Origin of the sequence: Maridesulfovibrio sp., assembly GCF_963666665.1 — a bacterium.
In the GTDB taxonomy this organism is placed as follows: Bacteria; Desulfobacterota; Desulfovibrionia; order Desulfovibrionales; family Desulfovibrionaceae; genus Maridesulfovibrio.
This window is the reverse complement of record NZ_OY762999.1, coordinates 3320001-3550686: the sequence shown is the minus strand read 5'-3', so window position 1 is coordinate 3550686 and position 230686 is coordinate 3320001. Positions and strand designations below refer to the sequence as shown.

The following is a 230686-nucleotide window of genomic DNA, read 5'->3' as shown; positions in this document are numbered from 1 at the left end:
TGGAAAAAATGCAGCGCATTGCAGCATGGCGCGAGGTAGCCAGACGCATAGCACACGAGATCAAGAACCCGCTCACGCCTATCAAACTTTCGGCCCAGCGTTTGCAGCGTAAATTCGGACCTGAGATCGAAGATAATGTTTTCCGGGAATCCACAGACCTGATCATTTCCCAAGTTGAACATCTGCAACAGATGGTTCAGGAGTTTTCCGCCTACGCCAAACTGCCGGAAGTACGACTCAAACCGGACAACATCGGACCTCTGCTTGAAGAGGTCGTCAGCCTTTACCGCAACAGCCACAGCAATATTGAATGGTCCCTGAGCTTTGACGGCGAACTGCCGCAGTTGGAACTGGACCGCGAGGCCATGCGCCGAACCCTGATCAACCTGCTGACAAATGCTGCTGAAGCCTTGGATAACTGCGAATCACCCACAGTCTCAATCACTGTCATGCATGACTCCACCCTTGGCTGGCTGCGAATCGAAGTTCAGGATAACGGCCCAGGACTTTCTGCTGATGAAAGATCCAGAATGTTCGAACCATACTTTTCCAGCAAAAAGAGCGGTACCGGACTGGGGCTGACCATTGTCAAATCAATTGTCACTGACCATCGCGGATTTATCAGGGTCAAACCGGCTACCCCACATGGGACCATATTCGTGCTGGAGCTGCCTACCTGATATATTTTCCCTTATGCTTGCCTGTTAGTTATAATATCGTTTAATATAATACCATATTTCAAAAATTCACTTGCTATGGTGAACAGTAACAAGCGGGATTCATATGATTTCATACACTGAAAAGAATGCCAAAGATAAACTCCCATCCCGAATAATGGTCGTTGAAGACGAAGCTATCGTCTCTCTGGACATACAGGGAAGACTCAAAAACCTTGGCTACGATGTTGCAGGGATAGCCACTTCCGGCGAACAGGCCATGAAGCTTATTGAGGAAACGTCCCCGGACCTGATTCTCATGGACATTATGCTTGAAGGAGACATGGACGGCATAGATACAGCCGCAAAAATAAACAAATACCACAGTATTCCAATTATTTACCTAACAGCATATGCGGACAACGACACTCTTAAACGCGCCAAGATAACAGAACCGTTCGGATACATAATCAAACCCTTTGAGGATCGGGAACTCAACCTGACCATTGAAATGGCTCTCTACAAACACCACGCGGAAAGCACTCTCAATGATAATCGCCGCTGGCTGAAAACAACATTCGACAGTATTGACGATGCGGTCATCACCACCGACCATAATGGACTGATCAAATCCATGAATAAAGCCGCATGCTCGCTTATGGATTGTAATATCGACGACATGTTCGGCCGAAAATTTCAGGAAGCTGTTGATATTTTTGAAAATGGGACAAAGGAGTCTATCAAATTATCCTCCAATAATGACTCCGTTCTCGGAGATGCCGTCTTCAAAGGCCCGCAGGGAACTATCCCGGTTTCGGTCAATATCTCGGGAATTTCAGAACAGAATGATGTTATAGGCAAAGTTGTGGTGCTGCGCGATATTTCTGAACTGAAAAAAAGCGAGGACGCCTTAAAGAGAAGCCTCAGCCAGCTACGCCGCACTTTTGATGAGACCGTTGCATCCCTGACGGCCATGTCTGAAAAACGCGACCCTTACACCTCAGGACACCAGCAACGGGTAGCAGAACTGGCTTGCCGCATAGCGGTAAAAATGCGCCTCTCAGCTGAAGAAATCAACTGCATCAGGATTGCAGGGATTCTACACGATGTAGGGAAAATATCTATCCCGGCAGAGATCCTTTCCAAGCCGACCAGACTGACTGAACTTGAAATGAATCTGATGAAAACCCATAGTGAAGCAGGCTATGAAATCCTGAAAGGAATATCATTCCCATGGCCCGTGGCCGATATAGTCATCCAGCACCATGAACGCATTGACGGAACCGGCTACCCCAATGGTCTCAGTGGAGACAATATCCTGCGTGAAGCCAGAATTATCGCTGTGGCCGACGTAGTTGAAGCCATGAGCTCCCACCGACCCTACCGTGCCGCTCTGGGTCTGCCCAGGGCCATGGCGGAAATTGCACGAGGACGCGGAACAGCGTATGACCCGAAAGCAGTGGATGCCTGCACCCAATTGATAGAAGAAGATAATTTTTCCTTTGAAACACGTACGGAACTATAGATGAGCAAAAACATACTGATTGTTGATGACGAAGACGGCATCAGATACTCTCTGCGCGGAATACTTGAAGATGAAGGTTTTGACGTAAGTGAGGCAGAATCCGGCGAAAAAGCCCTTGAACATCTCAGCGAAGAGCAGCCGGACCTTGTATTTCTGGACATCTGGCTTCCGGGCATGGACGGGCTTGAGATTCTCGACCGCATCAAAAAGGAATGGGACTGGCTGCCCGTAGTCATGATCTCCGGTCACGGTAATATTGAAACCGCAGTTTCCGCTATCAAAAAGGGCGCATTCGACTTCATCGAAAAACCGCTTTCACTTGAAAAGGTGGTCATTACTGCTGAAAAAGCCGTGGAATTCTCACGTCTGCAATCGGAAAACAAAGCACTGCGCACCCGCATTGCCGCAGAACAGCCGGCCAGATTAACCGGACAGTCTGAATCTATCGACTCCATGCGCGAGGTCATCGGACAGGTGGCCCCCACAGACGCTTGGGTACTTATCACCGGGGAAAACGGCACCGGTAAAGAAATTGTAGCCCGTTCCATTCATTCCCAAAGCCAGAGAGCGGATAAACCGCTTGTAGCGGTAAACTGCGCGGCCATTCCGGAAGAATTGATTGAATCGGAACTCTTCGGCCATGAAAAGGGAGCATTCACAGGGGCGGAAAAAGCTCAGGAAGGTAAATTTGAACTGGCTGATAACGGCACCCTATTTCTGGATGAAATCGGAGATATGAGCCTGAAGACACAGGCTAAAATCCTGCGAATTCTTCAGGAACAACGTTTTGAACGCGTCGGTGGCAGAAAAACCATCCACGTGGATGTGCGCGTAATTGCCGCGACCAACAAGGATCTGTTTGAAGAAATAAAGAACGGTAACTTTCGTGAGGACCTCTACTACAGGTTGAAAGTCTTCCCGTTGGAAGTTCCTCCGTTACGCGACCGAGCAAAAGACATTCCCTTGCTGATCAACGAATTTATCACCATCCTGAACCGACAGCATGGATTCAAACCGCTGACCTTCACTGAATCGGCCCTAAAGGTTCTGACTGAATACTCATGGCCCGGAAACGTCCGTGAATTAAAAAACTTTGTGGAAAGAATGCTGATTATGTTCGGCGGCAAGGAAGTCGGACCGGACAAGCTCCCCCCGGAAATTGCCAACGGTCCGCGCATTGAGAAAGCTGAGACTGATCAGGAGCAGCTCCCATTGCCCCTGCCGGAAGGCGAGGTTGATTTCAAAAAGGCCCGTGCTGATTTTGAAGCCCAGTTCCTTGAAGCCAAGCTCCGCGAATATAAGGGGAACGTTTCAAAACTGGCCGAAGCCGTCGGGCTGGAAAGAAGCTCTCTTTACCGCAAGCTCAAGACTTATGATATTCAGGTGGACTAACCAGCACATAACTTAAGGTCCGAGCCAGCGCACCGCACCGGTATCGGTATCATAAATTGCCCCCATGAGCTGAGCCTTACCGGAACGGACCTTTTCAAGAATAGCCGGACACTGGCTCAAAATCTCACGCATTACCTGTCTGACATTTGTTTCCGCCACCTTATCCGCCAGTTCTACGCCCTTAAGCGAAGGATAAAGTACGCGGGTCATTTGAATGGCCGGTTCCAGCTTTCCCATTAGCTGAACAAGAAGCCCTTTCAATTCGACCTTATCAATAGCGGCTTTTATCAGGGTAGATCGGGTATGGCCCATAACAACCAGCAGCGGGGTCTCAAGAGCCAGCATTGAATATTCCACCGAGGCCAATGAATCTGAACCAGCCACATTGCCGACGAGCCGAACGGTAAAAAGATCACCGAGACCACGATCGAAAATCAACACCGGGTCCACCCGCGAATCAGAGGCTGTAACAACAGTCGCAAACGGGTTCTGGCCCCTTAGAGCCAGAATTTTGCGCTGGTGGGAGGTCTGGTTCGGGTAAACACTGCTTCCTTTAACAAACCGCAGGTTCCCTTCCATGAGCAGTACCAGAGACTGGTCTGCCCCTCTTTGCTGCTGATCTGAGACTGATGCAGAAGTTCCATTTTCAGCCAAGGCAGCGGAACAAGGGTAATTAACAAGAAATACAGAAACGAATAATAAAAGTAATATCCTCAATTGGAGACTCCGCCGTTTGCGATTGGTTGCATTTATTAGATGGACCATACATACCACGGCCATGTTTATGCAAGGGGCGGTTTATGAATTACTTTTGTTTAGACATGTAAAGTTTTTATCCCGCAGACCGATCAGATAGGCAAGACATCAATCGGGAGGGTGTCAGGAACTGCCGAATCAGGTGCAGGTTCCTTAAAACCATGTCCGGTCCTTCACCCGGGTAAAGTCTTCGCAAGAACGCTTTACCTCGCAGAACGGCCCGACATGGTTTTTATTTTTTAAACCTCATCACAAAATAAAGCCCACTCAAACTGAAAAGAGTCGTCCAGATTCTATACATGAGAAAAATGGAAGCCCCGGCAACCACACTTCCACAGGAACCAAGATAAAGCAGAGTCTCAAAGGCTGCCTCATTAACACCCAGTCCGGCAGCAGGAGCAGGGATAACTCCGGCAAGAAAAGAAAGCGGGGCCGCAAAAAAGACTTCATTAAAATCAGGGAGTACTGGAAGATTCTGAATACGGGCAAGGAGATAGATAGCGTAAACAAAGGAAATATGCTGAATTGCGGTCAAGCCGACAATCTTTAAAACCGTGGATATGGAATTTCGATAGAGCAGCAATGCTGAAACCACTTCCCCGATCTTTTCTCCAAATTTCGAACCCTTGAAAAACTTCTGGTAAATATAACCTGTTTTCAAAAATTCAGGAGCGACCAAAGGTGCTGCAAGGGAAATCAGTGCGGCATAGAACAGAACCGGACCGACCTCCCGGCCTAGAAAGCCTGTACCCAAAAAACAGAAAATTCCAGTCAGAACCGGAAATATCAGCCCAACCGCAAAACCTGCCACCCGTCCGCGCACAAGAGCCAGAAAAACCAGCAGCACACTAAACCAAAACAAACAGAGTATACCCAGAGCCGGAACCGCAATAGCCCGCAATTCCGGAGAATGCTCAACAATAGCCCAGTTAAAGGCCATTCCCAGTCCGCCGAACAGGAACAACCCCATAATCCCGATAATGCGGTCCACAATAATGGAGGCTCCGACCCGTGCCCCCTGACCGGTAATGCGGGTGGTATAAAAATATCGGGCGACATCTCCGCTGGCCGAACCCATCACACATTGGGTAAAAAAATACATGATCGCGGAAACCTTAAAACTGTCTTTCAAGGAAATGCCCAGCCCAGCACCCTTCAACAGCTCCACATAGCGGACAGCACCAAGCCCCATCCCGAAAGCGATGATCAGGCAGGCCGCACCCAAGACCGGAATATGATCCGCAGCGACCGCAAGGTACTCCGGGCGGATTCCCCCGGATTTAACCAACCAGAAAAGAAGTCCCCCGGCAAAGAGAGACTTAAGTATGTTGAATATGAAAACTTTGCGCCGGCTTGACGCTGGTTCAGGACAATTCAAAACTACTCCGCGTCTTTTTGCTGCTTACTGCAGTCCAAACGCATTTCCACGAGATCTTCATCATAATTTTCACTGATCTCGAATCCGAACTTACGGGAAAGCCCCTGCATGGCTTTGTTTTCAAAAAGCGTCTGGCCCACGAGCCAATGGGTGCCGCGGTCTCTTGTGTAGCGGATAATCTTATGAAAAAGCATGGACCCCAGACCGGTTCCTTTGAGATCGGAACGAACCACAATTGCAAATTCCGCTTCGGAATTATCCGGTTTGGTGGAAGTACGCACCACACCGAGAGTTTCCGGAACTCCATGTTCTCCCATTGCCGTGGCGATGAAAGCCATCTCACGATCATAGTTGATCTGGGTGAAGCGAGACATATCCTTGTGGTCAAAATCCCTGCGCACCACGCCAAAAAAGCGCATGCGCATATCTTCGTCCGAGACCTGCTCCAAAAACTTATAATGGGCAGGTTCATCTTCAGGACGAATCGGACGCAAAGTAACCTGCCTGCTGTCACGGAGAACTACACATTCTTCCAGCTCACGCGGATAAGGCCGGATAGCCAGTTGCGGGCAATCCTCGCGGCACTCAGCGACCAGAATCTTGGCACCAAGTGCCAGCACCCCTGTCTCATCTCCGTAGAGAGGGTTGATATCCAGATGCACAATCTGGGGAATATCAATAAAAAGCTGCGAAACCTGAATCAAGGTCAGGCAAAGGTCGTCAATATCCGCAGGAGGCTGCGTGGGAGTACCGGAAAGAAGCCGGGAAATACGGGTCCTGCTGATAAGTTCACGGGCAAGACTCATATTCAGTGGCACCATGGCTACAGCCTGATCTCGGACTACTTCACGGGTCATGCCCCCATGACCGAAATGGATGATAGGACCGAATGTTGAATCAGCGGACGCGGAAATAAAAAGTTCATGCGCCCCAAGCCTGCGGCCCATTTTCTGGACCGTGAACCCTTCAATATATGCATCAGGACGCTGGCGATTGACACGGGTGAGCATGGTTGCTGCTGCTTCCCAGACTTTTTCCGTACTTTCAAGGTCAAGGACAACACCACCAACATCATAGGGCTGATTGATCTGGGGGGAACGTATTTTAAGGGCCACCGGGCAACCGATCTCATCTGCCGCAATGACCGCTTCACGTGCGGACACAGCCACCCTTGTTTCCACAACGGGCAAACCATAGGCCGCCAGCACCCGGCGGGCCTCCGGCTCGTTAAGCTCCTGCCGTCCCTCGGTAAGGGCCTTGCGCACAGTTTCCCGGGCAGTGGTTGTGTCCGGGAAAAAGTCCGTCGGCAAAGAATCAGGTGTCTCGGTGAGCAGCTCCTGGTTACGCTGGTATTCAGCCATGTACATGAACGCACGCACAGCCTGATCTGCACTTTCGTATGTGGGAATGCCGTGAACAGAGAAAATTTTACGCGACTTGCGGGACATATCCGAGCCCAGCCACGAGGTCAGCACCATCCGCCGGACCCTCTTCAAACCCTTGGCAAGAATTTCAGCAACTTCGGCACTGGAAATTCCGGCAAAAGGAACATGAACCACCAGCACGGCATCCACTTCCTTATCTTTAATCAACACCTTTAGGGCATCGAGATATTTCTGACCGGGGGTGTCAAACTTGATCGTCACCGGATTGCTACCGCTCCATTCCCCGTCAAATACGGTATTCAGCTTTGCAACAGTATCCTCGGAAAGCTTGGCGAGTTTACCGCCCCGACGAATCAAACCGTCCGCTGCGGTAAGTCCGGCGCTGGTTCCGTTGACGATAATCGCCAGACGGTCTCCGCGCACTGGCTGGCGCAAACTGGCAAGGGTCTGGGCCGCGTCGAACATGCCGTCAATGGTCTGCACCCGCAGCATACCGGCCCGGCGGAAAGCCACATCATAAACTTCGTCGGCCCTGGCGATCATGGCATTGTCCAGACGAGCCAGTTCCTGCGTTACGTGCTGCAAAGCCTGTCCCGGACGGATAGCCAAAACAGGCTTATTACGCGAAGCCGCACGGGCAGCAGACATGAAATCCCGGGCGTCATGAATGGATTCGATATAGAGCAGAATGGAGCGGGTCTGTGCATCGGAACCGAGATAATCGAGAACATCACCAAAAGTAAGGTCAATGCGGCTGCCCAGCGAAACCACATGAGAAAAACCGATATCATTAGTTGCAGCCCAGTCCAGAACAGTGGGGATAAAGCTGTCCGACTGAGAGACAAAAGCTATTTTACCCGCCTTGGCCGGCAATGGAGCAAGGCTGGCATTGAGATTCATGGCCGGAACTATAAATCCAAGACTCTTGGGACCGAGAATTCTCATTTGGGGAGAATTGGCCGCCCTGAGCAACTCGGCCCGCAGCCTGACCCGTTCAGCCTTGGGGATAGCACTGAATCCCGGACCGATCAAAGCACAGGCCTTAACCCCAATATTGCGAAGCCTTTCCAGCAGCGGAGGGCATTCCCCAAGCGGAAGGCAGATAACCGCAAGGTCCGGAACCTTGGGAAGATCAGCCACATCCTTGTATGTCAAAACACCGGAAATAGCCTCGGCATCAGTACTCACCGGCATCACCGGACCGAGAAAACCTCCGCCCATAAGGTTACGCATAAGAATATTACCCGCATTTGCAGGGTCATTAGTTGCACCGATTACGGCTACTGATCCGGGCTGAAAAAGATATTCCAGATTGATAACACTCATGAAAGCCTCTTGTTTGGGGTCCGCTGCTTATCCTTCCACAACCTACTACATACCCGCTGATCAAGCTGCATATCAAGCATAAAGCGTTCAACACAGCCCTAAATATTCCATTTCCGCCGATGGTTATCGGTCTACAACCCTGTTCAACCCGGCTGAAACAGCGTATATGATTACTTGAAGTGTACACAAACCAGCATTAAATTTCATGAGTCGGAGCCCGAAATATGAGTGAGAACAGCATTGAAAACTTGATGAACGAAGAGCGGACCTTTGATCCCCCAAAGGAAATGCTGGAAAATTCAAATATAACGGCACAGCAATACGAAGAAGCCTGCCGCATTGCAGATGATGATCCCGAAAAGTTCTGGGCAGAAAGAGCACGTGAGCTGTTACTTTGGAAACGGGACTTTAAAACCACCCTTGAATCCAATCCTGAAAAAAATGAGTATAAGTGGTTTTCCGGAGGCAGGCTGAACGCCTCTGAAAACTGCCTTGACCGCCATCTGGATAACGGCAAACGCAACAAGGCCGCTTTGATCTGGCAGGGCGAACCGGAAAATGAAGTTCGGGTCTTCACATACCACATGCTACACCGCAAAGTCTGCCGCTTTGCCAATGTACTCAAAAAAATGGGTGTATCCAAGGGTGACCGGGTTGCCATCTACCTGCCCATGGTTCCCGAGCTGGTTATCTCCATGCTGGCCTGCGCCCGCATCGGGGCAGTACATTCAGTAATTTTCGCCGGATTTTCCGCAGTCAGCCTGCAAAGCCGGATCATTGACTGCGACGCAAAGATCCTCATTGCCGCGGATGGAGTACTGCGCGGGGGCAAAACAATCCCCCTGAAACGTAATGTGGATGAAGCACTTTTCGAATGCCCGTCAGTTGAGCAGGTCATTATGGTCAAACGCACCGGGGATGAAATTGATTTCATCGAGGGCCGCGACACATGGTGGCAGGATGAAATGGCAGCACCGGACATTGGAGACTATTGCAAACCTGAATCCATGCGTTCCACAGACCCGATGTTCATTCTGCACACCTCCGGGTCCACCGGAAAACCCAAAGGCATCGTGCACAGCACCGGCGGCTATATGACCATAACCGCCCACACCAGCCAATGGGTCTTTGATCTTAAGGACGATGACGTGCACTGGTGCACTGCCGATATCGGCTGGATCACCGGGCACAGCTACACTGTATACGGACCGCTGGCCCTTGGAGCCACCACCCTGCTCTTCGAAGGAGTCCCGACCTACCCCCGACCGGACCGCTATTGGGAAATCATCAACCGCTACGGGGTAAACATCTTTTATACCACCCCGACAGCAATCCGCTCCCTCATGCGTGAAGGTTCGCAGTGGACCGAAAAGTATGACCTTTCCACCCTGCGCATCCTCGGGTCCGTAGGCGAACCCATCAATCCTGAAGTCTGGATCTGGTTCCACGAACACATCGGCAAGGGCAAACTTCCCCTTCTGGACACATGGTGGCAGACCGAAACCGGCGGCATCCTTATTTCACCGCTGCCCTATGTGGGGAAACTCAAGCCCGGATCAACCGGTCATGCACTCCCGGGAATCAAAACAACCATTGTGCGCAGTGACGGCAGTGAAGCTTCTGCCAATGAAGGAGGGCACCTGCTGATTACAAAACCATGGCCCGGCATGCTCTGCACCATTCACAATGATGATGCCCGCTACCGCAGGACTTACTTTGAGCGCTTTCCCGGAAGTTATGAGACCGGGGACGGGGCGAGGATTGATGAAGACGGATTCCACTGGATCATGGGACGCCTTGATGACGTAATTAACGTATCCGGCCACAGGCTGGGTACCACTGAAATTGAATCCGCACTTATCGCCCATCCTGATGTAACCGAAGCCGCAGTGGTAGGCATTCCACATGAGGTTAAAGGACAATCGGTATACGCATACGTTACCCTGCGCAACGGACTTGATCAGGATGATGAGACGCGCACAGACTTGTGCGATTGGGTTAGCGAAAAGATCAGCCCCATTGCCGTACCTGAAGCCATCCAATTCTCTGAAGGATTGCCCAAGACACGTTCCGGCAAAATCATGCGCCGCATTCTGCGCAGTATTGCGGTGGGTGAAAACGACTTCGGTGATACTTCGACCCTATCTGACGCTTCAGTAATCAACGACCTGATTGAAGGACAGAAAGTTCTTTTCGAGTAAATTATGAGCAATGACCAGCAATTAACTCACTGCCGGCAACTTATCCGCAAGTGCAATATCCTTGTTCTGGCCACATCAGGAGAAGAAGGAATTCACACTTCACTCATGGCTTACGCCAGCTCTGCGGACTGCAGTGAGATATACATGGTCAGCAGCCGAAACAGCCGCAAATGGCAAAACCTTTCCCGAAATCCTCGGGTCAGCCTGCTTATCGATGACCGGGATGGGAAATTATCCGACAGACGCCATGAAATAATGGCCCTCACCGTCAAAGGAACTTTTGTCCCGGTTAACGACGACGCTGAAAGAGAAAGAATAAAGTCTGCAATTGCCGAAACTGTTCCGGCAATTGCAGACGCCTTTTCAGGCCCTGAAAATTCCATTATCCGCATCAAGGCAGACTCCTTTCAGCTCCTGAATGGACCGCAGAACTCCTTTTACATAGACCTCTTCTAAAAAATCAGACCTCCCCGGATCGTAAATAAATTTACCGCATCATATTACTATGCTACATTCATAACAGGAGAATCGGATTCCTAATACTGTGGCCGGGGGAGGATTATGTTCAAATCCATGAAAGCAATCCTGCTTTTATTTGCTGCCGGACTGGTCGTAGCGACGACGGTCGGTGTGACTTACTTTGCCCAGCGCACAGTAACCAAGTCTGTAATGGAATCTGAATTCGCCCATACACAAGCCATCGTGGACGCCGTCTATCAAGAAGTGAACAATCAATATCAGAGTATTGTCTTTTCTGAACAATCTGCAATTTCAGCCCGCAAGGAACAACTACAAAATATTGTGGGTATATCCATTGACCTGATCCGCTTAAATTACAGCCAATTCAAGCAGGGACTCATCACCGAATCTGAAGCCCAAAAACGCAGTATCGAACAGCTAAGAAACATGCGTTATGACGAAGGCACCGGATATATCTGGATTAATGATGATACCGCCCCCATCCCCCGTTTGATAATGCACCCGACCATGCCGGAACTTGAAGGACAAATTTTAGATAGACCACGCTTCAAAGGAATAAGAAGCAGTGATGAGAATCTTTTCGCTGCCTTTCGAAACCTCGGGACACAACAAGGCTCAGGATTTATAGAATATCTCTGGCCGAAACCATTAAGCAAAGGATTAAGCAAAGACCAACTGAAACTTTCCTATATACAGTATTTCAAAGAGTGGGGCTGGATTATCGGTTCCGGAGTATATATTGATGACGTACAAAAGCAGGTTAACAATAGGCTCCAAGCTGTACTTCAGGAGCTACGTGAAAGCTTCAAAAAGACCAAAATTGGCAGACACGGCTACATATTTCTATTTTCAGGTAAACCGGACCTGGTTATCCACCCGGTTTACGAAGCAATCCCCATAGCTGACCTTATAAACCCCGAAACGGGTAAGCCCCTTTTTATGGAACTCAAGGAGGCAGCCCATGTTGACGGTGTAATGGAATATTTATGGGATAAGCCTCCACGTCATAAAGGAGATTTCACCTTCCGCAAAAGGGCTTATATTAAATATTTCCAACCGCTGGACTGGTACATATGTTCTACTGCCTACATGGATGATCTTGAAAAACCGGGCCTTATGCTCCGAAATGAAATCACCATGCTCTCCATCGGTGTGCTGGCTCTCGCCCTTATGTTTGCTGCCATTCTTTCCAGCAAAATAGCCCAACCACTCATGAAACTTACTGCTGCCGCCCGGGCCATCCGTGAAGGAGGCATTGCCGCTTCAGATATTCCGCAGGAAGGACCAAGGGAAATTAAGGAACTGGGCACGGTTATCAGCCAGATGCTGGAATCCATAAAGTCAGGCATTGAGGAAAAAGAACATCTCCTGTCTGCTCTGGAAGACGGCAACAATCAACTTTCAGCCAGCAACCGCCAGCTTGAAATTAAGATCAGAGAACATGCACGGGTGCAACAGGAACTGATCAAGCTGCGCAACCACCAGAAGAATATCATCGATTCCATGCCCTCCATACTCGTGGGCGTAAACAAGAACGGAGCGATTACCCTCTGGAACAAGGGAGCAACCACATCCACTGGAAAGGAATATGAGGAAGTGGCCGGCAAGCTGCTTTCTGATGTATTTCCCCAATTGGACAAAGAAATCACTAAGGCAAAACAGCAGATCATCAACGGTAAAACTGAGCAGAAAGTACGCATCCCACGCGTGGTTGACGATGAAACGCGATATGAAAACATCACTATTTATCCGCTGATCAGTGACGGATATGACGGTGCAGTAATCCGCCTTGACGATGTTACCGACAATGTCCGCATTGAAGAGATGATGATCCAGACTGAAAAAATGATGTCCGTAGGCGGACTGGCAGCCGGAATGGCTCATGAAATCAACAATCCCTTAGGGGGAATACTGCAGGGTACCCAGAACATTGAACGGAGGCTGCGCCCCGGTATGGCCAAAAACGAACAGGTTGCCCGCCAGTTGGATATTTCCCTTGAAACGATCAACAAATACATTGAAGAACGCGGCATATTGAAAATACTGTCCGGCGTAAGGCAATCCGCAACCCGGGCAGCCGGAATTATATCCAATATGCTCAACTTCAGCCGCAAGACCGAGGTGCACCGCACCACATGCAAACTGAATGAACTCGCTGACAGTGCCGTGGCCCTTGCGGAGCAGGATTATGACCTTAAAAAGAAATATGACTTCAGAAAGATAGATGTCGTCAGGAATTATCAGAAGAATCTGCCATTTGTAATTTGTTCAACCACGGAAATAGAGCAGGTCATGCTCAATCTTCTGGGGAATGCTGCCCACGCCATGCAGGAGCACAATTGCGAAGAACCGATGATTGAAATCAAAATATGGCAGGATGGGGATTACGTGGCTGTTTCTATTTCCGATAACGGCCCGGGCATGGAAGAAAATATCCGCAAAAGGGTTTTCGAGCCCTTCTTCACTACCAAACCTAAAGGGGTCGGAACAGGTCTTGGCCTTTCGGTTTCCTATTTTATCATCACTGAAAACCACCACGGCAGCTTCAGTATTGAATCAACTCCGGGCAGCGGATCAAAATTCACATTCAAGCTGCCCATCTCCTCCCCGCGCTGATGCGGGGTTAAAATCAACAACAACGGTTGTTCCTTCACAACCGGACTCCATACTTATTGAGCCGCCGTGGACCTTGGCGATCAGGCTGGCTGAATAAGTCCCCAGCCCTGTCCCGCCGATCTTCCCCGCAGTGGAATATTTTTCGAAAAAAATGTCCCTGACGGCTGCCGGAACTTCCCCGAAATTATGAATAGCCATCTGCGGAAATTCCCCGCTGCAGAGCTTAACCGTTATCGGTTTTCCAGCCGGGCTGGCCTCAATTCCATTCTTAAGCAGATTGGAGAACATGGAGAAAAGCAGTAATTCCTCACCACGCACATAAAAAGAAGCATGATCCCCGGCCTCGCTATCATCAATGAACACCCTAAACTCAGAACCTCGGCTCTCAAGCATATCCTGAAGGTCAATTGCAATGCGCTTTATCAATGGCAGCACATCAACCTTTTCCGGACGCAGGATGTAAGAATCCGTCTCCATGCGGTAAATATCATAAGACCTGTTGACCAACCCCAGCATGCGGTATCCGGCATCCTGAATATTCTTGATCAGCTCGACCTTTTCGGGATCACTTTCATCAGCAATCAACAAGTGCGGAATATTAATCACCGCATTGAGGGGAGTCTTCAAATCATGTCTGGAGATGCGTTCCACATCAACACGCAGCAGTTCTCCCCGATCGTGATTAACAACATCGGTAATAGTCGAGGCCACGGAATTACAGAAATACTCAAGGAAATCCGTACCCATCTCAGGATGAAAACGATCCTCCGATGGATCATGGATGGAAAATAAACCGATCAGCTTTCCGGGGTTGTACTTATCAATCATCCCGAAGGCAAAACAGGAACCGCCAAGCTCCGGACCGACTTCCGGGTCCCCGAAAAAAACATCCGGGCGCATCATCCGCGAAATAGGCCCGAGAAAAACACGGTTGGAACCATTATCCAATGTTGCGTCAATATAGCGCATGCAGCCCTTGAGATAAAAAGTCGGGATTTCCGGGCAGGGCATGCCCTTACACAACTCCCGATCCAGAACCACTGCAATACGCCCCAGACCAAGTTCCTGTGCTACTCCGGTCAGCATATCAGACAGGCCGGAAAGTGACTTAAGACCGTTCACATACTGAAGGGCCCTGCCGAACTTGGCAAAAAGCTGAAAATCTGAATTATGAACGCTGTAGGCTTCCTTAAGCTTCCCTTCAAGCATTTGGATACGTTCATCTTTTTCTAAGATATTCTGACGAACGCCAAGGAATTCATCTTCCTGAGAAAGAAAATTATCACGGGCATAGGCATAGTTTTCATACAAATTCTGGGCAATGAAATCAGCCTGCTCACCGTTGTCTTCTTTGATGAGCCGCTTAAGAAGGTCCAGCTGTTCTCCGAATTTCTTCAATGTAGGCAGATTGTCCATGCAGATTCCTATGCTTGTTTTTATTGTTTTGCCCTTATATCAATTCAATGCACAGAATGCCAGTAGTCCGGCCAATTCGCAAAGCACCACTGACGCGCCGAGGAAATCACCATTGACTCCGTTAACCCGTTTCGCCAACCTGAACAAAAACAGAATCGCGCAGCCGCAAAAAACATACGCCAGCAGTTGCACCACCGGACTGACCGTAACCGCTCCTACAAGGATCGCAGTTAAGCCCCCGACTCCGATAGAAAGTCCATCTGCCCCGCGCATGGACAAGCTGCCTTGTCCCGGCCTTGCCAGCGGCTTGCCGACCATACTCATCAAAGCATTGCCAAGCCTGCCGAGCACGAAAATCCAGATCGCTGCCCCATACGCCCCGGCTTCGTACACATAGAAGAAGCAAACCGCCTGTCCCAGAACTGCCAGCACCGAAGCCAGCACCCCGAACACACCGGAGCAGCTATCCTTGATAATTTTCCAAAACCGCTCCGGATCAGGATAAGGACCGGCCCCGTCGGCAATGTCCGCAAAGCCGTCAAAATGCAATCCACGGGTCAAATAAACGGATGCCGCCACAGTCAACCAGCTCTGAATCCAGAACTTGCCCGCAAACAGCCCCAGCCAGAACGGAAGCACAATAACCGCACCCAGCACCAGCCCGCTAAGGGGCATCCACTTAACAGTACGACCAATATCATCAGCTTCAATCTCCATGACCGGACCAATACGGGTCATGAAACCGAGGGTAATTAAGATGTCACGAAATATGTTCATCCGAGCAGTATCAATAATTTTCTTTATTTTCTCAAGGCGGACCTGAATTGCCTGAAAAAGGTCCGCCATGCCCGACATACTGAGTCAAGGGAGATGGTTTTTTTTGAATCATATGGGTTCAAAGCTCATCACCCAAAACTCTAACACGGGAGAAAAGATATGAAAGATTTCAACAGCTACCGGATGGTGCTCAGACCGCGTAGTGAAATTACAATCGGATTGGTGCTTTATGGTGAAAACGAACCGCCGGAAATGCAGCTCGAAAACCTCTGGAAAATAACTGACCTCAGCACAGGTGAAGAACTTACCGAACCAAAGATTGATTTCTCCGATTTTTCCAAAGGAGACATCATGTACCCCTCCATGATGAAACCGGAGGTCAAGCGCAGATGGGATCAGAAGCAATACGAGCAGGAAGAAGCAAAGGCTTCCTTTGCCAAGCTGAAACGCATGATCCATGCCCGGTTTATGGAACAGAACCCTGATCTGCCTTTGGTGCAAAATTTAAAACAGACTACCTACGGCAACGAAATCCAGAACGAGTTCAAAAAACTTGTCAGTATCCGAAGGTCCATGCTTAACCCCGGAAGCCCGCAAACAGGCACAGGGAAATCAATCCATGATGAGTTGGAACGAGACAATGTGGATATTAATGAAATCGCCAATGAAGTCCTCCAATTCCTGACCCCGGAACCAGAAAATATCTATGCGCTGATGGCAGTGAACAGGGATAAAAACCTGCGGATCGAAGACAAACTGCTGGTATCATCAGAATCCACCCATGTCCTTGAATACGGATATGATGAAGGAGGACGCCTGCAGGCTGTGAAGTACTGCGGCGAACCTGTGGAAATCTACCATTACAACCAATTGGGGCAGCGGATATTCTCTCAGGTCGCAGGCGGAGAAAAACTGGAATACCAATATAACGAACTGAGGCAACTCGACCGCGCCGGAGACACTGCATATGTTTACGATCATGATGGCAACCTTTCCGAAAAGGAATCACCCGAAGGCGTAACCAAGTACGAATACCTCGAAACAGGCCAACTCTGCGCAGTGCGCCTGCCAAATGGAACCCACATTGAATATCATTTTGATGAGCGCGGCTTCAGGGCAGCCAAGCACATCAACGGCAAGCTCGTCCAGCGCTACCTGTGGAAGGATCTGACCACCCTTGCAGCAATAAAAGATGCAGAGGGCATCAGTAGATTCCATTACAATGAGCACGGACGCTGCATGGGAATGGAACGCAACGGTCAGGCCGCACTCTTTGCAACCGATCAACTAGGCAGCATCTTTAGCATTGCAGATTCATCAGGAAAAAGTGTACAGGAAGTTCTATATGATTCTTTCGGCAGACAGATACTGAACAGTGCTCCCGAAGAGGAGCTACTGCTCGGATTCGCCGGAGGTCTCTATGATTCCGATACCGGGCTGATCCACTTCGGATACCGCGAGTACGATCCGACTATCGGCAGGTTCATTTCTCCTGATCCGCTGGGCTATGCTGGCGGGGATGTGGATGTTTACGGTTATTGTCTGGATGATCCGGTTAACTTTGTTGATCCACTTGGATTGAGATCGCATAACGGCATGCATGGTGCCTTCGGCGGCGGGAATATTGGTGGCAGAGCCAAGTCATCCCTTGGATCTAACAGAAGCAAAAAACAAGGACTCTGACGAAAAATCATCAGACACCAATCCGAGCAAATCAATTGGACACGGGGGCGTCTTTGGTGCTTTCGGCACAGGCAATATCAAGGGAAAAGCCAATTCAAGTCTTGGATTTAATGGAAACACAAGTCTCAAGACCACTGGCAATCCGACAAACTCCAACAGCTACAGTATGAATGAGCTCGGCGGCTATGCTCACTATACCGGCTATGCAGGACCAAGCTTTGCGGAGTACCTTGGAGCAGGTTTTAATCAAAAAAATTCGCGATTGGCGAACCTCAATGATCTGTGGAGCGGAATGCCCACTAAACCGACTGCTCAGCAAACACGTCAAGAGAAAAGACAGAACCTGGCCCGTCGTGGCGTAATCGATTTAAACAACAATACTCCTAGTCCCCTGACAAAGACTGTTAATAGTACACAGCCCGATAAACCAGAAGGAGGCGTGGGAACCAGCATTATAACAGGTAAATCAAGCGTACAGCATGCCCGGGAGATGGAAAGTCTCGCTAAGGTTAAGGATAAACAAGCAAAAGAGGATCGTAAGGCTAGAGAAAAAGCGGAAAGGGTCCAACAAAAAATAGGGATGGCAGCCTTAAAGGCCAGCCAGCAGCAGAGTCCCTTGGCAAATACTGTTAATAATGCACAGCAAGCCAAGACAAGCATGCTTACTACAAAAGAAGAAGTGGCGCTAGCAGAAGAGACCAGTGCTTGGGACGCTATGGGAAGAATGTGGGATGGAATTGGTACGGCTGTATCCAGAGCATTCGATACTCTTCAAGGGGACGAGAAGAATGCTATCAAATTTGGGAGCTATGTGAGTCCTGAGAAGAGGGCAATGTACAATACTATGATGAAAGACGTTAAAAAGGATGCTGTAGAAAATGCAATGGATGGTTTTAAAAAATACGGTCCTGTTGGATTATCTTTTTCCTTACCAGGGGGGGCTTTCACAATGTTAAATGGTTTAGGTGAAGCCATTTATAATAACAACCGAAAGAACGAAAATGAAGCGGCTGAAAAAATAGAGGAAAACATACGCAAGCAGCGTCAGGATCTCAATAGTGATTATTTTGAAAAATTTAAAAAATCTCATAGGAGATAAATGTGACGAGAGGCGACCTAACTCTTATCGTTTTTATTTTAGCTTTATTGCACACTATCTTTTTTAGAATAAAAATTAAATGTTCTAAGTGTGGAAAAATAACTAAGACAACCACCTACACCCAACTTGGTGCAACATGGCTCTTCATAGGTGGGGCACATGTAGCATATGACTTTTGGCAAGGTGAAACCATTAATCCCTATTTTGATTTATGGTTTTTAGCTCCAGCATTTTACTATCTGTTCTCTGAACCTAAAATTTTTTGTCGTCATTGCTTGGTAGGTGTTCCCTTCAACAAAAAAGATCTCATCAAATAATAACCGCCCCCGGACTACGGTTCGGGGGCACCACTATTCATCTCCACATCAAAACTTCAAAGTCAAAACATCCCCCGGCTCAAGGCCTAGCATTTCCGAAGCTGCTCCGCGGTTAAGGGCCAACTCGTAATAGCCTTGGCTTCCGGCTAAAAGCCCGGTGGCCCCTGTTTCAAGCTCTGCGTAGCAGCAGACCCGCTTTACGCAACCGTCATCATTGCCGGAGAGTAACTGATCTTCGGGGATACACATGCGCTCGGGCAGGGTCTGGGTATCGGGAATATTCAACACAATATTACCGAAACGGTCTTTGTGCAGAATGGTTGCATTTACTCCGTCCGCAAGCCAGACGGGTTTGTTGATTCCGGTACGTACAATTTCACGCAGGGGAAGCTTGGGGCCGAGGGATCCCAGTGAGATTCCGTTTGCTATGGATGCAGCCAACGGCGCAAAGATATCACGACCATGAAAGGTTGCAGAGCTGTGAATCTTGGAAGCTGCTTCGCTGAGATCGGTAACAATCATTGTTCCGGAAAAACGGGCTTCAGCCAGTTCAAGGACTCCATTGTCAGGAGCAAGCACAACCTGCCCCCCGAACTCTGCAGCGATGATCCGGCGGGCACTGCCGACGCCGGGGTCGATTACAGTGATGAAGACTGTATCCTTCGGGAAATGTTCCATCGCCCCGGAAAGAAAAAATGCGCCCTGCGATATACAAAACGGCTCCACTCCGTGGCTGACGTCTATTATCCGTGAGTCGGGTGCCAGACCAGCCAGCACTCCTTTCATCTGGCCCACGTAAGGATCATCAAGTCCGAAATCAGTCAAAAGCGCAATTGTTCTGCTCATAGCTACCTCGGCACGGAAAAACCTTTTCCGAGTACGCTGAAAGTTGATTCAATTATGACAAAAGCTGCCGGATCAATTGTAAAAATTGTGGCCTCAAGCCGCTTAAGCCTGAAGGAATCGACCACGGTCAGGATAACTGTCTTATCCTGCCGGGTATAGCCGCCCTTGGCATTAAGCAGTGTTGTCCCGCGTCCAAGCTTAGTCATGATGGCCCCGGAGACGTCTTCCGGAAAGGCTGTGATAATCAGGACCATCTTCCGTTGGTTAAAAAGGCGCTGCACCGCGTCAATTGCCGCTGCTGCAACATAGATCATCGCCAGCGAGTAAAGCACTGCATTGAGGTCCAGCCAGATGGTTCCTACACCCAGCACCACTGCGTTAAACCCCATGGAAAACTGCCCGACCTTGATTCCAAGCTTGTCACGGGCCAGAATCTGCAGGATGCCGATACCGCCCGTTGAGCCCAGTGAACGCAGGGAGATACCGGACCCAAGGCCCAGCACCACCCCTCCCGCAAGTACGGCCAGCCACTTGTCGTCAAACGCAACCGTCCAAGGCACCAGATCAATGAATATACTCATGGTAACCATGCCATAGAGGCTGTAGAGGAAAAAACGCCTGCTTATGAAAAACCAGCCCACAAGAAAAACAGGCACGTTAAGCAGGAAAACCCAAGCCCCGGAAGAGAGGGAAGGGAAAATATAATACCCCAGCAAAGCAAGTCCGGATATGCCGCTGGGCAAAAATGCATTGGGAATAATCACCGCCTTGATAGCCAAAGCGGTAAGGAAAGAACCGAGACTCAACAATCCGATATTCCACGGGATAGTATAACTTAGCCTTTGAAAACGGCTGACAACTGCGTCCAATTCAATTTCTCCTTTGTATGGCGCCATATTTTGCTGTATCAAAGGAAATAGCAATAGCGCTTTCCACTTTCAAGCCCGTTTTGCATCAGGTAATGACTTTCAAAGCCCGGAATGAATACTTGGAAGCTGTAAAGAAAGATGATAAGCGAAGCATGCCTATCACGCATTAAACAGCCGGGATGACGTCCGCTCATCCTGCTGGCTGTAATTCCATAAGGAGATTTCATCCACCATGAAAGCTAAACAACACCTTGAAAAGGTACTCGGTTCCATTCTCGAAGCCAAGGGCTGGGAATGGCCGGAGAAGGCCGTTATCGAGCCTCCCAAAGATAAAAAATTCGGCGACATGTCCGCAAACATCGCCATGATGCTCTCCAAGCAGGCTAAGATGAACCCCCGCGCCATCGCGGAAACCATTCAGTCCGAGCTGGACGGAGACAAATACATCGAGAAAGTTGATATCGCCGGACCGGGCTTCCTAAACTTCACTTTTTCCAATTCCTTCTGGCAGGACCTCGTTCCCGAAGTACTGGCCAAAGGCGCGGACTACGGCCGCAGCGAAATCGGCAAGGGCACCAAAATTCAGGTGGAATACGTTTCCGCCAACCCCACCGGACCGCTGCACATCGGTCACGGTCGCGGTGCCGCCCTCGGAGACTGCCTTGTACGCATCCTCGAATTCACCGGATATGACGTGGAAGCAGAATACTACGTCAACGATGCCGGCCGCCAGATGCTCATCCTCGGCACCTCTATCTGGGTCCGCCTGCAGCAGTCTCAGGGCCGCGACATTGCTGATCCCGAAGATTTCTATAAAGGTGATTACATCAAGGATCTCGCCGCAGAAGTACTGGAACGCAATCCCGGCATCCTCGGCATGAGCGATGACGAAGCCATCGCCATCTGCCGCGAATACGGTAAAGATGAAATTCTTGAAGGCATCAAGAAAGACCTCGCTGCCTTTGATGTACGCCACGATGTATGGTTCTCCGAAAAAAGCCTCGTAAGCGCCAACAAGGTTGAAGAAACCTTTGCCGACCTCAAAGCTCGCGGCATGGCTTACGAACAGGACGGCGCACTCTGGTTCAAATCCACCGAACTGGGTGACGACAAGGACCGCGTTCTGCGCAAGTCCAACGGGGACCTGACCTATTTCGCTTCCGACATCGCCTACCACGATGACAAATACAAACGCGGATTTGATATTGTCGTCGATATCTGGGGAGCAGACCATCACGGTTACGTACCCCGCATGCAGGCCGCAGTGGAAGCCCTCGGCAAGAAAGGACAGCTTGATGTAATCCTCGTACAGCTGGTTAACCTGCTGCGCGGCGGTGAGCAGATTGCCATGTCCACCCGTGCCGGCGAATTTGAAACCCTCGAAGACGTGGTTAACGAAGTAGGCCGCGACGCATCCCGCTTCATGTTCCTCTCCAGAAAGAGCGACAGCCACCTCGACTTCGACCTTGAACTGGTCAAACAGAAGACCATGGACAACCCGGTCTACTACGTACAGTACGCACACGCGCGTATCTGCTCCGTAATGCGCAAAGCTGCTGATCAGGGCATCGCAGTTCCCGCAATTGATGCAGCACCGCTCTCCGCCCTGACCAATGCGGAAGAACTGAACCTCATGAAACTCATGGACCAGTTCGCAGATGTTGCTGAAAACGCAGGTAAGAACATGAGCCCGCACGTAATCAGCTACTACCTGCGCGACCTCGCCAGCGCCCTGCACAGGTTCTACAGCATGCACCACATCCTTTCTGCTGAAGAAGATGTTATCGCGGCAAGACTGGTTCTGCTGCAGGCAGTTGCAAGAACACTTGCCAACGGCCTGAGCCTGCTTGGTGTTTCCGCTCCCGAAAGCATGTAATAATAAACCGGAGTTCCAAATGGCTGCACCCAGAAAAAAGAAGACCGCTCCCGCTCAGGAAAAGACATTCACCTTTACCTTCACCATGCCCGAAGTAATCGGGCTGTGTGCCGGGGCTGTTGCAGCCTTGTGCGCCTTCTTTGTGCTGGGGATTCTCCTGGGTCGGGGTTACCAGCCTGAAAAGGATGTACCCGAAATCGCCATGATGCTGCCCAGCCAGAGCAATGCTTCCGGGGAAGTGAAAGGCGGAGTGCTCAAGCCCGAAGAACTGGAATACATTGACCAGCTCAAGAAAAAGCCTGAACCTGCTGTAACGCCTGAAGTACAAAAAGAAGAGCCGAAGAAGGAAGCAGTCAAAGCCGAAACCAAAGCCTCTCCGGCAAAAGAGGCTGAACCGGCTAAAACAGAACAGCCTGCCCCCAAAGCAGAAGCTCAAGTGACGGCAAAGGCTGCTGAAGTTAAGCAGGCCGAACCGGAACCTCCGGTGGAAATAGATAATCCCGTGGAAGTGGATCAGCCGCAGTACATCTATGTGTATCAGGCTGCATCCTTCGGTGATAATGCACGAGCACAGGGCTTTGCCAACAAGCTCATCTCCAACGGACTCGAATCTTATGTTGAGTCCGGAAAGAGCGGCACCCGTACATGGTACCGTGTTTTTGTCCGCCATACCGGAACGCCGGATTCCACCACTGCAATGAAAAAAGTGCTCGCCAAGTACGGCATCAAGAAACCGCTGCTTAAGAGCAAGAAAGCGATTTAAATAGAGACCCCGGAAGTTTTAACTACCGGGGTTCTTTTTTAGTAACGGCCACACCCCGCGCATCGTAACCGACAAAATCACCACCATCCCGCCAATGATGGCCCATTTCCCGGGAATCTCGCCGTAGCCGACAGCTACCAGAATCGGATTGAAGATCGGCTCGAGGGTCATGATCAGGATTGCTTCCAGTGCACCAAGACGCTTGATAGCCCATGTGTATAGTGCGAGGGATATACCCTGTTGAAAAATGCCCAGATAGATAAGCCCCATCCAGCTTTCAGCTGAGGGGATAGCGCTGAACATGAAAGGCAAGCCACAACACGCGGTTAGCAGATGCCCCATAATCACTGATTCCAGCGGGGAGGAAGATTTCTGGGCTCTCATGCAAAGGGTGAATATAGCGTAGGAAATACCGGTGACTACGGCGATAATGTTACCCCAAAGTCCACTGGGAGAAAGCTTATCAAGGAAGAATAAAACCATCCCGCCAACGGTGACAGCTATGAAAATCCAATCGCTGCGACTGGTTCTCTCTTTGAGGAACCATGGGGCGAGCAACGCCACATAGACCGGAGCAGTGTAGGCCAGCAGAATGGCATTGGCGGAGGTGGTCAGTTTGGTGGCGGCAACGTTGGTGATCAGCAGTCCGGCATACCCTGCCGCCGCTCCCAACTGTACAAGTGAAAATCCGAATTTCAAACGGCCCCGGAACAGCATTGCGAGCGTCAAGGCGGCCAAAGCACTGCGCACCCCGGTAATAGCCATGGGGTTCCAGTCCACCAGCTTGATAGCAAGCCCACCGGAACTCCAGATCAGGGCCGTGGCAGCCATGAGAAGAACAGCCTTGGATTTTTCGTTCAAACCGGACCTCCCTAAGTTTGCACGAAATCTACCCTTTCTCTGTTCGCATTGTCACCAATATAATGCTGCAAAACCAAAAGCGTGATAGCGCATCAATTAGCAGCTTGCATAAGAGGCAGGGAGAAAACAAAGGCTGTGCCTTGTCTATGACCGTCAGGAGGGCATTGCACGAATATTTCTCCGCCGTGATTGGAAACGATGTGCCGTGAAATAGCGAGTCCGAGTCCGGTAGACCCGAACTCATTACGCCTGAATTTTTCCACGGAATAAAACCGCTCAAAGATGCGCGGCTGATCCGCTGCGGGAATACCCGGACCGGAATCAATTACCGCAAGCTGCAAACGATCACCTTCTACACGGTGTTCAACAATAACCGGATTCTCCTCCGGCCCGTATTTGATACCGTTCTCCAGTAAATTCCTGAACAACTGCATGAGCTGACCGGAATCAGCCATTACAGTGAAATCACCTTTTTCAAAACTGCGCTTGAGATCGACCTTTCTTTTTTCGGCCAGACCGGAACAGGCCTCCCATGCTTCACGCAATGCATCTGTGGGATCAATAGGCTTAAGCTCAACCTTTTCGTGCCCGCTTTCGAGCCTTGAGAGGTTAAGCAGGTCATCAACAATCTTGCACATGTGGTTGGCATTCTTCTCAATAGTTGCCAGAAAATTCTTCTGTATCGATTCCGGTGGCGGAGGATCGGAAAGCAGGGTCTCAGCATAACCTTTTACAGACGTAAGCGGTGTGCGCAATTCGTGGGACACGTTGGCTACGAAATCCTGACGCACAGTCTCCAAACGTTTAATTTCACTTATGTCATGAAATACGGCAATCACTCCCGGTCCCTGTCCCGGCTCTGAAGTATGCGGAGAGCGGACGATATTCACATCGTAAACCCGACCATTAGGCAGGACCACCTGTACTGTTGTGGCCTCCGGCCCTTCCGGGCCAACCACTTCCCTGCATGCATCATAAAGATCAGGACTGGGGATAATTTCCAGAGGGGTGCGGTCCAACCCATTCTGAATACCGGGAAAAATTTCTTCTAAGGCCCGGTTCACACTCTGGATACGACAGCTGCCGTCCAGAACCATAACCCCATCCCACATACCGTTAAACACAGCCTGAATTTTGTTCCTCTGTCCGGTAATGGTGCTGACATGCTCATCAATACGTGCAGCCATCCAATTGATAGAATTTGCAAGCGGAATGAACTCCTTGTCCGGAAAGGTCCTGATCCTGCGCTTATAGTTTCCCTGCCCTACGGCCTCGGCAGTCCTGACCATGGACTCCACCGACGAACTGAGCTGCATGGTCACAAAACGGATAACCCCGTAACAAACCAGTGCCACAATGGGCAGTGCCCAGAAAAACACTTTAAGGATCATGCCCATTCTTTCTTCAGGCCCGTGCAGAAATTCCTTAATTACCAGATAACCGGCGGGAGACTCCAAACCTTGGGCGACTTTGACAGCACCCAGCATGAACTCCTTGCCGTCCAGAGGATCTTCCTGCAACTGCAAACCGGGCTGACTGCCTTCCGCATTCCTGATTTGAGCATCATTCAATGAAATGGAATCCCCGACAGCCCATGAGGGCTGTACGGAGTTTTTACCGTCGACGGAAATATAACCGACCTCTGTTCCCAGCATGCCGGACACCGCATCAACCCGGCTCTGCACTCCGGCACCGTCACTCTTTCTATAGATCCGTCTGGCCAGCTCCATTTTTTCGCGCACGCTGTCCTGTGAATCCAGCATCAGGTCCGCCCTCAGCAGATGATAGGCAAATCCCAGCGGCAGACTGACGCAGATAGCAGCAGTCAGACACACTGCGATAAAGAGCTTGCTCTTGATTGAAAATTTCAAGTCGCTGTTCATAATTGATTTTAAAGTCAGAATGTTAATAAATACGCTGACAACTTAACATGAAATCAACGCCTAAAAGTGACAATCAGGTCAGGATTGCTTTAAGGACGCAACAAAGCCCCCCGGAAATTCCGGGAGCAAGTTTATCCATTGATGCGGTTTGATTAAGACAGCCTTAGGAATGCTTGAAACGGTAGCCTACACCACGCACAGTCTCTATGTAATCTGCGTAGGGTCCGAGCTTCTGGCGCAGCCTGCGGATATGGGTATCCACTGTTCTGGAGTAACCCTCAAAATGGGTATCCCAGACAGTATCCAGCAGGTGGTCACGGGTGCGCACCTTGCCTTCGTGCTGCAGGAGTTCGGAAAAGAGCTTGAACTCGGTAGCAGTCAACGCCACAAGATCACCGTCACATTCTACGGTGTGGGCTTCAAAATCCACGGAAAGACCTTCACGGCTCCATTTTCCGGGACGGCGGGTCTCTGGCAGTTCAGTACTGCGGCGCAATACGGCCTTGACCCTGAGAACAAGTTCACGGGGGCTGAACGGTTTGACGATATAATCGTCCACACCGAGTTCAAGCCCTACAACCCGATCCACTTCCTCTCCCTTGGCTGTGAGCATTATCACCGGGATATGCTGGGTACCTGCTTCCTGCTTAAGCCTGCGGCAGACTTCAAGCCCGTCAATACCGGGCAGCATGAGATCCAGCAGGATCAGGTCCGGGTTTTCATTTCTAGCCTGATCAAGGGCTTTGTGACCGTCCATGGCGGTTACAACCTCGTAACCGGAAGAGGTAAGGTTGTACTTCAACAATTCAATAGTATCATTATGGTCTTCAACAACCAGTATTTTCTCAACTGACACGTTTTTCTCCTTTTGGTCGGACCTTACCTGTAACAATGGTACGAATTAAGACGGAGTCGTTACAACTATGTTAATTATCCGAATTCGGTTCGGTTTCTGCCTTGGTTGTGCCTTCTTTTTCATCCGTAGCTTTGAAGAAATCATCTTCAACAGTCTGGAAACCGTCAACCGCACCGGTCAAACTCTGAACGGTATAATTCAAACTAGCCACGGTTCGCTTGAAATCCTCAAGATATTCAGTGGTTCCGGCAGCAGAGTCACTTAAATCCGACATGGCATCACTGATCTGCTTCGCACTGTCAGCCTGATCGCCCATGGAGCGGGAGACATCTACGAAACGGGGTTTAAGTACCCGGACCTGCTCCACAATCTGACCAAGATCGGTACTCATCTGCTCCACTTCATCAACACTGGAGCGGACTTCATGATTAAAAGTCTCCATCTCCATGACTCCGGAGCTGACCGCGGTTTGCATATCCCTGACCATGAGCTCGATATCTTCAGCGGCAATAACCGTCTGATCTGCCAGCCTGCGCATTTCACGGGCAACCACGGAAAATCCCTGACCGAACTGTCCTGCTTTTTCCGCTTCAATGGCTGCATTGAGGGAGAGCAGGTTTGTCTGGTCGGCGATTCTGGCGATAGTTGTCACGATATGGTTGATCCTGCTGGCCTTTTCATCAATAGCTGCCAAGCGTGAAGCAACACTGTCAGTTGAATTAACAAGCCTGATCAAGGATTTCTCGCGCCGTTCGATATTGCCCTGCAGGGCCTCGGCCATGTGGGCAGATTCGCTGGCGCTATTGGCAACATCAGCCATCACTTCCACCAATTCCTTGGAAGTCTTACTGATCAGGCGACTGGTTGCAGTTACCTCATTGGTGGAAGCTGCCTGCCTGTTTACCGCCGAATCAATATGCTCAGCTGTAGACCTGATCTTATTTCCGGCCACAGAAACATTATCACCCGAAGACTGAACTTCTCCGATCAGTTCTGACAAACCTGAAATCATAGTCTCAAAAGAAGTAACCAGATTACCGATTTCATTGCCCGAACGAATGATCCTGCCCGCAAAAAATTTACCTTCAGCCATATTCTTCATCTTGCGGATAGAGACACTGGCTCTATTCAAATCCCCGGAGGCAATATCTTTGGCAATGTCGGTTATGCGGGAAACCGGGCTGAAAATAAGGTTCAATCCAAAGAGAAGAAAACCGAGGGTTACAGCAATGAAAATGCAGCCCATAAAGACAACTGTTCCTAGAGCCTGATTGGATGCAGCGGTCATAGCAGCCAAAGGGATGGATGAAATCATGGCACATTCAATACGTCCCGGCTTACGGTAGTAGCCCATATCATTTTTAACCGGATATCTGTTTTTCATGGACTGGGGAGCGTCTTTGGGATCGCCATGACACTCCATGCAGTCAGGCTTGTTGGCCTCCCCTTCAGCCACAATGAAGGACTCAATACCATTGATATTACGGATCTCCTCGATGAACGGCCTTTTACCGGCCCGGGCCATAGCATCAAGCTCCTCAATAATGCTTGCCTCATCAGTCGTAGCCAGATTGTCCGGGTTGCGGGGCTTGGTGGATGCAGTCTTGAAAAGCAACTCGTGCCTGTAAAGATCAGGAATACGCCCGAAGACTCCGTTGGCGGTGAAAGAGGTGGACTGCAACTCTGGCACAAACATGTTTTCAGGCAGAACTTCAGTAGCCTTGGGACGGATCACCGCCCCGGTATGCTTTCGCACTGCCTTCATGGTATGGAGCATGATTTCGGCCTTGGACCGGAACTGGTCCATCAGTGTCTCACGGGCATAATCTGACACCAACCACATTATGGACACGGTCAAAGCTATGCTGAAAACCACACATCCGGCTATGAACTGTTTGCGGATACTCATTATCAGTCCTCTTTAATTCCCGATTAATTACGGAACCCTTTAGGCAAAGACAAACTCCACCATGGAAAAATCATCTTCATAAAGCTCTCCACCCTGCAGTTCACGGGTATAAGCTATCAGCTGGTCGATCGGCTTGCCGAGCTCCCCGGCAGTATCTTTCATGAATCCGGCAAATTCATCGAACTCCCACATCTTTCCGTCGGAAACCTTTTTAAGCTCATAAACGCCATCGCTGTAGAGAAAAAAGCGCGCGCCCGGTTCAACGGTTACAGACTCACTGGTGTAGGTCATATCCGGCATGCCGCCTACAATCATCCCCGGAGTACGCAGCTGCTTTGCCTCACCGCCAGCAATGAGCAATGCCGGAGGATGTCCGCCGCTGGAATAAGTCAGGGTCCGGTCGGATTTGCGGTAAACACCGTACCACATGGTAAAATAAAGATTGTTCTGCTGATCCATCTGGAAAGAATCATTCAAAGCTTCCAGAACCTCGTCCGGCTTGAGAAAATCCGTATCCGGCAGGGTTTGGGAACGAAGCACGTTCATGGCTGAAACAGAGAGTAAGGCGGAGCCGACCCCGTGATCACAGACATCAAGCAGATACATGGCAAAATGGTCATCATCCAGCCAGTGATAGCCGAAGGAATCACCCCCCAATGATGCAGAAGGTATAAATCGCCAGTCTGCTTGAATATCTCCTTCTTTAAGCGGATCAGGAAGCAGCGAGGTAACGTAGTCGGCGGCAACAGCCAGTTCCTTGCGCATCTCATCCCTGCTTTCTCGCAACTGCTCGTAAGCCTCATTCCTCTGCAAAAGGTTGATGTAACCTTTGGAGTGGTAGCGGATACGGGCCAGCAACTCAATGCGGTCCGGCAGCTTGACCAGATAATCATTGGCCCCGAGAGCAAAAGCCTCAGCCTTGGTGGTCGGCTCTTCCTTGGTGGAAAGCACGATGAGGGGGATATCCTTGAGCTTGGAATTTACCCGCATGAACTTGACCATGGTCATACCGTCAATTTCCGGCATGACAAGGTCCTGCAGAATTACTGTCGGCTGCAGCTCCTCAGCAGTGGGGATGGCCTTGGTCGGGTCACTCACAAAGTGGAAATCAATGTCATCCTCGCCAGCGAGCATACGACGAACAGCCTCCCCCACCATGGGCTGGTCATCAATGAGTAGGACATTGATCTTATGTTCGGTGAGCAATTGCTCTTTAACTTCGGTCATCCTTAACTCCTGAAACGTTTTTTAAAATGCCTTACCAGCAAACCGGCCATATCCCCGATGGAACAAATCTCTCTTGCCGCACCCATCTTCACCGCCGCACCGGGCATGCCCCAGACAACGCTGGACTCCTTGTCCTGCGCCACGGTCATCCAACCGGAATTCCTGAGATCACACATGCCCCTTGCCCCATCTGCGCCCATCCCAGTAAGCAGGACCGCCGCTGAATTGGACGGGAATCCGGCACAGCAGAGGCTTTCAAAAAGGATATCCACCGAGGGCACATAAATATTTTCACCGGCCCCACGTGACAATTCCACAATGCCTCCCGGCCCCATGCGCATATGCCGGTCACCGGGTGCAATTACCACCTTTCCGGCCTGCATGAGCATGCCGCTGCGGGCAAGCTCAACCTTCAACCCGGTCTGGCTGTCCAGCCACTGGGCAAGATTTTCAGAAAAATTTCCGTCCACATGCTGAGCAATGGCTATGGCTGCCGGGAAATCTTCAGGCAAAGCCCCGAGCAGGGTCGCCAGAGCAGACGGTCCTCCGGTGGAACTGCCAATTGCCAGCAGCGGCGGTACCATCCTCACTTGCGGTGCAGACTTAGGAGCCGCCTTCTCGTGCTTGTTGCCATGCAACTTGCCGATTACTGAAATCTTGGCGAGAAGTTCGTTTTCGCCTGCTATGGAACCATTTTCCTGACGGGGAGTGGAAACCACATCAAGCGCGCCAGCTCCCATAGCTTCAAAGACCTTAGTGGAATTATCTTCAATGCTGGATGTAACAATCAGAATCGGACAGGGGCATCTCTGCATAATCTCCTTTGTAGCCCCGGAGCCGTCCAGCACCGGCATAACCAGGTCCATGAATACAAGGTCCGGGACATCTGCACAGCACTTTTCCACCGCTTTTTCACCATTATGGGCTATCCATGCAACTTCGTGCCCGGCATCCACAGTCACTTTTTTAAGTACATCAACTGCTGACGCCTGATCATTTACAATACCAATTCTCATTTTCCTGCACCGCCTATGAGGTCTTCAACTGCCGAAAGCAAGGTCTCATCATGAAAACTGCTCTTCGTTAAATAATAATCCGCCCCCGCTTCAAGCCCGCGGAGCTTATCTTCCTTGCGATCCTTGTACGAAACCATCATTACCGGAATGGACTTGAGGTCCGGGTCACTCTTGATCCTGCTGGTCAGTTCCAGACCATTCATACGCGGCATGTCCACATCTGTAACTACGAGATCATAGTTACCTGAAATTACGGCGTTAAGACCATCCTGACCGTCAACCGCCGTATCCACTTCATAGCCGTGGTTAACCAGAAGCTTGCGTTCCACTTCACGCACAGTAAGCGAATCATCCACCACCAGAATCTTCTGTACAGGCCCGCTTTCTGCGGATCCCAGCCCTACCTTGCCCAGCCTGCCGCCGGAAAGGAGATTGTCAATGGAACGCACAAGGTCCTCGGCATCAAGGATAAGCACCGGGGAGCCGTCAGGCATCATAGCCACTGAGTTCACATCCGGAACCTTGCCCAGACGGTGGTCCAGCGGACGGACTACAAGGTCCTGCTCACCGAGGAAATCATCCACCACCAGCCCGTATTTATTCATACGGTCGCTGATAACAACCACCATAAGACCGTCACGCTCAAGTGGAGCCGATTGCACACCCAAAATCTGAGCCGCAGGCACCAAACCCACATTGGCTCCGTCCAGCGAGACATACTGGCGGTCCTCGGCCAGCTTGAGCTGTTCCGGGAAAATCGAAGCAATGCGGCTGATGCGGCTAAGGGGAATAGCATAAGGCTGGCCGGCAATTTTCACCAGCAAAGTGCGGATAACGGAAAGAGTCAGCGGAAGCTGCATGGAAAAAGACATACCCTGTCCGGGCTCTGAATCGGCGCGCACAGTACCGCCGACCTCCTGAACCATGGCATGAACCACGTCCAGACCGACTCCACGCCCGGATATCTCTGTGACTTTTCCGGCAGTGGAAAAACCGGGTAAAAATAAAAATTCCATCAATTCAGCGCGGCTCATTTCCTCAGCCATACGCGCCGGGGCCAGCTTGCGCTCCACCACCTTGGCTCTGATCCGTTCCGGATCCAAACCCTGACCGTCATCACGGACCTCAATAAAAAGCATTCCGGCCCGATGCCCGGCAATTATCTTAACGGTCCCGGCGGAAGGCTTACCGGCAGAAACACGATCATCAGGCATCTCAATACCGTGATCAACCGCATTCCTGATCAGATGATTGAGGGGGGCTTCCAATTTTTCAAGAATATCGCGATCCACGGAAGTTGTTTCACCTTCGATGATAAAATCCACTTCCTTACCCAGCGAACGGGCCAGATCACGGACCAAGCGGGGAAAACCGAGTCCGCCGTCGGAAAAAGGACGCATGCGGCTGGCAATTACCTCATGATAGAGCCTGCCGGAAACATTGTCATTGCGTCTGCGATAAAGATCGAATTCATTGATATGCTTAACCAGCATGACCTGACAGTCATTCACTGCCGCCTTTATATCGCCAACCACATCTTCAGCAATTTCGCCATGCCTCACGCGCTCACAGGACTCTTCAAGAATCTTCATCAAATCCCGGTGTCCGCCTTTAATTCGCAGAAGTGAAGAGGCGAACTCACCCAGTCTGCCTGACTCAACGAGACTTTCCCCGGCGAGGGCCATGAGCCTGTTGAGGTTCCCGGCGGAAACACGGACCACTGAATCCTCAGGAGCACGCATTCCCTGCGCAGGAGCAGGAATCTCTGTGGCCGAAGGAACTTCTTTAGCCGGAACCGGAGCTGCCTGCTTGTACTCACCCTGCTCCGGAAAAGCTTCTATTACTTCCTTCGCATGCTCGGGGATAGGTTCGGCGATTGATGAAGGAATTCCCTGCGGGCAGACTTCGGAGCAGACTTTGAGTGCCGCTTCCTCATCCCCGCGCAAGGCCTTTTCCATCTGATCCATGAGCGGCTTGCGTTCACTCAAAAAGGATTGAATGGCATCTGTCTCAAGCTGCGAAACATCACGATAAATATCCGTAGATGCCAACAGCAGATCAATCTGGCCTGAGTCGAGAACTATCTCCCCCTTCTGGCAGGAGACAAGCAGGTCTTCCATGGCATGGGCAAGAGCCACGGCATCGGTCAAGCCTACAATACGGGCCGCACCTTTCATGGAATGGGCCGCGCGCATGAGTGGCTCCACCTTGTCAGGAGCCTGATCCTTTTCCAGTTCCAATAGTCCTGCATTAAGGGCTTGGGAATGGCTCTCGGCCTCCATGCGGAAAAGATCAAGCATGGAAAGGTCTGCCAGGGGTATCTCCTTCTCGACCGGAGCGGCGGACTGTACGGGAGCGGATTCAACAATTTCTTCTGAATTAATTTGCGGCTCTTCTACCTGCTCTTCTTGTTCTTCGATTTGAACATCAGTTTCTGTTGCAGTCTCTGCAGAAGGATTAGAATCAACAGACTCAAGACGTGCGAGCAGTTCTTTAAACTCTCCTGACCTTTCCTCCAGCCAGCCGTCCATTCCCTCTGCCTCAACTTCAGCAAGAGAATGCAGAAAACGGGTTCCGGCCAGCAATGCATCAACAGCCTGCCCGGAAAGGGTAGCCCCGGAGCCGGAACATCTATCCAGCACGCTTTCCATAGCCTGCGAAAGCTGCACAGCATCAGCCAATCCCACAATCTTACCCGAACCTTTCAAGGCATGGGCAGCATGAATCAGCGGCTGTAATTTTTCCGGAGAGACATCGTCAGCCAGACCGGGGAGGCCTTCTTCCAGCACCCGGGTATGGTTACCCGCCTCCATGCGAAAGAGTTCCAGCATGGAAAGATCCGCCATATCTCGCGTCACTTTATCTTCTCCCTGTCCGGCTGTTGCTCATTGATTTCCGCCCTACTTGATAATGCGGTTAAAAGCCTCGAAAAGAAGCTCATCTTCCAGCAGTGAAATTCGTTTATCATCTATTTCAAACAGACCGCGGGTATAAGCTGCAGGGGCCTTAGCCACGGTAGCCGGGGCATCCATAAGTGCATCAGGAGAATAGTGGTGGACTCCGAACACTTCATCCACTGCAAAAATCCAGCGTCCGAAACCGCGGTCCACGCAGATAAACCTGCTATATACCCGGAACCCTTTTTCTTCTTCAGTCAGATATTCTTCTTCAAGCCCAAGAAGTTCGCGCACTGACACCACCGGAATGATCTGGCCCTGAAGACTGGTCAACCCACGAAACATCCTGCTGTTGCGATGGGGAACAGGACGTACAATGCGCTCTTCCAGAACTGAAACAAAAACATGTGAAGAAAGGGCGAGCCATTCACGGGAAATTCTGAATACCACTGCCCCGGCAGTTTCAATCTGATCCTCTTCCTTGGCAATAGCTACGGCTTCAGTATTCTCGGCCAGATAGCCTTCGGGCGGTTCCCGGTCCAGCAGGGAAAGCCCCGCACGGGTAAAATGTGGACAATGATAGCAATGGCTCCAACGCTCCAGTTCCGGACAGGACCTGTCTCCGGCATAACCTATTGTATTCCAGCAGGATTCAAGCATTATCAGGCCTCATTCCTTTTTTCTACCCGACGGGCCCTGTTACGCATGATCTCGGCCTTACGCAAATCACCCCGGTTTTCCAGCAACAGAGCGAGGTGCACCAGCGATTCCATATGATCCGGCTCAAGATACAGGGCCTTACCGTAAAATTCCTCAGCCATTGAAATATTACCCCCGGCCTCATGCAGCAGACCGCAAAGATGAAACAATTCCGGCTCCGGTCCCGCCTGCTTGAGTAATTCATTACACATGCTCAAAGCCTCTGTCGTGCGGCCACGATCCGCGAGGACTTTAATCTCTTCAATAGAAGAGCTGGCTGGCGGAGCCTCACTTTCAGCCTTTTCCATTACTATTTCAGCAAGATCAGCAGCCTTAACTTCCCCGTGGGCCTTTTTCGGAGACTTAAAGGACGGTGCCGGTATGAATGTTTTTTGCGCCAGCGATGTCCCAGAGCCTGACAAAGTCTTCGGGGAACACTCCTGTTGCGGACAGACCGGCTGTTTAAGCAGTGCAGCAACCATACGCTTACCCTTGCGCAAGGCAAATGCCCCCTGCTTCCTGACCGGGGTGAACCAGTCATTAAATACCGGAAGAATCTCGGCATGGCCCACAAAGAGCAAACCGTCATCCTTCAACTTATCATTCAACAATGCCGCCAAGCATCGTCTTGAATTATCATCAAGATAAATCAGCAAGTTACGACAAAAAACAACATCATATCTTCCACTGGGCAGGCAGCCGCCAAGAATATTACCGGCATGAAAATTTACCGAACTCCTGATCTCCGGGGCGAGCATTCGGCCTTGTTCACATTTACGGAACCACCGTTGGGCATAAATGGGCAGTTCAGTACGAAATGAATTATCTCCATAAATACCCTCTCTTGCCTTGAGTAGGGCCCTCTCACTGATATCGACCCCATCGACCCGAAAACTTTTCAGCCCGGCACCCATGAGAGTCATGGCTATGGAATAGGGTTCCTCACCGGTGGAACAAGGTGCACTGAGCACCCGAAAATCATCACTGCGTCCGGCAACTGTTTCAAAGAGCAGTTCAAAAGGCTTGCTATCCCTGAAAAACCATGTTTCCGGAACCACTATTTCCTCAACCAGTTCGGCCAATTCCTCATCACTGGTACGCAACAGGCTGAGATAGGAAACTTCACTGCTGCCGGTCTCCCGCATACGCACCCTGACAGCCAGCTCTATACCTGAACGGGACAAGGAATCCGGGGCTAAGCCCATGGCCCGGTTGAGTATCTTCAGGAACGGCTCAACATTCATCCCTTACTCCTGAACCAGTCCCTGATCATCTTTCGGGAAAAGCACATGCCGCAATTCCTCGGTCAACAGCTTGCGCGGCTTGAGCAATTGCAGCATACAATCATTAATCCGTGCCACCCTCCCAAGCCATGGAGCATCGGGTATTTCCAGCCCGGAGTCCTCAAAATCAGAATCAGCAATCTTCAAGGTCTCGGTAATATTTTCTGCCAGCAGACCAAGATATTGCTTACCCCGCTCCGCACCGGCATCAAGATCGGCAAGATCAATGATGACAATCCGGGTGGACATACGCGAAATACAAGGCCTATCCATTGCCAGCATGGACAGATCCACCACCGGGGTAACCATACCCCGGTAATTGAAAAGTCCCTTTACGTAATCCGGAGAGCGGGGCAGCTCCTTGCAGACAGTGGGCGGAACCACCTCTGCCACGGAACGAGCTTCCAGCCCGTATACGTATTCACCGATCCTGAATGTGAGCACCAGCATGTCTATTCACTCACCTTGAAGCGCGCAACTTCACTACGCAAGCCCTGCACCGCTTCATTGAGCTGCGATGTCGCCCTGTTGAATTCTGAAAGGGCATCGGAAGTATCGGAAGCTGTTTCAGAAAGCTGGGCCATGGCTTCACTGATCTGACCTGCACCTTCGGCCTGTGCGGTCATACCGTCATTGACCTGTTCAATTCTGGGATTGAGTTCACGGACCCCGGTCATAATGCCTTCCAGTTTCTTACCCAGCTTACCAGCCTTTTCAGCACCGAAACGGACATCCGAAGCAAATTTTTCCATCTCATCCACACCGGAATCGACGGAACTGCGCATGTTGCTGATCATATCCTCAATCTCAAGGGCGGCCACAGAAGTCTGATCTGCTAGACGCCTGATCTCGGCCGCAACAACGGAAAAGCCCTGACCGAATTTTCCGGCCTTTTCCGCTTCAATGGCAGCGTTAAGGGAAAGAAGGTTGGTGCGGTCCGCAACCTTGGTGATGGTATTAACGATACCCTCAATGGCATTGGCCCGGTCATTGATTTCATCCAGCTTGCCGGTAATAGTCATGGTTGCGGAACTCAGGTCGTCCATAATCCTGATCATGGTCTTGAGACCGTCCTGACCTTCAGAGGCAAGATTGTCCATACTTGAAGCGGCCTCATTAACATGATGCATCGCTCCGGCAAGCTCACCGGAATTGGCTGAAATCTCGGCACTGGTGGCACTGATTTGAGTGGTTGCAGCTGCCTGCTGGTTAACGGTCACTTCCAACTGGCGTGCAGAAGCCGCAATCTCCGTGGAGGAAGTGGTTACCTGAATACCAGAACGCTGTACCTGTCCGATAAGGGAAAAAAGAACATCAACCATCCCTTTAACTGCAAGATAAAGCTGCCCGGTCTCATCAAGAAGTTCAGGATTTTCGGCATGCCGTACCGCCTTACGGGCATTGGGGCAGGATTCATCTACGACGGCAATGGTTTCACGCGCCTTATGCAGGTCACCGGAAGCAATAACCTTGACCAGCTCCACCATATGGCTGAGCGGCTCAGCGATCAGTCCGCTGGCATAGAAAGAAACAATGAGGGTTATGACCAGCAGTACCATGCCGGTAATACTCAGCCACTCCACCAGATAATCAAGGACTCCGGTCAAACGGGTGGTTATACCCTGATACTCATCAAGATACACCCCGGCACCGATAACCCATCCCCAAGGCTTGAAATAAGTAAAGACTGAAAGCTTATCCCGACCCTCATCATCCGGTCCGCTTTTCCAGACATAGCTTTTACTGCTGAGCTTACCTTCCCCGGCTTCAATAGCCTGATTCAATATCTCCTGCACGAAGCCTTTATTGCCGCTGACCTCATCTACATGCATCCCGTCGTTCTGGGGAGAATTGGAAACAATATAGCGTCCCCGGCTCTCTCCTTTGGTGCCGATAACCCAGATATATCCGGTCTTGCCGATAGAAGTTTTAAGCATGGAATTGCGTAGGACCTGCAAAATATCATCATCCATGTAGACTGCCATCATACCGGTCACATAGCCATCCTGATCCCGCAAAGGGATATAGATGGTAAAACGTGAGCCATGATCCATCGCTTCATAATTTTGGGCCTTGCGGCCGGAAAGGACATCATCAATGGCCGTAACAACCCGTCCGTCGTCACCCAGTGAATAGAAAATATCGCCAAGCTTCCAGTTAAAATCCCCGGCAGGAGCGGTGGTATCCACCACCAGCATATCCCCTTCGGGATTCAATCTTTGAAAAATTGTGCAATAAGCACCGGAAATACGGGTTGCCTCCACCAGCATGGGCAACGGCTTCCCTTTACGTTTTGAATAGGTAAATTCCGTGCCCCCCAATGTCAGCACCGGGACTGTCAACTCATCTAAATCATTACGATGGTTGTTCACAGGCCAATCCGAAACCCTTTTCAAGACTTGAATACTGCCTTCATCATCCATCAGGGACTGCAAAGCCATGGCCGCTCTTTCTGTTTCAACAGTAAGCAATTGATCTGAAGTACGACATTCCTCAAAAAGGTCGGCAGTCATCTGCGAAACATGGGATTCGATAAGGGACCGAACCTCACCCTTCATACAATCCTGCAACCGATCTTCAAGGATATCGGTAATGATAAACATAGCCACAATGGGAATAATTGCGGCTCCGCAGGCAATGGCGATTATCTTTCTTCTGAGGGAAAAACGCATCGGATACATCCCGGCACAGCCATTCGCTAAGACGGCGGCACCTTTTATTACAAGATTACATGAATTCCATCATATCAGGAGACAGGTGCTGTGACACCTACCCCTCCCTTGTATTTATTTTATATGATTAAATCAATGACCGCAGGCATTTTGCAGGTATTTGCAAAAATATATTTAACTCATGTAAAGTGATTGCCGCAGCCTGCCGATAGCAAAAGTATGAACCGGCAGGTGAATTTCTGCCCGCCGGATGTCCCCACTCACGGAGGAGTGTATGTATTATCACGGATTTGATAACAAAGCTGCGTCTGCTACCAAGTATTGGAGCCACAAAGACGATGAACTTGTTTCGGTATTATTTGCAAAAATCATCAATAAAACAGTGAACACTCAGCCCCCCTGCCCGGAGCAGGACCATCTCGTGGACCAGATGGTCAACAACCTCTTCGACCTCTGCTTCTACATCAATAAGGACGTTCATAACTGCTAATCTTTTTTCAAGCACCGTCTGAGTGCTGAACAAAAAAATCCCCGCCAATATCAACTGGCGGGGATTTTTTTTGATGGAACTTTATCTGCCGTCTGCTAGCTGACCTGAGCTAGACGGGGTGCGTTCTTTGCTTTTTCTTCTTCAGATCTTTTACGCAGGTAGTGAACCATGGTCAGGATAGCGGTGATTGCTTCAAAGCCTTCCTGTTCTACGGAATCTACCAGTTCATCGGAAGGATCAGCCTGCAGGGCACTTTTAAGAGCCTTGGAGTAACGACCGAAACCGTCCATGAGATCGAGAGCCATGTAGTTAGCTTCATCAGGATCTTCAGGATTGATATCCATGGGAACGAGTACGTAACCCATGATGTTTGCAAGCCTGGTCAGGGGGCGAATGCTGCCGGTAGCCTTCATGATGGGGATCAGTTCTTCAACGCCTACTTTAGCACCTTTATCTTCGGGGTTAATTTCACGAAGAAGGGTGGGGTAAGGCTTGTTGATTTCATTTGCAACATCACGTGCAGGTTTGTCGTTTTTGAGTACAACGTCCTGTAAAAGCTTGGTAAGTTCATTATTTGCCATTTTATCTCTCCCTTAGTTCATTATTTTGCAATCATTATTACTTTCAAACTAAGCCAAAATCGTGCCAGTTTATTATGCAATAATATATATACATTTAATGCTTTAATTTCAAGCTATTAACAAAAGTGAGCTAAAACATCTCTTCTGTTTTTTCTCACAAACCAATAAATTTTACTGAAAAACAAGAAAGTCCATTATCCAGCAAATCATTACTGGCGCGAAAAGAAGGCTATACAAGGAATACTCATCCCATGCAAGAACTGATTTCGGCTATATTGGATTTTATTCTTTTCAGGTATGTTTTTCAGAATAGTAAAAAAGGACACCGCAAAAATGCAGTGCCCTCCTCACAAATTTCTAACCTGTAACGCTATTCAATTCCCAGGGATTCGAGATAAACTTCACCTGAAAAAGTGAGCTCTGCTCCGCCCTGCAAAAAGACATTGCCTTCTTCGATGATAACCTTGAGGATTTCACCGCCGGAAGTACGGACACGCACAGCAGCATCAGTCAGACCCTGTTCATAGAGGGTAACCTGCACTGCACTGACTCCGGTTCCGCAAGCATATGTTTCATCTTCTACGCCCCTTTCATAGGTGCGCACAATAAGGCTGTCATTATCGTCGATCTGCACGAAGTTCACGTTGGTCCCGGCAGGAGCAAAAACCTCGTGGTAACGGAATGCCGCTCCGATTTTCTTAACGTCAACTTCTTCAACATCAGCAACCTGAACCACAACATGCGGAACGCCGGTGTTGGCAAAATGGTACTCGTATTCTTCGCCGTCAATCTCAAGAGTCTGTTTCACTACCAGACCTTCAGGCGGGGTAAGCTGAACCTTAACTTCCTCAAGCTCAGGAAAAACCTGCACCTTAATAGGACCGGCATCAGATCCGAAAACGTGCTGCTCTTCGGCAATACCCAGCGCATGGGCCAGCCTTCCGGCGCAACGGGATGCATTGCCGCACATTTCTGCCCTTGAGCCATCAGAATTGTAAAATTGCCAGACAAAATCAAGACCGGAACCTTCAGGTGCATTTTCAATAAAAAAAAGGCCGTCGGCGTAAACACCGAAAGCACGCTGGCAAAGTTTCTCTGCCCAAAGAGACATCTTCTCAACAGGTACACCCAGTTCACGGTTATCGATAATTACGAAATCATTGCCGCAGCCCTGCATCTTATAAAAAGGAACGGATTTTCCAAACATTTTACTCATTGGCAACCTCGTATTTTTGCAAAATTAGAATTCGAATCTTAAAGGCAATTGCCCAGTCAAGAACAGACTATCAGACTTCGGACACACGGGAATGCAGCCGGCGGGCCATATACAGAAACGGTGTATCCATAATCGCTACTATAACCTTAAAAAGATAGGTAGTAAAAAGGATTTCCACCCATACCTCAAAAGGAAAGAGCCCCCACAGGGCCACTAGGCAGAATACGGACGAATCAAGGAACTGACTGAGCAAGGTGGAAGCATTGTTACGCAACCAGAGATGGCGCTCTCCCATTTTGTCCTTCAGCAGGTGAAAGATATAAACATCATTAAGCTGAGAAACAATATAAGCGGCCATGCTGCCGAGCGCAATACGGGGCAGGAATCCGAAAATGGCTTCAAGATGAGGCTGAGCAAAATCATCCGCAGCCGGAGTAAACATGAGGGCCAGCTGCATATAAACAACAGCCATGACCAGCACCACAAATCCCAGATAAACAGCTTTCTTGGCTTCTTTTTTGCCATAAAACTCGCTGAGCATATCAGTGGAAAGAAAAACGCTGGCATAAAGGATATTGCCCAGAGTGGTGGTCATCCCGAACAGTTCAATAGTCTTCAAAACCTGAATATTACAAAGGATCAGGTTGAATACGATTAAACCAAACAAGCCTATCTTACCGAAAAATCTATAAATAATAAGAACAAGACTTAGGTCCATGACCGCAAAGCCAAGCCATAATAATTCATTCATATCAAGCTCCTGTACGGACATTCCATTGAATTCGCATTCAAGAAAAACACCGCAACTTAACAAACACGGGCTCTCACACCCTGTGACAATGCTCCTAGCTTAAATCAGACTGAAAAGCCATTCAGTTTTCAAGTATAATGAAAATATAAATAACACAACAACCAGAGATAGAGGTATAATTCGTAACTTTCTGACTGGGTTACCCAAAAAAGAAGGGGCTCCGACAACCGGAACCCCTTAACTCAGCCTGACAGCTATAGGCTGAAGGAAACCTCAGAAACTACATAATTCTAAGCTTGGGACGCATGGGGGAAACAACCACCCGGTTACGTCCCTGCATCTTCGCATCGTAAAGAGCTTCATCTGCCTTACGGACAATCTCGGTATCTTTTTCAAGACTTCCCGGACGGATGGATGAAACACCGATGCTGGCAGTCACGTTAAAATTCTTATCCTGATAAGTCATGGTGCAGGATTCAACCTTGGCCCTGATCCGCTCAGCAAGCATCTCAGCTTGATCTTCCCTGGTATGGGGCAGCAGGATTACAAATTCCTCTCCACCGTAACGGGCGATAAAATCAGTGGATCGAAAGGTCTTCTCGAATATTCTGGCCACTCTTTCAAGCACCATATCCCCGGCCATATGACCGTATGTGTCGTTCACGGACTTAAAATGGTCCAGATCAACCATGAGCAGTGAAAGTTCGGTATTCAAACGCTGATGACGCTTGAACTCCTCGACCAGTCTTTCATCAAAACTGCGACGGTTGTAGACTCTGGTAAGACCGTCACGGTTTGCGCGGGTCTTGATCTTGTTGAACATGATGGCATTGCTCAAGGCAAGCGAGAGGTGATTGACCGCAGCATTGAGGGAAGCAACCTGATCCTTGGCCAATCTGACATTGCGCTCGCAAAGCATGACCAGACAACCGAACTTCTCGCCACGGGCAATCAGCGGCAGAGCCAGAATCCTCCCGGCTCCGGGGCTGTAGATCATCTGATTGCTGCCGACAGGTACAGTCTCGGACATATTATAGCTTGAGACTTCCATACCGCTGAGGGTAACAACATTTTCGATCATCAACTCAATCCATTCGGACTGGACGTTTTCGGCCTGAACGGGATTGATGAAAATTTCTGCATCAATATGCTTTCCTGTGGGCAGGACATTCCAAAAAGCACCCTGAACCGAATAAACAGGAAGGAGCATCTTGAGGTCTTCAGCGGCCTGCCCAAGGATATCAGCAACTTCAAGTCGCTCAGTGGCATTGGAAAGCACGGTGTTTAAGAACATGAGCTGTTCGGTTTTACGGGAAAGCAGCTCCCGTTCAAGAATAATTTCCTCGGTCATACGGTAAAGGTCACCATACAAGCCGGAAATTTCCTTGGCCCTGAACAGAGCATCCTGCACCTTGGAACTGGTCAGCGGAGAACTGATGACTGCCAGAAAACCGTCTTCAAGCACCTGCTCCAGATCAGCGTTGTTCTTATCGTCCTGAATCAGGATGCGCTGAGTGGATTCAAGGTTACGATAGGCCATGCGCCTATCTTCAGGCAGTTCCTCCCAGACTCTTTGCGGAATCCAGGTGGCGGCAGGCTTTTCATTATTACTCAGTTCCTTTTCACCGGGCAGTGAACGCGCGGAAAAATTTCTCAAAAAGAATCCGGGACCGAGGGAATCCTCGATTTTACCGGCTTCGTTACTGTTAAGACCGAACCCCCAAAGCAGTTCAGGCCTGTGTCCTCTTTTCATTTCTGGTCTCCTTGATTAGCTGTCAGAAACAATATTCCACCCGGTATTTTGCAAAAAAAGGGCCACCAGATATTTAGAAGATAACGACAGACAAATACTCAAGAGACAAGAGGCTCAATGCCTAAAAGTAAATTCTTTTATAACAGGTATTTATCATAAAAACATCAGGAGTTATAAATATTTTGAAGAATATTTTCACAACACGCAATTTCCTGCGGCAGACATGAAAACGGCAAAGAGTGCCGGAAATCCGTCAGTCCCACAGAGCCTTGCACGGCAAATAAATCCTTTGACAAGAGCGGGCCAAATGTGGCTTGAAATAACGTATGAAAACTCAAAGAATATGGGGGAGTCTGGACCCATTCTACGAAAGCGGCCCCATTCTGGGCAGGAAAGTAGCTAACTCAGGTTTCTTGAACGGATTACTCGAAGCGGACCCGTTTGATGAGTATCACTTCTTCCTTTCCGGAGAAGGGGTCAGACAGGGGCTGAGCAATTTTTTCCAAACCAATTATCCGGCTATTATGGACGCAGGGCGGATAAAACTCATGGACCGCCGGGACCTGCCCGCCGAAATAGCGTCCCGCGATTATTTTTGCTTCCACCAGTCTGACTGCATTAACTATCCGCCTCATCTGGCCCGGGTCCGCAACAAATACGCCCGAAATATATTTCCCATAACCGGAACAACCCACTCCTTGAGTTACAGCAACTACGGTTCATTCTTCCTCAATTATTTATGGAAGGGCACCACAGGGCGGGACTGCATCGTAACCACTTCCAGCACTGGAATCGTTGTTGTTGAAAAATATTTCAAACATCTGCGTGAAGGGCTGGGGCTGAGTGAAGAAACCCACCCCACACCGCAAATCAGAAAAATTCCGCTGGGCATCAATCCCGGCCAGCTTGCACCTCCGGACGAGCATTTAAAGACACAAGCCAAAATCAGGCTCGGAATTGATACATCAGACGAACGTATCAATATTCTTGTCTTCGGACGCATCGCCCATCATTCCAAAATGGATATCCTGCCCCTGCTGCGAGCCCTGCAAAGACTTTTCGCATCGGGCATGAACCGGGAAAAAGTGCGGGTACTTCTCGGAGGATGGGTCGACGAAGAAGACGATTTTCCGGCAACTCTGACCCAGCTGGGCCGCAACATGGGGCTGGAACTGTCTATCATAGGTCGGCCTTCTGAAGCCAAAAAAATTGATCTCTACCGGGCCGCAGATATTTTTGTATCCATCTCCGACAATCCACAGGAGACATTCGGCATCACCGTTCTGGAAGCAGGAGCCTCCGGCCTGCCGGTAATTGCGTCCGATTACGACGGATACAAAGATCTGGTGGTTGACGGTGAAACCGGGCTGCTCATTGAAACTATCGGCCCGGAAGCCACACCGGAACTGGACCTCATGGCTCCGCTCTGCTTTGACAACCACTACCATCTGCTAATGGCCCAGCAGACCGCCGTTAATACCCCGAAACTCGCTTCCGGACTGGAAAAACTTATCAACGATCCGCAATTGATATCCAAAATGGGTGCTGCAGGCGCTAACCGGGTCCGTGAGCAATTCAACTGGTCCACAGTAATTGAGCAGCACATCAGCCTCTGGGAAGAATTGAACACTGTTCCGGTGGACAAAGAAGCCTTGCGCGATATACTTCACCCCGTTCAGGTCCGTATGGGTGAAACCTTTTCCCACTACCTTACAGAAACACTGAGCCCGGAAACAAAGCTGGTAACCGGAACAACCGGCATGGCGATCTATCAGGGACGCGAATTCCCGCTTATGTACAAAGGAGTGGACAGATTTCTTAAGGAACAAGTAATCCGAAAGATGGCCTTCTTTGCCCGTAAACCGATAAGCGCAGCAGCTCTCGCAGACAAAATTAAAACCCTTGTTAATGGTATGAGCGAGCGTGAAACCCAGTTCCACATCCTTTGGAGCCTGAAACACGACATTCTGGAAAAAGTATGATGAAACGGACCGTAGTGCACCACACCATCCTCAAAAGAAGCGGTGGTGCTGCAAGGGTGGCCCTGTTGCTGCATCAAGGCCTACTCGATGAAGGTAAACTTTCAGCCCATTCCTTCGAAGCCTCGGAAAAATCAGGAGAGGACCTGATCCTCCCGGAAGCTGCTGCGCAGGCAATACCGGGAGACAGTATCGTCCACCTACACACTTCAAAAGACCCGACGAGGTTCCTGAATGCAATACCTGAGAGTTGCAAAACAGTAATTACTCTTCATGACACCCAGATGATCACCGGTGGCTGTGCTTCACCCATCGACTGTCCGGAATTTGAACACAAATGCCGCACCTGCCCGCGGAATTTTCCAAACTCAGAACGGGTCCGCAAAGAGCGCATTGAAGCCATAATAAACTCCAAGGCAGTGCTTGTTTCACCGTCAGGATGGCTGGGCAGGCTCGCCCGTATGGCAGACCCGGCTTTGAAGCCTAAAATTATCCCCAACGGCATACCTTGGCCGGAAGCTCCCGCAAACAAAACCCAAATACGGCGGGAACTGGGAATCCATCCGGCATCAAAGGTAATGCTTTTTGTAGCCCATGGAGGTGTTCAAGCCGCCTATAAATCCGGTCCGCAATGGAAAAACTACTGGGCAGCAATCAAAGCGGCAGTGCCCGAAGCACTCTGCTTTGCCATCGGGGGGAATGAGAACAGCAGAGACGGTGACTTTATCTCAGTTCCTTATGTGGACAGCCACTCACTTTCCAAATTTCTGGCAGCAGCCGACGTATTGGCCTACCCGACACTTGGCGACAACCATCCGTTGATAATACTTGAGGCCATGGCTCAGGCACTGGCGCCTGTAAGCTATGCAGTTGGCGGTGTTCTGGAGCAGATTTCAGATGGAGAGGATGGAATTCTTATTCCCCCTTATGAAAAACAGACATTTACCGAAAAGGTGATTATGCTGCTTAAAAACAGCAGGCAGGCAAGGGAGATGGGCAATCGTGGATTTCAAAAAGGGAAAAAACGATACTCCCATAAAAGAATGCTTAATGACTACATCAAAATTTATGATAATTTGATGTAATTCCGACTTATCGTGTTATTTTTTTTCTTATTTTTTTCAATTTTCACAAAAACCTAGTTGACTTTTTCTGCTGATTAAACTGGAAATGTTTTATTACCCAGAACATGAAGATGAAAAAAATCTTTCATAAACAAGCATTTCAGGCTAACATTATTATGAGCAAAAGTTGCTCTGTTCTATGACGCTGGCTTGATACATTATTTTTTCAGGGGAGGATGAAAATGTCCCAAACTAATATTCTGCTTGAATCAGGCACCAACGAGCTTGAAATTGTTGAATTTTATATCGACGAGCATGACACTGTACATGACGGTTCAACCCGCCGTAACTATTACGGCATCAACGTTGCCAAGGTCGTTGAGATAATTCGCCTGCCTGAGCTGACCGATATGCCAGATGCAGCAAACGATGCTGTTCTGGGTGCTTTTGATCTCAGGTCGGAAATCATTCCCCTGATCGATCTCAGCCGCAGGGTTGGTAAAAACAGAATTGAAGACGAAGCCCCCAAAGTTATCGTCACCGAATTCAACAAAATTTCCACAGCCTTCCTTGTTTCCGGTGTAACCCGCATTCACCGCATCAGCTGGGAACAGGTTGAAGCACCGAGCAAACAGGTTTCCTCGCTTACCGCTAACTCCATCACCGGTGTGGTCAAGCTTGAAGGACGCATCGTATTCCTTCTTGACCTCGAAAAAATCGTTGCCGATCTTAACCCGGACATGGATATTACCGACATGCCGGAAGCATCACTGATCGACAAGATCGAAAAACGCCAGCTCAAAGCTCTGATTGCCGACGACTCCACCATGATCCGCCGCATGATCGGACAGATGCTCGAAGATGCCGGATTCCGTGTAACCAGAACCCACAACGGTAAAGCTGCATGGGACAAGATCGTGGAATGGAAAGGCAGGGCTGAATCCGAAGGTAAATCGATCAACGATTTTCTGGACATTGTAGTCACCGATATTGAAATGCCGGTAATGGATGGACACAATCTGACCAAGCGCATTAAGGATGACCCGGAACTCCGTAACGTCCCGGTGCTGCTCTGCTCCTCCATCATCACCGACACCCTGTACCACAAAGGTGAATCAGTCGGTGCCGACGACCAGATCTCCAAAGCTGAAATCAACCAGCTGGCTGAAAGAGTATTCAGACTTATTGAAAAGTACGAAAACTCCTAGCCTCACAAATCAGAACAACACAAAACGCCCCGCAAAATTAAACTTTGCGGGGCGTTTTTATTTACCTATAGAACAAAAAACTACTTGATCCAGATAAGTGAGCACTGGCGTCCGGTAACCTTTTCCCGGCGATAGGAAAAGAAACTCTGTTCCATGGAATAAGTACACAGATCAAGGGAATGGATATTCCGCCGCCTAAGTCCGGCCTCAACCAATTGATCAATGGTCATCTTCCAGAGGTTAACAGTGCTGGATTCCTTGTCAAAGTATGACTCAAATCCCGGACCGAAATCAGATTCAAAATTAATGAACTGGGAGACCGCAGGGCTCAAGCTTGGACCGCGCACGGCCAGCAGGTCCTTAGGAGCACAGCTATAACGCTCACAAAGATCCGTCACTCCTTTGACCGGAAAATTAATGGCATTCCCCCGCCAGCCATTATGCAATCCAGCTACAAAATCACCATTCTTATGGGCGACCATAATCGGCTGGCAATCCGCAGTCTTAATCACAAGCGCATGTCCGGGAGCAGACGTAGCAAGACCGTCCCCCTTAAGACTGGGAGTATCTGCCGGAGAACCTTCTTCAGGTTCATAATGCATAACATCTCCATGAACCTGAATGCATTCGTGCCAATGAGAAATACCCAGAGAAGCGGCTAATTCCGTACGGTTGGACCGCACATCGTAAAGATCATCTCCAACATCATAAGAGATATTTCCTCCATCGTAAGGAGACTTGCAGCTGCCCCCTTCTCTGGTACTGAAAACAACCGAAACCTTCTCCAGTCCCGGAAAAACAAAAGGTATAAAATTTATTTTTGCCATATTATTTCCTTATCAGTGCAGACCAGCTGCACGGCTTTATCCCAAGGTTCAACCGGGAAGCCCTCCACCAGTTGGAAATCGTAACAAACTCCCACAGAAAGAAATCCATCTTTCTGCGGCCGGGCCAAAAAGCGGTCATAATAGCCGCCCCCGAAACCGATCCGGAAACCGCTGCGGTCAAATCCCACGCCGGGAACAATTATCAAGTCAGGTGAGACAGCATCAGGGAATTCACAACGAGTGCGACAGGGTTCCTTGATACCGAATGCTCCCGAGGCTAAATCTACTTCGGCTCTGACTACGCCGAAATCCATCTGCCCCGGCTCGTTCTTACGGCAACAGGGCATGAACAGCTTTTTATTACTATCCCATGCATTTTTCAGCAGAGGCCGCACATCGACCTCATTCCTGATAGGCCAGTAAAGCAGAACTTCCTCTGCCCGCTCCCATTGCTCAAGGGACATTACCGCATCCACAATATTGCTGCTCATGGAATCCACATCCGTTCCGCGCATGGCAGAACGTCTTTCCAGCAATTGCCGTCTAATAATTTCTTTATCCAATTCGGCCACCTACTCTTCTGTTTCAATCATGGACTAGGAAAATTAAGCACAATCAGGTTACAAAAATCAATCACCAAGTGCGACAATAACGAAAATATACCAGGATCGCCCGGCACACGGACCGGGGCACCATTGGTTTTTAGGACCATTAATGCTATTCAGAATTTTCCGGAACCAATGCATATAAAATCCTAACTGAGCCATATACAATCGGAGACAGTATGTCTGAATCCAATAAAAAATGGATCGCTTTCGGCGATGTTCACCAGAGTATTAAATTTGTTGATCTGTTACCGGGACTAGAAGATGCTTCCGGTGTAATCATCACCGGAGATCTGACCAACCATTCCCCGGAAGGGGCTATCGAAAAAGTCTGGGACAGCGTCTACCGCAGAAACAAGAACATCCTCGCCCAGCTCGGTAATATGGACAGAAGCAATGTCACCGAGTTCTTGAAGGAAAAGGGTGCCAATCTGCATTGCGAAGTGCGTGAACTTGCAGAAGGCGTAAAGACCATGGGCGTAGGCTGCTCCATAAACACCCCATTCGGAACTCCAAGCGAGATATCTGAAGATGAAATGGCAAAATATCTGGAAGAAACCCATCATGAACTGGGCGCTTACGAACAGCTTCTTCTGGTGGTCCATGATGCCCCGTTCAACACCAGACTGGATGTCATCGGCAATGGGATGCACGTAGGCAGTAAAGCCGTTCGCAGTTTCATTGAAAAGCACCAGCCGGATATCGTTCTCTGCGGGCACATTCACGAATCAAGCGGAGTAGACTCCATCGGCAAGTCCCGCATCTTCAACCCCGGGATGGCTTCCGGCGGCGGGTACGTGCTCGTTTACATTGAAGACGGCAAGCTGGACGCAACACTTAAACAAATTTAAACATGAGTAAAATACAATTTGTATGGGTCGGCAAGCTCAAGGAACCGTTTTTCCGTGATGCCTGCGCCCATTACACAAAAAAACTTGGACGCTTCCATAAACTGGACGAAACCATTCTCAAGGATGCACCGGGCAAACTGCCCCCCATGGACAAAGTACAACACGAAGGCAAGGCCATCATGGCCAAGCTCAAGCCTTCCGACATGCTCATCTGTCTTGATGAGAAAGGCAAGGAAATGACCTCGGTTGAACTTTCCCAACAGCTGCAGCGCTGGACTGAAGACCCGAATCTAATACCAACTTTCCTCATCGGCGGTCCTTTCGGGCTGGCTGACGAAGTCAAAAATGCGGCCCGGGTCAAACTTAGTTTGAGCAAGATGACCCTGCCCCACGAGCTGGCCCGGACAATGCTCCTTGAGCAGCTCTATCGCGCAGCGTCCATACTTCGCGGTTCGCCTTATCATCATGTTTAAAGGCATGGATTGATGCGCTTGCGCTTTTGATAATTTGATTTTGCCTCCGGCGGCTTAAACCCTTTAAAAAGGGTTTAAGAATCCAAAACTTTTTTATTAGGGCTTCGCCGCTTTGACATATAAATTTCCCGTTACTGGAGACTCTTATGCTTAAAATGGATTACCTTGAAAAACTGGAAGAATACATGACTTCCGGTGATATGAAATTTGAATTTGATAACGGAACTGAAGAAAAAAGATTCGAAATCCTCGAATTCCTTGAAAAGCTTATGGATGTCGCGGAAATCGCTGACGAACACGCCACCAAGCTGATCTTCAAGGGCGGGCTGCTGGAAGCTCTTTCCAGAGCAGGTCAGGAAGAAGAAAAATAATTTCTACTGCCGTACAAAACAAAAAGCGGCCTTGATTCAAATGAATCAAGGCCGCTTTAATTTTGAAAGTAGCTTTAACAAGCTATATGCGAAGCTTATTAAAAGTTTTAAGCCGCCGGAGGCATTCTTCGCAGACACCAGAAATAGTGAGTTTTATCTCCGGCGTTGTATTGCATTGAATCTTCCAGCTCATAGCCCGGCCCTTCAAGATCCTGCTCAGATGGAGCAGGGTCATTGGACAGGATCACAATCCTGCCTTGCGCGGCCAGCATAGGCTTAACGAATTCCAAAAGTTCTTTCCAAGGCATGAAGGCCTTGCTGAGAATCAGGTCTGCAGGAAGGGTTTCGGACGGAATTTTTTCCGCACGTCCCTGAAAAACATCTGTGCGAGGCAATTTCATCATCCGCAGGGCAGTGCGCATGAAAATGCAGCGCTTTTCACGTGATTCCACCAGACGGTAATCACCGGCCTGCCAAAGGGCACGCAGGGGAATTCCGGGTAATCCGGCCCCGGATCCGAGATCCAGCGTTACGGGATTGGCGGGCAATTCCAGCGAATCCAGAAAATCAGCAAGATGCAGACTGTCGATGATCAGGGAATGAAAGACCTGCTCCCAGCCCTGTGGACCTACCAGATTCATGGACTTGTTCCATTTGACCAGCAGGGTCAGGTAATAAGCCAACACCCTTGCCTGATCTGTTGCCGCCTTAAACCCTTCATCCTGAGCCGTGTTATCCTTTAGCTTGCGCCCGGCCTTGCTTGCCGCACCAAGAATATCCGCAGCTTTGATATTAATTTCCGCCATTAGCCCTCCTTGCTGTTCCCGGCAGATTGCACACAAAGGCCGTTCTTGGCAACTCTTTGCCTTTTCAGCACAGAACGAATGGAAATCAGGACAGCTATCCCGCAAAGAACCGACAAACTGGAAAGCGAAAATCGCATAACTGTCAGGTACTCAGCAGCATACTCGGGGCTTACCGGAGCCTTGCCCATAATGGTGGAAAGGAAAATGGCAATAATAACCATGCTGAAGACCATACCGATTGTCCTCAGCCCACCCGAAATTGCAGATGCAAAGCCATAGCGGGAAGGAGGCACGCTACTCATAAGAATGATCATATTCGGTGATGAGAACAGGGCAAAACCGATGCCTAGAACCACAAACATGGTATAGAGATAGGGAAGGCTTGTCTGGGCAGTAACCATCGCTCCCATGATAGTCCCGGCTGTACAGGCCAGCATACCAAGCAAAGCCAAGAAACGCGGTGAAAATTTATCCGCCAGCCTGCCGCAAAGAGGTGAAAGTAGGGCCTGCACAATCGGCTGGATAACCAGCACCAATCCTGCGTCATGGGGGCTGAAACCTTTTACGGACTGCATGTAAAGACTAAACAAAAAGACAATCCCGAATGTCCCGGCATAGTTGATAAACTGCACCAGTGCGGCATCGGAAAAATCACGCCTTTCCTTAAACAAGGTTAATTCCACCAGCGGAGATTCTGCTCTATTCTGCATATAGATAAAGAGCGCAACGCCAAGCAAACCTGCTATCAATGCTACCGGCCCAAACCATCCGGCACCGAGACTTGTTCCGCCGAAAACAATAGCTGCAACAGAAAGGGCTACAACAAAGCTTCCGGGATAATCAAACTTCTCATCCGAAGGCCGAAACTTTCCATTCAAATTACGGTGCGCAACATAATATGAAATGCCAAGCGGAATCATGCTGAGATAATAAATCCAGCGCCAGCCCAAATGAGATGTCACAAGACCACCCACATAAGGTCCGGCAGAAAGACCTACATATACAGCAGCTACAGCCAGTCCCATAGCCTTGCCACGCTCTTCTTTCGGCACGGAATTGGTCAGCAGCGCCATATTGGTGGCTATACCCATACCACCGACCATACCCTGAATCATACGCAAACAGATCACTGTTTCAATGTTCCGGGCAAATCCGATCAACAACGTAAATATTGCAAACAGCAAAACTCCAAGCCTGAACATGGGCTGCCTGCCATGCATATCGGCCAACCGTCCAAACGGAAGCAACAATGCAGCGACACTGCCGATATATACAGATTCCACAAGACTGAGATCAAGGCCGCTGGCCCCGAATTCCCGCCCCATAACCGGAAGGGTTATTCCTACAGCCGAAAACATAAACGGCATGGTGAACTGGGTCACCGCCACCGTAAATATGACTGCTTTTTTCTTTGCATCATCCATTATATTCTCCCGAAATATTGCTACAAATAATCCCAGACACGGGGCATACCCAAATGATCCCGGCTTGTATCAATTACTTTACCCATTAATTCCATCAACTTTTCGGCCTCTTCTCCTGAAAGCCCGGAGATCATAATTTTATTCGCTGCCATCAACTCTTTATGCAGGTCTTCTTTTATGGCTTTTGCCTTCTCAGTCGGGTAAACCAGTTTCTGACGTCTATTTTCAGGATTCTCTTCTCTGTAAAGTAATCCCATCTTAATTAAATTGGCGACCGCCCTTGCAGTTGCAGCTTTATCAACACTGAGAATCATTGATAATTCATCCTGAGATCTTCCCGGATAGCGTAAGGACTGCATAATAAAACCGATTTGCCCGTATGTAATTCCGACGGATTTTAGTTTCTCGGCTAGAATAGCCTTATGCAACCGTCCCATCTGCCCGTTCATGTATCCGAATGAAGCATGTTTTTTTATCATTTTTCCCTGCTTTGTTGATTTGTCAACAATTGACTAGTCAACTGTTGACTAGTCAATTATTACTGCCGCAATAAATAGTCAACGTTTTTTTAAAAATGGTTGATATGCAGGAGAACGTATGCTCATATGCTTCTAAACACAGGCCAATTATTAACATTATACCTCAACTGCAAATCAATCGGAACTACTGATGGCCAATGTCTTAATTATTGATGATGACCCATTTATCGGGGAATTGCTGATCGCCATAGCTGAAGCTGTCGGACATGACGGAGAAAAAGCCCTGACCCTGAAGGAAGGCATGGCCCTTGCGCGAGAAGAACGCTTTGATGTCGTATTTCTTGATGTAATTCTTCCTGATGGAAACGGACTTGATGCCCTGCCGGAACTGCAACAGCTGGGCAACATGCCTGAGGTGATCATCATCACCGGGCAAGGTGATTCCAAGGGAGCTGAGCTGGCCATTAATTCCGGCGCTTGGGACTATATAGCCAAGCCGGCAAGTCGGGAAGAATACATGCTGCATATGAAGAGAGTTTTCCAGTATCGCACTGAGAAACAATCTTCCAGCCCCAAACTGGGACACCATAATATTGTCGGCCGCTCAGACTCCATTGTGCGTTGCCTGGGACAGGCTGCCAAAGCTGCGGAAAGCCATGTAGGTGTCTTGCTTCTTGGAGAAACCGGCACAGGCAAGGAACTCTTTGCCCGGGCTGTCCATGACAACAGCATGCGCCGAACCGGACCTTTCATCATTGTCGACTGTGCTTCAATCCCTGAGAACCTTGTTGAATCGATTCTTTTCGGACATGAGCGGGGTGCTTTTACCAGCGCCGACAAAAGTCAGGAAGGATTAATAGCCAAGGCTGACGGCGGCACTCTTTTCCTAGACGAAGTTGGTGAACTCCCTCTCTCCCTGCAAAAATCATTTCTGCGAGTATTGCAGGAACGGACCTATCGTCCTGTTGGCGGCAATGAAGAAAAACAGAGTGATTTCAGACTGGTAGCGGCAACAAACCGGGACCTTGATGCTTTGGTCCAGAGCGGGCGGTTCAGAGAGGATCTGCTCTATAGATTACAGGCTTTCACAATTGAGCTTCCGCCATTAAGGCAACGTGGAGATGATATAAATAAGCTTTCCCGCTACTATTTGAACAAGCTGGCAGTTGAATTCAACGCACCTCCCATTGCCATCTCTAACGAATTCCTTGATGCCTTGAAATCATATCCATGGCCGGGAAATGTTCGTGAACTCTTTAATGTGCTGGAACAGGTTTTCACTTCAAATCCCGGAGCCGGGGAATTTCTGCCCATCCATCTGCCTGTCCGCTTACGCGTGTCAGCGGCTCAAGCTTCAGTGCAGCCAAAGCATGAAGCGAAAAACAGCTTAACCCTTATCAAAGGCAATAAATCCCGTAAACCTCAGGACCGGAACACTGACATCCCCATGCCAGCGGTCAATATCCCGGATGCTAACAAGCTACAGTCTTTCAAGGAATATCGGGACGAGGTAATTATCAATGCTGAAAAAATTTACCTTGAGCAACTGATACTTATTAGCAAGGCCAACATGGCCGAAGCAGCCAAGATATCCGGCATTTCAGTTTCCAGACTTTATGCCTTGCTTAAAAAGCACAACATCAAAAAGCAATACGCTGTTGAATAGAACAAAAAATCCCCTGCGACCCAAGGCCGCAGGGGATTCATTTCTTACCAATTTGCGTAAATTTTTATTCCATTGAGCTGATATTGAAAGCAACAGAATAAAAATGGTGGGTGAAGTCAACGTATTCAACCGGAACATTTTTAGGAACATCAATTCTCGCCTGTGCGAAGTTTACAATTCCTTTAATGCCTCCATCAACAAGGTAGTTCGCAGCACGCTGCGCCCTTTCCGGCGGTGTGGTGATAATACCGATCTCCAAGCCAAGCTCTTCCACTCGCGCCTTAAACTGGCGGGTGCAGACAACCTCAAGGCCGGAAACAACTTCCCCGATTTTGTATGGATCGCAGTCAAATGCAGCACGAATAGAGAATCCGCGAAGGGCGAATTCCTTATGGCGCAACAGTGCTCGTCCAAGGTTACCGACTCCGACAAGAGCGCAACCCCAGACTCGGTCTACACCGAGAGACTGCTTGATTGAAGAAATGAGTTCATGCACATAGTATCCGACCCCACGCACACCGAACTCACCGAAGTATGCAAGATCCTTACGAATCTGGGAAGGATTGACCGAACAGGCCCGGGCAAGCTTTTCAGAGGAAATGACCTCTACTCCGTCCCTTTTGAGTCCTGTTAATACCTGTATGTAAACAGCGAGCCTTTTAATGGTCGCTTTGGGGATATTCTGGGTTTTCACTTTAGTTTCCTATTTTCCATGACAAATGCACTTGCACGAAAAGTCTCGGCTGGTAGTATTAGGTTTTGAGGTCCGGAAGACCACTACCTTCCCTCGCAAGTTCGATAATTTCCCTACTGGAGAGTAGATACGAACGCAACCTTTTCCGCCACCTTCCATTAGATTTATATACACTAAAACCCTTGGTTTCGGCTACCCTTTGCGTGCATATTATTAATTTATGCAAGGGATTATAGCCTAGATGCCTGTAAAACCCCGATACTGGCATCAAAATATGTGAAAAAATTAACAATATTTGCGGAAAAAAAAGGAGGTCCGAAGACCTCCTTTAAATATTTCCAAATCCTTAAAACTAACCGATGAGGGGGTTAGCGAAGAGAAGGATCAGGTTAACAACGAGAGCGTAAATGGCGAGGGATTCAACGAATGCCAGACCAAGAATCAGAGTAACAGTGATTTTACCACCAGCTTCGGGGTTACGTGCAGTACCTTCACAAGCAGCTTTCAGACCGAGGCCCTGACCGATACCACAACCAGCAGCAGCAATAGCCATACCGATAGCGGTAGCAGTAGCGGTTGCGGAAGCAACTTCAGGAGCTACGCCGGAAGCGAATGCTGCACCAGCAGCGAGAACCAGAGCCATGGTGTTCAGAACGATAAGCAGAGCTTTACGCATTGTAAAATCCTCCAAAATATAAGTTTATTTAACAGGTCGTTAGACCATTTCCCCAAAATTAAGTTTGCCTGAATCCTAGTGAGCTTCTTCCAGAGAACCTTTCAGATAAATCATGGTAAGCATGAAGAAAATGAAAGCCTGGATAACCTTTGCCAGCATGAACAGGAAGTACATGGGCAGGGTGGAAACTACAGGAGCAAGCAGGAACAGAAGTACGAGAACGATTTCCTCACCGCGGATGTTACCGAACAGACGCAGAGTAAGCGAAAGCGGACGCGAGATGTGGGAAACCACTTCGATGATGAACATCAAGGGAGCAAGAGCCGGAATGGGGCCCATGAAATGCTTGATGTAGTGGGCACCATGAAGTTTGATGCCGATGTAGTTGTAGTAAAGAAAAGTACATACAGCCATTGCTGCGTTAGTATTGACGTTCGCAGTGGGAGCGTCAAATCCGGGAATAAGTCCCATGAGGTTCAGTGTGAGGATGTATACAAAAAGAGTACACATGAAAGGAAATACTTTGCGTCCGCCCTCACCGACGTTACTGACGACAAAATCTTCCAATCCCCCGATGATGATCTCAGCAAGGTTTTGCACCCCGCCGGGAACCAGACTGAGCCTTCTGGATACAATAAAACCCAGTACAAAAAGAACACTCATTCCGAACCATGTGTACCACACGTGGTTGGGGATGTGAGTTCCCAGAGCGTTGTTAAGCTCTGTCATGATCAATAATGGATGTGGTAAACCTCCAGCCATGATCCTTATGCCTCCTTCACTTTTTGCCGAAACCCGGCTACGCCCCAAAATATCGCATTCACAACTACCGTACTAAGACCGGCCAGAAGAGCGTAAATGGAACACTGCCCCCAGACTATCAGACCGTAGATAGCCAGCCCGGATAAAATGAGCCGACCGTAGAAGCGAATCAACAAGGACACAACCGCGCCCTTGCGCATGTAAGCCAGATGCTGACCGAACTTAGCCAGCGACCAGAAGTTGAACGTAATCAGAACCGCTCCGGCTGCCAGTCCCAGTGCCCAGTGGGCAAACCCGATGGAGACAACTGCAGCAATAAGGCATGTTCCGGCAGTAAGGTACAATTGATTTCGCACCAGACTGCGTACGTCCGGATGAGTGAAGCCCCGCCTGTGGAGGAATGATTCAATCTTCTGATTTATTTTCATTGGTTCCAGGACCTTTCCCCTGATCCTTTTTCTGAATACGCTGAACTTCGTCGAAAACGTTCTTGAAGCCGGCAGCGATTCCGAAACACAAGAAAACAATTAGAAGCCAAGGCTTCGTTCCCAACCATTTATCGAGATACCACCCGATACCCAACCCGACAAAGGTGGAGGCAACCAGATGAGTTCCGATCGTAGCGGCATTGCCGAGCAGATCGAAGGTCTCTTTATTCCCTTTCAAAAAGAACATGTTGCTTCCGGTCCTTTATTTTATCCGGGATGGAATTTGCTGCACAAAGAGGACTTTGCGCAAACCTTCACAAGTGAGTTTCGTCTAGCATAATCTTCAAATAAGAGTCAACGGATTCTTCATCCATTAGCTCTATTTTACTGAAAAATTATTCCAAAGATCAGCAGTGGAACCCACCTCGCAACAAAAAACACCTGAATTTCATATCCCTGAAAAGATCAACGCGCAACATCAAAATCAAATTTGAATGCCCATTCAGCACTTTTTTGATCTTTATTTTTTATCACTACTCTAAAATAACTAACTTTTTATATTTGTAAAAAATTTCACAATCAGCCCGTTTGTCAAATTATACCCTTAACCGTTCTGAGTGACTTTTTTTTCATATGCACGTAAGTATTAAGAATAAAACCGGACACTGTTTAATAGAGGAAAATTTGAAAGATATGACTAGTTATGAATTGACTCTGGACAAACTCACATCCAGACAGGAACCGTCTGAAATCAAGTACAGCTCCAGTATAGAAATACCTGAATCAAAATATGATTACGACCAGTTCCAGCCCCGGGCCCTGCAAGCATTCCGCATGGCCCTTGCCATCAAGGGGACCTGCCATAACCTGTATCTTTCCGGGGATCCCAACCTCGGCAGAAGTTACTTTGCCCGTGAATACTTTCAGCTGCGCGCTGCCAAGCAGGAAACTCCCCCGGATCAGTTGTATCTGCACAACTTCTCCCAGCAGGACCATCCCATTTCGGTCAGTCTTCCGGCCGGACAGGGTAAAGAGTTCAAGAATGCCATGTCCGATACCGTTTCCCAGATCAAGGAACAGCTGCCTGCATGGTTTGAGCGGGAACCGCATGTAAAAGCCCTTGAACAGATTTCACGCAGCTTTCAGGATGAACGCGAAGATCTTTTCACTAATATGGAAGAGCTATCAAAAGAACGCGGTTTCAGTCTTGAAATAGATGACCACGGCGGGCTGACCCTGATCCCGCTGGTGGAAGGCCGTATTTTAAATGACGACGAATTCGAGCGCCTTGACCCGGATGTCCGCAAAAGCCTGCGCAATGCAGCCGATGATTTGCTGGCTGAAATGACTACCATCCTGCGCCGGATCAGCAAAACCGAAGAAGGATTCCGCAAGGACGAGCGCAAGCTGCATCAGGATTCGGCAACGGAATTACTCAAGGACCTGCTGGCCCCGCTGCATGAGGACTTTGATGAATTTGAAAAGATCAAAGGCTACTTGGATGAACTTGAAGAAGAACTGCTTGATAATATCGACCTGTTCATGCCCAAAGAGCCGCAGCCGTCCGCCCTCATTCCGGGACTGCAACTGCCGGAAGCTTCTCCTATAGAAGATCTTTTTGCACGTTTTGAGGTCAACCTGCTGGTGGACAACAGCAAGACCAAAGGCGCTCCGGTGGTCATGGCAGATCACCCGACCCTGTTCAACCTTCTCGGTTCCATTGAAAGGGAATCGGAAATGGGCGCCCTGTATACCGACTTCACCCTTATCCGGGCCGGGGCCATCCACAAGGCCAACCACGGCTACCTCATAGTCTATGCCGATGATATCCTGACCACTCCATCTTCATGGGAAGGATTACTGCGGGCATTGCGTACCGGACAGGCCAAAATCGAAGATCCGGGCGACGGAGAGCAGGTCCGGACCAAGACTATTGAGCCGGAACCAATTCCGCTCGACCTGACCGTCATTTTGATCGGTTCTGAAGAAACTTACGAAATTTTGCTTTATAATGATGAACGGTTCGGAAAATACTTTAAGCTCAAGGCCCACATGCAGCTCAGTGCTGCGCGCAACGCGGATAACGTGGAACGGTTTGTTCGGGTTCTGGGCAAAATAATTAATGATTCCGAGTTACAGCCATTTGACCGTGAGTCACTTGCACGGATCGTGGACTACTCCAGCCGTCTGGCTGAAGATCAGAAAAAACTTTCCCTGCGCATCCCGCTAATCAAGGAAATGATGGTTGAAGCATCCGCCCTCGCAAAACTTGACGGCAAAGAGATTGTTGACCTTCCGTCGCTGGAGGAAGCGATTTCAATGAAGGACTTCCGGTCCAACCTTTATGAAGATGAATACATGAATGAATATGACCGTGAGGTCATCAAGGTGGAGACATCCGGTCAGGGAGTCGGACGGGCCAACGGACTTTCAGTTACCCTTTTCGGTAACTACGAATTCGGCCTGCCGCACCAGATTTCCTGTACCATCGGTGTAGGGCATGGAGGAATTCTCGACCTCGAACGCGAAGCGCGCATGGGCGGCCCCATCCATACCAAGGGTATGATGATCATTAAGAGCTACCTTGTGGGTCTGTTCGCACAGGACAAACCCATTGTGCTTACCGGATCACTTTGCTTCGAACAAAGCTATGCCGGAATTGAAGGTGACTCTGCATCCGGTGCCGAACTTGCGGCATTGCTGTCCGGAATTTCCGGAGTACCCATCAAATTTGATTACGCCTTCACCGGTGCTGTCAGCCAGTCCGGAACCATTATGGCTGTAGGCGGAGTAAGCCGCAAAATTGAAGGATTTTTCGAAGTCTGCCGCCGCAGGGGACTGAATGGAAAACAGGGTGTTATCATTCCGGCGGATAATGTGCTAAACCTCATGCTCAGAAGTGAAGTTGTGCAGGCTGTCGAGAACGGAGAATTCCACATTTACCCGGTCAAGACCATCGAAGACGCCATCTTCATCCTTACCGGCATGGAAGCCGGAACACGTGGCGAAGACGGAAAATTTCCAGAAGGAACCCTTTACCGCAAAGCGGACGAAAGACTGGCAGAGCTGGCAAAACTGGCCAGCCTTGCTGAATGTAAAAAATAAATCCGACAGGAAAATCATATGTCCAACTCATGGATAAAGTCCAAGATGCCCGAATTTGTGCGGGACACATTCAGAGACTTCTGCCTTGCTGGCAGTGCGCTGGAAGAGCAATTCGAAACATTTGACCGTGAAGGCAGTGTCAGTTTTGAAGTTCTTGACGATCTTATCGGAACCAAGATGAACAAAGGTCTGCTCTGGCGCTTGAAAGATACAGCCCACCTTCTTTTTCGCAATGAGGAAGGCGACCCCCTTGCCGGACGTTTTCTTGACTGGGGCATGGGCTATATTTTCCACGAAGCCTTCAAACTTCGTGAAGATGCCTATCAGAACCTGAACTACGCGCCGCTCTTCTCAAACCTGCGCGGAAAAGACACCGCCCTGCCCGAATCAGTGATCGGACAGGATTTCGTTCAGGTAGTTGAGCAGACCGAAGAAAGTATGGAACGAGAAATCAGCCGCATAAGATTCATTATTGCCCGCTGCCGCAAACTTTTTCCAATTTATCTGAGAAGTCACAAAGATAATGCACTTCTGGGCAGGCTGCTCTTTTCCCAGAACCATCTTGTGCATGAAGTTTTTCGTGAAGAATATGAAATACTTACTGATACAATATATGGAGATGAGCCTGAAATGCTTTATGTTCTTGCCTCACGCAGCCTGCGCTTGGGAGGGTGGATGGAGAAGGCCGTAGAAGCTACAGGGCTTGCATTTAAATTAAACCCAAGCAACCATAGGGTGTTGCAAGAAAAAGAAATTGTTGATAATTGGACGAAAACAGTTAAAGTATGACTAAGCAAGCGAACAATTCTAAATATCGCAGGAGGCCTTGAAAAATGAAAAAACTGATCTTGCTCGCAATCGCATTCAGCCTGATGTTTACATTGGGATGTGCCAAAAAGCAGGTCCAGCAGGAAGATGTCGTGGTTGTTGAGGAAACTGAAGTTGTAGTTGTTGAGGAAGAACCCGCTGCAGAAGTTGTTCCTCCGACTCCTATGGAAATCTACGAAAGTGAGTACAAAACTCTGCCCACTTCCCACGTAGTAACCAAAGGCGAATGCCTCTGGTGGATCGCTGAATACAAACAGATTTACAACGATCCTTTCATGTGGCCGCTTATCTACAAAGCTAACAGGGATCAGATCAAGAACCCTGACCTGATTTACCCCGGTCAGTCTCTTGAAGTTCCCCGCTCAGGCTACTCCCTTGACGAAGTCAAGGAAGCACGCAAACAGGCCGGTGCTTCTTGGAAAGCCCTTGAGCCCGCTGAGAACGCAATGGTTCCCGGCGAAATGAAGGCAGCTCTCGGTTACCTGTAGAAATACAAGTATACGAATGTCCAAGCCCGGTTTCCTGAAAAGGAAACCGGGCTTTCTTTTTTCCTTTCCCTTGAACCCAGCCGTGATAAAAGGTTATAGTAAATTAATGAAATTTACTAACTGGCTACGTACGGGATTCGGCAAGCTGGTAATTGCCACAGCTTTACTCCTGCTCTTAAGCACATTCGGGTTCTACTGGATAGAACTGAGCGACGGGGAGGACGCCCGCATATCCCATGCCTTCTGGTGGGCTATCGTAACCCTGACCACAGTTGGTTACGGTGATATGGTTCCAATCACTATCCCGGGAAGAATACTCGGCGGACTTGTCATGATCTCCGGCATCGGGCTGGTGACCTCGCTCACCGGTAACATGGCTTCCATGCTGGTGGAGCAGAAAGCCAAAAAACGCAAGGGGCTGTTATCAGTGAAAGCCAGCGACCATGTAATCATACTCGGATGGAATGACTATGCCTTTGGGCTGATTGATTCCCTTAATGAACAGACATCTCCCAAAAAACTGCAACTGGTAATTGTCAGTGACCTTGAAAGCCAGATAAGGGATGAAATTGCCTTTAAACTGGATATGGGAGAGCGGCTTAATTTCGTACACGGCAACATAAGTCAGACCAGCGTAATATCCAGAGCCAATCCTAGCGAGGCCCGCAATGTGTACGTGCTCTGCCAGAATGGAATGGACAGCAAGGAATCCGACCAGCAGGCAATATACGCGGTTCTGGCCCTGCGTACTCTGGCACCAAAGGTCCCGGTTTACGCTGAGATTGCCCGCCAAGAAAACAAAGAGCATCTGCTTCGCGCCGGAGCCAATGAAATCCTTGTCCGCGGTGAAATCTCCGGTCGAATGATGGGCATGATGGGAGCAAGCCCTTCAATGTGGTCTTTTTTCCGCAACCTGCTTGGCATCGGAGAATCAGGGATGCTTCAGTTCCGTCCCTGCAATGCTGAGGAACGGCAGATGAGCTGGGGGGAACTCAGTGTTAGAGTCCGAAACACCAGCGGATGTCTTCCCGTCGCGGCCTGCAAGATGGGTAAAAATCTGACCTTGCAGGATGTACTCGATGAAGGATCAGCACTGGACCAGTTCATCATGGAATTGTTCAAAACCTCAGGGCAGGACACTTCGCTGGGCATGCAGGGACCAAAAGTCCGCATGAATCCTCCGGACAATGAACTGATGGAAGAATATGACGCTTTGCTGGTCATAAGTGCTCCGGGAGGTCCGGAACATGGCTGATTACTGGATGTCCATCCCACTTTTCCAAAATCTCGAGGAGAAAGAACTCCAACAGGTTAAGTCTATTTTTGCCAACATTGCGGTGTGCTCCGGCACGGAAATCATCTCCGAGGGAGAGGTAGGAGATGAAATGTTCATCCTTGTGGATGGAAAAGTCCGTATTACCAAGGCCATGCTCATGAAAGGAATGTCCCTACCGCTAAGCGAGATTAAAAATACCTGTAAGGTGCTGGCCAACCTTGATGACAGCAGCTATCCTATGTTCGGGGAGATAGCTCTCATCGACCGTGACCAGCGCTCGGCGACAGTCACCGTGGTGGAAGATTCCGAATTTCTGGTCACTGACCGCTTGAAATTTTTCGACTTTGTGGAAAATCACCCGCAAACAGGGTCCAAAATGCTTATGACTATCGGCAAGCGACTCACTGCAACTGTACGTCGCAACAATAATGAACTGGTAAAATTGACCACTGCGCTTGCACTGGCTCTATCACGAAGCGGGCGCTAAGCATTCCTAAATCAAATAATACTTCAATCCATAATATAATTCATTAAACTGGACTTTACCCCATTCAACAACTATGGATGAATTACCGATTAATTCATCAGGACATCGGTAAATAAAGATTTTTCCATACGACGGAGGCTCTAATGTCCAGATATGTACTTCTGCTTGCAGTCCTGCTGCTGCTCATTCCTGCAGGCTGTGCAAAAAAGAAAATTTATTCCACTCCCGCAATCACTCATCACAAGGTGAAGAAGCAGGATTCCCCAAATGTGGTCAAGCCGGTCCTGAAAACAGACCCGTATACCGTACATGGCCGTACCTACATTCCCCATCTCAGCTCAAAAGGCTACAAGGCACAGGGACTGGCCTCATGGTATGGTGACGACTTTCACGGCAAGACAACAGCCAACGGCGAAACATACAACATGTACGCCATGACCGCTGCCCACCGGACACTGCCCATGGGCACCATGCTTGAAGTTACCGACCGCTCCAGCGGCCGCAAGGTAATCGTCCGGGTCAACGACCGCGGTCCTTTTGCCGATCCTGACTTACGCATCATCGACCTTTCATACTCCGCAGCATCCAAGCTGGGAATTGTGAACAAAGGAATCACCCCTGTTGAGCTGCGGGCAATTGATGATGTCAACGTGGAGCCTGTAGAGGCAACTGAAATCGTAGCTGAAACAGCAGCCCCGACAGAAGCGGCTGTGGTGGAAGAAACTGTGCAGGCCGCACCTGAAGTTGAAGAGATTATCATCACTGAAGAAGCAACCGCTCAGGCCCATTACTACATTCAGGTGGGTGCATTCACCGACCATGACCGGGCTCAGAATGTCCTGCAGGCCCTGCGCGACGGCGGCTACAAAGAATCACGCATGGTTGAGGTGGACGTAAACGGTCAAAAATTCATGCGTGTTCAGGCCGGATACTTCTACAACATCCCGGCAGCTGAAGACGCCATGGCTTCGCTAGGTAATGAGTACGGCAACGTGATTCTTGTTACTGAATAGTTCCAAGTACTCTAGAAACAAAAAAACGCCCTGTCATTTCGACAGAGCGTTTTTTTGTGCACATCAAATCTGAAAAGAACCCGCTACCTGATAAATTGCACAAAAGTACAAAACAGGAGCCGGGTAAAGCCCGGCTCCTTTGTTTCATTACAAAATATCAAAGCGGGAAAAATCCAGACAGCAACGCAGGCTGTTCTATCCGTTCAGTTCAGACCTGAACTTACGAGAGAGCCTGAAAACAACAACCTTGCGTGCGGGCAGGGTAATTGCTTCATTGGTCTGGGGGTTGCGTCCCTTACGAGCATTTTTGTCGTAAGCTTCAAATTTACCGAAACCACTGATCAACATGGCGTGATCTTTTTTCACGGCCTGCTTCATGATGTCGAGGATGGATTCAACCAGTTCCTTGATTTCAGCTCTGTTCCGGTCAGTCTTTTCATAGATGTAGTCAACAACGCTGGCTTTAGTAAGGGTGTTTCCGGTAGCCATTCCTTTCCTCCGTTGTCCCCGGCCCTGCGGTCAGGGGCGGCGGTTTTAATGTTAACCGTGCCGACAAAAGAGCCGAACACGGCGATTCAGGTAAAAAGGCGTTATCGTCTGAGAATAAATTACTATTAATTTATCCCATTATCATCTTTTCTATCTTTTGGGCAAGCGCTGAAGCTTCATCCATACTTTCATATTCACTCTGGTCCCAGTGGACGAAACCGTCTTCCTTAAATCTGGGGATAAGATGAAAATGAGCATGGAAAACCAGCTGGCCTGCCGCTTCATTATTATTCATAATCAGGTTCAAACCGTCAGCTCCGGTAGCCTTGACGATGGCATCCCCGGCAAGCTGGGCGGCTGTGATTATATCCTGCCCCAACTCTGCGGGAAGATCCCAAATATTTTCACAGTGCTGTTTGGGGATAACAAGGGCATGCCCTTTATTGACCGGCCCGATATCCAGAAAGCTAAGCACCTTGTCAGTTTCATAAATCTTGAAGCAGGGAATTTCCCCGGCCACGATTTTACAGAATATACAATCCTGATTACTCATAATGAATACTGCTGCTGTTCCCACAGTTGCATGTTAAAACAAATAGTCTTAAACCGATCCTGAAAACTTCAAGAGACAGTTATATTTAAATAAATAACCGACCACGTTTTTTTAATCAAGCTAATTTATTAAACAAAGGCATGATTTGTCTTATTTTTTTGGTTATACACCATTAAGCTATGAGCACTACACTTTTTAAACATCCGGAACCGCCCCACAAAAAAACACGTATCTGGCCGGTTTTCATGCCTTTTATGGGTTGCCCCACAAAATGTATTTATTGCTCCCAAAATAGACAGACAGGAACAGGGGCTAAGACATTAAGCGAAATATATCAAGATATTGAATGTGGAATTCCAGCATTTTTCTCTGACGGCAAGCACAACCCGCTTGAACTGGCCTTTTTCGGCGGAACTTTTACTGCCCTACCCTTTGAATGGCAGCAACGTTTCATTTCTCTTGCCGAAAAATTCAAACAACAGGGTTTTCTGACCAAAATACGCTGCTCCACCAGACCGGACTGTATTGAGCCCGACCGGATTTTAAAACTGCATGAATCGGGACTGGACATGATTGAACTGGGCATCCAGAGCTTTTCAGCAGAAGTCCTGCGCCGCTCTGCCCGTAACTATTCTCCTGAAACCGCTATCAATGCTTGCCGCACCATCCAGAAAAACGGCCTCTCGCTGGGAATTCAGCTTCTACCCGGGCTGCCCGGAACAAAACGCGGCGATTTTCAGCGCGACATCAGCCAAACTATTGCGCTTAAGCCTGATGCAGTACGCATCTATCCCTGCCTGACCGTAAAAGGGACCGGACTGGAAAAACTTTACCGGGCAAGTAAATACACCCCGTGGTCCCTGAGCCGTACTGAAGAGGAACTGGCTCCAGCCCTGTTGCGTCTCTGGCAACACAAAATTCATGTTATCCGCATCGGTGTCGCCCATGAAGCAGGCTTTGAAGACAATATTGTAGCCGGCCCTGTCCATCCGGCTCTGGGTCAGAAAATCCGCTCCAAGGCACTTTACCTGTTTCTGCGTTCTCAACTGGCCATGCATGGATCAGAACCTGCTCGACTAATCGTCCCCCAACAATACTCAGGCGAACTCTGGGGGCATAAAGGCAGCCTTAAACACCTTTATGCCAAGCTCGGCATTACTCCTGCCAACACAAAGTTCTTATCTGATAACATATTCAAGATTATCCTTAAATAACTCCAGTTCTCATTGCTTTCGATAATTATTACTGATAAATAAAAACGTTGATTCGGGAAAAACCTTTTCCGAACCTGTAAAATAAGTCATATTAATGAAAGAACTATACTATAGTTGATAAGAAGATTCGTGCCCGCAGAATTAAAGCGGGATCAATAAGGAGGCTGACCATGAGTACACTGAGCGCAGAAGAAAAATACCGCAATTTCATTCCCGAAGAGAGCCGCAAATATCTTGAAAAACTTTTTGTCGAATTCAACCGTACTGTAACTCTTGAAGTATACACTGCCGAAGGAGAACACCGTGAATATAATGAATTTACCCTGAACATCTGTCGCGCTTTCAATGTGTTCAGTGATAAGATTGAGTTACGCGAATATGCGGTAGACAGTGAAATGGGTAAAAACCGCAATATTATTGCCACCCCCACCATACTGATCTCACCGGATGAATACGATATCCGTTTTCTGGGTGCACCTGCCGGAGAAGAAGGCCGGGCCTTGGTAGAAGCTTTGAACCTTGCTTCCAAAGGTGCAGACGGAATTTCTGACTCGACAAAAGAGATACTCGAACCTCTGGAAAAAGACCGCCTGATAAAAATCTTTGCCAGTCCGACCTGCCCATATTGTCCCGGACAGGCCATCAACGCCTTCAAGGCAGCCGTTGCCAGACCGGACAAAATATCAGCTTGGAATATTTCCACTCTTGATAATGAAAACATGGCTCACGAATACAAGGTCGGCTCTGTTCCCCATACCGATATCAATGACACAGTCACCTTTACCGGACTGGAACCGGAAGAAAAATTTATGCTTCAGCTGCTCTTCCTGAAACCACTCGAAGAAGTAGTTGAAGAGCAAAGAGCAGCAAAGGCTGAAGCAACCGAAGAAACTGTTTACGAAGATGTCGATCTGGTCATCGTCGGCGGGGGACCGGCAGGAATGAGCGCCGGGATTTACGCTAAGCGCAGCGGACTGAGCTGTATCATCCTTGAAAAGCAAGGTGTGGGCGGACAGGTTGCTTTAACTCCCAAGGTTGAGAACTATCCCGGATTCACCAACATTCAAGGCTTTGAATTGGTGGAAATTCTAGGTTCCCATGCCCGCCAATACACCGACATCCATCAATTTGCCGAAGTTAAGGATGCTAAATACGGCCCTCGCATCGAAATTGTCACCGATGAAAAGCACTACCAGGCTAAAGGTGTCCTGCTTGCGACCGGGGTAAATGTGCGCATGCTCGGCGTTCCGGGTGAGAATAAATTTTACGGTCACGGAGTCAGCTACTGTGCCACCTGCGATGGAAACTTCTACAAGGGCGGCAAGGCTGTCATCGTCGGCGGCGGCAACACCGCGCTCACCGATGCACTGCACCTTAAGCATCTAGGCATCGAAACCACCATCGTCCATCGTGGAGACAAATTCCGGGCCGAAAAAGTGCTGCAGGATTCCGTAAACCGCGAGGGCATCAAGATCATCTGGAACAGTCAGGTTACCGAGATTATCGGTGAGGATCAGGTTGAATCAGCCCGTATTATTAACAAAGACGGCGCAGAGACTATTCTCGATACCGACGTAGTATTTGTAGCCATCGGACATACCGCCAACACCGAACTTGCTGAAAAACTGGGATGTGAATTGCGCCCGGATGGTTTCATTAAGGTTGATCCCACCCAGCGCACCAGCGTGGAACGAGTCTACGCTGCCGGAGACGTGACCGGAGGAGTGCGCCAGATCATCACCGCCACCGGTCAGGGAGCTGCAGCGGCGCTGACCGCCTTTGACGATTTCACCAGACTCTTTGATGACAGCAAGGAGAATACTAAGAATATTTGGTAGAAGCCTCCGGCGGCCCCTCGGGGACCAAAGAACCTTTTTCAAAAAGGTTCTCTGGACTCTCCCAAAACTTTTATTAGGCTTCGCCTCATATAAAAAACAAGCGTCCTGTTCTTTAAAGAGCAGGACGCTTTGCTATTAAATTAGTTTGGAAACAAATCCTGCTCTGTCGCAAAAAAATTATTCACCGTCTGTCCAAGACCAATAGGGTCCTGATACATGAGCCAGTGGTTTGCATTCCTGTAGCGTACCAGCCAGCTTCCTTTTACCCGTTCCGCTATTTCAAGGGACAGCTTCTCAGGCAGAATATCATCATCCAGACCGGAAATGACCAGCGTGGATTTATCTAGCCTGTTAAGCCGTGAACAACAGCCATCCCAATCTATCATGGCATCGGCCTGATCTTGTATGATTGCCGGGTCAGGAGGACTTGCCGGACGCGGTAGCGTAGCATAGGCATCTGGATATTTTTCAACCCAACCGGACGGAAAGAAATGGCTCAGCAATTCCTTCATATCCATCTTCATCAATTTTTGGATAATATCCGCAACAGGCTTAGCTTCGCAGGAAGCCCCTAGCAGAACCAGCTTGCCGACTTTGTCCGGGTAATTAAGCGTCATTTCCTGAGCGATCAGCCCGCCCATGGACCAGCCGAACACATCTGCCTTAGGATATCCGAGTTCTCGTAACAATCCGGCACTGTCTACAGCCATACGGGAAATTGTAATTTCCTCAGTTCCATTACTTGAGCTGCCCATACCCCGGTTATCAAAGATGATCACCGTATGTTCCCTGCTTAGTTCTCGGACCAGTTGCGCATCCCAGATGTCCATAGTCCCGGCAAATCCCATGATCATAAGCAGGGGCGGGCCTTCACCAAAGGTTCGGTAAGCAAGCTGCACATCATCAACCTGCTGCATGGATTTTGGTAAGGGAGTGAGATAGTGCACGGAAGCGGACAGGTTCTTCTGTGCACATCCGGCCAATAATACAAACAGGAAGAGGGGGACGATCAAACGACGCATATGGTCTCCGTTTCTAAGATTTCATATCAGATTACTCTTCATCGTTCTTTTTGGAAAGCAGATCGGCTTCAACATCCTCTGCTGCCTCAAGTTCATCAACTCCATCTTCATCCGTAATCCGGTTAACAGGTTCAGGCTCGACAGGCATATCAAACGCCTTAGTTTCAGGCTGTTCTTTCTTTACTTCGGCTTTCCCGAAATGATCAGCAAGAACCTCATTGCGCACCTTGGTTACACTAAAAGATTCGCCCTTACTGACCAGTACAGCCACGCGTTGCAGAAAATCACGGATAGCCGCAGCCTGATCACGCAGATCACCACAAACGGTCTCACACCTCTCACCAATATCACGCAGACAGTTGACCATAAGCCGAGATTCAGGATTATCCTTGAGCATAAAAAGTGTAGCCAGCATGGATGCATCAGCCTCACCCAGCCCGTCAGGAATAGCAGCATAAATGTGGTGTTCTTCGCTTAAATCATCGTTGATCAAAGCCTGCAAAACTTTGATTAAGGATTCATCCCTTCCCTTTTCCCCTTTGCGGCTGAAAACCCTCAACCACATGGAACGCATTTCAGCATCAAGATCGGAATCAAGTATATCTTCTGTGCTGAGCACTCCTTCCACAAATCTTTTAAACAATATCCGGCAGGCCAAGTTGACCCGTTCTTTATTCCCATCCTGCAGAGCCCTTTCACGCAATTGACGGTCTGCCTTAATCATTTCCCTAAGCTCACGGCGCATTTCTGCATCCTTCAGGTCTTCCAGCTCAGCCTCAAGCTGGTCGTCTTCCATATCACGCAAGGAGTAGAATTCCTGCTTCATATGCTGATTACGGGCAAGCGGCTCAAGCATTTCATGGAGACGTCCATAATGTCCTTCACCCAATTGATCCTTCCAGCTTTCACACATGATTAATGCGGTTACAGAATCTTTGATCCCGATTGTTTCCAAGGCCCCGGCATACATAGCCTGTTTGGCTGTGAGCAAACGCAGTTGCAAAAGTTCAGGATTACTACCCCTATACAGGCGCAAGATAGCCCCTTCCAGCAGACGCTCCCCGTGCATGAGCGAAACTGCATCCGGGCTGAGATTAACTGCCTTGAGCACGGAATCAATGGTTGCTGCAGCGGTGATTTCCTTCCAATTCTGGTATTCCTGACTCTGGTGCCGGGCTACTGCATCCACTGCGGTTTTGCACCGAGATTCCAAAATATCCATAAACCGGGTCCGGCATTCATCATCAGGAAGCGTGTCACGCAACCTGCCCCCCTCTTCTGTAAAATAATCGTTAACCTCAAATACCGCAGACTGGGCATCTCCAGCCTGTAATTCCATTAAGCCTGATTCAGGATTTGACAAAATATCCTGCAAACCGTTTTCAAAACGGTTGTAGGCATCCAAGACCCTCAAGTCGCGTTCTTCCTCTTCCCGGTCCCGTGCGCGCTGCAACAATTCCGGCTCAATATTTTCCAGCGCTTTCAACTTTTCCAGTTCAGGACTTATGTCTTCTTTCGCTTCAGCAGCGAACAAACCGTCAGCAGCCAGTCCCTTTATAAAATTACCACCTTTTGAATTTAAGACCTTCATTGCCATTTTCTCCTGTTACATATTGATTTAAATCAAAAAACCAAAGACACAGAAGCGCAAAATAGCAAAGAGGGCGGACCGGAGTCAGGTAACTCAGGTCCGCCCTCTTTTGGCAATCTTAAGAATCTCATCAATTCAGCAGATACATCCACTACCTGCTGAATATAGGGAGGTTTTAAACCCTTTCAGGATAAGGGTAAAAAAACCGGCAGCGGGACAAACATCCCGAACCGCTGCCGGTTTATTGAACTGTAATTAAAGTCGTATCCTTAGATACCGCATTTTGCCATGTAGTCGATCAGGTCGGCCAGACGGCAGGAGTAACCCCATTCGTTATCGTACCATGCGTAAACCTTGGCAAGGTTACCGCCCTGTACAACGGTGAAGTCCGCTTCGACGATACCGGAGTGGGGATCGGCGAGGAAGTCGGAGGAAACAAGGGGAGCTTCGGAGTAGCCCATGATACCCTTGAGTTCGCCTTCGGAAGCTGCTTTCAGGGTAGCCTTGAGTTCTTCGGTGGTGGTGTCTTTTTTGAGCACTGCAACGAAGTCAACAAGGGATACGGTGGGTGTGGGAACACGCACGGAATAACCTTCGAAACGGCCTGCCATTTCGGGGATTACCAGAGCAACAGCTTTAGCCGCACCGGTGGAGGTGGGGATCATGTTGCAAGCAGCAGCGCGGGCACGACGCAGGTCCTTATGGGGCTGGTCGAGGATACGCTGGTCGTTGGTGTATGCGTGAACAGTGGTCATCACACCTTTCTCAATACCGAACTTCTCGTGCATGGTCTTAACGATAGGCGCGAGGCAGTTGGTGGTACAAGAAGCGTTGGAGATAATGGTGTGCTTTGCAGGATCGTAATCCTTGTGGTTAACACCCATTACAACGGTGATGTCCTCTTCCTTTGCAGGAGCGGAGATAACAACCTTTTTGGCGCCGCCTTCAAGGTGCTGCGCTGCAGTAGGACCGGTTCTGAAAATACCGGTACACTCGATTACAACATCAACACCGCACTCACCCCAGGGAATCTGGCGGGGATCACGCTCTGCGAAGTTCTTGATGGTGTAGTCGGAACCGACGAACATGGTGGTGCCTTCTACTTTTACTTCTGCAGGGAACTTACCGTAGTTGGTATCTCTGGCAAAGAGAGCTGCGTTTGTTTCGATATCGAAAAGGTCGTTGATGGCTACAACATCGATAGTGTCGCGATGTCTGTGCCAAATAGTTTTCAGAACCTGACGGCCGATACGGCCGAAACCGTTAATACCTACTTTTACTTTGCTCATTTTAAATTCCTTATATTAACACGTCTTACAAATCGTCGACGCGGTAGATGTAATCGTTTGCCAGTTCGCTTGCACGCTTAAGGGCGCTGTACATGCGGGCATTTTCAAGAGCGAGACCGGAAAGGTCGGCAACGCACTTGAGGAAGTCCAGTTCTTCTTCAGAAAATTCACGGAGTTCAGCTGAGTATACGCGCAGAACGCCGATCACTTTTTCACCACGTGCGGTGAGGGGAAGAACTACGAGAGAGCAGAGACCTTCTTTTGCTGCTTCTTCAGGATACTGGAAGCGGTCATCTTTTCTTACATCAGCGATGGTTACGATTTTACCATCAAGAACTTCCTGGTCCAAACGGCTCTTGGAAACCTCAACAGGACCTTTCTTTTCGTAACGTTCGCTCAGACCGTAGGATGCATCTGCCAGCAGAGTTTCACCCTTGCGATCAAGAAGTCTGATAAAACAACCTTTCAGTTCCATTTCAGTTGCCACTTTTTCGGCAATGCTGTTCAGAACTTTTTCCGGCTCCAGACTGGAGTTAACAGCTCTGGTGATTTCGAAAATTGCTTTGTAGAGTCTGGTTACACCCATTTCTCATACCTGCCTTGTTTATGTTTAACCGAAAGGGCCGCTTAAAGGGCGGACCTGCGTATCAAGTTCTTGGTTAATTGCTTTCTAACAGATTTGAAATCATTTTGCATGCAAAAAATGACCACTTTCTAACATTTTTATGTTTTGTGTCGCTAAATGTTTTTCGTTTATGAAAATTTTGTTCGCTTTTGTTAAGCATAACAAAGCACATATTATTTATTTTATAAATAAACTTAAAGTAACTGAAAGCATTGCAGATAAACGGTTTTACATCAAGATCACAAAAATAATATATTTAATAAAAAATGATCCGGGCGGGAAGAATTCAGGATTGAAGAAGGTTCGATTTAGAAATATCAGCACGCACCCGGAAAAGAGGCTGGCTCAATAATATCAGAATATACCCTGACAGCAACCTATTAAGTTACAAACAAGGCACAATAAAAAGAAAAGCTCGAAAATAGAGGAGGCTTAAGAAGTGGCTTTGCGTAAAGCACTCAGGAAGCGGGAACGCAGGGTATCACCCACCAATACCTTTTTAACCGGGGAAAGTTTAAGGAATCCACCCAGAAGCGAGCGCATAAAGTCTTCGCTACGGCTGTTTGGATTATCAAAGATAAGATTCTGTAGAGTGCCGCGTTCAAGGGATTGCAAGATGACCCGTTCAAAACTGTCTTCTGGATGGATGACCCGTTGTTCGCGCTTATCCATCTGTAAAGCACCAGTGGGGCATTTAAGCGCGCAAACACCGCAGCCGAGACAGATGTCCTTATTGATTTCAGCAAAACGACGCGGCTTTTCCGCTCCGGAAACATCTTCCTTATGTATGGAGATGGCATCAATGGGACAGGCCCGTGCGCATTTACCGCAACCGTTGCAATCAGTAAGCTCAATCCCGGCAATAAAGGTAGATGAAACAATAATTCCCGGATAACCTGAATACTTTATCCCGTTCATCAAGTTGCAGCAGCATCCGCAGCAGTGGCAGAAGAACCCGGCGTTCTCACGGACATTATCAGTGGTCAGGGTAAAACCCATTTCCCTTGAACGGGCCATAATATCATCCATTTCAGCGCGGGAAATCTCACGGGCAAAATTATTGCGGATCAGAAAATCAGCAGCATCGCCCATGGAGGTGCAGGTTTCAAGGTCGATACCGCACTTCTGCTCACCAAGGTGCATCTTTTCATGGCGGCAGGAACAAAGACTGACCGCAAAACGGTCCTGCTGCTCTACCATCACGGAAGCTTTTTCATAATCGAGCACTTCCACATGATCCACATTGCGGATAGTCCCTTCATGAGGAAGGGCGCGCATGATGGAAATCTGCTCATCATTACCGAAATTGGCCTCGAAAAATGACTTGTCACCGAACATGTAATTGTTGAACAGCTCGGCCCATTTTGCGGAATCAAGTTCACCCTTGGTGCGCATCATGGTGAATTCAAAAAAACCGATCACAAAGGGACTGATCATATATAGATAACGATCCTGCTCCCAGAGATCGCAAACCAGACCTTTATGACACATGGATTCAAGCATGGGACGCAACGAACGCTCGTCCATGCCGGTCAGCTTTGAAATCCGTTCAAGAGAAGAAGGGCGGTAAGGCATGCGTACAATAAGCTCCGCTTCCGCAGGAGAATAAAGAGCCTTAAGCATTTCACGTATGGAATCGGACCACGGCATACGCACGGTGGTTCCGTCCACTTTGTCACCCAGCTGACGATAGATATCTTTTCCGATGATGTGTCCCATGAAATGGGACTACATTTGCTAAGAAAAATTGGCAAGAAATGAGTTAGCTAACATCATACCCAATTTTTTTTATGGATTTGATCACTTCTTCGTGGGGAATCCGTTCCCCATCCAAACCTTCTTGAATAGCCTCTTTGAAAGAATCCCTGCCATCCAGAATACCCTTTAATATCCCAAGCCCCTTCCTTAACTGTTCAATATCCTTGGGCCCGCTCAGTGAAAGCCTGATATTGGCCGGAACCGGATCGCCGCCAACAGCGAATTTCTCAGCTCCAAAGACATTCAATCCCGCTTCGCGGGTGCGTTGCTCGACCATATACCCTCTCCATGGTTCGGGAAGGGAGAGCCAGAGGAAGAATCCCGAAGGGTTTACGCCCAATCCCATACCTCCCAGCAGGTCCTTAACTGCTTCAAAACGGCGACGCGCTGCCTGACGTTTGAGCTTGACGGTGATATCTGCTGTCCCGTCCTGAATCCACTGGCAAAGAAGTTCCGCATTTAGAGGCGGGGTCATCCACACTGTATTGAGAATAGCTTGGGCCAACTGCTTGAAACGCTCGCCCTGAGCGACCATAAATGCAACCCGTAAACCAACGGCAATGGATTTGGAAACCCCGGCAATGAAGACGCTCCGCTCCGGGGCAAATGATGATACCGGAGGCAGATCGCTTTCCACGGTCAGAGCATAAGCATCATCTTCAATTATAGTCAGGTCATGGTTGCAGGCGATCATGGCTATCTGCTCCCGCCGCTCAAGGGGCATGCAGGCTGAAGTTGGATTTTGAACACCGGGCATGAGCGAAACACCATTGATATGTTCCCGCCGACAAATCCTGTCCAGCTGTTCAGGAATCATGCCCTGATCATCCATCGGCACAGGAACCAGCCTGATACCAAGCATATTGGCAAGGGTTTTCATGCCCGGATAAATGAGAGCATCGGTAGCAATACGATCTCCGGCCCGAAACAGGCTGCTCAGGCAACAATTCAGTGCATGCTGGGCACCGGAACACACAAGCACATTTCCGGCTGTTGTTTCCAGATGATACCGTTTTGCCCACTCTGCCCCTACCTCACGATGTTCCGGCAATCCCTGCGGATCTGTATAGCGTAAAAAGGCATTCAGATTGCGGCGGCGGGTCAGCCGCTTCATGCCCTCTTGAATGTCAGGGTCCAGGTCATAGAAGGTATTGACCATGCCCAGCTCAATCATACCCGGCGCGTGCGGCTCGAAGCTTACCATTGATGATGACGTGATCGCGTCAGAAGCAATGAAGGTTCCCCGCCCAACGGTACCGCATACAAGGCCCCTTTTTTCAGCCTCGGCATAACCGCGGGTCACCGTGCTCACGTTCATCTTCAGATCATCAGCAAGATCACGATGAGTAGGAAGCTTATCTCCGGGACTTAGTTTTCCGGAATAAACATCCCGTTCAATGGCATCAGCCAAACGCTTGAATTTTGGACGCGTACTTTCTTCCAGTTCAGGTATCCATTTTGTCATGCAGACAATGTTTCATTTGACTGCATACAATGTCAAGCATATGGATACAATTAAGCAGCAACAAGCACACAATCATCCCGCTGCTTGTCAACCACGTTCAGTGGTCCCCTTATCGGGCGTTGTCCGGACAACGCCCAATCAACACACAATACCGAACCAAGCATACAAAGGGGCGAAGCCTATAAAAAGGTTTCCCCTCTCAAGCTGCCGGAGGCAAAAAATGCAAGAAAATTTCTGGGCTTTCCTCATATTTGTCATTGTCATGACCGGAACACCGGGACCTGGCAACATCGCATCCATGGCCCTTGGGCAGGCCGTAGGCTTTAGACGTTCAATCCCATTCCTTTCGGGCGTGATAATTGGCGGTACAACCATGGACATTCTGGCAGCAATCGGTCTGGCGGAACTGTTTCTGGCTTACCCGCAGGTGTCCGCTGTTCTTAAGGTTGGAGGCCTGATCTATATCCTCTATCTTGCATGGAAGGTCCTGAACATGCATGCCGGTTCGTCAGGTAAACCCAAGGCATTCAAATTCGTGGAAGGACTGGCCTTACACCCGCTTAACCCGAAACATTATGCTATGACCGTCTCAGCCTTTGCCCAATTCGCCGACCCAAGTGCAGACAGATTTACGGAAATACTTATATTCGTGGGAACCTTCACCTGCGGAGCCGCTTTCTTTCACTCCATGTGGTGCTTTGCAGGTGAATCTTTCATGAAAATGCTGCGCTCTCCCATGGTGCGTCATACTGTGAATATTTCCATGGTCGTACTCATGGTCGGAGCCACGGCCTATGCTCTTTATCAATAACAACTAAGACAAAAGCCGTATTTACGGACGGTTCTTCCCTGTGGTAATTACATCCAACACTCGAATTTACTGTAACCAACTTCATTAACGAGGATTAAATATTATGAGCAAGAAAATCGGATGGATCGGAACAGGTGTCATGGGCGGCTCCATGTGCATGCACCTTATCAAAGCAGGCAATAAGGCATTTGTATACAACCGCACCAAATCCAAGGCGGACCAGTTGGTAGCCAAAGGTGCAACATGGTGCGATTCCCCAGCCGAAGTTGCCCAAAAAGCCGACATCATCTTTACCATCGTAGGCTACCCTACTGACGTGGAGCAGACCATCCTTGGTGAGAACGGCGTGCTCGCCAATACCGATGCCGGAAAGATCCTCGTTGATATGACCACTTCCGAACCTGTACTGGCTGAGCGCATTGCCAAAGAAGCTGCAGCTAAAGGTGTAGGTGCACTTGATGCCCCGGTTTCCGGCGGAGACCTCGGTGCACGCAACGCCACCCTCGCGATCATGGTCGGTGGGGAAAAGAAAATTTTTGATGAAGTGATGCCGCTATTTGATGTCATGGGCAGCAACATCCAGCTTATGGGCAAAGCCGGTGCCGGACAGCACACTAAGATGTGTAACCAGATCCTCATTGCCGGAACCATGATCGGCACCGTGGAATCCCTGCTCTATGCCTACAAAGCGGGCATGAATCTCAATGAAGTAATCGATGTAATCGGCTCCGGTGCTGCCGGATCATGGTCCATCAACAACCTTGGCCGCCGCATTGCTGATGATGATTTCAACCCCGGTTTCTTCATCAAGCACTTTGTAAAAGACATGGGCATCGCCCTTGACGAGGCCAAGCGTATGAATCTTTCCCTGCCCGGACTGGCGCTGGTTAACCAATTCTACATCTCAGCCATGGCGCTGGGTTATGAAGAACTCGGCACTCAGGCTTTGTATAAGGTGCTGGAAAAGATGAATGGAAAGTAGCATTTAATTAATAAATAATTGTTGACTTCGTTTTGCGATCTGCGTAGAAACGATTTCTCCGGCGCCGAGGTAGCTCAGTCGGTAGAGCAGGGGACTGAAAATCCCCGTGTCGGCAGTTCAATTCTGTCCCTCGGCACCACCTGCCTAGAATAGCCGTTACAACTAAGTTGTAACGGCTTTTTCATTTTATTCAGGGTAATTCAAATTTTCTTCCCCGATACCATCCAGCACTTCTGCGTAATACTTTGCAGCCTCCTGCTTTGCTAAAGGCAAATCCATGAGGGTATAATTTCCGCATTCTACAGCTGAAGCACCGGGAACTTCGCCTTCAAAATCAGCAGCAAACTTGAACAGCTCCTGAATCAAGCCCACAACATCTTTCGAATCATATTTACCGTTAAGCAGCAGATAGAATCCGGTCAGGCAACCCATGGGGCCGAAGTAGAGAATCTTATCACCATACTCAGCATGGTTACGCAAAAAAGTAGCGCCGATATGCTCAAGGGTATGTGCTGCCGCAGGATCAAGGGCAGCTTCGTTGTTGGGTTCCTTTACGCGCAGATCAAAGGTGGTTACATTCTCAACACCGATCTGATCACGGCGGGAAACATAAATTCCGCGCTTAAGGCGAGTATGGTCAATCTTGAAACTTTCTATTTTATTCATGCTATCTCCAATTAAATATTATCCAGCATAGACAAAACCATGCGCACTGAATTGGCGGCGGCTTTTTCCATGCTCTGTTCATAGACCGCACTACTTCCGTCTTCATGAACTTTATCTGAAATGGAACGGATCAGGATGAAAGGCACGTTAAACAAAAAACCTGTCTGTGCGATGGCCGCCCCTTCCATTTCCACGGCCATTACATCGGGAAACTTCTGCTCAATCTGTGCGATCTGCTGCGGAGTGTGGATAAAAGAATCTCCGGACAAGACTGGCCCCTGATGGACGCTGATGGAATCCTCATTGATCCAAGCTTTTTTCGCCAGACCGAGCAAAAGCTTGTCGGCTTGATACGCTGCTGGCATCTGCGGAATCTGGCCCATTTCATAATCAAAAGCTGTGGCATCGGCATCGTAGTGACGCACTTCAGAAGAAACCACGATGTCACCAATGTTGATGTTGCCGGGAAACGCCCCGGCCACCCCGGTATTGATCAGATAGTCGGGCTTGAATTTATCAAGCAGCAGCGTTGTGCCCACTGCGGCATTGACCTTGCCTATCCCGCACAGAAACAAAGCCACTTCCACTCCGCTAATCCTTCCGGTGTGGTAGGTGAACTGTCCGAATTTTTCAGTATTCGGCTCATCCAATTTATTGACCAGCAATGCAAGCTCTTCTTCCATTGCAGCGATAATTCCTATTTTCAAAGCAATTTTCCTCTTATCTGTTCCGGCTACATGGAGTGCCGTGTTCTTGCTTGAAATGTATACGCTGGGCATGTAATTAGTAAAATTAATAGTTCTACTTTTTTTGATTAATAAAACTTACTAATAGGTAAATAAACAATGCTTCCCGACCTGAACAGGCTGAAAGTTTTCTTCCATATTTTCAATGAACAAAGCAGCACCGCAGCGGCCAAAAAGCTTCATATCACCCAGTCCGGGGTCAGCCAGCATCTGAAAAAGCTGGAAGAAGAACTGCAGACCGAACTATTCACCCGGGTCAACCGCAGACTCGTTCCCACCACAGCAGGCAAGCGACTCTATGGGATTGTGCAAGGCTTCATGGAAGATCTTGAACAGGGAGTACGACACATAAACGATGGCTTAAAAATGCCATCCGGGCCGCTGCGCATCGGCGCGCCCAGTGAATTCGGAAAGATCTACCTGCCGCCTATTTTCGGTTCATTCAGGCGTAAATATCCGGCAGTGACGATGCAATTGGAACTGGATGAGCCAAGAGTGCTCTTTGAAAAAGTCGCATCAGGAGAACTGGATTTCGCATATATCGACATCCTGCCCTTTTTTATGGACACACCGGGCGGGACATCGGCCTACTCCATCACACCGGTCGTAAAGGAAGAATTTGTGCTGGCCTGTTCCGAAGAATATTACCGGGCAAAGGTAAACGGAACAGATTACGATCGTCTTAAGGAACTGGATTTCATCGGGTATAAAAAGGACATCGCTCTTTTCCGCAGCTGGTTCAAGCTGCATTATGAGCGCGAACCGCAAAACCTGAACCTTGTCTTCATTGCCGACAGCTCCGAAGCAATTGTCTCTGCCATCAAAGCCGGACTGGGAGCCGGCATTACCGTCAGCCATTTAATGAACAGGGAAATAAGTACGGGAAAGATTATCGCCATCAGGCCGAACGCTGAAAAACTGCAAAACACTATTGCCTGCGTCCAACTCAAAAACAAACGGGTCAGCATAACCGAAGCTGCATTTCAAGAACATTTTCGGCTGGAACTGAGTAAGAATTATGCGAAATTGGAACTGAGTGGAATTTGATTAGCTTTAGCCCAAGACTGGAGTTGGACACAAAAACGAAAAAGCCCTCATGATTTCTCATGAGGGCTATTCTATGCACTTAGTGGTGCCGAGGGACAGAATTGAACTGCCGACACGGGGATTTTCAGTCCCCTGCTCTACCGACTGAGCTACCTCGGCGCCGCTGAGGAGAGATTACTAACCAAACAGGACACGCTTGGCAAGCACTTTTTTAAATTTTCCTGAATTTATTTCAAATTCAGCTTCTCAAGGGCCTCATCTGTAACCAGTTCACAAATCCTACGCCCATACTCATTTTTGAGTTTTTCCATATATTCCGGATCTGTTTTACCTTTCCAGGTTGTGATCTCACTGTAGCGCTTTGGAATACTGATCTCATCAGGGTTATATCCGGTGGCAAAACGCACTTTCCAACGCATAGCCCGTATTCTTTCCCCGATAAGTTCCATATTTTCAGCTATTTCTTCATATCCCACAGATTTCAAACACTCGGCAAGAACCTCATCCTTGTAGACCCCGCGCCCGAAAAGGCAGGAAACCATGGAAGTTAGAAAAGCCCGCCCTGTCTCATCACTGATCAGGAAATCGCAGACTTCATGAGCGTCCTTGCGGTCGTTCTTCTGGTCCCATGAATATCCGCCGGAATCAAGATGGGAATGACGGAAGCCCAGACCTTCAGCCACGTAAAAGGCCTCACCGGTAGCATATCCGGCCATCTCCTGACCAAGCACGCAAGCGAAGTCTTCACCGCCATACTTTGCGGCCGCAACCAGTGAACCTTTGCCCAGTGCGGCATAAAAATCGTTTTTAGCATTGCTGAGATATTGTACGGCCTTTTTGTAGCCTTCAGCATCACCGAAAGCGAGGGGGACGATTGTCTCGGCCTCACTGACCAATCCCTTTTCAAAAGCTTCAGTAGCCCAAGCAAGGGCCACACCGCCGGACATTACATCCAGCCCGCCTTTTTCCACTTCGTCCATTATTCCCAGCACCTGAAAGGCGTCAGTCACCCCAAGCATGGACCCGGTGGCGAAGATGGGTTCATAATCGTAGGCCACCTGACGGTATAGATACTGATTATCTTCCATGAATTTTTCACGCACAAACCCGATATGGATGCAACCCACCGGACATCCGGCGCAGGCCGCATTACGCAGCAGGGTGTCGTCGGCAAACTTCTTTCCGGTAATTCCGATTATATCTTCATCCTTGGTGGCCTGCAGGTTACGCCAAGGCAGAGATTCCAATTCATTAAGCGCATCAAGATTCGCCGCAGTACCGAGGTTGTGATATTTGCTCATCATGTCGGTGGCAGTCATCTTCTCGTAGACCTGCTTATAAATTTCAGAATACTCCTTATTGTCCGGCAGCGCGAAAGAACCGTCCCCCTGAATCACGATTCCCTTGAGATTCTTGGCCCCCATGACCGCACCGGAACCAAGCCGTCCGAAATGACGGTAGGTGTCGGCATTGATGCAGGACATTGCAGAAAGCTGCTCCCCGGCAGGACCGATGCGCAGGATGGACCTGTGGCCGGAACCGGGAAACATGGAGCGCAAAATCTTTCCGGTTGTAAAGACATCTTTCCCGGCCAGAAACTGGACGTCCTTCACTTCCAAATGTTTCATCCCAAGGGAAAGGCAGGATAAACGCGAAGCACGTCCGGTGATGACCAGCGCATCGTAGTCAGCAAAACGGATTGCCAGAGCGGAACGCCCCCCGGCATGACTTTCGGCAAACTGGTCGTGATAGGGAGATTTAAAGGAACAGACAGTCTTGCTCATAAGCGGAAATAATCCGGTCAAAGGACCGATGGAAAATATAAGCGGCTGATCCGGATCATCCCAAGGACGATCCACGTGTCCATATTTATCAAACAGCAAAGCTCCGAGCCCGCTGCCCCCTGCAAATTCGTTTCGCCCGTCAACTTTTACAACATTGCCTTTGCCGCTTCCCAGATCAACCACGAGGACCCTGAAGTAATCACGTATCATTATTAGTCCCTCCTCTGATCTGATTCGACTAGCTCAAGACATTCATGCGGACAAAATTCAACACACCTGCCGCAATGAATACACACGTACGGACGATCCTTGAGATCCAGATAAATGGCATCCACCGGACAGGCTTCCGCACATTTTCCACAACGGATACAGATATCTTTTTTATGGATTACCCCGCCTCCTTTCTTGCGCCCCCTCATGGCACCGGTAGGACAAGCCTCGGCACATGGTGCCGGAGAACAAGCCAGACAGACCTTGGCTACGAACCCGGTGGAAAGGCCACCGGATGAAGCAATCCTGATTCCGGCCGTATTCCATGATAGAAGCTGGTGGACCAGCCGCGCACACGCAAAAGAACAGGAATGGCAGCCAATGCAACGTTCCATACGTGATGCTGTCAAAATTTTCATATTTACCCCTTAAATTTGTTATTTCTGCAGAGTATAAACATTTTTTATTGTAATTATGACACTGAGTTTGATTTTAACACAACGTCAAACATCTACAAACAAAATTCATTTTTTAGAAATCATATCCAAAACCCAGTGACTTGAATTGACAGTCGCAATTTGCAATTTATATTTTAGATATGACACATAGAACAAATCGATAAAAAAATATCCTCTCACTCAAATTAACGGAGGGGGAACTATGAGACTTAACGACTCACAAATCCGGCAGATGGCCATGGACCTTTACCCGGAAATAGAAAGATTTAATATCGGCATGTCCACCCAGTTCAACGAAGAACAGGATGCATGGATCATTACCCTTGAAGACGGTTCAAACTCCCTGTCCACCCACATGGACTCCTCATATGTGAGCAGCTGTTTCAACGAACACAATTGCGTTTATTTCACCAACCAGATGATGAATGTAATCGACAATTACTGTTCGGAAAGCGGAACCTGCTCAATTTAGACCCCAAAAAAAGGACCAGCCCTTTCGGACTGGTCCTTTCCCTTTCTTCGTTATGAAGCCTTTCCACTATTTAACAGCTTCGGCCTGCTCCAGATTACCGATGCCTTTTCCTTCGTATTCCTTGCCCTTAAGGTTGGCCACCAACAGCTTGGTCAGCACACCCTTGGGACCGAGTTCGAGGAAGTTGCGCGCCCCGGCAGCGTACTGATTGGATACAATTTCAATCCAGCGCACGGATGAAGTCATCTGGGAACACATAATCTTCTTAATTTCTTCGGGATTTGATTCAGTGCCGGCGGTTACGTTGAAATAAACCGGAAATGCAGGAGCCTTCCAGTCCAGCTTGCCAAGGTAGGCAGCAAATTCATCTGCAGCTTCCTGAATAAGAGGGCTGTGGAAAGCACCGCTGACCGGCAGGGGGATAGAGCGGCCTTTCTTTTCCTTGATCAAGGTTCCGGCAGCTTCAATGGCAGCTTTTTCACCGCTGATTACATACTGAGCAGGAGAGTTGTAGTTTGCTACACGCAATTCCTTTCCGGTTTCGGATGCACCAAATTCAACGGCTTCTTCAACAGCAGCCTGATCCAGCTTGAGCACTGCGGCCATACCGTGATTTTCATTCCCGACCTGAGACATAAGCTTACCACGCAGGCTGACAGCCTTGATGGTATCTTCAATAGAAAGAATGCCGGAAGCACCAAGGGATGCGAACTCACCAAGACTGTGTCCAGCAGTTGCCGCAGGCTTGAGGCTTTCCTTGAGATAAGCCCAGATGGACAGGTTTACCACGGTCAGACCGGGCTGCAATGCATCGGTCTTAGCCATATCAGCGGCATCGCCTTCCCAGTAGATTTCACGCAGGGGCAGACCGGATTCAGCCTCAGCGAATTTCCACATATCCATGGCTGTTGACCATTTTTCAGCAAGATCACGCCCCATTCCTGGTTCCTGGGAACCCTGACCGGGGAAAAGTATAGATAAATCGGACATTTGATTTTCTCCTTAAAATACTGCCGGGCAAGTGCCGGCCATTTTTATATGATGAAACATTGTTTATATTCTAGTTACTGCACACTTTCACGCTGAAAGCGTGCCTATAGAAAGCAGATTTAAGGGCGTTGTTCAAGCTCAATCATTATAAATTCATCAGCGTATCTAATAAGTGAGTTTTTTACCTGTACACCATTCTTTTTTTTGGTAACTAAGAGGAAAGCTATAAATATAATGTGGGGACCTTGAATGTATATTGAATTGGAGCCGACAGGAAGCGTGCAAGCCCTTGCAACTATACTTAAAAATACAGCTGCACGGGACGAAGTAAATGGAATAATTGTTTTTGCCTGCGATAAAAACGGATTTCAACCTGAAAATGCAGACCATATTTTTAAAGAATGTACTGTTCCGCTTATGGGAGGCATCTTCCCCGGCATAATTCACGAAAAAGAAACTATGGAAAGCGGAACTCTTGTAATCGGCCTCTCTCAAAAGCCGGAAATATCCATCATCAAGAAAATGAGCGATCCTGATACTGATTTCATGCCCCCTTTGAGCAAAATTTTTGAAAATGATGACATTCCGGAAACCATCTTTGTTATCACCGATGGTTTCGCCAGTCGTATTTCAGCATTTATCAATGCCATGTTCACCCACATAGGGATTGAACGTAATATCGTAGGGGGCGGAACCGGATCGATAAGCCTGAAAAGACAGCCGGCCATCATCAGCAATGAGGGATTGCTGGAAGACGCAGCCATGGTAGGTTTACTGGATACCCGAAGCACAGTGAATATCAGCCACGGCTGGCATCCCATAAAAGGTCCTTTCAAAGTAACTGAAGCGGACCGAAATATAATCAGAACCATTAACTGGATGCCTGCATTCAATATCTACAGGGAAGTCATTCGTGAACATTCCGGGCAATATATAACCCCTGAAAACTTTTCACAGATTGCCATGTCCTATCCATTCGGAATTTCAAGCATGTGCAGTGATCCCATCGTCCGTGACCCGGTAATGGTTGATGAGGCAGGAGCGCTGACCTGCGTAGGTGAAATAATGGAAGGATCATTTGTAGACATCCTCCACGGCAACCCGCAATCCCTGATCAAAGCTTCGGGACAAATCTCCACCTGCAAGCCCGGATTCAGCATCGGTAACAACTCAATAGGACTTGTTGTAGACTGTATTTCAAGGGCCTTATTCCTTAAAGACAAGTTTAAGCAGGAACTGAATGCCCTGCACCTTCCGGATATTCCATTACTGGGATTCCTCTCTTTCGGGGAAATTGCCACTCAGGAAAAACAATCACTGGAATTTCATAACAAGACCACTGTATTGGCTGTACTGGAGGAATTGTGAGCATCAGAATCCAAGAGCAAATTCTTTATGAAATAGCCATGTCAATTGGTAAAAGTATGGATCTTGAAAAGATGCTTTCAACAGCACTTTCAACTTACCTGCACCGCTTATGCTGCATGAGCGCGAGGGTTTTCCTGCAAAACAAGGAAACTCTTTCCTTTGCTAAAGCATTTTCTATTCCCTTCAAGGAAAAACAACAGTCTGCATTTGATGATTTTCTCTTGAAAATTTCGAGCTGTGAGGCAGAAGATCAGATCAATAATCTAAGGGAAAGCCTGCCCTTGCACACATCATTTGAAGGTGATCACTACTATCTAATGGATCTACCTGAAGCAGGTTTCCTGATGATCGGAAAAGGGCTCTATCCACTACCCCATTCCATGCTGAGATCATTACACAAAATTAATATTAGGCTATCTGAATCAATCATTTCCTGCCAGACACATCGAAACAATGAAATCCTGAATATAAAACTGCAAAACCAGATCAGGGAAAGGGAAAAAGCGGAACTTGCCATCTTGGAGGAAAGACGAAAATACAGGGTAATATTTGACAATTCACCGCTGGGCATAATCTACTTCGACCATGAGGGCATTATCAGGGACTGCAACCCGAAATTCATGGACCTGATGGGATCTACAAAAGATAAATTAATAGGCTTCAATACTGCAGAGAAAGGTACACCGGAAATGCGGGAAGTTATGGAGAAAGCATTAAACGGAGAATCTGCCTTGTATGAAGGCAACTACATCTCTGTAACAGGGAAGAAAAAGATGTATATCAGGGCAGTCTTTAATCCTGTGGCACCGGGCAGTAATGCAACTGAAGTTATTGCCACAGTGGAGAAGCTTGGCGAATTCCGGGAAGAATAAATCAGCAGGATAGAACTTCCTCCACCTTAAATTCAAGCTCTTCCTTATCAATTGGTTTAACGCAGTATTCATTGGCTCCGTGCTTAAGTGATTCACGAGCAGTCTCAAGGGTCGGATATCCGGTCAGCATAATCACTTTCAATGCGGGCATAATTTTTTTCATCTCTTCCAGCACCTCAACACCAGTCATCTTCTTGAGTTTAATATCAAGGATAGCCAGCTCAACATCACTGCCGGAAAGAAAAGAAAGAGCCTCCTCTTCCTCGGAAAAAACACTTACTTTGTGCCCCTTGCGTTCAAGAATTCGCTTGAGAAGTATTCCCGCGTCTACAACGTCATCAAGAACAAGAATATGTGCCATAACCAGACTCCTTAAGTTTAGCTGATCAACCATAATATCAAGATGATCATTAGTCGAGCACTCTGTTTTATGTCTTCTTTTGCTCTGATGCAGAGCTGAGCATATTTCCTTGTATTCATCAGCAGAATCATTTTTCTTGTTCTTTTCTTTAATGCACCTGTATTTTTCGAAATACAAAAATATTTGTAATAAAATTTCATTTCGCACAATTTTACATTTAAGATATCCATAATAACACCGCGACTACACACATATCACCATCCATTAAAAAATCCTGACACTTAATTTGATGGACAATAATCGAAATGTATTCTATGCGGTATGCTCAATTATGCGTTTAGCGCATTTTACATATAGTTTTTGCTGAATCAGCAAAATGGTTGCTGTTTCAGCTGGTTTTTTCTTAAGGAGTTCAAACAACATGCAAAAAAGAGAAACATGGGGTTCCCGTTCCGGCTTTATTCTTGCCGCCGTGGGCTCTGCAATCGGGTTGGGTAACATCTGGCGTTTTCCCTACATGGTTTATGAAAACGGTGGTGGTGCATTCCTCATCCCCTATTTCGTAGCAATGCTTGCTGCGGGTATCCCATTCATGATCCTTGAATTCGGTCTCGGCCAGAAGTTCAAGGGTTCCGCGCCAAAAATTTTCTCATCCATTTCCAAAAAATGGGAATGGCTCGGCTGGTGGCAGGTAGTGGTTTCATTCGTCATTGCCTCTTATTACGTTGTAGTTATCGCATGGGCGATGAACTACGTGGGCCTTTCCTTCACCCAAGGATGGGGAGACGCTCCCAAGGATTTCTTCTTCGGAAGCTTCCTCGGTCTGACCGATTCCCCCATGAACATGGGTAATGTACAGGGGTCCATCTTCCTGGCAACCGCCGCAGCTTGGGCATTCACCTTTATTGCCCTTTTTACCGGAGTTAAAGCCGGTATTGAAAGGGTCAACAAAATATTCATGCCCCTTCTCTTCCTGCTTGTGTTTATCTTCATCGGAAGAGGTCTGATGCTCCCCGGAGCAATGGACGGTATCAACTGGCTCTTCAAGCCTGATTTCTCCGCCATTATGGACGGTAAAGTCTGGGCTGACGCATTCGGCCAGATTTTCTTCAGCCTCTCCATCGGGTTCGGTATCATGCTTTCTTACTCCAGCTACCTGCCCAAGGAATCCGACATCAACAACAACGCCTGTATGACTGTTTTCATCAACTGCGGATTCAGCATAATCTCCGGTATCATGATCTTCAGTGTACTCGGCTACATGGCCCTGCAGCAGGGTGTTCCCATCAGCGAAGTTGCCGGTGCAGGTGTTGGCCTTGCCTTCATCACACTGCCCACCGCAATCAACCTGATGCCCGCACCTGTATTCTTCGGTGTGCTCTTCTTCATGGCACTCGTTGTTGCCGGTCTCTCTTCCATGATCTCCATCACCGAAGTTATCACTTCTTCCATCATCGATAAATTCGGTGTTTCCCGTAAGAAAGCCGTAGCAGTGTGCTGCACCCTCGGCTTTCTGGTAAGCATCGTTTTCACTACCGGCGGCGGTCTGCTGCTGCTTGATATCGTTGACCACTTCGTCAACAACTTCGGTATTCTCATCGGCGGATTCATTGAAATCATATTTGTCGCATGGTTTTGCAATCTCGATGAAATGCGCACTCACGTTAACAAGACCTCCGAAATCATCGTTGGTTCCCTGTGGATGAACAGCCTGCGCTTCGTTGTTCCGGCAATGCTCGGTTTCATGATCGTGACCAACTTCATCGGTGATATCTCCAAGAACTACGGTGGATACTCCAACACAGCCATTATCGCATTCGGCTGGGCAATACTTGGCCTCTGCCTTGTAATCGGCTTTGCACTGTCCTCTCAGGACCGCGCATTCGCAAATGTATCTTCCACCAACAGCAGCTTCCTCAAAAGGAGATAAGCCATGACTACCAGCGCAATCATCATGATGCTCTTCGGCCTCGGCATTACCTGGGGTGGAGCAATCGCCTGCTTCCGCATTGCTTTTAAAAACAAATAGCAATCCGGACAGAACATAAAACCAAAGAAAGGGTGCACTTTATAAAAAAGTGCACCCTTTCTTCTTTAAGGAAAGGATAGGCGGTGCCGAACGGTTAGCGAGGGAGGAGAACGGCACCGCCAAGGGGTTGGACTGCAAAATAACCAAAAGTATTTCAGACCAAATCAGGGGTGTGATTATCTGTAGAATACTACAGTGAGAGTTAAAATCAAGCACTAATTAAAATTAACTTTGCCTCTGAAATATATTTCTGCAAATCTCATCAAACAAATCATACAGCTTCATAATCAGACAAAAATATGATCCGTTTTTGCCCAGCGCTGTGCTATATAAAATGCATTCATGAAATTAATACTCAACGGAGATGATAAACATGGACGTATTTGAAGCAATCCACTCCCGCAGAAGCATCAGAAAATATGAAGAAAAAACTGTATCCGAGGAAGATATTAAAGATATCCTCGGCGCAGCCATGATGGCGCCCAGTGCCGGTAATGCTCAGCCCTGGCAATTTATAGTTGTAGATGACCGTGAAAAGCTTAATGCCGCTCCAGACATTAACGAGTACGCCGCCATGGCCAAGAAGGCCCCTTTAGGCATCCTTGTCTGCGGAGATCTCAGTCTTGAAAAATATGCAGGATACTGGGTGCAGGATTGTTCGGCAGCCATCCAAAACCTGCTTTTGGCTACCCACGCCAAAGGACTTGGCGCTGTATGGACAGGAATCCATCCCATTGAAGAAAGAGTCCAAGGCTTCAAAAAATTATTCAATCTGCCCGAGCAGGTAATTCCGCTTGGATTTATAGTGATCGGCCATCCCAAACAGGAATCAAAGAGAAAAGACCGCTACAAGGAAGAAAGGGTTCACCGCAACAGCTGGTAGAAACCGATCTGCATATTTTAAAACCCCGGTACGGATGTGCCGGGGTTTATTCTTTAGCATTGTTTTGATCTAGCTTAATTCAGCTTGCAACCAACCCAACACTGTACTCCACATTTCTTCAGCAAGTGCTGCATCAAACCCAGCATCTTCAGGGTTGGCAAAACCGTGTTGTGCATTATCCAACCGAATCAAATCATAATCAATTTCAGCAGACTTCATCTCTTGCTCAAACATCAATAAATGCTCTTCAGGAACCACCGGATCATTATTTACATGGACAGCCAGCAGCGGACATTTAATATCTCCGGCTGATGCCGGATGGCTGGTATCAAGGTAACCGTACACTGAAACCGCGCCCCTCAATTTTGCTCCGGTACGGGCCAGTTCCAATGCCGCACCTCCGCCAAAAGAAAAACCAAGCGCATATATTCTGGCAGGATCAACTTCCGGCTGATCCTGCAAAACAGAAAAACAGGCCTCAGCACGTTCGCGCATTAGCTGCCGATCATTACGATAGATGCGGTGGGTACTGCGTGCTTCATCTATATTGGCAGGACGGTTGCCGATTCCATAAAAATCTGCGGCAAGCACTGCGTAACCGGCTGCAGCAAGACGCTTTGCATGGCTGACAGTTACTTGATTCAGTCCGGTATACTCATGCAAAAGCAAAACAGCCGGGAAAGGACCTTCGCTATCAGGCAACAAAAGGATATTTTCAAATTCAGTATTACAATGAACGAGATTGATTTTGCATAACTGCGACATTCGTAATTAATCCTTATCACCTAGCGTTTCTTTGAGCCTGATCATGGAACCGCAAAGCCCTCCCGTCTCCTCACAATCATAAGAAGCGACATCTTCCTTAGGCTCAACATGAATGGTCACATGGCAATTATTCAAATCCGACTTGATACAGTCTTCGATTTCCGTACATAAATCATGGGAATCAGTGAGAGTTGATTCTCCGGGGAGAAGCAGATGGAAATCAACAAAACGGTGTGATCCGGCCTTACGTGTCCGCAAACCATGGTAAAGAACATTCTCTCCGCTGCAATTGCGAATAGCAGAATCAATGATCATCAGCTCTTCGTGGGGCAACGCATTATCCATTAACCCGGAATAAGACTTCTTGATCAGTGAAAATCCCGTAAAAACAATATTTCCGGCCATAATCATAGCAATCACCGGATCAATAAATGACCACGAAGGCGGAGTGAAAAGCATTACCCCCAATCCGGCAACCAATCCCACCGAAGTCCATACATCGGTCAGCAAGTGTTTAGCGTCTGCCTCGAGAGTAATGGAATCGTGAACCTCGGCACCCTTAAGCATAATCTTGGCAGTGACATAGTTCACTACAGAAGAAAGCAATGCGATACCAAGACCTATACCTAGATTCTGCGGAACAGCCGGGCTCAAAAACCTTTCCACCGATGCATAAACAATCCCCACCGCAGCAACCAAGATAAGCATTCCTTCTGCACCGCTTGAAAAATACTCTGCTTTTCCATGTCCATAGGCATGCCGCTCATCAGCAGGCTTCAATGCCATGGTCAATGTAGCCAAAGCAAAAAGCGCAGCCGAAAGGTTGACCAGCGTTTCCAATGCATCTGAAAGCAAACCTACGGAATCAGTAACGTACCAAGCCCATGTCTTAAGGAACATGGTGATAATTGAAGCTGCAATTGAATAGTAAATGTACTTTTGTGGAGATTCAGCCATGTTTTTATCCTGTTTTCAATTAAGATCTTAAAAAAGTTACATAGTGGTCATCAGTACAACAAACAATCACCATTTTTTCGTTTCTAGCAAAATTTTAGCAAAATATTTTGCGATTAGAAATATGGTGGACATATATTGACGTATTTTTTTATTACAAAACACATTATTGACTGAATATTCATTCAGTACTTTATTCTAAATCGGACACTATACAATAGTAACCTAATGTTGTGCAACTATCTATGCTTTTGTTTTGCTTATTGTTTTTTTACTCAATACGAAAAAAAACAGGGTGTAAATTAACTATTGATTTATCTGACACAAAAATGTTGACAAGAATCTCAACATCTACCTATGACCAAAACCGTCTAGCATAATTTTTTTCAAAAACACGGGGGATAAAAATGACTCAATCAACTAACATCTTTAAACGCATTGCATCCGGCAGTCTGGTCGTACAGATCATGATCGGTATTGCAGCAGGTATCGCACTGGCAACCTTTGCTCCTGAAGCAGCTAAATCCGTAAGCCTTCTGGGCAGCCTCTTTGTTAAGGGCCTGAAAGCAGTTGCACCTATTCTGGTTTTCGTAATTGTTGCAGCATCCATCGCCAACCAGAAAAAAGGCGCGCATACCAACATGCGTTCCATTATTTCCCTGTACCTGATCGGAACATTCATGTCCGCTCTGGTTGCTGTAACCATGAGCTTCCTGATGCCTACCACCCTTACCCTTGTTGCAACTGAAACCAGTGCAACTCCTCCCGGTGGTATCGCTGAAGTTCTGAACACCCTGCTGTTCAAGATCGTGGATAACCCGGTCAACGCTCTCTACACCGGTAACTTCATCGGCATTCTCGCTTGGGCTCTTGCTCTCGGTTTCTTTTTCCAGCATGCCAGTGATGCTACCAAGCAGGTTCTGAATGACATTTCCGATGGCGTATCCGGAATCGTTAAACTGGTTATCCGCTTTGCTCCCCTCGGTATTTTCGGTCTCGTATCAGATACTATCGCCACTACCGGTTTCTCCGCACTGGCAGGATACAGCCACCTGATCATGGTTCTGCTCATTTCCATGGGTACCATAGCTCTGATTATCAACCCTGCCATCGTATGGTTTAAAACCAGAAGCAACCCTTACCCCCTCGTTTTCACCTGCCTGCGTGAAAGTGGTATCACCGCATTCTTTACCCGCAGCTCCGCAGCAAACATTCCGGTTAACATGGAACTGTGTAAGAAACTCGACCTGCACGAAGACACTTACTCCGTATCCATCCCCCTCGGTGCTACCGTAAACATGGGCGGTGCAGCTATCACTATCACCGTTATGACTCTTGCTGCAGTACATACCCTCGGTATTCAGGTTGATATAGCAACTGCTCTGCTGCTCAGCATCATCGCTTCCGTATCCGCATGCGGTGCTTCCGGTGTTGCCGGCGGCTCCCTGCTGCTGATCCCCCTCGCATGTTCTCTCTTCGGTGTTCCCAACGAAATCTCCATGCAGGTTGTTGCTGCAGGTTTCATCGTTGGTGTAATTCAGGACTCTGCTGAGACCGCACTGAACAGCTCCACCGACGTTATCTTCACCGCTGCTGCAGACATTGCAGCTAAAAATACTGAAACTGCCGGTGAAACTGTAAAAGCATAGCTTACGCTTTACAGACCAAGCTTATCCAAGGGCTGCACGTGAAAACGTGCGGCCCTTTTTTCTTGACGAATCTTAATTACGATATGACTCTATTTCCCTGATGCATGATCAAGACAGAATCCAAGAATATATCAACTCCCTGCTCGCTTCACCGACCATGGGCGATCAAGTTGTCCACCACCGGACCATGGAAGGGACAGATCCCTCCTATGGCGAACCCCGCCGCCCTTTTTCACCCTCGGTAAATTCCGTGCTCGGCTTCAGGAATATTGAGCATCTGTATTCCCATCAGGCTGAAGCTACAGACTACGCCCGGGCCGGACGCAATGTGGTGGTCGCCACACCGACAGCCAGCGGAAAGACCCTGACCTATAATCTGCCCGTACTGGAGCAGTGTTTGCGTGATCCTGATTCCCACGCCCTCTATCTTTTTCCGCTCAAAGCCCTTGCACAGGACCAGCTCAAGACCTTTAATGAAATGGCTGCCCTGCTCCCGGAACACGCACGACCCGAAGCTGCCATCTATGACGGGGATACTTCCCCCTATAGACGCAAGAAAATACGCGATACCCCGCCCGCAGTAATCCTGACCAACCCGGAAATGCTGCATCTCTCCATGTTGCCGTACCATGAAAAATGGGCGCCCTTCCTTGCCGGACTGACCCACATTGTGGTCGATGAAGTTCATACCTACAGGGGGGTTATGGGATCGCACATGGCTATGGTGTTCCGTCGCCTGCTGCGCATCTGCAAATATTACGGTGCCAATCCTTCATTCATCTTTTCCTCGGCTACCGTGGGCAATCCTGCACAGCTATGTCATGACCTGACCGGACTGGATGTTAACCCTATTACCAAATCAGGCGCGGCCTCCGGTAAACGCAACTACATTTTTTTCAACCCCGTAGTTTCGCCTTACAGCGCGGCAATTCAGCTGCTTAAGGCCGGGCTGGCACGCGGCCTGCGGACAATTGTCTACACCCAGTCGCGCAAAATGACCGAGCTTATCGCCATGTGGGTCAATGAGAAGGCAGGAGAGTACAAGGACCGCATCAGCGCCTACAGAGCCGGTTTCCTGCCTGAGGAACGGCGTGAAATTGAGCAGAAGATGTCTTCCGGTGAATTGCTGGCGGTCATCTCAACCAGTGCCCTTGAGCTGGGCATAGACATCGGCGGACTTGATCTCTGCATTCTCGTGGGATACCCCGGCTCAGTAATGGCAACCCTCCAGCGTGGAGGCCGTGTAGGTCGCAGCCAGCGCGAATCAGCAGTAATACTCATCGGTCAGGAAGATGCCCTTGATCAATATTTCATGCGCAATCCGGAAGACTTCTTTTCCCGTCCAGCCGAAAACGCAGTGCTTAATCCTTACAATCCGGTAATCATGCAACGGCATTTGGTCTGCGCTGCAGCGGAACTCACCCTGCGCGATAACGATTACCTGCTCCATGACGAAGAAATAAAAAAACGGGTAACTGAACTGGAAAAAGAAGGAATCCTGCTGCGCAATAAACGCGGTGATGAGATATATTCAATCCGCAAACGCCCGCACCGCGATGTCTCCCTGCGCGGAGCAGGGTCAACCATGCATATTGAAGACTCTGCCAATGGAGCCACTATCGGCACCATTGATGAAGTCCGGGCTTATTCCGAAGCGCACGAGGGTGCGGTCTATATCCATCGCGGCTCCACCTATTGCATCAAGGAGCTGGATCTCGGAGCCAAGAAGATCAAGGCAGCGAAGGAACGAGTCGGCTATTACACCCGGGCGCGGAAAAACAAATCAACGGAAATCCTTGAGGTCTATTCCCAGAAAAAAGTCTTCGGTATTGTCATGCGCTTCGGAAGGCTGCGGGTAACTGAACAGGTTACCGGATATGAAAAACGGGCTGTAAAAGGCGGTAAGCTGCTTGGAATAGTACCTCTGGACATGCCTCCGGTAGTATTTGAGACCCAAGGTTTATGGATGGAGATTTCACCAGAGATCAAACGCAGGGCCGAAGAGGATTTCATCCATTTCATGGGTGGTATCCACGCAGTGGAACATGCTGCAATCGGCATCACTCCCTTGCTGGTACTTACAGACCGTAATGATCTTGGCGGTATTTCCACACCCATGCACGAGCAGGTCGACGGTCCGGCAGTCTTTATCTACGACGGCATTCCCGGCGGCGCAGGGCTGACCATGCAGGCTTTTGAACAGGCCGAAGAACTGCTTGAACGCACCTTACAGGTCATCGTAGACTGTGAATGCGAACTGGGCTGCCCCACATGCGTACATTCCCCCAAATGCGGTTCCGGCAACAGGCCCATCGACAAGGCTGCGGCCATTTATGTGCTGGAAAACATGGTTAACGGACAACCACCGGAAAAAATAGAGGATTTATCTATGGTACTGGTTCCCTTCGGTGAAGAAGTGAAAAAAGAAAAAAGCTCCAAAGAACCCAAAAGCTTTGGCGTGCTTGACGTGGAAACCCGCCGCTCGGCACAGGATGTAGGCGGCTGGAACAAGGCCGAACGCATGGGCATTTCCATTGCCGTGCTTTACGATTCCACTGAGGATAAATATTTCGAATATGAAGAAGATCAAATCCCGGAAATGATGGAACGCGTCCAGAAACTGGACCTGATCATCGGCTTCAACATTGAACGCTTCGACTACAAGGTCCTTTCCGGCATCCATCCCTTCAACTACAAAGGATTGCCCACACTGGACCTGCTGCTCAAAGTCTACGAACGACTGGGCTACCGCCTGAAACTGGACAACATCGCTCAAGCAACCCTTGATGCCGCCAAAAGTGCGGACGGCTTACAGGCCCTTGAATGGTGGAAAGAAGGACGTCTGGACCTTATCACTGAATACTGCAAGCAGGATGTGGCTGTAACCCGTGATGTTTACCTGTTTGGCAAAAAGAACGGATACGTGCTATTTACTAATAAAGAGAAAAAGAAAGTACGATTACCAGTTGATTGGTAATCAGGGGGTTATTTGTAAGCCCTCAGGGGAAAATGGAGATGAGTATGCTCAGAAAGTTGCTATTTTGTTTGATGGCCCTGTTTTTAATGCTGCTGACTGCATGCTCACAGCAGGAAGCAACTTTCTACGAACTCAGCTTCGAGCAGGATAAGATCGTCCTTATCGACACCAATAAGCCATTCAGCGGAATATACACTGAATATTACGACGCAGGACAGCAATTCCCCAAGAGCCGGATTGTAATTAAGAATGGAGTAATGGAAGGCAGATTCTACCACTACTACCCGGATGGAAAGTTGCGTGAAAAGGGTACCCACAGTGACGGCAAGATATACGGTTACCATTCCCTATACTGGCCCAACGGTAAGATTAAGCAAAAGTTCTTCGTAGGCCGTGACAAGGCCGGATACAACTACGAATATTATGATAGCGGCAAGATAAGGGAAATGAGCCATTACAACGCGAAGGCCCAGCTGGACGGAAAGTCCTTCACATTTCATCGCAACGGCAATGTTAAAGATGAAATGAACTATAAGAACGGCAAGCGCGAAGGCTTATTCATCACCAAGGACAAGGCCGGATTTCTTGTCAATGTCTTTGAGTACCGTGACGATGTCTTGCAGGAACATGCCCGTGATCATGACCTATCCGATCATTCCAAGTATTCAGCTAAGACGACTATGTATTACAATTTTCTGTAAAAAAAAGGGGTGGTGAACTTTGTTCACCACCCCTTTTAAATCTCTTACTTTCCGGAAATCTTATACTTCTTCAGCTTATACTGCAAAAGGCTCTTCGAGATACCGAGCATATCAGCGGCATCAACCTTAACGAAGTTGCTGGCAACCAGCGCCCTGCGCACCAGTGTAGCTTCGATCTTATCCAATGTATCGGCAAGATTGAGCTTTGAGGGCAACAAGTCAACGGCGCTCTTGAACTGAGCTTCCTCATCCTTGATCTCAGCGGGAAGATCTTCGGTCTCAATAACTGAACCGGATGAAAGCACAACACAACGTTCCACAACGTTCTGCAACTGACGTACATTTCCGGGCCATTCGTAGGCGGTCATGTAATCCATAGCTGCCGGAGCGAAACCGTCAAATTCCTTGTTGTTGTCAGCAGAATAGGTAGCAAGGAAATGATCTACCAGAAAAGGGATGTCCTCGCGACGCTCACGCAGAGGCGGCATTTCAATGCTGACAACATTGAGACGGTAGTAGAGATCTTCACGGAATTCGCCCTTTTCCACCGCTTCCTTAAGATTTTTATTAGTGGCGGCTACAATGCGAATATTAACCTTGATAGGTTCCCCTCCGCCCACGCGCTCAATGGTCTTTTCCTGCAATACACGCAGCAGCTTAACCTGCATGTCGTGGGAAATTTCACCAATTTCGTCAAGAAAGAGTGTACCTTGATCAGCAGCTTCAAAACGACCCCGCTTACGGGCTACGGCCCCGGTAAAAGAACCTTTTTCATGTCCGAAAAGTTCGCTCTCAAGAACACCGGTGTTAAAAGCCATGCAGTTCACTGAAACAAAGGGCTTGTCGCAACGCGGTGAAGCCTGATGAATAGCCTGCGCCACCAGTTCCTTACCGGTCCCGGATTCCCCGGTGATCAGTACAGTGGAGCTGCCCGGAGCGGCCTTGCTGATCATATCAAAAACCTGCAGCATGGGCTTGGAGCGGCCGATAATGTTACTGGGCGAATAGCGGTCCTTGATCTGCTCGCGAAGCTGCCTGTTTTCCTGCTGCGCCTTGGCAAACTGGGCTGCTTTTGTAACGGAAAGAAGCAGTTCCTCGTTGGCAAAAGGCTTGGTAATGTAGTCAAAGGCACCGATTTTCATGGCCTCAACAGCTGATTCAATGGAACCGAATGCGGTCATGATAATTACCGGAATGTACGGAAAATTCTTTTTCACATGCTCCAGCACATCCTGCCCGGTCAGCTTTGGCATTTTCATATCGGTGATGACCAGATCAACTTCCGATTCATCAAGATAGGCCAGACCTGTTTCCGGGTCGGAAAGGGCGGTAATGGTGTACCCCTCATCTGAAAGCAAAGCTTCCAGAATGAGCAGATAGTTCTGTTCGTCGTCCAGTATGAGAATATTTGCAGGCATTTTCTAGCAGTCTTTCTTTTGAGGTAAAAATATTTCCAAGCGAGCCCCGCCCTCGGGATTATTCCCGATACGCAGCTTTCCGTTATGGCTTTCCACAATATTGGTCACAATTGCAAGCCCTAAGCCTGTTCCATTATCCTTAGTTGTAAAAAACGGGTCCTTAACCTTCTCAATAATCTCAGGCGAAAATCCAGAACCGGAATCACTTACAACCACGCTTACGCCACCCTCTGCATCTTCAATGGAAACAGCTATATACCCATCATTTTCCACCGCCTGCATGGCATTGCCGACAAGATTATAAAAAGCGCGATAAAGCAGGTCTTCATCACCGCAAACCTGATGCCCGGAAATATATTCCCTCTTAAGCTCAATGTTGCTTTGGCGGCATTTTGATTCCAGAAACATATAAATCTTATCCAGCAAATCTGCGGGATCAAGTGCGGTCATGGCAATCTTGCGCGGCCTTGCATAATCAAGAAAATCACTCACAGTGCGGCTCAACCGTTTGGTTTCCTCATGGATAGCACCCAGAATCTTAACGTTGACCGGATCACTTTCCTTCATTCTCTTAAGCAAAAGCTCAGAACTGGAGCGGATAATTCCCAACGGATTTCGAATTTCATGGGCCACCCCGGAAACCATACGTCCGATACTGGCCAGCTTTTCGCTCTGGTTAAGCTCTTTCTCAAAATCGCGCCTTTCCCTCATGCGCTGTTCATTAATAATATCAGCACGGCGGATAATAGCCATGATAGTGGCGAAAAGAATCAATGCCGAAAAACTGGAAGTAAACAGGATCAAACGCTCAAAATTAATAACCGACTGATAATCCTCGGTAATATCCTGAGTTATCTCCATAACGCCCATGATGACATTCTCATCAATGTTCAAACTCTTTTCAGAACGCAGCGGGTAAACAATCTTAAGCTGCATTGTTCCGGGTCGCATATGAAAATCAAAAAGAAGTGCCAGCGTGGATTTCTTACTGATGAACTCATATCTAGGCTTGCCACTGGCAAGAACATCCTTAAGAAATTCACCGCCAAGATCATCCTTACCGATTATTCCAGTATCAGTTGAATATGAAACAACAAGTTCCGGATCATAGATACGCACCTCGTTAACTTTAAAACTGTGCACAGTGGAGCGCACCACCTGATCAAGGCGTTCCATCTGTTCCTTGTTTTTCAGCCCGATACGCCCGTAACCGATAATAGTAGGCAGGATAAAACGACGGTAAATCTGGTGGTTCAAGTTCTCAGCCTGCAACAGGGCAAATTGCTTCTGCTTTTCCAGAAGAGTTTCGTCCGCATGTTTTGCCAGAAATACAGAAAGCCCAAGACTGCTGGCAATGATTACAATCAGCAAAGTCCAGGAAAGAAGCTTAACAAGCTGGAATGATTTAACTTGCAAATCTTGATGTTGTGAATCCAAGAGAATGCCTCCGCGGCCCTTCGGGGCCCAGAAAACCCTTTTGTAAAATGGTTCTCTGGACTCTCCTAAAACTTTTAATAGATATAATTGAGTAATAGCTTGCTTATTCGTGCCTCAAAGAAGGCAGGTAGTAAAGGGAAAGGGGCAACTTAGGATCATTCCTAAATTGCCCCAATTAAATCAACTAAGGATTCAAAAGGTGATTTTCAAAAAGCGCGGCAGCGCATCAATCACCTAAAATTCCTGTTCTTCACGCTTAGTATTCAGGAAAGAATTGAGACTTTCCTTTTCCTTTTCCAGACCGTCAGCGCCGAGACGTGCTTTGGCGAGCAGTTTACCCATTTCCACAGCAGGCTGGTCAATGGGATTAATCTCGATCAACCAACCGGTAAAAATGGTCGCAGCCATGAGCAAACCCATGAGACGACCGGCAGCTTCCTCTGAATCGGCTTCCATCTGCATTTCAACCAACGGGACCTTATTCGCGGCCAGTGCCATCTTGGTTCCGAGACCTTCAGCATGAATCAATTCACCGAAGCTCTTACCTTTAAGATAAGCGAAATTGTCCGGAATATCGTCCGAAAAGGACGCCCCTTCAGGTAAAGAAGGGCAGGTCAGGAACAGGCAACCTTTGTTACGCGGCCCATCCAGAAACATCTGGTTCACGGAATGCTGGTCTGTGGCTCCTACAGCCGGAAGCGGCTGACTGCCCTTCCCTTCCTTGCCGAGGCTTTCAGCCCAGAGCTGGGCAAACCATTGTCCGAAGCAGGCCCATTGCGGGATGTAGGAAAAGAAAATCAGTTCATTATACCCTTCGCCCATCAGACCGGAAGCCCAGCAGGCCATTTTAAATGCCGGATGGCGACTCAGCAGGTCACCGTTAAGGTCCGACGATGCCAAGGGCGAGAGAACAGCGGAAGCACCTTCAACCAGCGAACGATAATCAATGCCCATGAACATTGCCGGAAGCAGCCCGACAGCAGATAGCACGGAATACCTGCCACCAAGATAGTCGGGGACTTCGAGGGTGCGTACGGAAAATTCATCAGCCTGCTCACGCAGGAACCCCTTTTCCTTATCGGTTACGAAAAGAAGGTTGCGGTTCCAGTTATCACCAAGGTCCTGCTTAAGTTTATCGCGGACAAGGAAATACTGGCTGATTGTTTCGATTGTGCCTCCGGATTTGGAGACAACCGCCACAAGTGTTTTCTCAAGGGGAAGTTTCTGAAGATATGCGTCAAGGGTCTTGGCGCAGACATTGTCAGCAATCCAAAGCCACGGACCTTCATGGCCGGGCTGGTCCTGCTGCGGGAAGAAAGCTTTCTGCAAGGCTCGTGCGCCGAGAGCGGAGCCCCCGATACCCAGCAGAAGCATATGGTCGAAACTTTTTACGTAATCTTCAAGGCCGTCCAGATCATGCAGCAAAGAAGCCATGAACGGCATGGAGCAGAAAGGCAGCTTGCCTTCAGCCACTTCTCCGCTGAATCTTGCAGCAATGGAAGCTGCTGAATCGCAATGTGATTCAGAATCAAGACGTTCGTACCAGCTGTCGGTCCAATCAAGAATATTAGCAGCCATATTCGATCTCCCTTGGTATGGGTTGCAGCCTCTTCCGGTATCATCAACCGGAAGAGGCTGATTTTTTCATCAATCAAATATGACTATATTTACTTTTTTTTTATTTTCCCATCAACACTTTGCCGATTTTTTCCAGTGAATTTTTGAGCACTTCATCATCCACCGCATAAGAGAAGCGGATACAGCGGTCATCACCGAAAGCAGAACCGGGCACGAGAGCTACTCCGGCTTCTTCCAGAAGCTTGGTACACATGGAAGCGGAATCCGGGGTTTCTTCAGTGTAGAAGGTTTCCAGAACCGGGAAGAGGTAGAAAGCTCCGTCCGGTTTGGTGCAGATAACACCGGGCCATGATGTTATGATATCGTAAGCAAGATCACGGCGACGCTGGAACTTGACGCACATCTCATCAATAAGATCCCAAGGACCTTCAAAAGCAGCCAGTGCAGCTTTCTGGGCCATGGTGTTGACGTTGGAAGTGGACTGACCCTGAATCTTAATCATGGCTTTAACCAGATCGGCATGGGCAAGGGTGGTTCCCACACGCCAGCCGGTCATAGCGAAACTCTTGGAAAGAGCACCGACGATGGCTACATCTTCAGGGTTCTTTTCCCAGAAATTGGAAAGAGTGGAATACTCGGCCGGTTTATATACCAGACGATCATAGACTTCATCGGAAACAATGAAGATTCCTTTGGACTTGGCCCAGTTGGCAATTTCATCAAGCTGTGCCTGAGGATAATGTCCACCGGTGGGGTTGGAGGGAGTATTCAGGATAAGCAGTTTGGTCTTATCAGTACATGCTGCTTCAAGATCCTTGATCTCAGCCAGAAAACCGGACTCGGCGGTTGTAGGCACGATAACCGGCTTACCGTCAGCAAGCTCAACCATAGCAGGGTAACTTACCCAGTAGGGAGCAGGAATAAGCACTTCATCGCCCGGATCAATCAAGGCCATGAACAGGTTATACAGAGAGTGCTTACCACCATTACTGATAATGGTATTTTCAGCTTCAGCTTTTGCACCGTAAAATTTACCGTAGTAATTTGCTACAGCTGTACGCAGTTCCGGGAGTCCGGGTACTGCGGTATAACGGTGAAATCCATCATCAACAGCTTTCTTCATAGCTTCGCAGACATGCGCCGGAGTAGGAAAATCAGGCTCGCCAACCGCGAGGCTTACTATTTCCTTACCCTGTGCGCGCAGTTCCTGTGCCTTGGCGTTTACAGCCAGAGTTGCTGACGGTTTAGCCCTCATAAGTCTTTCAGAAATTTTCATATCTCTTTCCTGCTGCTTGAGTTATATGTTTATCCACGGGCCATTGACGAGATTTAAGCATGCACCGTAACTGAGGATTTTAACCAGTTACGACACTATTTAAAGAAGCACCCGAAAGGTGCATAATTGTCAGGATTGTCATTAAGGTCCATGCTCTATTCGGGAACTTAATTGAAAACATCAAAAACGTAAATCTTTCTATGGGGCATATCCCACTTTATAACCATTTTTTTGACCGTTTATCGAATGAAAGGTCCCACAAACCGCTTAATATAATGTTTTTTGCAAAACTGTCGCACCCCTGCTACAACCGCATTCGAGGAGTTTAAGAATATGATTTACAGATTTATTATTTTGACAGTCCTGCTGCTGAGCCTTGCTGCCTGCGCCCCTGTAATGATGACCGGTAAGGTCACATCCGAAAAAGGTACCGATCTCGGACCTGTGGAAATGACCGCCAACAAAAGACCGGAACTTGAAGCATACACCATTAAAGCCCAATTGCCCGATGAAACAGTTTTCAGCGGCGATATCAGCTACCATGAAAGATCCGTCACTATGTACAGCCATGACGGGGTCAGCATGAAGTGCAACTTTGAATTGCAAGACCAGCTCAAAGAATTCGAAGGCGGCGGAAAAGGCTCCTGCACCACTTCCGACGGCCAGAAACTGACTGTAAAATTCTAGCTTTTTCTACGGTGAATTAAATGATCCGGCTTAACCGGCTTTCATACAACTTCGGCTCTAACTGGGCCTTGAAGGACGTCTCCCTGCATATTCAAAAAGGGGAATTCATCTTTCTGACCGGACATTCCGGGGCAGGCAAGACCACTCTTATGCGTCTGCTTTACGGAGCCCTGCCGCTCACCCGTGGACAGGCCTCTGTTGCCGGATATGATCTGCATAATATCAAACGCGGCCAGATTCCCATGTTGCGGCGTGAGCTTGGTGTTGTCTTTCAGGATTTCAAAATCCTGCCGAACCGCTCAGTATACGAAAATGTTTCCCTAGCCCTCACAGTTCGCAGCATGCCCAAATCTGTTGTGGATAAAAGGGTACGGGCCATTATCCGAGCCCTCGGTCTTGAAAAGAAAAGCTACTCCAAATGCAGCAGCCTTTCCGGCGGTGAACAGCAGCGGGTAGCCATCGCCAGAGCAATGGTGGTCAATCCCAAACTCATCATTGCCGACGAACCTACCGGAAACCTCGACTTTGAGCTTTCTCTGCATTTGATGGATGTTTTCAAGCAATTTCATACTCATGGCACTACAGTGGTCATGGCAACCCACAGCCGGGAAATCCTGCGCTGTGTCCCTGACGCAAGAATAATCCACCTTGAAGGCGGCCAGCTCTGCGAACCACCGGAGTATCTTACCTCGGAGCTCTGCCCATGCTAGCACTTTTCTTCAGGCTCATCGGCCGTGGCATACGCGATCTTGGACTACACCCGTGGGCTAATATTTTTACCCTCGTGGCTGTTACCATGGTCTCCATCATGGCCGGACTCTTCATGCTCACCCTGCATAACGTCAATCAGGAGCTGCTCAAGAGTAAAGGTCAGGTTGAAATCCAGATTTTCTGGGCTTCAAATACTCCGGCGGAAGATTACGAAAAGCAATGGTCCGATCTCCGTAATATTGAAGGCTTAATAGACATCCGTACCTTCACACCGGAAAACGCTTTAAAGCAGCTTTCCGAAGCGCTCAGCGACAGTGACGATTTCTCATGGCTCGACAAATCAAGGAATCCCCTGCCGCCCACTGCCCTGCTCTCTTTTTCCGTAGAACCGGGCGTTGAAAACGAACGTTGGGCCGCTGATTTACTGCATGACCTTAAAGCACTTCCCTTTGTGGACAAGGTGCATTACAATCCCCTGCAGATTGACCTTGCAAGGGGCTGGATCAGCCTGACCCAATCCATAGTCTGGCCCATCATCGCTTTCCTCGGTCTGATAGTCGCACTGGTTGTCGGAAACACCATGCGCCTTTCACTCATGACCCGCAAAGATGAAATAGAGATCCTATATCTAGTAGGCGCCAAGCAATGGTTTATCCGCCTTCCGCTCCTAACCGGAGGGGCACTGCTCGGACTAGTCGGAAGTTCTACAGCCTTAGGTATCCTTTACGCTGCCCAGCAATTTTTCACAGATATCCTGAACTTTCCGCCACTATTCATGAAATTGACCTTCCTGCCCCATGAACAATGCCTTATACTGGCAGGAACCGTCACCCTGATCGGAATGCTGAGCAGCTTTGTGGCTGTTAAGAATTAATTTAGCCTCCGGCGGCCCTTCGGGGACCAGAGAAACTTTTTGGAAAAGTTTCTCTGGACTCTTCAAAAACTTTCGTTAGGGCTTCGCCTACTTCAACACAACTAATTGTTTTGCAACAAACAATTACGATATTCCCAATTATTTCAACTAAAAACTAATAAAAAGTTTTGGGATTCTTAAACCCTTTCCCAAAAGTGTTTAAGGCCCCCGGCAGGGTCCTTGAAGAGCCGCCGGAGGAATACCAACCAGGAGAAAACCATGAGAAGTAAAAAAATGACTGGAGGGCTGGAGAAAGCCCCGCACCGTTCCCTGCTTTATGCACTGGGCTTGTCCAAGGACGAAGTTAACCGTCCGCTGATCGGTATCTGCAACGCTGCCAACGAGATCATTCCCGGTCACGTGCATCTGCACACTATCACCCGTGCGGTAAAAGACGGCGTACGTCTAGCCGGCGGTGTGCCCATGGAATTTCCTGCCATCGGTGTTTGTGACGGTCTGGCCATGAACCACGCGGGCATGCGTTATTCCCTGCCCAGCCGCGAGATCATTGCCGATTCCATTGAAATTATGGCTACCGCGCATCCTTTTGACGCACTGGTACTCATTCCCAACTGCGATAAAATCGTACCCGGCATGCTCATGGCTGCCCTTCGCCTGAATATCCCGACCATCGTCATCAGCGGCGGTCCCATGCTCGCAGGACGCAAAGACGGCAAAAAAGTAGATCTGATCACCGTATTCGAAGGTGTAGGTCAGGTTAAGACCGGCAACATGACCGAAGAGGAACTTACCGTACTCGAACAAAGTGCCTGCCCGACCTGCGGTTCCTGCTCCGGTATGTTCACCGCCAACTCCATGAACTGCCTTTCCGAAACCATCGGTCTGGCCCTGCCAGGCAACGGCACCATTCCGGCAGTCATGGCTGAACGCACCCGCCTTGCTAAAGCCGCCGGTGCACAAATCATGACCCTGCTCGAAAAGGACATCAAACCGCGCGACATCGTTACTGAGAAAAGCCTCAAGAACGCGGTAACCATGGATATGGCTCTGGGATGCTCCACCAACACAGTGCTGCATCTGCCCGCCATCTTCAACGAAGCAGGCCTCAAGCTGGACCTGACCGTATTTGATGAAATCAGCCGCAACACCCCCAACCTCTGTAAACTTTCCCCTGCCGGTCCCGACCACATCGAAGACCTTAACGCAGCAGGCGGCATTCAGGGTGTAATGGCGGAACTTGCCAAGACCGGACGCATCGAGCTTGATCCGATGACCGTCACCGGTAAAACTGTTGGTGAAAACCTCAAGGAACTGAACGCAGGAGTCAAAGACCACAAGATTGTACGCCCGGTTGATGATCCCTACTCCAACGAAGGCGGTATCGCGGTTCTGTTCGGTAACATTGCTGAAGACGGCTGCGTAGTTAAGCAGTCCGCAGTGGCACCTGAAATGATGAAACGCACCTGCAACGCCAAAGTTTTCAATTCCGAAGAAGAAGCTGTTGAAGCGATTCTCGGCAACCAGATCGTCAAAGGTGACGCCGTGGTAATCCTTTATGAAGGACCTAAGGGTGGACCAGGTATGCGTGAAATGCTGACCCCCACCTCCGCAATCGCAGGTATGGGACTCGGCGCAGACGTAGCCCTGATCACTGACGGACGTTTTTCCGGCGGTACCCGCGGTGCGGCCATCGGCCATGTTTCCCCGGAAGCTGCTTCCGGCGGTGCTATCGGACTGGTTCAGACCGGCGATGTAATTGAAATCGACATCCCCGGCCGTTCTATCAATGTGAAGCTCGATGAAACTGAAATGAAAAAACGCCGCGCTGAATTCAAGCCCATTGAAAAGGAAATGCCCTCCGCATTCCTCAAACGCTACAGCCAAAACGTAACCTCAGCATCAACCGGTGCTATTTATAAAAAATAATTATTTTAAATAATTAAATAGAAAGGCCACAATATCAACTTAGATATTGTGGCCTTTTTTGTTGCAGATAAATCGCCAAATGCTTCTATTTGAAAATTGATTCCAAATCTAAGGTCTTGAAATATTCAATAGTGCTGACCAACCCTTTTTCCAGCTGGATGGTCGGTTCCCAGCCGAGCTCTTTGGCAAGAGATATATCAGGCTTACGTTGTTTCGGATCATCACCGGGCAGTGGTTCGTAAATCAATTCAGATTTTGAACCAGTCAATCCAATCACTTTTTCTGCCAACTCGCGAATGGTAAATTCAACCGGATTACCGAGGTTCACCGGGCCGGTTACTTCATCCGGGGTATCCATCAGGGTTAAAAACCCTTCAATCATATCATCAACATAACAGAATGAGCGGGTCTGGGAACCATCGCCATAAATGGTGATGGGGTTACCGAGAAGAGCCTGAGTAATAAAATTTGAAACCACGCGCCCATCATTGGGATGCATTTTAGGTCCGTAAGTATTGAATATGCGGGCAACTTTTATGTTAACTTTGTGCTGACGGTAATAATCAAAGAAAAGAGTTTCGGCACAACGTTTTCCTTCATCATAGCAGGAACGGGGACCGATAGGATTAACGCTGCCCACATAACTCTCAGGTTGCGGATGCACTTCGGGATCGCCGTAGACTTCAGATGTGGAGGCCTGAAAAATTTTAGCTCTGGTGCGCTTGGCAAGACCGAGCATATTGATTGCCCCGTGCACGGAGGTCTTGGTGGTCTGCACCGGATCATGCTGGTAATGAATCGGCGAAGCCGGACAGGCCAGATTGTAGATTTCGTCAATCTCAAGATAGAGCGGAAAAGTTACATCATGCCGGATTATTTCAAAATTAGGATTACTCAAAAGATGAGTAACATTGGATTTGGTCCCGGTAAAAAAATTGTCCACACAGATTACATCACAACCGTCAGCAAGAAGACGTTCACAAAGATGTGTTCCCAGAAATCCTGCTCCGCCGGTCACCAGTACCCTTTTCAGTAAGTGCATTTATAAACTCCTGAATATTCGATTTAACCGCATTCACTATCTCATTCTCTTCGCTATATAAATCAACTGGGTGCTGAAAGCTACCCGATCATTTATCTACAAATTTATGCTTTAATCCTGCTCTTTTAAAATAGACAATATTAAAAGCAAATTATACCTTAACCCCGCAAAAAGAGTCAGGGAAATGATTTACATATTTTCGTAAATACAGGGGGAAGTATTATGTCTAAAGTGTATTTCTGGAATTTGCGTACCACACGCAAATCTCCGCATGCTTTGAAGATGAAAAAACTGCTCAAGCAGTCCGGTATGAATGCCATTATTGATCCGGGCAATCTTGTTGCTCTAAAAGTACATTTCGGGGAAAGCGGAAACACCGGGTACCTAAATGCCCTTAACCTGAGGCCTATCGTAGACTTCCTGAAAAAGGCCGGAGCCAAGCCTTATTTCACTGATACCAGTACCCTTTATGTTGGAGAGCGCGGAGAATCTGTTTCCCACGGCTTGCTGGCAGCACGCCACGGTTACGATCCAAATGTTATCGGTGCCCCGGTTCTGTTTGCAGACGGCTTGCGCGGTGAATATCAAACAACCATCCCCTATGCCGGGAAATATATTTCTGAAGCCCATGTTGGCGGCATGTTCATGGAGACGGACATGATGGTTACCCTTAACCACGTCAAAGGACACGGCTTGGCAGGCTATGGCGGAGCCATTAAAAATATCGGCATGGGATGCGCTTCCAAGAAAGGTAAAATGCACATCCATGTTTCCACTGCACCGCACCTTCATCCTGAAAAATGTACCGGATGCGGAGTCTGTATGACTGAATGTGCTGCTAATGCACTCGATCTTGATGATGATGGCAGAATCATAATGAGTGGAAAATGCACCGGATGCGGACGCTGTTTTCTGTCCTGCCGTTTCGGAGCAATTTCTATCGACTGGAAAAGCGATGTGGAAGTTTTCACCAAACGGCTGATTGAATACAACAAAGCTATTCTTGATAACCTCAAGCGCCCGGCCATGCATATCAACTTTCTTATGAACATTACTCCGGACTGTGATTGTCATGGCTACAGCGATGCACCCATCTGTCCCGATCTCGGGGTAATGATATCATCAGACCCTGTTGCCGTAGATCAGGCTTCTCTTGATATGATCAATGCAGCACCTCCGCTCTACCCCAGCAGGTTACCTGACGGACTGGGTCAGGGCGATGACAAATTCAAAGCCCTGACGCCGGATACACCTGACTCTTTCGGACTCAAATATGCCGAAGAAATAGGTTTGGGTTCACGAAACTACAAGCTGGTCACTATTTAGCTTAAATAATACGTTCATAATAAAAGGGCGCAGTATCTTAATTGATACTGCGCCCTTTTGTTTTGAACAATTTTTGACTCAAATTGTTTATAACTTATCTTTATTTTTCAGATACTTGAAATAATTATGCACAAAATGAAATTCAATAATCAGCTTTCATTTATTTGAGAACTCTAACTGATATCACCCTGCCAGTTTCAGTAAAAAACATGACTCCGATTCTTTTTATGATTTTGACTGCCTATTGAATGGGGACAAATTCATGTTTTGAACAATTTAAAACTACAAATTGTTTACAACTAATCCTTCTTTTTCAAGAATTTGTATTAGTTCTGCACAATTTGCCGCTACGAAATCAGGTTCCGCTTGCTGAAGTTCTTCCACGGACATACGCCCTGTTGACACTCCGGCGGTCATGGCCCCTGCTCGCTTGCCGGTTTCAATATCCATAGGATGATCACCGACCATTAATGCGTTCTCCACTGGCACCCCAATCACCTCAAGGGCCTTGAACAGATGCTCCGGGTGTGGTTTTACGTTTTGAACATCTTCACGAGAGAGGAAACATCCTGAAAGTTTATTAATTTCCGGGACCAATTCCCGAACCGCCGAAGCAGTATTGCGGGTAATTATTCCGGTCTTGATGCCTGAATTACGGAGACCGTTCAGAATGTCGCAGGTAAAGGGGAACAGCTTTCCATTGCGGGCTGCTTCCACTTCCATACTGATGATCAAAAAACGACAACGGGTGTGAAATTCCTTGCCAAGATCAGGATCTTCTTCAGCAAGGCAATCAGCTATAAAATCAACCCATTCAAGAGCAGGAAAATCCTTCTCCGGCAGAGGATCTAGAAATGCACTGCCTAAGGCCTTGAGACGCTTCTTCATCTCATCAAAATCAATGGTCAATTCGGCCAGTGTTCCGTCGAAATCAAATATTATTGCTTCTATTTTTTTCATATTTCGGTAAGTTTTGTACGGTCTTGCTTGCCCAAGTGCTCGCTAGGCGATATAAAATCACAACTTAATCAAGCAGATAATTCCGGTTGTGAACATATTTTCAGGAGTCAAAGTGTCCGGTAAATTCGATGTCATAATTGCAGGGGCAGGTCCCACAGGCTCTACAGCCGCAACCATCCTTGCTGGTAAAGGTTTTAAAGTAGCACTGATAGATAAGGCCGAATTCCCCAGAAAAAAACTCTGCGGCGGGCTTCTTACCTACAAATCTACTGAAATATTAAATAAAATTTTCGACTGTGATATAGATTGCCTCAGAGAACAAGGTATCATCAACTTTGAATCGCCCGAATATTCCATCAATTACCGCGACTACAACATCCGTGATGCTGAATCATCCATACCCTTCCGCTTTGTGGACCGGGTGGATTTTGATTACTTCCTTCTGCAAAAAGCCGCAAATGCCGGAGCGCAGATATTTACCGGCGATGAAATTAAAGAATGCAATTATCAGGATGCAGAAATAAAAACCGCATCAAACCGTATTTTCAAAGGAAAATACCTGCTCGGTGCAGACGGAGTTCATTCCACCATCCGCCGTTCAGTTCCTTACAATAAGAAAAAATGGCGTGATGACATGGCGGCAACCATTGAAATTATTTTCGATGAAAAGGATTTCCCGCGCAAAGTGACCAAGCCGGAACTCTATATCGGACATCTTAGGGCTGGATATATCTGGGTTTTCCCGGCTAAAGGAAAAGTAGTAACCGGCATTGGGGCACTGACTAGATGCACCACTGACTTTAAGAAAACCTACATGAATTTCCTGCGTTCTCAAGGCATTGTGGATCCGGAATTCTTACACATGCAGGGCTACCCGCTCCCTTACGGAAACTTCATGAAAAATCCCTGCTTCGGGCGCACACTCCTTGCAGGAGATGCAGCCGGACTGGTAGAGCCGCTCTTTGGTGAAGGTATCTTCTATGCTCTGCAGACCGGACGCTATGCAGCGGAATCCATTGCCCGCGGAATCACTGAAAACAAAGCACCGGACCAGTTTTATCTTGAACGTCTTGAAAAATACGTATTCCCCGAACTGCGCTACTCCAACCGCTTACGCTGGACATTGTTCTACTCCCAGCCGCTTTTGAAGCATATGTCATTCAAAATGATGTTCAAGTCCATGCCCAGAATACTGGCCGACATGGTTCACGGTGTGCGGTCGTATAAATTTTTATTGAAAAAAGAATGGGATTGATAATAAATTAAACTATTAGTAAATTCATATGATTCGTATATAATCTGGAGATAATTATGGCAAAAATCGAAGGGATCAGAATTCAAAATTTCGGCACCTTGAAAGATATAACCTTAGGAAAACTTTGGAACACACAAAAAGTTCCTCCTTTAACACCCTTAACTACAGTTATCGGTAAAAATGGAGCTGGCAAAAGTACACTTTTTGATGCTTTTGGATTTTTAGCTGACTGCCTAAAACACGGTGTTGAGGAGGCTTGTGATCTCAAAAAACGTGGTGGATTTAAACGCTTAAGGTCGCAAGGTGAAAAGGGACCTATTTCATTCGAAATTTATTACAAACAAGATGGAAATGCCAGACCAATTACTTATGAACTTTCGATAAATATTGATTCCTCAGATAGACCATACGTAGAAAAAGAACGACTTAGACAACGGAGAAAAGGGGCTAGTACAGGCTGGCCTTTTTCATTTCTTATTTTAAAAAACGGGAAAGGTGTAGCTTGGAAGGGAGAAGATAGACTCCTTAAAATTGATGAAAGTAAAGAAGAATTCGACCTATATGAATTCATGAACGATATATCTTCTTCAATTAACCACGAAGAAAGTGCCGACACAGAACTAGTTGAACTATCTGATAAGAGAAGATTAGGTATTACATCCCTTGGAGCTTTAAAACAGCACCCAAGAATTTCTGCTTTCCGAGAATTTATAGAAGGATGGTATCTAAGTTACTTCAACCCAAACGACGCAAGAAGCCTTCCTCTGGCTGGGCCACAAAAACACTTAAACAGTACAGGTGATAACTTAGGAAATGTGGTCCAATTTATGAGACGCGATCACCCAAAAAAATTTGATAAAATTCTTGATCGTATTTCAAAAAAAATACCTGGAATTGACAAAATTACAACGAACGAAAGTCCTGATGGACGTCTTCTGTTACAGTTTAATGATCGTGGTTTTAATGATCCTTTTTACTCACAACAAATGTCAGACGGAACGTTAAAAACTTTTGCATATTTATTATTATTAGAAGACCCATCCCCACCACCATTTATATGTATCGAAGAACCTGAAAACGGTCTATACCACAAACTTTTAGAAATACTTGCACTTGAATTCAGAACGCATGCAACAGGTAGAAAAGGTGGATCACAAATATTTATAACCACTCATCAACCATACTTTGTAGATGCCTTGACCCCCGAAGAAGTATGGATCGTAGAAAAAGGTGAAGATGGTTTTTCAACTATAAGTAGAGCAAGTGATAATAATTTAGTTGCAAACATGGTTGCAGAAGGACTTCCGCTTGGAGGACTATGGTATAGTGATTATTTTGACAAAAGGATGCCTGATGCACTTTGATATTCTAGTTGAAGACCAGTCTGGAAAAATAGCTCTAGATATACTACTACCTAAAATAATAAAAAGTCCCCACTCTTATACTATCATTTCATATAAGGGAATTGGAAAAATACCCACAAATCTTAAGGCTTCAAGCGACCCATCGAAACGTATTCTATTAACGCAATTGCCAGCACTACTTCGAGGATATGGAAAAACTTATGCTTCTTATCCCAAAAATTACCCGGCAGCTGTAATAATAGTCTGTGACCTTGATGATAAAAGCAAAAAAGATTTTCTTAAACAATTAACAGATATTCTTGAAAGCTGTTCACCAAAACCAACTACACGATTTTGCTTCGCCATAGAAGAGGGAGAAGCATGGTTTCTTGGTGATATTTCTGCTGTAAATACAGCTTACCCAGATGCAAAAGAAAACATTTTAAACTCATATAAAAATGACTCAATATGCGGTACATGGGAAACATTAGCCGATGCAATTTACCACGGAGGTTCTCAAAAATTAAAATCATTAAAATTCTACGAAATTGGTGCTGAAAAATGTGCTTGGGCAAAAAATATAACTCCCCATATGGATGTAAACAATAATCAATCGCCAAGCTTTAATTTTTTCAAGAACAGCCTTATCAATTTGATTGAATCTTAAGATTTAATCTGCGACAGCAACATACCGCAAAGCATCAATCCGCACCCTATCAACCCTTGTGTAGTCAATAATTCTCCAAGCAGCAGCCATCCGGCAAGTGCCGCAAATACTGACTCAAGGCTGAGGATAATTGCTGCATGAGCAGGCTTTGCTTCCTGTTGCGCAACAACCTGCAAAGTATAGGCTACCCCGACAGACATCAGTCCACCGTAAAGAATGGGCACAATTCCGGCCCAGATTCCGGCAAAGGTCATGGTCTCAAAAGCGAAGGCACCTATAAAACTGAATACTGAGCAGGCTACGAACTGACCGGCGGCAAACTTTACAGGATCTACCTTGCTGGCCAGCAGTGAAATAACCACTACATGTCCTGCAAAAAAGACCGCGCAGATAAGAACCAGCAAATCGCCCATTTCAATATGAAAACTATCGTTAACTGAAAGCAGATACATACCGATAACAGCCAGCACTGCACCTATCCAAGTAGGCAAGCCCGTTTTCTGCTTAAAAAACAGCCCCATTATGGGAACAAAAACAACGTATAAACCAGTAATAAATCCTGCATTTCCGGCTGTTGTATAAACAAGTCCCCACTGCTGGAAAGTAGCCCCCATAAAAAGAGCCCCACCGGCAATTAAACTGCCCTTGATGAAACTTCCCTTATCTACTTCCTGATAAATACCGTCCTTCTTCTTTTCGCGGTCCATACGCTGAATTAACGGAAGCAGCGCTGCGGCGCCAAGAGCAAAACGAACCGCATTGAAAGTAAGCGGCCCCATGTAATCCATCCCCACCCGCTGGGCCACAAATGCAGCACCCCAGATAACGGCGGTGATCAGCAGTAAAATATCAGCTTTAAAACTTTTAGTGTTCATAAGTTCCTTTTCAAAAAAATCCGGCAGAAAAAACTTCCTGCCGGATTAGTAAGACACCGTTATTTTTATATTTATTTATTCAGACTCAATTTCTTCTACTGGTTCAGACAGCAGGAATTCTCCTTTCTGGATCCAGTCTTTAAGCTTATCTGCGATCTCAAGGGAGATGGAATGACTGGTCAACGGAACGGTGGGGATATCCTTGCCGTTCAGGTTGATTGAACCGGACTTGAGTTCTTTCATGGTTACGTGGGCAAGGATGTTGGCTACACCGTTGGGGTAATCGTAACCGTAGTCCTTTACGGGCATCTGGATATCTTCATCGGAGACGCCGGTATACCAGGCCATTTCCTCGTTGAGGATGGGAATGGGAATACCTACACCGATGGAGGCAGTACAGCCGTAACCGGGAAAACTCAGCCCGCGGAAATAACGTGAATCCATTTTGGTTACATTGCTGGATTTGAGCATAAGTGTGCCGGACGGAGTCAGCGGGATACCGCGCTCGTTACGCTGCGGACTCTTTACATGCTGGGTTCCGGCTCCGATAACATAACCTTTAGCGCCGGCAAGGAAAATACGTGTGCCCATACCGATAGTCTTCAGGTAGGGATCATTGAAAAGCGGGGAAAGTTGCCCTGCAGTGGCAAAGTTAACATTGCGCTGGTTGGGCTTAAGCGGTCCCATGTAAGTATAGACGGTCCTGCTGGTCATGTTAACCGCGGCATTGTAGTTCTGGTAACAGTTGCGCGGGTTAAGGATGGTTACATCCTTTAGATCCTTGAGGGATACGTCTTTTTCAATCTCACGGCGGGGGTAGCAGTCGGTACCGTAAGCCTTGGCTTTGAGACGAACTGTTTTACCGGCGATGAGATCTTCGATTACATGCCCTCCTCCGTAAGCAAAGCGTCCGGGATGAACCTTGTTCAAGGGATCATCCTCAGAAGGCTCTGTGACGCCTATATAGGAGTCTACAGCGGCCAATCCGGCATAACAGGGAACATTGTTCAGCCATACCTCGGAAGTCTTCATAAGAGGCGGAACCTGTCCGATGTTGAAAAACATGCCGGAAGAGCACATGGGAGAGAAAGTCCCGGTGGTAACTACATCTATCTCTTTGGCTGCTTCAACCTTGCCTTTAGAACGGACGATTTCGACCATTTCTTCAGCATTGACGACTACAGCCTTACCTTTCTTGATTCGTTCGTTGATTTCACTGATTGTCTTATTGACTTCAAAGGTGGTGGCCATTGGAAAGACTCCGTTTGGAATTTGGTTACAGGCTGGCCTGACAAAAGTTTTCCACAATACATTCAAAAATGATTTTTCCGGGCAGGGACGCCCTGTGCATTTGAGAGTAGAATCAGACCAGCAAAGATTGTGGCTTAAATAGCCTCTGATTGCAATTTTATTTTTTTCGGGAGGTAGATATTATTTCGATTGATAAAAACGTTTTAAGAGCGAATATGCCTTGGCTTAAGCTATATAATAATGTATAAGAACGTGTGGTTGCGGGGGTTTAGAAAATTCGATTTTTTTATGTTTTTTTTTATCATTATTTCAACAATTTAGAACACCCCTAAAAAATATACTATTCACGTGAAAGAAGCACTGCGAAACCATCTTTTAAATTCATGCTCTGATTCCGAGCTGGCACGCTGGTTTGACCCCATAAATATCGACATCTCCGAAAAAGATGGGGAAGTTGTTGTCACATTCCCACACTCTTTTTTCGGGCAATGGTTCAAATCAAGCATGCAGGACCGTTTCGAGGAACAGCTGGGCCAATTTCTGGGCAGCGGATTCTCTATATCTTACTCAAATAACGGTTCAAATCACACATCGGTTCAAGAGCAGCCTGTCAGCGTAAAGAAAATAGACTTCCCATTCGGGCATAACTTCACCTTTGAAAACTTCCTGATCGGCAAGAAGAACTACTTCCCTCTTGCCTCAGCCAAGGAGGTTGCCCGTGTTGAGAATGTCTCGTTCAATCCCTTTGTTATCTGCGGCAAAAGCGGTTCAGGGAAATCACATCTCTTAAAAGCCATTGCCAATGAAGTCTGCAAAAAAGTGGATCGGGAAAAAGTATTCCTCGGCAACGTTGATGACGTGCAGAATATTTACTCTGTACGCTTCGGCGGTGACGTCATGCGTGCGAGGAATTATTTCTTTGATTTCGAATACTTTTTCCTCGACGACCTAAGGCAGATCAAAAAATACGAACATCTGCAGCAGGAACTCATCTCCATTTTCAATAACTTTTATGAACATGGAAAACAGATGGTCTTCAGCTGTACGGATAAACTGGCTTCCTACTATTTTTTGAACAAGAACCTTAAATCAAGGCTCGAATGGGGGCTTATTGTCACCCTGAAAAGACCGGACCTTGAAATCAGGGCCAAGTATGTTCAGAAGCAGTGCAAATTAAAGAAACTGCCTCTGAGCAAGGATCAGATCCTTACTCTTTCCCAAAGATTTCAGGACTTCAGATACCTTCAGGGTATCATCATCAAACTTTCAGCATTCCGTGAACTTGTGCGCAAGAACATGGATGACCGGGATTTTGAACACATTCTCAGCAACACGGAAGAAAAGGCTGACGAGACCCTCACCCCTGAATACGTGATTGAGTCCGTGGCCTCTCATTTCAACCTCAAACCATCCGACCTTACAGGGAGCAAAAGGCACAAGATGACTGCCTACGCCAGACAGGTAGCTATGTACCTTTGCAGAGAACTTTTAGGTATTTCATACCCGGCCCTGGGACGGACATTTGGAGGAAAAGATCACTCGACTGTTCTTTATTCGGTAAAAAAAATACAAGAATTACAAAGAGATGATAGAGTTTTGAAAAGACTGTTGATAGACTTGAAGAATAAGTGTCTTTTGCGTGTCTCAAACTGAACAAGTTCAAAAAGAGTGTAGGTTTGTTACTCAAATGCAACATAAATTGTGCATAAAAAAACAAATTATTTAGAATAGTTAACTCAAAAAGAAACATAAGAACCGACCTAATAAAAAAAACAAGGAGAATATATATGTATTTAAAGGTGAATAGGGATGAAGTGATCGAAGGATTGCAGAAGTCTGCCAGCATCATTCCCGCCAAAACAGGAGCTGCATATCTGCGCACCATCTGGCTGAAAAGTGATGATGGAAACCTGCGCATCATGTCCACAGATTCCAATCTGGAATTCTGCGGAACATATCCAGCCGAGATTATGGAAGAGGGACTTGCGGGAGTACAGGGACGTGCTTTCTATGATCTGGTCCGTAAACTGCCTTCCGGTGAACTGACCATCAAGAATGATGCTGACGGTTCTTCCATTCTGGTTGAGCAGGGTTCCAGAAAATACAAGCTTCCTGTGAATGATCCCACCTGGTTTCAGAAATTCTCCTCTTTCCCTGCAGAAGGCGCCGTATTCTGGTCCGGTGATTTCCTCCTTGAGCTCATTGAAAGAATCGCCTTCTGCATCAGTGATGAGGACAGTATGGAAGCCATTGCTTGCATGAACATTGTACCTGCTGCTGATGAGAATGGTAAGTATGTGGAAGTCTGCGGCCTGAACGGACATCAGTTCGCACGCCTTAAATTCATCAATGATGATATCCATTCAATTCTTCCTGAAGAGGGAATCCTCATTCAGAAGAAATATCTGGTTGAACTGAAAAAATGGCTCACCGAAGATGAGATTGAACTCAGCCTCAGTGAAAAGCGTCTTTTCTTTAAGACCGCAGACGGCAAGGAAACTTTCAGCCTGCCGCTGAGCTACTACCAGTATCCGAACTACAAGAATTTTCTGTCCAAGCTCAATGATGACGATGTTTCGAGCATGAAAGTGGAAAAATCCGAACTGTCCATGGCTCTGGACCGTATCTCCATTTTCAACACCGATTCCAACCGTTGTGCTTCCTTCCTGTTCAACCCCGGCGAGTTGGTGCTCTTCTCACAGGGGCAGGAAGTCGGTACTGCAACCGAATCCATGGAAATTGAATTTTCCGGCGAAATGGAACGCATTGCTTTCCCCACCAAGAACCTCATTGAGATTCTTGGGCACTTCCAGTCCGACAAAATCAACTTCACCCTGACCGGAGCCGAAGCGCCCTGTGGCGTTACCGGTGGTGATGACAACGAATATCTCGTTATTGTCATGCCCATGAAGGTTCAGGAAGAGACTTACTACAGCGAGGAAGACGTTTAATGGCCCCTAACGAGAATTATAGCGCGGAATCGATTACCGTCCTTGAGGGACTTGCCGCGGTTAGAAAAAGACCTGCCATGTACATCGGTTCCACCGATATCAGAGGTTTGCACCACCTTGTTTACGAGGTGGTCGACAACTCCATCGATGAAGCCATGGGCGGCTACTGCGACAAGTTCAAGGTAACCCTGCATATGGATAACAGTGTAACCGTATCCGATAACGGCCGCGGTATTCCTGTTGATATCCATCCCAAAAAGAAAAAGCCTGCTCTTGAAATCGTTATGACCGTGCTTCATGCCGGTGGTAAGTTTGATAACGATGCCTACAAAGTGTCCGGCGGATTGCACGGTGTTGGTGTTTCATGCGTAAACGCCCTCTCTGAGCATCTTGAGGCTACAGTTCGACGCGGGGGTAAGATGTACCGTCAAAGTTACGAGAGAGGGGTTCCTACGGGTCCTCTGGAGTGCATCGGTGATGCCGTGACTACCGGTACAACCATCCGCTTCCGTCCTGACGAAGAGATTTTTGAAACCAACCAGTTTGATTTCAGCACCCTTAAAAAGCGTTTTCGCGAACTGGCCTACCTGAATAAAGGTCTGAATATCGAATTTGTTGATGAAAGGTCGAACGAAAGTGCCAGCTTCAGGGCTGACGGCGGTATTGTCTCTTTTGTCGAAGATTTGAATAAAGGTCAGACCCCTGTAAGTGAGATCATTTATGCCGAATCAGAAACCGACAATGTAATCACTGAACTGGCGGTGCAGTACAACACCTCCTTCAAGGAAAACACCCATACCTTTGCCAACAACATCCGTACTGTAGAGGGCGGAACACACCTGGCTGGTTTCAAGGGTGCCCTGACCCGTGCGATCAACACTTACATCCAGAACTCTGATCTGCCGAAAAAGCTTAAAATCAAGCTTTCCGGTGACGATGTTCGTGAAGGTCTTACCGCGGTCATCAGCGTTAAGCTTCCTGATCCGCAGTTCGAAGGGCAGACCAAGACCAAGCTCGGTAACTCCGAAATGGTCGGTATTGTCTCCGGTATGGTTTACGACAAGCTTTCTTCCTATTTTCAGGAGAATCCCAAGGACGCCAAAGCTATTGTTGAAAAGGTTGTTGATGCGGCACGTGCCAGGGATGCAGCGCGCAAGGCCCGTGACCTTGTCCGCCGCAAGGGTGCTCTTTCCGACCATTCCCTGCCGGGTAAGCTGGCCGACTGCCAGTCAAAGGATCCCAGCGAAAGTGAACTCTTTATCGTTGAGGGTGACTCCGCGGGCGGTTCTGCGAAACAGGGCCGTAACCCCAAGCATCAGGCTATCCTGCCCCTGCGCGGTAAGATTCTGAACGTAGAGAAGACCCGCTTTGATAAGATGCTCGGTAACAAGGAAATCCGGGCCCTGATCACTGCCATGGGTATCGGTATCGGTCAGGAAGAGGGTGAGAAAGATTTCGACAAGTTGCGTTACCATAAAGTCGTTATCATGACTGACGCGGATGTTGACGGATCCCACATTAGAACCCTGCTGTTGACTTTCTTCTTCCGTCAGTATGAAGAGCTTATTCAGCGCGGCCATCTCTATATTGCCCAGCCGCCGCTGTACCGTATTGCCAAGGGTAAATACGAAAAATTCATCAAGGATGATTCCGAACTCTACTCCCTGCTTATTGATAGGGTTGCTAAGGATATCACTATCAAAACCGAATGCGGTCAGGAATACCATCAGGAATCGCTGATCGAACTGCTTGAAGACATCCGTTTCATCAAAAGCAAAATCAGTGAAGCAGCCAACATGGGTATTTCTGATGCCCTGTTTGCTAAACTGGTCAGCCTTGATGAAAAGATGACTCCGGAAATGTTTGCGGACAATGATCCGCAGTCTTTTATCTCCAAGATGGAAGAAGCCGGCTACAAGGTCTTCATTGAGCGTGAGGATACTGAAACAGAAGGCGAAGCACGCGTTTATGTTGTTTTTGAAAACGAGAACGGGCATCGCACCAGATTGGCAGTTGAATTTTTCAACTCCAAGCTGTTCCGCAACACCTATGATCGCAACCGTAAAATCGTTGATGAGTGTGACGGTACCGACTTCAAGATTGCCCGCGGTGAAAGTGAAACCGAACTAAGTGGTATTTTCAACCTGCTCGACGGTGTTATGGAAGAAGCCTACAAAGGCATTAACCTTCAGCGCTATAAGGGTCTTGGTGAAATGAACCCCGAGCAGCTCTGGGAAACCACCATGGATCCCGAAAAGAGAACCATGCTGCAGGTAACCATTGAAGACGCAACCGCTGCCAACGACATCTTTGAAGATCTCATGGGTGACAACGTTGAGCCGCGCCGCGAATTTATTGAAAAGAACGCTCTCGCAGTTCAAGAGCTTGATATTTAATTCGGAGAAACAATGTCTCAAATCACAATTGAAGAAGAGCTTAAGAAATCGTACCTTGAGTACTCCTTGAGCGTAATCATCGGCCGTGCGATCCCTGATGTAAGGGACGGGCTGAAGCCTGTACACAGGCGTATCCTTTACGCCATGCACGAGCTTGGTAACACTTACAACAGGTCCTATAAAAAATCGGCCCGTGTTGTCGGTGACGTAATCGGTAAATATCACCCCCACGGTGACTCTGCTGTTTACGATGCCTTGGTACGTATGGCGCAGGAATTTTCCATGCGCGATCCGCTTGTTGACGGTCAGGGTAACTTCGGTTCCATTGACGGCGACGCCGCAGCGGCTATGCGTTACACCGAAGCAAGGATGTCCAAGCTCAGTTCCGAGTTCCTGGCCGACCTTGAAAAAAAGACTGTCGATTTCCGCGACAACTACGATAACTCCCTGCAGGAACCTTCTGTCCTGCCTACCAAGGTTCCCAACCTGCTGCTGAACGGTACTTCCGGTATTGCAGTTGGTATGGCGACCAATATTCCGCCTCACAACCTCGGCGAGCTGATCAACGGTACCATGCATCTGCTCGATAATCCCGAGTGTGAAATCGAAGACTTAATGGACTATATCAAAGGTCCCGACTTCCCTACCGGAGCACTTTGTTTCGGCGGAAAAGGCCTTCGTGAGGCTTACCTGACCGGTCGCGGTTCCATCAAAATCCGCGGTGTTGTGAACATTGAGGAGAAAAGTAACGGCCGCCAGTCCATCGTCATCAGCGAGATTCCTTACGCCCTGAACAAATCCAGCATGGTTGAGAAGATCGCCCAGCTGGTTGGTGAAGGTAAGATTGAAGGTGTTTCCGACCTGCGTGATGAATCCGACCGTAAAGGTATCCGCGTTGTGGTTGACCTGAAGAAGGGCGCAATCGCGGATATCATCATCAACTCATTGTACAAGTTCACCCAGTTGGAGCAGAGCTTCGGTATCAACATGATGGCTGTTAATGCCAACCGTCCGCAGCTCATGAACCTGAAGCAGATTCTGGTTGCATTTCTGGAACACCGCCGCGAAGTCATCATCCGCCGTACACGCTTTGATCTGGATAAATGCGAAAAACGCGCCCACATTCTCGAAGGTCTGCGTATCGCACTGGATAACATCGATGAAGTTGTTAAAATCATCCGGGCTTCCAAGAACGGTGATGATGCACGCATCGCTTTGATGGATCGCTTCGATCTTTCCAAGGTGCAGGCTCAGGCAATTCTCGACATGCGCTTGCAGAGACTGACCAACCTTGAACACGAAAAGCTGCTTGAAGAATACGCAGAGATTCTCAAGAAGATCGAATACTTCAAGTCCATCCTCGCTAATGATGAAGTTCTGAAAGGCGTTATCCGCGACGAGCTGGTTGAGATCAAGGACAACTACGCCACCGAGCGTAAGACCGTACTTATGGATCACAACCCCGATGATATCGACATCGAAGACCTTATCCCCGATGATGATGCGGTTATCACTCTTTCCAGACGCGGCTACATCAAGCGTACGCCGCTTTCCAACTACCAGAAGCAGAAACGCGGCGGTAAAGGTATTGCCGGTGTTCAGACCAAGGACGGGGACTTCATCCACACCTTCCTGACCACCTCCAACCACCAGTACCTGCTGCTCTTCACTTCCAAGGGTAAGATGTTCAAGATCAAGGTTCATCAGGTTCCCGAAGCAAGCCGCATCGCCCGTGGCGCGCACATCGCCAACCTGCTGCCTCTTGAAAAGGACGAGACCATTGCCACTGCAATGACAATGCGTGAGTTCGAAGAGGAGTGCTTCTTCCTGTTCGTAACCAAGAGCGGTATGATTAAACGTTCTTCTATTGCTCTGTACCGCAATTGCCGTCAGTCCGGTATTCGTGCTGTAGCCCTGAAAGACGGTGATGAATTGATTACCGTTAAGGAAGTAAGCCCCAACTCCGAGGCTGTTCTGGTTACCAAAAACGGTACTTCCATCCGCTTCAGCTGTCATGATGCAAGGGCTATGGGCCGTGTAGCCAGCGGTGTTAAAGGTATTGCACTGCGTCCCGGTGATGAGGTTGTTTCCGGTGTTGTGACCGGCGATGAAGAGCGCGTACAGCTGCTGACCATCTCCGAAGGTGGTTACGGTAAACGTACCGACATTGACCAACATCGCATCCAGACCCGCGGCGGTAAGGGGATTATCAGCATGAGGGTGACCACCAAGACCGGGAAGGTACTTGGTTCAATCATGGTTTCCCCGGAAGACGAAGTTGTCCTGCTTACCTCCGGTAACAAGATCATCCGTATGGGTGTTAAAGACGTTTCCCTTGTCGGCCGTGCCACTCAGGGAGTTCGTCTTGTACGCATGGATGACGGTGACCAAGTTGTCGGTTTTGACCTTGTTCAGGATGCAAATGAAGAAGCAACTTTCGAGCCTGAAGGTGAAGAATCCGAATAATGAAGAGATTCTTGATTATAATAATCGTATCCCTGCTGCTTATGGCGCAGGGATGCGATAAACCTACTGATAAAAGATCAGAAGTTATCGATAAGGCTAGGTCCAGCTTTATCAGCGGCTTCTACAGTGATTCCGAAAAGGGATTTGAAAGATACCTTCAGGATAATCCGCAGGGGGAACATCGTTTTGAAGCCTGGAATTATCTGGTAAAGATTGCAGCTGAAGTTCGCCATGACAGCGAACGGGGGGCTGCAATTCTTGAGGCCATGTATCTTGAATTCGGTCATAAGCCGGATCTTGCTTCCAAATTGAAGCTTCAGCTGGCTGAAATGTATATCCGTACCGGGCAGTACAAGGCAGCAGTTGAGGCTTTAGAGAAGAGCCTTGAATATTCTGAACAGACACAAGAGCAGCTTGATTCAAAGCGGACTATGCTTGCTGAAACTTTTCGCAAGTTAAGAAACTATGATCTGGCTATTTATACTTACAACGACATAGCTAAAAGTACCGATAACCTGCGTACCAAGGCTCGATCTATTTTTGAAATGGCTCATACACTGACTCTTATCCAAGCCTGGGAAAGGGCAGAGTCCGAACTTGAAAAGCTGCTCAAAATGGATGGTATTTCTGAGGATATTCATGCCGAAGCAGTATTCATGCTCGCTGATATTTACGAAGACAGGCATGAATACAGGCAGGCAGCAGAGCTGCTGGAACAAATAGTCGATACTTATCCCAACCCTTATGCAGTGCGGTATAAGCTTGATTATTTGCAGAAGAAATTTTGATGAACGGACGTTTTGAACTTGTAAGATCTGCTTACAAGTTCAAAATCTTTCCAAAGAGTTGTCTAATCGTTTAAATTATAATCCCTTAGCAATAAACCAGCCGAAACCTAATCAATCTTTTACTACTCTTCAAAGTCATAAACAGTGTAACTGCTCATCAATTCCAGCATGATGTAGGTACTTGTATTTTCCCTGATGCAGGTGGCAGCATCAATGATCATTTTCAGCTTGATTCCAAATTCATTAAGTATTGATTTTTTACGTTCCTTAATAATTTTATTAGCGTATTCAGGATCCATTTTTGCTGAACTTATCGATAATCCTTTTGTGAAATAGTATATGTTTGATGTGCGTATGAGTTTTTCGATCCCATGTATACCAAACTCATCATGAATCAGCTTGAGCTTAAAAAGACTCATTGCGATATCTTCAGCCGGGAGCTCATCTTTGATTGCAGGGATGAGCAGAAGAGGACCGTTCTTAAGTAGTTTATCCTGCATTGAATTATCTTCAGGAAAATTATCAGCCAGTCTTGCAGCGAAATCACGGTCATTCTTTTTATCCAGCAGTTCCAGCAGGAATTCTTCAATCAGGTTAAGGAGCAATTCGTATTCACGAAAAGTTGATTTGCGCAGCTTATTGGCCTTTTCTGTGAATTCATTTTTACGAAGATCATCGATGGCATAGGCAAAAATTTTGGCGCTGAAATTATCTTCCAGTCTATTCATTACGATATTTTCAGCTTCTGCTTTTTGGCCGAAAAGATACTTGATATTTTTGGCAGCTAGATTCCACCATGAAATTAAGTCATGAATATCATTATGATAAAAATTAAATCGCGGAAGATTATCCGAGAAGGTGGCTAATTCTCCGGAAGTGTCAAATATGGATTCATCAAGACTTATTGTGGGGACTTGAATTTTGCCGTCTTCCTTGAGTTCCTGAACTCGGTCCATGAGATCTTCGCAAGTTTTTTCAAAACGAGAGAAGGGGATATCCAGTTCTCCGTTTTCAAAATTATTAATTATCTTATTGATCCTTGCAGATCGGACCATATTAAAGTTTTCCAATACCTTTCGACGAGTATCTTCCGAAAGGAGGATTATAATTTTGGCCGCAGTGGCGTTGTTGATTTCGCGGTTGAAAATTTCCTGCAAACAGAAATTAGGAAGCAGACCGAGAGAATCTAATTTGTACTGTTCATTAAGTGATGAAATTTCAGCCATGATGTATTTGCCCTGATGAAGACGCGAAGCGTATTGAAAATTTTTGAAGTGTCGCTGGAAGCACTAAATAAGTAAGCCCGGTTCATACTTGAACCGGGCTTACTTTTAATATTTAAAGTACAGGTAAATAGGTTGAGAGTTCATACTCAGTCACCTGAGTGCGGTAGTGATCCCATTCCTTAATCTTGTTCATGTAGAGGTTGCTGTGGATATGCTCACCAAGGCATTCCTTGATAACTTCACTGTTCTTCATGGCTACAGCTGCTTCATAGAGGTTACCGGGAAGGGCGGTGATACCGTGCTCAGCCAGAGTCGGAGCATCCATGGCGAAGACGTTTTCTTCGATAGGTGCCGGTAATTCGTAGGCCTCGTCAATTCCCTTAAGTCCGGCCTGCAGCATTACTGCAAAGCAGAGGTAGGGGTTGGCAGCCGGGTCAGGACAGCGCAATTCCATTCTTGTTGCGTTTTCCTTGCCCGGTTTATACATGGGGACCCTGACCAGAGTAGAGCGGTTCTTACGGGCCCATGAAACGTAAACAGGAGCCTCATAACCGGGAACCAGACGTTTATAAGAGTTTACCCACTGGTTGGTAACGCAGGTCATTTCCGGTGCATGCTTGAGGATACCGGCAATGTAGCTCTTGCCTTCCGGGCTAAGATGATACTCATCGTTGGCGTCGAAAAAGACGTTGCGGCCGTTTTTAAAAAGGGACTGGTGCACGTGCATGCCGGAACCGTTCTCACCGAAGATTGGTTTGGGCATGAAAGTGGCGTAAATACCATGTTTACGGGCCACTTCTTTGACGATAACCCGGTAAGTCATGGCAGTATCAGCCATACGCATGCCTTCTGCATAGCGCAGGTCGATTTCGTGCTGGCTTGGAGCAACCTCGTGGTGGCTGTATTCTACATCATAACCCATCTGCTCAAGGGAGAAGATAATGTCGCGGCGTACATCGTTGCCGAGATCAAGCGGCGGAGCGTCAAAGTAGCCGCCACGGTCGATGATTTTGGTTCCTTTTTCGTCCTGAAAGAGGAAAAATTCTAGTTCGGGACCTACGTAGTATGTGTATCCGCGTTCTGCTGCCTTATCGAGGGTCCTTTTAAGTACCCAGCGGCTGTCACCCTCGTAAGGGGTGCCGTCAGGATTCTGAATGTCGCAGAACATGCGGGCAACGGGGCGTTCAGTTGGACGCCATGAGCAAAGCTGAAAGGTGGTGGGATCTGGGATAGCGATCATGTCTGATTCTTCAATACGGGTAAAACCGAGAATTGAAGATCCGTCAAAGCCCATACCTTCCTCAAAGGAAGCTTCAAGTTCCTTCGGAGTTATCTGAAAACTTTTGAGCGTTCCGAGAATGTCTACAAACCAGAACTGTACGAAGCTGATATTGTAGTCACGTACAGCCTTCAGAACGTCGTCGGCGTTTTTACAATTAAAGATTGGCGCAGCCATAGTAGTTTCCTCCTTGAAAAAGAAGTTTTAGAAACACCCCGATAAGCCGTGTATGTAATTTACACTGATATTTAAGGGTAGTTTGTTGATATTGTTAAGTATAATTGCGCAGAATTATTTGATATCAAGCTGATAATAGCTGATTATGGTTTCTTTTTGCAAACGGTATCCGCACAATTTTCCAGAAATCAGATTGAATCAATCAAGTCCCGCACTTCCTTGAAGAAAGCAAGTATGTCAGCATGGTTGCGGGATTCAGAATTAATATCCAGCCTGTTGAAGAAAGATACAATGTTTCCCTTGGGGGTTTTGGTCATACTGAAATGGAGCTCGTAGAGAGGCCCTTCAGGTGATTTAACCGCCAGTACCCAATCCCTGCCTTCTTTATGCCAGACTTTGGAAGCTCCTTCGACTTTACGGCTACTGACCAGATAAACCAGTTCCTGCAAAGTGAAAGGATGACCCGGTTTGCCGGGGAGGCCGAGGAATTCACCGCTGTCGGAGTGGATGACCACCGGGAGGCCAAGAAATTCAACATCCGGTTCAATTACTGAGGTGTCAGTATCAAATGAATAAGATTCATCCTGACCGTTATCTTTTTTGATGGTCACAACTTTTTTCGCTGTGATTCTTTCCGGCTGTTGCAGCCCTCCGGAACTGGCCAGAATATCCTTAATTTCCTGCAGCAGTTCATTTGTTCCTGCCGGAGACTCCGACTGGGTCTGCACAAGTTCTTTCAATAATTTTTCCATGCGGGCAAGACGCTGCTCAGCCTTGGCCTGTGCAGTAACAAGTGCAGCAAGTCCGTTCATCATCTGAGCGGTTGTTTTTGCCAGCTTTTCAAATTCAGCGCTGTTGATTTGTGATTCTTCTTTTGTTTCCGATAACTGTTGATTTTCTTTAACAGACTCAAATTCTGTTAAAAGTTTATCTCTAATCTGCTTTACCGATAGATTTTTATTAAAGAGGTCACGGATACGCAGACTGAGTTTGTCTGCTCCTTTTCTGAAGCGTAGCGGCTTGCCGTGCCCGACAATGAAAAAGAATTCAGGAAATTTTTTACGATAACTTTTGATAGTGGTGACTGAAACTCCGGTTATGGAGGAAAGTTCCCGGTGGGTGAATGTCTCGGCAGTCATTTTAAGTTGTCCTGTATAATTTTTACTGATCTGCAAGTTCTCAGATCAAAGTTTATTTGCTGAATCGTCAGAAAATAATTTCAATATATCTGGTTGATAATAACCAGATTTAGTTATCGATAACTTTAATCGTCGGTGAGGTCAACAAGGTAAAAAAATAGAACGGCTGCAGTCATGGTAAAAGCAGCCGTTCTAAGCAACAAAGGTCATGAGATAACCTGATTCAGGAATCGTAGGTGGAGTGTTTATTCCTGACAGGTCTCAGGATAGGCATCCTTGCAATTTAATGACAATATTATTATTTAAATCATATGTACGATGTTTTCTAGATAACTTTTTACTTCTTATTTATGAGTAATATTTATTGTTTTAAGTTATCGATAGGTTTTTATGAAGATTGTCAGTTTTGAAACCTTGTAAGCAAAGAAATGATGAAAAGTACCACCAGTGCGGCCATGAGAATGGTATTGATATTGATGCCGCCTTTGACTTTTTGCTTTTTGCGGTACCCGAAGATCAGGATCAGGATTGCTATGAAGATAAGAAGTTTGAACATGAGAAGACTATTTAAATCGTCTTTCTGAAAAATGCAAAGTCAGGGTGGTGTAATTTTCCACCACCCTGACTTTGCATTAAATAACTTTATTCAGCGGGTACTCGATGATACCTTCCGCACCCATATCGATGAGTTCGGGGATGAGTTCGCGAACAACAACTTCTTCGACCATGATTTCAACTGATACCCAATCGGGATCTGAAAGGTCGGATACAGTAGGGGAGTTAAGGCTCGGCATGACCTTCATGGCTTGCTCAAGTGAAGCCTTTGGCATGTTCATTTTCAGGCCGACCATTTTTTCAGCCCGCAGCGCGCCCTGGAGCAGCAGGTTGATGTTTTCGATCTTCTTGCGTTTCCAGGGATCATTCCATGCGTCTTTGTTGACGATAAAGACTGTGTTGGTGGACATGACTTCGTCAATTACACGCAGTCCGTGAGCCTTGATGGTAGTGCCTGTTTCAGTAACTTCCACAATGGCGTCGCAGAGACCTTCAACAACTTTTGCTTCAGTGGCACCCCAGGAGTAGAAAACATCTACATCGATGTTTTTGGATTCAAAATATTCCTTGGTGGCTCCGAGAAGTTCGGTGGCAATTTTTTTACCGGCAAGATCTTCGGGGGTTTTGTAAGGGGAGTCTCCGGCTACAGCCAGAATCCAACGGGCAGGGCGGTTGCTTACTTTTGAATAAACGAGGCTTGAAATTTCAAGAACGTCGGATTTGTTTTCAAGAACCCAGTCCCTTCCGGCAAGTCCGCAATCCAGAATTCCATCTTCAATGTAACGGGAAATTTCCTGCACACGGCACATGGATATATTCAGCTCTTCATCGTTTACGTCAGGGAAATAGTTTCTGTGGTGCAGGTTTATTTTCCAGCCGGACTTGGCAAAGAGTTTGATTGTTGAATCCTGCAGGGAACCTTTGGGCAGTCCGATTTTAAGTTGATTGGACATTATTTGTATACCTCCTTGGGGTCAAAAACCATGGGCGAACATTCTATTACTTCGCCATCCTTAAGTTCACGATAAAAACAGCTTCTGTATCCTTTATGACAGGCTGCGCCGCCGATCTGATCAACGAGCAAAATGAGTGTGTCCTCATCACAATCAATCTTGATGGATTTGATTTTTTGCACATGACCGGATGTTCCGCCTTTATGCCAGAGGGTGTTACGGCTTCTGCTCCAGTAATGGGCATCACCTGTTTCAAGCGTCTTATTCCATGCTTCTTCATTCATGTAAGCCATCATCAGGACTTCGCCTGTTTCAGCATCCTGTGCGATGGCCGGCACCAGACCGTTCATTTTTTCAAAGTCGGGCTTGATCATAAAATCCTCTGTTTAGCGGGGCCTTGCAGCCTCATGTAATTAGATGAAAAGGGATATTAATCCCGCCTATTGCCTTTTATTAAATTTTCCCTGTGAGCAAAAAAAAGCGCCGTCTGAGATCAGGCGGCGCTTTTAAGTGTGTGTAAGGAAATATTTGCGTTATTTCTCGCTTTTTCCCTGGCACTCCTTGCAGACGCCGAAAAGATACATCTCATGATGGGTAAGTTCAAAGCCATATTTTCTGGCGAGTTCTTCCTGTAGATGTTCGATTTCGTTATCCACTGCTTCGATTGTCTTACCGCAACGTTCGCACACAAGATGGTCATGATGCTCATGACCGTATTTATGCTCATAGCGGATCACTCCATCGTTGAAATCGACGGATTTGGCAATGCCGGAATCAGCAAGCAGTTTAAGGGTACGGTAAACAGTGGCCTGTCCGATTGAGGAGTCTTCTGTACGGACAAGGTTGTACAGTTCTTCTGAAGATATATGACCTTCCTCAGCAAGGAACACTTGCAGAATTGTCCTGCGCTGGGGGGTCATTTTAAGTCTCTGACGGGTCAGATATTCTGTAAATATATCCTGTGCTGATTTCATTAAACTGTATCCAAAAAATTTATGATTACCTTGAGAATACAGTTCACTTACATTGAATTGAAGAGCGATGTCAATTGATCATTGCCCATATTTATTCCTAGGAGTATGAATATCGCAAAAAAGTGACGAAATGATGTCTTGATTCAAAATTATTACAATTTTCAGGATATTTTCGTTTCACCCTTTGCGGGGATTGATAATATTCAACCTAGGAGTTTTGCAAAATGGAACTGGAAAAATTTATTTCTGAATGGACCGAAGATCCTGCCGGTGTGAAAGATGTTTTTGTTGAATTCAAGCAGATTCTGGAATCTCTCGATAACACTGAGATTGAATTTCATGCCCGTCCCGGAGTTACCTATTCCATGCGCGGAGTAAAGAAATGTCAGGATAAATGGCCTCTTTTCGCAATGGTGGATGTTATTGATGATGATCCCGCAAACCGCTGGCTTTCCGTTTGTTTTTTCGGTGATTGTATCAATGATCCCGATGAACTTGGTGATTTTGTCCCGGGTGGACTTCTTGGACAGGATGGTCATTGCTTTGATGCAGATGATGCTGAGCCGAAGGAATATATTGCTGCCAGAATCAGGGAAGCCCATTCAAATCAGTAAAACTTCTGATGATATAATTTAAAGCGGGTTTCAGTGTAACTGAAGCCCGCTTTTTCCATTTATAATCTTCTTTTAAGTAATTTCCATACTCATACATTCTTGTTATGGTATTGCTGGTTTTATTAACGATGCTTGTCTGAATAATATACAGGGAGTTCTCATGAGCAAAGCACAAGTTGTGAGCAGAGATAGTGAGGCAAGAATTGATAAAATGCTTCAGCCTTTTTATGAGTTCGTAAAGATTGAATCCTCTGGAGGATTGGTTCTGATTATGGCAACAATTGTTGCTTTGATCTGGGCGAACTCTCCTTGGGGGCATTTGTATGAAGCATTCAAAAATATGCCTCTTACTGTAGGGGCTGGAAAGTTTGTTCTATCCAAGCCGGCTATCCTCTGGATCAATGACGGCTTGATGGCTGTGTTCTTTTTTCTGGTAGGCCTTGAGATCAAACGCGAAATTCTGGTAGGTGAACTCAATTCCTTCAGGCAGGCTTCATTACCTATCTTTGCAGCTGTTGGCGGGATGATTGTTCCTGCACTGGTGTATGCATTTTTCAATATGGGAACTCCTTCTGCGGATGGCTGGGGAATTCCCATGGCTACGGATATCGCCTTTTCCTTGGGTGTTCTTTCCATGTTAGGGGACCGTGTTCCGTTGAGCCTTAAGGTCTTCCTTACCGCAGTAGCTATTGTCGATGATATCGGCGCAATACTTGTAATCGCAATTTTTTATTCTTCGGGCATATCACTTTGGATTATCGGTCTTGGTATGCTTTTTTTCATGTGTATGATTGTGCTGAACCGTATAGGAGTGCGTCATCCTCTTCCTTATCTGTTCTTCGGCTGCCTCATGTGGCTGGCTTTTCTCAAAAGCGGAGTACATGCAACTGTGGCCGGAGTTTTGGCTGCTATGACTATTCCTGCTTCTACAAGGATTTGCTGCACAGATTTTCTGGTGTCCATGCGCAACCACCTTATGGAATATGAAATTGGGGGTGACAAAAATAAAGTAACCCTTTCCAACAAGCAGATGCTTTCCGCTCTTGGAGATATGAACAGGGATGTACTTATGGCCAGCCCTCCGCTCAAGAGGATTGAACATAACCTTCACTATTGGGTCGCTTTCGGTATTATGCCGATCTTTGCCCTTGCCAATGCAGGCATTAAATTAACCGGTGAAGGAGGCGGTCTTGATGTCTTTCACCCGGTAAGCTTCGGTATATTCTTCGGCTTGATTGTAGGTAAGGTCATAGGAATATGCTTTGCCAGTTGGATAGCTGTTAAGAGCGGGATTGCCGAAATGCCGAAGACTCTTGTTCCCGGACATTTTGTCGGAGCGTCGTTGCTTGCAGGGATAGGTTTTACCATGTCCATTTTTATTACCACTCTTGCTTGGGATGCTTCGTCACCGTATATTGTTGATGCCAAGTTCAGTATTCTTGCGGCATCGGTGGTTGCCGGGACTCTGGGATATATTGTCTTGAGAAATTGTCCCGTTATTCTTGGTTGTAAAAAATAGGCTGATTGTTTTTACTTATGCGTGAAACAAAGATTGTTTTTTTTAAGTATGTAGCGGTGGTACTCGGCTTATTTCTGGCACTGGATATGTTTATTCATTACCAGCTTTATCAGCGGTACAGGAATGACCAGACATTGTCTGTCTACCATCAGACCGCTGCGGTACGTGCTCAGCTTGAAAAGGAGTTAAACAGCAATCTTTTATTGGTTCAGGGGTTGGCCGATTATGTTTCTTACCATCCTGAATTTCGCACAAGTGAACTGGAGAGTTATTGTCAGGGTATTTTTTTCCGATCAAGTTTGATCAAGAATATCGGCGTAGCTCCAGATTATATTGTTGAGTATGTTTATCCGCTTGATGGTAATGAAGCCGTGCTTGGTTTGGATTACAGGTTTGTACCGGAGCAGTGGGATAAGGTTAAAGAGGTTCACGATACAGGTAAAATGGTAGTCGTCGGCCCGTTGGATTTGGTTCAGGGTGGGCGAGGGTTGATAGGGCGTGCTCCAGTATTTGTCCGTTCCAATGAGTATTTCTGGGGAATTGTTTCAGCTGTTATAGATTTTGATGAGCTTTTAGCTAATGCCGGAATATCAGATATCCCGAATCTTTCTTTAGCTATTCGCAGTGTTAATGCTGATGGTGTGGACGGTGATGTTATTTACGGCGATCCAAAATTGTTCGATCCGGATAACAACCCTGTTACCATGCAGGTTATCCTTTCATCTGGTTCATGGATGATTGCTGCAGTACCAGATAAAGGGTGGGGCGTAATACCTCCTGGTTCAATTATCCTGCATGCAATTTTATTTCTGCTTGCCTTCAGTGTTTGTTTTACCATCTACAAGATTATTACCAAAAACGCTGAGGTTGAAAGGGTAAAAACAAATCTCAGTGAAGCTCAGTCTATTGCTCATCTTGGTAACTGGTCTGCGGATTTATTGACTGGAAAAATATGGTGGTCAAATGAGACATACCGGATTTTCGGTTTGGTTAAGGGGGAGTATGTTCCGTCAAAAAGTGGATTCTTCAACGGATTGGTTCATGAAAAAGATAGGAAGAAAGTCAGTGATATATATGCTGAATCCATGAGTAGCGGTGAACCATATTCTTTGGATCATAGAATAGTGCGACCTGACGGAGAAGTTAGGCATGTTTCATCGCGGGTCAGGTTTAGTTATGATGATAATGGTAACCCAGTGCGTGTATATGGAACAGTTCACGACATTACTGATCGTAAATTAATTGAAGGTGAACTTAGAGAGAGTAAAAACCGTTTTGACCATGTTACTGACAAATTAAGTAGTAAATTTGTTTTCTTTTCACATACCATTAATGGTGAATTTATTCGTTTGAGTGAGGGATTTATCCATCTTGGGTATGGTTCTCCTGAAGTCGGGCTTGGGCGAAGTTGGGCAGAACTTTTTGATTTTACGCCGGAGTCTATTGTAATAGCAGAAGAAAAGAACGCTCGGGTAATTTCCGGTGAGGTTGAATCAACTGAATATGAAGTTGAATTCACTACTCCTGATGGACAGTATAAGTGTGTTTCCGTCTACTCTTATCTTGCTTATGATTTTAAGCTTGAAACGAATGTTGTCGAAGGAGTTGTTCTTGATATTACCGACAGGAAGGCTTGGGAAGAAAGGTTGAAAATTCTGACCCGGGCGATTGAAAATGCTCCTGTTTCAGTAGTTATCACCGATATCAGAGGGTTGATTACTTATGTTAATCCATATTTTTGCAAGCAGACGGGATATTCAAAGAAAGAAGTTATAGGTGGAAATCCGAATATTTTAAGATCCGGCGAGCATGATGAGTCATTTTATCGGGAGATGTGGGAAACTCTAGTCCTTGGCCGGACATGGCGTGGAGAGATTGTTAACAAAAAGAAAGATGGCTCATTGTACTGGGAACTGGCTTCCATTTCACCTGTCTATAATGAAAAAGGTGAAGTTGTAAGTTACGTTGCGGTAAAAGATAATATTAATGATCAGAAGGATTTTGAGCGTCTCAAGGCCGATGTTGATTTGATCATGCGTCATGATTTGAAAACACCGCTGAACGGTATCATCGGTCTACCCGGATTGTTGCGAATGGATGATAACCTGACTGAGCAACAGCATGAATTGCTGAAGACTATTGAGAATTCCGGTAAGAAGATGCTCCATATGATTGATATGTCGTTGGACATGTTTAAAATGGAAACCGGAAAGTATGAATATTATCCCTTGAAGATTGATATCATCAGTGTAGCAAGGCAGGTTGTTGATAATTGCCGCTCGAATATTTCAGCGCAAAAAGTTGAAGTTGAATTAGTTGCTTCCGGAAAAGCTGATCTTGATGAAGCTGTTTTTGTCTGGGGTGAAGAGAGACTTATTTATTCATTACTTTCCGGTTTGTTAACTAACGCTATTGAGGCCTCGCCTTCCGGAGAAAAAATAGTTATTGAATTTAATCAGCACGGGAATACCCTTATTTCCATTAAGAATACCGGAGTTGTTCCCGAGCAGATCAGGGATAGATTTTTCCATAAATATGTGACCCAAGGCAAAGCTAACGGAACCGGGCTTGGGACATATTCGGCAAAACTTATGGCTGATGCCATGCATTATGATATTAAAATGCAAACCAATGATGAGCGAAACGAAACAGTGATAAGTTTCGATATCCCACAAGAAAGACCTGAATAATCGGGATGGTTTTCATGGAGTGCAGAAGAAAAATATTGGTAGTTGATGACGAGCCTCATAATATTATGTTGCTGGAAGGTATATTGACCAAGCTGGGACATGATGTTGTGGGAGCTGAGAATGCTGTGGTTGCTCTTGAAAAATTGGACCGCACCTATGATCTTGTGCTCAGTGACGTAATGATGCCGGTTATGAACGGCTTTGAATTTGTTGAAAAGATCAGGGATAATACTGAAACTCAGAATATACCGGTAATTATGGTCACAACTCTCTCGCAGAAAGGTGACCGTCTTAAGGCTGTTGAGGTAGGTGCCAACGATTTTATAACCAAGCCTATTGATATTGTTGAGCTTAGGGTCCGTACCGAGTCCATGTTGCGACAGAAAGCCCAGCAGGATGAAATCAAGTCTTTCGAGTCAGATCTGAATGAATTGGTGGAAAGCCGTACTCTTGAATTGCGGGAAGCTTTGTCCAAGCTTGATAAAGCACATGTTGAGACCATTCACCATCTTTGTGCTGCAGCTGAGTACAAGGATGAGGAAACTGCTAATCATTTGGTGAGGATGGCCGAATACAGCCGGATTCTTGCCGAGCAAAAAGGGCTGGATAAGGAAACTGTGCAATTGATTCATACCAGTAGCCCCATGCATGATATCGGCAAGATTGGTATACCTGACAATATCCTGCTTAAGGCCGGGAAGTTAACTGCTGAAGAATGGGAAGTGATGAAGAGTCATGCTGTTATCGGCGGTAATATCCTTTCTATGGGTAGTTCAGATTATATCAGCATGGGGGCGGTTATTGCCCTGAGCCACCATGAAAAATGGGATGGTTCCGGTTACCCTTCAGGATTCTCAGGGGAAGAGATTCCTCTGCCGGGGAGAATTTGCGCTATTGCGGACGTCTTTGATGCTTTGACCAGTAAACGTCCATATAAGGAGCCTTTTTCACTTGAGAAGTCGCTTGAAATTATGAAAGAGGGACGTGGTACTCATTTTGATCCTGAGCTGATTGATTTATTTTTTGAAAATATTGATGAGATACTCAATATTAAGGAAAGTTGTGCTGATTAGTTTTTAAAAGTTAAATTAGTAAGGACAATTTCACATGCCGGTCATTTGCATTTGCTAAAAAATGCATGGCCGGCTTTTTATTTTGTGTATAGCGAAGATGTCAGATTTTTTATGTAATATTTTGTGAACAGTGTTTACAAAGTTAACGCTGTTTGCTAGACGCAGTTTATGTCGAAAATAAGTAGAAGAGAAGAAGAGCACAAAAGGATGAAACAGAAAATCCTTGATGCAGCAAGGGAACTGTTCGTTAAGGATGGTTTTGATAATGTTTCCATGCGCAAGATTGCGGCTAAAATTGATTACAGTCCGGCTGCTCTTTATCGATATTTCAAGAACAAGGAAGAACTTCTTTTATCCCTCAAACAGGAAGGGATGGAGAAGTTCGGGCGGATGCAAATTCATTTGCCGGAAATCGAAGATCCTTTTCAGCGGTTGCGGGAGGGTGGGAGAATCTACCTTGATTTTGCCTGTGCTGAACCGGAATATTATGAGTTGCTTTTCAATAGAAGAGCGCCTTCTTTTGCTGATCATGAAAAATGGATTGGAAAACCGCACCGTAATTTTATGAATTTCAAGGAAACAGTCCGCCAATGCATTGAAACCGGTGTTCTTGGGGATGTCTCGGTTGATATAGCTGTGGCTTCATTATGGGCATCTGTCCATGGTCTGGCCTGTCTTGTTTCAACCGGAAGGCTGCAGAATAGCATGCCCGAAATTGATATGGGCACTGTTTTCGATCAGGTCCTCGATTTTATTACTATTCCGCAAAAAGAGCGGGCCAGACAGGGGTTGAAAAATGAGAATTAAAACAAAGTTGATTGGTAAGGCAGCTGTTTATCTGCTGTTCATGCAGATTGCTTTGATAAGTCATATGTTACCGGACGCATATGCTTCAAGTGCCGAAACTTTTAAAGCAGGACAGGCTTCAAGAATAGTCACCTTGATCGGCTTTACCAGACCGAGAGTGGCAATGACGCTGGTCAGCGAAGAGTCAGCTGTATGCATCAAGGTTTACTCTGATGTAGGAGACACCATCGGTGAGAGCGGGCGTTTTGCAGAACTGGACCCCACTTTCATTAAGCTGGAGATTGCCCAGTTGCAGGCTGATCTTAATCGTTTGAATTCTGATCTGACCTACTATGACAAAGAAGCCAAACGCTACATAAAGCTGGTTAAGAAAAATACCGCCGCCCAGTCTGAACTGGATCTGCATATCCGCAATTTCGAATCAGCGGAAGCCTTGTTGCGCTCTACCCAGCTTAAGCTGAATGTGAATCGCGAGCACCTGCGCCGTTACACCCTGCGTGGACCTGCAGGGTGGCGGGTTATCAAGCGTTACATCGAGCCTGGAGAATGGGTCAACAAAGGTGAGAAAGTCGCCGAACTCGGTAATTTTAAAACTTTGCTTGTTCCATATGCCTTAACCATCCCCGAACTCAAAAAAATCCGTAAATCAGATAATATCACCCTCAAATTGTCCGACCTCAATATTGAAGTTCCTGCCAAACTTGAACGCATTTCACCCGATTTTGATCCTGAAACCCGTAAGGTTGAAGTCGATTTTGAGATCAGCAAGGGCAGCTTTGAATTCCGTGGCGGTTTAAGGACCGAGCTGGACATTAAAATGCCTGATCCCGGTGGTGCGGTAGTAGTTCCCAAGTCCGCACTGCTCAAAGCGTATGATGATACTTTCATCGTTCGTCCTGATGGCGTGAGGGTAAAAGTGCTCGTGCTCGGCGATACTGAAGACGGAAAAGCTCGCGTATCTTCAAGGGCAGTAAAAGCAGGCGAAGAGTTTTTAACTAAACCATAAAATATCCCTTCGGGGACCCTGCCGGGGGCCTTAACCCCTTCCCCAGCCGCCGGAGGCATTACATATTATGAAAAATTTAATGCGTTTTACTCTTAAGCAGACTGTTTTCATCAATATTATTTTCATCCTGTTGATGATTGTTGGAGTCTTTAGCATGGCAGACCTGCCTGTTGAGCGTTATCCAAACGTTCATATGGGCAAGGTCGTCATCTCCGGTTTTCTGCCCGGTGCCTCTCCGTCTGATGTGGAAGCACTAGTGACCAAGAAGATTGAGGATGCGCTGGATGACCTTGAGAACGTGGAATATATCCGCTCCCGTTCATTTCGGGAACGTTCCAGCATAATGGTCAAATTTCATGATGATACTGACTACGCCAGAGGATACGATGAACTGCGCTTCCGGGTACTTTCCATCCAGAACGACCTGCCGCGTGAAATGGACCCGCCCACGTTTACGGAAATAAATGTCAGTGAATGGCTTCCGGTAATCAGGGTCTGTCTTGTTGGGGATCGCTCCAACCGAGCCTTGTCCATGATGGCTGACGAAATGAAAGTTAAGCTGCGCAAGATTCCGGGCGTGAATGAAGTAGAGGTTGAAGGGGAATATACCCGCGAATTTCATGTAAATCTTGATCCTCATAAACTGGTTCGTTTTAAGCTTACCTTTGATGATGTTGCCCGGTCTTTGGCCGATGCCAATATTTCCATTCCTGCCGGGGATTTTTCCGCTGCCGGTGGTGAGTATGTAATCGTTGTGGATGAGCGTTTCCGTACCCGCGAGGAAATTGCTGACACCATCGTGCGTATGGACGGTGACGGATCGTTCGTTACAGTGGGGGATGTGCTTAGTGATGCACGGGTTTCCTACCGTGATCCGCAGGTGATCACTTCGATTAACGGCCGTAGCGCAGTTACGCTCAAGGTGGTGAAATCCTTGGATGGTAATGCTGTGACTATTGCTGAGGAAGTTGAGAAAATCGCTGATTCATTCAAGGGTTCTCTGGAAAATGAAGGAGTGGAGCTTGTCCTGACCAGTGACCAGCGGCTGCACATTGAGGATGCCATCAATACTCTGGGCATGAACCTGTTGGTGGGGATTGTACTTGTCTTTGTGGTTATCTATCTGGTCATGGGTTTCAGGAATGCCATGTTGACAACTGTCGGCGTTCCTTTCGCCTTTCTGGTGACCATGATCATAATGAAACTGACCGGAAACTCACTGAACCAGATTACGCTTTTTTCCTTTGTTCTTGTCAGCGGAATCATCGTTGATGATGCAATTGTAGTGGTGGAGAATATCTTCCGGCATGTGCAGGAGGGTAAATCTCTTAAAGATGCGGTAGTAGACGGTACTTCCGAGGTTTTCCTGCCTGTTATTTCAGCCACAGCCACCACGGTAGCCGCTTTTCTGCCCATGTTGATCATGAGCGGATCTACCGGTGAATTTTTTGCGCAGGTACCAAAGGCGGTAACTTTTGCGCTTGTCGCTTCCTTGCTTGAGTGTCTGTTGATCCTGCCCCCGCACTTCCTTGATTGGCCCGGTGCCAAGGGGCTGATAAAGAACCGGGAAAAACATACCCGTGAACCGGCTTTTATGCGTCCTTTACGCAGATGGACTGATAAACTTCTTTCGGTTGTGGCCCGGTTCAGGTTTATTTCCTTGGCTGTTGTTTTCGGGGCTTTTGTCTCGGCTTTGTTCATTCTTGGCGTTTCTGTGTCAGGGAAACTTCCGCTGATTAAAATTAAATTTTTTCCGGATGATTACTCGCTTTACTATATTGAGTTGGAAGGTCCGGTGGCTACGCCCATTGAGGTCACTTCCGACAAGCTGAAACGTATTTCGGTATTTGTGCAAAAGATGGGTCCGGGTATGGCCAAGTCGGCAACTGCCTTTGCCGGGTTTTATCTGAATGAGGACTATGAAATGGTCCACGGATCCAACTTAGGTAATATTGTGGTGGAGCTTCCGGCCAAGGATAAGCAGGCATTTGTTGATGCTCCGGAAAATGACCCCGGTGCGCATTTGGAATTTATGCGTAAGGAGCTTGAAAAGTACGCCGAAGCGGGGTGGACATTCCGGATCCGTCCTGAAAAAGACGGGCCGCCCGCAGGCAAGGATATCAATATCAGGATTCTAGGAGCTGACCATGCATCAGTGAAGGGACTGACTGCGGTGATCATGAAATTTATCAAGGATAACGATAAGCTTGGTCCGCATCTGGTCAACCTCGGAACTGATGATGGAACGCCCAACCGTATTTTCCGCTTTAAACCCATAAATGAACGGGTGGCTGAATATGGACTGACCCCGAAACAGGTTGCCAGCCTTTCCGGTTCAGTGCTTGATGGGCGTTTTGTAGGTGAATTCAGGCTTTCAGATGAGGATGTTGACCTGCGTTTGAAGATTGACCCTCGATACCTGACGACTCCTGAAGATGCCCTTTCCGTGCCGGTGCTGGAGCATAATGAAAGTCCGGTGCGCATCGGTGATATCTGTGATGTGTCCATTTATATGGAACCGGGGCAGTTCAACCGTTTCATGAGCCAGCGCGCTGTGACCATCACCGCCAATATCAAGTCGGGATCACGGCTTTCATCCCCTGCGGCAGTTAATATGGTCAGCAAGTTCTATGACTCTGTGCGTACCGAGTATCCCGGAGCTACAGTGAACTTCTCAGGCGAATATGAGTCCACACGCAAGTCTTACACTTCGCTGGTTTACGCCTTCCTGACCGCCATCCTGATCATTTACCTGATTCTGGCTACTCAGTTTCAGTCTTACGCTCAACCTGTGATTATCCTGTCAGCTGTGGTCTTTTCACTCACTGGTGTAATTTTGGGAACTTTTTTTTCCCAGACCATTTTTACGGTGAACAGTTTTATCGCCACTGTGGGGGTAACCGGGGTTGTGGTCAACGACTCGCTGGTTTTGCTGGATTTTATGAACAAGCTCTATAAATCGGGCATGGACCGTAAGGTTGCCATGCGCGAGGGTGTACGCATCCGTTTGCGGCCTATCCTCTTAACAACGCTGACTACCACTCTGGGCCTGCTGCCCATGGCGGTTGGATTTCCATCCTACTCCCTTGTCTGGGGGGCCATGGCTTCAACGTTTGTTACCGGCCTTTGTACTGCAACCTTCCTGACCTTATTCATCATTCCCATTGAATGGGATTTGCTGATGGGATTTATGGAATGGCGCGAGAAGCGGAAAATGCAGCGTGCAAAGTAAGATTGATTAATCTGCCCCGGACTGAACTCAGTTCGGGGCTTTTTCTGTTTAATGATAATTTTTAAAAGTTGCTCGGAACTGCCTTGAATGCAAAGTTGAAGTGTTATTATGAATTACCCACATCGTAGCGGATTAAATAGTGTAATTTTGATATTTGAAGCATAAAAATTAATTTTTTTGCTAAAAACCACAAAAAAAATTCTGGACAGAACCACATTATCCGCGCAAGTAAATCTGTTTGTGTCTTGTGATCAGTAATAGTTTGCTGTTTTTATATGTATCTCCAGCAGGGATTGTGTGCAGCTGTTACTTATCGGCGTTTTATTGTGCGGAAGGTTGCCTTCCTGAAGTATGTTTTTCCAGATTGTAAGCTGCATTTTGGATCATGGGAAGGGCGTTTGGAAGAAGTATAAAGGGGTGATTGTTTAATATGGATAATTTACAGAAGAAATACGGTTTCTGGACTGCAACCGCTATGGTTGTGGGCATTGTAATCGGCTCAGGGGTTTTCTTTAAGGCCGATGATGTACTCAAGGCTGCGGGCGGTGACCTGCCTACTGCACTCATTGCATGGCTGATCGGTGGCTCCATCATGGTTGTTACCGCATATGTATTTTCAAAGATTGCGACCCGCATTGAGAAGGTCAACGGTCTGGTTGACTATTTTGAAGAAGCATACGGCGAAAAGGCCGGGTATATGGTCGGCTGGTTCATGACCTTTATTTATTACCCGACTCTGGTTGCGGTTCTTGCTTGGGTTTCCGCTAACTACAGCGTGGGCCTTATGGGCATGAAAGATATGCTCTGGCCTCTTTCTTTTGTCTATCTGACCGGATTTTTCCTGCTCAACTACTATTCTCCGGTTCTGGCTGGTAAGTGGCAGGTTTCCTCTACTGTAATCAAGCTCATTCCGCTTGGCCTTGTTGCTGTTGTCGGCGGTTTTGCCGGTCTTTCCAGCGGACAGACCATGCAGAACTTCATGCAGACTGCCAGTGAAATTTCCGGAAGCGGCGGCGGACTTGCCGTGGCTACCCTTTCCACTGCCTTTGCTTATGAGGGCTGGATCATCGCCACCGTAATTAATGCTGAGCTTAAAGACGCCAAAACTACCCTGCCCCGTGCACTGGTAGTCGGTACCATCGCGGTTATGACTATCTATATGCTCTATTATCTGGGTATTTCCGGCGTACTGACCAACGATCAGGTTCTTGCTGAAGGCGACGCCGCACCTGTACGCGTTATTGAAATGATCTTCGGCAACGTTGGCGGTACCCTGCTGACCGTGTTTGTTATCATTTCCTGCCTCGGTACCCTCAACGGACTGATTATGGGTTCCGCACGCGGCATGTTCTCCATTGCCTCCCGCGACCTCGGTCCCAAGGCATCTCTTTTCAAGCAGGTTAACCCCGTGACCAACAGCACCAGCTGGTCTGCAATCATTGGTTATTTCCTGTCCTGCTTCTGGCTGGTTGTATGGTACGGTAACTTCCACGGCTGGTGGGGCCAGTTCATGGATGTTTCCGAACTTCCCATCGCGTTCCTGTACGTGATCTACATCTCCATCTACATCTGGGTGATGAAGACCTTTACCGATCTCGATCCGATAAGCCGTTACCTCTGCCCGCTGCTGGCAGGATGCGGTTCAGTCTACATCATCTGGGGCGCCATCCAGAAGGATATGTTCATTCACTTCCTGATCCTTTTCCTGCTTATACAGGCAGCAGGGGCCATGTTAATGAACAGCTCCAAAAAATAATGACAAAAGCCCGCACTACGCGGGCTTTTTTATTGATGTCTCCGACGGCTGTGGAGGGTAATATTTTAATAAGCTTCGCTCTTTCAAATAAAGACTTGAATAAAATTTGAAATTAGACGTAAGTTTTTAAAATAACGGAGGCATAGATATGGCTACACTTGACGAAAAGATTGCTGAGCTTAATAAGAGGTATGCTGCCGCTTTGGGTGGACGGGTTGCTGAGCTGGAAGGCTATTTAAAAGGATATGAAAGCAGCGGCTCTTTCAGTGATCTGGAAAAGCTGTACAAGAATGCCCATGCTGTAGCAGGTTCGGCTCGAACATTCGGACTGCCGGAAGTTACGGTCAAGGCCAAGGAATTTGAATTGGCTGCTCGTGATGGTGTTGATACAGAAATTTTACATAAAAAATTATCGGCGTTGAAAGATTGCATTTCTTCCTGATTATTTAAGGGTTTAAAAATAATATTTAACTGCTGTGCATATGGATTCCGAATGGTGAAATCCCTGTTTCGGTGTTTTTTTATGGTTGCATAGTGTTCTCTTGGTGGTTATAGGCTGCAAACTATGAGCAAAGATTTGATTGTTGTTGAGTCCCCGGCAAAGGTGAAGACTATCAGTAAGTTTCTTGGCAAGAACTATCAGGTTGCTGCGTCCGTTGGTCACGTGCGCGACCTGCCCAAGAACAAGCTTGGCGTCGAAGAAAATGGTGATTTCACCCCCCAGTATCAGGTCATTCCCGGAAAAGAGGATGTGGTCAATAAGCTTAAGAAGGCAGCGGCTAAGGCCGATCATGTCTTCCTCGCACCTGACCCCGACCGCGAAGGGGAGGCTATCGGCTGGCACGTGGCTGCCATTATCAAGGAAGTGAACGAGAACGTCAGCCGTATCCAGTTCAACGAAATTACTGCAAGGGCAGTTAAAGAAGCCCTTGAACATCCGCAGCCGCTCAATGAACAGCTTTTTGATTCCCAGCAGGCCCGTCGTATTCTGGACCGTCTGGTGGGTTATAAAATTTCTCCCATCCTTTGGAAAAAGGTGAAAAGGGGCATTTCCGCAGGGCGTGTACAGTCTGTTGCGCTCAAGCTCGTAGTGGAGCGTGAAAAAGCCCGTCGTGCTTTCATCCCTGAAGAATATTGGCTCTTCAAGGCTCATTTGGAAGGCAAGAACCCGCCTCCTTTTATAGCCGACCTCTGGAAAGTGGACGGTAAAAAGGCTGAAATCGGTTCTGCTGATGAAGCCGAATCCCTGCAGGTCAGCATAAAAGGTGCTCCTTTCAAGATTATTGATCTTACCGAAAAGGAACGTAAGCGCAGCCCGTTGCCGCCTTATATCACCTCTACTTTGCAGCAGGATGCCAACCGCAGGCTCGGTTATTCCGCAAAGCGGACCATGACTCTTGCGCAGCGCCTCTACGAAGGTGTCGAGCTCGGCGAAAAGGGAACCACCGCACTGATTACCTATATGCGTACTGACTCCGTGCGTATTGCGGATGAAGCGCGTGATACCGCCAAGAAGGTTATTCTAGAAAAGTTCGGGGATGATTTCTATCCGGCCAAACCGTGGGTCTACAAATCCAAGGGCGGTGCTCAGGATGCTCACGAAGCAATCCGTCCGGTTGATGCAACCATTCTGCCCGAAGACGTAAAACCTTATCTGCCTGCGGATCAGTTTAAGGTCTACAAGCTTATCTGGAGCCGTTTCATTGCTTCTCAGATGGCTGCTGCTCGTTTCTGGGATACTGTAGTTACTATTGAGGCCAAGAACACCATCTGGCGTTCCAAAGGTGAAAGACTGCTTTTCCCCGGCTTCATGCGCGTTACCGGTAAGACCGGAGATGAAAAGCTTATTGAGCTGCCCAAGCTTGAAAAAGGTGAAGTGCTTAAAGTCGATAAGATCGAGAGCGAACAGAAGTTCACCCAGCCTCCGGCCCGTTATTCTGAAGCTTCTCTTGTGCGTGAACTGGAAGAGAAGGGAATCGGTCGTCCGTCTACCTACGCTTCAATTATTTCCACCATTCAGGATCGCGGTTACGTGAATCTGGAGGAAAAGAAATTTGTTCCCACTGAACTCGGTTTCGTAGTCAGTGATCAGCTTTCAGAGCATTTTAAGGAGCTCATGGATGTAGGTTTCACTGCTGCTATGGAAAAGCAGCTTGATGATGTTGCCGACGGCAAGATCGAGTGGACCTCTCTTATGAAAGATTTCGTGGACGGGTTTTATCCCACCCTTGAAATCGCCGCCAAGGAAATGAAACGTGGTGGTGAGGATACCGGGATTACCTGTGATAAATGCGATTCTCCCATGGTTATTAAGTTCGGACGGACCGGAGAATTCCTCGGTTGTTCCAACTATCCGGAATGCAAAAATATCGTCAACTTCACCCGCGATGAGAAAGGCAAGATCGTCGTTCTTGAAGAAGAGCCGCCGGAAGAAACCGGTGTTACTTGTGAAAAGTGCGGCAGTGCAATGGCGATCAAGCGTTCCAATCGCGGTGAATTCCTTGGTTGCACCGGTTATCCTGATTGCCGCAACATCAAGAATTTTGAGCGTGACGATGAGGGTAAGGTCAAGGTTGTGGAAACTCCCACGGCCCAGATTATCGGTAAATGTCCTGATTGTGATGATGGCGATCTGATAATCAAGCATGCCCGCACCGGCAGCCGCTTCATTGCCTGCTCCAATTACCCGGACTGCAAGCACGCCAAACCTTTCTCCACCGGGGTTAAATGTCCACGTGAAGGATGTAAGGGCGAGCTTGTGGAAAAAAGCTCCCGTCGCGGAAAACTTTTTTATTCCTGCGACCAGTATCCTGATTGCGATTATGCGGTCTGGTATCCGCCCATCGACGGTCCATGTCCCAAATGCGGACATCCTGTGCTGGTCAAAAAGACCACCCGTGCGAAGGGTGAACATATCGCCTGCCCCGAAAAAGGTTGCGGCTATGTTCAGGGTGAAGAAGAAGGTTAGATTTGATAAGTATTTGGTTTCACGTGAAACTAGAATTTTTGTAGAAAAAATCTAGTTAAGTGTTAGATCAACAAAGACCTTTCCAGATAGAATTTGGAAAGGTCTTTTAGCGTTTAGTCAGCCCGTTTCAGGAACGCTGTTTTTTGAAATTGGCTTAGTATCCATTTTTCGTGTATTTTGCTCTCGGCGGTTGCTTGGATTCGTTTATTTGTATGTTTCTCCAAACACCGTAGCGACAGCTTATTAAAAGGTTTTGGGATTCTTAAACCCTTTTGCAAAAGGGTTTAAGCCGCCGGAGGCCTAAAAGGCACATTTTAACGAGGTAAAGAAAATGTCTGAATATAAATTTGGCTGGGTTGCTTTGATCGGCCCGCCCAACGCTGGTAAGTCCACTCTTATGAACCACTATCTGGGCCAGAAGGTGGCAATTGTATCACCTAAACCCCAGACCACACGTAACCGTATCAGCGGTATTCTGAGCGATGAAAATTCACAGGTTGTCTTTCTGGACACCCCCGGCATCCACCGCATGCGCGGCAAGATGAACCGTTTTCTGCTCGATTCAGCCTGGGAAGCTCTGGGCAACGCGGATGCCATTGTGGTTCTTTTCGATGCGGCTCTTTACGCTGCTAAACCGCACCTGATGGAACAGGAACTGGCTCCGGTTGTTAAACCCGTGAACCAGTCTCGCAAAAAGCTGTTTGTGGCAGTTAACAAGGTTGATAAGGTCAAGGATAAAGCCCTGTTACTTCCGGTAATGGAAAAGGCGCAGGAACTTTGGCCTGACGCTGAGTTCATTCCTGTTTCTGCTTTGAAGGGCGATGGGGCGGATGTGTTGCTGGAAAAGGTCATTGAAACCCTGCCTGAAGGTCCGCCCATGTTCCCGGAAGATCAGGTTTCCACTGTACCCATGCGTTTCATGGCCGCTGAGACCGTTCGTGAAAAGCTTTTCATGAGCCTACAGCAGGAACTTCCTTACTCCACTGCGGTTGAGATTGAATTCTGGACCGAGGAACCTGATCGTAATCTAGTTAATATCGGAGCCATCATCTACACCACCAAAAAGAATCATAAAGGCATGATCATTGGTAAGGGTGGACAGAATCTGAAGAAAATCGGTACTCAGGCCAGACGCGAACTGGAAGATATGCTTGAGATGAAAGTTATGCTTGAACTCTGGGTTAAGGTGCGTGAAGGCTGGACTGAAGACGTCGGTTTCCTGCGCTCCCTTGGACTCGGTGAGTAGTCGATTCTGTGAAATCTTGTCCTTTTGTTTTCTTTTTATTAAAGAAATTTATATAATCAACCGAATTTTACTGTATGCCGTTGCATAAAATGGCAGTGTGACGATGAGTAACAGGGAAAAAGAACTTATTGAAAATATTTCAGAGGTTAAGGAAGAAGTCGCTCAGGCCTGCCTCAGGGCCGGGCGAAAACCTGAAGATGTGACCGTTATGGCGGTCTCCAAGCTTCACGCCGCCTCTGATATTGAGTTTTTGTACAAAGCTGGACACCGCTGTTTCGGGGAATCCTATGTGCAGGAAGCCCTTTCCAAGCAGGAAGAGCTGTCCGGTCTGGATATAGACTGGCATTTTATTGGCGGTCTGCAATCCAAGAAGGCCAAGCAGGTAGCCGGGAAGTTCAGTGCCATACACAGTGTGGACAGCTCCAAGCTTGCTGGACTGCTGAACAAAAAAGCTGAGGATTTGGATGTTGTTCAGAATATCCTCATTCAGGTGAATACCGCTTGTGAGGATCAGAAGTGCGGAGTGACTGAAGAGACACTCCCTGCTTTGGTTGAAGAGATCCAAGGCTATAAAAACCTTAAGCTGACCGGACTTATGGCCCTGCCGCCATTTTTCGGAGATTCGGAAGGGGCAAGGCCTTATTTTGCAAGGCTGCGTATGCTTTCCGAAGGTATGGAAAAGCTTTTCGGAATCAAGCTGCCGGAACTTTCCATGGGTATGACCGGGGATTTCCGGGTCGCTATTGAGGAAGGTTCCACCATGATCAGGGTAGGGACCAAGATTTTCGGCACCAGACCGGGATACTAAACTTTAAAACACCCACAGGCGGACTGAATGGATCTGGGTACAGTTATAGGAATAGTTCTCTCTTTCGGGCTTGTTCTTTCGGCTATTCTGGTCGGAAGTTCGCTGGCTATTTTTATTTCCGTGCCCTCCGTGCTGATTGTTATCGGCGGGACCATCGGAGCTTCGCTTGTTAACTATCCCATGGGCCATGTGCTTGGAGTAGTAGGGGTAATCAAAAAGACCTTTTTTTCCAGTCTTGAATCCCCGGGTGAGATTATCGATAAGTTTATGGATTTCGCTAACCGCGCCCGCCGCGAAGGTATCCTTTCCCTTGAACCTGCCTTGAAATCCATTGAAGACGATTTTCTGCGCAAAGGGCTGCAGCTTACAGTTGACGGCCTTGAGCCGCAGGTTATTCAGGAAATTCTGGAGACTGAAATCCAGTACCTTGAGAACCGGCATGAAACCGGAGCTGAAATTCTCAAAGTTTTCGCTGACTTTGCTCCGGCCATGGGTATGATCGGTACGGTTATCGGTCTGGTACAGATGCTTCAGACCATGAGTGACCCAAGTACCATTGGTCCTGCAATGGCTGTTGCGCTGCTGACTACACTTTACGGCGCGATTCTGGCCAACCTTGTTTTCACGCCTATGTCGGGTAAGCTCAAGACCCGCAGCAAGGAGGAAATCCTTCTCCGGGAAATGGTTATGGAAGGCATTATCTCAATTTCCAAAGGTGAAAACCCCAAAATTATCGAGGAGAAGCTGAATAGCTTCCTGCCTCCAAAAATACGTAAGATTACGGATTAACCGGCGTAACGGACTGATACGGTTACCGGGGGATAAATGGGTAGGAAGAAGAAGCCGCCTGATCCGGAGGGCCAGCCTTTATGGCTGATTACCTTCAGTGACCTCATGACCCTGATGCTCACCTTTTTTGTACTACTGGTGAGTATGTCAGTTGTTGATGAACGCCGTAAGCTTGTGGTTCTTGGTTCAATTATCGGTACTTTCGGTTTTGGAACCAAGGGTTATGATGTTCTTTCCGACACTCAGTCCCGCAAGACTGTTCAGATCGGTCCTATGGAGTTGCAGGAGGGCCTTGAGCCTATCAAGCCTTTGCTCTGGGAATTTGCGGAAGAAGATTTGCGTTTTGAATCAAATCGGTTTGTGCATATTCTTTCCATCGGGGCCGATGTCCTCTTCACTCCGGACAGTACCAATATTTCACTTGAAGGTACACGCATCCTCGATACTGTTCTTCCTGTTTTGAAAAATGTTAAGCATCCTATCCTCGTTGCCGGGCATACTTCTATCCTGCGCGATGAATTGGGTGAGGATTACCGGGTGGAAGACCGGGATCTGACTCCTGATATTTCTTGGAAGCTTTCGTTGAACAGGTCACTTGCTGTTTATAATTACCTGATCCGCAATGGCATGAATCCGGAGATGATTAAGATGGAGGCTTTCGGTAAATTCAGGCCCCGCCATCCCAACTCAACTCCTGAAGGGCGCAAGATGAACCGCAGGGTAGATCTTGTTCTTGATACTCGTAGCTCGGCTGTTTCCAAGGAAATTAAGGAGTATCAGCCTCCGCGTAAGGAAGAGGATAAATTCAAGTTTGATGATTTTGTCTTCCCCATCGGTGATGCCGAAAAACCGCCTAAAGGCCAGTGAGAGTGATTCATGGGTCGTGATAAAGTAAAAAAGCCACCGGATCCGGGCGGGGGATGGCTGGTAACCTTCTCAGATTTGGTTACCCTGCTTTTGACTTTTTTTGTGCTCTTGCTAAGTATGGCTTCAATGGACCAGAGTTTTATCACTCGGGTTACCATTATGCCTGCGGAACTCGGTTTCCTGGATAAGAGAGGTTCAGGGCGGGTGACAGCCAAGGTGAAGCTGGTCAGTGAATTTCTTGAGCGACCTTGGGAAGTTCTGGAAAAACAGAATCGTATCAAGGATTTGCTTTTTCCGGATGATGTTTTGCCGCCGGACATGGATCGGGCCACTCTTGATGAGAACCTGAAGGTTCTTGCAAGACCTGAAGGTGTGGCGTTGGTGCTGACGGATAAGCTCATGTTTCCCCTTGGGAAGTCTGAACTTGACGAGAGGGCAAAAATACTGCTTTACCAATTGGTTCCGGTACTTGATTATCTTGGTTCTGCTGATGTTAATATTGCCGGATATACTGATGATGTGGGTGGCATGAGGCCGTCTAACTTTCGGTTATCTGGGGAGCGGGCCATGGCCGTGCTTACATATTTTGTGGAGCAGGGTATAATGAATGACAGGTTGACAGTTTCCGCTTGCGGGCCGACTTTTCCGTTGTACAGCAACACGACGCCGGAAGGACGAGCCCAGAACAGGCGGGTTGAAATATTGATAAAGACGACTCCCCCAATGGGGGGCTATTAGCTCAGTAAAAATACATAAGAGGGTGCATCATGGCAGATGAAGGTCAGGAACCGAAAAAGAAAGGCGGAATGCTGAAGTGGATAATTCTTATCCTGCTTCTTGCTATACTTGGTGGCGGTGGTTTTTTCGCCTACAAGAAATTTTTTGCCGCCCAGCCTGAAGATGCTGTGGAAGAACCTAAGGATAATCAGGCTGCCGAGGGCGAAGATCCGGGAACACTTCCCGGTGACGGTTTTACCGTAACCCTGCCTACTTTTGTTGTTAACCTTGCTGACCCTCTCGGGCGTAGATATCTTAAGCTCGGGATTGATGTTGAGGTTGTAAGCGAAGAGGCCGTGGCGGAGCTTTCCAAAAAAGAACCTATGGTCAAGGATACGCTTATCCTGCTGCTTTCCAGCAAGACCTATCAGGACCTTTCGACAATGGAGAGCAAGATTCTGCTGAAAAAGGAAATTGTGGACCGGCTGAACCAGATTCTGGGCGGCTCTAAGGTTTTACAGGTATATTTTACGGATATGGTTATCCAGTAGCACGGTTTTTGCTTAACCCCTTGATGATGTGTCGATTTTATGTCGTCAGGACTGTTTTTACGGGATAGCCAATGAATAATCCGGAGGTAGGCTGCAATGATGTCAGATGATCTTGATCAGGATAAACTAGCGCAGGAGTGGGCGGACGCACTCACTGACGATTCCGCAGGTGGTGACCCTCTGGGCGGTGATCCCGGTGACGGTAATGATGAGGCTTTAGCCGATGAGTGGGCTGCCGCGCTGGCTGAACAGGATGATACCGGAGTCACTGATGATGAGGCCCTTGCCAATGAATGGGCTGCTGCTCTTGGCGAGCAGGGTGATGAAGGTGGCGGCGATTTGGATCTCGGCGGCGGTGGCGGCGGAGATGATGCCCTTGCTGATGAATGGGCTGCTGCTCTTGCTGAAGACACCGGCGATGACATCCGCAAGGAAAAGGAACAGGAATTTCTGCGTACCCAGACCCGGGATGCTGATTTCAAAGACCTGACCAATGAAGCTAAGAATCCGCGTCATGACGGTTCAAGGCGTGACCTTGATTTTATCCTCGATATTCCGCTGGATGTTTCCGCTGAACTTGGCCGGGCCAAGATGCTCATCAACGAGCTTCTGCAATTGGGAACCGGTTCTGTAGTTGAATTGACCAAGCTGGCCGGGGAACCTCTTGAAATTTATGTTAACGGTAAATTGGTAGCCCGTGGCGAAGCTGTTGTTATTAACGAGAAATTCGGTATCAGGCTGACTGATATCATCAGCCCCATTGAACGGGTGAAGCACCTTGCCTAACGCAACGGCCACCGCATTTATTGCACCTGAGTCCGGGCTTGGGTCTGTGCTCAAGATGTCGGCAGCGCTTTTTTTTATTCTGGCAATGCTGCTGCTGGCGTATTATTTCTTGCGCCGCTTGAATATCGGGGGATCTTTTCCCGGTGCCAGAAAAGGTGTGCTGGAAATTGTGGACCGGCTTCCGCTGAGTCCGCGCCAGAATATTACTGTGGTCAGGTATCGCGACCGGGAAATCGTGGTCGGTGTTACTCAGGATAATATTACTCTGCTCCAAGCAAGGGATGAAGGGCATGCAAAGATTGATTCCGACTTTGCCGGATATCTTGAAAAAGAACGTTCCGGCTCTTCTGACTCTTAGCGCAATTTTTCTGCTGCTGATTCCGGCAGCAGCTTTTGCACAGGAGACAGTACCTACACTTACGCTCAATCTTGCTGCCGGACAGGAAGAACCGGAGCAGGTAGCCAAGCTGTTGGAAATCCTGTTCCTGCTCACTGTTCTGGGCATGGCTCCGTCTATTCTGCTGACCATGACTTCCTTTACTCGGATCATCATTGTCTTTCATTTTTTGCGCCAGGCCATGGGAACGCAGCAGATGCCTCCCAACCAGATTCTGGCCTCACTTGCCATCTTCATGACCGTGGTCATCATGATGCCTACCGGAAAGGCTATCAATGATTCAGCTCTTCAGCCTTACCTCAACGAGGAAATCGGTTTTAACGAGGCTATTGACCGCGCTCAGGTTCCTATCCGCACATTTCTGTTTAAGCATACCAGAGAGAAAGACCTCTCCATTTTTTATTCCATTACCGGGGAAAAACGGCCGGAAACCAAAGAGGACGTCAATACTATGCTCCTCATTGCGGCCTACACCATCAGTGAGTTGAAGACCGGGTTTACCATCGGCTTTCTGATTTATGTGCCGTTCCTGATCCTCGATATGGTTATCGCCAGTATCCTGCTGGCTATGGGTATGATGATGCTGCCCCCGGCAATGGTTTCGTTGCCGTTTAAAATTTTACTGTTTATCATGGTTGACGGCTGGTCGCTTTTGACAGGATCCATCGTTAACACGTTCCAGTGACCCGGGCAGTAGTGCGTCTTTTTTACGCGGAGGCATAAAAAAATGACCCCTGAATTTGTTATCGGATTTGCTAAGCAATCAATTGAACTGGCACTGACGCTGGCTCTGCCCATGCTTATGGTCGGGCTTGTTGTGGGTATTTTTGTATCCGTAATTCAGGCGGCTACCCAGATTCAGGAAATGACCCTGACCTTTGTTCCGAAGATTGTTTCCATGTTTTTGGCACTGCTTTTCGCCTTTCCGTGGATTATGGATAAAATGATTGATTTTACACGCAATATTTTTCTAAATCTGCCCAATTATATCAAATAGAGATTTTCAATATTATTTCTAAAGAATCGCGCCCTGAAGAAATGCTTTTCTTCAGGGCGCTTACTTTATGTCTTTCCGGGCAGAAAATAATGACTGATTTAGCCTAAACGTCTGGCAAATTCACTGATCAGCATGGCTCCTGCCTGTGCGACGTTCAGTGAATCGAAGTCCCGGCGGAAGGGGATGTGGATAAGTTTCTGGCAACGTTTTTCCACATTGAAGCGGATTCCTTTTTCCTCATTGCCGAGGACAAGGATAGCCGGGGTGTGGATTTCAGCTGTGTAGGCGGATGAAGAGTCATCGGCCAATCCTGCTCCGTAAACATTGATCCCCATTTCGATGGCTTTGTCGAGAGCTTGGGAAATGTTGTTTACCCGTGCCACCGGAAGTTTGTTCAATGCCCCCGCACTCGCTTTAATTGCTGCCGGTCCGAGGAATGCACCGCCGTGCTTGGCAGTTGCAATTCCGGCTCCGCCCAGTGCGTAGAGTGATCGGGCCAATACTCCCACGTTGCCGGGGTCTTGAACTTGATCAAGGACTACAAGCAGGGGCAGCGGGGCATCAGCAAGATTCTCCAGTATATCGTCGTAGTCGGCAAAGGGCAGCGCTGCTACACGGGCAATTATTCCCTGATGGTTACCGGAAAATATACGTCCCAGTTCTGCTTTGTCGGCAATTTTGTATTTGATGCCGTGTTTTTTACAACGCTGGATAGTGCGCTCGAAATTTTTGTCCTGACGCCCTTTTTGCAGGTAAAGCAGGTCAATCCTCTCTGGAGAGTCTAAAAGCAGCTCCTGGACCGGTTTACGGCCCGCTATGATGGTATTGTCGTCTTCTCTGGTCGTTTTTTTCATGCAAGATCTACCTTTTTATTTGAAATCTAAAAATCTGCTCGGGGTGCGGATTTTTTGAATCTGATTCTTTTTAAATATGATCTGAAATCTTCTTACTTTCAGATTTCATAATTGGCTAATTAAAATACTTTGTTACGGTGAATACGATTTTCATTATTTTAACACCGGACCCGTTCAGTGTACTGCCAAAATTGGCTGAAACCCTTGCGCCCGAACGGTTTGGGCAATCTATACCTTTCGTTTTACTATTGCAAACCCTCGCAGTTTAGTATAGCTCTACATATGTTTGAACAACTCAATTTTTTGCACTGAAAAGCTTGTATTTTTAAACTCTTGAGCTTTTTTTTAAGTGCCTAACCGGTTAAAATTTATAGTATTTCTAGATAAATTATGGATAAAATCAATACGTTTGACGTCCACAGTGACAAGGAGTCGAAAATGCTGAAATCGTTTCGGTTAATCGCACTTCTGGCTTTATTTGCTTTTTTTGCCGGGTGTTCTGCCAAGAACGCTCAGGTTGATGAGGCTGCAATTGATGCCCAGACAGCGGCTGCGCTGAAAAGTGAAGCCTCAGTTGAAACTGAAGTTGCCGATTCCGGGATTGAGCCTCTTGATCCTGAACTTGAAGCTGCACCGCAGGAAGCTGAAACGCTGACCCCTGAGGAAGAAAAAGTTCTTCAGTCCAACAACGGTATCTACTTCAACCTTGATGAGCACGACACCAAGGAAGTGCAGCAGTACTTCGGTTTCTTTACACATAAAGCGCGCAAGACTTTTGATCGCTGGCTGCAACGTTCCGAGCCTTTCCTGCCCTATGTGCGTCAGGTGCTTTCCGAGAATGACATGCCTCAGGATCTGGCCATGCTGCCCTTTGCTGAGAGCGGATACAATGCATGGGCTTACTCCCGTGCCGGTGCTGCAGGTATGTGGCAGTTCATGCCTTTTACAGGTCGCAAATTCGGATTGCGCGTGGACTGGTGGGTTGATGAACGCCGTGATCCATACAAATCCACTCAGGCAGCTGTAAAGTATCTAAATGTTCTGCATGATATGTTCGGTGACTGGTATCTGGCTCTTGCAGCTTACAATGCAGGTGAAGGTAAGATCGGCCGGGCCTTGAAAAAGACCGGTTCCAAAGATTTCTTCGACCTGACCAAGAACAACCACAAGCTCAGCAGAAGAGCGAGACTGCGCACTGAAACCAAGAACTACGTTCCTAAATTTATCGCTATCTCCAAGATTTTCAAAAACCTTGATGAACTCGGTTTTACCAATATCAATTGGGAAAACGGTATTCAGTTTGAGACTGTAAAGGTTCCCGGTGGAACCGACCTGCTGGCCCTTGCCAAAGCCTGCGGCATGAAATGGAGCGAGTTCCATAAACTCAACCCCCATTTCCGCAGACAGGTCAGCCCGCCCAATGCAGTTATCAATGCTTATCTGCCTGAAAGGGTCATGGCTGATGCTGCCGATTATCTTGAATCCCCAAATTCACGTCCTTTTGCAGGCTATAAACGCTACAAAATTCGTAAAGGTGATTCCTGGTATCGCATTGCCCGCCGTTACGGTGTTCCCGTGGCTGTGCTTAAGTCAGTGAATAACCACAAGTCCAACCTGATCAAGCCCGGCAGTTACATTATGATTCCGGGTAAAGGTTCATCTGCAGCAGTTTACGCAACCAATACCAGCAAAACCCGTCGTACAGCTCAGAGCAGGGCCAACTATCGCGTTCGTCAGGGTGACACTCTGTGGGATATCGCCAGTCGCTACAGTGTGAGTGTAACTACTCTCAAGCGTGCCAACGGTCTCTATTCTTCCAAGCTCAAGATCGGACAGAAGCTTTACATTCCCGATAACAACGCCAGCAGCTCAGCACGTTCTGTTGCCAAGGCTGAGAATGTGAAACAGCAGTTGGTTAAATATCAGGTACGTCGCGGTGATAACCTCTGGAAAATCGCCCGCCGTTTCGGAGTGAAAGTCTCTTCACTCATGGAATGGAACAGCCTGAATTCAAAATCAATTCTTCGTCCCGGTGACAAAATCAAGGTTTATGTCCAATAAATCTACTTGTCTTAAAGACAAAATAAAGGCGGTTTCCCAAGGGTTGCCGCCTTTTTCTTTTGTCCCTTTCTTGTTAAGTAGCCTTTCCACGCATTAATCATATTCAGATCTCATTTGAGAAAAATAATATAAAATAAGGTATTGCCCCGATGGCTATTCTGAGTACCAACCCCATGACCGGAAAGGTCGAAAAAAGTTTTGATGAATATAGCTCCGCTGAAACTTCTTCCATTTTAAATTCCGTTGCGGATGCTTATTCAACTTGGAAATTGAGTTCCCTTGATCTGCGTGCGGATTGCCTGCGTAATTTGGCTGCGCTTCTTCGTGAACGCGCAGACCATTTTGCAGCACTTATGGCTGCTGAAATGGGTAAGCCGCTCAAGTCGGGCAGGGCAGAAGTGCTTAAGTCCGCAACTGTCTGCGATTTTTATGCTGATAACGGTGCTTCTATGCTCGCAAGCGAGCCGAAGACTGTGGACGGTATGAAGTGTTATGTAGACTATGCCCCAATGGGAACAGTGCTGGCTGTTATGCCGTGGAACTATCCCGTCTGGCAGGTTCTGCGTATTGCCGTACCTACACTTATGGCCGGGAATACCATGGTTTTGAAGCATGCTTCAAATGTTCCCCAGTGCGCATTGGCACTTGATGAACTTTTCCGTGAATCCATTTTCCCTGAAAACGTGTTTCGGACCCTGCTTATCGGGGCCGGACAGGTTGAAAACGTTCTTAAACATAATTCAATAGTCGGTGTTTGTCTGACGGGCAGCGAGGGTGCAGGGCGCAAAGTTGCTGCTGCAGCCGGGGCACAGCTTAAGAAGAGTGTTATGGAACTGGGCGGAAGTGATGCCTTTGTAGTTCTTGCTGATGCTGATCTTGGTAAAGCTTCAGCCATCGGTGCCGAGTCCCGTTGTTCCAATGCCGGACAGGCCTGCATTGCCGCCAAGCGTTTCATTGTCCACAATGATGTGTACGATGATTTCGTCGGTAAGCTGAAAGACCATATGGAATCAGTGCCTATGGGCGATCCTCTGGATGAGAGTACTGTCATGGGGCCCATGGCTTCACACCAGTTCCGCAATGATCTGCAAGTGCAGGTCGATGCATGCCTCAAAGCTGGAGGCAAGCTTGTAACCGGAGGCAAAATTCCTGAAGGCGAAGGTGCTTTTTATCCTTCGACAATCATCACTGATGTTCCTTTTGACAGTACTGCTGGACGTGATGAAATCTTCGGACCTGTAGCTCTTGTTTTCCGTGCTGAGAGCGAAGAGCAGGCCATGGAAATGGCCAATGACAGTGCATTCGGACTCGGCGGTTCCGTATGGACCCGCGATGAGGAAAAAGGGCTTAAGCTCGCACGTCAGATCGAGGCTGGTTTGGTCTATCTTAATGGTCGGGTAAGCAGTCGTCCTCCGCTTCCTTTCGGAGGGGTTAAGAATTCAGGTTACGGTCGCGAGCTTTCTACTTACGGGATTCGTGAGTTTGTGAATGTTAAGTCTGTTTGTATTGGGTAGCTATACGACATCTTTCCGAGGGCCAGTGCCTTTCTCTATATCCGTAGGACTTAAGCAGGAAGTTCTTGCCTAACGGCTATAGATAAGAAACCCCTGAAAAGGTTTCTTTGGACTCTTTCAAACTTTTTTATCAAGGATTCGCCTCTTCGTATGGAGAGGCGAAGTTTTTTATAAATTTTCAAGCAGTAGACTACGCGCTTTCTTCTCATCCAGCTTAATTCCGGTCCATAATCTGAACTGTTCCAGACCCTGATGAACGAACATCTCAATTCCGTGGATTACTGTGCATCCTTTGGCTTTAGCTTCCCTGATAAATATAGTTTCCATGGGATTGTAGACAAGGTCGAAGACGATGGTGTTCGTGTCCTGATTATCCATGATCATAGGGTTGATCTCTTCAAATTTTCCGGACATGCCAAGTGAGGTTGAATTCACGATAAGATCGAAGTGTTGATCTCCGCGAGCGTCCCAATCAAGATCTGATATTTTGAATTCAGCAGCGAGATCCTCCGCTTTGGACTTAGTTCGGTTTGTGATGAAAATTTCCTTGATGCCCAATGACTGAAGTCCCGTGATCGCAGCACGAGCGGCACCGCCAGCTCCGATCAATAGAGCTTTTCTTACCTGATCAGAATAAGGACGCAGCGGTTCAGATACTCCTGCGGCATCAGTATTGTCTCCCACTATTTTATCACCGTCCCAATACAGGGTATTCACTGCTCCGACAGACTTTGCACGTTTGGTTAGCTGATCAATGTAGTCCATTACGGAAAGCTTGTGCGGAATGGTTACGCTGGCACCTGAAATAGGCAGATTTCTGAAAGTCTGCATGAAACTTTCAACTTTCTCAGGTTCAGTGGGCCAAGCCATGTAAACTGCCGAAATTTTGTGCTCTGCAAAGCCCCAATTATGCAAAAGAGGACTCATTGTATGACCGAGAGGGTGTCCAATTATTCCAAAAAGCTTTTCAGGTTTGAATACTTCCATATTTAGCTCCTGAAGACGTTTGTGGTCTTTCGTAATGTCAGGATCGTTTTTTTTAAATAACATGCTAATATTAAATGATAAAATTAAGGAAAATTTTTAAAGGCAGGAGTTTGTATTTGGGCAATATAAATACAAGGTGTATTTATCATCACCAAGCACGTTTTGTTAACCTACACGGCGAAGCCTTATTAAAAAGTTTTTAAGCCGCCGGAGGCAAAATCTGTTTTATCAAATAGCGCGAAGCGCATCAAAAAGAAATGCCCCCAACGAGAATTCGCAGGGGGCATTTAAAGTTCGTACTTAGATAGCTTCAGCGCCTGCTTTGAGGGCTTCAGCGTTTTTGGGGATGAGATGGTGGTAGTGAGCTGAGATCACGTTTTCGAGGGAGTCAATGACTGCCTGTATATCCATGATTCCGGTTGCCTTGATGAAGGCACCGAGTGCTACCATGTTTGCCAAGCGGGTATTGCCGAGTTTGTCAGCGATATCGTTGCAGGGCACCATGTAGGATTTAATGCGCTCGTTATCTACCAGCTCTGCGTCAATCAGAGAGGAGTTGACGATCTGGATACCGTCATCCATGAGCATGGGCTGGAATTTATCCAGAGAAGGACGGTTCATGATGATCAGGCTGTGCGGAGTACGGATGATGGGGGAACCGATTTCGTCGTCAGAAAGTACGACTGTGCAGTTCGCGGTACCGCCGCGCATTTCAGGGCCGTATACCGGAATGTAGGTTACATTCAGTCCGGCATTCATACCTGAGTATGCCAGCAGGTTACCGATGAGCATAACGCCCTGTCCGCCGAATCCGGCAATGATGCTGTCGAGGTATTTGCTCATCTTAGTCCTCCGCAGTTACGTCTTTAAATACACCCAGCGGGAAGTAGGGGATCATTTCATTTTCGATCCTTTCATTCGCCTGAATGGGAGTCATTCTCCAGTTGGTGGGGCAGGTGGAAAGCAGCTCGATAAAACCGAAGCCGAGTCCCTGCTGCTGCACTTCAAAAGCCTTTTTCATGGCTTTTTTGGCCTTGCGAATGTTCTTCACATTGTTCAGGGCCACTCGCGCGGCGTATGCAGTTCCACCGAGGGAGGCGATAATTTCCGCCATCTTGATGGGCATACCTTCTTTGGCCGGGTTACGTCCGGCAGGGGAGGTAGTGGTCTTCTGGCCTTCCATGGTGGTGGGGGCCATCTGTCCGCCGGTCATGCCGTAAACAGTGTTGTTCACGAAGATGATGGAGACTTTTTCACCACGGTTAGCGCAGTGCATAATTTCAGCCATACCGATGGATGCGAGGTCGCCGTCACCCTGATAGGAGAGGACGAACTTGTCACCGCGGGCGCGTTTTACGCCTGTAGCAACTGCCGGTGCGCGGCCGTGCGGAGCTTCCACGCTGTCCACGTTAAGGTAGTTGTAGAGGAATACGGAACAGCCGATGGAGGTGACCAGAAGGGTGTTCTCGGTCAGGCCCATTTCGCTGAGCAGTTCACCCGCAAGCCTGTGGGCAATACCGTGCTGGCAGCCGGGACAGTAGTGGGTGGGAACGTCAACAATAGCGTCAGCCTTGTCAAAGGCGAGAATTTCTTGTTCGCTCATATCTATTTCCCTCCAAGGCTTTTGAGGATGGGCTCCTCGAAGTCGTCGGGGGTAGGCAGGTTTCCGGGCATGAAGCCGAAGAAATCACTGTCGGTAACGGTGCGGATGGAAAGGCGTACGTCTTCAACCATCTGACCGAGGTTATGTTCAATAGTCAGGAATTTCTTACCCTGCTTGGCAAGCTTGTTCAGCTCTTCGGAAGGGAAGGGGTAGAGGGTGATGGGACGGAACAGGCCGACTTTATGACCCTGTGCGCGCAGCTTGCGTACTGTGCTCTTTACGATACGTCCGATGGAACCGTAGGCAACTACGATGAGTTCGGCATCTTCAGTTTCGAAGAGTTCCTGCTTGGTGTATTTTGCCATGTCGTCATACTTGGCCTGCAGTGCCATGTTGTGACCTGCAAGGGAACCCTCGGTGAGGAACAGGGACTTGATGATACGGTGATCACGGCCCTTGGCGCCTTCAATGCGCCATTCGGTTCCTTCTTCAGCGTTCCTTTCTTCGGGAGTCCAAGTTACGACGGGCTCTTTCATCTGACCTACGATGGCGTCACCGAGGATCATGACCGGGTTGCGGTATTTGAAAGCGAGGTCGAAAGCTTCGATAACCAGATCGTAGCACTCTTGGCAGGTACCGGGAGCGAGAACGAGAGTACGGTAGTCACCGTGTCCTCCGCCTTTGGTTGCCTGAAAATAGTCACCCTGACTGGGACCGATATCACCGAGTCCCGGTCCGCCACGGTTCATGTTGACGATGACCGCTGGAAGCTGGCTACCTGCGAGGTAGGAGATGGCTTCCTGTTTGAGGGATACACCCGGACTGGATGAAGATGTCATGCAACGTTGACCGGCAGCAGATGCACCGATGAGCATGTTTGCAGCGGCAACTTCACTTTCTGCCTGAACGAATTCTCCGCCGACTTTCGGCAGTTCAGCGGACATGTATTCCGGAATATCGTTCTGGGGGGTGATAGGGTAACCGAAATAGCATTTGAGTCCGGCTGCAATCGCGCCGCGGGAGATAGCCTCGTTGCCTTTGATGAAAAGCTTTTCGCCATTCTTAGCCATACTATTCTCCTTTGGCCTTTTGGGTTCTGTATACCCGGATAGCGATATCCGGACAGATCAGCGCACAGGAAGTACATCCGGTACACTTTTCCATATCCTCAGCCGCGACTTCAGCAACTTTGTAACCGTGCTGGTTGAATCGGTCGGATTGCCTTATGATTTCCTTCGGACAGACGGTGGTACAGAGCAGACAGCCCTTGCACCGTTCATCCAAAAATTCTACTCGTGACATCCTAAACTCCTGTTACCGTGGACAGAAAAGCCCGTTATATCAACGGGCTGGGACCAATAGAGTCTTATTTGCTTGTAGGCAGCACATCGTGAAAATGTGACTGTTGAGAAACAAGGTATAATTATTTGCGTTCAGGTGCAAATTTTTCCGTAAAAACTACGGCAAACCGTTATTCGTACCTTATTTTATATACATTGAATCGCCGTAGGAGAAGAATCTGAACCCGTTTTTTACAGCATCTGCATAGGCTTTCAGAATATTTTCCCTACCTGCAAGAGCGGAAATCATAATGACTAGGGATGATTCTGGCAAATGGAAATTGGTAATCATGCGGTCTACAACCTTGAATTCAAAGCCGGGGTAGATGAAAATATTGGTCTCTCCCTTGAATTCACAAATTTCCCCGGTCTGCTGGAAAGCACCTTCGAGCGTGCGGGCAGAGGTGGTGCCTACAGCGATTACCGGACGTCCTTCTTCTTTGGCTTTGATCACAGCTGCAGCGGTTTCTTCCGGTATTTCAATGTACTCATGGTGCATTTCATGATCACGGATATCTTCTGCCCGTACCGGACTGAAGGTTCCGTATCCTACATATAAGGTAACCTCGGCTCGCTCGATATTTTTGGCCTTGAGCTTTTCATTGATCTCTTCCGAGAAATGCAGTCCTGCAGTGGGCGCGGCTACTGATCCGGCTTTTTCATCGCATGCGTACAGGGTCTGGTAGCGGTCATTGTCGGTTTCATCTGCTGCACGGCGGATGTACGGGGGCAGGGGAATCTTGCCGCATTCTTCGAAAATCTTTTTCAGATTTCCGGTCCATTCAAGTTCAACTTCGGAAAGGCCGAATTTGCCCTTGCCTAGAACTTTGAGTTTCAAGCCGCCTTCAAATAAAATTTTATCGCCGGGTTTGGGGCCCTTTGATGCCCTGAGTAAGCCTCGGGCTTGTGCTTTAAATCCACCCGGTATTTCTTCGGCTTCGATGAGCGGCAGGGGGGTCAGCAGCAGAAATTCTACCCGTCCTCCGGTAGGTTTATTACCGAAGATACGCGCTGGGACAACTTTTGAGTTGTTGGCCACCAGCAGGGCGCCTTCGGGAAGCAGGTCTACAATGTCGGTAAAGTTTTTGATTTCGGTTTTACCGCTCTTTTGATCAAGGACCATGAGTTTGGAGCCGTGGCGCATTACTGCGGGACATTGTGCTATCTGTGCTTCCGGTAATTCAAAGTCGTAGCTTTTAAGGAAAAAGTCTTTTGTATTTATGTTCATTTTTTCAGTTTTCATTATTGATGATAATCTGGTAAGAATCTTTACAACAAACACCTTCAAGGTTTATGAATGCTGTGTTTGTTCTTTGATTGCCCAGTCAAACAACATTGTTTGATTGTCACGTTGATCACCAAATCCGGATTAATTTATGAAATGGTTGTCAGTAGCTGAAATATCCAAGATTACGATGATCCCCGCTCCTACAGCAAGACGCTATGCTTCGCTGTTCAAGGATTTTCTTTCCAGTAAAAAAATGGGCCGGGTGACCAAGTACCCGGAATCCGCTGTGGAAATCTTCAAGCGCATCGTCACATTATATAATGATGGGATGGTCACCACTGAAATTGAAGAGCAGCTCCGCTCTGAATTTCCACGTACTATTGAGATCAGCCCTTCTGAGCGTGGCTTGCCTGCGCAACCGGCCATGAATATTCAGGCTGAACTGAGCGGTGCCTTTGCCGAGATGATGGACAAGATGAGCAGGTCACTTGAAGTGATTGCCGACCAGAAGTCAATCATAGAAGAGCAGCGTGAAGATATTTATAAGCTCAAAAAAGCTTTTGTTCTTCTTGCCCGCAGCCAGAAAAAAATCAAGGCCTTGCCGCAGCTCGATATTAAATCCATTACCGAAGAATATGATGAACGGACTAATGCTTTGGAGCAGAAGGACGTAGAGCTTGAGTCTGCCACAAATGAATTAGCTCAGGAAAACACAGCCTTGAAGCATAAGCTTGAAGTTATGGAAGCCGAGCTAATCCGTTTGCGCAAGGATCGCCGGGAAATGGAAAATTATTTTATGGATAAGATCAAGCGCTTGAACGGTTGATTTTCCTGACTGCGGAATTGATTTTTTGTTCTCATGGCTGTAGAAAAAGTCTAGAAGATGCAGTGGTGATTTTTAATCAATGCTGCATTGTTTCGGTTTATAAATTATTGTCCAGCACAGCTGGTCTGAATTTCAATATGCGTCGGCATCAAAATCGGAGGATTAAATATGCGTACTTTAATTAAAATGCTTCTCGTGTCCATGATCTTTGTGGGACTGACCGGTTGTCTGGCCGGTACCAACAAAACTTCTGATGAACCCGTAGTTGCCACCGCCGGTGCAACTGAAAGTTTCGAAGAATTCGTACCTTACACTGAATTTGATGATATCGCAGTGCCCAACGAACTGAGCAGGGTACCTGATCAGTCCTATGTTGCAGAAGATCAGGCTTTTAAGTATGGAAAAATCGTTCTTAAGGGACGTGTTGAAAATCAGTCTCTTATTGATTTCTTTGTAAACCAGATGGCAAAGGACAATTGGACCAAAGAAAGATCCATTACCTCCACTGTTTCCACTCTTTCTTTCACCAAGCCTTACAAGAGCTGCACAGTGAGAATTTTTGACGGATCTTACAATACAGAAGTCGAAATCTACGCCGTTGAAATGAAGTCTGACTCCATGCCTTCTTCCGGCGGTATGCAGGAACAGAATATACAATAATGAATGAACATCTCAATTTTGACTGCTTTTTAGGAAAACGCATCCACCTCGGCGTCAGCGGTTCCATCGCAGCTTATAAGTCTCTGGACTTACTGCGAATGTTTCGTAAGGCCGGGATCGAAGTAAGTGTAACGCTCACTTCCGGTGCGCAGGAATTTATCAGGGGCCTCAGTTATGAGGCCCTTGGTGCTTTTAAGGTCTGGGAAAAGATGTTCCCGACCATGGATGACACCTTCGGCCACCTCGAACCCGGACAGGCCGCCGATGCCATGCTTGTTGCTCCGGCAACAGCTTCGGTTTTGGCTCGTATGGCCCACGGTTTAGCCGATGACATGCTTTCCTGTCAGGCTCTGGCTTTTAGCGGACCTAAGCTGGTGGCCCCTGCTATGAATCCGGCTATGTGGGACGCTCCGGCGACTCAGGATAATTGCCGTGTTCTCGCCGAAAGAGGGGTTGAATTCATCGGACCTGATTGCGGGGATGTTGCTTGCGGTGATTACGGAAGTGGTCGTCTTGCACCCCTCGAATCAATTTATGTTCATGGCTTACGCGCTGTTGCTCCTGATGATATGAGCGGTAAGCACGTGCTGATAACTCTTGGCCCTACCCGTGAAAAATGGGATGCTGTCCGTTTCTGGTCCAATCCTTCTTCCGGTCTGATGGGTGCCTGCATTGCTATGGCTGCATGGCTTCGCGGTGCCAAGGTTACTGTGGTTTCCGGTCCGGTGAACTGGTGGTTTCCTGAAGATATTAACGTGATCAAGGTTAATTCTGCTCAGCAGATGTTTGATGCTGCCACCGAAATCTGGCCCAGTTGCACCACAGGGTGCTTCACCGCTGCAGTTGCCGATTTCAAACCTATTCCTCACGGTGAGGGTAAGTTCAAGAAAGAGGGCAGCAGTGCATTGAAGGTTGATTTCGACACTAATCCGGACATCTTGAAGACTATCGGCAGCATGAAAAAGGATGATCAGCAATTGATAGGTTTTGCAGCCGAGACTTCCAATATTGAGGAAGCAGCAAAGGGCAAGCTTGAGCGCAAGAATCTGGACCTGATTGTTGCCAACCCCATCAACAAGCCCGGAGCCGGATTTGAGTCATCCACCAATTCAGTCTATGTTCTTGATAGGGCAGGGCGTTCCGAAGAATGGCCCGATCTCCCCAAAACCGAAGTAGCGTGGCGTATATGGGATCACCTTCTGCTGAATTAAATGTACTTGAAAGTGTCAGGCCGTGGTATCAAAACGGCCTGCAATATGTTTTCAAGGATGCACTGCCCGGTATCGAGGAACTCGAACAACCGAAGCGGCAGCGTCCGGTTGCGCCTCCACAACAGCGCCAGCAGGTTCAGAGCAGACCGCAGCAGTTCGGACAGCAGCTACCCGCTCAGCAACATAGAGCAGGGCAACATATCCCGGCACAGCAATCAGCTCCTCCTCAGCAACAGCAGCGCCCTTCCTTTGACCGGACACCTCCGGCTAAGCCTTCGCGTATGCCTGAACAGCGTAAAGCTCCGGCTCAGACTCCGGTTAGTTTCCCTGACCCGCAGTCTTGGCCGGCTCCCTGGTCAAATCTTGCTTCACGCATTTCTCCGCGTCTGCAGATTTTCTGGACCTACTCCCAGATGGGGCAGGATTTGTCCGGTCAGGCTGATGCAGCACGACGTAAGTTGTTTCAGTCATTGATCGGTTATATGGGGTTGCCTAAGGGCGCTATTTCTTTTTGGCCATGTACCGCATGGAACGGCAGTGAATTTGAAAACAAGGCGGACATTTTCTGGAAAGGTGTTGAGTCGTACGGTGTGAAGTTCGTGGCCTGTTTTGGCGATCAAACCCGGTCCATCATTGCCCCTGACGCCCCTTCATCTTCAGCGTCAGTTCATATCAATGGAGTACAGATGCTCATGCTTCAGGATCCTGACTTTCTCAAGATTATGCCTCCTGACGAGCAGCAATTGCTCTGCATATCTCTTTTGCGCTTGCCGCTGTTTTAGAATTCACTTCATTTTTAAAATTATGGACCCCGTCTTAATAAGGCGGGGTTTTCTTTTTCCATTGTTTATTTATTGCCCATGATTTGGCATTATGAATTATAAAAGCCTACTTCACGGGAGTCGTTATGAATGGTTTAAAGAAGCGTTCAGTTCTTATTTATTGCTCGATCATCATTACGATACTTTTTGTCTTTGCACGTGTGGATTCCTTGCATGCTAAAGAAATGAGTGTGCTTTTCCTTGAAATACAAGGTGCCATAAGTCCTGCTCAGGTTGATTTGCTTGAGGATGGACTTGAGCAAGCTGGTGATGACGATCATGATCTTATGTTGCTGAGGCTCGATACTCCGGGCGGTCTTGCTACATCCATGCGTGAGCTGGTTAAGATTATCATGAACAGCAAGATTCCGATTTGCGTTTGGGTAGGTCCTGAAGGTGCCCATGCTGCTTCGGCAGGAACTTTCATTACAGCAGCAGCTCAGGTTTCGGCTATGGCTCCCGGTACCTCCATTGGTGCTGCCAGTCCAGTTTCTTCTTCCGGAGATGAGCTTCCTGAAACAATGAGCAAGAAAATTACCGGGGACATGGTCAGTCTGATTAAAGGCATAGCGCGTAAGCGGGGACGTAACATTGAATGGTATGCGAAGTCTGTTCAAGATGGGGTCAGCGTGGATGCACAGGATGCAGTGACCCTGAATGTTGTCGATTTCATGGCTCTTTCAGTAGAAGATTTTCTTGAGCAGCTTGGTGCTAGGGGAGTGCTTATCGATGGACAGAAAGTTAAATTTTTCAAATCCGATGTAGCAGTTATAAAATATGATCCGGGATTTCGTTATGAAGTGCTTTCATGGCTTCTTGATCCACAGATTGCATATTTTCTTCTGCTTGGCGGGATACTAGGTTTGTTTTTTGAAATCGCTCATCCCGGAGCAATTCTTCCCGGAGTGCTAGGTGCCTTCTGCTTAGTAACGGGACTTTACGCCATGTCCGTCTTGCCTACTAATGCCGCCGGTTTACTTTTGCTCTTGTTAGGCGCGGTGCTTTTTCTGCTTGAAGTTTTTATTGTCAGTTATGGGTTGCTCAGCCTCGGTGCCGTGATCAGCCTGTTCGTCGGTTCGTTAGTTTTATTCAGTGAAGGAACTCCCGGAATACCGCTGGGCACTATTTTGGGGACTGTGGTTACTTTTGCCGCATTTGTCGGAGTAATTGTATATCTGGTAACCAAGGCTCAGATCTCCAGCTTAGGCGTGGGTATGGAAAGTATGATCGGTCTTGAAGGTGAGGTTCTTGAATTGAAAGGGGAGCTCATGAAAATTCGTGTGCGGGGTGAAATCTGGAATGCTGAGGCGTATGATAAAAGTTTTTTTGAGCCCGGAACAATGATCAAGGTTGTTGATTCTCGTGGTCTAACCCTGATTATTGTAAGAAAAAGCTGATCAACTCACATTTTTTGGAGGTTTATATGACATTTTTTATTCCTGTTATTCTATTGGTCGTTTTTTTTCTGATCACAGCCCTGAAGGTCCTGAACGAGTATGAACGAGGTGTGATTTTTAGATTGGGAAGAGTGATAAATGCTAAAGGTCCCGGACTGATAATCCTGATCCCGATTGTTGACCGTATGATTCGTGTGTCGCTAAGAATAATGACTCTGGATGTTCCCAATCAGGATGTTATCACCCGTGATAACGTAAGTATCAAGGTGAATGCGGTGGTTTATTTCAGGGTCATTGACCCGATCAAGGCTATTCTCGAAGTGGAGGATTTTATGTTTGCCACTTCTCAGCTTGCACAAACCACCTTGCGTAGCGTATGTGGAGGCGTTGAACTTGACGAGATACTTTCCCAACGCGAAAAAGTTAACAGCGAAATTCAGGAAATTCTGGATACCCATACTGATCCTTGGGGTATTAAAGTAAGTACTGTTGAGCTCAAATATATTGACCTGCCGCAGGAAATGCAAAGAGCCATGGCCAAGCAGGCGGAAGCCGAACGCGAGCGTCGGGCTAAGGTCATTAATGCACAGGGTGAGTTTCAGGCTGCAGACAAGCTGTCTAAGGCTGCAGAGATCATCTCTGCCCATCCTGAAGCATTGCAATTGAGATATTTGCAGACTTTGAGAGAGATGTCTGCTGAAGGAAAATCTTCCACCATAATTCCTCTTCCTCTTGATTTATTAAAAATATTGGCGCCGTTCACCGGCAGGGGAGAGGCAATGGATAAAAAAGACCAAGAGAGCGATTAATAATGAAAGTCCTTGTAACAGGAGCAGCCGGTTTTATCGGTTTTCACCTTTCCAAACGTCTTCTTGCTGAAGGCCACGAAGTTGTAGGCCTTGATATTCTTAATGATTACTATGATGTAAATGTTAAGAAAAACCGCCTCAAACAGATAGAGGATAACGACAAATTCACCTTCGCCTATATGGATATGGCTGATCGCGAAGCCATGGAAAAGCTGTTTGCTAAAGAGAAGTTTACCCACGTGGTCAACCTTGCAGCTCAGGCCGGTGTACGTTACTCCCTGATTAACCCGCAGGCTTACATCGATTCCAACGTTGTCGGCTTCATGAACATCCTCGAAGGCTGCCGTCATAATGGAGTGGAGCACCTTGTTTATGCTTCTTCCAGTTCCGTTTATGGTCTGAACACCAATATGCCTTTCAGCATTCATGATAACGTTGACCACCCCATCAGCATGTATGCAGCCACTAAGAAGTCTAATGAACTGATGGCACATTCCTACAGCCATCTTTTCAATATCCCCACCACCGGTCTTCGTTTCTTCACCGTATACGGCCCATGGGGCAGACCTGATATGGCTCTTTTTCTTTTCACTAAGGCTATTTTCGAAGACAAACCTATCAATGTGTTCAACCACGGTAAAATGCTTCGTGACTTCACATTTATAGATGACATCGTAGAAGGTGTGGTCAGGGTTATGAAGAATACCGCTGTCTCCAATCCTGATTGGTCCGGCGCTGCTCCTGATCCGGGAACAAGTCCTGCTCCTTTTCGTATCTACAATATCGGTAACAACCAGCCTACCGAACTGATGCGTTATATCGAAGTTCTTGAAGACTGCATTGGTAAGAAAGCTGAAAAGAACATGATGCCCTTGCAGGCTGGTGATGTTCCTTCCACTTATGCAAATGTGGATGATCTTGTTCGCGACGTTGATTTCAAACCTGAAACAACTGTTGAAGAAGGTATCGCAAAATTTGTTGAGTGGTACAGAGGTTACTACAACGTATAGTCTTTCGATCTATATCGTATTTTTAAGGCCGCTTTTTAGCGGCCTTTTTTTTGTGATGATCAAATAAATGTAATTTTTTTTAGTTAGCTGAAATGTTTTATCAATTCTCAGGTTAAAGGCGATAATAAGCTGATATTCCAATTTTAACGAATCATTTTTGCCGTCACTTTTCTTGATTTAAAGTTTTTTTCAGACTAGCTTTGGCTCTGTTGTTTTTGTGTCAACTTGGTTGAGATGTTTCACGTGAAACATGAAAAATTGAAATCTCATTAACAAGGTGGTTTCAAGTGGCAAAGAGAATTGTTGTAGCCAACCAGAAGGGTGGAGTAGGTAAAACCACTACCTCTATCAATCTTTCCGCTTCCCTTGCTGTGATGGAAAAGAAAGTTCTGCTTGTTGATTGTGACCCTCAGGGGAACGGTTCAAGCGGGCTCGGATTCTATCCCGGAGACTCCAGAGTAAACGTATACTCTGTTTTATTTGAGCCGGAGAGAGCAAAGGAAGCTATATATCAAACAGATATCCCTTATCTTTCACTCATGCCTGCGAGTCAGGATTTAGTGGGTGCTGAAATTGAACTAATCGATAAAATGGGCCGTGAGTACTATCTTAAAGATCTCGTGGAGACAGTTGATGATCAATATGATTATATCATTTTCGACTGCCCGCCTTCACTTGGCCTGCTGACCGTAAACGCTCTTTGTGCGGCAAAGGAACTGCTGGTCCCACTTCAGACAGAGTATTATGCTCTTGAAGGTGTTGCCCAGCTGCTGATGACTTATGAGCTGGTTAAGAAAAGATTGAATCCTGATCTTTCAGTCTTAGGTGTGGTCCTGACTATGTACGACAAGCGCAACAGGCTCGCCCGTCAGGTGAAGAATGAAGTGCGTAAGGCTTTTCCGGATAGTCTTTTTGAAACTATTGTACCGCGAAATGTTCGTCTTTCCGAGGCACCGAGTTTTGGAAAACCTGCGATATCTTACGATGCAAAATCAAACGGCGCTCTGGCTTATCTGAGTCTGGCGCAGGAAGTGGTTAAGCGTCACGCTGAAGAGTAGTTCATAAAAAAAAGGCCGACATTTCTGCCGGCCTTTGATTATACGAGTGTAGTGAAGCGATTAATAACGGGCTTCAAAGTTATTATTTTTTTCTTCAATGTAGGGCGTACATTCGACGGTAATTTCATCTTTAAAATGCTTTTTGACAACGCGGCCATTGCACTGGGTGCATTTAAATGAAACAAGGCCGCCGAGGTTGCAGGACATAAGCCTGAACTTGCGGGGATCATCCTTTTCCCAGTCTTCAGTTTTGTTGCCGCAAAGTTCGCAGTGCACATCGGTATCAACGGGGTAGGGGAAGTCCCAGTACTCTTTTAGAGTTTCCCATTCTCCGATGGGCTCCGGACGTTCCGGAGGAGCTTCCTGAGGGAGCAGGTCTTTGATCATAGGCTTGACCTTGTTCCATAGGTCTGCAGTAAGCAGGGCGCCGATCAGGTTGCCGTTTTTATCGAAAAGTTCTGTAAGATTGTCATCGTGTTTAGACATGTAGCCTCCGACGTCATTGTTATTGATGAGTTCGGGATACAATAATCACGGTTTCAATCAAGTCAAAGGAAATATTATCAGGCTCCGTTTATCGGAGCTGAAAACATAAGGAGAAAATCCATGGCAGGTGTCACTGGCGGTTTAGGAAGGGGACTCGATGCCCTCCTAGGTGGCGGCAAAGGTGTTGATGAAAAAAAATCTTCGGAGCTTTCTATTGATGCTCGGAAGATTGATATTGATATGATCGTTGCCAACCCCAACCAGCCGCGTAAGGAGTTTTCTCCTGAAGCTCTGAAGGATCTTTCAGAATCCATTCGCGCAAAGGGCGTTTTGCAGCCTATTTTGGTCCGTCCAGTTGCTGGGCGTAAAGATCGTTTTGAGCTGGTTGCAGGTGAGCGTCGCCTGCGGGCATCGAAATTGGCCGGACTGGGTGAGATCCCGGCTTTGGTCAAGGAAATGACCGATCTTGAGAGTATGGCCATCGCTCTGATCGAAAACCTGCAGCGTGAAGATCTGAACCCCATTGAAGAAGCCAAAGGTTATCAGGAGCTGATCACAAAGTTCGGCCTTAGTCAGGAGCAATTGTCCGGTCAGGTGGGTAAAAGTCGTTCCGCACTTTCTAACTCCATGAGACTGCTGACACTTTCCGAGCCTGTCCAGAATGCCATTGGAGACGGTAAAATTTCCGCCGGTCACGGACGTGCTCTCATGGCAATTACTGATGATGATGCTCGGGATGAACTCTTTGACAGGCTCATGATCAGCGGTATGTCTGTGCGTCAGTGTGAAGGAGCTGCTACATATTTTAAAGAGCACGGAGAGCTTCCTGAAGGCGAGGTTGTCGCTAAGCCTAAATCTAAAAGAAGCAAGAATACGGAACCCAAAACAATTGATGAAAGCCTTGAGCGAATCAAAGGCCGACTTGAGTCAGCCCTTGAAACAAAAGTCAGGTTCAGCGGTTCCCCCAAGAAAGGTAAGATGACCATCAGTTATGCCAACGAAGAAGAACTTGAGCGTCTGGTCGCTATCCTAGAACTTCGCTCTTAAAGGAAAAAAGGAATGGATAATAAAATTTTAAGTGTTCTCCCGAAATTGAAAGATCGCAAGGTTCTAATCATCGGTGATGTGATGCTTGATCATTATGTGATTGGTTCGGTTGAACGCATTTCCCCGGAAGCCCCGGTTCCTGTCGTGCAGGTTACCGAAGAAAAATACCTGCTTGGCGGAGCCGGCAACGTTGCCCGCAATATTGTCGCTCTCGGTGGCGAGCCGCATCTGACCGGATTTGTCGGTCACGATGGAGAAGGGGAGGTTTTTGAAAGGCTCTGTTCCGAGTCCGGAATTCCGTATTCCCTGTATGAAGCTGATGATCGCCCGACAACCAAGAAAACCCGGGTGATGGCCCATAATCAGCAGATGGTTCGTGTTGATCGGGAGAAGACTACTGATTTTGCTGATTCTCTCATGGATCAGTTATTTGCATTTCTTGATCGCGAAATTTGTGATTACAAGGTGGTCATTCTTTCTGACTACGGAAAGGGACTTCTGTCTGATTCTTTTTTTGAACGCTTCTGGAAACTTCTGAAAGAGAAAAATCACAAGCCGCACATTCTGGTCGATCCCAAGACAGTCAACTATGATCGCTACAAGTCTGTCAGCATGCTTACTCCCAACTCCAAGGAGGCCGGGGAGGGGGCCAACATGCAGGTCAAAACCCGTGAAGATGTTCTGGAAGCCGGACGCAGGCTTTTTGACCGCATCGATCCCACTCACCTGCTGATCACCCTTGGCGGCGACGGTATGGCTCTCTTTGAGTCTAGGAATGTGGTTAAGCATGTGCCCACATTTGCTCGTAAGGTGTTTGATGTTACAGGTGCAGGCGACACGGTTATCGCAACTCTGGGGCTTGGTCTCGCTGCAGGTCTTGATCCGCTGACTTCTGCTGTGCTGGCAAACTATGCGGCCGGTATCGTAGTCGGGCAGGTTGGTGCTGCCACAGCATCTGTTGATGAGCTGGCTGAGGCTGTACGTAACTGGCCGAAGCCGGAAGTGAATATCTGGAGCGAGTAATATTTGTATAATTTCACAACAGATTAAAATAGTGTATGCTGTTAAGTCTGGATAAATATTTGTAGAAAAGCTGATTCAGGGGGGAAGTCTTGAATACACAGGTTAACAGGCTAAAGAAGTTGATTCAGGCCAATGAGGTCTTGGCAAGTATTGAGTCTTTGGTAGATCTGCTGCCTCAACTGCTTAGGCTGGCTCAGGATGTTACCGGTGCTCAGGCTTCATCAATCATGCTTTACAATGAAAAAAAGAATGTCCTTGAATTCGCTTGGGCCATGAACGATGTACTCGGTGATAAGGCCATGAAAAATCTTAAGACCGGATTTGAGTTGCCTATGGGGCAGGGGATTGCCGGATGGGTGGCTGATCACCGTGAAGCCCTGAATGTTCTTGATGCCCAGAATGATGATCGCTTTTCAAAGGCGGCAGATAAAAAATCCGGGTTTGTGACCAAGTGTATTCTTTGCACCCCCATCATTCATCAGGGCAAGCTTCTGGGGGTCGTGCAGGTCCTTAATTCTTCAGACAAGGAATGTTTCGGAAAGGAAGACGAAGAGCTTCTGGAGAGTTTCGGACATTTAGCCGGGGTTGCTCTTGTTCGTTCAGAACTTATGCTGCAGCGCTTGAACCAGCAGAAGTTTGAAACTCAGCTGGAAGCAGCAGCCCGTATTCAGAGACAGTTCAATCCCCGTCAGCCAGAACTGGAAGGTGATAATCTCATTTGGGGCAGTTCCGTTCCGGCTCAATTTGTTGGTGGGGATTTGTACGATTTTATACCCAATTCCGACGGAAGCTGGTATATTTATGTGGCCGACGTCTCCGGTAAGGGGTTGCCTGCGGCTTTGATCATGTCCGCCCTGTGGACTAGGATCAGGGCAGAAGCGCTTGGCGAAAAGACTCCCGGAGAAATGCTCAAGGCAGTCAATGCCGGCGCTTATGAATTTATGAACGGTGAAGTGTTCGCTACCATGGTTCTCTTGCGTTACTTTCCGGAAAGCGGGAAATGCGAATTTGCTTTGGCTGGACATCCTTCTCCATTACTGGTTGCCGACGGCAAAGTAGAGTCCCTTGAGCGTCCTTCTGGGTTGCCGGTAGGCATTCTTGAAGACGGTGACTTCGGTACCAGCGAGTTTGTACTTGATAAAGGGAAGTCGCTGATCATTGTCACTGATGGTGTTGATGAAGCCCGGGCCGGGAATGGCGAATTTTTCGGCGAAGAGCGTATGGAAAAGACCCTCAGGCAGGGAGGAACTCCTCGAGCCGGGGAAATTCTTCTTAAAGCTGTTGCCGATTGGAGAGGAGACATTCCTCCTAACGATGATACTACCGTGGTTGAGATTTACAGGGCTTAATGCTGCCGGGCAGGCGGTAAGGAGATATTTATGGGCGCGGGCTGGAAAATGGAATCCTCGCAGGAAGAGGGCCTGATTAAAATCAGCGGTGAAGTCGATTTTACCGGTACCCCTGATCTCAGGGAAAAGATGCATGCCTTTGTTAAGCAGACTTCAGGCGAAGTTCAGGTGGATCTTTCTGAACTGGAGTATCTGGACAGTTCCGGTTTGGCTTCGTTGATTGAGCTGCGCAGGATATTGAACAAAGATAGCCGTGGTGTGAAGATCATTGCTGTTACGGATCAGGTCGACAGGCTCTTGAATCTTACGCAGGTCAAGTCGTTGTTCGGGATGGACTGATAGGCTGTCCGGCATGGCAGGAAAGGGAGTTATTCGGGATGAATGGATTGCATGTTCTCGCTTGGATGGTTTCCAGACTCCTCGGCTGCCTGCGCCTCACGCCCGGAAATAAAAAATCATTTTACCGTAAAAGACTTTTTCGTGATCTTGCCTCGGTCGGGGCAGATTCCATTCCCATCGTCAGTGTCATTTCCGCCTGTACAGGCATTATTCTAGCCTTGCAGTCCGCCCAGCAATTGGAAAAGGTCGGTGCCATCAGTTATGTGGCCAACCTTGTGGGCGTGACCATTATCCGTGAGCTTGGTCCTTTGCTCACCGCAATCATTGTCACCGGACGTTCCGGAGCCGCCTTCACTGCAGAAATTGCTACCATGCAGATTTCCGAGGAAATCGATGCCCTTGAAGTTATGGGCATTGAGCCGGTCCGTTTTCTTGTCGTTCCCAAAATGATCGCCATGCTTATCATGGTCCCCTGTTTGACTGTCTGGGCGGATTTTGTCGGCATCTTTTCCGGCGGGGCCTTTTCCGCAATCGCCCTAGGTATCAATGAAGTTACCTATTTCAATAATTCAGTAGAATTTCTTAAGTTACATGACGTGCTGGCCGGACTGGTCAAGGCCGGGGGCTTTGCCGTTGCCATTACGCTTATCGGTTGCTGGCAGGGTTTTCTCGCCCGTGAGGGGGCGGCTGATGTAGGGCGCAAGACAACCAATTCTGTTGTTATCTCCATATTTATGATAATATTGCTGGACCTGTTCTTTACGGCACTCAACTTTATTTTTCGGTAGCAGATCATGAAATTATCAAGAGTTGCACAGGACATAAGGCTGAAAAAGCTCAGTTTAGGTTATCCGGGCAAAGTGCTCATGGAGGACCTGAATGCCGTGCTGCCCGCCGGAAAGATCAGTGTGATTCTCGGAGGATCAGGGTGTGGCAAATCCACTTTGCTGCGCCATATTCTCGGTTTGAATATCCCTGTTTCCGGAGAGATCTTTTTGGGTGATACAAATCTGACCGCCTTGAAAGACGAGCGCGAATACAAGCAGATCCGTACCCGCATGGGCGTGTTGTTTCAGGATGGAGCTATGCTCGGTTCGCTGACACTTGGCGAGAATGTGGCTCTGCCCATGCAGGAACACACAGAATTGCCGGACACGATCATTGAGGAAGTGGTACAGATGAAGTTGCGGATGGTCGGCTTGGGTGATTTCATGCATTACTATCCCAGCCAGCTTTCCGGGGGCATGCGCAAGAGGGCAGGTCTGGCACGGGCTATGGTTATGGACCCGACCACATTGCTCTGCGATGAACCGTCTTCCGGGCTGGACCCGATCACTGCCGCTGACCTTGATCAGTTGATCCTCAAGCTCAAGGAGACTTTTCATGTGACCACAGTAGTGGTGACCCATGATCTGGACAGCCTCTTTAACATTGCGGACCACGTTGTGGTTCTGCATAGAGGGAGCTGCCTGTATCAAGGAGATGTAGAAGGACTGCAGCAGTCCGATGATAAATATATAATCGACTTTCTGGAACGCAGGCCAACGGAACTTGATCCCAGCATGGAAAGGGCTGTTAAGTTCCGAAGCAGGTCCTGAGTAGGAGATATGTAATGGTTCTCAATCCGCGCAGCTCGGCTGCCGATGTCATCAAAGCTGCTTTGGCTGCTCTTGCCGGACTGGCTGTCCTCGGCTTGTTTATTGTCTTTTTGGGCGGGCATGATTTTTTTTCCGACTACACGCAATACAAAATCCTTTTCCGCAATGTGAAGGACCTTACCCCCGGTCGTCCGGTCAAGTACGCGGGGCTTAGCGTGGGTAAGGTGGATTCAATTAATGTTGATGCAGAAAATCCGGGACGCATTTCAGTGATCATCAATGTGGACCATGACTTTCCTCTCTACCGTGGGACAACTGCCATGGTAACCCAGAAAGGTTTGGTGGGGGATAACTACATCCTTTTGGAATTGCGTGGAGATGCGGGTCCAAAATTGGCTGACGGTGATTCCATTCCATCCGCAGTCATCATGAGTATGAACGAAGTGGCTGCTCAAATGGGCCGTTCGGTCGCGGATTTGACTCCACAGCTGGAAAGGGCCGTAAATGCCTTTGAGATGCTTTTTTCTCCTGAGAATATGTCCAACATCGGAAAAAGTCTGAAAATGGCTCCTGAGGTGCTTGCCGAAACCAATGCTACATTGGTCACTTTCCGCAATGAATGGAAAAAGTTGGCCGGTGCCGGGGCCGGGGCTATGAACAACGGTTCGAAAAATATCACCGTACTGACCAATGAACTTATCGATACCCTGCAGAAAGTTGAAACAGCAATTGCGACCCTGCAGGGAGATATGAGTGTTACTCTCGGCGGTGTCGGGGCTGATGTGACCCGTGCGGTGGACGGCATCGAGGGGCTGACCGCAGACCTGCGGCGCAATGTTGAGTACGATCAGGAAGAACTTGAAATCATACTTACCAATATAAACCGTCTTTCCAGAGAGATGAACAGGTTGGCCCGGTCATTGCGCGAACGTCCGTGGCAGGTTTTGAATCCTCCGCAGGGAGCTGAAAATGAGCAGTAGAATTTTTTTCATAGCACTTTTGTTTTTCGTACTTTCCTGCGCCGGCTGTATCGGCGGAAAATCTGTGGAGTCATCCTTTTTACGGGTGGACGGCTATATTTCTGCCAATGAATGCGACAGGATTAATCATGATATGCCCAGATTGGCCTTGCGAAGATTCACCAGTCTTCCCGCATTGGACCGCGAGACTGTGATTGTCGCTAAAGGACAGGTCATGAAGCCTGATTACCGCTGGAGCTGGGAAGGGACTCCGGCTGAAATTTTCGACCTTGTGGCCGGACCTGCACTGAACTGTATGAACAGCTATGAGGTTATAAGTCCGTATCGGCCTGGAATCGACAAGGATCTGGTTCTTTCAGGAGTGATTACTTCATTTGAAATTCAGCGTAGCGGAGGGGATGCATTTAAGGTCGCAGTGCGTTATTCCCTCTGGGACGGAAGCGGAAAGAATCTGCTGGCCAGAAAGCTGGTTGAAGCGGAAGCTCCGGTCAAGTCCATGCGCGGCGAGGCAATTGCTCAGGCTGCGCAGGAGGCTGTTGACGGAATTATGAAGAACACCATTACTTGGATTGATGGATTGGGAGGGGAAATGCTCTCCCGGAATGCGGGGCGTTAATGTATTTTATAGCGGCCATAGCGGAGTCTCGGATTAAGGAAGCTGAGCGTAAAGGGGAATTTGATGATCTTCCGGGCAAGGGAAGGCCCCTTGAGCTGGAAGACGACTCCATGATTCCCCCTGAGTTGCGCATGGCATATAAGGCCTTGAAGAATGGCGGCTACCTTCCTCCTGAGATGCAGCTTAGAAAAGATATTCATTCTGCCCTTGATTTGCTTGAATATATGGAAGATGAAAAGGAACGCTATACCCAGATGCAGAAAGTAAATCTGCTTTTTGAACGCATCAAGAGCATGCGCGGGAAGGAAATAGCCATCAATGAAGAAGATGAATATTACAAAAGCATAGTTGAGCGCATTACTTTACAGAGCAGGATAACCAAGGAAAACAAGGGATGATTTCTAGAAAATTCAAAGTAGGCCTTACCGGTCTGGCTTTATTGTTTGTTACAGCCGGAATGCCCGCGCAGGGGAATGCTGCGTCTAAGGAAAGAGTGGGGCAGTCTTATATTGAAGTGCCTTCCCAGTTACGGAAGGGAACTACAAAATCCCTTAAAAGTTATGTTTCCAAATTGCTGAGTAAAAAATATGTAAGTGCTAAAAAGCTCTATGAACCTCCTTTTGAAGGTTTGGAAGATAAGCTTTATATTTCTGTAAAACGCGAAAAAGCCATGCCGATCATTGCCGGAGGAGTTTCATCCTATGCCGGGAATGAAGAAGGATTGGCCGCAGCTCTTTATGATGGCACAGTCCGCATCTGGAGCAAGCATAAATGCAGTAAAGTACGCCTTCCCGGAGGGGGCGGAGCTATGCAGACCGGATACGGTTCCGGCAGTCCGACTCTGGCTGCAACAGGACGCGACGGTCGACAGATTTATGTCTTTAATCTTGATGAGTGTTCGAGGATACCGGGTGAAATTCCGGTGGAACACGGCCCTGTAAAGATGATGGCTCTTTCCCGCACAGGTGAATGGCTCGGTATCATCGATAGCTTTAATACGTTGCTTTGCGGTCCTGTTTCCGGTCCTCTTCAGGAAATTTCAATCCTTGAAGGTACACCTCTTTATCTTGGCTACACACCGGGGCAGGGCGTTCTGGTGGCAGTGGAAGCTTCGGGCAGAATCGTCAAGCAGGGCATGAAGACCCAAACCCGTCTGGATTCCGATGAAGTGCCCGGGGGGCCTTTTGTCGATGCCCGAATGGCGGGGTATGTGGTCTGCCTGACCCGTGATAACGGAAGTGAGGTTTATTGGGACCTCAGTAAAAGGGCGACAGTAAAAAAATCGGAAGCCCTGCAGCAGGAACCTGCCTGGATTTATAAACGCGACGGAGGGCTGGTCTATTCGACCGGGGTGGATCGCTGGAAGATTACCGAACATCTGGGCATGCCCATGTTCATAGTTTCCTATTCCGCTACAGAAAAGTTGCTAAGGGTTCGTGACCTTGATCGCGAAACCCGTTATTATAGTGTCTTGGACGGTAAAGAAATTTCCGGAACGGATGCTGAAGACTGGAAAGTAATTTCACCAAGCAAAGGTGTATACAACGTTGGGAAAAAGCAATTTCGTCTCTATGATATGGTATGCCAAAAGGGGACAATGCGTCTTTACGGCAGGCATTTAGAGGATAAGGGGTTTTATCTCTGGTGGGAAAATGTTGGTGCCACGGCGTATTTGAATCCGCATCCCATGGAATTGCCTGTTCGTGAGTCTATTTTGGATGACAGTCCGGCTATGTGGGTGCCCCTTATTCAAGGTGAAGTAAGATAACTGCTATTCACGACTGGCGGATTTAGTTCCGCAGGAGGTTTGAAATGGTTAAAAAAGCTAATAAAACACAGCAGATAAATACCGAGATCCCGGTGTTGGGCAAGGCTAAAATACCTTCTCCGCTCAAACGGTGTGTCTTCATTGAAGATAAGGAAAGAACCTTGGTTAACCTTGCTGAAGAGGACATGGATTCATCTTCCAGCAATGATGTCTATCAGGAGTTTGAAAAAGCCGGCCCTCGTGCATTCACCTATTTTGATCCTTCAAAGACCAAATGTGCGGTGGTTACCTGCGGCGGGCTTTGCCCCGGCCTGAATGATGTTATCCGTTCAATTGTACTTGAGGCTCACTATCTCTATAAGGTGCCTTCCGTACTGGGTATCAAGTTCGGCTTGCAGGGCTTCATCCCCAAGTTCGGACATGATGTTGTGGAGCTTACAGCCGATAAGGTTGCCAATATCCACCAGTTCGGCGGTACCATCCTCGGCTCGTCACGCGGTCCGCAGGACCCTGAAGAGATTGTCGATGCCCTTGAGCGGATGAATATTTCTGTGCTGTTCATGATCGGTGGTGACGGTACCATGCGCGCTGCCCAGAAGATTGTCGAAGAAATTGAGAAAAGGCGAATCAGAATTTCCATTATAGGTGTTCCAAAAACCATTGATAACGACATCAGTTTCGTTACCAAGTCATTTGGATTTGATACCGCAGTAGACAAGGCCACTGAAGCTATTCAGTCCGCTCATGTCGAATCCGTGGGCGTGGTCAACGGTATCGGCCTGGTTAAGCTTATGGGACGTGAATCCGGCTTTATTGCTGCACAGGCCACATTGGCCCTCAAAGACGTAAACTTCGTGCTCGTGCCCGAGCATCCTTTTGAATTCGACGGGGAATACGGTTTGCTTCGCTCCCTCGAAAAGCGTCTGGAGGAACGCCAGCACGCGGTTATTGTCTGCGCAGAGGGAGCCGGGCAGGAACAATGTGAATACACCGGGGAAAAGGATGCATCCGGAAACCCCGTGCTTTGCGATGTCTGCACCCTGATCATCCGCCGTATTAAGGACTACTTCAAGGATTTGGGCAAGGATATTACCTTGAAGTTTATTGACCCCAGCTACATTATTCGTTCCGTCCCGGCTAATGCCAACGATTGCGTTTATTGCGGTTTCTTAGGCCAGCATGCCGTACACGCAGCAATGGCAGGAAAGACCGGAATGGTGGTCAGCCGTTTGCAGGCCCGCTATGTGCACCTGCCGCTCGATCTGGTAACCATCAAGCGCAAGAAGTTGAACATCAAATCCGACTACTGGCGTGCGGTTCTTGAATCCACCGGTCAGGGACATCTGCGCAATGACATGGAGAAGGATATTTGTGAACTGTAGTTCATTTTTGGGATTGAATTAAAGAAATAACGCCCTGTCGAGTTGATCGGCAGGGCGTTTTGGTTGGGTAATAGAAAAGCCTCTGGAACATATCATTCCAGAGGCTTTAATTTTTGGTATGAAGCTAAGTCTTAAGCTTTCTTAGCCTGATCGATAACGTACTCAATGGCTTCATCCATGTTTGTAACGTCACCGGCGATCTGTGCTTTAAGCAGGGATTCGCGAATGATACCGACGCCGGGACCGGGGTTGAGTCCGGTGTGCTGCATGATCTCGTTACCGTTGAGGAAGGGATCAAGTGCTTCTTCGGGGATATCGGCACGCTCAAGCATTTTAAGGTTGTGGTTGAATTCCTTGTAGGTGGTGTCGCGGGCTTTAATGTCAGCGCGAACCATTTCGATGAGGCGGGGATATTCATCCAGAGCCTTGAACTTACGGATACCCTTGTCGGTGAGCATGAAGTGGAAACGCATGTGGTTGCGTATCAGATCGCAGATAAGGTCTACATCTTCCTGAGGGAAGTTGAGACGGGTCAGGATTTTTCTAGTCACTTTTGCGCCGACGCGGTGGTGCTGCAGGAACTGCCATTGTCCTTCAACTTCTTCGGCGGTGTAGAGTTTACCAACATCGTGGAACATGCAGGCTACCACGCCGAACCAGTCGTAAGGCAGTTCTTCGGGGTAGAGGCGCATGACATCGAGGGTGTGGGTGAAAACGTCTTCGGTTTCGCCGGTCTTGCTGTTCTTAACCTGAGTCAGGCGGGAAAGAGCTGCAAGTTCGGGAATCAGGCCGTGCAGGAGCATGGTTTCAAAGAGCAGGGAAACGAAAACGTACATGTTTTCAGCTTCAACCTTGCGCCATTCATCCATGATTTCAGGCACGGGTACGTAATCGAGAATACGCTTGCAGGAGCGGATGATCGCGATTTTGGTATTTGTTTCAATGGGCAGGTTGTAGTTTGCGGCAAAACGCAAGGCCCTGATACCCATGAGGTAATCTTTTTTGAGAGTCTGGTCCGGGATACCCAGCAGGCGGACTTCACCGCTGCTCAGTTCTGCGAATCCTTCGTAAGGGTCCTGAGCCTTGGGAATGTAAGGACAGGCAGCAGACATGGGGATCTGGTGCTTTTGTTCCAAAGCCTTGAGCAGTCTGGGAGTCATGCGGGATACGCATTCTTCAGGATGTGAAGAGTTGCTGGTTTCGGAAGTATAGAAATAAAAAATATTTCCGCCTTCTTTCAAAATCGCGGTAACGTCCTGTTGCTCAGTGGGCTGGATGTTGGGGAACAGTTTAGCCAGCCTTTTGAAATCAAGTTCGGTGGAAATATCCAGTTCGACTTCTTCGCCTTTGTCCTCAATGGTCAGCTTTTGCAATCTTTCATTAATGATATAAGCATCATAGCCGTTACGCATGATGGTTTTGCAAATTCCCACCGCGTCCTTGAAAGGTTCGCTCATTAAAATCTCCTTATCAAAAATAAACCGTCTGTTGCCTTGGCAGCAGATGCAGATCAACTATATAAAATTATTAGTTTTTACCTTTGCACAACAGACTTATTCACTGTCTGTTAAAGAGGTCATACTATTTTTTTGCCACTAAGGAAATGGCTTATAACCCGTCCTTTCAGGGTTTGTCCGCGGAATGGAGTGTTTTTGCCTTTGGAGTGCATTGTAGTTGAATCCAGCACCCATTCTTCGTTGGGATCAAAGAGGAAAAAGTCAGCCGGATCGTCTTTTTCAAAGCTGTTCAACGGCAGGTCGAAAGTCTTGCATGGAGCGGTGGTCCACATGCGGATGAAATCGTCAAAGGTAATCTTTCCGGATGCCACCAGTGACCAAGTCAAGGAAAGGGCGGAATCCAAGCCGGAGATACCGCATGGTGCGTACATGAATTCGACTTCTTTTTCGTGGGCTGCGTGGGGAGCATGATCGGTGGCGAACATGTCGATGGTTCCGTCCTTGATACCTGCCAGCAGGGCTTCTACGTCATCTGCGGTGCGCAGGGGCGGGTTGACCTTGGTGTCCGAGCTGTAGCCGTTCAGGGCTTCTTCGGTTAGCAGCAGGTAGTGAGGACATGTTTCAGCGGTGACCTTAACCCCGCGTTTCTTGGCCCATGCGATCAGGTCCACTGATTTACGGCAGGAGATATGGGCAAGATGGATGTGCATATCCAGATATTCAGCCATGAGCAGGTCCCGGGCGACCTGTGCGGCCTCTGCAACATCTGGCTGTCCGGCAAGGCCGAGCACGGATGATACTTCGCCTTCATTCACTCCGGCAGCGGGCGCAAGGTAAGGATCCTCGCAATGGTCGATAATCGGCTTTCCGGTATCGGAACCGTATTCCATGGCCCTGCGGAAAAGCTCACTGTTCTTGACCGGAAGACCGTCGTTGGAGAAAGCTGCGCATCCGGCCTCAGCCATTTCATGCATGGGGGCCAGTTCTTTGCCTTCCAGACCCTTGGTTAATGCGCCGATGGGAAAGAGACGCGGACCGCCTTCCGGGAAGGCTGCTTTGGCTTTACGCAGCATTTCATCGGTAACAACGGCATTGTCGTTGACCGGAGCAGTGTTGGCCATGCACATAATGTTGGAGAAACCGCCGTGAACAGCAGCTTTCAGGCCGGAGGCAATGTCTTCCTTGTATTCAAAGCCAGGTTCACGCAGGTGGGTGTGAACATCGGTCATGGAAGGCATGAGCAGCAGACCTTTTGCAGCTACTACCTCAGCGCCTTCATACATGGTGTCGGAAGACGGGATTACATCTAAAATTTTGCAGTCAGCAACAAGGAGATCGACTTCTTCGCCTTTCCATACTGCCTTGCGGATGACAAGTTCAGGATGAGTCATATTGTATTCTCCTTATTTTTTGCGGGTGAGGTAGAGGTAAAGTAAGGCCATGCGGGTAGCTACACCGGATGCGACCTGATCGAGCACGAGGCTGGCTTCGCAGTCGGCAAGCTCGGAGTTGATTTCAACTCCCCGGTTCATGGGGCCGGGATGCATGATCTTTACATCCGTGTTAGCCTGTTCGAGCTGCTTATGGCCCAGACCGAAATATTTGGAGTATTCGCGCAGGTCAGGCAGAAGACCGTCCTGCTGGCGTTCCAGCTGGAGACGGAGACACATGATTGCATCCACGCCTTTGCAGGCTTCATTGATGTCGGTGTAAACTTCTGCGTCCCATTTTCTGATCTGCGGCGGCAGCAGGGTGCGCGGGCCGCAGAAACGGACCTTGGCGCCCATTTTGTTCATCAGGATCAGGTTTGAACGCGCAACACGGCTGTGCGCGATGTCTCCAAGGATGAGTATTGTCTTGCCTTCAAGGGAGCCCCATTCCTGATAAAGGGTGAAACCGTCAAGCAGGGCCTGTGTGGGATGTGCGTGGCGGCCGTCACCGGCGTTGATGATGCTGCAATCGAGGCGTTCAGCCAGAAATTGAGACGCGCCGCTGGCCCAGTGACGCAGGACAATGCCGTCCGGATTCATGGCCTGAAGTGTCAGGGCGGTATCCTTGAGAGTTTCGCCCTTGGTCAGGCTGCTGGAGCTTTTGGCAAGGGAGAAAGTGTCGCAGGAAAGACGTTTCCCGGCCATGTCAAAGGAGGTCTTGGTCCTTGTGCTTGCCTCGGCAAAAAAAAGGACCACACTATGGCCTTTTAAAGTCGGTACCTTTTTTACCGGACGGGAGTTGATTTCCTGAAAGTAAGTAGCAGTCTCAAAAACATGCTGTACTTCCTCTTTGTTGAGCTGGGAAACATCCAGCAAATCTTTATGTCGCCATTCCATAAGAGTTCCTCTCAGTTGTGGTGCAAAAAAATATTAAAACAGAAGATCTTCAAGATGTGAGGGGATTATAGCGTAAACAGCGCGTTTCCCCTTATCCAGAGATCCATATAAGTCATCTATCTTCAAAGCCTTGGCGCTGTTTGTGGTTACAAGTGCAAGCGCTTCAGCCGTGGACAAGGAAATTTTGATGTTTTTAAGCAGGTATTCCAGCTCGTTCCACATGGATAAGTCATGATTGGAAGCAATGCTGTCCGTTCCCAGACAAGTGTTTATACCAGATTTCAGGATTTTTTCCCACGGAGCCCGGCCTTCACCGATGTATGTATTTGAGCGGGGGCAGAGGCAGACATTTACCTTGCGTTCGGCAAGGATGTTTATGTCGCTATCCGCAACCCGAACACAATGAACCGCAAGGGTCGAATCATCCAGCAAGCCGAGGGAGTCGGCATATTCAACCGGGCGTAACCCTTTGTTGCCGCAATCGGCCAGCAGTCCTGCTCCCTTGAGCATTCCTGCAAATTCTCCGGTGCCATGGGCTACTATCTCATCCTCTTCCTCATTTTCCGCAAGATGGATTGGGTAGGGCAGTCCGGCTGCATCATTAGCTGCTTTTACCGCCTGCAAAAGCTCAGCTCCGGTTGAGTAGAGGGAATGACCGGACCCGGCGGCGCGGCCATGGTTGAATTCTTTTTGCGGAAAGAATTTAGCTCCTTCCTTGGGTTCTTGCACTCCGATAGCTTCGCAGCAGGCGTAGAATCCCATGGTCAGTTCATCCATAATCCCTGCAACCTGTGCACCGTTGCGTGTGGAGATATCAACGCAGAATGCAGTGCCTTCAGCACACATTTGCTGCACGGCGTCTCGAACGGCCTCGGTATCAAGGTCGTAAAGGGGATTGGAAAGCAGAGACTTGATCCAGTTGGTGAAGCCCTGCTCCTGCACGGTCTTGCCTTTCAGATGGGAAAGTTCAAGGTGTACGTGGGCATTGATCAGCCCCGGGGCGATTGTCACATCACCGAGGTCTTCAACTTCACCGGAAAAAGTCTCGTTCAGTTCTGACCAAATTCCTGTTTCCAGAATCCGCTCCCCGTCATGGATGAGGGCGAAATCTTCGATAACCGGATTTTCTCCGTGGGTCATTGTTACGGCTCTTGCCGCTCTTATACATTTGTTCATGGGCAAAAAAATGCCGGACCATTAAGGTCCGGCAGGAATAGTTATTTATTAGCTTTGGGGTCTTCGAAGAAAACGTAATTGGTAGCGTAGTCGCTGAATTCAAAGTAGACCTTGTTTTCATCGGGGTCTGCTTTGCCGTTCAGGTTGGCATCAAGAACACCGTAACCGAATCGGTATGGTCGCTGAACGCGTTCCTTAGTGCCTGCGGCAGTGGAAAGCTTATCGATTTTTACAAATCGCTTGATCAGTTTGCCGCCGGAATAGATTTCAAGAACACCGTTTACCCCGGTCCAGTTCTGGATGGAACGGCCGATGCGGTTCTGGGTTTCCTGAGTGCATGCGCTGAAAACAACGAGAGAAAAAAGCAGGATGAATGTAAGGATCAGGCTGTTTTTTTTCATTTGGTTCTCCGTTTAAGAGTTTGCTGTCATCAGGTCAAACGGGCAGTTCATACATGTTTTTTTCCGGAATGCAAAGCAGTGTGACTATAATCATTCCGCTGCCGGAAGCCAGAGGTAATGAAATCCGGCTTTAGGCGGCATGAGGTTTCCGGCATCAATATTGATCAGTGCCGGGGAGAATGCCTGCGATGAAGCAGAGTTATAAAGAGTGTCGTTGGGATAACTCTTGTGTTTGTATGTGATCACTTGTGAGTTTTCATCAATTCCGGCCAACTTACAGGCTGTTTTTACTGCGTCTGGAAGATAGCCGAGACTATCCACAAGTCCTGCTTTCTTTGCCCCCTGTGCACTGAAAACCTGTGCTGTGAAGATGGCTTTGAGTTGATCCTCTGAGATGGAACGGTGTTTTTTGACCAGTCCCTGAAAGCGGTCTGCGTAATCTTTGATAATATCATCGATGATTTTTTTCTGTTCCGGTGTGTCCGGCTTGAAGGGAAAGCCCATGTCTTTGTTGCGCCCTGATTTTGAAACCTCCACGGATACCCCGATTTTTTCCATGAGTCCTTCCACTTTGGGGCGGATAAAGATGACCCCGACGGACCCGGTCAGCGTGGTGGGGTGGGCCATGATATGATCAGCGGGCAGGCTGACGTAATAACCGCCGGAAGCAGCCACATCCATCATATTAACTATAACTTTTGCCCCGGTCTTTTCTTTAAAGCGCACTATTTCATTATAAAGGATGTCGCTGGCGGTAACTGAGCCTCCGGGAGAATTGACCTTGAGCACAAGGGCTTTGACTTTGTCATCCTCGGCTGCAAGTTTGAGCCGCGAGGAAACCTCCTGAATGAGGCTGGGGGAATTGCTCAGCAATCCACGCTTACTTTCATCGGAAATTGTTCCGTCAATGGAGACCACAAGAACCTTGTGTTCTCCTTCGCCTTGCAGTTTCTTTTCAAGCAGGGGATCAGTCCCGTCCGGAAAAATATTCATCTTGGGCTGGCAGCCGCAAAGTGCAATTGAAGTGAGAATGAATATGGTCAGTAATATTTTTTTCATGGGTAACTCCTTTGGTTACCCGGAAAGTAGCAGATGGGGGTGGTTAAATAAAGGGTGCTTGCGCACCCTTTTCTTATCTCTCATACATAGCCAATTTTACCCCAAACGCGACAAAGACAGATCCCAGCGCTTTATCCAGCAATCTTTGCAGTTTCTGGCTTTCGCGCAATCTTCCGGTGATGCGGTCTCCGGCGTAGATTAGCGGAGGCTCAACAAATGCTGCAGTGACGATGATCAGTGTTCCGTGCAGCATCAGCTGGGCCCAGACAGGTCCGGCTCCTTCAACTACGAATTGCGGCAGGAAGGCTATGAAGAATGTTGCAACCTTGGGGTTGAGCAGGTGGATGAACATGCCCTGCTTGAAGATTGCGGAAGGGGCCAGCTGTTTTGAATTTTTGCTTATATCCAGCAGACTGCCCTTGGACCTGAAAGCTCCGATGGCCAGCCAGAAAAGGTAAGCTACCCCGACCCATTTCACGATTGAGAAAGCGGTGGCGGATGCGGCAATAATGGCCGCAAGGCCAAGTGCGGTCAGGAGCACATAGAGGAAAGCCCCGGACCAGATTCCGAACATAGCGGCGAATCCGGCTTTTCGGCCTCCGGTGACGGTATGGCTGAGTATGTAGGCCATGTCCGGTCCCGGTGCGATGTTAAGCAGCAGGGCGGCTAATAGAAAGGTTGTCCAATGGGCAAGATCGTATTCAAACATGATTGAACCTCGGTAAGTTGAAAATACAGATAACCACGGCACATAAGTGTGTCGCGTAGCATGACAAGGTTCTGTTTTTGGCGCGGGAAACAGGACTGCCATTTCAGGCGAAATGGCGGAAAGGCAAGTTGATATTATTTCAACCGGCTGGAAAAGCAAACCCCGGAAAGGGATTCTCAATTAAATAAAACCCGGTCCACTCGTAATTGGATCACAAGGGGACCGGGTTTCAAATATGGCACCGCTTCATTGAAAAGCGGTAAAAGACGTATTTTCCGAAGACCATTGGAACAAAACTAATCCATATTAATTTTGTTCCCCAAATTCACTTTTTATGAACTTGAGCTGCGCAGTCCTAGCGGGACATGCGTGCAAGCTGTCTGCGGTATTCGGGGGAGATTTCAAGACGTTCGATGTGGCGCAGGTCCACAAGAGAGCTTCTCATTTTTGCACGGTTGGTTTCGCGGATTGCAGCCACGGTCCAGACGGGAAGCCAGAGACCGAGGGTGGCAATGGTGAGCACAGCGTGGATGCTGTGGTTTACTTCACCGCCGTTGCGTGCTGCGCGGGTAGCTGCCCAGGCTTTGATGGTTCCGATTGCGTACATATTATATTCCTCCAAAAAAAATTTGGTTTAATTTGTGTTGTTCACAAGTCCCACCTATGTCTGAGTTCAATGCAAGTCAACAGTTGGCAATGCAAAACCTAAAAATGCATAGCAAATAATGTTCACTATCTGTTTTGGCTTGGTAATACTTAAAAATCAGTCTCTTATCTTTGTTAAGACATGTTCTTGAAGTGGTATCGGCAGGATTCAGATAGTGTTGATTTCAAAATCAATGCGTTGGTGAAAAATTTCGCAAGCTTGTCTTGTGGGTACACGCTTTGACAATATTGGTACAAGATTTATAAACTTATACATACGAAATTACTAAGGTAATTTTTAAAATAAGCAAAAATGTGCCAAATTTGTAAAAACCGGGACAAGCAAAGATATGGCTGGGGGAAAGTGGAATCAATTGTCCTGAACTGTTTGTCTTCAGGTGACGATATAGATGCTGATGCAGTAGTGATGTGTAATCAATGTTATATTGATGGTTACAACATTGATTTAAAAAAAATTGCATTGAATATACATGGAAGATGCTTTTGTAGAAATATGTGTCGTAGTATTGCGAACTAAATTCATGCTTTTAAATAAAAACCCGTTTTTTAGGCGTAATAATCTTAGAAAGTCTGAACAAAATTCTGATATTTTTTCGAGATATATCCTGTTTAGGCTGATTAATTGCTCACAGCCGTGGAGAGAATACTTGCTTTTGACTTAAACATATCTCCCACCCCGTCCAGCTTGGGCAGTCCGGTTATCCGCTCATCAATTTCAAAACGGGGAGAGAAGGGGACGTTGCGCTTGAGGGCGGTTTTCCAGCTGTTCTCTTCCTTGGCGAGTGCAATATTGTCTGCGCCGATGGGATCGAAATTAAGGGCTACAGCATTCTGAGGAGAATTGAGCATGTCAATCACCAGCCGGTATGAATAGTCTATGATGGAGCGCAGGTAAGCTTGACGAAAAGCCGGGACTACCTTTTTTGAAATTTTAAGGGATTTGCTGACCGCCTTATATTCCAGAAGTCCGATGGTCTGGTGGAACACCTTTTTTTTGAACAGGAAGCTATATTTCTTTGCATCCATGTGTTTTCTCAGATTGAAGTCTGCATCCTGATTGGCCCTGCGGAAAAGGCGGGCCGCTTCCTGAGCTGACCAGTCAACTTGATCATCGGCCAGCATTTCTATGTAGACATGGCTCAACCTGCCCCCGGAGGGAGCCTGCTGCATGAGGTTGGGTACATAATAGTTGTGAGCGATGATATCTGCTGCCAGATGGGAAAGATAACCCAGAGAATAGGCTTTCAGGTGATCATCATCGGATTCATCCAGCAGGTTGAATCCGGTTTGCCAGTTATGGCTGTGTAATCGCTTGGCTTTGCTGCCTTTGCCGATGAAAATGTCCGCACTCAAGCAGCCGTAAAGAAATATGGCTGAATTGGAGAGCAGCAACTTTGCCACGGTATCAGAAAGCAGCACAGTGTTTGAAAGCACAGCATTGCCGATGGCCATATGCACACCCGGACCCCAGGCAAGGCAGCTCGCAGCGCAGCCCAGAACCAGCAGAACAGTAAAGAATAAAATCAGAGTCAGTTTTCCCATATCTATATGGTAAGTTCCGCTCCGGTGGAGGTCAATGAGTTCCGTTTAAAGCAGCGGGGCAACCAGTCTTGCTGCGCCTTCAATTGTATCGCGGACCATTCCAACCGGAACAGTTCCCTCGGTGCTGACGTCAATAAGCCCTTGAACCCAGTCACTGACCGGTTCAACATCAGCTTCCGAATAGGTGAACATAACTATTTCATAGTTAAGAAACAGGCTGCGCATATCCATGTTTGCCGAGCCGACAACTGCCAGCCGATCATCGACGACAATTACCTTGGCGTGGACCATGTGCGGATATTTAACCACCCGTCCGCCGCATTCTTCCAGATCTCGCAGATGGGTTCCCCGGGCAAGGTCAGCCAGTTTGTGGTTTGATTTTTCCGGAACGACAACCCGCAGGTCAACACCGCGCAGAGCTGCCAGACGCAGGGCCTGTGCAAGGGCTTCGTCAGGAACGTAGTAAGGAGTAACAATCCAGAGCCGTTTTTCAGCAGTGAAAGCCGCGGTGAGCAGGGCGTCGTGGACAGGGTCGCGCGGGACGTCAGGACCGGAAGGAACAACCTGCATGACACCGTCTCCGCTAACTGCCGAACCTTTGGTGCAGGGGGGGATGATGTTCACTTTCTCTCCATAAGCAAAGAGCCAGTCGGATTGGAAAACTTCGATGTAATGGCGTACCGCAGGTCCCTGCAGTACGAATGAGAGGTCGGTCCAGCGGTCTTCGCATGGCTCTGGGCCAATATATTCGTTGGCGATGTTTGTTCCCCCGGCCAGCACGATCTTCTGGTCGGCGATGGCTATCTTGCGATGGTTGCGCAGGTTGCTGTTGCCATGGAAGGGGGCGCGGAAAAGGGGCATGAAATAAGCAATTTTGCCGCCATTATCGATAAGTTTTTTCAGGAAGCGGCGGGAAGTGAACATGGAGCCGATATCATCCAGCAACAGCCTAACGGTAACTCCTGATTCAGCCTTGCGGGCCAGCCTTTCCACAATGTCTTTGCCCACTTCGTCCCGGGAGAGGATAAAGGTGGTAATCAGGATTTGGTGTTCGGCATTTTCAATGAGGTTTACCAATTCATTGTAGATGTCGATGCCTGTAGGGCAGAGCTGGACCTTGTTGCCGCTGGTTGCACCGGGAATTCCGTATTCACGGAGCATGACGTCAATGGGATCGGATTCCTCAGCTGGAATTGTTTCCTGCACTTCAAGATGAATATCTTCTTTGGTGTGGGCATCACGTTTGAGCTTGCGTCCTCCGAAGATGAGGTAAAAAGGTACTCCGATGTATGGTACAAAAAAAATTGCCAGCAGCCATGCAAAGGCAGCTGATGAGGTACGCTGCTTACGCAGGATGGACATAACCAGAATTGCAGCCAGCAAAAAACCACCTACTACCGCGAGGTGTCCAAATAAGAGATTCCATTCCATGTCAATTCCTGAAGTGGGTTTAATCATTTATTACCGGACCTTGCTCAGGCCTGAGGTCAGCTTAGCAGGATTTCAATTACAAGGTAAACATAAACTGAGGTGGAAAAAGAGCCGTTTTCTAAAGAACAAATGTGTGTCTCATTAATGCTTCATTATGGTATCCTTGGAGATAAATCCTAGGCGTATTGTTCTTTATACTGATCTAATATATGATAATATGTGTTGTCGCTGTTTTATAGCCGCAGGGTAAGTTGAATTTCCGATGGTATCAGGCGTCAGGTTCTGAGCTGTTATTTCTGAGTTTTTTATTTCTCGCCCGGAAAAAGGGTAATATCGAGGGAGTTTCTTAATGGGGTCCAGCAGTCCTAACATCAAGTCCTTTTATAAGGGGCAGGAAATTTTCAAAGAAGGACAGGAGAGTTCTGTCGCCTATATGATCAAAAAAGGCGCAGTAAACATCTATAAAATCCAGAATAATGAAAAGATTATTCTTGCCCGTCTCGGGGAAGGCGAAATCTTCGGTGAAATGGGCATTATCTCCAAGGGAACCCGTTCCGCCAATGCCGAAGCTGCCGAGTACTGCGACCTCGTCATCCTTACCGATCAGATCATCCTTAAGCTTTTGGACCAGTGTCCGCGTACAGTCCAGTATATGACCCGGTTGCTGGTCAAGAGGCTGCATCGGACCGGAGAAATGATTTCAGCTAAGGGACATCGCAGCAATTTTACCAGTATCTGCAATATCCTTGATCTTGCTTACAGAACTCATATCAGTATGGATCGTGAGCAGGCACGCAAGGAACGAAATCATGATCTCGGTCTTGATTATACCAAGCTCTGCAAGACAATCCGCAGTATCATTCTCGTTTCCCAGAGTGAAATTGACGCAGTAATCGGTAAGCTCAAAAGCTTGAAGATTATCGACGCCATTGATCTGCGCACCGGAAAGGCATTTCCTGATCGTTTTATCCAGATTTCCGATCCTGACAATTTTCTTGAAGTTGCCAACAATCTTTTCAAGGAATTGCAGCAGACTGCTTACACTCCCACATCTGAGCTTCAGATTGTGGATATCTATGAGATTTCTCAGATGCTGGATAGTGATCCCAAGATCATTTACAAAAAAATTGCACAGGAAGATTTTCCGGAAACCATGTTCATGTTTGACCGTAACAAGGTCAGTGACTGGGCTTCTGAAAAAGAGCCTGATTACTTCAGCAAAGTTAAGAAAAAGAAGAAGTCCATTGAAGAACTGGAGGACATCGAAGATATCGTCTACGTGGATAACGCCACCCTCAAGGAAATATTCAACCGGCTGGGCTACCATAAGCTGGGCGTGCTGATGAGTATTGCCGAGGATGACGCCCGCAAGAAGATTCTGGCCAACCTCGCCAAGAAGATTGCCAAGATCGTGCAGGATGAAGTTCGTGATAACGTGGATGAGACTGAAGCCGAAGATGTTCTCTCCGAACTTTTTGAGATGGTCCGGGAAATTAAAGGGGGAGAGAAGAAGTGAATATAGCCACCATAATCGGTATATTCTGCGGTATCGCCATCCTTATGGTTGCAACCTACACCTCCACTGATTCAGTGGGCGTGTTTATCAATATTCCCGGTATCGCCATCGTCGGCGGGGGAACCATCGCTTCCACCTTTATCTGTTACCCATTGCGCGAAGTAATGCGTGTGCTCGGTGTTTTCATGATGGCTATGGGTGCCGATGAATTGCCGCTTGAAAACTACATCAACGTTATTGTCGGTCTTTCCAAGGATGTATCTTCCAAAGGCGAGGAACACCTTGAAGGCAGTCTCAAGAATATCGAGAACGATTTCCTGCGTGAAGGGTTGCAGATGCTTGTGGACGGTTATTCCAAGGAAGAGATCAAAGAGATTCTCGATAACCGCATTCAGCAGTATCACGAGCAGGAATACAGCGCTGCCGGGATTTACCGGACCATGTCCACTCTCTCTCCTGCTTTCGGCATTATCGGGACCCTGATCGGTCTCATCGCCATGATGCAGGGGATGGGCGCTGATATTGCCGCCATCGGTCCGGCCATGGCAACAGCCCTGACCACAACTCTCTACGGCGCGCTTTTCGCCAACATGCTTTTTATGCCCATCGCCATTAAAGTTGAGAAACGGATTGATGAGATTACCCTGCTCATGCGGGTAATTCGCGACGGTATCCTGTTTATTAAGGATAAGACCCCGTCAGCTATCGTCATGGATAAGCTTAAGGGTTACCTGCCTCCGCGTAAGTGGGCTACCGTTAAGGCCAAGAAGTAGGCGGGAAAATTTATGTCGGATGATTTCAGCCTGAAAAAGCCATCACAGGAAGGTGGAGAGGGCGGATGGGCCCTGACTTTGGCAGATATGATGACTCTGCTACTCTGTTTTTTTGTGCTTTTGCTGGCTATCGCCGATGTGGATCAGAAAAAATATAAAGATGTTTCCGACTCGCTGGCTTCAGCCATGGGTGTACCTGTGCCTCCAAAAGGTGAGGCTGATACTTTTGAAGGTGCTCCGGTTGCCCGCAGGGTTATCAGTGAACAGCAGCGCAATATTTTTGAAATGCAGTTGGAAATGGCTCGTCTGGTTGGACGGGAATCTGATGCCCTTAAGATCAAGATGCGTCCTGATTCTGTAGCGATCATACTTAAAGGCGGTTTCTTTTTCCCCAGCGGACAGGCGGACCTGACTTCAGGTGCCAGAAGAGTGCTGGGCAAGATCGCACCTACTTTAGCTAAATCTCCTTATCAGGTCGTTGTTGAAGGGCATTCTGATAATATACCCATTAGTTCAAAGCAGTTCCCTTCAAACTGGGAACTTTCATCGGCGCGGGCCAGTGCTGTTGCCCGTTACCTGCTTGATAACGGATTCAGCAAGAATCGTATCAAAGTGCTGGGTATGGCTGATACAGCCCCTGCCTATCCCAATGAAGATGATAACGGTAATGCCATTCCCGCTAACCAGAAGCGCAACCGTCGGGTTGTCTTGCTGGTTTATCCGCCTAAGAAGAAATAAAAAAGGGGATCGTTTTTCGATCCCCTTTTCTTTTACTTCTTCTCAACAACTTCCCGTATCTGATACGTCTTGGTCCCCATGACAGCGTCATAGGTATTGGCCAGCGATTCGAGGATGAATCCTGTGGACATGAAGCCCAGCGAGCTTAGGTAGAGCAGGATGCAGCCCATGAACGGGGGACGGGTGCCCATGTGGACTCCGAAGAAAACTTTTTCGTAGAGCAGCCAGACCATGATAAGTGATGCGATCATGAACATGAGAAGGCTGATGCGTCCGAAAAGGTAGATGGGACGCTGTTTAAAAGAGGACTGGAACCAGAGCATGACGATGTCGAAAAGAACATCGATGGAACGGGACAGCCCGTAGTGGCTTTCCCCGGCAAAACGCGGGGGAGCGGAAATGGGTACCTCGGAAGTGGAGCCGCCCATGCCATAAACCAGAGCAGGGATGAGCCTGTGCTGTCCTTCACGCAGGGTCATGGAGCGGGCCAGCTTGCCCTTGAGTACGGAAAGTCCGCCCATATCACGAACCTGACAGCCGCTGGTTGCGCGCATCAGGTAGTTGGCGATCTTACTGGGAAGCTTGCGCTTGATCATGGATTCGCCACGGTTGGTGCGGCAGCCGGAAACAAGGTCGTAGCCCTTGCGGATTTCCTCGATCAAGGACGGAACTTCTTCTGGCTTGTGCTGCAGGTCTCCGTCCATGATAACAACATAGCATCCTTTGCTTTCCTGAATTCCGGCATAGATTGCGGTACATTGCCCACGGTTGCGGGCGAGCATGACTCCCTTGAGGTTGGGGTCATTTGCGGACAGTTCGCGGATGATGGATTCTGTGCTGTCGGTGGAGCCGTCATTGACCAGCAGTATTTCGTAGGTGGTGTTCATTCCCTGCAGAGCGGCAGTAATGCGTTTATGAAATTCACGTACGCAACCTTCTTCATTGTGCATGGGAGTGACAATGCTGACTTCGATCTCTCTTTTACATTCTTCAGCTTGTATCATTATTTAATCTCTCCGCTACGGGGATCAATCTGCCCGTAGTTGACAGGGGTCGCCCCCAGTTCTTTAAATATTTGCAGCCATTCCTTGTGCAGCAGGGATTCTGATTCTTCTTTCCACTGAGCTTCCACCCGCATGGAACCGAATTCAGACGGCAGCGGGCCGTCGCCTTCTTGCGGGAGACCGGGATGGCAGACTATTTCTATTATTTCAGGTCGATAAGTTTCGACGTATTTCTTAAAAAGATGCGGGTCCAGATTCTCTTTCTGGTCCCCGATTCCCCATACGCAATCAGCCGTCCGCGGCTGCTTGGGGGGGAAGCTTGCCCCGAGGCAGAGCTGTAAAAATCTGGTACGCAGCATGCCCTTGTCAAAGCGGTTCAGTGGAGTATGCTCAAACGGGCGGCGTATCCATTTGATCCCGTACTTGTTGGCAATTTTGCCTGCAAGATTATAGAGTCCGGGCCATGCATGGATGTGCTTTTCGCTATCAAAATGGGTCAAGCGGATTTTGTGGTCCAGCAGGTATTCAACCTGTGCCGACCATTCCTTTTCCACTTCGGAAAGTTTGATACGACCGCTAAGGTAGCGCAGAAGCAGGGATGTATAATTACCGAAAAGCAGCCCGTCATCATCCACAAGGCTTGGGATGTGGTCCGGGTTGGAGATGGGTTTGCCGCGCAGCAGGTTTAAATGCGCTCCAAGCCCCAATCCTTCATGCTTATCCTGCAAGAGTACGGATTCGGATAAATCCGGACCATTGGCAAGAGTGGTAGACGAGGTAACAACCCCGGCCTCGGCAAGTCTGTCCACTGCACGGCGCACAGCCGGATGCAGCCCGAGATCATCCACATTTATTACAACTAGCATCATACCTCCGGTTTCAGACCCGGCAGTTTAAATGCATGTGGCGTGAAGGTAAAGTAAAATGGTGCGGCAGTGCGCGAGATCAGCCAAAACCGCTGATTTTGGCTTCAGAACGGACCAGATTGATGGCGATTTCTCCAATGGCAGGGCGATAGGTCCCGGCCCGGATCTGGTCGCGGAGTTTGTTAAGTTTATCGCGTCGTTCCGCAGGGTCCTCTTCATTGAAAGAAGCGGCCTGCTCATCGAGCGTAAGTAGACAGGACAGCATGTGGCTGTCTGCGTCAGTCTTGTCGAAAGTCATCTCCCCTCCCGGAGTTGTATTCCAACTATACTGTTTATGGTTTTTTGTGTGTGGTTAATAATCCTATCGTCCATCCGCGTAAGAAATTTAGTGCTGACCGGTAAATATGTTAATTAAGCCCAGGAAAGACAATATCCTGTAATGATGAAGTTTTTTGATGAATGTAAAAACGGTTTACCTGCGAAGTTGCTGTAAATTTTGTTTTAATTTAGTTTAGCTCGGCTGCAGAAAAATCTCTCCGTTCAACGGTATTTTCCGTACTAATCATCTAAACAATTTTTAAAAAATGAATGCAGATATATTAGGATATTTTGCTGCCGGGGCTGCTTTGGGCCTAGGTGCAGGAATGACTCCCGGCCCATTGTTGACCCTTGTTTTAAGTCAGGCCATGGCTCACGGTCCCAAAGAAGGGATCAAGGTGGCTTTTGCTCCATTACTTACGGATTTACCTATTCTGTGTATCTCCTTGCTGGCAATGTCGTGGATAAAGACTCATCCGGCATTTATGGGCATTGTTTCATTTGCCGGGGCAGTCGTTGTCACTATGTTCGGGATTGATTGTTTTAGGACCAAAGCTATTACCCTGCCGGGAATTGAAATTAATCCCGGCTCATTGAAAAAGGGCATGCTGACCAATTACATGAATCCCCATGTCTATATCTTCTGGGCAACTGTCGGGGCACCGACTATCCTTGGAGCAGGGGAGAACGGCTTGTCCGGGCCTATTTTCTTTCTGGCGGGATTTTTCGGCTGTATTGTTAGTGTGAAGATAGGAATTGCCTGTCTTGCCGGAAGATTTAAATCCCTGCTTTCCAGTAGAGCCTACCTGCTGATCATGCGTTTCTTGGGATTTGCGCTATTTGTCTTCGCTGCATTTCTGATTCGGGATGGCTACTATTTTTTAACTTCCTGATTTCTTGTGTCCCTTCAAAATTAAAGCGGCGGAATCGTATCAATACGATTCCGCCGCTTTTTATTTCTATATCTTCAGCTATTACAATACGTCTACGAGATCCAGTTCAAGACCGGATTCTTCCATCGCTTTCTTGCTGCCGAGTACTACAACATCGCCGTGCTCAGCTACGGATTTGGCTGCTGCTCCGAAATTACGGAAATCCTGTTCGCTGCAATTCAGCACCTGATCACGGATGCTCTGCCTGAAGGCTGCATCTTCACCACTCAGGTGGCGGACCATGGAGGTGTATCCCTTGGTATCGGGCAGCATGTAGTTGTCGATCTCACCGATCCCGCCGAGGATGGCTTTTTCCAGCTCATCGCTGTTCACTTCAAGATTGCTCAGGTACTCGGCTACACCGTCGTAGGTGTCGAGTGTACGGGTCAGGTTGGGGTCGCGGTAAGATACAAAACTAAGGCTGCCGGCAGCACGGTCAAACATGGAGAATGAGCCGTATGCTCCGCCCTGTACGCGGACCTTATCCCAGAGGTACCCAGTGCGCAGATAGCGGCTGATTACATGGGCTGCGCCGGAATACTCATAGCCATGCTCGTAAACATCGGCACCCTTGGCGACATAGTTGACCTGTGCGGGAATGCACAGACCTTCAGCCTTGGAGAATGCCTGTCTGTTACGGGTAGCAACGGACTTGCTGCCTGCGGGCAGTTCAGCAATCATTTCTGAGATGGAGCTTTCAACATTACCGAAAGTTTTACTGTCCAAGGTCACGTTGGTCAGCAGGTTGGCCTGATTGAGGATGGTACTGCGGATCGCTTCAAGATCAGCAACCACGGAATCAAAATCATTATCTACGCGTCCAGCCAGCTCACGCAGGAACTCAAGGCCGGAAATGCCGTTCATGAGTTCGTTGATGTATCCGGCTTCGTTGAAGCGGGCTTTCATGCGTGTTGCAGCCATGATGTGGCCGGAGGGGATAAGGGCCTGTTCCTTGCGGGCTTTGGATTCCAGCACCAACTGACGGATGCGTTCCCTGTTGTCCAGAGAAGCTTCGCGGAGCAGTTCGCCCATGATGGAGAGCAGGTCCGAACTGCGTTCGGCAGTTGCTTTACCGCGCAGCACAAAGCGGGTGTAGCTTTCGTCCACGCCATGTTTTGAGTTAACGATGGAGGTGGGGGATATTCCGCCGGTCTTGGCAGCCATGCGTCTGGTCATGGTTACGAAGTCGGTGGATTTTGTTCCGGTCTGGACCAATGCCCGTCCGAAAAGGGGCAGGTAGGGCAGCAGCCTGTCTTCAAGACCTGCGAAATCAAAGGCAAGGTCAAGGTAGATGATGCCGTTGGTATCCAGATCATGGAAAAGCATTTCTCCTTTATTCTCGCAGACGATTTCTTTGCCTTTCTTGTCGAGGTCGGAAACCTTGAGACGGGGGATGGTTGCCAGGGCTTCGGGATCATCGTGGGCTTCCTGTTCTTTCTGGAGCTCTTCGGCTTTGGCGACTACTGCTTTGTATTCGGTATCGTCCATATCAGCACGGGCGGCGGCGAGTTTGGCTTTTTCCCTTTCTTCCCGCTCTGGACCGACTTTGCTGTCCGGGATGAGGAGTACGGAAGTACGGTAATTGTTGTTCAGGAAAATTTCTTCAATAAGAGGCTCGAAGATTTTTTCACCTTTTTCAATGCGCGCTTTGAGGTCTGCCAGAGCCTGTTCATAGCGTACGTATTCAAGGGGATGTTCGTCATAGAGCCATGAAGTTAGGGCAGTGATCATCACTGAAAGACCGCGCGGATAGGAACCGGTGTTGTTCTCGCGCAGGGAGAATTCAATGGTGTTCAGGGCTGCGTCAATGTCTTCGCGGGCAATACCTGTGGCTGCAAGTTCTTTGAGTGTGGAAAAGACCAGTTCTTCAACCTTGGGTGCATCTTCGGCATTGATTCCTTTGAGTCCGGTGGAAAAGTAGAGCTGACGCAGTTCGTTTTCCAGTCCTACTCCGGCCATATCTTCGCCCAGTCCGGAGTCATTGAGGGCCTTGCGCAGGGGAGAGGAGGGCAGGCCGATGAGAATCTGCTCCAGCACGCTCAGTTCTAGGTCGGACATGGAGTCGCGGCCTTGGCTGATGCCGAAGTTGACGGTGAACATGGCTTTCTGGTTACCGTCGTCGGAAGCTGCGTATTTCTTTTCAACTGCCACGGGCTTTTCAAAAGGTGCCTGTATCCCGATCTCGGATTTGGGATCGATCTTATCAAACTGGGAAAAGTACTCGTCTAGCATTGCCAGACGGTGCTCAGGATCATCGTCCCCGTAGAAAAATGCGTAGGCATTGGATGGGTGATAGTATTTGTCATGAAAATCCATGAACTCATCGAAAGTCAGCTCAGGGATTACTTCCGGGTCTCCACCGGAATCAAGACCGTAGGTGATGTCCGGGAATAGGGAATTCTGGGTAGCTTCGTAAAGCAGGCTGTCCGGGGAGGAATAGGCTCCCTTCATTTCATTGAATACAACACCTTTGTAACTCAGGGTGCCGTCTTCTTCGGGAACGTAATGCCAGCCTTCCTGCATGAGGGTGTTTGGTGTCAGGTTGGGGAAGAATACCGCATCAAGATATACGCCCACGAGATTGCGGAAATCCTGTTCGTTAGGGCTGGCTACCGGATAGACGGTTTTGTCCGGATAGGTCATAGCATTGAGGAAAGTCTGCAGGGAGCATTTTAAAAGTTCCACAAAGGGTTCTTTGACCGGATATTTTTTTGATCCGCAAAGTACGGAATGTTCGAGGATGTGCGGCAGTCCGGTACTGTTTTCCGGGGGAGTACGGAAGCTTATGCCGAAAGTTTTGTTTTCATCATTATTAATAACGGACAGAACCCGTCCGCCGGTTTTCTCATGTTCATAGATAACGGCCTCGCCGTTCAGTTCGCTCAGATATTCTCGTGATATTTCTTTGAAGCCATGTGCGTTGGTCATTTATATCTCCATATTTTTGATGATGACCGGAAATTACCTAAAAAAAATTTCCTTGGCAATGAACTAAACATTATTAATTACTTATCTAGAACATATAAAATCAGGCTTTTAAAAACTTAATGATAAAGATTACGATTATTGTTGACATGCTGAAAAGATTTTCATACTCTGCTTTCAACAGATGAGAAAAAAATGTTATTGAAATATTAATTCTGAATTTAACACACAGGAGATAAAAATATGAGCTGCACTGAAGTTTACGAAGAAGTCCTTTCCTCCGCATCAATCGGTGAAACCGTTCCTGACTTTGTCATGGAAGCATATGACCCCGAAGATTGCGGATTTACTGAAGTAAAATTTGAAGAAGTTCGCAAAGCAGGTAAGTGGCTGGTACTGTTCTTTTATCCGGCTGACTTCACTTTTGTCTGCCCCACCGAGCTTGCTGACCTCGCGGATAAGCATGCAGAGCTGGAAAAACTGGGTTGTGAAGTAGTTTCAGTTTCCACTGATACCAAGTTCACTCATCTGGCATGGAAAAATGATGAAAGACTGCTCCAGAATGTAAAATACAAAATGGCAGCAGACACCACCGGTGAAGTTTCCGATTTCTTCGGTGTATACGACCACAACACCGGTCTTGCCCTGCGCGGAACATTTGTAATCAACCCTGACGGAGTGCTGGTTTCTTCTGAAGTCAACTTCTACAATGTCGGCCGCAATGCAGAAGAACTGCTGCGTAAGATTGAAGCAAATGTATATCTCAAGGATCACCCGGAAGAAGCATGCCCTGCAAAGTGGACTCCCGGTGATAAGACCCTGACTCCCAGCGAAAAGCTGGTAGGTAAGGTTTACGAAGAACTCAACGGAGAATAGACAGGGACTTTCCTAGTTGTCTCTTCTATTAGGATAAGAAAAGTTAACCATAATTACAGTCTCCATGGGTTAACATGATATAGACACACTCCTCTCTCCTCATGACCACAGCTGTGCGCCCGGAATCCTCCATGTCCCGGGCGCACTTCTTTTTGTCCGGGTGGAAAAGTTTGACCGCAACACTCATGGAGTTTATTGTGAGAATCTGAGTAGAAATGTTCAAAAAATATTTGAGGTAAATATGGTTTGGGACGGCTTTGATGCGGAAAAATTTGAGACATGGTTCAAAACCCCTGCCGGGCAGTTCGCTCTTGAGCAGGAGGTAAGGCTTATGGATCATCTTATTTCCGGATGGCCCCGCCGTAAAAGAAAGCTGCTGGAAGTGGGCTGCGGCACAGGGCTTTTTCTTGATCATTTGTACCGCTGCGGTTTCGATGTAAGTGGAGTGGATCATTCTCCGGTGATGCTTGAGGCCGCACATAAGCGTTTGGGCAACCGGGCTTCCCTGTATCTGTGCAATGGGGAGCATCTGCCGTTTACGGATAATGAGTTCGATTTCACTGTGCTCTGGACCGTTCTCGAGTTCTGCTCTGAACCGGAAGAAATGCTGCGGGAGGCCGCAAGGGTTTCAGCCGGTGGAATTCTTATCGGATTTCTAAATCGTCATTCAATTTATTTTTTCACCCACGGCAGGATGTGGCCTTGGGCTTCCCCCTCAACTCTGCGTCAGGCCCACTGGTATTCACCTTCCGAAATGCGCAGGGCGGTTAAGAAAACCAGCGGATACAGTCCGATCATGACCCGTTCTGTCCTGCCCGGCCCCATGTGGAGCTGGAAAAACAGGACGCCGCTTAAGCAGCTTAACGGAATTATCTATCCACCGTATTTTGGGGCATTTACAGGATGCCGGGTTGATTTCCATGGCCGTCGGCCTATGAACCCGTTGCATGCTTGGAAGAACATGCCTTCTGCTGTTACATCCACTAAAAGGAAAAGTCTGAAACCGGAATGCTTCCGGGATTCAAAGTAAATTTGCTAAGGCGTTTTCAGGTGAAAAAAGATTCCGCCACACCTTCTTCTCTTGCATGAATCAGGGCAAGGTCGGCTGTGGTGAGGATGGCGCCTGAAAGAGTCGTTAGTTTTTTGTAAAAAAGTAACGGCCGTTATCTTACAGAATAGCGGCCTTTTTTTTTGGGAGGGATAGTTATTAGTTATGAAGCCATCGCCTGAATCAATTTATCAAGCTCTTTGGTCATGTCTGCAATCTCATCAACCGACTGTGCTGCTTGGCGCATAGAACTGCTGGTTTCTTGCGATATGCGGTCAACTTCTTCACTGGCTCTGGTTATTTGTTCCGCTGCAGCTGATTGCTCCTCGGATGCTGAAGCGATGGATTGCACCCGCACGGAAGAATCATCAGAGTAGTTTACGATTTCTTTAAGGACTTCTCCTGCCTTATCGGCTAGTTCCGTGCTTGTGTTAACCGATTTTACAGCAGCTTCAGTGGAAGATATGTTTTTGCGGCTTGAGGTCTGAATGGCAGTGATTGCGTTGTTCACTTCCGTGGTTGCGGTCATTGTCTTTTCAGCGAGTTTACGTACCTCGTCTGCAACTACTGCAAACCCGCGTCCGGCTTCTCCCGCACGGGCAGCCTCAATGGCGGCATTGAGAGCCAGCAGGTTGGTCTGGTCCGCGATATCACTGATCACTTCAATGATGCTGCTGATTCCTTCGGCCTGTTTTCCCATTTCAATGGTGTCCACACGCAAACCTTCAGCCTGCTTTTGGATATCTTCAATGGCAACCATAACCTTGCCCACTACGGTTGCTCCATCTTCGGCTTTTGTTCTGGCAAGGTTTGTATTTTCAGCCGCTTCGGCAGCATTACGGGCAACTTCTACTACCGTGGCATTCATTTGTTCCATGGCGGTTGCAGTTTCAGCGGTTCGTTCACTCTGAATTGCAGCGCCCCGGCTGGCTTCATCAACCTGTTGACTAAGTATTTCCGATGAAGATGCCAATCTTTCAGAAATTGTTGAAGCCTGCTCAGCAAGAGCTGCGACTTTGTGCTGCATACCGATAACATCTGTCTGGTCGACAATGATTTCAAATACTCCGGTAAGTGATCCCTTGTTATCTGATATGGGGATACCGGTATATGATACGGTGGTGTCGGAGTTAATGCTTGCAGAGCGTATGAGGCTTTCAGCGCCTAGGATTTTTTCAAAGTGGGTACCATGCGTATTTTTGCTTAGTTGATTAATGCATTCCTTCCTGTTCTCGGCAGAAGGGACGAGTTCGGAAGATTGTGCTGCTTTGTTGCTGAACAAAACTTTCTGATCTTTACTGATGCAGGTGATGGGGTTGGCAATATCGTCAAGATAATCAACAAGAGAGTCGGCAAGGGTATTGGCATTGTTCATTATTCCGGCAAAGAATCCTGAGAGGGTACTGCTGTCAGCCCTGAAACGCAGATCGCCTAGTTTGATTTTTCCCACTGTCTCTTCAAGTTCCGTTGAAATTGAAGTCAGGCTGTCATTGATTCCCAGCATGGCGAGACTGACGCCCTGAGCCTTATCTCTGATAATTTCTTTCGCTGCATCAAGATCTCCGGCAGCAATTCTGGTGGCAATGTGTTGAATTGCCCGCGGTTCTCCGCCCAGCTGAGACATAATGGAACGGCCAATCAGGATGGTAACTACAACAGAGATAACGATTGCAGCGAAGATTATCGCAATCATTGTATTTTGTCCTGCTGCGTAATCTGATTCAGCCTGACGGTATACGTTTTCGGCAACGACGAGCTGTACATCAATGAGCTTTGCAATGACTTCGGTTACCGGGTCGATGACCGGATACAGCTCTTGCTGGATGTAGCTGATAAGGCCCTGCTCATTGTTTGATTGTAAAATTGAGCGCAGTTTGGCTACGGATTCATCGGCCCGCTCCAATTTGGGTTTTAGCTCTTCGACCAGTCTTTCTTCATCTGTGACCAGCTCAGTGGCAAGGTATGCTTCTAGTTCATTTTTGATATGCTCTTGAGCGGTATCAATATTTTCTATTCCTTGACTCCAGCTCAAAGCAGTACTGCGGACTTTGTGTGATGTGTCTACAATGTTAACTGCGTATTCATCGGAAATGATTTTAAGTTGTTTAAGTGGAATAATTCGGTCAAGGTAAACGGTCCTTAGCCCGTTGTTTGAGTTTGAGGTCAGCTTTAAACCTAAAACTGCGGATAAGACCATCATCAGAATTAAAATAGCGGCAAGCATCCCTATTCGGACACTAATGCGCATGTTGCTGAGAACATTCATGATACCCCTCCATAAGACGTAGCTTATCAATAAGCACTATTGATATTAGCATAGTTCAGCCTGAGTAGGGGAGATAATCTTTGAAAACATTTTTAGGCTATCGCTGTTGGTGTGGGGGCGAGATATGTGCAAAAAAAGAGAGTGAGTACTGATTATAATAAATAGAATAGGTTGCACTCCGGTTAAATGGAAGCTAAAGGAAGTGCTTGCTCCTATGTTGGAAAGAAGACCACTCCCTGGGGAAGTGGAAGAATGGAAGTGGCCTTCTTTTCAGCGGAATCCCGCCAACTACTTAACGATCAGCAATTGGACGTCGCAGACGTTAGTGTTGGTGGGGCCTGTTTTGAACAAGGCTCCTACCATTTGAAGGAAGTGGTAGGAGTCGTTGTTTTTTAAATATTCGGCAATGGAGAGTCCCTTTTCACGGGCTTTTTCCAGAACCGCTGAGTCGGCAAAACCGCCGGCCGCATCAGTGGGACCGTCGTTGCCGTCAGTTGACGCGGCGAGGAAGTGAATGGATTCACCGTTACGCTCATCCTGTCCCAGCCGCATAAGAAATTGTAGGGCCATTTCCTGATTACGGCCGCCCTTGCCGTTCCCTTTCAGGGTAACCACTGTTTCACCGCCCACGATTATGCAGGCCGGTTTCTTTTCCAGCAGTTCCCATTCACGTTCATCCTGAGCCACAGCCCAGAGCATATCTGCAGCATTTGCAGCCTCTCCCTGTAAACGGGAAGTCAGCATACGAACATTGTAACCAAGTTCCTCGGCTTTATCGCGCGCACCGAGCAAAGCAATGCGGTTGGTACCGATGAGAATGTTTTCGGCCCTGATTTTACTGAATTCATCCTTTTTCAAGGTTTCAAGCAGCTTGCCTGTGTTGCCCAGCTCAAGTGCTTTGACAACGTTGGCCGGGATTTTATCGCGCAGTTCGTAATTATCAATGATGGACATGGCATCACAATAAGTACTGCGGTCATAGCTGGTCAGGCCGGAAGCTATGGTGTCGAGATTATCTCCGACAACATCAGAAAGAATGAAGTTCAAACTGCGGGCCGGACGCAGGCAGCGCAAAAGCCGTCCTCCCTTGAGGGATGAAAGATGTTTGCGGATGCAGTTGATCTCGCTGATATCTGCACCGCAGGCCAGCAGGGCCTTGGTGGTATTCTGCTTGTCCTCAAGGGTTACTTCGATTTTCTCCCCGTCCACTTCGGCATGCATGGGACTGGAGAGCAGGGCGGAACCGCCACCGGAAACAAGGTTGATAACCAGTGTTTTGTCGGTGGTGGAGCAGGCCAGTTCTTCGATTTCACGGGCTGCGCGGACACTGTTGTCGTCCGGAACCGGGTGGGCTGCTTCAATGGTTCTGATAAATTTGAGTTCTTCGGTGTGCCCGTATTTAACTGAGATCAGGCCGGATTCAATGCGTGAACCTAAAATTTTTTCAATGGCAAGGGCCATTTTAGCGGTAGCCTTACCGGCACCGATAACAACAATGCGCTCAAATTCCTGAAGATCAACAACTACATCACCCTCGTCCATGGCGACAGTCAGAATCTCCTTTTCAAGGGAAACCCTGTTGGTGATGATTTTATATGGATCAACGCGGTCCAGTGCTTCGGCGAATATCTGCCGGAGATGTTCCTGTTCGTTGGTCATCATAATGTTATTCCTCAGTTCCGTTTTTTCAAAAGGCAATGCGTGTCTCCGCCATATGCAACCTTGCCGCATGCAGGGTTGCAACACCTTCCGGCAGAGAATGCCCGCTAGCCGCGCATTGCCTATTTATTCAAACCGGCATCACCCAGTGCTTTCAGGGCTTCGCGTAAATGCGAAGTCATGAGCTGCGCGGCCAGTTCGCCATCTCGGTTCTTGATTGCGGCCAAAATCTCTTCGTGTTCTTTCAAGCTCTTATTGGGCTGTCCCGGAATTTTCAGGGGAGCTTTCCAGCCTTCAATCATTGATTTGTACAGGGCATCCATAATGGATGAGAGTACCTTGTTGCCCGTGGCTTTGCCGATTAAACGGTGAAATTCCGCATCAACCATAATCGCGCGGGGCAGGTCCTCTTCTTCAACTGTTTTCTTGAATTCCTCGTGGGTCTTTAAAAGCTCCTCAAAGTCTTCGTCGGAAATTCGTTCTGAAGCCATGCGGGCCGTGCTGGGTTCCAGCAGAGAGCGTACTTCAAAAAAGTGGCGCAGAGCTTCGTAATTGTCAGTCAGCCAAGTGGAGAGGGGGCTGAAAATATCCCCTTCGTAGCTCTTCACAAAAGCTCCGATTCCGGGCTGCGTTTCGATGAATCCCTTAATCTCCAGAATTCTAAGTGCTTCGCGGATAGATCCCCGGCCTACCTGCAGTTCCTTCATGAGCTGACGCTCGGAAGGGAGGGGCTCGCCTTCGGCAAAAGTCTTGTTCTGAATCAGCTCTTCCAGTTGATTGGCTGCTGTTTCTGAAACTCTGACTTTCTTGATGGGTTTAAACATTTTTGCGCACATATAATAATTCTAGTCTCTTATGTCGTGGAGACAGGCATTCCTTTTCATTGGTCTGACATCTTACTGTCTACTGGTCCTACCAGTACAACTGAGAGGTAAAATAGTCAAGTAAAGCCTTGGTTCAAGGGGGTAGAATGACGGAAAATATATTTTTTTGTATTCCTTTAGATAGTTCAATGTGTTAGATTGTGAGAATATGGGGGGTAAGTATTCACGACGGGGTGTGTGCTTTATGGTGCTTTAGAGGAGAGTGTACTATGAACTGGAAGAATTTAAGATTAGCCTATAAATTTGCTATAGGCTTTGGGGCTGTATTGTTGTTGCTGGTTCTGCTCGGAGGGTGGTCCATATCCGGGATCGGAACAATTGTGGGGAATGCAGAAGAGGTTATTGCTGGTAATAAGCTTCGGGGGGATTTCGTTCAGAAGATTGTCGATCATCTGAACTGGGCCAATGAAGTGAACCGGTTGCTGACAGATAAGGATGTTCACGAAATTGATGTTCAGGCTGATCCCCATAAGTGCGGTTTCGGTAAATGGTACTACAGTGAAGATCGCAAGAGAGCGGAGAATTTGGTTCCTGAAATCAAGCCCTTGCTGGCTAAGATCGAAGAGCATCACAACAAGCTGCATAAATCAGCCATTGCGATTGAAGAAAAGTATGAGAATGTAGATCCGTCCATGGGCAGCTTTTTAAGGGAAAAGAAAGTCGATCACCTTAACTGGATGGTTGCTGTCTTGAACCAGCTCATGACTCCTGGGTCCAAGGCCATAACTGTTCAGGGTGATCCCCACAAGTGTGGATTGGGTAAATGGCTTTACTCCGCAAGGGTAAAGGAGATGGGCAGGGAGCATTCTGAATTCGGGTCTCTTCTGGAAAAGATATACGAACCGCATACGCAGCTGCACGATACGGTTAAAGTCCTTAATTCATATCTAGCGCGCGGGGATAGAGAAGGAGCTCAGAAATATTTCTCCGACAGTGTTGAAAAGTATGCCGGCCAAACTTTAGGCAGAATTGAGGATCTTATTCAGTGGCATGAAGGCGAATCGAAGCTGCTTGCAGAGGCTGTAGATATTTATGCAACAGTTACGGTCCCGGCACTTAAGCAGATTCAGTCCATATTGACCGATGTGCGCAAGACTGTTGCCGAGAACATCATGACCGATCAGCAGATGCTTGATGCCGCAGCCTCAACCAGACAGATCATAATTATTGTCAGCCTTGTTGCGGTGGTTATCGGTATTCTTATGGCTTGGATTATCGCCAAGGGAATTTTAGTACCCCTGAATAAGGGCTTGGATTTCGTAGCTGCTGTAAGCGTAGGCGATCTTTCTGCCGACGTGGACCTTGAGCGTAATGATGAACTCGGCAAACTCGCGGATGGAATGCGCAACATGGTACATAGGTTGCGTAATGTTGTCGGTGAGGTAAATAGTGCCTCCGACAGTGTGGCAGCGGTAGTGAGGAGCTTTCCGCTTCAGCAGAAAGTCTTTCACAGGGTGCCACAGAGCAGGCTGCATCTATTGAAGAAGTTTCATCATCCATGGAAGAGATGGCAGCCAACATTAAGCAGAATGCTGAGAATGCTGTCCAGACCGAGGGGGTTGCAGAGAAATCTCAGGCTCAGGCTTCCCAGAGTGCTGAAGCTGTAGGTGAAGCAGTGCAGGCTATGAAGAGCATCGCTGAGAAGATAATGATTATTGAAGAGATTGCCCGTCAAACTAATTTGCTGGCGCTTAACGCAGCCATTGAAGCAGCAAGGGCAGGGGATCACGGTAAGGGATTTGCAGTTGTTGCCGCCGAAGTCCGCAAGCTTGCCGAGCGTAGTGGTATAGCTGCTGCTGAAATCAGTGAACTCTCTTCATCTTCTGTTGTTGTGGCGGAAAAGGCTGGAACGATGCTTCAGGAATTAGTGCCCAGTATCAGCAGGACAGCTGAGTTGGTACAGGAAATTGCAGCAGCCAGTAACGAGCAGAATAGTGGTGTAATTCAGATTAATAAGGCTATACAACAGCTTGATACTGTTATTCAGCAGAATGCTTCAGCATCTGAAGAAATGGCTTCCACTTCAGAAGAGTTGTCCCGTCAGGGGCAGCTTTTGCAGCAGGCCATGTCTTTCTTTAAGGTAAGCGGTGGGCCTGCTCCCATGCTTCCCGCCGGTAGCTCTTGGTCTAAGGATGATGGGTTCGACAGGTTCTAAGTAGAGAAAGTTGTTCCGGTAAAATAATATAAAAGAAGGGTATCAATTAATAAATTGATACCCTTTTTATTTAAATGAAATTAAAATTTCGGAGCTATTATTTGGAGAGCTTTACAACTACGTTGGCCATGCCCACTTTTTTCAGCATCTGGTATCTTGTTTCCGGAGTGCTGATTTTTTCAATGGCTTTTTCAATGGCCAGATAGAGGGGCATGGGAGCTGTGCAGCTTGTATGTCCAAAGAAAGGCTGAACCTTGAATCCGGCTTTGGTGCCGAGTTCGGAAATGCTGCGGTATGTGGGCAGGCCGATGTGTTCCGGGATATGTTGGCGGACGTTGTAAAGGTGCGGAGCGCGGATGTAGAAGATGCCGCCTTTTTCCAGCATTTCATGCATGGCTTTGAGATGGTCTCCCTGCAGCTCGTAGGGCAGGTGTTCAAACATATCAAAGGAATATGCTATATCGAATTTTTCATTGAGAGGCTTGGTGGCATCAAGGGGTAGGCAGCGGACGCCTGCATTGTGCCTGTCTGAAAGGATCTGGGTTTGGCTTACATTTGTTTCCGAAAGATCGGTGGCGGTGACCTCTTTTCCTTTCAGGGCGAAGAAAACAGCTGAAGAACCAAAGCCGCACCCGACTTCAACGGTTCTGGTTTTTTCATTGTTTAAAATGGCATTAAATAATGATCTAACCTTATTCGGGTATTTGCCTTTGAGGTAGTTGGCAATGTGTTTTTCTTCGTTATTCATATCCAGCATATAGCGGCTCTCATTTTATATGTTGTGGGGAATAAATGAAGCGTCACTGTCATTATTTTTGTTGTATTAGTCAAGTTTTTTGAGCTCTTGACCACAACAGAAAAAGGGCATTTCATCTAAGGATGAAATGCCCTTTTCTTTCAAAATGGTGGGTCGTGCTGGGCTCGAACCAGCGACTCTCTGCTTAAAAGGCAGATACTCTACCAACTGAGTTAACGACCCGTATATTTTAAAGCGCGTCTATCAAGATTATCAAGTTGCTTGAAGCTTGTCAAGAACTTTCAACGGGTTTTGATAAACCGCCATTTTGAAAAAGAACTTCCGCTAATCTGCGGAGTGTTTGCTGGTGGGTCGTGCTGGGCTCGAACCAGCGACTCTCTGCTTAAAAGGCAGATACTCTACCAACTGAGTTAACGACCCTCTCCGTGCGAACGAAGAAGCTTTTATCCAGACAGCACTTCTCTGTCAACTAAAAAAATGAAAAAAGTTTATTTTTTCTTGTTTTGGTGTTAGAATCTTTCCTCTTCAATATACTCTGCTACTGTGAAGTATTGCGCTGATTGAGTGTATCTTACTGAAATAAATGTATAAATAGTAAAAAAGTTGACAAATATGTTTTGTTTTCATATATTGGCTAAGCTGAATGAAGTGCCGACACTTATTTAGCAATAAATTATGGAGGAAACCTATAAATGACTCGTAAAGACCGTACCGAAGGCATCTATAGCCGTCGTGAAGTTCTTGATGAAGGTGAAAGACGCCAATATTGCGCGTTGCAGCTTAAAGAACTTCTGACCTATGCCTACCGTTATTCTGAAGACGTCAAAAAACGTTTCGACAGAGCACAGTTTCAAGTCGATAAGTTCAAAGAACTTTCCGATCTCAAACATATACCTATATTAAAGAAGAAAGAACTGATCTTCCTGCAGTCCATGGGACCCCGTCTCGGCGGATTGCTGACCAAAGACCTCGGCGAACTTCGCCGTGTCTTCCTTTCCCCCGGTCCCATCTTCGATCCCGAAGACCGTTCCGATGATTACTGGGGATGGACTGAAGGTTTCTACGCTGCCGGATTCCGTTCCGGTGACGTAGCACAGGTTACTTTCAACTATCATCTGGCTCCTGCCGGACTTATGTTTGAAGAACCCCTGCGCAATCTTAACTGCGCAGTTGTTCCCGCTGGCCCCGGTTCCACCAACAGCCAGCTTGAAATCATGCAGAAACTGCGTGTTACCGGTTACGTCGGTACTCCCAGCTATCTTATGCACTTGGCTCAGAAGGCGGAAGAAGCCGGCCTGAACCTGCGGAAGGATCTGTATCTTGAAGTCGCATTTGTCACCGGGGAAAAATTCTCCGAGAAAATGCGTTCCGATCTGGAAAAGAAATTCGACCTGATCATGCGTCAGGGTTACGGAACCGCAGACGTCGGTTGTATCGGTTACGAGTGCTACCACAAGAACGGCCTGCACATCACTAACCGTGCTTTTGTTGAAATCTGCCATCCCGATACCGGTATTCCGCTCAAGGACGGTGAAGTAGGTGAAATCGTAATCACCGCTTTCAACAAGACCTACCCCCTGATCAGACTCGCCACCGGCGACCTGAGCTACATTGACCGCACTCCATGTGCCTGCGGCCGCTCCACACCACGCCTCGGTAACATCGTAGGACGCGTGGATACCACTGCACGCATTAAGGGTATGTTCGTATACCCCCATCAGGTGGAACAGGTCATGGCTCACTTCGAAGAAGTCAAACGCTGGCAGATCGAAGTTACCAACCCCGGCGGCATTGATGAAATGATTCTCAATATTGAAGTTTCCAACTTCAAGCGTGAAGATGAGCTGCTGCACATGTTCCGCGAGAAAATCAAGCTGCGCCCCATCCTCAAGGTTCTGACTCCCGGCTCCCTGCCTCCGCAGATCAGGCCCATTGAAGATAAGCGTAACTGGGATTAGCCCGGGTATGACTTTTAATACCGACAACAAGTGCGCAAGGGCCATTCTGGTCCTTTGCGCACTTTTTTTTGTGCTTGGCGGTTGTGTGAAGAAAAACATTCCACCAGAAATGGCGGTTTCTTTTCTGCCTTGTTCCGGGGATTACATTGATTCTGTCGGCGATCAGCTTCCATTCGATAAGCTTATAGTTGAGGCCTCAAAAGCCGACTATGTGCTTATCGGCGAAGGGCATACCTCCATCTGTGACCACAAGGCTCAGTTTGATATTCTTGAAGGTGTGACCAGCGGGCACGCTAAGGTTGCCATAGGCCTTGAGATGGTAACCGCTCAGAAGCAGGATATTCTTAATCGGTTCAATCTCGGCCAGATTCCGGTCACGGAGTTGCCCAAGGAACTTGATTGGGAGAACGGTTGGCGTTTTGACTTCAACATGTTCAAGCCTATTTTTGAACTGGCGGAAAAGCGCAGGCTGACCGTTGCCGGATTGAATTTCCCTTTTCGTGTGGTTAAAGAGGTGCGTGATAAAGGACTTGAAGGGCTTTCCCCGGAAGACAGGGCTATGCTGCCGGAAAAAGTAATCTCTTCCGCTCCCGAACAGGAGGAGGGATTGAAAGAAGTCCTCGCCATGCATCAGGACCGCGATGCCACAGATCCAAAGCAGATTGAGCGTTTTTTTCTAGTCCAATCCCTTTGGGATACAGGTATGGCGGAAAAGGCTGTGCAGTTGCGCCGAAGTTCCGGCCATCCGGTGGTCATTCTTGCCGGGGGCGGACATGTAGAGCACGGCTGGGGCATTCCGCGCAGGCTGAAAGTACTTGACCCGCAGGCCAAGGTTATGACCATCATGCCTTGGCGGGGTGATGAATTTTATCCCACAGCCGCGGATTCATTCTTTTATTGTCCGCCGTCTTATGAAAGTCGCATGGGCATGACCATTGAAATTCGTCAGGGCAGGGCGGTGATCACCGCTGTTAAGCGAGACCGCAAGGGTTACAAGAAAGGCTTGCGTCCCGGAGATATTATTGCCAAGGCGCAGGGAATTCCTGTAACCAGCCTGACTGCCATGCACATGGCCGGGTCCAAGGCCCATAAGGACGACAAGCCGCTGATCTTCACCATTGATCGTCGTGGCAAGATTTTCGACCTTGATATGGGCAGACTGACCCGCATGAAGAAAGATAAATAAGATATTTCAGGAAGTGTAAAATGCCAGAATTGCCGGAAGTAGAAGTAATATCCCGTGGTCTTGCCAAATCTCTTGAAGGGAAGACAATTGAATCTGTTAAAATTCTCAACCACAGTTCTGTCAAAATGCCGTGGTATCTGTTCTCCTCCCGCGTAGCCGGGGAGAAGATTACCCGTATCCACCGTCGCGCCAAGTTACTGATCATGGATCTTGGCGAAGATTTGCATGTAACTTTTCACCTTAAGATGACCGGACGGGTTTTGGCCCATGATGGCCCAACCACCCCCGAGACGCACACCCGAGTTGTTTTCGGCCTTACCGACGGCGGTTCAATTGAATTTCACGATACCCGTAAGTTCGGGGAAGTACGTGCTTTGAACAATGAAGAGTTGCAGGAATGGGATTTTTATAAGAATCTCGGTCCCGAACCGCTGGAAGTAACTGCCGAAGAGCTTGCCGAACGCGTTTCAGGACGTAAGGCGCAGATCAAAGGCTTGCTGCTCAACCAGTCCGTAGTGGCCGGTTGCGGAAACATTTATGCTGACGAATCCCTGTTTCGGTCCGGCATTCATCCCAAGGCAAAGGCATCCGATCTTTCCAATGAATCTCTGGTAAGGCTCTTCACTGAATTGCAGACCGTACTTAAACAGGCTATTCAGGAAAACGGCAGTTCCATCCGTGATTATGTGGATGCTGGTGGTGATGCCGGAGGATTTCAGAATAGTTTTAAAGTTTATGGCAAGAAAGGTGAACCTTGCCCCGACTGCGGAAAGACTTTTGAAGGCGCTACTGTCGCAGGGCGAACTTCCACTTTTTGCAGCAATTGTCAGAAAATGAAGGATTAGGGGGCGATGACCGCTGAATCTAGTAAAATAGTCCGCAACGCCTCGGTAGTAGCCGGGGCGACTTTGCTTTCAAGGGTCCTTGGCTTTGTCAGGGACCTTATTGTTGCATTCGCGTTGGGCGCTGGCCTGCCTGCAGATGCATTTTTTGTTGCCTTTCGTATTCCCAACCTGTTGCGCAGGCTGTTCGGGGAAGGTTCCCTGACCATGGCTTTTGTTCCGGTTTTCAGCCGGGTGCGTAAGGAGCAGGGAGATGGCGCAGCCTTTGAAATGGCAAGATCATCCATGCTTTGGCTGCTGCTTATTCTTGGCGCACTTACCGTACTGGCAATTGTCGGAGCTAAATACATTGTGCTGCTCATTGCTCCCGGATTTATCGGAAATCCAGAGTTGATGTCTCTTACAGTTGATTTGGTAAGAATCTGTTTCCCTTATGTGATTTTTATTTGCGGTGTTGCGCTCTGCATGGGCATCCTGAATAGTCTGGGCCATTTTCTGGCTCCGGCACTGGCCCCGTGCATGCTCAATATAGCCCTAATCGGAGCGGCGTTGATCGGTTATTTTACCGGAAACAGCGTGGCTCTGTTTATGGCTTGGGGTGTGCTTATCGGTGGCGTGTTGCAATGGATGCTGCAACAGCCCTATCTTAAACGTATCGGGCTGCACTGGCGCGGTAAGGCCGAGCTTGATAATCCCGGCGTTAAACGTATGGGTAAACTTATGCTGCCCACAGTGCTTGGAGCGGCGGTCTATCAGATCAATGTTGTTCTGGGGACTTTGCTGGCTTCGTTTCTGCCTGTGGGATCGGTGTCCTACCTTTATTATGCTGACCGACTTGTGCAGTTTCCGCTGGGTGTTTTCGGTATCGCTGTAGGTACAGCGGCTCTGCCTAGTCTGGCAAAGCTGTATGTGGAAGGCCAGCACGATGATTTCGCCAAGACTCTCAAGCAGAGTGTCGGTTTGATCCTGTTCATTTCCCTGCCTGCTATGGCTGGATTGGTTTCCCTTGCCGAGCCGCTTATCGGTTTGCTTTTTCAACGTGGGGCTTTTGATGCACAGGCGGTGACAGCGACTTCTCAGGCGCTAATGGCTTACGGAATAGGTTTGCCGTTCATTGCCATGTCCCGCCCGTTGGTTTCAGCATTTTATGCACAGGAAGATACCCGGACTCCGGTCAAGGTTGCTATCCTTTGTTTGCTGGTTAACGTCGGCGCAGGTTATCTGCTCATGCAGCATATCGCCCATGTGGGGCTGGCCTTGGCGGTTTCGCTTTCCTCCATGCTCAACTGTCTGCTGCTTTCAATTCTTATGGGGCGCAGGACTGGGCTTATTCCGGTACCGTTTGCAAGTGTGGCAAAGAGCGTGCTGCTCAGTGCATTGATAGGAGCAGGGGCGTGGTACAGTGCCGGTTATGATGTTTTCTGGTTCGCACTTATCCCGGTTTGGATGGCAGTGTATGGATTCGGTTCGCTGCTGCTCAAGTCAGATGATGCCCGGATGCTGATTGGAGCATTAAGAAGAAGGATTTGATGCGTTTCGCGATTGTTATGAGTTGGTTATGCCTCCGGCGGCTTAAACCCTTTTGCAAAAGGGTTTAAGAATCCCAAAAACTTTTATTAGTTTTGGTTTGTTCTTATGCCTGAAATTTCCAGAGAATATTTTCCTCGTGGGTTAGTTCAACCTGAAACGGGTTTTAGATTTTCCACTGATTCTTTATTGATAAGCAGCTTTGTGTCTGTTCCTAGTCGGGCGCGTGTGCTTGATCTTGGAACAGGCAGCGGGGTGATTCCGCTGGGCATCATGCTGCGGCATCCGGATAAAGGGCTGACTGTTACCGGGCTGGAAATTAATCCGGAAATGGTTGCGGCTGCTGAGGAGAATGTGCAGCGTCTGGGCTTTGCTGATGAAATAGGCATTGAGCAGGGCAATGTCTGCACAACGGATTTTGCGCCAGCCGGGAGTTACGATCTGGTGGTTTCCAATCCTCCTTACCGTAGCGAGGGCAGGGGCAAATCCTGCCCGGATGAAGATCGCAACAAGGCCCGATTCGAGGTTGATTGCGATCTTGATGCATTTGCTGCAACGGCTTCACGTATGGTCCGTAATCGGGGGCGGGTCTGCTTTGTATTTCTCGCAGAACGGCTGACCGAGTTGGTGGAGTCCTTCACCCGTCACAAGTTGGAACCTAAGCGCATGAAATTTATCCACGGGCGTATAGATTCCCCATCAAAAGTAGTGATGCTTGAAGCTGTTAAGGGCGGTAAACCGGGGCTGATTCTGGAGTCGCCTGTGATTTTATTTGAAAAAGATAATTCCTTAACTCCATCTTCAATTGAATACTGCCCATTCATTGCAAAGTAGGTCATCCATAGGTAAAGAATTAGCAGAACAAATTTCAAAGGCTGCTCTTAGTTAACAGAGCGAAGCCTATTAAAAGATTTTTAAAGGTGGAGTCCAGAGGGGGAAAACTTTTGCAAAAGTTTTCCCCCTCTGGTCGCCGAAGGCATAAATGATCAAAAAAATCTTATTAAAAAATTTCTTGGCCCATGCGGAAACCGAGATTGAGCTAGGTCCGGGCATGACCGTGCTGACCGGTCCTAACAATAGTGGTAAATCTTCCATTGTTGAGGCCTTGCGCTGCATTGCCACTAATCCGTTGCCGAAGCATTTTATCCGTCACGGGGCAAAAAAGGCCCGTGTTGAATTGGAAATGGATGACGGCGTTCGTGTTGCGTGGATTCGTAAAAAAGCTACTGCGTGGTACGAAGTGCTGCGTCCCGGCGAAGAGGAATGGGAAGTTTATGCCAAATTCGGGCGCAATACCCCGGAAGATATTTTGAACATCCTGCGCCTTAATCAGGTTCCGCTGGAAGGCGGCAAATCACTGGATGTACACATCGGCAATCAGCGTAACCCAATTTTTCTGCTCGACCAGCCTTCGTCTGTTGCTGCTCAGTTTTTTGCTTCGTCTTCGGAAGCGTCACATTTGCTGGCCATGCAGACCGAACTTAAAAATCGGGTCCGTGCAGCCAAGCGGGAGAAAAGTTTTCAGCAACAGAAACTTGATGAAATCCGTGCTGAGCTTGATGAACTGCAAACTCTGCCCGATGTAAATCTGGAACTTGAAACCGCCCGCGAACTGAAAGGGCAGATGGATGTTCTGGATAATGAAATTCCGGCGTTGGAAAAATATCTGCAGCGTAAGGGCGAGCTTGAAAATTATAAAACAAGCCTCGGCGCGCGGGAAAAAGAATTGTCGGAATTGAAGGAAGTGCCGGAACTTTTCCCTTCCACACCCTTGGAGCGGGTAGTTTCGGGCATGGAACGTTTGCGTCGTCATGGGCAGAACCTGAAAGCAAGGTCTGAATCTCTTAATGGATTGCAAGCTCCGCCGGAGCTTTTTACTGTTCAGCACCTTGAAGCTAGCCTTGCGAGGCAAAACCAACTTACTTTTGCAGAAGAAAAGAACAAGGCGCGACGTAAGGTGCTGGAACCGCTAGAATCTCCACCGCAGCTCGAAGATGTTACCGCTCTTTCCTCAACGATCCGCAATGTGACCCGTAACTCTTCTGTTCGGGACAATATTTTACGCCGTGCTGCTGTTTTGGCTCCGTTAAATGATCCGCCGGAACTTCATGATTTTTCCGGTCTTATGCAGATGATGAACAATCTTTCCTCTTTGCGCACAGCGCATGCTGATGCGCAGTACCGTTTGATCGAGCTCGAAAAGTCCGAAGCTGACCTCAACCGTAAAATTGAGCTCCGTCTGGCTGAAATCGGGAATTGCCCGCTCTGCGGCGGTGATCTTGATGCTAAAAAGTTGATCGGGGAGGGACTCCATGAGTCTTGAGCAAGTAAAAGCTAACGGGCTTTTCCTTATCGGGGACCCTCATATAGCCTCCACTCCTCCGGGCCAGCGGCTGGGAGATTTTGCTGCGGACGTACTGGCTAAGCTGGAGGCCTGTTTCGAGCGGGCAGCTGAATTGGACATGATCCCGCTAATCTTAGGTGATCTTTTTCACTGGCCGCGCGATAACGGCAATTCCTTGCTGGTGGATATGATTGGGCTGTTTGGTAAGTATAGGCCGTTTGTGCTGGTGGGGAACCATGATAAATATCAGGCTCGCTTCACGCCGGATGTTTCTATGGCCGTGCTTGATGCTGCCGGAGTTATCAACCTGATCAGCGAACAGGGTCCGGCTTTTGAACTTGAGACTCCGCAGGGGCTGGTGTTGATTGGGGCATCTCCCGATTCTACGCCAATTCCCAAGGAATTTGATCGCGAAGACGATAAGTATATTAAGGTTGTCTGGGTGACTCACCATAATATTTCTTTTCCCGAGTGTGAGAAAAAGCAGCACGTAATTAAGGAAAAAACGGGGATAGATTGGATTATAAACGGGCATATTCACCGCCCGCGTGAATCCATCACCACCGGAATGACCACTTGGGCTAATCCGGGAAATATTAGTAGATTGGTATTTTCCAGACTGGCTCTTGAGCGCAAGCCGCAGGCAGGAATCTGGACTCCGGATTGTGATGATCTTGATAAATGGGAAATTCCACATCGTGACTTTTACGAAGTATTCCCTAATCAGGATTTCCTGCCCGAATCCGAAGATGCCGCAGCAGCCGAATCAAAATTTTTACAGGGCCTTGAGCGTCTTGCATGGAAACGAACCCATGAAGGCGAAGGACTTAAGCAGTTTTTAACAGATAATATCGACCCGGAAGAGCCGGAAAGTACACTCATCTGGGAATTGTATACGGAGGTTACCGATGGCAATGGGTAATGGAATGAATAATGGCGCAAATCAGTCGGTAAATGGCCTTGAGCAGGAACTTAATCTGCTCAAAGATCAGCATAAATGGTTGCATGATAAGAAAATTAGAACTGAGCAGGAGCTTGCCAGTACTACCAGCCAGCTTGCCGCGCTGGAAGAAGAAGCTAAGGCACAGTACGGCACCAGCGATCCGCAGGAGTTGAGTAAGCTTTTGGAAGAGAAAAAAGCGGAAAACGCACGTTTGGTTACAGAGTATCGAGCTCATATCATGTCAATTAAAGAAGGCCTGGATAATTTGGAAGGCAATAATTAATGCCTCCGGTGGCCTAAATCCTTTTAATAGTTTTGGTTAGTTCTTACTATGAAAGATAGTGCGAATGAAATTATTCCAACTTTGGACTCCTTAGAACGCAGAGCAGATCGCTTAAGTGCTAAGGCAAGTTCTCGCTTGGACGATTGGGTGTTTTTGCGCGAAGAGGGCCGCAAGATTGATGAATTTCTGGAACTTGCTCCGGGTGCGGCTGATCGGCTGGAAGAGCTTTCCACCGCTTTGTTCGGGGAACTTTTGAGTGAGCTTGAAACCAACCTGACTCATGCTATTCGTGAAATTCTTGGTCAGGATCGTGAAGTTAAGGCCGTTGCCTCTATCCGTGATAAAAAGCTGCAGGTTGATTTCCAGATTTTAAATCAGGGCGGCGAAGAAGATATCATGGTCGGGCAGGGCGGCTCGGTTTGCAATATTTTATCTGTGGGTCTGCGGCTTATTGCTCTGTCGCGGCTTAATCCCGAAGCGCACAGGCCGTTTCTGGTGCTTGATGAGCAGGATTGCTGGTTGCGTCCTGACCTTGTGCCCGGATTCATGGAATTGATTAGGACCATTGCAGAGCGGCTGGGCTTTCAGGTCCTTGTTATCAGCCATCATCCTTTGGATTTGTTTTCCGAAAGTGCGGATGCAATTCTGGCTTTGCAACCACAGAAAGAGGGTGGGCCGTCTGTGGAAAGGGTTAAGTAAGGGGCTGAAATTAAAGAGCTGGTCTTTTGCTGGTTGTTTGCAGATTTTTGCTGTATCCTGCCTTCAGTTAATCAAGTTTTTTAGCGGAGTTTATATAAAATGGCTGAGCAAAGTCTGAAACGCATTCTGGACATTCCCCTTGAAGTTAAAGTTGAAATGGGGCGGACCAAGCTTTTGGTCAACGAGATTATCCAGTTCGGTCAGGGTACGGTTATCGAGTTACATAAACTGGCCGGGGAACCGCTGGATATGTACGTTGAAGGCCGCTTGGTTGCACGTGGTGAGCTTGTTGTAATCAATGAGAATTTCGGATTCAGGGTTACCGAGATCATCAAGCCCGAGGACAGGATCAAGAAGCTGGGACTGTAACCGGGGCCAGACGCAATCCGGGAAAAGTTTTTTTGAATGCTCCGCCCCCTGCTAACGGGGGCTTTGTTTTTGGTATTATCTGCCGTAAAACGGGCTGTTGTTTTCTTATGCAGCCTCGGATAAGAAGTTTCCTCGCAAGGAGGTCACATTAAGTGTCATCGTTAAATGATTCGTTTAAAAGTAAGCCCGTAATCTGGGCTGTTGCCATAATTTTTATCAGTACTTTTGCCCGCCTCTGGTTTCTCGGAACTGGGCAGCTCAACCTTGTGCAGGATGAATCTCAATATTGGGATTGGACCCGGCACATGCAGCTTACCTATTATTCCAAAGGTCCGCTCATCGCCTGGATTATCGGGCTCTGGACTTCCGTGTTCGGCAATACTGAATTCGGGGTCCGTTTCGGCTCGGTTGTCGGTTCTCTGCTGACCCAGATTGTGCTTTTCTGGGGTGTGGCTCGCATGTGGCAAAGACCTATTGCCGCGATCTGGACCTTGATCATTTACAATTCCATGCCGGTATATCTGGCCCTTGGAATTTTGATGACCACGGACAACCCATTTATCCTTTGCTGGAGTTGCGCGCTTTTTGCTTTGTACAAGGCTTCCATTCCGCATCCTCCGGGACTTGAAAGAGATTCCAATGAGTCGCAAACCAAACCTTTTTTCCTGATCAGTATTTTCTTTGGAATTGGAATTCTGGCTAAGTACACCATGCTCGGTTTTGCTGGTCTTGCGGTTATGTACGGACTGCTGCTCATGCGCAGGGAAAGGTTGCCGCGCGGATTCTGGCGGAAGCTGTCCCTCTCGCTGGCAGGTGGTATTTTCCTTGGGTTCCTGCCTACATTGATCTGGAACATGCAGAATAATTTTGTGGGTTACAAACATGTTCTGCATCTGGTCGGTGCTTCCGGAAACAAGGCTTCCCACCTGTTGCGTTTCGATCGTTTTCTGCCGTTTTTTGGTGAGCAGGTCGGTATGGCTACCCCGTGGTGGCTGGTATTTATGTTCATCGGCGGATTTGCTGCTTTAGCTTTTGTTCTCAAAGGTAAAGGACGCAACCTGATGAACCTGAACCATAGGCAGAGCGCACTGCTTTCCGTGTTTTTCCTTCCTGTCTGGGTTTTCTTTTTTCTTTGGAGTTTCCATGCCAAGGTACTCGGCAACTGGGCTGTCATATCATATGTCAGCGGAGTGATGATTGCCGGTTTTGCTTTTGAAAGTTTCTGGGGTCGCAGAGGCCGTTTTCGCTCTTTATGGATGTCTTTGAGCATCGTGATTTTCGTGGTGCTTCATTTCCAGAATCTTGTTCCTTTGCCGGACCATCTTAACCCCACCCACCGTCTTAAAGGTTGGACTGACCTCGGTCAGCAGGTGGTGGAGTTGGAAAAAACTCAGTTCAAGGACTCCTCCAAAGTTTTTGTCATGAGTGATGAGTACGACATGACAGCGGCTTTGGCTTTTTATGTGCCGGGGCAGCCCCGTACTTATTGCGCATGGATCGATCGGCGTATGAATCAGTATGATCTTTGGCCCGGTCCTCTGGATAAGATCGGTTGGGATTGCGTATATGTGATTAAAAAATTCAATAGCAATACCAATGAAGAGATGAAAAAGATGTTTAAGCGGGTAAGTTCGCCAATCCATATTCAGACTACTTTCCGTGGGAAACCGTCCAGAAAATTCACAGTCTATCTCTGTTACGATTACAACGGTTACTGGCCGCGTGATCCCCGACTGAGATTCTAGACTATCTCTTAAAAAATCTAAAAAAGTCCTTTTGGTTCAACCGGAAGGGCTTTTTTTGTGTTTTTTTAAAAAAAATACAAATTAATTTTCAACCTGAGATTGTAGATGCTTTTCATTCGGATGTCTGTTTCTTGTTATTTTCTTTGTAATTTCGGTTAATTTAATGGTTGTTGGAGTATTGTGGCAGAAACAAAGAGACATGAATGCATTTCTTTGACATTTTTTGACAAATAGTGTCATAACGTCTACATCGTAGTGTAATTTTGAAAAATCAGGACAAGGCTTTGACTCCCTCGCCTACGCTATACACGGTACGTGAGATTGCCGACACGCTGAGAATCCATCCGAGAACTGCCTATAGGCTGGTTCAGGAGGGAAAAATTCGCGGTATCAAGGTCGGTAGCCAGTGGCGTGTGCCGGAAAGTTCCCTGCTGGAATATATTGAATCCGGTTTGCAGGCGGCTCCCAAGAAAGGGAAGGGTGAGAAGCAAGGTTCTGAGCAACTGAAACTGCCCATTTGAGAAACATCGGTGGACAAGGATCATGAAAAAGTCAGCTGCCCTTAAAAGGGTGACTCTGGAAAATGATTTTGGCGGCCAGATTTCCTTTGTCGGAAAACTTGAAAATGAATCCCTCAATTACAATGAGGACAGCGGGGAGCTGGTATCTGAAAAGATTTACAGTACCGAGAAGGGGCGCACAGGCTATTCCATTGCTACCAGAAATGGTGAGGAGCGAGACAAAAGGGCTTATCTGATGGAAGATCAGGGTGAAACCTGTATAGTGTCCAATGGCTCCATTCTGTTGGGGCTGGATACAGACGTGATGCTTACCTTTTGCGCTCAGGCTCTGGCTGAGCAGGCTGCAACTAAATCTGAAGATGAACTGGAATTTGTAAAAAAACAGCTGCAGGTAGTTAACGGTTAAATCGTTTTCGCAGCACTGGATTAACAAGCGCGAAAAGAAATCCCCGGAGTAGGTTACTTCGGGGATTTTTTGTTTCAAAGTTCAATGACAGTTTGCCATTCTTAATTCTTCTTTAATTCCTTGATAAAAGCGTCGGCTTCATCGATTGAACGCTGCATTTCCTTGATCAGTCTGCCGATGTCTCCTTCAAGGGTATTAAGCTCAGATTTGAGAGATGCAATAGCCTGAGCATTCAGGTTGTGCTTCAGGTAGAGCACCTGATCGCGGAAAACATTAAGTACCGGATCAATTTTCTTTTCAGCCTTGCGCATGGCGGAGAGCAACCGCTTGAATTTGCTCTTGGTCTTGGAAAGTTTTACCCGGCTTTCATTGCGCAGTTTTTTGCTGGTGTACTGGTCAAGTTCAGCATTCCATTCATCAAAAAGATCGTTCCCGACTTCTTCGACCGCATCAATTCTCTTGCGTACTTTAAGTGCTGCAGCTTCGCTGTTTTCATATTCGTCGTTGAGGCGTTCGTATGTTTCCTGAAGATCGCCGCCGTGGAAGCCGGTCAGGGCACTGAATTTATCCAGCGCACTCTTGAACTGTTCACTGGCTTCTTCCTGTGACTCACGGGCTTTTTCAACATTTGAAACAAGGATATCCCGCTTATGGTAGCCGAAACTTTCCATGGTCTTGTAATAAGCAGACTGGCATCCGGCCAGTCCCAGTGTCAGGGCGATTATGAGTAAAAGGGCTATTTTATTCTTCAGGTGCATGAAATTTCCTCCGGGAATGTTTTTAGAAGCTTGGCACAGTCATAAAATTTCAGGGTGGTGTTGTCAAAAAAATACCCTGCCACATGGTGACAGGGTATTATAAATAACTAAACTTAACATCTGCTTACTGCTTAAGTTCTTCAGCCTTGATGATGGTAATGGGTTTTACCGGGACATCGCTATGAGGGCCTTTGCGGAAGGTTACGGACTTGGCGATCTTGTCGACAACCTTTTTGCCGCCGATGACTTTGCCGAAAACCGCGTATCCCCATCCGGACCCGGATTCGGACTTGAAGTTAAGGAAATCGTTGTCCTTAACATTAATAAAGAACTGGTCTGTGGCGGAGTGGGGATCATTGGTGCGGGCCATGGCAATGGTATATTTGTCATTGTAGAGGCCGTTACGGGCTTCGTTTTCAATGGGAGCGTGGGTGGCTTTCTGTTTCATGTTTTTGTCGAAGTTGCCGCCCTGAATCATGAAGCCGTCAATTACGCGGTGAAAGATGGTTCCGCTGTAATGTCCTTCATTTACGTAGCGCAGGAAGTTTTCCACAGTAACGGGAGCCTTGGCTGCGTCCAGTTCGAGCACGATGTTACCCATGCTGGTCTGCAGTTGTACGAAAACTTTGGAACCGGCTGCGTTAGCGGTTCCAGCAAAAAGGGCCACACAGAAAAGGGAACTTACCAGCAATATCTTGATAAATTTCATTTTTAATTTCCTCCTTAAAAGGGTTTCTTGCGGTTTACCAGAAACGGTCTTTGCGGGCAAACCTGATATGGCAGTAATAGGTGTTTATTGGGCTCATCAAAGGGTGCATAGTCTTAAGGTTGATAATCTATTGGATGAATAATTTCTAGATAGGAGTTGGAATGCCGATTTTGGAATGGAATGATGGTTATTCGGTCGGGGTAAATATTATAGATAAAGAGCACAAGCAGCTTGTTGCCATGATTAACAAGGCTTATGACTCGGTTAAAAATATGGAAGAGGAGAAGGTTCTCAAAGTTCTGGTAAAAGACATGTGCGATTATGCGGTAAGCCACTTCTCCACAGAGGAAAGGTTTATGGAGAAATATGGTTATCCCGCTTATGAAGAACACGAAAGAATGCATCATGACTTTACTGTGAAGGCAGAAGCGCTCGATCTGTTGGTAAAATCGGGGAATCCTGTTGAGCCGGTCAAGGTTTTTAAATATCTCGCTGACTGGCTGCGGAATCATATTTTGAAAACAGATAAGGACCTTGGCAAATTTTTGAATGAAAAAGGCGTGAAGTAGTTTTTAAATTGAAAAGGCTCCCTGTGGCAAAGGGAGCCTTTTTCGAGGGGTGTATGAAGGAGTGGGGTAATTTTATTCGCTTGTGATTTGTATCTTACGGGGTTGAACTTCCGGCATTTTGGGCAGGAATAGTTCGAGCACGCCGTTTTTCAGGTTGGCTTTGATGTTTTCGCGGTCAACAATATCAGCGATGGTGAATCTACGGGTATATTCGCCTTCGCAGAATTCCTGATTAATAAATTTTTCATCTTCGCCCAGTGCTGCCGCTGCTTTTCCTGAGACAATCAGGGTGTTTTCATCAAGGTCTATTGCAAGTTCATCCTTGCTTACGCCGGGCAGGTCAACATACATGTAAAAGCCCTGTTCGCTTTCAATAATATCAGTTGCGGGACTGAATTTTTCAATATTTCTTTCAGTAGTCATATTAATCCTCCTTTATTCAACAGTAATTCCGACTTTTCTGGGAACGGAAGCTTCAGTTTTTGGAAGAGTAATATTCAAAATTCCATCTTTTGTTGATGCAGTGATTTTGTCTACGTCAACAGTAGTATTGATAGATACAATTCTTTGGAATACTCCAGAAGGCCTTTCCTGACGAAAGTATCTTCCTTCTGGAAGTTTGCGTTCTCCTTTGAGTACAAGATCTTTATCTGTAACTGTTATTTCCATGTCCTCAATGGAAATTCCCGGTACTTCCGCACGAATATATATATTGTTTTTATCCTCAACGATATTTAACGGAGGGTATGATGCCTTTCTTCGTCTGTTGTGATGAGGATTAAAGACGTCGTTGAATATTTTATCAAATTCATACGGAAAGTTATAGAATGAACCAAAATCGATAACCATAAATAACCTCCTGTTTTCTTCGTCTGCATTACAAATATGCATTCGGTTTAGGTTGTCAACATTGGCAAAATAAAATTTTATATAAAAAATCTAGTATGTGTCTATAAGTGCTTGATATAATTAAAAAATCCCCGCAGGGCAGTTCCTGCGGGGATTTAATATTTCTCAAATGGGCGCTAGACCCATGGAAATTAAGCCATAATTTCAAGTAGCTCAATCTCGAAAATCATGGTCTGTCCGGCGAGGGGGTGGTTGCCGTCGAGGACAACTTTCTCGTCGGATACGGATTTAATTGTTACGTTGGTAACACCCTGGTCGGTGTTAACCTGGAGCATCATGCCCACTTCGGGGTTGATTTCAGGCGGAATCTGGTTGCGGTCTACTTCAAAAGTGTGTTCTTCGTGGTAGGGGCCGTAGCCTTCTTCGGGGCTGATGGTAGCTTTTACCTTTTCACCAACGGAAAGGCCTTTGACAGCGTCTTCAAAACCCTTGATCAGCATGCCCTGACCGAGAACGATCTCAAGAGGTTCGCCTCTTTTGTAAGAGGAATCAAATTCGGTACCGTCTTCGAGGGAACCGGCATAGTGGACGCGGATTTTGTCGCCGTCTTTGGCTTGGGACATGGAAACTCCTTGTGGTGTCGCGGTTAGCCAAAAAGGCTGTTTCCCGCATTGTTTGGATTTGTACTTATTTATTTTCCCACTGGTCAGCGGGAACAGCTTCATCAACGAGCATGATCGGTATTTCGTCTTTTACCGGATAGATAACATTGCAGGCATCACACTTGAGTCCTGTTTCACCGGGTAGAAGGTCCAGCTCGCTTTTGCATTTAGGACAGACGAGTATGTCGATCAGTTCTTTATTCAGAGTCATAAAGGTACTCCTTGCACATTGTTTGATCCCTACCCTATAACTATAGAAAAAGAATTCCTCAACCCCGCATTTTTCTGCGCTACCACCGGAGATTATTATGTCTGCCATCGATCTGCACACCCACTCCACCGCTTCAGACGGAACATTTACTCCTAAGGAACTTGTTAAGGCCGCAAAAGAAGCCGGACTCACTGCCATTGCCCTAACCGACCATGACACCATGGCAGGTTTGCCTGAAGCCCTTGAATCCGGGGTAAAGTCAGGTGTGGAAGTTGTTCCCGGCTGTGAATTAAGTGTTGAAAGCAAAATAGGGGTTTTACATATCGTGGGACTTTGGGTGGACCCGTATTCTGAGCGCTTGAAGCGTGTTTTTGATGAAGTCCGTGCGAGGAGAATTGAGCGCAATGAAGCTGTTGTAACTAAATTGCAGAAACTCGGCTTTGACATCTCTATGGAAGAGGTGCAGGGTCAGGCCGCCGGAACCCTCGGCAGGCCGCATATGGCCCGGGTTATGTTCCAGAAGGGGTATGTGAAGAGTTTTGATGAAGCTTTTGACGAATATCTGGGCAAAAAAGGTAAGGCTTATTATCCCAAGAACAATATTTCAGCTGAAGAAGCCTTTAACCTGCTGCGTTCGACTGACGCTACACCTATTCTTGCCCATCCGTTTTTGCTCAGTACTAATGAAGAAGAACTGGATCGTGAAGTAGGGCGTTTAAAGGAAATGGGGTTGCAGGGAATTGAAGTTTACTACAGTTCACACACCATTGAGATGACCGGAATCGTCAAGGGGCTGGCTCGCAAATATGATTTGCTGCCCAGCGGAGGTTCTGATTTCCACGGCTATGTAAAGCCGGATATCAAGCTCGGTAAGGGTACCGGAAATCTTTTTGTGCATCACAGCGTACTTGACGGGATCAAGGCCTTCAGGCAGTCCAGAGGATTCAAAATTTAACACTATTATTAATCTTGCTATGAATACATCTACAGAAAATAAAACAGACAATCCTGATATTGCCCGTCCGATCCTTGGTGAAATGCCGGAACTCCTTTGTCCTGCCGGTAATATGGAAAAACTCGAAACCGCTGTGACCTATGGTGCTGATGCGGTTTATCTCGGGGCAGGGGATTTGAACCTGCGTTCTGCCGGGGCTGGGTTCAAGTGGGAAGAGCTTCCCGCTGCCTTTGATCTCTGCCGCAGTAATAATGTTCAGGTTTACTTCTGTGTTAATGCTTATCCTAAGGAAAAGGACCTCGCCAAGGTTCGCGCTGATCTTGAAAAGCTGGCTGAATGTCCTCCGGACGGACTGATCATTGCCGACCCCGGCGTGCTCATGCTTGCTGCGGAAGTCTTGCCGGATATCCCGGTGCATATCAGCACTCAGGCTAATACCGGAAACAGCGAAGCTGCGAAATTCTGGCAGAAGTTCGGAGCTTCAAGGGTCAACCTTGCACGCGAGCTTTCCGCCGCCGATGTAACTGATATTGCCGGTAAATGTCCTGAAATGGAGCTGGAAATGTTTGTGCACGGGGCCATGTGCATGGCGATCTCCGGCCGTTGCTTCCTGAGTGCATGGCTTAATGACCGTTCTGCAAATATGGGCCGTTGTACCCATCCCTGCCGTTTTGAATACAAGGCTACCGGACTGCGGGTGGAGGAAAAGACCCGTCCCGGGCAGGATGTTTGGGAAGCGGTTGAGCATGACGGACATACTGAATTTTTTGCAGCGGAAGACCTCTGTCTTGTGCATTACGTGCGCATGCTGGCCAAGCTGGGGATCGCATCATTGAAGATTGAAGGGCGGACCAAGAGTTCTTCCTATCTTGCGCAGGTTGTGGATGTGTATCGCACAGTCATTGATAAAGCCAAAGAGGGTGGTTCTCTGCCCGGAAATGCTATGGATGAACTTACCAATGCCGCCACACGTCCTCTGACTACAGCTTTTTTCAAGAAATCAGGTCCCAGCACTATTGCCCAGCCTCCGTCCAAGGAGGAGCGCAAACCAGTTGTGGGGCGTGTGCTGGAACTGCGTGAAGATGGAAGCTGGCTCATTTCCGTAAAAGCCCGCTGGGAAAATGATTGTGATGTGCATATTATTGTTCCCGGTTTGGAGCGTCCTCTTGTTAAAGCAGGAGGTTATTCCTTTGAGGCTACTAATGGTGAACCAAAGGATGTTGTTCACTCCGGTACGCTGGCTGTTCTGCATTGTGATAGTCCTGAAATCGGACCGGGCTTGTTTTTCCGCAAGGCCTGATCTCTTCAGCTGTCTGGTAGATCCATCGATGAATAATATTCTCTTGCCGAAATGCATGATCGCGGCTTTTTAAGTTTATGATCATTGACCGCAGACCTTTGTTTATATAATCATATAAGTAAGAAAATGGAGAAAGTTAGTATCAAGCGGAATTGAACTGCATTGTTCAGCTGATCATCTTATAGAAACATCACAGGCCGACGGCCCCAAGGAGGTTCCCTATGCTGGTTAAGAACTGGATGTCCAAGGACGTAATTACCCTGACCCACGACCGTTCAATGATGAAGGCTTCCAAGCTGATGAAGGACAACAACATCAGCAGGCTGCCTATTGTGGACGAAGAAGGCGTGCTGGTAGGCATCGTTTCTGACCGGGACATTAAGGAAGCTTCCCCCTCTAAGGCCACTACCCTTGATATGCATGAACTCTATTACCTGCTTTCCGAAATCAAGGTAAAGGATATCATGGCCCGCAAGGTTCTAACTGTATCTGTTGATGATACGGTGGAAAA

At 47.8% G+C, this 230686-nt stretch carries 210 protein-coding genes, 4 tRNA genes and 2 pseudogenes (2 of these 216 only partly in view); 118 read left to right on the top strand and 98 right to left on the bottom strand.

Translation table 11 applies throughout. From position 1 onward, the window contains the following. From ACKU40_RS16330 to ACKU40_RS16320, 3 genes are all read left to right on the top strand, one after another. Nucleotides 1-680, top strand: the final stretch of a protein-coding gene (locus tag ACKU40_RS16330) for an ATP-binding protein (RefSeq protein WP_320173848.1). Its footprint begins 1513 nt before the window's first position; only the last 680 of its 2193 coding nucleotides appear in the window; its start codon lies beyond the left edge, outside the window; it ends in the stop codon at nucleotides 678-680. Between the two features lie 103 nt (nucleotides 681-783). Then, the gene (locus ACKU40_RS16325) at nucleotides 784-2181 is read left to right on the top strand and encodes an HD domain-containing phosphohydrolase (RefSeq protein ID WP_320173847.1); all 1398 of its coding nucleotides are present in this window, start codon (nucleotides 784-786) and stop codon (nucleotides 2179-2181) included. Then, a complete protein-coding gene (locus ACKU40_RS16320) occupies nucleotides 2182-3573 on the top strand; it encodes a sigma-54 dependent transcriptional regulator (RefSeq protein ID WP_320173846.1) in 1392 nt (463 codons plus the stop codon). Nucleotides 3574-3585: 12 nt separating this feature from the next. Here ACKU40_RS16320 and ACKU40_RS16315 read toward each other — a convergent pair whose 3' ends face one another. The 3 genes from ACKU40_RS16315 to ACKU40_RS16305 all read right to left on the bottom strand — a co-directional run bounded on the left by ACKU40_RS16315 (nucleotide 3586) and on the right by ACKU40_RS16305 (nucleotide 8418). Further along, on the bottom strand, nucleotides 3586-4290 hold the full coding sequence (locus tag ACKU40_RS16315) for a carbonic anhydrase (RefSeq protein ID WP_320173845.1): 705 nt from the start codon (nucleotides 4288-4290) through the stop codon (nucleotides 3586-3588). 271 nt (nucleotides 4291-4561) lie between these two features. Further along, entirely contained in the window at nucleotides 4562-5707 is a 1146-nt protein-coding gene (locus ACKU40_RS16310) for a lysylphosphatidylglycerol synthase transmembrane domain-containing protein (RefSeq protein WP_320173844.1), read from the bottom strand. A 2-nt stretch (nucleotides 5708-5709) separates the two neighbouring features. Next, entirely contained in the window at nucleotides 5710-8418 is a 2709-nt protein-coding gene (locus tag ACKU40_RS16305; RefSeq protein ID WP_320173843.1) for a bifunctional acetate--CoA ligase family protein/GNAT family N-acetyltransferase, read from the bottom strand. Between the two features lie 224 nt (nucleotides 8419-8642). Here ACKU40_RS16305 and acs point away from each other — a divergent pair, with 224 nt between their 5' ends. From acs to ACKU40_RS16290, 3 genes are all read left to right on the top strand, one after another. Beyond that, complete coding sequence (acs, locus tag ACKU40_RS16300; protein ID WP_320173842.1) at nucleotides 8643-10619, top strand: acetate--CoA ligase; 1977 nt, start codon at nucleotides 8643-8645, stop codon at nucleotides 10617-10619. 3 nt (nucleotides 10620-10622) lie between these two features. Further along, nucleotides 10623-11075, top strand: a complete 453-nt coding sequence (locus tag ACKU40_RS16295) for a pyridoxamine 5'-phosphate oxidase family protein (RefSeq protein WP_320173841.1) — start codon at nucleotides 10623-10625, stop codon at nucleotides 11073-11075. A 105-nt stretch (nucleotides 11076-11180) separates the two neighbouring features. Beyond that, a complete protein-coding gene (locus tag ACKU40_RS16290; RefSeq protein ID WP_320173840.1) occupies nucleotides 11181-13715 on the top strand; it encodes a cache domain-containing protein in 2535 nt (844 codons plus the stop codon). Here the strand turns inward: ACKU40_RS16290 and ACKU40_RS16285 are convergent. Beyond that, nucleotides 13674-15131 carry a HAMP domain-containing sensor histidine kinase gene (locus tag ACKU40_RS16285; protein ID WP_320173839.1) on the bottom strand — a complete coding sequence of 486 codons (1458 nt, stop codon included), beginning with the start codon at nucleotides 15129-15131 and terminating at the stop codon, nucleotides 13674-13676. The genes ACKU40_RS16290 and ACKU40_RS16285 overlap by 42 nt on opposite strands. 39 nt (nucleotides 15132-15170) lie before the next feature. Then, on the bottom strand, nucleotides 15171-15977 hold the full coding sequence (locus ACKU40_RS16280; protein WP_320173838.1) for an adenosylcobinamide-GDP ribazoletransferase: 807 nt from the start codon (nucleotides 15975-15977) through the stop codon (nucleotides 15171-15173). 90 nt (nucleotides 15978-16067) lie between these two features. Here ACKU40_RS16280 and ACKU40_RS16275 point away from each other — a divergent pair, with 90 nt between their 5' ends. The 3 genes from ACKU40_RS16275 to ACKU40_RS16265 are packed head-to-tail and all read left to right on the top strand — an operon-like array spanning nucleotide 16068 to nucleotide 19007. Beyond that, nucleotides 16068-17591, top strand: a complete 1524-nt coding sequence (locus ACKU40_RS16275) for an RHS repeat-associated core domain-containing protein (RefSeq protein ID WP_320173837.1) — start codon at nucleotides 16068-16070, stop codon at nucleotides 17589-17591. Then, nucleotides 17536-18690, top strand: coding sequence for a hypothetical protein (locus tag ACKU40_RS16270; protein ID WP_320173836.1), 1155 nt, complete (start codon nucleotides 17536-17538; stop codon nucleotides 18688-18690). Before ACKU40_RS16275 ends, ACKU40_RS16270 begins: the two co-directional genes overlap by 56 nt. A 2-nt stretch (nucleotides 18691-18692) precedes the next feature. Further along, complete coding sequence (locus ACKU40_RS16265; RefSeq protein ID WP_320173835.1) at nucleotides 18693-19007, top strand: hypothetical protein; 315 nt, start codon at nucleotides 18693-18695, stop codon at nucleotides 19005-19007. A 48-nt stretch (nucleotides 19008-19055) separates the two neighbouring features. On the opposite strand, the gene ACKU40_RS16260 is transcribed toward ACKU40_RS16265, so the two are convergent. Then, on the bottom strand, nucleotides 19056-19853 hold the full coding sequence (locus tag ACKU40_RS16260; protein ID WP_320173834.1) for an SAM-dependent chlorinase/fluorinase: 798 nt from the start codon (nucleotides 19851-19853) through the stop codon (nucleotides 19056-19058). Nucleotides 19854-19855: 2 nt separating this feature from the next. Beyond that, a complete protein-coding gene (locus tag ACKU40_RS16255; protein ID WP_320173833.1) occupies nucleotides 19856-20749 on the bottom strand; it encodes a YitT family protein in 894 nt (297 codons plus the stop codon). A gap of 205 nt (nucleotides 20750-20954) precedes the next feature. Between ACKU40_RS16255 and argS the strand changes: the two genes are divergently transcribed. Together argS and ACKU40_RS16245 are read left to right on the top strand one after the other, a co-directional pair. Then, nucleotides 20955-22598, top strand: a complete 1644-nt coding sequence (gene argS / locus ACKU40_RS16250) for an arginine--tRNA ligase (RefSeq protein ID WP_320173832.1) — start codon at nucleotides 20955-20957, stop codon at nucleotides 22596-22598. 19 nt (nucleotides 22599-22617) lie between these two features. Next, nucleotides 22618-23361 carry an SPOR domain-containing protein gene (locus tag ACKU40_RS16245; protein WP_320173831.1) on the top strand — a complete coding sequence of 248 codons (744 nt, stop codon included), beginning with the start codon at nucleotides 22618-22620 and terminating at the stop codon, nucleotides 23359-23361. 18 nt (nucleotides 23362-23379) lie between these two features. Here ACKU40_RS16245 and ACKU40_RS16240 read toward each other — a convergent pair whose 3' ends face one another. The 11 genes from ACKU40_RS16240 to ACKU40_RS16190 all read right to left on the bottom strand — a co-directional run bounded on the left by ACKU40_RS16240 (nucleotide 23380) and on the right by ACKU40_RS16190 (nucleotide 38664). Then, the gene (locus tag ACKU40_RS16240) at nucleotides 23380-24222 is read right to left on the bottom strand and encodes a DMT family transporter (protein WP_320173830.1); all 843 of its coding nucleotides are present in this window, start codon (nucleotides 24220-24222) and stop codon (nucleotides 23380-23382) included. A gap of 92 nt (nucleotides 24223-24314) precedes the next feature. Then, the gene (locus ACKU40_RS16235) at nucleotides 24315-26093 is read right to left on the bottom strand and encodes an ATP-binding protein (RefSeq protein WP_320173829.1); all 1779 of its coding nucleotides are present in this window, start codon (nucleotides 26091-26093) and stop codon (nucleotides 24315-24317) included. A gap of 175 nt (nucleotides 26094-26268) precedes the next feature. Next, complete coding sequence (locus ACKU40_RS16230; protein ID WP_320173828.1) at nucleotides 26269-26961, bottom strand: response regulator; 693 nt, start codon at nucleotides 26959-26961, stop codon at nucleotides 26269-26271. A 70-nt stretch (nucleotides 26962-27031) separates the two neighbouring features. After that, on the bottom strand, nucleotides 27032-28870 hold the full coding sequence (locus ACKU40_RS16225) for a methyl-accepting chemotaxis protein (protein WP_320173827.1): 1839 nt from the start codon (nucleotides 28868-28870) through the stop codon (nucleotides 27032-27034). A 39-nt stretch (nucleotides 28871-28909) separates the two neighbouring features. Next, nucleotides 28910-30097: a SpoIIE family protein phosphatase gene (locus tag ACKU40_RS16220; protein ID WP_320173826.1), complete on the bottom strand. Its 1188-nt coding sequence runs from the start codon at nucleotides 30095-30097 to the stop codon at nucleotides 28910-28912. Nucleotides 30098-30099: 2 nt separating this feature from the next. Further along, nucleotides 30100-31113, bottom strand: a complete 1014-nt coding sequence (locus ACKU40_RS16215) for a chemotaxis response regulator protein-glutamate methylesterase (RefSeq protein WP_320173825.1) — start codon at nucleotides 31111-31113, stop codon at nucleotides 30100-30102. After that, nucleotides 31110-33971: a response regulator gene (locus tag ACKU40_RS16210; RefSeq protein WP_320173824.1), complete on the bottom strand. Its 2862-nt coding sequence runs from the start codon at nucleotides 33969-33971 to the stop codon at nucleotides 31110-31112. The genes ACKU40_RS16215 and ACKU40_RS16210 overlap by 4 nt, the downstream gene beginning before the upstream one ends. Nucleotides 33972-34013: 42 nt before the next feature. Further along, the gene (locus tag ACKU40_RS16205; protein WP_320173823.1) at nucleotides 34014-34670 is read right to left on the bottom strand and encodes a chemotaxis protein CheW; all 657 of its coding nucleotides are present in this window, start codon (nucleotides 34668-34670) and stop codon (nucleotides 34014-34016) included. Between the two features lie 2 nt (nucleotides 34671-34672). Further along, nucleotides 34673-35953, bottom strand: a complete 1281-nt coding sequence (locus ACKU40_RS16200) for a CheR family methyltransferase (protein WP_320173822.1) — start codon at nucleotides 35951-35953, stop codon at nucleotides 34673-34675. 3 nt (nucleotides 35954-35956) lie between these two features. Further along, nucleotides 35957-36442: a chemotaxis protein CheW gene (locus tag ACKU40_RS16195; RefSeq protein WP_320173821.1), complete on the bottom strand. Its 486-nt coding sequence runs from the start codon at nucleotides 36440-36442 to the stop codon at nucleotides 35957-35959. 2 nt (nucleotides 36443-36444) lie between these two features. After that, nucleotides 36445-38664 (bottom strand): methyl-accepting chemotaxis protein, encoded by a 2220-nt coding sequence (locus ACKU40_RS16190; protein WP_320173820.1) that lies wholly within the window; start codon nucleotides 38662-38664, stop codon nucleotides 36445-36447. Nucleotides 38665-38938: 274 nt separating this feature from the next. On the opposite strand from ACKU40_RS16190, the gene ACKU40_RS16185 reads away from it, so the two are divergent. Further along, nucleotides 38939-39154, top strand: a complete 216-nt coding sequence (locus ACKU40_RS16185) for a hypothetical protein (protein WP_320173819.1) — start codon at nucleotides 38939-38941, stop codon at nucleotides 39152-39154. Between the two features lie 95 nt (nucleotides 39155-39249). Here ACKU40_RS16185 and ACKU40_RS16180 read toward each other — a convergent pair whose 3' ends face one another. From ACKU40_RS16180 to ACKU40_RS16165, 4 genes are all read right to left on the bottom strand, one after another. After that, nucleotides 39250-39735: a phage regulatory CII family protein gene (locus ACKU40_RS16180; RefSeq protein ID WP_015853567.1), complete on the bottom strand. Its 486-nt coding sequence runs from the start codon at nucleotides 39733-39735 to the stop codon at nucleotides 39250-39252. Between the two features lie 370 nt (nucleotides 39736-40105). Further along, nucleotides 40106-40951 (bottom strand): diaminopimelate epimerase, encoded by an 846-nt coding sequence (gene dapF / locus ACKU40_RS16175; RefSeq protein ID WP_320173818.1) that lies wholly within the window; start codon nucleotides 40949-40951, stop codon nucleotides 40106-40108. A 70-nt stretch (nucleotides 40952-41021) separates the two neighbouring features. Further along, complete coding sequence (locus ACKU40_RS16170) at nucleotides 41022-41702, bottom strand: queuosine precursor transporter (protein ID WP_320173817.1); 681 nt, start codon at nucleotides 41700-41702, stop codon at nucleotides 41022-41024. Nucleotides 41703-41982: 280 nt separating this feature from the next. After that, entirely contained in the window at nucleotides 41983-43455 is a 1473-nt protein-coding gene (locus ACKU40_RS16165; RefSeq protein WP_320173816.1) for a GGDEF domain-containing protein, read from the bottom strand. 326 nt (nucleotides 43456-43781) lie between these two features. Here ACKU40_RS16165 and ACKU40_RS16160 point away from each other — a divergent pair, with 326 nt between their 5' ends. The 3 genes from ACKU40_RS16160 to ACKU40_RS16150 all read left to right on the top strand — a co-directional run bounded on the left by ACKU40_RS16160 (nucleotide 43782) and on the right by ACKU40_RS16150 (nucleotide 47706). Beyond that, the gene (locus ACKU40_RS16160; protein WP_320173815.1) at nucleotides 43782-45437 is read left to right on the top strand and encodes a glycosyltransferase family 4 protein; all 1656 of its coding nucleotides are present in this window, start codon (nucleotides 43782-43784) and stop codon (nucleotides 45435-45437) included. Continuing rightward, a complete protein-coding gene (locus tag ACKU40_RS16155) occupies nucleotides 45434-46519 on the top strand; it encodes a glycosyltransferase (protein ID WP_320173814.1) in 1086 nt (361 codons plus the stop codon). Before ACKU40_RS16160 ends, ACKU40_RS16155 begins: the two co-directional genes overlap by 4 nt. A 221-nt stretch (nucleotides 46520-46740) precedes the next feature. Continuing rightward, nucleotides 46741-47706, top strand: a complete 966-nt coding sequence (locus ACKU40_RS16150) for a chemotaxis protein (protein WP_320173813.1) — start codon at nucleotides 46741-46743, stop codon at nucleotides 47704-47706. A gap of 80 nt (nucleotides 47707-47786) precedes the next feature. On the opposite strand, the gene ACKU40_RS16145 is transcribed toward ACKU40_RS16150, so the two are convergent. Further along, nucleotides 47787-48533, bottom strand: a complete 747-nt coding sequence (locus tag ACKU40_RS16145) for a polyphenol oxidase family protein (protein WP_320173812.1) — start codon at nucleotides 48531-48533, stop codon at nucleotides 47787-47789. Further along, nucleotides 48521-49105, bottom strand: coding sequence for a 5-formyltetrahydrofolate cyclo-ligase (locus ACKU40_RS16140; protein WP_320173811.1), 585 nt, complete (start codon nucleotides 49103-49105; stop codon nucleotides 48521-48523). Before ACKU40_RS16140 ends, ACKU40_RS16145 begins: the two co-directional genes overlap by 13 nt. 212 nt (nucleotides 49106-49317) lie before the next feature. On the opposite strand from ACKU40_RS16140, the gene ACKU40_RS16135 reads away from it, so the two are divergent. From ACKU40_RS16135 to ACKU40_RS16125, 3 genes are all read left to right on the top strand, one after another. Further along, the gene (locus tag ACKU40_RS16135; protein WP_320173810.1) at nucleotides 49318-49989 is read left to right on the top strand and encodes a metallophosphoesterase; all 672 of its coding nucleotides are present in this window, start codon (nucleotides 49318-49320) and stop codon (nucleotides 49987-49989) included. Between the two features lie 2 nt (nucleotides 49990-49991). Then, nucleotides 49992-50462, top strand: coding sequence for a 23S rRNA (pseudouridine(1915)-N(3))-methyltransferase RlmH (locus ACKU40_RS16130; RefSeq protein ID WP_320173809.1), 471 nt, complete (start codon nucleotides 49992-49994; stop codon nucleotides 50460-50462). Nucleotides 50463-50608: 146 nt separating this feature from the next. Further along, nucleotides 50609-50833: a hypothetical protein gene (locus ACKU40_RS16125; RefSeq protein WP_320173808.1), complete on the top strand. Its 225-nt coding sequence runs from the start codon at nucleotides 50609-50611 to the stop codon at nucleotides 50831-50833. Between the two features lie 107 nt (nucleotides 50834-50940). Here the strand turns inward: ACKU40_RS16125 and rsmG are convergent, their stop codons facing one another. Genes rsmG through ACKU40_RS16110 form a run of 3 tightly spaced genes read right to left on the bottom strand, consistent with a single transcriptional unit; the run spans nucleotide 50941 to nucleotide 53542 of the window. After that, nucleotides 50941-51639 carry a 16S rRNA (guanine(527)-N(7))-methyltransferase RsmG gene (gene rsmG / locus ACKU40_RS16120; protein WP_320173807.1) on the bottom strand — a complete coding sequence of 233 codons (699 nt, stop codon included), beginning with the start codon at nucleotides 51637-51639 and terminating at the stop codon, nucleotides 50941-50943. Then, the gene (locus ACKU40_RS16115; protein WP_320173806.1) at nucleotides 51639-53063 is read right to left on the bottom strand and encodes an MFS transporter; all 1425 of its coding nucleotides are present in this window, start codon (nucleotides 53061-53063) and stop codon (nucleotides 51639-51641) included. The genes rsmG and ACKU40_RS16115 overlap by 1 nt, the downstream gene beginning before the upstream one ends. A 20-nt stretch (nucleotides 53064-53083) precedes the next feature. Continuing rightward, nucleotides 53084-53542: a MarR family transcriptional regulator gene (locus ACKU40_RS16110; protein WP_320173805.1), complete on the bottom strand. Its 459-nt coding sequence runs from the start codon at nucleotides 53540-53542 to the stop codon at nucleotides 53084-53086. 190 nt (nucleotides 53543-53732) lie between these two features. On the opposite strand from ACKU40_RS16110, the gene ACKU40_RS16105 reads away from it, so the two are divergent. Beyond that, nucleotides 53733-55208 (top strand): sigma-54 dependent transcriptional regulator, encoded by a 1476-nt coding sequence (locus ACKU40_RS16105; protein ID WP_320173804.1) that lies wholly within the window; start codon nucleotides 53733-53735, stop codon nucleotides 55206-55208. Nucleotides 55209-55272: 64 nt separating this feature from the next. Here the strand turns inward: ACKU40_RS16105 and ACKU40_RS16100 are convergent, their stop codons facing one another. From ACKU40_RS16100 to ACKU40_RS16080, 5 genes are all read right to left on the bottom strand, one after another. Continuing rightward, nucleotides 55273-55902, bottom strand: coding sequence for a redox-sensing transcriptional repressor Rex (locus ACKU40_RS16100; RefSeq protein WP_015853584.1), 630 nt, complete (start codon nucleotides 55900-55902; stop codon nucleotides 55273-55275). A 352-nt stretch (nucleotides 55903-56254) separates the two neighbouring features. Next, complete coding sequence (gene atpE, locus ACKU40_RS16095) at nucleotides 56255-56578, bottom strand: ATP synthase F0 subunit C (RefSeq protein ID WP_027720687.1); 324 nt, start codon at nucleotides 56576-56578, stop codon at nucleotides 56255-56257. A gap of 75 nt (nucleotides 56579-56653) precedes the next feature. Beyond that, a complete protein-coding gene (atpB, locus tag ACKU40_RS16090; RefSeq protein ID WP_320173803.1) occupies nucleotides 56654-57340 on the bottom strand; it encodes a F0F1 ATP synthase subunit A in 687 nt (228 codons plus the stop codon). 5 nt (nucleotides 57341-57345) lie between these two features. Continuing rightward, the gene (locus tag ACKU40_RS16085; RefSeq protein ID WP_015853587.1) at nucleotides 57346-57768 is read right to left on the bottom strand and encodes an ATP synthase subunit I; all 423 of its coding nucleotides are present in this window, start codon (nucleotides 57766-57768) and stop codon (nucleotides 57346-57348) included. Beyond that, nucleotides 57746-58015: an AtpZ/AtpI family protein gene (locus ACKU40_RS16080; protein ID WP_015853588.1), complete on the bottom strand. Its 270-nt coding sequence runs from the start codon at nucleotides 58013-58015 to the stop codon at nucleotides 57746-57748. The genes ACKU40_RS16085 and ACKU40_RS16080 overlap by 23 nt, the downstream gene beginning before the upstream one ends. 446 nt (nucleotides 58016-58461) lie before the next feature. Here ACKU40_RS16080 and ACKU40_RS16075 point away from each other — a divergent pair, with 446 nt between their 5' ends. From ACKU40_RS16075 to ACKU40_RS16050, 6 genes are all read left to right on the top strand, one after another. Next, nucleotides 58462-60873, top strand: coding sequence for an AAA family ATPase (locus ACKU40_RS16075; protein ID WP_320173802.1), 2412 nt, complete (start codon nucleotides 58462-58464; stop codon nucleotides 60871-60873). A gap of 18 nt (nucleotides 60874-60891) precedes the next feature. Beyond that, nucleotides 60892-61662 (top strand): hypothetical protein, encoded by a 771-nt coding sequence (locus tag ACKU40_RS16070; RefSeq protein ID WP_320173801.1) that lies wholly within the window; start codon nucleotides 60892-60894, stop codon nucleotides 61660-61662. Nucleotides 61663-61706: 44 nt separating this feature from the next. Continuing rightward, nucleotides 61707-62189, top strand: coding sequence for a LysM peptidoglycan-binding domain-containing protein (locus tag ACKU40_RS16065; protein WP_320173800.1), 483 nt, complete (start codon nucleotides 61707-61709; stop codon nucleotides 62187-62189). Nucleotides 62190-62295: 106 nt separating this feature from the next. Then, nucleotides 62296-63444 (top strand): ion channel, encoded by a 1149-nt coding sequence (locus ACKU40_RS16060; RefSeq protein WP_320173799.1) that lies wholly within the window; start codon nucleotides 62296-62298, stop codon nucleotides 63442-63444. Continuing rightward, nucleotides 63437-63952, top strand: coding sequence for a cyclic nucleotide-binding domain-containing protein (locus tag ACKU40_RS16055; protein WP_320173798.1), 516 nt, complete (start codon nucleotides 63437-63439; stop codon nucleotides 63950-63952). The genes ACKU40_RS16060 and ACKU40_RS16055 overlap by 8 nt, the downstream gene beginning before the upstream one ends. 143 nt (nucleotides 63953-64095) lie before the next feature. Then, a complete protein-coding gene (locus ACKU40_RS16050; protein WP_320173797.1) occupies nucleotides 64096-64965 on the top strand; it encodes a septal ring lytic transglycosylase RlpA family protein in 870 nt (289 codons plus the stop codon). A 195-nt stretch (nucleotides 64966-65160) separates the two neighbouring features. Here the strand turns inward: ACKU40_RS16050 and ACKU40_RS16045 are convergent, their stop codons facing one another. Both ACKU40_RS16045 and ACKU40_RS16040 read right to left on the bottom strand, forming a co-directional pair. After that, on the bottom strand, nucleotides 65161-65454 hold the full coding sequence (locus ACKU40_RS16045; protein WP_320173796.1) for an integration host factor subunit alpha: 294 nt from the start codon (nucleotides 65452-65454) through the stop codon (nucleotides 65161-65163). A 130-nt stretch (nucleotides 65455-65584) separates the two neighbouring features. After that, nucleotides 65585-66007: an HIT family protein gene (locus ACKU40_RS16040; RefSeq protein WP_320173795.1), complete on the bottom strand. Its 423-nt coding sequence runs from the start codon at nucleotides 66005-66007 to the stop codon at nucleotides 65585-65587. Nucleotides 66008-66186: 179 nt separating this feature from the next. Between ACKU40_RS16040 and ACKU40_RS16035 the strand changes: the two genes are divergently transcribed. Then, nucleotides 66187-67221 carry a radical SAM protein gene (locus ACKU40_RS16035; RefSeq protein ID WP_320173794.1) on the top strand — a complete coding sequence of 345 codons (1035 nt, stop codon included), beginning with the start codon at nucleotides 66187-66189 and terminating at the stop codon, nucleotides 67219-67221. A gap of 170 nt (nucleotides 67222-67391) precedes the next feature. Then, entirely contained in the window at nucleotides 67392-69059 is a 1668-nt protein-coding gene (locus ACKU40_RS16030) for an FAD-dependent oxidoreductase (RefSeq protein WP_320173793.1), read from the top strand. A 140-nt stretch (nucleotides 69060-69199) separates the two neighbouring features. Here ACKU40_RS16030 and ACKU40_RS16025 read toward each other — a convergent pair whose 3' ends face one another. The 6 genes from ACKU40_RS16025 to ACKU40_RS16000 form a co-directional block, all read right to left on the bottom strand. Then, the gene (locus tag ACKU40_RS16025) at nucleotides 69200-70081 is read right to left on the bottom strand and encodes an alpha/beta hydrolase (RefSeq protein WP_320173792.1); all 882 of its coding nucleotides are present in this window, start codon (nucleotides 70079-70081) and stop codon (nucleotides 69200-69202) included. A gap of 31 nt (nucleotides 70082-70112) precedes the next feature. After that, the gene (locus ACKU40_RS16020) at nucleotides 70113-71672 is read right to left on the bottom strand and encodes a hypothetical protein (RefSeq protein ID WP_320173791.1); all 1560 of its coding nucleotides are present in this window, start codon (nucleotides 71670-71672) and stop codon (nucleotides 70113-70115) included. Between the two features lie 269 nt (nucleotides 71673-71941). Continuing rightward, nucleotides 71942-72961 (bottom strand): type I glyceraldehyde-3-phosphate dehydrogenase, encoded by a 1020-nt coding sequence (gene gap / locus ACKU40_RS16015; RefSeq protein WP_320173790.1) that lies wholly within the window; start codon nucleotides 72959-72961, stop codon nucleotides 71942-71944. A 25-nt stretch (nucleotides 72962-72986) separates the two neighbouring features. After that, entirely contained in the window at nucleotides 72987-73547 is a 561-nt protein-coding gene (locus ACKU40_RS16010) for a GAF domain-containing protein (protein ID WP_320173789.1), read from the bottom strand. A 471-nt stretch (nucleotides 73548-74018) separates the two neighbouring features. Then, nucleotides 74019-75305, bottom strand: coding sequence for a 4Fe-4S dicluster domain-containing protein (locus ACKU40_RS16005; RefSeq protein ID WP_320173788.1), 1287 nt, complete (start codon nucleotides 75303-75305; stop codon nucleotides 74019-74021). 43 nt (nucleotides 75306-75348) lie between these two features. Continuing rightward, complete coding sequence (locus tag ACKU40_RS16000) at nucleotides 75349-76809, bottom strand: PLP-dependent aminotransferase family protein (protein WP_320173787.1); 1461 nt, start codon at nucleotides 76807-76809, stop codon at nucleotides 75349-75351. A 220-nt stretch (nucleotides 76810-77029) separates the two neighbouring features. Between ACKU40_RS16000 and ACKU40_RS15995 the strand changes: the two genes are divergently transcribed. From ACKU40_RS15995 to ACKU40_RS15985, 3 genes are all read left to right on the top strand, one after another. Beyond that, nucleotides 77030-77620, top strand: a complete 591-nt coding sequence (locus ACKU40_RS15995) for a LysE family translocator (protein ID WP_320173786.1) — start codon at nucleotides 77030-77032, stop codon at nucleotides 77618-77620. A 103-nt stretch (nucleotides 77621-77723) separates the two neighbouring features. After that, nucleotides 77724-78602: an NAD(P)-dependent oxidoreductase gene (locus ACKU40_RS15990; RefSeq protein WP_320173785.1), complete on the top strand. Its 879-nt coding sequence runs from the start codon at nucleotides 77724-77726 to the stop codon at nucleotides 78600-78602. A gap of 63 nt (nucleotides 78603-78665) precedes the next feature. Further along, nucleotides 78666-78741: transfer RNA gene (locus ACKU40_RS15985), tRNA-Phe, on the top strand. Between the two features lie 47 nt (nucleotides 78742-78788). On the opposite strand, the gene ACKU40_RS15980 is transcribed toward ACKU40_RS15985, so the two are convergent. Further along, a complete protein-coding gene (locus tag ACKU40_RS15980) occupies nucleotides 78789-79268 on the bottom strand; it encodes an S-ribosylhomocysteine lyase (protein WP_320173784.1) in 480 nt (159 codons plus the stop codon). 11 nt (nucleotides 79269-79279) lie between these two features. Further along, the gene (locus tag ACKU40_RS15975) at nucleotides 79280-79975 is read right to left on the bottom strand and encodes a 5'-methylthioadenosine/adenosylhomocysteine nucleosidase (protein WP_320173783.1); all 696 of its coding nucleotides are present in this window, start codon (nucleotides 79973-79975) and stop codon (nucleotides 79280-79282) included. 138 nt (nucleotides 79976-80113) lie between these two features. On the opposite strand from ACKU40_RS15975, the gene ACKU40_RS15970 reads away from it, so the two are divergent. Beyond that, nucleotides 80114-81061: a LysR family transcriptional regulator gene (locus ACKU40_RS15970; RefSeq protein WP_320173782.1), complete on the top strand. Its 948-nt coding sequence runs from the start codon at nucleotides 80114-80116 to the stop codon at nucleotides 81059-81061. 83 nt (nucleotides 81062-81144) lie between these two features. On the opposite strand, the gene ACKU40_RS15965 is transcribed toward ACKU40_RS15970, so the two are convergent. The 3 genes from ACKU40_RS15965 to ACKU40_RS15955 all read right to left on the bottom strand — a co-directional run bounded on the left by ACKU40_RS15965 (nucleotide 81145) and on the right by ACKU40_RS15955 (nucleotide 83474). Continuing rightward, nucleotides 81145-81220: transfer RNA gene (locus ACKU40_RS15965), tRNA-Phe, on the bottom strand. 68 nt (nucleotides 81221-81288) lie between these two features. Continuing rightward, on the bottom strand, nucleotides 81289-83055 hold the full coding sequence (locus ACKU40_RS15960) for an aldehyde ferredoxin oxidoreductase N-terminal domain-containing protein (protein ID WP_320173781.1): 1767 nt from the start codon (nucleotides 83053-83055) through the stop codon (nucleotides 81289-81291). Between the two features lie 2 nt (nucleotides 83056-83057). Further along, nucleotides 83058-83474 (bottom strand): 4Fe-4S binding protein, encoded by a 417-nt coding sequence (locus tag ACKU40_RS15955; protein ID WP_320173780.1) that lies wholly within the window; start codon nucleotides 83472-83474, stop codon nucleotides 83058-83060. 241 nt (nucleotides 83475-83715) lie between these two features. Between ACKU40_RS15955 and ACKU40_RS15950 the strand changes: the two genes are divergently transcribed. Then, nucleotides 83716-83985: a hypothetical protein gene (locus tag ACKU40_RS15950; protein WP_320173779.1), complete on the top strand. Its 270-nt coding sequence runs from the start codon at nucleotides 83716-83718 to the stop codon at nucleotides 83983-83985. Between the two features lie 66 nt (nucleotides 83986-84051). Here the strand turns inward: ACKU40_RS15950 and ACKU40_RS15945 are convergent, their stop codons facing one another. Beyond that, nucleotides 84052-84975 carry an ACP S-malonyltransferase gene (locus ACKU40_RS15945; RefSeq protein WP_320173778.1) on the bottom strand — a complete coding sequence of 308 codons (924 nt, stop codon included), beginning with the start codon at nucleotides 84973-84975 and terminating at the stop codon, nucleotides 84052-84054. A gap of 249 nt (nucleotides 84976-85224) precedes the next feature. Between ACKU40_RS15945 and ACKU40_RS15940 the strand changes: the two genes are divergently transcribed. Continuing rightward, a complete protein-coding gene (locus ACKU40_RS15940; protein WP_320173777.1) occupies nucleotides 85225-86343 on the top strand; it encodes an FIST C-terminal domain-containing protein in 1119 nt (372 codons plus the stop codon). Beyond that, on the top strand, nucleotides 86340-87215 hold the full coding sequence (locus ACKU40_RS15935) for a PAS domain S-box protein (protein WP_320173776.1): 876 nt from the start codon (nucleotides 86340-86342) through the stop codon (nucleotides 87213-87215). The genes ACKU40_RS15940 and ACKU40_RS15935 overlap by 4 nt, the downstream gene beginning before the upstream one ends. A 1-nt stretch (nucleotide 87216) precedes the next feature. Here ACKU40_RS15935 and ACKU40_RS15930 read toward each other — a convergent pair whose 3' ends face one another. Further along, complete coding sequence (locus ACKU40_RS15930) at nucleotides 87217-87576, bottom strand: response regulator (protein ID WP_320173775.1); 360 nt, start codon at nucleotides 87574-87576, stop codon at nucleotides 87217-87219. A gap of 421 nt (nucleotides 87577-87997) precedes the next feature. On the opposite strand from ACKU40_RS15930, the gene ACKU40_RS15925 reads away from it, so the two are divergent. The 3 genes from ACKU40_RS15925 to ACKU40_RS15915 all read left to right on the top strand — a co-directional run bounded on the left by ACKU40_RS15925 (nucleotide 87998) and on the right by ACKU40_RS15915 (nucleotide 90488). Continuing rightward, complete coding sequence (locus ACKU40_RS15925; protein WP_320173774.1) at nucleotides 87998-89506, top strand: sodium-dependent transporter; 1509 nt, start codon at nucleotides 87998-88000, stop codon at nucleotides 89504-89506. Between the two features lie 3 nt (nucleotides 89507-89509). Continuing rightward, on the top strand, nucleotides 89510-89605 hold the full coding sequence (locus tag ACKU40_RS15920) for a MetS family NSS transporter small subunit (RefSeq protein WP_015853623.1): 96 nt from the start codon (nucleotides 89510-89512) through the stop codon (nucleotides 89603-89605). Nucleotides 89606-89978: 373 nt separating this feature from the next. Then, entirely contained in the window at nucleotides 89979-90488 is a 510-nt protein-coding gene (locus ACKU40_RS15915; RefSeq protein ID WP_320173773.1) for a nitroreductase family protein, read from the top strand. Nucleotides 90489-90557: 69 nt separating this feature from the next. Here ACKU40_RS15915 and ACKU40_RS15910 read toward each other — a convergent pair whose 3' ends face one another. Both ACKU40_RS15910 and ACKU40_RS15905 read right to left on the bottom strand, forming a co-directional pair. Further along, the gene (locus ACKU40_RS15910; protein WP_320173772.1) at nucleotides 90558-91253 is read right to left on the bottom strand and encodes a dienelactone hydrolase family protein; all 696 of its coding nucleotides are present in this window, start codon (nucleotides 91251-91253) and stop codon (nucleotides 90558-90560) included. Nucleotides 91254-91259: 6 nt separating this feature from the next. After that, on the bottom strand, nucleotides 91260-92210 hold the full coding sequence (locus ACKU40_RS15905) for a cation diffusion facilitator family transporter (RefSeq protein ID WP_320173771.1): 951 nt from the start codon (nucleotides 92208-92210) through the stop codon (nucleotides 91260-91262). A gap of 404 nt (nucleotides 92211-92614) precedes the next feature. Between ACKU40_RS15905 and sstT the strand changes: the two genes are divergently transcribed. From sstT to ACKU40_RS15890, 3 genes are all read left to right on the top strand, one after another. Then, nucleotides 92615-93856, top strand: coding sequence for a serine/threonine transporter SstT (sstT, locus tag ACKU40_RS15900; protein WP_320173770.1), 1242 nt, complete (start codon nucleotides 92615-92617; stop codon nucleotides 93854-93856). 100 nt (nucleotides 93857-93956) lie between these two features. After that, the gene (locus tag ACKU40_RS15895; protein ID WP_320173769.1) at nucleotides 93957-96833 is read left to right on the top strand and encodes a DEAD/DEAH box helicase; all 2877 of its coding nucleotides are present in this window, start codon (nucleotides 93957-93959) and stop codon (nucleotides 96831-96833) included. 44 nt (nucleotides 96834-96877) lie between these two features. Continuing rightward, entirely contained in the window at nucleotides 96878-97534 is a 657-nt protein-coding gene (locus ACKU40_RS15890; protein ID WP_320173768.1) for a toxin-antitoxin system YwqK family antitoxin, read from the top strand. Between the two features lie 44 nt (nucleotides 97535-97578). Here ACKU40_RS15890 and ACKU40_RS15885 read toward each other — a convergent pair whose 3' ends face one another. From ACKU40_RS15885 to ACKU40_RS15870, 4 genes are all read right to left on the bottom strand, one after another. Further along, nucleotides 97579-98952 (bottom strand): sigma-54 dependent transcriptional regulator, encoded by a 1374-nt coding sequence (locus ACKU40_RS15885; RefSeq protein ID WP_320173767.1) that lies wholly within the window; start codon nucleotides 98950-98952, stop codon nucleotides 97579-97581. Between the two features lie 3 nt (nucleotides 98953-98955). Beyond that, a complete protein-coding gene (locus ACKU40_RS15880) occupies nucleotides 98956-100389 on the bottom strand; it encodes an ATP-binding protein (protein WP_320173766.1) in 1434 nt (477 codons plus the stop codon). Nucleotides 100390-100623: 234 nt separating this feature from the next. Beyond that, a complete protein-coding gene (locus tag ACKU40_RS15875; protein ID WP_320173765.1) occupies nucleotides 100624-101967 on the bottom strand; it encodes a glucose-6-phosphate isomerase in 1344 nt (447 codons plus the stop codon). Nucleotides 101968-102067: 100 nt separating this feature from the next. Then, the gene (locus ACKU40_RS15870; protein WP_320173764.1) at nucleotides 102068-103243 is read right to left on the bottom strand and encodes a pyridoxal phosphate-dependent aminotransferase; all 1176 of its coding nucleotides are present in this window, start codon (nucleotides 103241-103243) and stop codon (nucleotides 102068-102070) included. Nucleotides 103244-103576: 333 nt separating this feature from the next. On the opposite strand from ACKU40_RS15870, the gene ACKU40_RS15865 reads away from it, so the two are divergent. The 4 genes from ACKU40_RS15865 to ilvD all read left to right on the top strand — a co-directional run bounded on the left by ACKU40_RS15865 (nucleotide 103577) and on the right by ilvD (nucleotide 107441). Further along, on the top strand, nucleotides 103577-103930 hold the full coding sequence (locus ACKU40_RS15865; RefSeq protein ID WP_320173763.1) for a hypothetical protein: 354 nt from the start codon (nucleotides 103577-103579) through the stop codon (nucleotides 103928-103930). Between the two features lie 20 nt (nucleotides 103931-103950). Beyond that, nucleotides 103951-104640, top strand: coding sequence for a cell division ATP-binding protein FtsE (gene ftsE, locus ACKU40_RS15860; RefSeq protein ID WP_320173762.1), 690 nt, complete (start codon nucleotides 103951-103953; stop codon nucleotides 104638-104640). Further along, nucleotides 104634-105515: a permease-like cell division protein FtsX gene (locus ACKU40_RS15855; RefSeq protein WP_320173761.1), complete on the top strand. Its 882-nt coding sequence runs from the start codon at nucleotides 104634-104636 to the stop codon at nucleotides 105513-105515. The genes ftsE and ACKU40_RS15855 overlap by 7 nt, the downstream gene beginning before the upstream one ends. A 258-nt stretch (nucleotides 105516-105773) precedes the next feature. Next, nucleotides 105774-107441, top strand: a complete 1668-nt coding sequence (ilvD, locus tag ACKU40_RS15850) for a dihydroxy-acid dehydratase (RefSeq protein WP_320173760.1) — start codon at nucleotides 105774-105776, stop codon at nucleotides 107439-107441. A gap of 85 nt (nucleotides 107442-107526) precedes the next feature. Here ilvD and ACKU40_RS15845 read toward each other — a convergent pair whose 3' ends face one another. Further along, a complete protein-coding gene (locus tag ACKU40_RS15845) occupies nucleotides 107527-108483 on the bottom strand; it encodes a UDP-glucuronic acid decarboxylase family protein (RefSeq protein ID WP_320173759.1) in 957 nt (318 codons plus the stop codon). 222 nt (nucleotides 108484-108705) lie between these two features. Between ACKU40_RS15845 and ACKU40_RS15840 the strand changes: the two genes are divergently transcribed. Next, nucleotides 108706-109809: a DUF362 domain-containing protein gene (locus ACKU40_RS15840; protein ID WP_320173758.1), complete on the top strand. Its 1104-nt coding sequence runs from the start codon at nucleotides 108706-108708 to the stop codon at nucleotides 109807-109809. Nucleotides 109810-110091: 282 nt separating this feature from the next. Here the strand turns inward: ACKU40_RS15840 and ACKU40_RS15835 are convergent, their stop codons facing one another. After that, nucleotides 110092-110769: an HAD family hydrolase gene (locus ACKU40_RS15835; protein ID WP_320173757.1), complete on the bottom strand. Its 678-nt coding sequence runs from the start codon at nucleotides 110767-110769 to the stop codon at nucleotides 110092-110094. Nucleotides 110770-110881: 112 nt separating this feature from the next. Between ACKU40_RS15835 and ACKU40_RS15830 the strand changes: the two genes are divergently transcribed. The 3 genes from ACKU40_RS15830 to ACKU40_RS15820 are packed head-to-tail and all read left to right on the top strand — an operon-like array spanning nucleotide 110882 to nucleotide 114034. After that, the gene (locus ACKU40_RS15830; RefSeq protein WP_320173756.1) at nucleotides 110882-112024 is read left to right on the top strand and encodes an NAD(P)/FAD-dependent oxidoreductase; all 1143 of its coding nucleotides are present in this window, start codon (nucleotides 110882-110884) and stop codon (nucleotides 112022-112024) included. 56 nt (nucleotides 112025-112080) lie between these two features. Beyond that, nucleotides 112081-113388: an AAA family ATPase gene (locus tag ACKU40_RS15825; protein ID WP_320173755.1), complete on the top strand. Its 1308-nt coding sequence runs from the start codon at nucleotides 112081-112083 to the stop codon at nucleotides 113386-113388. Then, on the top strand, nucleotides 113378-114034 hold the full coding sequence (locus ACKU40_RS15820) for a DUF4276 family protein (RefSeq protein ID WP_320173754.1): 657 nt from the start codon (nucleotides 113378-113380) through the stop codon (nucleotides 114032-114034). The genes ACKU40_RS15825 and ACKU40_RS15820 overlap by 11 nt, the downstream gene beginning before the upstream one ends. On the opposite strand, the gene ACKU40_RS15815 is transcribed toward ACKU40_RS15820, so the two are convergent. Further along, complete coding sequence (locus ACKU40_RS15815; RefSeq protein ID WP_320173753.1) at nucleotides 114031-114909, bottom strand: DMT family transporter; 879 nt, start codon at nucleotides 114907-114909, stop codon at nucleotides 114031-114033. The genes ACKU40_RS15820 and ACKU40_RS15815 overlap by 4 nt on opposite strands. Before the next feature lie 75 nt (nucleotides 114910-114984). Further along, entirely contained in the window at nucleotides 114985-116160 is a 1176-nt protein-coding gene (locus ACKU40_RS15810; protein ID WP_320173752.1) for a homocysteine biosynthesis protein, read from the bottom strand. A gap of 348 nt (nucleotides 116161-116508) precedes the next feature. Between ACKU40_RS15810 and ACKU40_RS15805 the strand changes: the two genes are divergently transcribed. The 5 genes from ACKU40_RS15805 (at nucleotide 116509) to ACKU40_RS15785 (ending at nucleotide 124761) form a co-directional block, all read left to right on the top strand. Next, entirely contained in the window at nucleotides 116509-117813 is a 1305-nt protein-coding gene (locus ACKU40_RS15805; protein WP_320173751.1) for a DnaA ATPase domain-containing protein, read from the top strand. A 134-nt stretch (nucleotides 117814-117947) separates the two neighbouring features. After that, a complete protein-coding gene (dnaN, locus tag ACKU40_RS15800) occupies nucleotides 117948-119111 on the top strand; it encodes a DNA polymerase III subunit beta (RefSeq protein ID WP_320173750.1) in 1164 nt (387 codons plus the stop codon). Continuing rightward, nucleotides 119111-121507, top strand: a complete 2397-nt coding sequence (gene gyrB, locus ACKU40_RS15795; protein ID WP_320173749.1) for a DNA topoisomerase (ATP-hydrolyzing) subunit B — start codon at nucleotides 119111-119113, stop codon at nucleotides 121505-121507. Before dnaN ends, gyrB begins: the two co-directional genes overlap by 1 nt. A 12-nt stretch (nucleotides 121508-121519) precedes the next feature. Continuing rightward, the gene (gene gyrA / locus ACKU40_RS15790; protein ID WP_320173748.1) at nucleotides 121520-123973 is read left to right on the top strand and encodes a DNA gyrase subunit A; all 2454 of its coding nucleotides are present in this window, start codon (nucleotides 121520-121522) and stop codon (nucleotides 123971-123973) included. Beyond that, on the top strand, nucleotides 123973-124761 hold the full coding sequence (locus ACKU40_RS15785; RefSeq protein ID WP_320173747.1) for a tetratricopeptide repeat protein: 789 nt from the start codon (nucleotides 123973-123975) through the stop codon (nucleotides 124759-124761). The genes gyrA and ACKU40_RS15785 overlap by 1 nt, the downstream gene beginning before the upstream one ends. A gap of 122 nt (nucleotides 124762-124883) precedes the next feature. Here the strand turns inward: ACKU40_RS15785 and ACKU40_RS15780 are convergent, their stop codons facing one another. The 7 genes from ACKU40_RS15780 to ACKU40_RS15750 all read right to left on the bottom strand — a co-directional run bounded on the left by ACKU40_RS15780 (nucleotide 124884) and on the right by ACKU40_RS15750 (nucleotide 131064). Further along, nucleotides 124884-125987 carry a hypothetical protein gene (locus ACKU40_RS15780; protein WP_320173746.1) on the bottom strand — a complete coding sequence of 368 codons (1104 nt, stop codon included), beginning with the start codon at nucleotides 125985-125987 and terminating at the stop codon, nucleotides 124884-124886. A gap of 112 nt (nucleotides 125988-126099) precedes the next feature. Then, complete coding sequence (locus ACKU40_RS15775; protein ID WP_320173745.1) at nucleotides 126100-127443, bottom strand: glutamine synthetase family protein; 1344 nt, start codon at nucleotides 127441-127443, stop codon at nucleotides 126100-126102. Nucleotides 127444-127631: 188 nt separating this feature from the next. Then, nucleotides 127632-128582, bottom strand: a complete 951-nt coding sequence (locus ACKU40_RS15770; RefSeq protein WP_320173744.1) for a hypothetical protein — start codon at nucleotides 128580-128582, stop codon at nucleotides 127632-127634. A 400-nt stretch (nucleotides 128583-128982) separates the two neighbouring features. Then, entirely contained in the window at nucleotides 128983-129138 is a 156-nt protein-coding gene (locus ACKU40_RS15765; protein WP_320173743.1) for a hypothetical protein, read from the bottom strand. Between the two features lie 76 nt (nucleotides 129139-129214). Beyond that, entirely contained in the window at nucleotides 129215-130090 is an 876-nt protein-coding gene (gene hisG / locus ACKU40_RS15760) for an ATP phosphoribosyltransferase (RefSeq protein WP_320173742.1), read from the bottom strand. After that, nucleotides 130090-130464 carry a phosphoribosyl-AMP cyclohydrolase gene (hisI, locus tag ACKU40_RS15755; protein ID WP_320173741.1) on the bottom strand — a complete coding sequence of 125 codons (375 nt, stop codon included), beginning with the start codon at nucleotides 130462-130464 and terminating at the stop codon, nucleotides 130090-130092. Before hisI ends, hisG begins: the two co-directional genes overlap by 1 nt. A gap of 159 nt (nucleotides 130465-130623) precedes the next feature. Beyond that, nucleotides 130624-131064 (bottom strand): Fur family transcriptional regulator, encoded by a 441-nt coding sequence (locus tag ACKU40_RS15750; protein WP_320173740.1) that lies wholly within the window; start codon nucleotides 131062-131064, stop codon nucleotides 130624-130626. Between the two features lie 224 nt (nucleotides 131065-131288). On the opposite strand from ACKU40_RS15750, the gene ACKU40_RS15745 reads away from it, so the two are divergent. The 20 genes from ACKU40_RS15745 (at nucleotide 131289) to fliQ (ending at nucleotide 153887) form a co-directional block, all read left to right on the top strand. After that, on the top strand, nucleotides 131289-131678 hold the full coding sequence (locus ACKU40_RS15745) for a hypothetical protein (RefSeq protein ID WP_320173739.1): 390 nt from the start codon (nucleotides 131289-131291) through the stop codon (nucleotides 131676-131678). A gap of 160 nt (nucleotides 131679-131838) precedes the next feature. Next, on the top strand, nucleotides 131839-133197 hold the full coding sequence (gene nhaA / locus ACKU40_RS15740) for a Na+/H+ antiporter NhaA (protein WP_320173738.1): 1359 nt from the start codon (nucleotides 131839-131841) through the stop codon (nucleotides 133195-133197). 17 nt (nucleotides 133198-133214) lie between these two features. Beyond that, a complete protein-coding gene (locus ACKU40_RS15735; RefSeq protein WP_320173737.1) occupies nucleotides 133215-135887 on the top strand; it encodes a PAS domain S-box protein in 2673 nt (890 codons plus the stop codon). Nucleotides 135888-135901: 14 nt separating this feature from the next. Further along, the gene (locus tag ACKU40_RS15730; protein WP_320173736.1) at nucleotides 135902-136960 is read left to right on the top strand and encodes an HD domain-containing phosphohydrolase; all 1059 of its coding nucleotides are present in this window, start codon (nucleotides 135902-135904) and stop codon (nucleotides 136958-136960) included. Nucleotides 136961-137167: 207 nt separating this feature from the next. After that, the gene (locus tag ACKU40_RS15725) at nucleotides 137168-137767 is read left to right on the top strand and encodes a TetR/AcrR family transcriptional regulator (protein WP_320173735.1); all 600 of its coding nucleotides are present in this window, start codon (nucleotides 137168-137170) and stop codon (nucleotides 137765-137767) included. After that, nucleotides 137757-138773, top strand: coding sequence for an efflux RND transporter periplasmic adaptor subunit (locus tag ACKU40_RS15720; RefSeq protein ID WP_320173734.1), 1017 nt, complete (start codon nucleotides 137757-137759; stop codon nucleotides 138771-138773). Before ACKU40_RS15725 ends, ACKU40_RS15720 begins: the two co-directional genes overlap by 11 nt. Before the next feature lie 67 nt (nucleotides 138774-138840). Next, nucleotides 138841-142005 (top strand): efflux RND transporter permease subunit, encoded by a 3165-nt coding sequence (locus ACKU40_RS15715; RefSeq protein ID WP_320173733.1) that lies wholly within the window; start codon nucleotides 138841-138843, stop codon nucleotides 142003-142005. 430 nt (nucleotides 142006-142435) lie between these two features. Further along, the gene (locus ACKU40_RS15710) at nucleotides 142436-143761 is read left to right on the top strand and encodes an amino acid permease (protein ID WP_320173732.1); all 1326 of its coding nucleotides are present in this window, start codon (nucleotides 142436-142438) and stop codon (nucleotides 143759-143761) included. Nucleotides 143762-143909: 148 nt separating this feature from the next. After that, complete coding sequence (locus ACKU40_RS15705) at nucleotides 143910-144203, top strand: Hpt domain-containing protein (RefSeq protein ID WP_320173731.1); 294 nt, start codon at nucleotides 143910-143912, stop codon at nucleotides 144201-144203. A gap of 123 nt (nucleotides 144204-144326) precedes the next feature. After that, nucleotides 144327-146729 (top strand): type I DNA topoisomerase, encoded by a 2403-nt coding sequence (topA, locus tag ACKU40_RS15700; protein ID WP_320173730.1) that lies wholly within the window; start codon nucleotides 144327-144329, stop codon nucleotides 146727-146729. 331 nt (nucleotides 146730-147060) lie between these two features. Next, on the top strand, nucleotides 147061-147975 hold the full coding sequence (era, locus tag ACKU40_RS15695) for a GTPase Era (protein ID WP_320173729.1): 915 nt from the start codon (nucleotides 147061-147063) through the stop codon (nucleotides 147973-147975). A 103-nt stretch (nucleotides 147976-148078) separates the two neighbouring features. Continuing rightward, nucleotides 148079-148783 (top strand): YggS family pyridoxal phosphate-dependent enzyme, encoded by a 705-nt coding sequence (locus ACKU40_RS15690; RefSeq protein WP_320173728.1) that lies wholly within the window; start codon nucleotides 148079-148081, stop codon nucleotides 148781-148783. 27 nt (nucleotides 148784-148810) lie between these two features. Continuing rightward, nucleotides 148811-149572 carry a motility protein A gene (locus tag ACKU40_RS15685; RefSeq protein WP_015853672.1) on the top strand — a complete coding sequence of 254 codons (762 nt, stop codon included), beginning with the start codon at nucleotides 148811-148813 and terminating at the stop codon, nucleotides 149570-149572. 36 nt (nucleotides 149573-149608) lie between these two features. Next, nucleotides 149609-150439 carry a flagellar motor protein MotB gene (locus tag ACKU40_RS15680; RefSeq protein ID WP_320173727.1) on the top strand — a complete coding sequence of 277 codons (831 nt, stop codon included), beginning with the start codon at nucleotides 149609-149611 and terminating at the stop codon, nucleotides 150437-150439. Nucleotides 150440-150448: 9 nt separating this feature from the next. After that, a complete protein-coding gene (locus tag ACKU40_RS15675; protein WP_320173726.1) occupies nucleotides 150449-151177 on the top strand; it encodes an OmpA family protein in 729 nt (242 codons plus the stop codon). Between the two features lie 29 nt (nucleotides 151178-151206). After that, the gene (gene fliL / locus ACKU40_RS15670; RefSeq protein WP_320173725.1) at nucleotides 151207-151707 is read left to right on the top strand and encodes a flagellar basal body-associated FliL family protein; all 501 of its coding nucleotides are present in this window, start codon (nucleotides 151207-151209) and stop codon (nucleotides 151705-151707) included. A 96-nt stretch (nucleotides 151708-151803) separates the two neighbouring features. After that, nucleotides 151804-152493 (top strand): flagellar motor switch protein FliN, encoded by a 690-nt coding sequence (fliN, locus tag ACKU40_RS15665; RefSeq protein WP_320173724.1) that lies wholly within the window; start codon nucleotides 151804-151806, stop codon nucleotides 152491-152493. After that, complete coding sequence (fliO, locus tag ACKU40_RS15660; RefSeq protein WP_320173723.1) at nucleotides 152486-152851, top strand: flagellar biosynthetic protein FliO; 366 nt, start codon at nucleotides 152486-152488, stop codon at nucleotides 152849-152851. Before fliN (ACKU40_RS15665) ends, fliO begins: the two co-directional genes overlap by 8 nt. After that, nucleotides 152784-153575 carry a flagellar type III secretion system pore protein FliP gene (gene fliP / locus ACKU40_RS15655; protein ID WP_320173722.1) on the top strand — a complete coding sequence of 264 codons (792 nt, stop codon included), beginning with the start codon at nucleotides 152784-152786 and terminating at the stop codon, nucleotides 153573-153575. The genes fliO and fliP overlap by 68 nt, the downstream gene beginning before the upstream one ends. A gap of 42 nt (nucleotides 153576-153617) precedes the next feature. Then, on the top strand, nucleotides 153618-153887 hold the full coding sequence (fliQ, locus tag ACKU40_RS15650) for a flagellar biosynthesis protein FliQ (RefSeq protein WP_015853679.1): 270 nt from the start codon (nucleotides 153618-153620) through the stop codon (nucleotides 153885-153887). Nucleotides 153888-153985: 98 nt separating this feature from the next. On the opposite strand, the gene rlmB is transcribed toward fliQ, so the two are convergent. After that, complete coding sequence (rlmB, locus tag ACKU40_RS15645) at nucleotides 153986-154741, bottom strand: 23S rRNA (guanosine(2251)-2'-O)-methyltransferase RlmB (RefSeq protein ID WP_320173721.1); 756 nt, start codon at nucleotides 154739-154741, stop codon at nucleotides 153986-153988. A gap of 438 nt (nucleotides 154742-155179) precedes the next feature. Between rlmB and ACKU40_RS15640 the strand changes: the two genes are divergently transcribed. Then, nucleotides 155180-156802 (top strand): LysM peptidoglycan-binding domain-containing protein, encoded by a 1623-nt coding sequence (locus ACKU40_RS15640; protein WP_320173720.1) that lies wholly within the window; start codon nucleotides 155180-155182, stop codon nucleotides 156800-156802. Nucleotides 156803-156951: 149 nt separating this feature from the next. Beyond that, entirely contained in the window at nucleotides 156952-158316 is a 1365-nt protein-coding gene (locus ACKU40_RS15635; protein ID WP_320173719.1) for an NAD-dependent succinate-semialdehyde dehydrogenase, read from the top strand. 168 nt (nucleotides 158317-158484) lie between these two features. Here the strand turns inward: ACKU40_RS15635 and aroE are convergent, their stop codons facing one another. The 6 genes from aroE to queA form a co-directional block, all read right to left on the bottom strand. Continuing rightward, nucleotides 158485-159303, bottom strand: coding sequence for a shikimate dehydrogenase (gene aroE / locus ACKU40_RS15630; RefSeq protein ID WP_320173718.1), 819 nt, complete (start codon nucleotides 159301-159303; stop codon nucleotides 158485-158487). A gap of 300 nt (nucleotides 159304-159603) precedes the next feature. Beyond that, entirely contained in the window at nucleotides 159604-160146 is a 543-nt protein-coding gene (locus ACKU40_RS15625; protein WP_320173717.1) for a 2-oxoacid:acceptor oxidoreductase family protein, read from the bottom strand. 1 nt (nucleotide 160147) lies between these two features. Then, on the bottom strand, nucleotides 160148-160906 hold the full coding sequence (locus tag ACKU40_RS15620) for a thiamine pyrophosphate-dependent enzyme (RefSeq protein WP_320173716.1): 759 nt from the start codon (nucleotides 160904-160906) through the stop codon (nucleotides 160148-160150). 2 nt (nucleotides 160907-160908) lie between these two features. Next, nucleotides 160909-161976 (bottom strand): 3-methyl-2-oxobutanoate dehydrogenase subunit VorB, encoded by a 1068-nt coding sequence (locus ACKU40_RS15615; protein WP_320173715.1) that lies wholly within the window; start codon nucleotides 161974-161976, stop codon nucleotides 160909-160911. A gap of 1 nt (nucleotide 161977) precedes the next feature. Continuing rightward, entirely contained in the window at nucleotides 161978-162208 is a 231-nt protein-coding gene (locus ACKU40_RS15610) for a 4Fe-4S binding protein (protein ID WP_320173714.1), read from the bottom strand. Between the two features lie 180 nt (nucleotides 162209-162388). Next, a complete protein-coding gene (gene queA / locus ACKU40_RS15605; protein WP_320173713.1) occupies nucleotides 162389-163474 on the bottom strand; it encodes a tRNA preQ1(34) S-adenosylmethionine ribosyltransferase-isomerase QueA in 1086 nt (361 codons plus the stop codon). A gap of 148 nt (nucleotides 163475-163622) precedes the next feature. Here queA and ACKU40_RS15600 point away from each other — a divergent pair, with 148 nt between their 5' ends. The 8 genes from ACKU40_RS15600 to ACKU40_RS15565 all read left to right on the top strand — a co-directional run bounded on the left by ACKU40_RS15600 (nucleotide 163623) and on the right by ACKU40_RS15565 (nucleotide 171266). Beyond that, on the top strand, nucleotides 163623-164300 hold the full coding sequence (locus tag ACKU40_RS15600; RefSeq protein WP_320173712.1) for a hypothetical protein: 678 nt from the start codon (nucleotides 163623-163625) through the stop codon (nucleotides 164298-164300). 168 nt (nucleotides 164301-164468) lie between these two features. Next, complete coding sequence (locus ACKU40_RS15595) at nucleotides 164469-164960, top strand: hypothetical protein (RefSeq protein WP_320173711.1); 492 nt, start codon at nucleotides 164469-164471, stop codon at nucleotides 164958-164960. Then, nucleotides 164960-166171, top strand: a complete 1212-nt coding sequence (gene coaBC / locus ACKU40_RS15590) for a bifunctional phosphopantothenoylcysteine decarboxylase/phosphopantothenate--cysteine ligase CoaBC (protein WP_320173710.1) — start codon at nucleotides 164960-164962, stop codon at nucleotides 166169-166171. Before ACKU40_RS15595 ends, coaBC begins: the two co-directional genes overlap by 1 nt. Next, nucleotides 166147-166953 carry a hypothetical protein gene (locus ACKU40_RS15585; RefSeq protein ID WP_320173709.1) on the top strand — a complete coding sequence of 269 codons (807 nt, stop codon included), beginning with the start codon at nucleotides 166147-166149 and terminating at the stop codon, nucleotides 166951-166953. The genes coaBC and ACKU40_RS15585 overlap by 25 nt, the downstream gene beginning before the upstream one ends. A 125-nt stretch (nucleotides 166954-167078) precedes the next feature. Next, entirely contained in the window at nucleotides 167079-168389 is a 1311-nt protein-coding gene (locus ACKU40_RS15580) for a nodulation protein NfeD (RefSeq protein ID WP_320173708.1), read from the top strand. Between the two features lie 26 nt (nucleotides 168390-168415). Continuing rightward, the gene (locus ACKU40_RS15575) at nucleotides 168416-169198 is read left to right on the top strand and encodes a slipin family protein (protein ID WP_320173707.1); all 783 of its coding nucleotides are present in this window, start codon (nucleotides 168416-168418) and stop codon (nucleotides 169196-169198) included. 2 nt (nucleotides 169199-169200) lie between these two features. Further along, on the top strand, nucleotides 169201-170208 hold the full coding sequence (locus ACKU40_RS15570) for an NAD-dependent epimerase (RefSeq protein ID WP_320173706.1): 1008 nt from the start codon (nucleotides 169201-169203) through the stop codon (nucleotides 170206-170208). A 287-nt stretch (nucleotides 170209-170495) separates the two neighbouring features. After that, nucleotides 170496-171266, top strand: a complete 771-nt coding sequence (locus ACKU40_RS15565; RefSeq protein ID WP_320173705.1) for an AAA family ATPase — start codon at nucleotides 170496-170498, stop codon at nucleotides 171264-171266. A 60-nt stretch (nucleotides 171267-171326) separates the two neighbouring features. Here ACKU40_RS15565 and ACKU40_RS15560 read toward each other — a convergent pair whose 3' ends face one another. Next, nucleotides 171327-171752, bottom strand: a complete 426-nt coding sequence (locus tag ACKU40_RS15560) for a hypothetical protein (protein WP_320173704.1) — start codon at nucleotides 171750-171752, stop codon at nucleotides 171327-171329. A gap of 120 nt (nucleotides 171753-171872) precedes the next feature. On the opposite strand from ACKU40_RS15560, the gene ACKU40_RS15555 reads away from it, so the two are divergent. The 11 genes from ACKU40_RS15555 to ACKU40_RS15505 all read left to right on the top strand — a co-directional run bounded on the left by ACKU40_RS15555 (nucleotide 171873) and on the right by ACKU40_RS15505 (nucleotide 181854). After that, entirely contained in the window at nucleotides 171873-172799 is a 927-nt protein-coding gene (locus tag ACKU40_RS15555) for a ParB/RepB/Spo0J family partition protein (protein ID WP_320173703.1), read from the top strand. A 12-nt stretch (nucleotides 172800-172811) separates the two neighbouring features. Beyond that, the gene (gene rfaE1 / locus ACKU40_RS15550) at nucleotides 172812-173822 is read left to right on the top strand and encodes a D-glycero-beta-D-manno-heptose-7-phosphate kinase (protein ID WP_320173702.1); all 1011 of its coding nucleotides are present in this window, start codon (nucleotides 172812-172814) and stop codon (nucleotides 173820-173822) included. 89 nt (nucleotides 173823-173911) lie between these two features. Continuing rightward, complete coding sequence (locus ACKU40_RS15545) at nucleotides 173912-175171, top strand: GAF domain-containing SpoIIE family protein phosphatase (RefSeq protein WP_320173701.1); 1260 nt, start codon at nucleotides 173912-173914, stop codon at nucleotides 175169-175171. Nucleotides 175172-175201: 30 nt separating this feature from the next. Continuing rightward, a complete protein-coding gene (locus tag ACKU40_RS15540; protein WP_320173700.1) occupies nucleotides 175202-175510 on the top strand; it encodes an STAS domain-containing protein in 309 nt (102 codons plus the stop codon). Between the two features lie 38 nt (nucleotides 175511-175548). Next, the gene (locus tag ACKU40_RS15535) at nucleotides 175549-176298 is read left to right on the top strand and encodes an ABC transporter permease (RefSeq protein WP_320173699.1); all 750 of its coding nucleotides are present in this window, start codon (nucleotides 175549-175551) and stop codon (nucleotides 176296-176298) included. Nucleotides 176299-176304: 6 nt separating this feature from the next. After that, nucleotides 176305-177108, top strand: coding sequence for an ATP-binding cassette domain-containing protein (locus ACKU40_RS15530; protein WP_320173698.1), 804 nt, complete (start codon nucleotides 176305-176307; stop codon nucleotides 177106-177108). Nucleotides 177109-177122: 14 nt separating this feature from the next. Then, nucleotides 177123-178088 (top strand): MlaD family protein, encoded by a 966-nt coding sequence (locus ACKU40_RS15525; protein WP_320173697.1) that lies wholly within the window; start codon nucleotides 177123-177125, stop codon nucleotides 178086-178088. Beyond that, complete coding sequence (locus tag ACKU40_RS15520; protein ID WP_320173696.1) at nucleotides 178078-178704, top strand: ABC-type transport auxiliary lipoprotein family protein; 627 nt, start codon at nucleotides 178078-178080, stop codon at nucleotides 178702-178704. The genes ACKU40_RS15525 and ACKU40_RS15520 overlap by 11 nt, the downstream gene beginning before the upstream one ends. After that, nucleotides 178704-179102 (top strand): DnaJ family domain-containing protein, encoded by a 399-nt coding sequence (locus tag ACKU40_RS15515; protein WP_320173695.1) that lies wholly within the window; start codon nucleotides 178704-178706, stop codon nucleotides 179100-179102. Before ACKU40_RS15520 ends, ACKU40_RS15515 begins: the two co-directional genes overlap by 1 nt. After that, nucleotides 179099-180472: a WD40 repeat domain-containing protein gene (locus ACKU40_RS15510; protein ID WP_320173694.1), complete on the top strand. Its 1374-nt coding sequence runs from the start codon at nucleotides 179099-179101 to the stop codon at nucleotides 180470-180472. The genes ACKU40_RS15515 and ACKU40_RS15510 overlap by 4 nt, the downstream gene beginning before the upstream one ends. Before the next feature lie 44 nt (nucleotides 180473-180516). Then, nucleotides 180517-181854: an ATP-dependent 6-phosphofructokinase gene (locus tag ACKU40_RS15505; RefSeq protein ID WP_320173693.1), complete on the top strand. Its 1338-nt coding sequence runs from the start codon at nucleotides 180517-180519 to the stop codon at nucleotides 181852-181854. Nucleotides 181855-181985: 131 nt separating this feature from the next. On the opposite strand, the gene ACKU40_RS15500 is transcribed toward ACKU40_RS15505, so the two are convergent. The 10 genes from ACKU40_RS15500 to ACKU40_RS15455 all read right to left on the bottom strand — a co-directional run bounded on the left by ACKU40_RS15500 (nucleotide 181986) and on the right by ACKU40_RS15455 (nucleotide 192622). Further along, the gene (locus ACKU40_RS15500; RefSeq protein WP_320173692.1) at nucleotides 181986-183311 is read right to left on the bottom strand and encodes an HD domain-containing protein; all 1326 of its coding nucleotides are present in this window, start codon (nucleotides 183309-183311) and stop codon (nucleotides 181986-181988) included. A gap of 119 nt (nucleotides 183312-183430) precedes the next feature. After that, nucleotides 183431-184702 carry a dihydroorotase gene (locus ACKU40_RS15495; RefSeq protein ID WP_320173691.1) on the bottom strand — a complete coding sequence of 424 codons (1272 nt, stop codon included), beginning with the start codon at nucleotides 184700-184702 and terminating at the stop codon, nucleotides 183431-183433. Nucleotides 184703-184714: 12 nt separating this feature from the next. Continuing rightward, entirely contained in the window at nucleotides 184715-185638 is a 924-nt protein-coding gene (locus tag ACKU40_RS15490; RefSeq protein WP_320173690.1) for an aspartate carbamoyltransferase catalytic subunit, read from the bottom strand. A 33-nt stretch (nucleotides 185639-185671) separates the two neighbouring features. Next, nucleotides 185672-186778, bottom strand: coding sequence for an amidohydrolase family protein (locus tag ACKU40_RS15485; protein WP_320173689.1), 1107 nt, complete (start codon nucleotides 186776-186778; stop codon nucleotides 185672-185674). 77 nt (nucleotides 186779-186855) lie between these two features. Beyond that, complete coding sequence (locus tag ACKU40_RS15480; protein WP_320173688.1) at nucleotides 186856-187215, bottom strand: hypothetical protein; 360 nt, start codon at nucleotides 187213-187215, stop codon at nucleotides 186856-186858. A gap of 90 nt (nucleotides 187216-187305) precedes the next feature. Beyond that, nucleotides 187306-188274, bottom strand: coding sequence for a signal peptide peptidase SppA (gene sppA / locus ACKU40_RS15475; protein ID WP_320173687.1), 969 nt, complete (start codon nucleotides 188272-188274; stop codon nucleotides 187306-187308). Between the two features lie 73 nt (nucleotides 188275-188347). Next, nucleotides 188348-188983 carry a LysE family translocator gene (locus ACKU40_RS15470; RefSeq protein ID WP_320173686.1) on the bottom strand — a complete coding sequence of 212 codons (636 nt, stop codon included), beginning with the start codon at nucleotides 188981-188983 and terminating at the stop codon, nucleotides 188348-188350. Between the two features lie 355 nt (nucleotides 188984-189338). Continuing rightward, nucleotides 189339-189590 (bottom strand): hypothetical protein, encoded by a 252-nt coding sequence (locus ACKU40_RS15465; RefSeq protein WP_012765620.1) that lies wholly within the window; start codon nucleotides 189588-189590, stop codon nucleotides 189339-189341. A gap of 677 nt (nucleotides 189591-190267) precedes the next feature. Then, entirely contained in the window at nucleotides 190268-191191 is a 924-nt protein-coding gene (locus ACKU40_RS15460; RefSeq protein WP_320173685.1) for a zinc dependent phospholipase C family protein, read from the bottom strand. Between the two features lie 45 nt (nucleotides 191192-191236). After that, nucleotides 191237-192622: a phospholipase D-like domain-containing protein gene (locus ACKU40_RS15455; protein ID WP_320173684.1), complete on the bottom strand. Its 1386-nt coding sequence runs from the start codon at nucleotides 192620-192622 to the stop codon at nucleotides 191237-191239. Nucleotides 192623-192971: 349 nt separating this feature from the next. Here ACKU40_RS15455 and ACKU40_RS15450 point away from each other — a divergent pair, with 349 nt between their 5' ends. From ACKU40_RS15450 to ACKU40_RS15440, 3 genes are read left to right on the top strand one after another with little or no spacing between them, the layout of a single operon-like run. Further along, nucleotides 192972-194138 (top strand): cyclic nucleotide-binding domain-containing protein, encoded by a 1167-nt coding sequence (locus ACKU40_RS15450; protein ID WP_320173683.1) that lies wholly within the window; start codon nucleotides 192972-192974, stop codon nucleotides 194136-194138. Then, on the top strand, nucleotides 194135-194911 hold the full coding sequence (locus ACKU40_RS15445) for a MotA/TolQ/ExbB proton channel family protein (protein ID WP_320173682.1): 777 nt from the start codon (nucleotides 194135-194137) through the stop codon (nucleotides 194909-194911). The genes ACKU40_RS15450 and ACKU40_RS15445 overlap by 4 nt, the downstream gene beginning before the upstream one ends. 12 nt (nucleotides 194912-194923) lie before the next feature. Continuing rightward, the gene (locus ACKU40_RS15440; RefSeq protein ID WP_320173681.1) at nucleotides 194924-195649 is read left to right on the top strand and encodes an OmpA family protein; all 726 of its coding nucleotides are present in this window, start codon (nucleotides 194924-194926) and stop codon (nucleotides 195647-195649) included. 32 nt (nucleotides 195650-195681) lie between these two features. On the opposite strand, the gene ACKU40_RS15435 is transcribed toward ACKU40_RS15440, so the two are convergent. The 3 genes from ACKU40_RS15435 to ACKU40_RS15425 form a co-directional block, all read right to left on the bottom strand. Then, complete coding sequence (locus tag ACKU40_RS15435; protein WP_320173680.1) at nucleotides 195682-196653, bottom strand: glycosyltransferase family 2 protein; 972 nt, start codon at nucleotides 196651-196653, stop codon at nucleotides 195682-195684. Continuing rightward, nucleotides 196653-197522, bottom strand: coding sequence for a ChbG/HpnK family deacetylase (locus ACKU40_RS15430; protein ID WP_320173679.1), 870 nt, complete (start codon nucleotides 197520-197522; stop codon nucleotides 196653-196655). Before ACKU40_RS15430 ends, ACKU40_RS15435 begins: the two co-directional genes overlap by 1 nt. Nucleotides 197523-197598: 76 nt before the next feature. Beyond that, nucleotides 197599-197817: a flagellar biosynthesis anti-sigma factor FlgM gene (locus ACKU40_RS15425; RefSeq protein WP_320173678.1), complete on the bottom strand. Its 219-nt coding sequence runs from the start codon at nucleotides 197815-197817 to the stop codon at nucleotides 197599-197601. Nucleotides 197818-198103: 286 nt separating this feature from the next. On the opposite strand from ACKU40_RS15425, the gene ACKU40_RS15420 reads away from it, so the two are divergent. Further along, nucleotides 198104-198730, top strand: a complete 627-nt coding sequence (locus ACKU40_RS15420) for a LysE family transporter (RefSeq protein WP_320173677.1) — start codon at nucleotides 198104-198106, stop codon at nucleotides 198728-198730. 81 nt (nucleotides 198731-198811) lie between these two features. Here ACKU40_RS15420 and ACKU40_RS15415 read toward each other — a convergent pair whose 3' ends face one another. Then, the gene (locus tag ACKU40_RS15415; protein WP_320173676.1) at nucleotides 198812-201697 is read right to left on the bottom strand and encodes an insulinase family protein; all 2886 of its coding nucleotides are present in this window, start codon (nucleotides 201695-201697) and stop codon (nucleotides 198812-198814) included. A gap of 240 nt (nucleotides 201698-201937) precedes the next feature. On the opposite strand from ACKU40_RS15415, the gene ACKU40_RS15410 reads away from it, so the two are divergent. Both ACKU40_RS15410 and ACKU40_RS15405 read left to right on the top strand, forming a co-directional pair. After that, nucleotides 201938-202570 carry a peroxiredoxin gene (locus ACKU40_RS15410; RefSeq protein ID WP_320173675.1) on the top strand — a complete coding sequence of 211 codons (633 nt, stop codon included), beginning with the start codon at nucleotides 201938-201940 and terminating at the stop codon, nucleotides 202568-202570. A gap of 241 nt (nucleotides 202571-202811) precedes the next feature. Next, entirely contained in the window at nucleotides 202812-203600 is a 789-nt protein-coding gene (locus ACKU40_RS15405; protein ID WP_320173674.1) for a methyltransferase domain-containing protein, read from the top strand. Between the two features lie 181 nt (nucleotides 203601-203781). Here the strand turns inward: ACKU40_RS15405 and ACKU40_RS15400 are convergent, their stop codons facing one another. The 3 genes from ACKU40_RS15400 to ACKU40_RS15390 all read right to left on the bottom strand — a co-directional run bounded on the left by ACKU40_RS15400 (nucleotide 203782) and on the right by ACKU40_RS15390 (nucleotide 208367). After that, a complete protein-coding gene (locus tag ACKU40_RS15400) occupies nucleotides 203782-205884 on the bottom strand; it encodes a methyl-accepting chemotaxis protein (protein ID WP_320173673.1) in 2103 nt (700 codons plus the stop codon). Nucleotides 205885-206172: 288 nt separating this feature from the next. Next, nucleotides 206173-207546 (bottom strand): glycerate kinase, encoded by a 1374-nt coding sequence (locus ACKU40_RS15395; RefSeq protein WP_320173672.1) that lies wholly within the window; start codon nucleotides 207544-207546, stop codon nucleotides 206173-206175. A 119-nt stretch (nucleotides 207547-207665) separates the two neighbouring features. Beyond that, a complete protein-coding gene (locus tag ACKU40_RS15390) occupies nucleotides 207666-208367 on the bottom strand; it encodes a FadR/GntR family transcriptional regulator (RefSeq protein ID WP_320173671.1) in 702 nt (233 codons plus the stop codon). A 269-nt stretch (nucleotides 208368-208636) separates the two neighbouring features. Here ACKU40_RS15390 and ACKU40_RS15385 point away from each other — a divergent pair. Further along, a pseudogene (locus ACKU40_RS15385) lies at nucleotides 208637-210582 on the top strand (methyl-accepting chemotaxis protein). A gap of 97 nt (nucleotides 210583-210679) precedes the next feature. Here ACKU40_RS15385 and ACKU40_RS15380 read toward each other — a convergent pair. The 3 genes from ACKU40_RS15380 to ACKU40_RS15370 all read right to left on the bottom strand — a co-directional run bounded on the left by ACKU40_RS15380 (nucleotide 210680) and on the right by ACKU40_RS15370 (nucleotide 211759). Then, a complete protein-coding gene (locus ACKU40_RS15380) occupies nucleotides 210680-211339 on the bottom strand; it encodes a class I SAM-dependent methyltransferase (protein ID WP_320173670.1) in 660 nt (219 codons plus the stop codon). Nucleotides 211340-211485: 146 nt separating this feature from the next. Continuing rightward, a tRNA-Lys gene (locus tag ACKU40_RS15375) sits at nucleotides 211486-211561 on the bottom strand. 122 nt (nucleotides 211562-211683) lie between these two features. Next, nucleotides 211684-211759, bottom strand: a tRNA-Lys gene (locus ACKU40_RS15370). Between the two features lie 272 nt (nucleotides 211760-212031). Here ACKU40_RS15370 and ACKU40_RS15365 point away from each other — a divergent pair. From ACKU40_RS15365 to ACKU40_RS15305, 13 genes and pseudogenes are all read left to right on the top strand, one after another. Next, nucleotides 212032-213297, top strand: a complete 1266-nt coding sequence (locus ACKU40_RS15365; RefSeq protein WP_320173669.1) for an AMP-binding protein — start codon at nucleotides 212032-212034, stop codon at nucleotides 213295-213297. 7 nt (nucleotides 213298-213304) lie between these two features. Next, a complete protein-coding gene (locus ACKU40_RS15360) occupies nucleotides 213305-214483 on the top strand; it encodes a ChaN family lipoprotein (RefSeq protein ID WP_320173668.1) in 1179 nt (392 codons plus the stop codon). A gap of 20 nt (nucleotides 214484-214503) precedes the next feature. Continuing rightward, a complete protein-coding gene (mutM, locus tag ACKU40_RS15355) occupies nucleotides 214504-215328 on the top strand; it encodes a bifunctional DNA-formamidopyrimidine glycosylase/DNA-(apurinic or apyrimidinic site) lyase (protein ID WP_320173667.1) in 825 nt (274 codons plus the stop codon). Nucleotides 215329-215334: 6 nt separating this feature from the next. Then, nucleotides 215335-216855, top strand: coding sequence for a murein biosynthesis integral membrane protein MurJ (gene murJ, locus ACKU40_RS15350; RefSeq protein WP_320173666.1), 1521 nt, complete (start codon nucleotides 215335-215337; stop codon nucleotides 216853-216855). A 201-nt stretch (nucleotides 216856-217056) separates the two neighbouring features. Further along, nucleotides 217057-217686 carry a methyltransferase gene (locus ACKU40_RS15345; RefSeq protein WP_320173665.1) on the top strand — a complete coding sequence of 210 codons (630 nt, stop codon included), beginning with the start codon at nucleotides 217057-217059 and terminating at the stop codon, nucleotides 217684-217686. 148 nt (nucleotides 217687-217834) lie between these two features. Next, the gene (locus tag ACKU40_RS15340) at nucleotides 217835-219175 is read left to right on the top strand and encodes an AAA family ATPase (protein ID WP_320173664.1); all 1341 of its coding nucleotides are present in this window, start codon (nucleotides 217835-217837) and stop codon (nucleotides 219173-219175) included. After that, a complete protein-coding gene (locus ACKU40_RS15335) occupies nucleotides 219165-220118 on the top strand; it encodes a metallophosphoesterase (RefSeq protein ID WP_320173663.1) in 954 nt (317 codons plus the stop codon). The genes ACKU40_RS15340 and ACKU40_RS15335 overlap by 11 nt, the downstream gene beginning before the upstream one ends. Continuing rightward, a complete protein-coding gene (locus tag ACKU40_RS15330; protein ID WP_320173662.1) occupies nucleotides 220105-220422 on the top strand; it encodes a hypothetical protein in 318 nt (105 codons plus the stop codon). Before ACKU40_RS15335 ends, ACKU40_RS15330 begins: the two co-directional genes overlap by 14 nt. Before the next feature lie 48 nt (nucleotides 220423-220470). Then, nucleotides 220471-221121 (top strand): hypothetical protein, encoded by a 651-nt coding sequence (locus tag ACKU40_RS15325; protein ID WP_320173661.1) that lies wholly within the window; start codon nucleotides 220471-220473, stop codon nucleotides 221119-221121. A 114-nt stretch (nucleotides 221122-221235) separates the two neighbouring features. Beyond that, nucleotides 221236-221490 (top strand): annotated as a pseudogene (gene fliN, locus ACKU40_RS15320) (flagellar motor switch protein FliN); the annotation flags it as partial. Between the two features lie 152 nt (nucleotides 221491-221642). Next, nucleotides 221643-223235 carry a glycosyltransferase family 39 protein gene (locus tag ACKU40_RS15315; RefSeq protein WP_320173660.1) on the top strand — a complete coding sequence of 531 codons (1593 nt, stop codon included), beginning with the start codon at nucleotides 221643-221645 and terminating at the stop codon, nucleotides 223233-223235. A gap of 263 nt (nucleotides 223236-223498) precedes the next feature. Beyond that, nucleotides 223499-223756 carry a helix-turn-helix domain-containing protein gene (locus tag ACKU40_RS15310; protein WP_320173659.1) on the top strand — a complete coding sequence of 86 codons (258 nt, stop codon included), beginning with the start codon at nucleotides 223499-223501 and terminating at the stop codon, nucleotides 223754-223756. A 22-nt stretch (nucleotides 223757-223778) separates the two neighbouring features. After that, on the top strand, nucleotides 223779-224162 hold the full coding sequence (locus ACKU40_RS15305; protein WP_320173658.1) for a hypothetical protein: 384 nt from the start codon (nucleotides 223779-223781) through the stop codon (nucleotides 224160-224162). Between the two features lie 101 nt (nucleotides 224163-224263). Here ACKU40_RS15305 and ACKU40_RS15300 read toward each other — a convergent pair whose 3' ends face one another. Together ACKU40_RS15300 and ACKU40_RS15295 are read right to left on the bottom strand one after the other, a co-directional pair. Then, nucleotides 224264-224920, bottom strand: a complete 657-nt coding sequence (locus ACKU40_RS15300; RefSeq protein ID WP_320173657.1) for a DUF2959 domain-containing protein — start codon at nucleotides 224918-224920, stop codon at nucleotides 224264-224266. Between the two features lie 124 nt (nucleotides 224921-225044). Continuing rightward, nucleotides 225045-225629 carry a peptidylprolyl isomerase gene (locus ACKU40_RS15295; protein ID WP_320173656.1) on the bottom strand — a complete coding sequence of 195 codons (585 nt, stop codon included), beginning with the start codon at nucleotides 225627-225629 and terminating at the stop codon, nucleotides 225045-225047. Nucleotides 225630-225790: 161 nt separating this feature from the next. Here ACKU40_RS15295 and ACKU40_RS15290 point away from each other — a divergent pair, with 161 nt between their 5' ends. Continuing rightward, the gene (locus ACKU40_RS15290; RefSeq protein ID WP_320173655.1) at nucleotides 225791-226198 is read left to right on the top strand and encodes a bacteriohemerythrin; all 408 of its coding nucleotides are present in this window, start codon (nucleotides 225791-225793) and stop codon (nucleotides 226196-226198) included. A 72-nt stretch (nucleotides 226199-226270) separates the two neighbouring features. On the opposite strand, the gene ACKU40_RS15285 is transcribed toward ACKU40_RS15290, so the two are convergent. From ACKU40_RS15285 to ACKU40_RS15270, 4 genes are all read right to left on the bottom strand, one after another. Then, a complete protein-coding gene (locus ACKU40_RS15285) occupies nucleotides 226271-226621 on the bottom strand; it encodes an Hsp20/alpha crystallin family protein (RefSeq protein ID WP_320173654.1) in 351 nt (116 codons plus the stop codon). Between the two features lie 12 nt (nucleotides 226622-226633). Next, nucleotides 226634-227047 (bottom strand): Hsp20/alpha crystallin family protein, encoded by a 414-nt coding sequence (locus ACKU40_RS15280; protein ID WP_320173653.1) that lies wholly within the window; start codon nucleotides 227045-227047, stop codon nucleotides 226634-226636. A 191-nt stretch (nucleotides 227048-227238) separates the two neighbouring features. After that, entirely contained in the window at nucleotides 227239-227670 is a 432-nt protein-coding gene (locus tag ACKU40_RS15275) for a peptidylprolyl isomerase (protein WP_012765657.1), read from the bottom strand. Between the two features lie 64 nt (nucleotides 227671-227734). Further along, nucleotides 227735-227920, bottom strand: coding sequence for a Trm112 family protein (locus tag ACKU40_RS15270; protein ID WP_320173652.1), 186 nt, complete (start codon nucleotides 227918-227920; stop codon nucleotides 227735-227737). A 97-nt stretch (nucleotides 227921-228017) separates the two neighbouring features. Here ACKU40_RS15270 and ACKU40_RS15265 point away from each other — a divergent pair, with 97 nt between their 5' ends. The 3 genes from ACKU40_RS15265 to ACKU40_RS15255 all read left to right on the top strand — a co-directional run. Beyond that, on the top strand, nucleotides 228018-228875 hold the full coding sequence (locus ACKU40_RS15265) for a PHP domain-containing protein (RefSeq protein WP_320173651.1): 858 nt from the start codon (nucleotides 228018-228020) through the stop codon (nucleotides 228873-228875). A gap of 19 nt (nucleotides 228876-228894) precedes the next feature. Then, nucleotides 228895-230175, top strand: coding sequence for a peptidase U32 family protein (locus ACKU40_RS15260; protein WP_320173650.1), 1281 nt, complete (start codon nucleotides 228895-228897; stop codon nucleotides 230173-230175). Nucleotides 230176-230396: 221 nt separating this feature from the next. After that, nucleotides 230397-230686: the 5' portion of a CBS and ACT domain-containing protein gene (locus ACKU40_RS15255; RefSeq protein WP_320173649.1), read on the top strand. 388 nt of this gene lie beyond the right edge of the window; 290 of the gene's 678 nt are visible here — the first part of the coding sequence; the start codon lies at nucleotides 230397-230399; the stop codon falls past the right edge of the window.

Bases quoted from the DNA above. Each gene is read 5' to 3' on its own strand.
- ACKU40_RS15270 (WP_320173652.1), bottom strand. From the start codon at position 227,920: ATGACTCTGAATAAAGAACTGATCGACATACTCGTCTGTCCTAAATGC.
- ACKU40_RS15540 (WP_320173700.1), top strand. From the start codon at position 175,202: ATGGGCGCGGGCTGGAAAATGGAATCCTCGCAGGAAGAGGGCCTGATT.
- ACKU40_RS16130 (WP_320173809.1), top strand. From the start codon at position 49,992: ATGAGTAAAATACAATTTGTATGGGTCGGCAAGCTCAAGGAACCGTTT.
- ACKU40_RS15340 (WP_320173664.1), top strand. From the start codon at position 217,835: ATGATCAAAAAAATCTTATTAAAAAATTTCTTGGCCCATGCGGAAACC.
- ACKU40_RS16030 (WP_320173793.1), top strand. From the start codon at position 67,392: ATGAGTACACTGAGCGCAGAAGAAAAATACCGCAATTTCATTCCCGAA.
- ACKU40_RS16280 (WP_320173838.1), bottom strand. From the start codon at position 15,977: ATGGCGGACCTTTTTCAGGCAATTCAGGTCCGCCTTGAGAAAATAAAG.
- ilvD (WP_320173760.1), top strand. From the start codon at position 105,774: ATGAGAAGTAAAAAAATGACTGGAGGGCTGGAGAAAGCCCCGCACCGT.
- ACKU40_RS16005 (WP_320173788.1), bottom strand. From the start codon at position 75,305: ATGGGACACATCATCGGAAAAGATATCTATCGTCAGCTGGGTGACAAA.
- ACKU40_RS15885 (WP_320173767.1), bottom strand. From the start codon at position 98,952: ATGCCTGCAAATATTCTCATACTGGACGACGAACAGAACTATCTGCTC.
- fliQ (WP_015853679.1), top strand. From the start codon at position 153,618: ATGACCCCTGAATTTGTTATCGGATTTGCTAAGCAATCAATTGAACTG.
- ACKU40_RS16045 (WP_320173796.1), bottom strand. From the start codon at position 65,454: ATGGCTACCGGAAACACCCTTACTAAAGCCAGCGTTGTTGACTACATC.
- ACKU40_RS15495 (WP_320173691.1), bottom strand. From the start codon at position 184,702: ATGACTCATCCTGAACTTGTCATCCGCAAGGCAGTATGGAAAGGCGAA.
- ACKU40_RS15595 (WP_320173711.1), top strand. From the start codon at position 164,469: ATGCGTACTTTAATTAAAATGCTTCTCGTGTCCATGATCTTTGTGGGA.
- ACKU40_RS15260 (WP_320173650.1), top strand. From the start codon at position 228,895: ATGAATACATCTACAGAAAATAAAACAGACAATCCTGATATTGCCCGT.
- ACKU40_RS15915 (WP_320173773.1), top strand. From the start codon at position 89,979: ATGGACGTATTTGAAGCAATCCACTCCCGCAGAAGCATCAGAAAATAT.
- ACKU40_RS16055 (WP_320173798.1), top strand. From the start codon at position 63,437: ATGGCTGATTACTGGATGTCCATCCCACTTTTCCAAAATCTCGAGGAG.
- ACKU40_RS15420 (WP_320173677.1), top strand. From the start codon at position 198,104: ATGAATGCAGATATATTAGGATATTTTGCTGCCGGGGCTGCTTTGGGC.
- ACKU40_RS15580 (WP_320173708.1), top strand. From the start codon at position 167,079: ATGAATGGTTTAAAGAAGCGTTCAGTTCTTATTTATTGCTCGATCATC.
- ACKU40_RS15875 (WP_320173765.1), bottom strand. From the start codon at position 101,967: ATGGCTGCTAATATTCTTGATTGGACCGACAGCTGGTACGAACGTCTT.
- ACKU40_RS15525 (WP_320173697.1), top strand. From the start codon at position 177,123: ATGGTTCTCAATCCGCGCAGCTCGGCTGCCGATGTCATCAAAGCTGCT.
- ACKU40_RS16195 (WP_320173821.1), bottom strand. From the start codon at position 36,442: ATGCTGGTGCTCACATTCAGGATCGGTGAATACGTATACGGGCTGGAA.
- ACKU40_RS16285 (WP_320173839.1), bottom strand. From the start codon at position 15,131: ATGGACAATCTGCCTACATTGAAGAAATTCGGAGAACAGCTGGACCTT.
- ACKU40_RS15930 (WP_320173775.1), bottom strand. From the start codon at position 87,576: ATGGCACATATTCTTGTTCTTGATGACGTTGTAGACGCGGGAATACTT.
- ACKU40_RS15635 (WP_320173719.1), top strand. From the start codon at position 156,952: ATGGCTATTCTGAGTACCAACCCCATGACCGGAAAGGTCGAAAAAAGT.
- dapF (WP_320173818.1), bottom strand. From the start codon at position 40,951: ATGAGTAAAATGTTTGGAAAATCCGTTCCTTTTTATAAGATGCAGGGC.
- ACKU40_RS15920 (WP_015853623.1), top strand. From the start codon at position 89,510: ATGACTACCAGCGCAATCATCATGATGCTCTTCGGCCTCGGCATTACC.
- gap (WP_320173790.1), bottom strand. From the start codon at position 72,961: ATGAGCAAAGTAAAAGTAGGTATTAACGGTTTCGGCCGTATCGGCCGT.
- ACKU40_RS15690 (WP_320173728.1), top strand. From the start codon at position 148,079: ATGAGTAACAGGGAAAAAGAACTTATTGAAAATATTTCAGAGGTTAAG.
- ACKU40_RS15940 (WP_320173777.1), top strand. From the start codon at position 85,225: ATGTATATTGAATTGGAGCCGACAGGAAGCGTGCAAGCCCTTGCAACT.
- ACKU40_RS15970 (WP_320173782.1), top strand. From the start codon at position 80,114: ATGCTTCCCGACCTGAACAGGCTGAAAGTTTTCTTCCATATTTTCAAT.
- fliN (WP_320173724.1), top strand. From the start codon at position 151,804: ATGATGTCAGATGATCTTGATCAGGATAAACTAGCGCAGGAGTGGGCG.
- ACKU40_RS16245 (WP_320173831.1), top strand. From the start codon at position 22,618: ATGGCTGCACCCAGAAAAAAGAAGACCGCTCCCGCTCAGGAAAAGACA.
- fliP (WP_320173722.1), top strand. From the start codon at position 152,784: ATGCAAAGATTGATTCCGACTTTGCCGGATATCTTGAAAAAGAACGTT.
- ACKU40_RS15835 (WP_320173757.1), bottom strand. From the start codon at position 110,769: ATGAAAAAAATAGAAGCAATAATATTTGATTTCGACGGAACACTGGCC.
- ACKU40_RS16320 (WP_320173846.1), top strand. From the start codon at position 2,182: ATGAGCAAAAACATACTGATTGTTGATGACGAAGACGGCATCAGATAC.
- ACKU40_RS15285 (WP_320173654.1), bottom strand. From the start codon at position 226,621: ATGACTACTGAAAGAAATATTGAAAAATTCAGTCCCGCAACTGATATT.
- ACKU40_RS16155 (WP_320173814.1), top strand. From the start codon at position 45,434: ATGATGAAACGGACCGTAGTGCACCACACCATCCTCAAAAGAAGCGGT.
- ACKU40_RS16105 (WP_320173804.1), top strand. From the start codon at position 53,733: ATGGCCAATGTCTTAATTATTGATGATGACCCATTTATCGGGGAATTG.
- gyrB (WP_320173749.1), top strand. From the start codon at position 119,111: ATGGCCCCTAACGAGAATTATAGCGCGGAATCGATTACCGTCCTTGAG.
- ACKU40_RS15770 (WP_320173744.1), bottom strand. From the start codon at position 128,582: ATGACTGCCGAGACATTCACCCACCGGGAACTTTCCTCCATAACCGGA.
- ACKU40_RS15640 (WP_320173720.1), top strand. From the start codon at position 155,180: ATGCTGAAATCGTTTCGGTTAATCGCACTTCTGGCTTTATTTGCTTTT.
- mutM (WP_320173667.1), top strand. From the start codon at position 214,504: ATGCCAGAATTGCCGGAAGTAGAAGTAATATCCCGTGGTCTTGCCAAA.
- ACKU40_RS15600 (WP_320173712.1), top strand. From the start codon at position 163,623: ATGAAATGGTTGTCAGTAGCTGAAATATCCAAGATTACGATGATCCCC.
- ACKU40_RS16115 (WP_320173806.1), bottom strand. From the start codon at position 53,063: ATGGATGATGCAAAGAAAAAAGCAGTCATATTTACGGTGGCGGTGACC.
- ACKU40_RS15905 (WP_320173771.1), bottom strand. From the start codon at position 92,210: ATGGCTGAATCTCCACAAAAGTACATTTACTATTCAATTGCAGCTTCA.
- ACKU40_RS15410 (WP_320173675.1), top strand. From the start codon at position 201,938: ATGAGCTGCACTGAAGTTTACGAAGAAGTCCTTTCCTCCGCATCAATC.
- ACKU40_RS16255 (WP_320173833.1), bottom strand. From the start codon at position 20,749: ATGGCGCCATACAAAGGAGAAATTGAATTGGACGCAGTTGTCAGCCGT.
- ACKU40_RS15810 (WP_320173752.1), bottom strand. From the start codon at position 116,160: ATGGCCACCACCTTTGAAGTCAATAAGACAATCAGTGAAATCAACGAA.
- rfaE1 (WP_320173702.1), top strand. From the start codon at position 172,812: ATGGATAATAAAATTTTAAGTGTTCTCCCGAAATTGAAAGATCGCAAG.
- ACKU40_RS15705 (WP_320173731.1), top strand. From the start codon at position 143,910: ATGGCTACACTTGACGAAAAGATTGCTGAGCTTAATAAGAGGTATGCT.
- ACKU40_RS16275 (WP_320173837.1), top strand. From the start codon at position 16,068: ATGAAAGATTTCAACAGCTACCGGATGGTGCTCAGACCGCGTAGTGAA.
- ACKU40_RS15870 (WP_320173764.1), bottom strand. From the start codon at position 103,243: ATGAAAATTTCTGAAAGACTTATGAGGGCTAAACCGTCAGCAACTCTG.
- ACKU40_RS15380 (WP_320173670.1), bottom strand. From the start codon at position 211,339: ATGCTGGATATGAATAACGAAGAAAAACACATTGCCAACTACCTCAAA.
- ACKU40_RS15585 (WP_320173709.1), top strand. From the start codon at position 166,147: ATGGGATCACCTTCTGCTGAATTAAATGTACTTGAAAGTGTCAGGCCG.
- ACKU40_RS15275 (WP_012765657.1), bottom strand. From the start codon at position 227,670: ATGTCCCAAGCCAAAGACGGCGACAAAATCCGCGTCCACTATGCCGGT.
- ACKU40_RS15560 (WP_320173704.1), bottom strand. From the start codon at position 171,752: ATGTCTAAACACGATGACAATCTTACAGAACTTTTCGATAAAAACGGC.
- ACKU40_RS15815 (WP_320173753.1), bottom strand. From the start codon at position 114,909: ATGAACACTAAAAGTTTTAAAGCTGATATTTTACTGCTGATCACCGCC.
- ACKU40_RS16205 (WP_320173823.1), bottom strand. From the start codon at position 34,670: ATGCTTGAATCCTGCTGGAATACAATAGGTTATGCCGGAGACAGGTCC.
- ACKU40_RS15735 (WP_320173737.1), top strand. From the start codon at position 133,215: ATGCGTGAAACAAAGATTGTTTTTTTTAAGTATGTAGCGGTGGTACTC.
- ACKU40_RS16225 (WP_320173827.1), bottom strand. From the start codon at position 28,870: ATGAGTATCCGCAAACAGTTCATAGCCGGATGTGTGGTTTTCAGCATA.
- ACKU40_RS15480 (WP_320173688.1), bottom strand. From the start codon at position 187,215: ATGAAAAAAAACAGCCTGATCCTTACATTCATCCTGCTTTTTTCTCTC.
- ACKU40_RS15265 (WP_320173651.1), top strand. From the start codon at position 228,018: ATGTCTGCCATCGATCTGCACACCCACTCCACCGCTTCAGACGGAACA.
- ACKU40_RS15610 (WP_320173714.1), bottom strand. From the start codon at position 162,208: ATGTCACGAGTAGAATTTTTGGATGAACGGTGCAAGGGCTGTCTGCTC.
- ACKU40_RS15500 (WP_320173692.1), bottom strand. From the start codon at position 183,311: ATGAGCGAACCTTTCAAGGACGCGGTGGGAATTTGCAAAACCATCATG.
- ACKU40_RS15620 (WP_320173716.1), bottom strand. From the start codon at position 160,906: ATGAGCGAACAAGAAATTCTCGCCTTTGACAAGGCTGACGCTATTGTT.
- ACKU40_RS15765 (WP_320173743.1), bottom strand. From the start codon at position 129,138: ATGTTCAAACTTCTTATCTTCATAGCAATCCTGATCCTGATCTTCGGG.
- ACKU40_RS15910 (WP_320173772.1), bottom strand. From the start codon at position 91,253: ATGTCGCAGTTATGCAAAATCAATCTCGTTCATTGTAATACTGAATTT.
- ACKU40_RS16065 (WP_320173800.1), top strand. From the start codon at position 61,707: ATGAAAAAACTGATCTTGCTCGCAATCGCATTCAGCCTGATGTTTACA.
- ACKU40_RS15325 (WP_320173661.1), top strand. From the start codon at position 220,471: ATGAAAGATAGTGCGAATGAAATTATTCCAACTTTGGACTCCTTAGAA.
- ACKU40_RS16180 (WP_015853567.1), bottom strand. From the start codon at position 39,735: ATGGCAAATAATGAACTTACCAAGCTTTTACAGGACGTTGTACTCAAA.
- ACKU40_RS15785 (WP_320173747.1), top strand. From the start codon at position 123,973: ATGAAGAGATTCTTGATTATAATAATCGTATCCCTGCTGCTTATGGCG.
- ACKU40_RS16215 (WP_320173825.1), bottom strand. From the start codon at position 31,113: ATGAGAATTGGTATTGTAAATGATCAGGCGTCAGCAGTTGATGTACTT.
- ACKU40_RS16150 (WP_320173813.1), top strand. From the start codon at position 46,741: ATGTCCCAAACTAATATTCTGCTTGAATCAGGCACCAACGAGCTTGAA.
- ACKU40_RS16085 (WP_015853587.1), bottom strand. From the start codon at position 57,768: ATGAAAATAAATCAGAAGATTGAATCATTCCTCCACAGGCGGGGCTTC.
- ACKU40_RS16075 (WP_320173802.1), top strand. From the start codon at position 58,462: ATGACTAGTTATGAATTGACTCTGGACAAACTCACATCCAGACAGGAA.
- atpB (WP_320173803.1), bottom strand. From the start codon at position 57,340: ATGGCTGGAGGTTTACCACATCCATTATTGATCATGACAGAGCTTAAC.
- ACKU40_RS15485 (WP_320173689.1), bottom strand. From the start codon at position 186,778: ATGACCCACGGAGAAAATCCGGTTATCGAAGATTTCGCCCTCATCCAT.
- sstT (WP_320173770.1), top strand. From the start codon at position 92,615: ATGACTCAATCAACTAACATCTTTAAACGCATTGCATCCGGCAGTCTG.
- ACKU40_RS15290 (WP_320173655.1), top strand. From the start codon at position 225,791: ATGCCGATTTTGGAATGGAATGATGGTTATTCGGTCGGGGTAAATATT.
- ACKU40_RS15575 (WP_320173707.1), top strand. From the start codon at position 168,416: ATGACATTTTTTATTCCTGTTATTCTATTGGTCGTTTTTTTTCTGATC.
- ACKU40_RS15725 (WP_320173735.1), top strand. From the start codon at position 137,168: ATGAAACAGAAAATCCTTGATGCAGCAAGGGAACTGTTCGTTAAGGAT.
- ACKU40_RS15280 (WP_320173653.1), bottom strand. From the start codon at position 227,047: ATGGTTATCGATTTTGGTTCATTCTATAACTTTCCGTATGAATTTGAT.
- ACKU40_RS15440 (WP_320173681.1), top strand. From the start codon at position 194,924: ATGTCGGATGATTTCAGCCTGAAAAAGCCATCACAGGAAGGTGGAGAG.
- ACKU40_RS15390 (WP_320173671.1), bottom strand. From the start codon at position 208,367: ATGTTTAAACCCATCAAGAAAGTCAGAGTTTCAGAAACAGCAGCCAAT.
- ACKU40_RS15945 (WP_320173778.1), bottom strand. From the start codon at position 84,975: ATGTCCGATTTATCTATACTTTTCCCCGGTCAGGGTTCCCAGGAACCA.
- ACKU40_RS16035 (WP_320173794.1), top strand. From the start codon at position 66,187: ATGAGCACTACACTTTTTAAACATCCGGAACCGCCCCACAAAAAAACA.
- ACKU40_RS15745 (WP_320173739.1), top strand. From the start codon at position 131,289: ATGGAACTGGAAAAATTTATTTCTGAATGGACCGAAGATCCTGCCGGT.
- ACKU40_RS15415 (WP_320173676.1), bottom strand. From the start codon at position 201,697: ATGACCAACGCACATGGCTTCAAAGAAATATCACGAGAATATCTGAGC.
- ACKU40_RS15520 (WP_320173696.1), top strand. From the start codon at position 178,078: ATGAGCAGTAGAATTTTTTTCATAGCACTTTTGTTTTTCGTACTTTCC.
- ACKU40_RS15855 (WP_320173761.1), top strand. From the start codon at position 104,634: ATGCTAGCACTTTTCTTCAGGCTCATCGGCCGTGGCATACGCGATCTT.
- ACKU40_RS16165 (WP_320173816.1), bottom strand. From the start codon at position 43,455: ATGAAAAGAGGACACAGGCCTGAACTGCTTTGGGGGTTCGGTCTTAAC.
- ACKU40_RS15950 (WP_320173779.1), top strand. From the start codon at position 83,716: ATGAGACTTAACGACTCACAAATCCGGCAGATGGCCATGGACCTTTAC.
- ACKU40_RS15460 (WP_320173685.1), bottom strand. From the start codon at position 191,191: ATGGGAAAACTGACTCTGATTTTATTCTTTACTGTTCTGCTGGTTCTG.
- ACKU40_RS15360 (WP_320173668.1), top strand. From the start codon at position 213,305: ATGACTTTTAATACCGACAACAAGTGCGCAAGGGCCATTCTGGTCCTT.
- gyrA (WP_320173748.1), top strand. From the start codon at position 121,520: ATGTCTCAAATCACAATTGAAGAAGAGCTTAAGAAATCGTACCTTGAG.
- topA (WP_320173730.1), top strand. From the start codon at position 144,327: ATGAGCAAAGATTTGATTGTTGTTGAGTCCCCGGCAAAGGTGAAGACT.
- ACKU40_RS15515 (WP_320173695.1), top strand. From the start codon at position 178,704: ATGTATTTTATAGCGGCCATAGCGGAGTCTCGGATTAAGGAAGCTGAG.
- nhaA (WP_320173738.1), top strand. From the start codon at position 131,839: ATGAGCAAAGCACAAGTTGTGAGCAGAGATAGTGAGGCAAGAATTGAT.
- ACKU40_RS16010 (WP_320173789.1), bottom strand. From the start codon at position 73,547: ATGGGTGTAACCAGACTCTACAAAGCAATTTTCGAAATCACCAGAGCT.
- ACKU40_RS15840 (WP_320173758.1), top strand. From the start codon at position 108,706: ATGTCTAAAGTGTATTTCTGGAATTTGCGTACCACACGCAAATCTCCG.
- fliL (WP_320173725.1), top strand. From the start codon at position 151,207: ATGGCAGATGAAGGTCAGGAACCGAAAAAGAAAGGCGGAATGCTGAAG.
- hisI (WP_320173741.1), bottom strand. From the start codon at position 130,464: ATGATCAAGCCCGACTTTGAAAAAATGAACGGTCTGGTGCCGGCCATC.
- ACKU40_RS15890 (WP_320173768.1), top strand. From the start codon at position 96,878: ATGCTCAGAAAGTTGCTATTTTGTTTGATGGCCCTGTTTTTAATGCTG.
- atpE (WP_027720687.1), bottom strand. From the start codon at position 56,578: ATGCGTAAAGCTCTGCTTATCGTTCTGAACACCATGGCTCTGGTTCTC.
- ACKU40_RS16135 (WP_320173810.1), top strand. From the start codon at position 49,318: ATGTCTGAATCCAATAAAAAATGGATCGCTTTCGGCGATGTTCACCAG.
- ACKU40_RS15395 (WP_320173672.1), bottom strand. From the start codon at position 207,546: ATGATGACCAACGAACAGGAACATCTCCGGCAGATATTCGCCGAAGCA.
- ACKU40_RS15555 (WP_320173703.1), top strand. From the start codon at position 171,873: ATGGCAGGTGTCACTGGCGGTTTAGGAAGGGGACTCGATGCCCTCCTA.
- ACKU40_RS15680 (WP_320173727.1), top strand. From the start codon at position 149,609: ATGGGTAGGAAGAAGAAGCCGCCTGATCCGGAGGGCCAGCCTTTATGG.
- ACKU40_RS15820 (WP_320173754.1), top strand. From the start codon at position 113,378: ATGCACTTTGATATTCTAGTTGAAGACCAGTCTGGAAAAATAGCTCTA.
- ACKU40_RS16220 (WP_320173826.1), bottom strand. From the start codon at position 30,097: ATGACCGAAGTTAAAGAGCAATTGCTCACCGAACATAAGATCAATGTC.
- ACKU40_RS15470 (WP_320173686.1), bottom strand. From the start codon at position 188,983: ATGTTTGAATACGATCTTGCCCATTGGACAACCTTTCTATTAGCCGCC.
- ACKU40_RS15465 (WP_012765620.1), bottom strand. From the start codon at position 189,590: ATGTACGCAATCGGAACCATCAAAGCCTGGGCAGCTACCCGCGCAGCA.
- queA (WP_320173713.1), bottom strand. From the start codon at position 163,474: ATGAACATAAATACAAAAGACTTTTTCCTTAAAAGCTACGACTTTGAA.
- ACKU40_RS15365 (WP_320173669.1), top strand. From the start codon at position 212,032: ATGACTCGTAAAGACCGTACCGAAGGCATCTATAGCCGTCGTGAAGTT.
- ACKU40_RS15450 (WP_320173683.1), top strand. From the start codon at position 192,972: ATGGGGTCCAGCAGTCCTAACATCAAGTCCTTTTATAAGGGGCAGGAA.
- ACKU40_RS16050 (WP_320173797.1), top strand. From the start codon at position 64,096: ATGTCCAGATATGTACTTCTGCTTGCAGTCCTGCTGCTGCTCATTCCT.
- ACKU40_RS15530 (WP_320173698.1), top strand. From the start codon at position 176,305: ATGAAATTATCAAGAGTTGCACAGGACATAAGGCTGAAAAAGCTCAGT.
- ACKU40_RS15405 (WP_320173674.1), top strand. From the start codon at position 202,812: ATGGTTTGGGACGGCTTTGATGCGGAAAAATTTGAGACATGGTTCAAA.
- ACKU40_RS16025 (WP_320173792.1), bottom strand. From the start codon at position 70,081: ATGCGTCGTTTGATCGTCCCCCTCTTCCTGTTTGTATTATTGGCCGGA.
- sppA (WP_320173687.1), bottom strand. From the start codon at position 188,274: ATGAAAAAAATATTACTGACCATATTCATTCTCACTTCAATTGCACTT.
- ACKU40_RS15435 (WP_320173680.1), bottom strand. From the start codon at position 196,653: ATGATACAAGCTGAAGAATGTAAAAGAGAGATCGAAGTCAGCATTGTC.
- ACKU40_RS16145 (WP_320173812.1), bottom strand. From the start codon at position 48,533: ATGGCAAAAATAAATTTTATACCTTTTGTTTTTCCGGGACTGGAGAAG.
- rsmG (WP_320173807.1), bottom strand. From the start codon at position 51,639: ATGGCGGAAATTAATATCAAAGCTGCGGATATTCTTGGTGCGGCAAGC.
- ACKU40_RS15865 (WP_320173763.1), top strand. From the start codon at position 103,577: ATGATTTACAGATTTATTATTTTGACAGTCCTGCTGCTGAGCCTTGCT.
- ACKU40_RS16070 (WP_320173801.1), top strand. From the start codon at position 60,892: ATGTCCAACTCATGGATAAAGTCCAAGATGCCCGAATTTGTGCGGGAC.
- rlmB (WP_320173721.1), bottom strand. From the start codon at position 154,741: ATGAAAAAAACGACCAGAGAAGACGACAATACCATCATAGCGGGCCGT.
- ACKU40_RS16170 (WP_320173817.1), bottom strand. From the start codon at position 41,702: ATGAATGAATTATTATGGCTTGGCTTTGCGGTCATGGACCTAAGTCTT.
- ACKU40_RS16020 (WP_320173791.1), bottom strand. From the start codon at position 71,672: ATGAAGGTCTTAAATTCAAAAGGTGGTAATTTTATAAAGGGACTGGCT.
- ACKU40_RS15675 (WP_320173726.1), top strand. From the start codon at position 150,449: ATGGGTCGTGATAAAGTAAAAAAGCCACCGGATCCGGGCGGGGGATGG.
- era (WP_320173729.1), top strand. From the start codon at position 147,061: ATGTCTGAATATAAATTTGGCTGGGTTGCTTTGATCGGCCCGCCCAAC.
- ACKU40_RS15330 (WP_320173662.1), top strand. From the start codon at position 220,105: ATGGCAATGGGTAATGGAATGAATAATGGCGCAAATCAGTCGGTAAAT.
- ACKU40_RS16260 (WP_320173834.1), bottom strand. From the start codon at position 19,853: ATGAGCAGAACAATTGCGCTTTTGACTGATTTCGGACTTGATGATCCT.
- ACKU40_RS16110 (WP_320173805.1), bottom strand. From the start codon at position 53,542: ATGATAAAAAAACATGCTTCATTCGGATACATGAACGGGCAGATGGGA.
- ACKU40_RS15505 (WP_320173693.1), top strand. From the start codon at position 180,517: ATGGTTAAAAAAGCTAATAAAACACAGCAGATAAATACCGAGATCCCG.
- ACKU40_RS16305 (WP_320173843.1), bottom strand. From the start codon at position 8,418: ATGAGTGTTATCAATCTGGAATATCTTTTTCAGCCCGGATCAGTAGCC.
- ACKU40_RS15430 (WP_320173679.1), bottom strand. From the start codon at position 197,522: ATGATGCTAGTTGTAATAAATGTGGATGATCTCGGGCTGCATCCGGCT.
- ACKU40_RS15720 (WP_320173734.1), top strand. From the start codon at position 137,757: ATGAGAATTAAAACAAAGTTGATTGGTAAGGCAGCTGTTTATCTGCTG.
- ACKU40_RS15305 (WP_320173658.1), top strand. From the start codon at position 223,779: ATGAAAAAGTCAGCTGCCCTTAAAAGGGTGACTCTGGAAAATGATTTT.
- murJ (WP_320173666.1), top strand. From the start codon at position 215,335: ATGACCGCTGAATCTAGTAAAATAGTCCGCAACGCCTCGGTAGTAGCC.
- ACKU40_RS16295 (WP_320173841.1), top strand. From the start codon at position 10,623: ATGAGCAATGACCAGCAATTAACTCACTGCCGGCAACTTATCCGCAAG.
- ACKU40_RS15510 (WP_320173694.1), top strand. From the start codon at position 179,099: ATGATTTCTAGAAAATTCAAAGTAGGCCTTACCGGTCTGGCTTTATTG.
- ACKU40_RS15825 (WP_320173755.1), top strand. From the start codon at position 112,081: ATGGCAAAAATCGAAGGGATCAGAATTCAAAATTTCGGCACCTTGAAA.
- hisG (WP_320173742.1), bottom strand. From the start codon at position 130,090: ATGTCCAATCAACTTAAAATCGGACTGCCCAAAGGTTCCCTGCAGGAT.
- ACKU40_RS15730 (WP_320173736.1), top strand. From the start codon at position 135,902: ATGGAGTGCAGAAGAAAAATATTGGTAGTTGATGACGAGCCTCATAAT.
- ACKU40_RS15990 (WP_320173785.1), top strand. From the start codon at position 77,724: ATGAGCAAGAAAATCGGATGGATCGGAACAGGTGTCATGGGCGGCTCC.
- ftsE (WP_320173762.1), top strand. From the start codon at position 103,951: ATGATCCGGCTTAACCGGCTTTCATACAACTTCGGCTCTAACTGGGCC.
- ACKU40_RS15925 (WP_320173774.1), top strand. From the start codon at position 87,998: ATGCAAAAAAGAGAAACATGGGGTTCCCGTTCCGGCTTTATTCTTGCC.
- ACKU40_RS15625 (WP_320173717.1), bottom strand. From the start codon at position 160,146: ATGAGCAAATACCTCGACAGCATCATTGCCGGATTCGGCGGACAGGGC.
- ACKU40_RS15490 (WP_320173690.1), bottom strand. From the start codon at position 185,638: ATGGAATGGCGACATAAAGATTTGCTGGATGTTTCCCAGCTCAACAAA.
- ACKU40_RS15955 (WP_320173780.1), bottom strand. From the start codon at position 83,474: ATGAAAATTTTGACAGCATCACGTATGGAACGTTGCATTGGCTGCCAT.
- ACKU40_RS15570 (WP_320173706.1), top strand. From the start codon at position 169,201: ATGAAAGTCCTTGTAACAGGAGCAGCCGGTTTTATCGGTTTTCACCTT.
- ACKU40_RS15960 (WP_320173781.1), bottom strand. From the start codon at position 83,055: ATGATACGTGATTACTTCAGGGTCCTCGTGGTTGATCTGGGAAGCGGC.
- ACKU40_RS16040 (WP_320173795.1), bottom strand. From the start codon at position 66,007: ATGAGTAATCAGGATTGTATATTCTGTAAAATCGTGGCCGGGGAAATT.
- ACKU40_RS15995 (WP_320173786.1), top strand. From the start codon at position 77,030: ATGCAAGAAAATTTCTGGGCTTTCCTCATATTTGTCATTGTCATGACC.
- ACKU40_RS16160 (WP_320173815.1), top strand. From the start codon at position 43,782: ATGAAAACTCAAAGAATATGGGGGAGTCTGGACCCATTCTACGAAAGC.
- ACKU40_RS16080 (WP_015853588.1), bottom strand. From the start codon at position 58,015: ATGTTCTTTTTGAAAGGGAATAAAGAGACCTTCGATCTGCTCGGCAAT.
- ACKU40_RS15400 (WP_320173673.1), bottom strand. From the start codon at position 205,884: ATGAATGTTCTCAGCAACATGCGCATTAGTGTCCGAATAGGGATGCTT.
- dnaN (WP_320173750.1), top strand. From the start codon at position 117,948: ATGTATTTAAAGGTGAATAGGGATGAAGTGATCGAAGGATTGCAGAAG.
- coaBC (WP_320173710.1), top strand. From the start codon at position 164,960: ATGAATGAACATCTCAATTTTGACTGCTTTTTAGGAAAACGCATCCAC.
- ACKU40_RS15535 (WP_320173699.1), top strand. From the start codon at position 175,549: ATGAATGGATTGCATGTTCTCGCTTGGATGGTTTCCAGACTCCTCGGC.
- ACKU40_RS15615 (WP_320173715.1), bottom strand. From the start codon at position 161,976: ATGGCTAAGAATGGCGAAAAGCTTTTCATCAAAGGCAACGAGGCTATC.
- ACKU40_RS15710 (WP_320173732.1), top strand. From the start codon at position 142,436: ATGGATAATTTACAGAAGAAATACGGTTTCTGGACTGCAACCGCTATG.
- ACKU40_RS15780 (WP_320173746.1), bottom strand. From the start codon at position 125,987: ATGGCTGAAATTTCATCACTTAATGAACAGTACAAATTAGATTCTCTC.
- ACKU40_RS15750 (WP_320173740.1), bottom strand. From the start codon at position 131,064: ATGAAATCAGCACAGGATATATTTACAGAATATCTGACCCGTCAGAGA.
- ACKU40_RS16290 (WP_320173840.1), top strand. From the start codon at position 11,181: ATGTTCAAATCCATGAAAGCAATCCTGCTTTTATTTGCTGCCGGACTG.
- ACKU40_RS16000 (WP_320173787.1), bottom strand. From the start codon at position 76,809: ATGACAAAATGGATACCTGAACTGGAAGAAAGTACGCGTCCAAAATTC.
- ACKU40_RS15685 (WP_015853672.1), top strand. From the start codon at position 148,811: ATGGATCTGGGTACAGTTATAGGAATAGTTCTCTCTTTCGGGCTTGTT.
- ACKU40_RS15425 (WP_320173678.1), bottom strand. From the start codon at position 197,817: ATGACTTTCGACAAGACTGACGCAGACAGCCACATGCTGTCCTGTCTA.
- ACKU40_RS16190 (WP_320173820.1), bottom strand. From the start codon at position 38,664: ATGCGTTTTTCCCTCAGAAGAAAGATAATCGCCATTGCCTGCGGAGCC.
- acs (WP_320173842.1), top strand. From the start codon at position 8,643: ATGAGTGAGAACAGCATTGAAAACTTGATGAACGAAGAGCGGACCTTT.
- ACKU40_RS15715 (WP_320173733.1), top strand. From the start codon at position 138,841: ATGAAAAATTTAATGCGTTTTACTCTTAAGCAGACTGTTTTCATCAAT.
- ACKU40_RS15455 (WP_320173684.1), bottom strand. From the start codon at position 192,622: ATGGAATGGAATCTCTTATTTGGACACCTCGCGGTAGTAGGTGGTTTT.
- ACKU40_RS16325 (WP_320173847.1), top strand. From the start codon at position 784: ATGATTTCATACACTGAAAAGAATGCCAAAGATAAACTCCCATCCCGA.
- ACKU40_RS15335 (WP_320173663.1), top strand. From the start codon at position 219,165: ATGAGTCTTGAGCAAGTAAAAGCTAACGGGCTTTTCCTTATCGGGGAC.
- ACKU40_RS15895 (WP_320173769.1), top strand. From the start codon at position 93,957: ATGCATGATCAAGACAGAATCCAAGAATATATCAACTCCCTGCTCGCT.
- ACKU40_RS15980 (WP_320173784.1), bottom strand. From the start codon at position 79,268: ATGAATAAAATAGAAAGTTTCAAGATTGACCATACTCGCCTTAAGCGC.
- ACKU40_RS16060 (WP_320173799.1), top strand. From the start codon at position 62,296: ATGAAATTTACTAACTGGCTACGTACGGGATTCGGCAAGCTGGTAATT.
- ACKU40_RS16125 (WP_320173808.1), top strand. From the start codon at position 50,609: ATGCTTAAAATGGATTACCTTGAAAAACTGGAAGAATACATGACTTCC.
- ACKU40_RS15295 (WP_320173656.1), bottom strand. From the start codon at position 225,629: ATGAAATTTATCAAGATATTGCTGGTAAGTTCCCTTTTCTGTGTGGCC.
- ACKU40_RS15775 (WP_320173745.1), bottom strand. From the start codon at position 127,443: ATGGCTGCGCCAATCTTTAATTGTAAAAACGCCGACGACGTTCTGAAG.
- ACKU40_RS15300 (WP_320173657.1), bottom strand. From the start codon at position 224,920: ATGCACCTGAAGAATAAAATAGCCCTTTTACTCATAATCGCCCTGACA.
- ACKU40_RS16200 (WP_320173822.1), bottom strand. From the start codon at position 35,953: ATGAATGTTGAGCCGTTCCTGAAGATACTCAACCGGGCCATGGGCTTA.
- aroE (WP_320173718.1), bottom strand. From the start codon at position 159,303: ATGGAAGTATTCAAACCTGAAAAGCTTTTTGGAATAATTGGACACCCT.
- argS (WP_320173832.1), top strand. From the start codon at position 20,955: ATGAAAGCTAAACAACACCTTGAAAAGGTACTCGGTTCCATTCTCGAA.
- ACKU40_RS15845 (WP_320173759.1), bottom strand. From the start codon at position 108,483: ATGCACTTACTGAAAAGGGTACTGGTGACCGGCGGAGCAGGATTTCTG.
- ACKU40_RS16185 (WP_320173819.1), top strand. From the start codon at position 38,939: ATGTATTATCACGGATTTGATAACAAAGCTGCGTCTGCTACCAAGTAT.